Here is a 230,686-nt window from a genome sequence, read left to right as displayed (position 1 = left end):
ATCCGGCCGAAACCCTGATCGTCGTAACCGGTGACCATGAAACCGGGGGTATGAGCATCGGGTATACCGGAACAAAATACGAAACGGCGTTCGAAACGCTCGAAGCCCAGACCATCTCTTACGATCTGTTCAACCGCCAGATCATGGGCGACTACAAAAGCAGCCACACCTGGGTCGATGCCGAAACCAGCAACATCGACGCCGATATGATGGACATCATCTCCAACTGTTTCGGTCTCGTCTGGACGGATCTCTCGGAATATCAGCAGGAGCAGCTCGAAGCCGCCTACGACCGGGAACTCGGCGGCGTGAAAGCGGACAGCCGCGCCAGTGGATATGACCTCAATGGGTACACCGATGTGGACTACACCATTTACGGCGGCTATAAAGCCATTGCCGTCACCTGCACCCACATCCTGAATCAGGAATCCGGCCTGTATTGGGCCTCGACTTCACATACTGCAGTTCCGGTTCCGGTTCCGGTGATGGCCGTCGGCTTCGATGCCTACCGCTTCAACGGCTTCTACGACAACACCGACATTGCCAAATTCCTGGGCCAGGCCATGCGCACACCGGCCCTCCCGGTCCAGGATCCGGATTATACCGGCGGAGGCCTTGCCTACTAAACCGCCGTCCGTAATTCCGTCTCAATCAGGCAGGGTGCCGACGGCACCCTGCCCTTTTTACATTTCCAACCGCTGGAAAATTATGAAATTTAAAAATCCATCCACGCAGAAAGACCTGATCATTATCCTTTTTTTCACCCTCCTGTGCCTGATCCTCACCCAGATTAAAACCGGGTTTGAATACAATGGAAAAACAGAACGTGAAATCTACCGCCACCGGGGCGTCGTGCTTGCAACCGATAACGCAGACATCGAAGTGTTCGGCGTGGTTCATACCGGGTTCCAGCACCTGGAAGTCCGGCTGCTGGGCGGTCCGCACAATGGTCAGATCATCGAAGTCCAGAACCAGCTCTTCGGTGTGCTGGAACGGGATGAAGTCTACGCAGACGGCGACGAACTGCTCGTGCAGTATTTTCTGAACCCCGACCAAACCCCGGGCCTCGGCACCGCACGCGGCCACTATCGCATCCATCTGGAAATTACCCTGATTTCCCTCTTTGCTCTGGCATTAATTGCCGTGGCAGGCCTCACCGGATTCAAAGCCATTCTCTCTTTTGCTTTCGCCACACTCATGATCTGGAAAATCATGCTGCCGATGTTTCTTAAAGGTTTTGATCCCATCTGGGTTGCGCTCGGCGTGGTCGCCGGGCTGACCGCCTCCATCAGCTTTCTGGTCGGCGGACTCACCCGAAAAGGATTTGTCACCTTTGCCGGCGCCTTTCTCGGCCTGGCGCTCACCGCCGGTTTAGCCGTGGTGTTCGGCCGTCTTTTTCACATTCACGGCGCGGTGCGCCCCTATGCGGAAAACCTGCTGCACGGCGGATTCGCACACCTGCAGCTCACGCCTATTTTCATCGCCGGTATTTTCCTCGCCGCATCCGGAGCCGTCATGGACCTGGCCATGGATATCGCCGCATCGATGGAAGAGGTGAAACGGAAACATCCCGAAATTCACGTTATCGAACACATCCGTTCCGGCCTGCGGGTCGGCCGCTCCGTGATCGGCACCATGACCACCACACTTTTGCTGGCCTATTCGAGTTCCTACATATTCATGTTCATGCTTTTCATCAGCCAGGACATCCCGCCCATCCAGATTTTCAACCTCAACTATGTCGCAGCCGAAGTACTGAATACCATGGTCGGCAGCTTCGGCCTCGTCACTGTCGCTCCGTTCACCGCGCTTATCGGCGGATTGGTGATGCGCAGAAATTGACGTTCGGACAAACGATCTCCAAAATGCGGTTTCGAATGTTGGAGACCGGCTTACATGGGCAGAAAAGAGCAGCAGAAGAACAATAGCGATTTCGAACTTTCCATCACAAGAGAGCTCAAGCAGCGCGGAAATCCGTTCCTGCGGCCAATCTTTGCCGTCGCGGCTATCGGTGCACTTTTCATGATTCTCGCCTCGATCCTGAACATGGCGGCGGAGCCCGGAACGGACGCCGCCGAAACGCCGCCTGTTTTCCGGGCATTGGAAGAAAACCATCTGACCGCACACGGCGAATGCATCTGTATTAAATGCACGCTCGGACTCAGCGACCAGCATCACCGTGCGATCCGTTACCACAGCGACGGCAACGAGGAAAAGGTGATCCTGCTCCGGTACAATCCAAACCTGAACATGAACCTCGACTATTTCTGCAACGGCCCCACGCCCGTTTTAGTGGAAGGCACTGTTCTGATCACAAACGGCCTGCACTTCCTGTCCGCCCAGGCATTTAAAGCATTTCCCGAAGAACGGAAATAAATGCGATAAAAACTGTCACGTTTCCGATTCTGACGCCAATAATGGGCATATGAGAGACGATGACATGCTGAATTTTGATCATCTCGTCCGCGAGCACCATGCCGGGCTCCGGGCCTTTATCCGTGCACTGGGCGTAGATGAAGCCTGGGTGGATGATATGGCGCAGGAGGTGTTTATTGTGGCCTTCAGGAAACAGGCTGAATTCCGGAAGACAGAGGATTTCGGGAAATGGCTGCGCGGCATTGCCCGGCGGCAGGTGATGGGTGAGCGGACGAAAACCGCCCGGCGACACCGTATTATGCATGAGGGTATCACCGATGTGCTGCTGAGCCTCGGCATTGAAAAACATGAACCCGAACCGAATCGCGAACGCGTGGTTAACACCATGAAAAACTGTGTCGGGAAACTGGGCGAACCCCAACGTGAGTTGCTACGCTGCCGATACGAAGAGGGGCGGCAGTGCAAAGAACTGGCTGCTGAATTTTCCTCCTCGGCAGCGGCCATACGCAAACAGCTGCAACGCATCCGAACGGCCGTTCGAAAATGTATGAAACAAGCTGTCGGAGATCCCGCATGACAGCACGATACCAGGAACTGCTCTCCCTCTATCTGGATGGAGACCCCGCGGAAAACGAATTGCATGAACTCGCGGAACTGCTGAAATCGGACCGGGAACTGGCCGGGAAATTCCGACAGGAACTGCTGATCTGGGAAACCTGGTCGCAGGAACATGCGCCGGAACGCTCGGCAACAGCTTTTCTGGCCGGACTTCACACCCGCCTGCGGGCAGAGAACGATGCATCAGCATTTGAATCATCCGTGACCTCCCAGTTAAAAGAACATAAATCCCGAATCCGGTGGAAGCCGCTGCTCGCCATAGCCGCCGTTGCAGTGATCCTGCTTTCCCTGGGCTATTTTATCAGTCCGTCCGATATCGATACCGGACTGGTCTCCACCGCGGAAGCCGCACATGTGCATATTCAGGGAAAATGTGTCTGTATGCACTGTACACTCAAGCGCGAAGGCCGCTGCAGACAGGCGGTCCGCTTTAAGGATGACAACGGCGAGGAACAGATTATTCCGCTGCAACAAGATCCTCACCTGCGGAAATACAGCAAACATTTCTGCAAACTGGCTTCGCAGGTAGACATCGAAGGCAGCATCATACAGGAGAATGGTGAGCGCGTACTGGTGGCAACGGCCATCCGTATTGATGATGAAAAAATTATGTGAAAAAAGTAAGGTCGGATGTCACATTCCGAACATTGGAAACAATTAAAATCGGTAACTAACCCAAAGGAGTAAACCCATGAAAAAAGTAATGACCGTTGCAGTACTCACATTAATGATGGCCGGAAGTTCCGCATTTGCCTGTTCCGGCTGCGGCTGCTCAGCAAAAAAAGCCGAAAAAGCCAAAACGGAATGCAAAGCCTGCGATAAAGACAAAGCGTGCAAGGCCTGTGATGCCAAAGCCAAAAAGGCTGAAAAGAAAGCCGCCTGCGACAAGAAATAAGCCGGATTTAAGGCCAGGCCGGGCTCCCCTCTCCGAGGGGGGTCTTTTTTAGTGCCCGGCCCGATTCAAATGACCATTTGAAATAAATAAATGAATTGGTTGACAATAAATCCGCACCTCCATACGTTGCATTCCCTCAATTCAAATGGATATTTGAAAATGGAACATGTCAAAACAACCAAAGAGCGTCTGATCGAAGCGGCCGCGCCGATTTTTGCAGAAAAAGGCTATCGCGAAACCACCGTGGCCGAAATCTCTGACGCGGCGGAGGCGAACATTGCAGCCGTGAACTATCATTTCGGCGATAAGGCCCAGCTCTATTCCGAAGTCTGGAATTACCTGGTCAGCGTCGCCCGCTCCGAATTTCCGTACCCGGATGACCACACGGAAGTGGGAGCGGAACGCTGGCTGTGCCTGTTCCTCCGCTCGCGGCTTGAATGTATTTTTTCAAAAGGAACCGCCGGTTTATGCCCCATGCTGATCCACAGGGAAATGAATGAGTTCACCCCGAAACATGATGAATTGTTAGCAACCTATCTGAAGCCGAATCACGATCGGGTTCGGGCGGCCATTCGCGATTTTATCGAACACGAGATCGGCGAAATTCAGCTGGATCTGCTTACTCAGAACTTTATGGGGGTACATATCTCGATCAATGCCGGTTACCAGAAATACAGAAATGATCCCCACCGGCTGCACCGCTTTTCCCGCTTCCAGAACATCACTCCTTTAATTACACAAATCGAGGCCTTTGCCATCGGCGGCCTCAGAGAAGTTAAAAAGAGCCTGAATTCATGAAACAGATACTATCCGTAATAACCGCGTCCTCCGCACTGCTGCTCACCTCCTGTATTTCGCTGGAACCGCAGCGTGACGATACCCTGCTCGAAGAACAAACGCCTGCGCAGTTCAAAAACCCTTCCGGCCAGGCGGAATTACAGACCAAATGGTGGGAATCTTTCGGTTCCGAGCAGCTCAACCGGCTCATGAACGAAGCCTTTGCCGGAAACCTCAGTCTCGAACAGGCCTACGCCCGCCTCGAACAGGCGGCGGCAACCGCCGTGAAAAGCGGGGCGGCCGGAAAAATCCAGCTCAATGGCAGCGCATCGGCCTCCTCGGGTTATAACTCAAACTTCAACGACACCAATGCCAGCCGGACGACTCCTGATTATTCCATGGGGCTGTATGCCAGCTATGAGCTCGACCTCTGGGGACGGCTGAAGTCCACCGAACGCGCATCGCTTGCCGATTTCGAAGCCACAAAATTCGACCTGCAGTCTGCCGGCATGAGTCTTTCGGCCGAACTCGCCACCGCCTATTTCACCTGGCTGGCGCAACATGAAATTCTGGCGCTCTACGAAAGCCAGCTGAAATCCAACCGCAACAAACTCGAAGCCATTGAACGCCGTTACAAAACCGGTCAGTCCACACTGCTGGACGTCCTGCAGCAGCGGCAGCTGGTGGCTTCTTCCGAGGCCAAAATCCCGCCGGCCCGCGCCCTTATCCAGACCTCGGAAAATCAGATTGCCGTTCTCATCGGAAAAATTCCGGGAACCGACCTTCGACTGGAAGCCGAAGAGCTGCCGGCCCTCCCTCCCCAACCGGCAGCCGGGCTTCCAGTCAACCTTCTCGAAAACCGGCCCGACATTCAGACGGCACGGCTGCAGCTTGAATCTTCCGACTGGTCCATCGGCGCGGCCCGGGCGGCGCGCCTGCCCACCCTTTCGCTGACCGGTAACATCACCACGGGCGGGGAAGATGTAGAGGATCTGTTCGATGACTGGGCCTCTAACCTTGCCGCAAGTCTTCTGGCTCCGCTGTTGGATGGCGGCTCCCGGAAAGCAGAAGTGGAGCGGGTCGAAGCGGTATCCCGCGAACGCATTGCCGCCTATCGTCTTGCCGTTCTCGAAGCCGTTCAGGAAACCGAAAATGCACTCTCCGATGAACAGCATCAGGCCGCCTATGTGGAAGCTATTGCCAAACAGTATGCTGCCGCAAAAAAAAGCGAGACGGAATCAATCCGCCGCTATCAGCGCGGCGTCCTTCCGTTCCTCGACGCTCTTACCGCAATCGTTTCGCGCGAATCACTTGAGATCACCCACGTGCAGGCCCGGGCCGAACTGCTCGGCGACCGTATACAACTTTACCGCTCCCTCGGGGGCGACTGGACATTCATGCTGGAGGAAAACTAATGAACAATGCATCTCGCCGTACACTTTCAATCCTGATCGGTCTCGTCTTCATCATTGGCGGCCTGTTAATCGCCCGCTACTTTATGACGAATAAACCCGAGGCCCAACGCCGACGCGCCATGTCCTCCATGGTTCCGGTGGTCGAAACCGTCTCCATGAAAACCGCAGCGCACATTCACACCGTGGAATGCCTCGGCACCGTCACCGCCGAAAAATCTGCCGATCTCCGGCCTGAAGTCAGCGGCCGGATCATCGCCGTCAATCCCGGCCTGGTCGAAGGCGGTCTCGTGAAACAAGGCGATGTACTCGTCGAAATCGACGACGCTGACTATCGTCTTGCTCTCGCCGAGGCCGAGGCGGCCCTGCTCACGGCTCAGAGCAATTACCGCATCGAAGAAGGCCAACAGGATGTCGTCCGCCATGAAATGGAAATGATGGGGACCGACGAGTCCGATGCCTACAGTGACCTCATGTTGCGCGAGCCCCAGCTGAAATCCGCCGAAGCCGCCATCAAAACCGCAGAACTCGCCGTCGAATCCGCGAAACTCGACCTTGAACGAACTAAAATCCACGCGCCATTCGATGCCGTGGTGGTTTCAGAAACCGCCGATGTCGGCGACTATGCTCAATCATCGTCGACGCTGATCGAACTGGCCGCGATCGACCGATTTTTTGTCTACTCTTCGATTCCGTTCAGCTCGCTGACGCCCCTGCCGGAAATCGGGTCAAAGACATATCCCGCCGAACTCACCCTCTCCGACGGCACCACCCGGCTGGCCCAAACCTACAAACTGCTGCCGACCCTCACGGATACCGGCCGCATGGCCCGCATTCTCCTCACAGCGGACCAGCCCTATACCACCGGCGACCGTCCCATGCTTATCAACGAATATGTTCGAATCCGCATTAACGGAGACTCTATTCCCGATTCCATGATGATTCCCCGGAAATACCTCCGCGACGGCAATGTGGTCTGGACCATCGACAGCGAAAATAAACTGCGCATCCTCCAGGCGGAAGTGATCGACGGCTATGCTGATGAAATGCTGATCCGCATCGACGGCCCCGCCGAAATCGAAATCGTCACAACCGAGCTATCTGCCGCCGTTGAAGGCATGCAGTTGCGACGCGACGGCGAACCAATGCCCGAATCTCCGCAACGTACCGGCAAGCCGGAAGGCAAACCGGCCAAATAACCCCCTCCTCCCGTTACATTTTTAATTCTCTCAAATTGGTAATCCGCCATGACAAAACTTCTGGAAAAATTCAATGGACCCATTGCCTGGATGGTCAAAAATCCGGTCGCGTCCAACCTGCTGATGCTGCTGTGCCTCATCGGGGGCTTCGGCACGTTTATGACCCTCAAACAAGAGGTCTTCCCGAATCTGACCGCCGACGCCGTTACTATTTCGGTCACCTACCCCGGCGGTACCCCCGAGGAAATGGAGCAGAGTGTCTGCCTGGCCGCGGAAGAAGCCGTCCGCTCGCTCGAAGGCATCGAAGAGGTCACCTCTAAGGCCAGCGAAGGGTCAGCCAGCATTTATGCCGAACTGATTGAAGGCTCCGACCGCATCAAGGTCTACCAGGATATCAAAAGCGAAATCGACCGGATCACCACCTTCCCGGACGGCGCCGAGGAACCGGTCGTCTCCCTCTCCGAGCGCAAACGCGATGCCATGACGCTCGTCCTTTACGGCGACATCTCCGATATCACCCTGCGCCGTCTCGCCGAGCAGGTACGAAACCGCCTGCTGCAGACCGAATTTATTACTCAGGTGGACCTGACCGGAACCCGCGATCTGGAAATCAGCATTGAAGTTCCTCAGGACCAACTTCGCGAATACGGCATGACCCACCAGTCGCTCGCCTCCTCCATTAACACCCAGTCCCGCGAAATTTCCGGCGGCGGCATCAAAACCGACAGCGGCGAAACTCTGCTGCGCATGCAGGAACGCCGCAACTACGGCACCGACTTTGCCCAGGCCCCGATCCTCGCCTCCGAAGACGGAACCACCCTCAAACTCGGTGCCGTGGCCGAGGTCATCGACGGCCTCGAAGACTCCGACAGCTTTGCCTCCTATAACGGCAAGCCCGCCATTATGCTCGAGATCTATCGTGTCGGCGACCAGACCCCCACGCAGATCTCCCAGACCGTGGCCGAAATCCTTCCCCAGCTGAAAGAACAGATGCCGGAAGGAATCGGCATTGATATTCTCGACGACAAAACGGAAGTTTTTTCCCAGCGCGCCAGTCTGCTTTTACGTAACGGGGCACTCGGCCTGGTGCTGGTACTGCTCGTGCTCGGCATTTTCCTGGAAATGCGCCTCGCCCTCTGGGTGGCCATGGGCATTCCGATCTCCTTCCTCGGGGCGATGCTGCTGATGCCGCTTACCGGGTTGTCTATAAACATGATCACCATGTTCGCCTTCATCATTTCACTCGGTATCGTGGTCGATGATGCGATTGTGGTCGGTGAAAATGTGTACCACTATCAGCAGGACGGCCTGGAGCCCCATGAAGCCGCAGTACGCGGCGCACGCGAAGTCTGTTCACCGGTCGGCTTCAGTATTCTCACCAACATCGTCGCCTTCATTCCGCTCGCGCTCATGCCCGGGCAGATGGGCCGCGTAATCGGCATGCTGCCGATTGTGGTGATCGCCGTGTTCACTATCTCCTGGCTGGAAAGCCTCTACATTCTGCCGTCGCATCTCAGCCATGCCCGCAAAAAAGAACCCACCGGCCTCTTCGGCATCATCCACCGCTTTCAGCAGCGTTTCAGCCACGCCTTCCGCCACTGGGTGCGCACCAAATACGGTCCGTTCCTCGACTTCTGCCTCTCGCATCGCTACGTCGTCATTGCCATGGCCCTTTCCGTTCTCTTCATCGTCGGCGGTTTCTGGTTCAGCGGCCGCATGGGCTTCTCGATGTTCACCACCGTTGAATCCGACTTCGCCATTGCCTCCGCCACCCTGCCCTACGGGGTGCCGGTGGAAAAAACCGAAGTCGTGGCCGACCGCCTCGTCAAAGGCGCCCAGGAGGTGCTCGAAGAATCCGGCCGGCCGGAACTCGTCGAAGGTATCTTTGCCCGAATCGGCAGCAGCGGTTCACACACCTGCCAGGTGCGCGTCTATCTCGCCGACCCCGAAATCCGTAAAACCATTATGGGCACCGAAGAATTTGTGCAAAAGTGGCGCAGTAAAGTCGGCGACCTGCCGGGCGTCCGCTTCATCCGCTATGCCTCCGACCAAGGAGGCCCGGGCAGCGGCCCGGCCCTCGAAATCGAGTTGCGCCACGAAAAAATCGCCACGCTTGAAAGCGCCGCTCAAGCCCTGGCCGCAGAACTTGAAAACTACTCCCTCGTGCAGGACATCAACGACGGTGTGGAACAGGGAAAAACTCAGTTTGACTTCACGCTGAAACCCGAAGCCATCAGCCTCGGCCTCTCGGCCAGCAATATCGGCGGCCAGATCCGCGCCGCCTTCGAGGGAACTGAAGTGCTCCGCCAGCAGCGCGGCCGTAACGAAGTAAAAGTAAAAGTGCGCCTGCCCAAAGCGGAACGTACCCGCATGTATAACTTCGAAAACTTTATCCTCCAGACGCCCGACGGCGGGGAAGTCATGCTTGCCGATGTGGTCGACACCGAGATCGGCAAATCCTACACCACCATCAACCGCCGCAATGGCATGCGCACTATTACACTTACCGCAGATGTGCGGCCGAAATCCAAGGCTGGCGAAGTGACCGCCAAACTCGACAGCGACTTCTTCCCGACCCTGCAGCGCCAGTTCCCCGGACTGGACTACAGCTACGAAGGCCGTTCCGCCGACCAGCGCGACAGCTTCGGCAGTATGGCCGTCACGATCCCGATGGTGCTGCTGGCCATCTATGCCCTGCTCGCCATTCCCTTCAAGAGCTACTCCCAGCCGCTCATCGTCATGATCTCCATCCCGTTCGGCATCATCGGCGCCATCATCGGCCATCTGATCCTCGGCTATTCCATGACTATGCTCGGCGTAATCGGCATGCTCGCCCTTTCGGGCGTGGTGGTGAACGATGCGCTGGTGCTCATCAGCTTCGCCAACGAACGGCGTGAGCACCACGACTCCACACACGATGCCGTGGTTTCCGCCGGTATCCAGCGTTTCCGGCCGATCCTGCTCACCACCATGACCACGTTCGGCGGCCTGATGCCCATGATCCTCGAAACCTCCCGCCAGGCCAAGTTCCTGATCCCCATGGCGATCTCGCTCGGCTTCGGCATTCTCTTTGCCACGTTCATCGCTCTACTGCTCGTCCCCTGCCTCTATATGGTCATCGACGACTGCGGCGCGCTGAAACGCAAGCTGCTGATTACACATGAGTAAACTGCTCCAGGGTTCCGTTACCGGCCACATGACCCGGCTCGCCCTACCCGGCGTGGCCGGGGCGTTTGCCATGATGGTGTTCAACCTCACGGACACTTATTTCGTTTCGCGCCTCGGCACCGAAGAACTTGCCGCGATGGGTTTCACGTTTGCGGTAATCATGATCGTCGGCGCTTTGGCCATCGGTTTTTCGGCCGGCGCAGCCTCTATTATTTCGCGTGCACTCGGTGCAAAAAATGTTCCTCTCGCCCGGCGGACCGTGGCCGACGGACTGGTACTGACCATCCTTGGAACCCTGTTCGTCAGTGGATTGGGTTACTTCACCATCACCCCGCTTTTTTCCATGCTCGGTGCCGAAGACCACGTGCTCAAACTGGTGCGCAGTTATATGCAGATCTGGTATATCGGCGCGGTCTTCGCGATCCTTCCGCCCGTCTCCGACGGCTGCCTGCGCGCCGCCGGCGATATGGTGCGGCCGGTGATCGTCATGATATCCTGCGCCATACTCAATGTAATCCTCGACCCGATTCTGATCTTCGGCTGGGGCCCCGTTCCGGCCCTCGGCATGAAAGGGGCCGCTCTGGCTACGGTGATATCCCGCGGCCTCGGTGCATCCGCGTCCCTGCTCATTCTTCACTTTAAACACCAATTGATCGACTGGAGCCGCCCGCGGATCAAGCAGGCGCTGGATTCCTGGAAAAACATCATTCAACTCGGCATCCCCGCCGCACTCACCCAGGCCCTGACTCCGCTTGCCCAAGGCTACTACATCCGCCTGGCCGCCGGCGTCGGCGGGGTGAAAGCGGTGGCCGCCATGGCCACCGGCACTCGTATCGAAACCATTGTGTTCATCATTTCCATGGCGTATTCGATGGCGATCGTCCCGTTTGTCGGGCAGAACTTCGGGGCGAATGCACACGACCGCGTTCAGGCCGCCCGCCGGATCAGTACCCGGTTTGCTCTGCTGTATTCCTGCATAACATTCGCCCTGCTGGCCCTCGGCGCCCGCTGGATTGCCGGATGGTTCAGCAATGATCCGACCGTCCTGAAGTTGAGCATAACCTACCTGCTCATTGCCGCACTGGGCCACGCCGGCCTCCATACCACCACCTGGCTCAGCCAGATACTGAACGTGATCGGAAAACCCGGCCCCGTCATGTTCGTCAGCCTGACCCGCGTCTTCGTCTTCATCATGCCGCTATGCTTCCTCGGAAGTCACTTTTTCGGATTCACCGGCCTCGTGAGCGGACTGGCCCTCTCCAACCTGCTCTCCGGTGCACAGGCCTATTATGCCACTCGGAAACAGCTTCGGCAGGCCGTCTGACCGGGCGGCTGAATCAACCGCTCTTTAACAACAGCAAGAGAGCTTCCTATTTCCGGTAATCTCTGGAACTATCGGCCGGAATTATTTGCACGACGGGAAATTTCTATGGGTGAGCAGATCGAAAAGAAGGGCTATTCTTTCGGAACGTTTAAAGGGGTCTACACGCCGAGTGTGCTGACGATCTTCGGTGTCATCATGTATCTGCGCTTCGGCTGGGTACTCGGCAACGTTGGACTTTTCGGCACTTTGCTGATCGTCACCATGGCCACGTTGATCACTTTTCTGACCGGCCTCTCCATCTCCGCCATGGCCACCAATATGAAGGTGGGCGGCGGCGGAGCCTACTATATTATATCGCGCTCCCTCGGTTTGGAGGCCGGAGCCGCCATCGGCCTCCCGCTCTTTTTTGCCCGCGCCATCGGCGTGGCCTTTTACATTGCCGGCTGCACAGAGGCGGTAATGTCCTACACCGGAAATCCACTCAGCCACTGGGGCATTGATCCGGCAATGACGGCCAAAATACTGTCTGCCGGAACCCTGCTGGCCATTACGGCACTGGCCTACATTTCCGCTGATCTTGCCCTCAAAGTTCAGTTTATCATTTTTGCCGCCATTACGCTGTCACTGGTCTCATTCTTTATGGGAAATCCAGCGCCCGAAACCCTCACGCTGCCGGCCGGAACCGTTATTCCGGGAAAAGTCGGATTCTGGGTCGCCTTTGCCGTTTTCTTCCCCGCCGTAACAGGGATTGAGGCCGGACTGGGCCTCTCCGGCGACCTGAAAAATCCGGCAAAATCCCTTCCCCTCGGCACGTTGCTCGCCATCGGAACCGGCTACCTGGTCTATATGATCATGCCGATTTTCCTGAACGCAAAGGTTCACAACCCGGATCTGCTGCTGGTCGATTCCAACATTATGTCAACCGTTTCTGCCTGGTGGCCCGCCATCGCCGCCGGCGTCATCGCCGCATCCATCTCCAGTGCGCTCGGCTCTCTGCTCGGAGCCCCGCGCACCCTTCAGGCACTCGCAATCGACCGCATCATTCCGCATTTTATCGGCAGAGGTTTCGGAAAAGATAAAGCCGACCCCCGCATTGCAACCGCCCTTGCTTTCGCCGTTGCACTGGTTGCCGTACTGTTAGGCGACCTCAATGTGATCGCACCGATTCTCTCCATGTTTTTCCTGCTGTCTTACGGTCTGCTGAATCTTTCCGCCGGTTTGGAAGGATTGATTGAAAGCCCCTCATGGCGACCGAAGTTCAAGGTTCCGTGCAGCGTATCCCTGTTCGGCGCGGCCCTCTGTTTTGCGGCGATGCTGATGATTAACGCCGGTGCAACGATGATTGCCATCCTCCTGACCGCATTGGTTTTCTACCTTATTAAACGTCGCCACCTGAATGCCCACTGGGCCGATATGCGCTACGGCATTCTCACGCTGCTCGTCCGTTTTGCCATCCACCGGCTCAACAAACTAAAACCTGACGAACGGACCTGGCGGCCGCAAATTATGGCCTTAAGCGGTTCCCCGAAATCGCGCTGGCACCTCGTCGAAATGGCCCACGCTCTCACACGCCACAGCAGTGCACTCACCGTTGCCAGCATTCTTCCGGTCGAAGACTGGTCCGCCGAAAAAGTCCAATCCATGGAAGCCTCCATGAAAGACTACCTCCAGAAACGCGAGGTCGACGCCATGGTGAAAATCTTCCCCTCGCCCGATATGCTGTCCGGAGCACGGGCATTGGTTCGAGCTTATGGCTACGGCCCGCTGACCCCCAATACCATCCTGCTGGGAGATACTGAAAATCGTGAAAATTTCACTGAGTTTGCTGAACTCATCCACCTTGTCTACCGTACCGAACGCAATCTGGTCATGCTGCGCGACAGCCATATTGAAAGTGTGGAAGATGCCGAGGAAATCCATGTCTGGTGGGGTGGAAATAAAGATAATATCGGCCTTATGCTTACCCTCGCCTACCAGATTCAGAAAAGCCCGGTATGGAAAGAGTCGAAGCTCATCATCAAAACCATTGTCGAAAATGCCGATGAACAGAACACCGCACTGGAACGTCTGGAAAACTTCATCGAAGAACAGCGAATCCCTGCCGTTGCGGAAGTGCTGATCAAGGAACAGCCCGGCGTCTACGGCATGATCCGGCAATCATCTGCACAGGCCGGACTGGTCTTCATGGGGATGCGCCCGCCGCTCCTTGATGAATCGGATGAAGAATACGGCCGCTACTATGAAAGTCTGATGGCTTCAACCCGGGATATGCCGCCTACCGCTTTTGTCCTCGCTGCGGAAAAAATTGAATTCCGCGAAGTCATCGGTATTTCCGCCGGATAACCGACACTGATTAGAACAGCCCCATTCCGGTGAGTATGATCGATTTCAGATCGTCGTAGGCGGTTTCCAGATCATCATTGATGATCCGGTGTGTGTAGTTTTTGGCATAGGCCATTTCATCCTCAGCCGCTTCCAGCCGCTTCTGAATCACCTTTTCCTCATCGGTTCCCCGACCGCGCAGGCGCTTTTCCAGTTCTTCGAGCGATGGCGGCAGAACAAAAATATCGGTAAACCCTCGGCGGACGGGATGACGCGGATCCAGTTTCTGCAGCGACTTCCGAAGCTGGGCCGCCCCCTGCACATCGATATCCAGCAGGATGTGTCTTCCTTCTTCCATCGAATAAAGAACCGTGTCTTCCAGCGTTCCGTAATAATTTCCGTGCACTTTGGCCCACTCCAGAAATTCGCCGTGTTTGATCCGCTCCTTAAACTCCTTTTTGGAAAGGAAATAATATTCCACGCCATCCTGCTCTTCGCCTCGCGGCGCGCGGGTGGTGCACGAAACCGAATAAGCAATTTTCGGGAACTCCTCAACCAGCCGGTCGCACAGTGTACTTTTCCCGCAGCCGGAAGGCGCCGAAACCACAATCAGCAACGGTCGCGAAGTTCGGGCGACAGGAGGCTGTTCCTGAATCAATTTGTGTTTACCTTCTTCCACATCTTTCTCCTGCAACTACTCAATATTCTGCACCTGCTCGCGAATCCGTTCGAGCTCGGTTTTAAACGCCACCACCTGCCGGGTGATTTCCACTTCGTTGGCCTTCGACCCCGTGGTATTGATTTCGCGGAACAGTTCCTGACACAGAAAATCCAGCGTACGGCCGACCGGTTCTTTCGAGCGCAGCAGTTTGCGCGCCTGCGCCAGATGACTTTTCAAACGGGTCAGCTCCTCGCTGATATCACAGCGGTCGGCAAACAGGGCAATCTCTTTCACGATTCGTTCATCAGAAGCCAGATCGGTCAGACCGGCTTCTTCCAGTCTTTGGAAAAGCTTTTCGCGATAGGTGATGACCACCGTCGGCGCCAGTTTACGGATATTTTTTGTATACTCGTCGAGCAGGGCCAACCGCTCCCGCAGATCGGTCTCCAGCGCCTTTCCTTCAGCGGCCCGCATTTTTGCCAGCCCCTTCAGCGCTTTGCCCAGCGCCTGCGCCAGAACATCCGAAACCTGATCGGAATCCAGATCCTGCTGCTCAATACTTACGACGCCCGGCAGACGTGAAATCAGTTCTGCCCCGAGATCCTCGTTCAGGTTCAGCTTTGCCGCCGCCTTACGGATGCCGGCCACATATTCCGCCGCCAGCTTTTCATCCACCGTCACCGAACCGGCCGAGCCGTCGGCCGCTTCCACCCGAATGATCCCGGAAACCCGCCCGCGCGAAAACTGCTCACGGATCGTACGCTGCACCTGAGCATCAAGCGTAACCAGATTGCGCGGCAGGTTCACATTGATATCCAGTTGTTTTCGGTTCACCGAACTCAGCTCAACCGACACCCGGATCCCCGAAGCCGCCGCGGCCCCCTCACCAAAACCTGTCATACTTTTCAATGCCATATAATTGAACCTGATCCTTGAATTTGAAACTTGAAATGAAGCGCGAGAATCTCCGATTCTTCAGGTCATGTCACGCATATTGATCAAAGATGGCCCCGGAACACCGATCGTTGGTGCAGTGCTCATCACCGAATCCCTTCAGGACCGCAGGCGCAGTTTGCCGGGCCGCGCCAGCCTTGATCCGGAATACGGTATGCTGCTCAGACCCTGGCAGCTTGCTTTCGCTCCGCGAAAAACCGCCAGTGTGCTTGAAACCGGTACTTTGGTCCGTGTGCAACAGGAAAACACCTAGGTTTGGAATAAAAAATCCAGTCTTTGGAAACTTATTCGGACCCCGCACTTATATTCATCTCAATCAACCGGCAGGCTTCGCGGTTGCTTTCATCCTCCAGAATGATCGGCTGAACATCACGAATCGGTCACCGGCACACGCCCGCCAAATGACTAAAAAGCAAAAAGCAGTAATGCACACAAACCGGCCATCGCAACCACGCTCCAGTGTCACCGGCCTTATTCTCAGCTCTTGTCTTCCTTCATATAAACACACCTGTGTATATACGATTTTCAACGTTTGTTGCTGCATCCGATTCCACAAAAGCCGGAATCTAAATCACACCACATTAAGTTATCATGAATTCAACCCGAATTCCGGGTTGGAGTTCCGCACAATTTTCCAAAATCGACGTATAAAAAAAGGGCACCATCCGGCACCCTTTCCTGCAAACATCGATTTCGCGACGATCAGCTGTTCTTGGCTTTCCATTCAGCCAGCTGCATCACGTCTTTATCGCCGCGGCCTGAAACATTAATGATGATGAGTTCGCCCTTCTTGAACGCATCCGCATTCTTTATGGTCCAGCCGATGGCATGCGAGCTTTCCAGCGCCGGCAGAATGCCTTCCCACTGCGACAGTTTATCAAATCCGAGCACCGCCTCTTCGTCGGTGACATAAGAATATTCCGCGCGGCCCAGATCGCGCAGCAGGCTGTGCTCCGGACCGACGGCGGCATAGTCCAGCCCCGCACTGATCGAATGCGTCAGAGCAATCTGTCCCTCGCCATCCTGCAGCACATACGTTTTTGTACCCTGAAGAATCCCGATTTTATCCTCGGCAAACCGCGCTGCATGCATGCCCCCGTTAATCCCGAAGCCGCCGGCTTCCACACCGATCATGCGAACCCCTTCATCTTTAATAAACGGATGAAACAGCCCGATCGCGTTGGAACCGCCGCCGACGCACGCAATAATCGCATCCGGCAGCCGTCCCTCAGCCTTGAGAATCTGCTTGCGTGCTTCCGTTCCGATCACACTCTGAAAATCACGCACCATCATCGGATACGGGTGCGACCCCAGCGCCGAACCGAGAATATAGTGCGTAGAACGGATATTTGTTACCCAGTCGCGCATAGCCTCGTTAACCGCTTCTTTCAGTGTCTGCTGGCCGACCGTCACCGGAACCACCGTCGCCCCCAGACTCTCCATTCGGAACACATTCAGCGCCTGGCGTTCCATATCCACCTTGCCCATATAGACAATGCACTCCATATCAAACATCGCACAGACCGTCGCCGTCGCCACCCCATGTTGTCCCGCACCGGTTTCCGCAATAATGCGCTTTTTGCCCATGCGTTTCGCCAGCAACACCTGCCCCATCGAGTTGTTGATCTTGTGCGCTCCGGTGTGACACAGATCTTCGCGCTTCAGATATATCTTCGCCGTGCCCAGCTGCTCCGTCATACGCTCTGCATAATACAGTGGCGTCGGACGCCCCACATATTCACGCAGATAATACTGCAGCTCCTTCTTAAACTCCGGGTCCTTACGCACCTCTTTATATACGCGCGTCAGCTCATTCAGCGGCTCCATCAGCGTTTCCGGCACATACATGCCGCCATAATCACCAAAATGGCCGTGTCTGTCAGGTTGAGTCGGTTTCATATCAAAATTCCTCATTAATAAAACGGATTCGGATAATGTGCCCCCAACCTTACCAATTCAAGGCTGTTTTCCCAAGCCCGTCCTCCGCCCCGCCCGATTTTCCCTTGCCCCGCATAAGTATATCATCTAATACCCACGATCGGGGGAGTCAGATAATATACTTATGAAGTGGAAAAGTTTTCATCATCCGGACTGGTCACTGCCCGTTGTACGCCGGCGGGTGCAGGAGGAATGGATGGACCTCCTTCAGGATCTAGCCGAGTTGCTGCGTACCGCCGGACGATCTCACCTCTGGCAGCATACCTACCCCAACCTGCGTTCTTATCACAATTCGATGTCCCGCCTCCGAAAAGCCGGATTGATCGTAAAAAACACGGAAACGGCCCAACTGCCCCGACTGGAACTGACCGACCTGGGAAAAGAGTATTTGCCGGTCTACCACCAACCGGAAAAACTATGGAACACCTCTTGGAACGGCATTTGGTACATGCTTATTTTTGATGTTCCCGAAGCTGAGCGACACTACCGCGACAACCTCCGCGCATTTCTCAAACGGATGCGCATGGGCGGCCTGCAGAAGAGTGTATGGATTACACCGCGCGATATCCGACCGGAATACGATGACCTCAAACGCGCCGCCAATCTGGATGCGGTTTCTTATCTCCTCGAATCCCGTACCGTACTTCACCATGAGGCCCGGGAAATCGTCGATACATCCTGGAATTGGGAATGGATTAATAAACTGCAGAACCGGTACCTTTCGGTGTACCGCCACAACCTCAAACTGTTAGAACACATCGACCACGATGCCGACGCCCTTCTGATTCTCCTGAAAGAAGATTCCGAAGCCTATATCCAATGTATGCACCTTGATCCCCTGCTGCCCAATGAACTCCTCCCAACCAATTACCTCGGCATAGACGTCCACGCCCTCCACAAAACCCTGCGCAAAAAGGTCGCTCACCAACTGCAAAAGTATATCGTCTAACACCCACGATCGGGGGATCTAGATGATATACTCATGAATGGCCTGTTCGGCTGTGAAAGGTGTATCGGACGGAGACAGTCCGGACTGGTGTAGCGCCCGACCGATGACGGCTTCGGGCGAAAGGCCCGATTCGCGGAGCTGAGTGATGCTTTCCGACCGCTGGCGCTTGCTCAACTTTCGACCGGTCTCATCGCAAATGAGCGGATGGTGATAATACTGCGGCGGCGCAGCGTCCAGGGTCTCGAAAAGCTGGATCTGGCGGGCGGTACTGAAGAGGATGTCTTCGCCGCGAATAACGAGATCAACACCATGGCGGATGTCGTCGCAGACGCACGCAAACTGATACGTCCACTGCCCCTGCCGGTCGCGCAGCGAAAAATCACCGCACTGCAGCCAGGGAATCTGGCACTGTCTCCCCAGTTTGAGGTCTTCAAAACCAGTTTGCCGACCGGGAGTACGGAACCGCACGGTATTTCCCTCCAGCGGCAACCCTTTTTCGGCACAGGTTCCGGAATATAAGAGCTCCCCGGCTCCTTCCGGCTGGGTTTCGGCAATCTGTTTACGGGAGCATTGGCAGCCGTAAACCAATCCGCGGTTTTCCAGATGGTCCAGAACCGATTGATAATATTCCGAACCATCGCTTTGACGAAATTCGGACGGCTTTTCCGCAGCTGATGAAATTCCAAGGTCTGGAAAAAAACCGAGCCATTCCAGGGTCTGGAAAACAGCGGTTTCATATTCCGGCCGGGCGCGCGAACGGTCGTGATCCTCAATCCGAAAAAGAACTTTCGCGCCCCTTTTCCGGGCAATTCCCCAGACATAAAGCATATGGAGCACATGCCCCAAATGAAGATATCCGGTCAAACTGGGCGCAAACCGGGTGATCATCAGACACTACGCGCGGCCGCGATAAAGGCCTTGACCTTATCCATATCCTTTATACGCAATTCCTTTTCAACGCCGGAGCTGACATCCACCCCCCACGGCTTGACCTCCGTAATCGCCTCAGCCACATTGTCCGAGGTCAGCCCCCCGGCGAGCAGAATCGGTTTTTCAGTAACGCGAATCAGAGTTTTCGCCATATTCCAGTCGCAGGTTTTCCCGGTTCCGCCGACGGATTTTTCGTCGTAGGAATCAAGCAGGAAGCGGTCGAAGTCGAATCCCGATTCGGAGTGATAAAGTTCACCCGGCGTCGTCGCCCGCCAAACTTCCAGCTCCTGGAAAAAATTGCGGTCAAAGTTCCAGCTGTCATGCACCTTATGCACCTGAATCACATCAAACCGGCCATGCTGTGCAGCATGCGCCAGTTCAGCTTCGCCGGGGCAGACAAAAACGCCAACGCGTTTAATCCCTTCCGGCGTTTCCCACTGTCCGACTTCCTCGGCCGGGACATAGCGTTTCGATTCGGGCCATTGAATGAAGCCAACCGCATCGGGCTTTAAAACAGAAATCTGCTCGAGGTCGTGCCCCGAACAGATTCCGCAAATCTTGACAAATGTCGGCATGGGGTTACTCAGCGGAAACCTCTTCGTCCGCCGGAGTCAGATCAAGCTCCGCAATGTCTTCGGCTGCTTCAACGGCAGCCTCCAGCGCAAAAGCTTTGCTCTCTTCGCAGTTATCAAAAAAGAGCGGATTCTGGCCTTCCGCCCAGACGATTTCGAGCTCATCAATGCCGATGAATCCGAACGCGTGTCGAATCTGGCGCGACAGCGCATCACGTTCGTCGTCTTCCTTGTAGACTCCGCCCGAGGAAACCAGCAGCACAATGCTTTTAATTTTATGCAGTCCTTTAACACCGTCTTCTTTGCTGATATCGAACGTCAGGCCCGGGCAGAGAATCTGGTCGATCCAGGCTTTCATCGCTCCGGGAACACCGTAGTTCCACATCGGCATGGTCAGAACAAGCACATCCGCCGCATTAAACAGTTCGACCTGTTTCGAGGCATAGTTCGTGGCCATTTCCTCCACTTTAGAGCGCTCATAGTTTTCATCGAACACCGGATTCCAGACAGAGCGGTAAAGCTCGTAAGAGTAGAACGGCGGTTTTTCGTCGTAAAGATCGACATTCACCAGCTCAACATCTGACCGCAGTTCAATCAGTTTTCCAAAGAAGGCCGCAGCCAGCTGTTTTGAAACCGACTCTTCGGTCGGCTTCGGGTTCGCGCATACATGCAAAACATTCATTTTTAAGGGACTCCTTATCTTCTCCCTCTCCCAAGGGTATTTCCAAATCGAGAGGCGTTTATAGCCTAAAGCCCGAGGGCCGTACAACCCCTATCCCTGAATAAGAGGGCTCTACCTCCTACTAAGAGCAAATGCCCTCTGCAAGACCAAAGGGACTCCTTTTTTCCAAGAACTGGAGACAGGCTAGATCGAGGTGATTTCGTCATAGAACCCGACGTAATCATCCTTTCGGTCACTGTCCCGCAGCGCCATCGCCGCACGCGGATGTTCATTCTGATGGCCGGTAATCATGTACGGAATGCTGTATCCCCAGTCAATGTCCTGGCTGAGCGGATGCATGGTGTTCTGCACAAAATCGAGAATCGGGCGCAGATTAAACTTCGGATTTTTGAGAAAACCGACGAGCAGTTCCGTCGGACAGTTTCCGGCACCGCGGCCCATCCCCATCATAGTGGTATCGAGCATTTTAACGCCGTTGATCGCAGCATACATGGTGTTGGCGTAAGCCAGCTGCTGGTTATTGTGCGCATGAATGCCCAGCGTTTTACCGGTTTTTTTATAGCGCTCAATCAGGTCCCCGATCTGCTCGTAGTAGAGAGAGCCGAAGCTGTCGACCACATAAAGAAAATCAATTTCTTTGACGTCATGTAGCGTTTCAAGACCGTTATCAAGTTCATAGTCGGGCACCGTGGAAACCGCCATCAGATTCAGCGCCACTTCATAGCCCTTGTCCTTGGCATCCTTCACAATCTCCAGAGCCGCCGGAATCTGATGGATATAGGTGGCCACGCGAATCAGATCGAGCACGGACTCGTTTTTCGGCAGAATATCATTCAGGTCGGTTCGGCCGGTGTCAGCCATCGCACAGAGTTTCAGGCCGGTATCATTTTCACCCACTTCGCGGCGGATATCCTCTTCACTTGAAAATTTCCAGGGCCCGTTTTCATTACCCGGAAAAAGTTTTTTATCCGCCTTATAACCGACTTCCATATAGTCTATACCACCGGCCACGCAGGTATCGTAAACCCCTTTAAAAAAACCGTCTTCAAAATTGTGCGCATTGCACAGGCCGCCATCACGCACCGTGCAGTCCACAATTTTCAAGTCCGGATCAAACGTCACCCAGCCCGCGCTTTTGTCACTCTGCTCACTCATACTCTCTCCTGTGTTAAAAAATCCCAAAAGGAATCGAGGAATATACCACCGCTCAAAATATGAACGAAACTTTTCCCGATTTATTTAAAACCGTGATCAAGGCCTTTGTCCGGGGATTGGAAACCGAAAAGGCCGCCCGAAGACGGTCCTTCCCTGAAACGCATGCGGCGGATCAGTGCTGCTCAAGCTTGAAAAAACGCTGCTTCTCCGACACCTCCAGTCGGTTGTACAGAACAATAAACCCGGCGGAATCGGCAAAATTCGTCGCCGTCGGTTCCCACAACCCGGAGACCAGATTGGTCGCGGCCCAGAGCACATTCGTCGATCCCGGCTCAGCTCCGACCCCGAAAACCATTTCATCCATTTCGGTCACTTCAGCGGAGCAGAGCCGGATTCCGTCCTGCAGCCCGTTATGTTCCAGCCGGTAGGTTCCGTTGCCGCCGCCGTTATAGCTGCTCACCAGAATGGTATAGGTCCCGGCCGACGGCGCAGCCAGCATCGGAATATTGGCCTCTGATGATCCGGTATCCGCATCCAGCAGCACACCCTCGGGATCATAAAGATTCAACGAAATCGTCATGACACCCGGATCGCTCAATTCAATGCAATCCAGCTGGATGGGGTCCCCCGCACATGCGGCAAATTCAAACAGATCGAGGTCACCCAGTTCCACCACCCCTTCCGGAAAGGTATCAGCAGCCAGCGAACCACCGTCATCGCCGACCGGGACAACAAATGAATATCCGGCGTTGGCATACCGCAGATTGTACGTTCCTGCTCCTCCTGAAACATAGTTTTCAACCACCACCGAATAGACGCCGCCGGTCATGGCCGAATGCGTGATCTCCGCATCGGAGGAACTTGTACTGTGTTTAATGAAAGAACCGTCCGGCCCGTAAAGCCGCAGCCAGGGCGAAAAGGCGACCAGCTCCGTCGACACCTCGCCAGCGCGCAGGATAATCGAATCCCCCACATCCGCACTGAACGTCCACAAATCAACATCCGCAAGCTCGGTGATCCCCACATGATTCGCCCCGTTGGTCAGCGCTCCGCCCTCGTCTCCGGACGGGACAGCAAAGGATTTTCCGATATTCGCATAGCGCAGATTGTACGAACCTGCACCGCCCGAAATATAGTTTTCAACCACCACGGTATAAACGCCACCGGTAAGGGCCGAATGAACGATCTGCGCATCAGACGAATTCGCATCCTGTGCAATAACAGATCCGTCCGGTCCGTAGAGCAGAATCCAGGGTGAAAAAGAACCCAACTCGGTCGACACCTCACCGATCCGCAGAATAATGGAATCTCCCACGTCCGCACTGAAGGTCCACAGATCCAGATCCGCAAGCTCGGTGATCCCGATATGATTCGCCCCGTTGGTCAGCGCGCCGCCCTCGTCGCCCGCCGGAACGGTAAACGACTCCCCTGTATTGGCATACCGCAGCTTGTACGTGCCTGCGCCGGCCGAAGCATAGTTTTCAACCAGCACCGTATAAACGCCCCCAATGGTCGCCGCATGGACAACCTCCGCATCTGACGAATTTGTATCCTGTTCAATTAAAGATCCATCCGGCCCGTAAAGCTGGATCCAGGGCGAAAAAGCCCCGAGATCAGTCGAAACCTCGGCAATTCTCAATCGAACGGTATCCCCGGCATCCGCACGGAAGGTCCACATATCCAGATCCGCCAGACCGATCGCTCCGGAATGATTTTCTCCGTTGGTCAGCGCGCCGCCCTCATCGCCGGCCGGGACGGCAAACGACTGGCCGGCGTTGGCATACCGCAACTTGTACGTACCCGCGCCGCCCGGATCAAAATTCTCAACCACCACCGAATAGACGCCGCCGGTCGTTGCCGCATAACTGATCCGCGCATCGGTAGCCGCCGCGTTCCCTTCAATAAGGGCACCGCCCGGACCGTAGAGCCGGATCCACGGCGAAAACAGGCCATAGGACGTCGTAATCTCCCCGATCCGCAGAATAATGGCATCCCCCGCATCTGCGGAAAAGGTCCAGGTATCCGTGACATCGTTCGTCGTAATGGTTCCCGTATGATTTCCGCCGTTGGTGAGACCTGCGGCGTATGAGGCGAACGTGCTGGCGAAAACCAGTAGGATCGAAATCCCGGGAACGTGCATGCTGCGCAGTGCTTTCATGAAATTCTCCCGTTTGGCCCGGAATCATTTCCGGGCTGGGGAAAACCTGCCAGATCACCGCCGGATGAAAAGCCTGAATTTAAAATTCTTGACAAGTTTATATGATAAAAACATACCCCTATTCAGAGCACGGATTAATGCCGCACGCCGCTTCAGTCCGCCAGGATCTGCGCAACCTGCTGTGCGGCGGCACGGTCGCCCAGCCGCTTCCGAAGTTCGGAATACCCGGCCCTCATCGCCTCGATTTCCGGCGATGCCGTTAACAGCTTCTCGGTTTCCGCGGCCATCGCCTCCGGCGACGCGGCCTCCTGAATCAGCTCAGGACAGACCGTTTTTTCAGAAATAATATTCACCAGCCCGATATGGCGGATCTTCACCACCGAACGGGCGAACCAATAGGTAAAGGCGCTGGTTTTATACACCAGAATATGGGGCGTGCCAATCAGCGCCGTCTCCAGCGTCGCCGTCCCCGACGTCACCATCGCCGCATCGGCCTGACGCATCACCTCGCGCGCATTTCCGCAGACCACATTCAGCCGCGCCGGCTTTTCCAAGGATTGGAAAATATGTTCATTCACCCGCTTTTCGATCCGCTCATTCGGCGTGGCAATCATGAATGAAAGATCCGGAATTTTCTGCTCCAGCAATTTTGCCGCAGAAAGAATAGAGGGCAGAATCCGCTCGATCTCCTGCTTCCGGCTCCCCGGCAACAGGGCCACTCGCCGCTCTGACTGCCAGGGCAGATCCAACGGTTCCGTTTTCATAAAATCGTCGATCTGCTCCACCAGCGGATTACCGACAAAATCGACTTTCAGCCCCGTTCCCTTAAACAGCTCCACTTCGAACGGAAAAATAACCATCAGATGATCAATGCATTCCGCCATTTTCGGAATCCGCTTTTTATTCCAGGCCCAGACCTTCGGCGAAATATAATAACAGACCTTCACCCCGCGTTTTTTAAGCTCCGGAGCCAGACGCAAATTGAACCCCGGATAATCAACCAGCAGCGCTTTTTCCGGCTTACGCTTATCCACTTCCTCCAAAACCTGTTTCAGCACGCCCTTGAAAAAGGAATATTGCTTCAGCACCTCGACGATGCCCATGACCCCCATGCGGTCCGTATGCTGCAACAGCTCCACCCCTTCGGCCTTCAGATGATCGCCGCCGATCCCCCACCACACGATGTCGGGCGATTGATCCTTAAACCGCTGCACCACTTTCGAGGCATGCAAATCCCCCGAAATCTCGCCGGCTACCACTAGAAGGGATTGATTCATCTTAATCAACCACCCGCTTCGCCAGAGCATATTGAAACACACAGAGGCTCATGTTCTCTGTGTCTCCGCGTTCTCTGCAGTAGAAAAACGGGTATCCACTGCCACAAAGGCCATATCGAATTGATCGGCAAGCTGAATCAGTTTTTCCTGTTCAAGCAGGATCGTTTTTCCGGCCTCCACCGCCAGACAGGAAACCCTGGCGCGCTTCATGATTTTAAAGGTTTTGGTTCCAACCACCGGAATATCAAACCGCATATCGTGTCCAACCTTTGGAACTTTCACAACCACACAGCCGGCTTTACCAACCCGGCCCGCACGTTTGATGCATTGATTGGTCCCCTCGAACGCCTCAACCGCAACAATCATGCCCTCTTTAAGAGCCACAGTCTGGCCGATTTCGAAGTCGCTGGTGCCCTTAACCAGTTTAAGTCCCAGCTCAATATCGGCCTGCTCCCGCTCCGTCGGAGCCCGTTTACTGAGCAGTCCCTTTTTCGGTGTATAGCATTCCATGAACGTATTGCCCGGAAGAATTTCAATTCCGAGATTTTCAACAGCCTCCACCACCGCGCCAAAAATGGTGTGTGCATTTTTGAAATCCAGCTTGCGGTACATCTCAAGCGCAAGTTTATCCATCCGGACGGTAAAAAGATTTTTCGGTGCAATCTGCCCAACCATCATGCATTTCGGAATTCCAATGGAAGCAAGCGTATCCAGAAAGCGCTGCATACTGCCGAGATTCACCCAATGCATTTTATCCGCCATCGCTGCAATTTCGCGGCGCGTCTCCCCTTTAAAAGCAAGCACCTCAATGCGCTTCACCCCGGCGTCGCGTGCAGCACGCACCAGCATCAGCGGATAGGCATCACGCCCGGCAACAATGATCAGTGATTCAGGTACCTCGTTCATATCCGCGGCATAGTGCCCCAAAAAACAACCCTTGGAAAATCAATTTTCTTCGGGCAGATCTTCTTCAGAGTCAGGAACACCTTCAATCATTTCAACGAGTCCCTGCAGTTCTTTGACTTTGCACACATCGAGAGCGGTCAGTCCGTCGCTATCAGGAATATCCGCACGGGCTCCGGAACGCAGCAGGAAACGGGCAATGGCATATTCCCGGTTCTCGATTGCATGATGAAGTATGGTTTTTCTATCGCCAAGAATACGGTCCGTATCGGCTCCGGACTCCATGAGCAGGGTGGCGGTTTCATAGTGCCGGTTAGCCAGTGCGGTTTCAAGCGGGGTGCGATTTTCCTCATCAATCAAATCAATATTTTCAAGAGTATCGGCAAATAATTTCACCAGCTGATCCTGCCCTCCTTCAGCGGCAAGGTGCAGCGGGGTTTGGTGCAAAAAATTAAAACTATCCGCATCCGCGCCGTTCTCCAACAGCAGCTCAACAGCAGGAACACTGCGACGCCGAACTGCAATATGCAGAGCCGTGTCTCCGCGCTGATCGAATGTGTTCACATCTGCACCAGCCGCCAACAGGACACGGGCCTGTTGCAGCGCAGCATTCCCGACACACTGCATCAGTGCGGTGCGGTAAAGACCGTTGCGCTCATCGACTCCTGCGCCGGCCTTGATAAGCAGCTTGAGTGCGGCGGAATCGGATCGTTCCGCCGCACGATGCACAGCCGGAGTACCGTCAACATCGTTAATACTCGGGGTCAGCCCGGCATTAAGCAGCACTTCGAGCATCGGAAGGTTGCCCAACGAAGCCAGCACGGGACTTCCGCCGCGAGGATCAAGATCCACCGGCGGAGCGCCGAGATTGGCCAGCAGCCCGAAAGCCTCGGGATAATTTTCACGATAGGCCACCTGAATCATCGTCTGTCCGGCAGCATCTTTCCGGGTGAACAGCCGGGGATTGGCAGAAACCCGCTGTTCCAGCTCACTCCACTTTCCCGCCCTCAGCAGATCAAACTCGCTTTGTGCCGCACTCTGGTAGTGCGCCACAAAATATCCGGCCCCGCCGATCAGCACCAGCACCAACAGCATGCCCACAACCCACCATGGAAACGAATCGAGCCGGTCCGTCAGACTCCGCGACGGATTCATAAACCACTGAGCCGCCAGAAATGTGATAAACAACCCAACCGTTCCCAGCGCCAGTGCCCCCGTGAGAATCGCTGAAAAAAGAAACTTCCGGTCATCGAGTTCAAATTCGAGCTGCCCGTAAAAATGCCAGGTGGCCAAACCGGACAAGGCCGTCAGTACCAGCCCGAGCAGGGCCGAAAAACGTAACCGTCCCCGTACAATGAATAGATCCGCCATAAAAAAAATATCCCGTTCTGTTCGCCAGCAGGTTAGCATGCTGACGACCGGAAGCTCAACCTCGCTGAACCGCAAATGGAGCCGTATCAACTGACCGGATCGCGGCCGATTCTTCACTCCATGGGATCCGCGCCTGAAAACACCTTACCGATTGCAGGCAATTCCCGCTTGCGTTTTCGGCCTCGATTCCCATTATTTGCGCTTCATTTTTAAACACCTCAATCGAAAGGAATTAAACATGGCTGTTAAGAAAGTTGCTCTACTGACTGCCGGCGGACTCGCGCCCTGTCTCTCCACCGCAGTCGGTCGCCTGATCGAACGTTACACTGAAGTTTCACCGGAAACAGAAATCATCGCCTATGTCGGCGGCTATAAAGGCCTATTGCTCGGCGATTCCATCACGGTTACTGATGAAATCCGCCAGAATGCGTCCATCCTCTACAAACACGGAGGCTCCCCGATCGGAAACAGCCGCGTCAAACTCACCAACGTGAAAGACTGCGAAAAACGCGGCCTCGTCGAGCCCGGTCAGGATCCGCTGCAGGTCGCGGCCGACCAGCTGGTCAAAGACGGCGTCGATGTGATTCACACCATTGGCGGCGACGACACCAACACCACGGCGGCCGATCTTGCGGCCTATCTCGCCGAAAATGATTACAAGCTGATCGTGGTCGGCCTGCCCAAAACCATCGACAACGACGTCTTCCCGATCAAACAGTCCCTCGGCGCATGGACCGCAGCCGAAGAAGGCGCGCGCTACTTCGAAAATGTAGTGGCCGAACATAACGCCAACCCGCGCATGCTCATCATCCACGAAGTCATGGGACGCAACTGCGGATGGCTCACCGCCTACACTGCAAAAGTTTACCACGAACGTCTCGAAGAGCTCGACTTCCTGCCCAACATCGGTCTTTCCAAAGAACGCAAAGATGTCCACGCCGTCTTCGTTCCGGAAATGGATGTCGATATTGCCGCTGAAGCCGCCCGCCTGAAAAAGGTCATGGACGACGTCGATAACGTGAACATCTTCATTTCCGAAGGAGCCGGCGTTGATGCCATCATTAAGGAAAAAGAAGCCGCCGGCGAAGAAATTGTCCGCGATGCCTTCGGTCACGTGAAACTCGACACCATTAATCCCGGTGCCTGGTTCGGCAAACAGTTCGCCAAACTGCTCGGTGCTGAAAAAGTACTGATTCAGAAATCCGGTTACTATGCCCGTGCCGCAGCTTCCAACGAAGCCGACCTCAAACTCATCAAAGAATGCTGCGACGTTGCGGTCGATTCCGCCATCGCAGGCATCGGCGGTGTCGTCGGTCACGACGAAGATAAGAACGACGAACTCCGCGCCTGCGAATTCCCGCGCATCGCCGGCGGAAAACCGTTCAACATCGACGAACCGTGGTTCGGTGAACTGCTCGCCGACATCGGCCAGGCCAAAGGTGCCAAAGTCGAAGTCAGCCACTAAACGTGAAAAGAGACGATTAAGCCGTGAATATCTCACGGATTACCCGTCATAAATCACACCAGAAAAGCGTCCCGCCCGGGGCGCTTTTTCTGCTTTAGTACCGTTATGAACGCTGAACAGATCCTCCAGACCGAGCCGAAACTTCTGATGGAAGCCGCCATTGCCGAACGGGTGCGCCGTGCGCATCCCGAACACATTCATCCGCGGCTGGCCACCTCCCTGCTCATCCAATCATTGGAAGGGCGTGAAATCCTTCGCGGATTTGTTCGCGAATATATCGCCATTGCCCGAACCGCCGGACTGCCGATTGTTCTGGGCACACCGACCTGGCGGCTCGACCGGCTCCGCAGCGCCGAAAATAACATTTCAGAGGATCTGAATAACCGGGCCGTTGCATTTGAAATGGAATTCAAACAGGAATATGCCAACGTCCTCATCGCCGGACAGATCGGCTGTAAAAACGACTGCTACAAACCGGAAGAAGCGCTGAGCACCGGGGAAGCTTTCGATTTCCATGCCTGGCAGATCGAACGGCTGACTCAAGCCGATTTTCTCTATGCCGTCACCCTGCCGGATGTCGGCGAGGCGCTCGGCATCGCACAGGCCATGGCCGCAACGGGCCGCCCATATCTCATCAGTTTTGTGATCGGTAAAGACGGCCGTATCCTTGACGGCACCTCGCTCGAACAGGCCATTGAAACGATCGATTCAGCCACGCAGCGTTCCCCGACCGGCTACGGCGTCAACTGCTGCTATCCGGCCTTTCTCCAGGCCTCGGAACTTTCCGGAAATGCCGCCGGACGCATGATTTCCATCCAGGCCAACGCCTCATCGCTCAGCCACGCCGAACTCGATGCCTCTCCTTCCCTGAAATCCGACTCCGTCGAAGACTGGGCCGAACGCATGCTCGATCTCCACCGTAATCCCGGCATCCAGATGCTCGGCGGATGCTGCGGAACCACGGGCGAACACCTGAAAACACTCATATAAAAAATTCCAGCCATTGGAAATTTCCAATGGCTGGAACCGCTTGGTTGTTCAGGAGAGATTTTTTAAAACGCCGCACCAACCCAGGCCCCGAGCACAAGGGCGTTATCCACATCGCCGTTGGTCCCGCCGCCGGGATCCACGATATACTGCACGGACGGCTGAATATAGAAACTCGGGATAATCTGAATACGGTGGCCGAATTCATAGACCATTTCGGCATCCACATCGTCCAGCGTCACATACTCGCCATATTCATCGCTGATCTGGCCATAGGTCACAAAGCACATGGTGTGATCATTTTCACGGCCGGGAATCAGCCCCTTCCAGTTCGCCCCGCCGCTGAGCTGAAGCGGAACCTTGGCGGTTTCATCCTGCGTGGTGTAGGCGCCGAAGGCAAAGAGCCGAAGGTTTTCGACCACTTCAACCTCCGCGTGACCGTAAAAACGCAGCAGATTGGAGGTTTCGCCGCCGTCAAAATCATCATATTCATACACCGAATCGGCAATCCCGAGATAGAAGCGGGACGGGCGCTCAAAAACGGCGGGCGTCCAGTCATACTGCGCCATGAAAGTGACCCCGTCATCGCTGCGCCAGCTCCAGTCAGTTCCCGGCACATAATCATCCCAGATGGAAGCGTTAATCTGATACGCACCAAGCTGGAACTGATGATTTTCATTCAGTGTATATTTCAACCGACCGCCCCACAGCGCCAGCGGAAAAGAATAAATTTGAGGACTCTCCAGCATCATCGAACGGATCGGTCCGTTGATGGCCGTACTGAGAGCATATCGATTCAGCCCATTATCCGCAAAATCCTCATCCATCGACGTGCGTCCGAATTTCACCGCCAGGTTTTCACCGAACATTTTTTCGATCCAGACCTGATAGAGCCAGGTCACCTGCCCGTCGGGCCCGCCATTGATGCACATCGGGTCATAAATTCCGCCGACATCGTTGGCAATACCGTTCCCCGAACGATTAACCATGGAAATTTTCATGGTGGTGTTATCCCAGCCGATCAGCTTTTCCAGATCGAGATCGACACCGGCATAAGTCTGGGCCGTATAGTTATCAGCCGTATCAACACCGCCGTCGACATTCGCCGCATAAATCGAATCAAAGTATAGAAACGGCGAGATCCCCGAGGCTTCCATACTTTCATACCGATCAAACAGCCGGTCTTCCTGATACCAGGCTTTTTCCTGCGGACCCTGTTCAGCAACGGCACTCGCCGAAACTGCGGCACTCAATAGCAACACTGATTTTTTCATGGTTTCTCCTCCGGTTTTCAACTGCACCGGGATGCTGCCGCACCCCGGGTTTTGATAAGGTATATTTTCGTCAGACCGTCTGTTGCTCTTCGGCCAGAATCTGCGTCATCAGCCGGGCAATGTCAGGATCTTCGTAAAGCGCCTGCACCATGGCCGCATAGGTTTGGGTGAAGCGTTCGTTGTTGATCAGATCCCCGAAGATCGGTTCCAGTCTCAGGAACGAAAGTACATCATCTTCCGTTCCCATCGCCGCCAGATGCAGCTCGTCTTTCATTTCATCCACAATATCCAGCTCCACGCCGTGACGGCTGAGACCTTTGTCGCTGTAATAACACCAGGCGGCAATCACCAGCGTGGCATAATCAATACTGCCGCCGGCCGCGAGGTTTTCATTGATGGTTGCAATCAGAAACTTCGGCAGTTTGGCCGAGCTTTCCAGACAGATGCGCGCCAGGCTGTCTTTGATATTCGGATTGCCGAAACGTTCGATCAGGCTGTCCTTGTAGTCATCAAGATTAATGCCCTCGACTTCATCCAGCACCGGCGTGGCTTCCACATCCATAAATGCCCGAAGATATTTAGCGAACAGCGGATCCGTAACGGCACCGTCGATCGTTTCATGACCATGAATCGAACCGAGCAGACCGAGCACGGAGTGCCCGGCATTCAGCAGCCGAATCTTCATTTTTTCATACGGCGTGACGTCCGGAACAAACTGCGCACCGACTTTTTCCCAGGCCGGACGGCCGCTGGAAAAGTTATCCTCGATTACCCACTGACAAAACGGCTCGCAGGTAACCGGCCATGCTCCGCGCACCCCGAATTCAGTCCGGAGATATTCAATATCGGATGCCGTGGTAACCGGTGTGATGCGGTCCACCATGGCATTCGGAAAACAGACGTTGGCTTCGATCCATTCCGCCAGCTCAGGATCCAGCCGGCCGGCGAAAGCCAGCAGCATTTTTTTGGTCATATCGCCGTTGTGCTGCACATTATCGCACGACTGAACGGTAAACGGCGGACGCCCGGAATCACGCCGTTTTTTCAGTGCGGCAGTCAGATAGCCGAACACCAGCCGAGGGGCTTCCGGATGAGCCAGATCGTGCTGCACATCCGGATTATCGAACATAAATTCGCCGGTGGCGGGATGAAAATTATAACCGCCCTCCGTGATCGTCAGCGATACGATTTTGGTGTCCTCATGCGCCATGCGGTCGATCACCGCCATCGGGTCATCCACACTCAGCATAAAGTCGATGATCGAACCGATGACGCGGGCTTTGACAGTGCCGTCGGGATGCTTGAACATCAGGGTATACAGAAAATCCTGCTCCTTGAGAATATCCCGCATTTTCCGGTCCGATTCCCGCAGCCCGACGCCGCAGATGCCCCAGTCCAGTGCATCGGATTCATTCATAAGCGATCCGGTATAATACGCTTCGTGGGAGCGGTGGAATCCGCCGACACCGACGTGTACGATACCGGCTTTCATTTTACTGCGGTCGTAGGTCGGGATGATCATTTTATCCGCCAGCAGCGGAAGGTTTTCCTGGTTCAGTTTAATGGATTTATTCATGTCACTCTCCTCAGAGTTTCCGGAGGGACGTTGTCCCTCCATTTTTAATTCCTTATGAAACGACGGCCTCGGGATCCGCAGCAATGACCGGCTCCTCTACCGAGGCTTTCTTGCGGCGCATCGCCCAGTAGGCCAGCACGAAATATACGATGGTGCAGATGAAGCCGTAGCGGTAGAAGACCGCGCGATTCACATCATACGTTTCCATATCCGGACTGCCCCACATGGTGATGCAGGCCAGAACCATGGTAATGACGAGACTGATGATCGAGGCCCAGGTCAGAATCCGGGTCAGCGCGGAAGTATCCTTTACCGGCTGCGGCGTGCGGGCCGCCAGATAATCCTGATACGCGGCAACTTCAGCATCATAAACCTCATCGGCAGCCACCTCTTCAGGATAGGATTCCGCCGCGCCGTATTTTTTCGCCATCAGCGTGTAGAGCACAATCGTGAAGATCCAGGTCGGAATGAAGAGATAGTAGAATGACATTACATTCAGGGCATTCAGACCGAAACCGAAAACCAGACCGGCAATCCACGAGGCGATCGCAGGCGTACTATGGGTCAGCTTGCGGTATCGCGCCCAGTAGCGGGTGAATCCGATCTTCGGGAAAATCACATGCTCGGCAAACACAATGGCCCCCACCGGAACCACCAGCAGCCCGGCATAGGTCAGCAGCGGAAGCATTTTGGTGAATACAAACGGAAAACACGCCACAACCACCGTCACAACACCGACCGCCAGCGTGGTTTTTTTGCGGGAGTGTTTATAGAAAATCGCCTGTGCCGCGAGACCGGCCCGATAGAGATTGGCATTGGCCGTCGTCCAGCCGGCGATAATCACAATCACGAATCCGGAAAGACCGAGGGCATAGTAGGCCACGTCGCCGGGATCAAGCTCGGTGATCGTTGTTTTCAGCAGCACCGCAGTGCCGGCGCCCATGATGCCTGCGGAAATCCAGGCAATGAAATGACCGAACAGCATCCCCGAACTGGTGCAGAGGCCGTATACTTTTTTCTTTGCGTAGCGGAACAGCGCCATATCAATCAGGCCGAAATGCGTAATGGTATTTGCCGCCCAGGCAAAACCGATCACTTCCAGCAGGCCGATCCCCGGTTCACCGACGGCATTCACACCGGTCCAGATCGACTGATTGCCGATGGCCATGAAATCACCGAATCCGTCCAGCACCGTTTTGCCCAGTACAGCATTGGACAGCGCCGGCATCAGCACCAGCGATCCGCTGGTAAACATGACAAACAGCCAAGGCGCACAGATTCCCGAAAATTCAGAAACCGCATTGAAACCGTACATCGCCACGAAGACCACAATGATGCCCACGGCGAGCACCACCACAACAAACCACGGATTGGTGGGATACCACGCCAGCTGCGCCGGTATTTTGAACAGAAACCGCACCGCCGTCGATGACACCGTGATCATGGCGGCCGATATCACCGTGAAGATGATGACGTTCGCCCAGTTGTACAGCGCCGTCATTTTATCGCCCGCAATTTTATGCAGATAGTTGTAAAGGCTCATCCGTGTATCCACGGCAATCGGTGAGGTGATCATCGTCCAGCTGAGAATCGCCAGAATATTACCGATCAGCAGCCCGAGAATAATGTCCATGGTTTTTGCACCCAGCGCAACAAAGGTGGCCCCGATGACAAACTCGGTGGCGGCGACGTGCTCGCCGGCGTAGAGGCCGAGAAAATGTCCCCAGCCGTGCAGTTTATGCTTTGAGACCGGCAGCTGCTCTTCGCTCACGCTCTCCAGATGTTGGAATCGTGTATTCATGCTCTCTCCTCACTTTCAGTAACAGGCTCATAATTAACCAGGCGTTCCGGCAGCACCGGAGTAGCCCCTTTCTGCATGCAGACAAACGTGGAAACCTCGTTGGTATAAAGATTTACTTTGCTCAGCGGCCACCCCTGCAACACGCCCATGCAAAGCGCAGCCGTGGCCGAATCGCCGGCCCCCACGGAATCCACCGCCAACCCTTCACAGCCGGGACAGTCATCCGTCTCATGAGCACTCAGCAGCAGACTCCCGTCTTTCCCGCGGGTGAAAAAGATCAGCTTCAGGCTGAACATGCGGCGCAATGCCGTCAGCTGTTCTTCGGTATCACCCGTCAGATCAAAATAGCCCGCCAGCACCGGCAGCTCTTCATCACTGAGCTTCAGCACATTGGCCAGCTCCAGCGATTCCGAAACAATCTGTTTCGAAAAGAAGGCCTGCCGCAGATTCACATCATAAATTTTCAGCGCGTTATCCGGCACCTCCCGGATAAAAGAACGGATCGAGCCGCGCGATTCTCCGGCACGCTGCGAAAGCGATCCGAAGCAGACCGCATCCAGCGAGGCCGCAAAATCTTTCAGCGCATCCGGACACGGAATATGATCCCACGCCACATCTTCATGAATCTGATATGTCGGTTTACCCATTTCATTCAGCACCACCTCCACCGTGCCGGTCGGATACTCCGCACTTTCAAAAATAAACTCCGCCGACATGCCCAGCTCCTTCAGGCTTTCGCGAAGTTCTTTACCGAGCGGATCCGCTCCCACACAGCTTACCGGTTTGGCATTGGCACCCAATTGGCCGCAATGACAGGAAAAATTGGCCGGTGCGCCGCCCAGGCGCTTATGTTCCGGAAACACATCCCAGAGCAGTTCGCCGATTCCTGCTACATTAAATGTTCTATTCATGGCTCTCTCCTTCATCCCTCTCGGGTCTGTTGACTTTCCTGAGTTGATAGGCACAGACTCTCATGAAATGTCGGTTTGTACATTTATTTGTAAATTATATGATTGCTTATTATTATCATTTACATGACATTTTATTCATGAACCCCTCCAAACCAAAGTACTTACAGATATCAGAGAAAATTCGTATTTTAATCCGGAACCAGACGTATAAACCCGGCGATCTCCTTCCCGCGGAACAGGATCTGGCAAAAAAATACGGGGCCTCACGCCCCACCGTCGCCAAGGCGCTGAAGCTGCTGACCGACGAAAAACTGGTCCGGCGCCGCGCCGGATTCGGCACCCAGGTGCTGGCACCGGGCAAATCCGCCCTCACCGCCGCCTTCCTCATTCCGCGCATCCATGAAACCGAGATTTTTGAACCCATCTGCGCCGGCATCACTCAGACCGCCGCTGAAGCCGGAATGCAGATTATCCAGTCTTCGGAATTCAGCCGTGAACATGACCCGCGCGCTTTTGCCGAAACAATGACCGAGGAATTTATCGATGCCCGGGTAAACGGGGTTTTCTTCACCCCCATTGAACACATCCCCGGACAGCAGGAATTTAATCTGGAAATCATCAAACGGCTCGGGCGCGAAAGTATCCGCGTTGTACTGCTCGACCGCGACGTCTATCCCTGGCCGCGCCAGACCCCCTACGATCTTATCGGCATCGACAACATCGAAGCCGGCTACATTATGGCCAACCACCTGCTGGGCAACGGCTGTAAAAAACTCGCTTTCGTCTCCGGTACCTACCCCGCCGTGACCGTGCAGCTGCGCCGCATCGGCAGCCACGAAGCTCTCGTTCAGGCCGGCCACCGGGCCAACACCCTGCTTGATGTGGAACTCGATGCCGATCAGCCGGAACGTGCAGCCAAAGCCCTTCGCAAAGCAGGCGTTCAGGGCATTATCTGCGCCAACGATGCCACCGCAGCCCCTCTGCTCCGCGCACTGCTCGATCTCGGAATCGACCTTCCCCACGAAATGCAGGTCTGCGGTTTCGACGATGTAAAATACGCCTCGCTGCTCAGCGTCCCGCTCACCTCCTACCGGCAACCCACCAAAGACATCGGTCGCGTTGCCGCGCGCGTAATGATCAACCGCATCAAAACCCCCGACAGCCCGCCCGTCCGCGTCACCCTCAGAGGTCAGCTCGTCATCCGCGAATCCTCCTGCGGCCCCATCGACTGATTTTCAAGATTTGACCCATTTTCCCGGAACCGTACTCGGATCACAAACCGTTTGAACAATACACGCGAGCGTAGAAGAGCAAATTCACCCGCCCAAAAAACTTCAGCTTTCCAACCCGTGGAAAAACTTAACTGCCCCCCATTCCGATCTTCATGTGAAATTATTCGCCTGCTCTCAGTCATGTAAGTTTTCGTGCCGGTCTTCCCCATATCAAGCTCCCGCACCTATCAGCAAAGAGACTGTAAAACAGTTGTAACTGAATTATCGTGGCTGAAATCAAACCCGATAAAGAAACAGCTCTTTCAGAGCCCCCTCAAAAAAGAAGTTGAAAAGCTCTATTTTGTCTGCAAATGAAATAGAAGCGATCAAAGCTATGACAGAAACACGCTGCGTCATAATCAACGGATGAAAAATACAGATTATCCCATAGTGGACGTCCGGCCCTGCTTTAACGGTTATGACACCACGTTTCATCGATCGCATCTGTCGATTTAAAATGGAAGTGAGGACGACCTCACCGCTCCGTAATGCGTTGGGGACGGCCCCGGGAAAAGAAAGGACAAATTATGAATTGGGCAATCCTGATTCTCGCGGGACTGTTTGAAATGGGATGGGCGGTGGGCCTTAAATTCACAAAGGGTTTTACACGACCAGGTCCCACACTGTGGACCATCTCAACCATGCTGATCAGCCTGTGGCTGCTCAGTGTTTCCATGAAGACGCTGCCGGTCGGAACCGCCTATGGGGTTTGGGTCGGCGTTGGCGCAGTCGGCACCGTGATTCTCGGAATTATACTCTTTGGCGAACCGGCAAATGCAGGCCGGCTGATCAGTGTTGCATTCATTGTTGCCGGCATCATCGGCCTGAAATTGACAACGGTACATTAAGCCCTATGCCAAACTGCGCTTTCGCTTTTTTACGCTTCACCGGATCACGGAACAGGATCTGACCTCCCAGCCATCCTTCTTCTTGTGCATTCCAGCGGCCCGTCCTATACTGCTTTCCGCTCGGAAGGCATGGAAACAGGAGGCCATATGACACCTGAAAATACAGAACTGCTTCAGCAGCTGCTGGACAACATGACGGATAACATTTTCTTTAAGGACCGCGATTCCCGTTTTATTCTGATGAACCGCTCCTGCGCCCAGTGGAACGGATTTGAAAACCCGCAGGCTGCGATCGGAAAAGATGATTTTGACCTGCTGTCGGAAGAGTTTGCCCGAACCGCCCGAAATGATGAACTGCATATTTTTGAAACCGGCGAACCGCTTAAAGCCAAAGAGGAACATGTGGAGTGGGAAGACGGGCACATGAAATGGGTATCCACCACCAAAGTTCCCTTGCGCGACCGCGATGGACACATTACCGGATGCATCGGTATCGGCCGCGATATCACCGAACTGAAACAGAAAGAGGAAGAACTCGAAGCCGCATTGAACGAACTGCGACGGACCAATGCGCTGCTGCGGCAGGCCAACGAGCAGATTGCCAGCGACCTCCAGATGGCCGCACATCTGCAACAGACCTTCCTGCCTCACAACTATCCGGTTTTTCTTTCCGGCGATGGCAAACCGCTCCTCGATTTCCACTATTTCTATGAAGCCGACAATAAACTCGGCGGCGACTACTGTGCCGTGCATCGGCTCGACGACCACCGCGCCGGGCTGCTGATCTGCGATGTGATGGGCCACGGCGTACGCGCCGCATTAATTACCGGCCTGATCCGGTGCATTAGCGACCATTTGGCAACCCACCTGTCCTCCGCCGGCGAATTTCTGACCACGCTGAACCGGCAGCTTCATCCTATGCTACAAAGTGAAGATGCCTTTCTTTTTGCCACCGCCTGCTGCCTTGTTGTTGATGTACGCACCGGCGAACTGACCGGGGCGGTCGCGGGCCACCCGGCCCCCTATCTGATCCGTCCCGGAGAACACAGTGCCGAACCGCTTCCGATCGCCGAATCGGATACCGGCCCGGCCCTGGCCATCACTCCCGATTTTGAATACAGCACGTTCGCCCTTCAGCTTCAGCCCCGTGATGAAGTGCTGATGTATACCGACGGCATTGTTGAAGCTGAAAATGAAACCGGCGAGGAGTTTGGCGAACGACGGCTCCAGGAGCTTCTTATCCGTGAAAACGAGGTCACATTGAAAGCGCTGTTTCCCCGGATTCTTGAAGCTGCCCGGGCGCATGCCGGCAGCAGCAAACTGGGGGACGATGTCTGCCTGCTCGGATTTTCGCTGAATGCACTTCAATACTGAATACGCAGCACATCCAGCAGATTTTTTATGACGGCACAATATCACCGACGCCGTTGAGAATATAATCCGGACCATAGGCAAACTGTTTGACATTCTCGCGCGAACTGACTCCGCTCAGCACAAGGCAGGTGGCAATCTCCGCTTCAATACCCGCGATCATATCCGTATCCATACGGTCCCCGACAATCACCGTCTCTTCACGCTGACACCCCAGCTTTTTCAGCGCATTGCGCATCATCAGCGGATTGGGTTTCCCGACATAATAGGCCTTACTGCCGGTCGCCAGCTCAATCGGCGCCAGCAGCGCCCCGGTTGAAGGAATCAGCACGCCGCCCTCCACCGGGCCGGTGAGATCCGGATTGGTACCGATCAGCTTGGCTCCTTCGTTCACCAGCCGGGTGGCTTTGCAGATGCGGGCATAATCATAATTGTCGCCTTCGCTCACCACCACATAATCCGGATTGGTATCGTTGATGGAATACCCTTCATCATAAAGCGCATTGATGATCCCGGCATCACCGATCACATAAGCTGTTCCGTTCGGCTTCTGGCTGGCCAGAAAAGCCGCCGTTGCCCGGGCACTGGAATAAAAATGGGATTCATCGACATCCAGCCCCATGCGTCCCAGTTTTTCGCTCAGCTCACGCAAGGTCAGCGCGCTGTTATTCGTGAGAAACAGAAATTTTTTATGCTCCGTCTTCAGCCAGTTCACAAACTCCGCAACACCGGGCAGCAGATTTTTACCGTGATAAATCACCCCGTCCATATCGCAAATGAACGCCTTTTTATTCCGCAGAATTTCCATGATTGCTCCTGATTGAAAAGTCTGCACACGATACCCCCTTTTCCAGGCATTGGAAAAGCAATCATACACGTGAAATATTCCGGCCGCCGGGAAATCCAGCAGCCGGAAATGAGCGCCGTCAATACCAGTAAACAGAAAGCCTTCATGCTGGTGAAGTTCCCCATGAAGGGGACATAAACATAACACCGGTTTCATTAAGTTAATGATGAAGATGCACTAAAATCCGTAAAATCAGCGTTTATTGAAAAAGGACATCAATCATGAAAAAAGAAACCGCGATATTTTTTGCCCTTCTGACCGTGTCAGCGGGATTTGCCCAGCGCAGCGCACCAACATCGACAAATGATGACCGGCTGAAAAAGCTGCTGGAGCGGCGGCCGGAGCTCGATGCCGACAACGACGGGATTTTAACTCTGGCCGAACTGCGGGCCGCTCGCGGTCAGATAAAAAAACAGCCGCAGAATAATCAGCGGAAACGGCTGCAGAAACGCACCCCGACCTTTTCCGATGTTTCCTACGGAGCATATGATTCCATGACGTTCGATTTCTGGCAGGCGGAATCACAGACCCCCGCTCCGCTTTTCGTTTTCATTCACGGCGGCGGATTCCGAAGCGGCGATAAATCGACCCTCAACCCGATTCTGCTCGAAGGTTTTCTATCCAACGGCGTATCCGTGGCCTCGATCAACTATCGTCTTTCCGGGATCGCCCCTTTCCCGGCTCAGATGCACGACAGCGCCCGGGCCATCCAGTTCCTCCGATCCAAAGCCGGAGCATGGAATATTCATCCCGGAAAGGTCGCGGCCGGCGGCGGTTCGGCCGGATCCGGCATTGCCCAGTGGCTTGCATTTCATGACGACCTTAAAAATCCGGAAAGCCAGGACCCTGTTGAACAACAGTCCACCCGCCTCACCTGTGCCCTGGCCTTCAGTATGCAGTCCACCTACGATCCGCGTGTAATACAGAAAATCATTCCCGGCATCGCCTTCGATGATTCCGCGTTAAAACCGTTCTACGGACTTCCCGCCGACTGGAACTGGGAAACGGACCCGGTCGACAAAAAACTCGATGCGCTGATCAAAGAGGCCTCGCCCATCAATCATCTGACTGCGGATGACCCGCCGGTCTTCATCTACCACTCGGAAAAAACCCGCCAGCCCGGCAACATTCATCATCCCGACTTCGGCATCCATCTGGCTGAAGCCATGGATAAACTGAACATTGATTATGTCCGGACCACCAGTGCCGACTACGACTCCCGCTCCGCCCCCTTTGAAGCGATGGTTCAGTTTGTCCTTCGCTATCTTAAATAATGCAGCACTCCCCGATACCGTCCTGAAAAAAATCCGGCCATTGGAAATTTCAACGGCCGGAACGGTACCACCTGAGCACAGGAGCAGAATCAGACTGCAGGAACCGGATGTTTCACGGTTTCCATATTTCCGTTTTTATCCTGACGGATCTTAATCCAGCAGAGCCATTCATCGTCGTTGCGCTCCGGATAATCTTCACGGTAATGGCTTCCGCGACTTTCTGTTCGCATCAGCGATGCCCGCAGTTTCATCTCGGCATTGAGCACCATATTCGCGGTTTCATGACAGAGGCGCAGCTCATGCAGATCATCCGCTTTCAGCAGCGGAACCTGATGATCGCGGATATATTCAATATAGGTCAGCGCAGCCTGCAGCCGTTCTTTGCTTTTAACATAAAGAATAAAATTCGGAATCATCACACTCTGCATGGTCTGGGTCACCCAGCGCGGGGAAAAACCGCGTTCCCGCAGATAGGGGGCATACATATCGCTCCGGATCAGGTTCAGATCTTCATCGGTCACCCGGCTCGCCTGTACTGTCGCTGCATAACGCGCCGCAGTTTTTCCGGCCAGCGCTCCCTGCGCGGCGGAACCGGCGAGCGAAGAGCCGACCTGTGTATAAATTCCACCGTTCTGCATGGAGCAAAGCGAATCACCGGCAGCATAGAGTCCCGGAATATTGGAAGAACATTGATCATCCTGAGGAAACAGCCCTTCCGCCTTATGATTCGACATCCCCGCCGAAACCCCGCCGATCACGATGGGTCCCTTGCTTCCTTTTCCTCCGGGCGGCGGGCCGCCATGACCGCCGCCTCCGGGAGGACCTCCCGGACCACCGGCCATTTTATCCCCGTCCGGAGGCGGGCCGCGCCGATCCCCGGATTCGCCGCCGCCGGGCGGCGGGCCGCGGTGCGCGCCCTTTTCACCGCCGCCGCGAGGCGGTCCCATCATGCCGCCGACAGACGGGCCGTTTTTTTCGACCTCAATATTCTGCTCAACGCCGAGCATGCCGCGGATTTCCTCGGTATTCGAAGCGGTGATCATCGGCTTTCCTTCCAGACCGAAATTGGTTCCGCCATGTCCGTCTACCCACTCTTTTCCGCTGATCTCGGCCCCGATACGGTAGGCCATGGCATCCCCATCGGCCGTCTGGGCTCCGATCTGCCAGCCGGTTGGTTTAAATCCGCTGGCTCCGGTGCAGAGAATGACGCTCCTGGCATGAATGGCAATGGACTCGTTTTTATCGATGTAAAGTCCCATCGCTCCGGCCGCTTTTCCGCCTTTCTCCAGAAGATGAGTGAGCATGACGCGCTCAATGACCCGGATCTTTCGTTCTTTGAGCGGTTTGTTCATCGCCTTGGTATAGGTGGCCTCTTCAAAAAAGCCCCAGGATTCCAGTTCATCAACCACAGCGGCCGACTGATCGAGCAGCAGTTCCGTGTAAGCCGGGTTGTTCATATACTCTGCCGCTTCGGCGGTTTTCATTAAGTATTCCGCTTTGCTCATTCCGTCCTTTTCATCGAACCGGAAAATACCGCGGGCAAACGGGGTCTGGCCGGACCGGCCGACCGCGCCCTTGTCCACCAGCACCACCCGTGCCCCGCTGTCGTGCGCCTTCACCGCGGCAAACACCCCGGCCATACCGCCGCCGACCACCAGCACATCGGCAGTCACCTGCATCAGCTTTCCTGCGGTTGCATTTTTCTTTTTCACCGACGGGCCGACACCATGCGATATCGGCGGGCGGGCTTCGGTGCCGGCCGGCATTTCCCGGTTTGCGTAAGCGGCGGCACTGATCACCGCACAGCCGCCACCGACCGCACCGAGAAATCCGCGACGTTTAAATTTGGTATTAAGCGGGTTCATGCGTTTCTCCTTCGTAAATTTTTACAGGGGCTGCTTTATGCACCGGCAGATAGGCCAGCAGCAGGCTGATACATGCGGTCCCGGCCGCCAGGATCCAGAAAACCGACATCACCAGGTTGCTGTGCCGTCCGATCCGGATGACATGCCAGGTTGAAAAGACGGCAAACACCAATGAAAGGATTCCGTGAATGATGCGGAACGTCTGATAGTTTAAATATTTCCGAACAAAGGCCAGAGCAACAATCAGCAGCAGCAGGAACCAGGCAATGATCCCCGTGAGCATTAACGGCGATTTAACCATCAGAATAAGATTCTCCAGCGGATTCGACTCCTCCACCAGAAAGCGACGGCCGATCATCAACACCGGATGCACGAGCATGAACAGGCCGCCCACATAGCCGATATATTTATGCCAGCGCATCGTGCTGGAAAATTTCATGGGCGCGGCCTCGCGGGCATAGAGCCGGGAAAGCCAGAAAAGGCCCAGCAGCAGCCCGAAACCGGCCAGACTCAGAAAGAGCACCCACTGCTGATAGGTATGCCCGACCGGCACATCCTGCCCCAGAGCCAGCAGCACCGGAACACCGGCGAATAGAGCAAAATAGAGCGTTAGAAATATCATTTTTTTCATCGGTTTATCCCCATGCGGTTACGGAAGGAATGACCCGTCCATCGGTAATAGTGATCGCATCCACCGGACAGTATTGCTGGCACAGGTAGCACACCTGACATTCCTGCAGGTATTTAATCTCCGCCTTGCCGTTTTTTTCATTCAGCCTCAACACATCGGTGGGACATGCGGAAACACAGGTTCCGCATCCAATACATCCGTCTATTCGTTCGATTGCCATAAGCACGGCCTCCATGGGTTGGTTTCCAATTGTTGGAATCCAGATTAGCGGAAGAAACCTTAAGGAAAGGTTAAGCGACCGGCGCCGGAAAAAATCCGGCCATTGGAACACGTCCAATGACCGGATCGGTTGTTGGGAGGAAAGATAACGTCGACCGCCCGGGGGATCCCGGAAGGTGGAGGAGGCAGATGCCCCCGGACCGTCGAACAGATGATTACCGACGTCCGCCGCGCTGTCCCTGCGGAGGACCCGACGGCGCTTCGGAAGAGCTGATATATCCGTCGCCGTTCTGGTCGAGCTGCGTGAAGTGTTCGGACGGTCCGTCAAATTCAGAGCTCGAAACCTTGCCGTCGCCGTCTTTATCCAACCGCGTAACAAAGTCCGCTTCGGAACGGCTCCCGGAGACAGTCCCCTGCTGCGCCCCCGCCGGGTTCTGCATACCCTGCTGACCGGACCGGCCGGTGGACGGCGGACCGGACGGCAGTTCGTTGCTGCTCAGGTAACCGTCCCCGTTGGCATCAAACTGCGTAAAATGTTCAGACGGTCCGTCGAATTCCGTCTTCGATATTTTTCCGTCGTTATCCTTATCCAGCCGGGCAATCAGCTGCTCCGCGGTCGGAGGTTCACGGCGTTCCTGCCCGCCCTGCTGTTGTGCAAGAGCGGCTCCGGCGGCGAATACGGCTGCGATGATGAGTTGTGTTTTCATAGTATCTCCATTCTTGTTGGTGAAATGTTCTGTGCTGTTTTCGATCGTTGAATGTGAACATAGCACCCGCTGCCTTAAGAATACGTTAAGCGGAGAGCGGATTTGATTTATTCAGGATTTATCTACTTCAACGCCACCATCGTTCGTCTCCGCAGCCTTCCTTCCGGGTATGGTGCAACGCCTCACCCCGGACAGGAAAATCGACATATATACTGACGCATCATACGCATATATGAAACAATGCGTTGAATGTCGGAAAAGTCGGCTTCCTGCGGCCTGTGAATTCCGGCAGTACAGCATTGGGGAATAATATGAATGCGATTTCTTTTGGAATATCCGGAGGACCGGACGGACTGGTGGTGCTGCTCCTGATCCTGCCGACTGTTTTCTGGATTTGGACGATAGTCGATTGCTCAAAGCATGAATCGGCCGAAGGAAGTGACAGACTGGTCTGGCTGATCGTTATTATTCTGATCGGAATTATCGGTTCGCTGACCTACTGCTTTGTGCGAAGACCGGCTCGGATCCGGGAACACCGGCTGCAAACCGACGGTGAAGATGATTCGAAAAACGCCCTGTGCTAAATCCCGTATTTTATTCCGCAATATCCAACAGCGCCTCGGTTTCACCCAGAGCGGCCAGGCAATTCATAATACCGTAGAACGGCCACACATCGTCCGAAAGAACACCGGCCCGTTGATAGTAACGCCCCGTTTAATCGAAAAAAGTGACATCCTCATCTTAATCTGATCTTAAGGTTCGCCGCTCTATAAAGATCGCATTACAGTATGCATCAAGGAGACAGCTATGAAGTTGCTGATTGTGGAAGATGAAGCGGATCTCAGAGAAGCGCTGGCCATGGCCCTGAAAGATGAGGGCTATGCCGTCGACCAGGCCGAAGATGGCGAAGAGGGTTTTTATATGGCGGTGGAGTGGAACTATGACGCCATCATTCTCGACATCATGATGCCCCGCATGAACGGCTGGGAAGTGATGGAAAAACTGCGCAAAGTTAAAGATACACCGGTGCTGATTCTGACCGCACGCGGTGCTGTGGATGACCGGATACGCGGACTGGATCTGGGCTCCGATGATTTTATGGTCAAACCGTTCGATATGGATGAGCTCGCCGCACGCCTTCGGGCCCTGATCCGGCGCGCCGCAGGAAAATCAACCGCCACACTCTCCTTCCAGGAGCTGGAAATTGATACCGTCAAAAAAACCGTTTCCGTCGAAGGTTCTCCCGTCAAACTCACCGCGTTGGAATATGCGCTGGTGCACTATCTCATGATGCATCGCGATGCCGTCGTCAGCCGCACCGAACTGTATGAACATCTTTTCAACGAGGACGACGACTCCCTCTCAAATGTGCTGGATGTCCACGTCTGCAATGCACGTCGCAAGCTGGGCGGTGCATACATCAAAACCCGCCGCGGCCTCGGCTACACGATGGGCGCCTGAATGAAATCCCACCGTTCCATCCGCTGGATGCTGATCATGTGGAATATGCTGCTGCTCGCTGCAGTGCTGATCACGCTGTTGTTCCTGCACTATCATCTGCAGCGTACTTCGGCCATCAACCGGATCGATGCCACGTTGCAAAGTACCCTGATCGAAGTCCTCCCCACCGTCGCCCCGCCGGACGCCCGCCGCACCGGATTCCAGTCCCGGTTCGACCGGCCGCCGCCGGATCACGAACTGCCGAACCTCGGCCCCCAGAATGACGAAGTCTCCATGCTGGAGACCGAAACCCAGCAGTTTCTCGAGCAGCTGCCCGACGACAACCTTTATCTGATGGCCTGGGATCCGGAAGGCCGCCTCACCCACCACATCGGTCAGACCCCTGAAGTGCAATACACTGATTATGAACAACTGACTGAAGACCGAATGTACATCGTCCGGCAGGGTGCCCGGGAATTGGTCACCCGGCACCCAACCGGAGCCCTCGTTGTGATTGGAAAACCCCTGGATGAAGTCAGCCGGCAGCTCCGAAACCTGCGGGGATACCTTATCCTTATCGGCGGCGGAATTTTTCTGCTCGGCTTCGGCGGCGGACGCATCATGATCGGCCGGGCACTGAAACCCATCCGGGAAATCAGCCGGACGGCAGAAGAGATTTCGGCCGGAGCACACAGCCGCAGAATTGAACTCGCCGATGCTCCGAAAGAACTCGAAAGCCTGGCCGGCACACTGAACCGTTCCTTTGATCACCTCGACGCCGCCATCGAAAATCAGAAACGTTTTTCCGCCGATGCCTCGCACGAACTGCGCACCCCCATCGCCGTCGTGCTGGCCCAGACCCAGGCCGGACTGAAAAAAGTGCGTACTCCTGCCGAATATCAATTGATCCTGGAAGCCTGTCTGCGGGCCGGAACACGGATGAAATCCATGGCCGACAGCCTGCTCGATCTGACCCGTATCGATGGGAAAGAAGCTCCTCTGAACAAAACCGTACAATCCCTAAACAACATCGTTTTCCAAACCGTTGAAGACGCAGCTTTTCTCTCCGATCTGCATCCCGTCGATTTCCACTCTGTGGAAACTTCGCTCAATGCCGATGTGGATGAAACCCGTATTCAGCAAATACTGATGAATCTGATCCGCAATGCCATCCTGCACAATCCTGACGGTTGCCCGATTCATGTTGCTTTAACCCCAAGAAACGGTTTTGCAGAAATCACAATCTCCGATGAAGGCTCCGGAATTCCCGAAGATTCGCTGGCCCGGATTTTTGAACGCTTTTACCGCGCCGATCAATCGCGCTCCCGCGAACAGGGCGGTGCCGGACTCGGCCTCTCTATCGTGAAAAGCCTCGTCGAAGCTCACGGCGGAAAAATCGATGTCCACAACGACGGCGGTGCCGTCTTCACGATCCGGATTCCCCTCGCGTAATCCATGGCCAGCTGAAAGCGGGCGGTATGTTTTGCGTATCGCCGGCTTCCAGCGGCGTTACTTCCCATACTCCCGGCTCAAATCATCCACCAGTTCGCGCATCAGGTCTTTCCGAACGCTCGAACGGCGCCAGTAGAGACCGATGGTGCGCATCGCCCCGCCACCCTTGAGTTTCACATAATGAATCTGCGGATTGCGTTTCGCAACGCAGTCGGGAATCAGCGAAATGGCGCGCCCCATCGCCACCATCTGCAGCAGCGTCTCCATCGATGAAGCCCGAAAGTTTAATACCTCCCCCATGCCGGCCGTAGAACAATATTCCAGCGCCTGACCGCGCAGGCAGTGCCCCTCTTCAAGCAACAGCAGTTTTTCGGCAGAGAGCTGAGCCGGATCCACGGTCTTACGTTTTGAGAGCGCATGGTTCGGTGGAATACCCACATAAAACTCTTCCGAAAAAATCGTGCCGTGCTCCAGTGCGGCATCCTCGACCGGCTCCGCCAGAAAGGCCGCATCCAGCGTCCCCGCCTTCAGCCGCTCAATCAGCACATGCGTCTTTTCTTCGATCAGGTTGATACGCAGCTCCGGATAGCTGTCGATAAAATGATCCAGAATCTGCGGAAAATAATACGGTGCCAGCGTCGGAAACGCCCCGATGGAAAGCTCACCGGAATAGGGATCGTTCCAAAGCCTGGAAAGCTCCTCAATCTCCCCGACCCGCCGCATAATGCCCCGCGCGCGTTCCAGCACCTCGAGACCCGCCGGCGTAAAGATAAATTCCTTGTGTCCGCGCTCCAGCAGTGAGATGCCCAGCTCCTCTTCAAACTTTTTAATCTGGATGCTCAGGGCCGGCTGGCTCACGTGGCAGGCATCCGCCGCCTTATGAAACCCGCCATGTTCATCCAATGCCATCAGATATTTGAATGCCTGTAAATTCATGGCCGAACCATCCATAAATAAAAGTTATCATTCCAGTAAATTCTATATATTTTACAAAATATGAATTATGGATCAGGTTATTGCGCATCGAAGGGAAACAAACTTTGAACGGCAGGATCCCGAAACGGACTAAACGTTCAGTTCCTGCCAGGAATAAAAAATACAACGAACAACTAGGAGATAGAAAAATGGTAAAAATCGGACAACCCGTAGAAGAGTTCAACATGGCCGCCTTCCAGAACGACGAAATCAAGGATATCGCGCTGTCGGATTATAAAGGCAAATGGGTCGTTGTGGCCTTCTATCCGGCTGACTTCACTTTTGTCTGCCCGACCGAGCTCGAAGAGCTGGCGGAACTCTACCCGAAATTCCAGGAAAACGGTGCTGAAGTCATTTCCGTTTCCACCGACACAGCCTTCGTGCACAAAGCCTGGCACGATGAATCCAAAGCCATCGGCAAAGTCAACTACCCGATGGGCGCTGACCCGACAGGTGCCGTTTCCAAACAGTTCGGTGTTTACATCGAAGAAGAAGGTCTCGCCCTGCGCGGCACCTTCATCATTGATCCCGACGGCGTACTGAAAACCGCTGAAATCCACGATCTCGGTATCGGCCGTTCCGCTGCGGAAGCCTTGCGCAAACTCGAAGCCGCCAAGTTCGTTCACGAACACGGCGACCAGGTCTGCCCGGCCAACTGGAAACCCGGCTCTGATACCCTGACCCCCGGTCTGGACCTCGTCGGAAAAATCTAAACCGAAACCCCGGAGCGACAGCACCCTTGCTGTCTACGGTCGTCGGAGACGGCGACCCTCCTATCCCTTTCCCTAAAAAAACACCATCCCAAGTCCTCCCGCCCCGCCCCCCTTCGGGGCGGGAGGCATCCTTCAAAAAAAGGAGAGCGGGGTGCTCTCCTTGAATCTATTTCCATACCGCAGCACACCGCAATCCCCAGGGATTTTGCGCACCGCAGTGCACGACTGCTTAAAGCCAGGAGATAACCTATGTTAGAACAAGCCGTTAAAGAGCAACTTAAAGGCGTCTACGCCGAACTGAATTCCACCTATCGCCTGCTGGTTTCCGCCAAGGGACATCCGGCGGAAAAAGAACTGGTCGGAATGCTTAACGAAGTCGCCTCCACCTCCGATAAAATCTCCGTGGTCGAACAGGAGGCCGAAGGGCTGCAGTTCCAGATTGAACGCAACGGCGAAGTGCTCCCGATCATCATCCGCGGTATTCCCGGCGGCCACGAATTCACCACCCTGATTCTCGCCATCCTCAATGCCGACGGAAAAGGCAAGTGGCCGGATGACGGCATCAAAAACCGCATCGCCGCACTCAAAGGTCCCGTCAAGCTGGTGAGTTATGTCTCCACGTCGTGTGTCAACTGCCCGGACGTAGTGCAGGCACTCAACCAGATGGCGCTGATTCACGACAACTTCCATCATGAAATGGTCGAAGGAACCCACTTTCAGGAAGAAATTTCCGGACGTAAAATTCAGGGCGTTCCCGCTGTTTTTGCCGACGACACGCTGATCCACGCCGGAAAGGCGGAACTCTCCGAACTGCTTGATAAACTGGAAGAACACTACGGGGCCGGCGAAGTCCAGGCCGGCGAAGTGAAAGAATATGACGTTGCCATTATCGGCGGCGGTCCCGCCGGCGCATCAGCCGCCATCTACACCGCCCGTAAAGGACTCCGAACCGCCATCATTGCGGAAAAGATCGGCGGACAGGTGAACGAAACCAAAGGCATTGAAAATCTGATTTCCATTCCCTACACCGAAGGCCCGCACCTGGCCGAAAGCCTCTTCAAACACATCAGCGAATATCCGATCGACATTCTGGAGCACCGCCGCGTCGAAGGCATAGAGGACGGCACCCGAAAAACACTGCATATGAAAGGCGGCGAAACAGTCACCACCGGCGCACTGGTGCTGGCTACCGGAGCCAAATGGCGACAGCTCGGCATCCCGGGCGAAAAGGAAAATATCGGCCGCGGCGTCGCCTTCTGCCCGCACTGCGACGGCCCGTTCTATAAAGATAAACCGGTCATCGTGGTCGGCGGCGGAAACTCCGGCGTCGAAGCCGCCATCGACCTCGCCGGCATCTGCTCACAGGTAACGTTGCTTGAATTTGCGGATGAACTGAAAGCCGACGGCGTACTGATCGACAAAGCCCGTTCGCTGAACAACGTCACCATTCACACGAATGCGGCGGCCTCCAGGGTACTCGATAACGGCGACAAGGTTTCCGGGATCGAATTCACCGACCGCGTGTCGAACGAAACCCGGACGGTGCATGCCGACGGTATCTTTGTGCAGATCGGTCTGAGTCCGAACAGCGCGCCGTTCAAGGATCTCGTTGCAATGAACCAAATGGGTGAAATTGTCGTGGACGGTCATTGCCGCACCGACAAAACCGGCATCTATGCCGCCGGCGATCTGACCACCGTTCCCTACAAACAGATCATCATCGCGATGGGTGAAGGCGCCAAAGCCGGACTCTCCGCCTTTGAAGATTTTGCCCGCGGAAAGATTAGTCAGCTCGCATACACATAATTTTCGGCCACGGATCAACACGGAAAAACACGGATATCCGTTCGTGTTCATCTGTGGCTTCTTATTTGGAGAAAGCCATGTGGGACGAAAAATTTAAACCCTTGACTGCTTACCGTTGATCATGGTCACTTTTCACCATTGAGCGCAACGCAAGGAAATGATCCTCGCGATATTTGATACTCTCCTTTTTACCCAACAGCTCAAACTCCAGCCTCAAAGGAAACATCCCGCCTTCCTTCGATGTTTTCTGCGCCATAATCCACTCGGGAATCTCATAGCATTGCTGCTTCGATGCATGACGCCACTGCGCAAAATGTTTCGCACATAGACATATCGCATTGCCGGGCTCATCAATCCAACGTCCCTTTTTGTGTTCGATGAGATATGCCGCCACAAAATACGGTTTCCCATTCCGTTTTGGCCAAGTCTCGCCACAAATCTGACATTTACCTTTATACCACTGAAGTATCGTTTCCCTCGTTTGTGAATCTTTGCACTCAAGAGTTTCACTCACCCGCACCTGTTTTCTTACAGAAGACGGGGGTTCACTCCTTTTTCGTTCTTTGACCCCTGCATCCAGCTTTTTCTCCCTCTGCACGGGATTTTTTGAAGTTTCCGAAAAGGAATCATCCTCGGACTCATAATGTTCATTCAGTTCTGTTTTCCCTGGCTTGTTAAAACTGTCGCCCATACCTTCCTCCACATTGATTGTGGCAATCTCAACAGATTCATTTTCTGAACACTGTGAACGGAGCTTTTCATATTGCTTAGGATCCTTTTTCAACTGCTCAAGTACCAGCACGTCATCCTGTTCGATGCCTAAAACCCTTGCTGCCGCCTGCCGTTCCTCGCTTTGCCCAAAGCCAACAAGCTTTAACCAACCATTCGTTGCCTCTGAAATATCGAAAGTCGGTGTTGGATCATCATCCGTCACCCCCGTGTAAAGCGTCTCATTAGTCAAATCGCAAGGACGCTTCCAGCCACCATCCTTATGCAACAACCAAGGGAATTCCGCTAATTGCTGTATTAATTTCGAGGATTGAAACTGGGTATTACGGTTTCTGTTGGCCTGATACTGTGCGGTTAAATGAGGTTCACCTGCCTTGCACATCAGCTCCCATATTAGAACTGAGGCATTGAATTTCCGTTCGTATTCCAAACTATCCGGCGCAACGGCCTTCTTCAATAAATCCTCCAAATATTCCGGCAACTTATAATTCGAGTGACATAATGTTGATCTCTCCCTGTTAAACTCCCTCTTTATCCCTTCACTCTCCCACCCATTGCACTTAATTGGTTCTATCTTACCTTGAACGCCCAAACTTTCTGCGAAATCAATGAATTCCTGACCTAGACCAACGTAACAATGGGATAGTAGTGAACGGGTATTTTCGTCATTGCAACTCAACACATCCGACAAGAAGGTTGTTTTAATCGGTTGATCGATATAGCACTGGCTCCCTCGCAAGAAGAAATCGACCTGTTCAGTTTTCAGCAACACCCCGTCTTCGACACCGGGATACTCATCCACCAAAAAGATTGGAACCCCTGAAAACAAAGCATGTGCGTCATATCTATTATCCTCCCAATAAGCAACGAACGTACGCATATGATTCAAATGAGCTTGAACGGAAATCGTAACTTTTTTTTCAGAGCAATACACCGTATTCAGCAAAATCCAAATTTCGTCCCGGCTGTTAAATTGATGAACCCCAAGAAATTCAAGAAACTCCTTCACATCTTCCCATTTCTCGCCAGCCTCTTCTTTTAGCAGGAACAACAACATAGGTATATCGGTTGAAACAGTAGCCTTCTCATGGAACACGACATTCCCATTTTTTGCGCCAACCCATTCGCCGGACTGTAACGGAATGCAATGGACATTTTTACTAAGAACCTCTATTTTGTGGGATTTTTTCGCATTCGCAAATAGGAAGAATTGAATCAACCATGCCAGAGACGAATTCTCGAAGAGTGGGATAGCCAAAGTCCCCAATGTTCCCAGACGCCCCAGAACATCCGGAGGGGAAACCTCTTTTACCGCAAGCTCATGAATCAAGTAGTCCCGTAACGCGGGCGTCTTATCCGTCGTTATGCCACCATCGAGCCACATCCGTGGCTTTCCCCAAATATACTTGGATATATTTTCCGGGAACAATGCACGCAACTCTTCCCCGCGGGCAAGCAGTGCATTTCCTGCATTCGCGTGTTTTCCATCCTGATCTTTTGGCAAATACTCCCCATTAAGAAAACATTCCCTTACGCGCTGGTACAAGGGCATGAATGGCCACTGCCTTGGATAATCCGGTTGCCAGTCTGCCTTTCCCCAACTGCTAACATCAGTAACTTTTATAGGCAGACTTTGCACAAAAGAAACATCCAGTAAGCCCATGGTTTTAATTTGTCCCATACTCTCACCCAAGAGCTCTGCCAATTGCAGAATGAGATGCTTATTCAACGCATCTTCATAGCGAATGTTCTCGCGGCTGGGAGTTGTACGGAATGCGCCATTGACCAAAAAACCAAGATGCGTTTCCAATGCGGTTTCAAACAGAACAAACAGACTTCGATTCGGAGCTTCCACTATACGTCCATTTTCCATGAGAAATGCGATGGATATGGGATTTAGCTTCTCCTCCTCCCATTCGATAGATTTTTGGAACACAAGATACGTCTGCTCCGACTCTCCATCCGTGAGATAGACTTGCCCATTATCATAAATCTCCTTCAAATAGTGGCCAGTCGCACTGCCAAACGACCACCTGACTTCCTGCACATTTTTGGTAAACAAGAGCGTCGTCAGGCCAATGTCCTGTAGTTTTGCGCTTATCTCTTCATAAGCATCTTCGGCTTTTTTTTCCTGCTCGACAAAATCGGGGTTTTCTGTGGAGTGGTTAAAGGGGAGCACGATACGGGTTTTCTCGTTGGGGAAATCGTCAGGCTGATCTATTCCCCGCAATCGGTATAATCCGTATATCTCAAAACTTTCATCTCCTGAAATAATCTGCGGGGTTGCTGTAAAAGCGAAGACGGACTTGAAGCCCAGGCCAAACCGCCCGGTTTTAGTTTCATCATCCTTGCTTGTGCTATTTTCAAAATCGCTGATTGCCCGGACATTTTCTTCCTGAAAAGGTGTTCCGTTGTGCTCCAAAATTAATTCGTCTGGATTTAGCCGAAACTCGACTGTTGTCGCACCATAGTCGTCGGCATTCTGCAATAGCTCATAGATAAAGTGGGTAGGCTGTGAGTATAGATTAACCTGCGATTTTCTGGACGAAGTCCGTTCTCCCAAATCCTTAATGTTGCTTTTGGTTATCGATTCATAATCACTGGGCATTGTTATTTCTCCATTTCCTTCAAGAACCGATCGCGCATACCGCCAGGAGTTTTGTGGGGGATGTATAAATCATCAGCGTTTTGGATGACAAAACGATTACGGGCTTCGGCGGCGGCATTTTACTCCTCCACCACCAAGACTCCAAACACAACAGGCCGAGCATGAATGTCAGCGGTTAATTGTGCAGATTCAAGTTCTGCCCTCTTCCGCTCATAATCAACGCGGCATTTTTTAAGCTGACTCTCTCGCATTCTTTGGATATTCGCATTGGTTGCCTCGCTAAGCCGACCCTCCAACAGATTCACTCGCCCCCGGGTACTGGTTTCGAGACTTTCCTGCCGGAACCGAACCATCTCGGCGGTCTGGGCCTGATGCTCCGCCTTCTCCAATGACCATAACTCATGATGCACCTTATCGAGGGAGTCAACCTCCACCTCCTGCACCGGATGTTGCACGGGATCAACCGCGGCGCCCGATTCAAGGAAGTCGAAGAAGCCCAGCCTTATTTCTTCGTTGTCGCAAACGGGAACAAGCCGAAGTTCCGGACGAAGTCCTTTGATTTCCCATGCATAGACAGCGAAAGGATAACTGCCCGGAACCAGTCCATTGCCCCGCACGCGCAACGCCGTGTGGACGGGTTCGGCGACATCGAGATAGCTCGCGGCCTGCCGCACCAACGGGTGCAGGGGCATGATGAATAGCGACTCGCGATGATCCGCGGCACAGGCGGAGTCGAAGGTGATGGAGGCATGGAGTTCGGCCCCCTTGAGCCATTTTTCCCAATCCCGATTCATGGGAGTCTTAGAGACGGCCAACTTGCGATAGTCCTCCAACAGCTTTCCACGGGCCTCCTGCGACAGGCGCAGGGTTTTCAGCGGTTTTTCGCCCAAGATATATTCCGATTGACCGAGGCGCCGGTTCAGATATTGAAGCACAAAGCGCTGAAGAGATGCCGACGAAAGCCAATAGCTTTCGGATGCCCGTAGTTCGGCATCGGGGACATTGCGGGGAAGCCTCAGGCCAAAGAGTTCGTGCTCACGCTCTTCCAAACGCTGCTGTTCCTGAACCTTGCGGACTTCGTTGTCGGCCAGTTGCTCCAGCTTTGACTGACGCTCTTTTTTTGTGAGCTCGAGGTTATCGGCGATATTCCTGATCTCGCGGGTGATATCCCCCAAAATTTCTTCGCACTCCCCGATGCTGGCCTCGAAGACGCCGATACGCGATAGACAGCGGTTGTAAATGTCCGCGTCAACCGTGCCGGGCGTAACCATGTTGTAGATGCCGACCGCCTCACTCTTTTGCCCACGGCGATCGATGCGGCCGATGCGCTGCTCGATCCGCATGGGATTCCACGGCAGATCATAATTGACCATCATGTCGCAGAACTGATAGTCGAGGCCCTCGCACCCAACCTCGGAAAAGAGCAGCACGTCCAAAGCGGCGGAATCTTCCTTGGGAAGCTCGAAACGGTTGCGCAGCACAAGACGGTCTTCATCCTTAACGTTCCCGTGCACCATACCAACGCGAATACCGTCGGCGCGGAGTTTCCGCTCTAGGTAAGCCAACGTGTGCCGGAAGGTGCTGAAAACCATCAGCTTGTTATTCGGCAATTCAATCTTCCCGTTCACGATGCGCCGAAGTGCGTCATATTTGGGATCTTCCGGAGGCAATGCATTCGCCGCTGCGACAATATCCCGCGCCTCTTTTTCCAGCACCTTAACAAATTCAGGCGGTTCGCCGTTATCGTCCGCTGATTCCTGCCATTCGAGTTCAGAGATCCGTCGTTGAACAATATCGGAGATAAACGGCGCCAAACCAAAGATGCAGCTTGCCGCCTGACGACGGATCGTGCTCATCATGAACTGCACGTTTTGGCTACCGTGCACAATCGCCAACGCCTTGGCCTGAAAATTCAACAGATCGGTATGCAGTTGCTTTTGAGCTTCCGTGAAATCAACCGCCACGGTCTCCGGCTTGCGGGTACAAAAGGTTCCTATATCCCTGCGCCGCGTTCGATTAATCAGCCGCGAAAAACTGTGGAATCCCTCCATCTGACGCACAAGACCAACACGCTCTTCCCGCGATAACGGGCTTTTTTCGAGCGCGTTCACCAAAGTCTGGAATCCGGGACTGTTCTTTAGGATGGATTGTCCCCATGCGGTACCCGCGGCATTGTTCAGAGCTTCCACAGCACCTGCCTGCCAATCGTCATCTCCCGCACGCGTCAGATTAACGGCTTTGTTGATGAAGGGATTGGGTTCGGCCATGTGCCCGAAGGTTTCAGGATCGATCACCAGATCAGGGCGCAACAGATTCAGCAACGTAAACAGATCGTTGTTGCCCATTTGCACCGGGGTTGCCGTGAGCAAAACAACCGCCTCGGCATGCTCACAAAAATAGCTAACCGCTTTATAAGCGTGGGTAGAGGCATTCCTGACATGGTGCGCCTCATCCACGATAACCAGATCGAACCTAGGCGGAGGATCGAGATCGAGCAGACCCAGTTGCTTCTTCCGACCATTCGCATTGCCGTTCAACAAAGCCTCATCCTGAAGAAGTGAGTACGGAAGGATGGCCTTGGCATGCGAGTCCGGCCACTCCCCATCCAAATCAGTTTCATGAATGCAATGGCGCAGAGCTTTGCCGTCAAGCGGGACAAAGCGCTCATCGAAACGCTTCATTTCCAGCTCCCACTTGCGCTCGGCAACGAGCGGCTTGGGACAAACAATCAGCACGGACTCCACATTACTCCGCGCCTGCAGCTCACGCAGGATCAACCCCGCCTCGATGGTCTTGCCCACACCAACGCTATCGGCAATCAAAAGGCGCGGCTGATCGGATTGAATAATTTTCAGCGCCGGACGAAACTGATATGGAACGAAATCGATGCGGGCGGCATTCAGAGAATAGAGGGTCGAAAGAGAAGGATGCCTAATCTGCAATCCCGTCAAGAGACTATGCAGCTCGTTGAGTTCGACCACCTTTTTATCGGACACCTGATCCGCGAGCTGAAGTTGAGTGACATAAAACGGCTGAGGCCTCCCATCCAAAAAGACCGTGTACTTGGCGGAATCGCCCGAACCATCGGAACTCATCACCACGCCCGTTTTTTCAGGATTACTAATAAGCGCAACCAAACTGCCGACACTAAAAAAACCGGATGATTCCGGTTCATCCGGTTTCGGGGGTTCCTGCAGAATATCGGGTTGCTCCACGGATCCCGCCCCCGCGATTTCCGCATTCCGGACAAGATCTTTCACCTGTCCGACGGAATCGAGCAGGGTGTCAGGCGCATCCAAGGCGCGCAAGAAACGCTGAAGCGTATCAACATCGCGGTAAACGTCGTCAGGCTCAATCCCATGCGCATCCATATGCGCCCAACGGTTGCGCACGGTCTGCATCTCCTTGAGATAGTTACGATCCTGATTCGTCAGATTGAACCGCGTCGAGATCTCATACCAGTTGCGATCCAACACACGTAACAAAGCCGCTAGATCAAGCTGCGAAAGAGTTGTCACCCCGCTTTGCTCCACCCGCCGGCGCTGCTGATACGACAGATTGGAAAGAACCAACGAGTTCCACCAGTCCTGATCCAGCTTTGACAAAGAATCGCGCAGCCAATTGCACAGATGCCTCGTGGACATTTGCAATAACGCCGACAGTTTTCCCGCAATCGCCACATCAATCATGATCACACCCTTCCCCCACATCCTGTATTTTAAAGTTTCTAGGCACACGATAGAGAACAACGTAGATGGGGTATATTTGCAAGCGCATTAGCAAGGTTCACAACTCCAGCGAATCCTGTTATCGTGTCAAAAAAACAAGGTACAAAGAAATGTGGGACAAAACCTATTCAACCGATGAATTTGTCTACGGCACAGAACCCAATGCCTTCCTTAAAGCCAACACCGATAAATTGAAACCCGGCAGCGTCCTCTGTCTGGGGGACGGCGAAGGACGAAACGGCGTATATCTGGCAAAACTGGGGTTTGAGGTCACCTCGGTCGACCTCTCCGAAACCGGGCTGGCCAAAGCCCGCGAACTGGCCGAAGCAAACAACGTGGAAATAAACACGATCTGTGCGGACCTGAACGACTATGCGGAAGAGCCGAACTGCTGGGACAACATCGTCTCCATTTTCTGTCATCTCCCGCCCCCGCTCCGCAAAAAGGTTCATGCCGCTTCAGCCGAGGCGCTGACTGAAAACGGTATTTTTCTACTCGAGGCCTACACTCCCCGGCAATTGGAGATGCCCGGCACCGGCGGCCCCCCGGTTCCGGAGCTCCTGTACAGCGCCGGAATGCTGAAAGATGATTTCCAATCCCTGGAAGTTTTCCAGGCATTGGAAACCGAGCGCGAAGTCAACGAAGGCAGCAAACATTACGGCCCCGGTGCCGTTGTGCAGTTACTGGCCCGCAAGACATAGATCTATTTAGACAAAATACCTATTCTCCACCCCGGCTTTTTGCTCTGGCCTGCTTCCGTTATCTCCGATATAGGAATAGTTCTTATTTACGGGGATTGGGTCCATGACGTGGAAGTGCACAGTATGCGGATATATTCACGAAGGCGAAGAGGCTCCGGAAACCTGCCCCGTGTGCAGCGCACCCGCCTCGGTTTTTGAACGGGAAACTTCGGCCGCTTCACCGGCTTCCAGGCTTTGGAAATGCACCGTCTGCGGATACGAACACGAAGGCCCGGAGCCGCCGGAGACCTGCCCGGTCTGCGGTGTTCCTGCAGATCAATTTACTGAAGTGGTCGCTGAAACACCGGTACCCGGACAAAATCCGGCAGCACCGCGGACTGTTTCCGAAGTCATGACCGAAACCATGGTCAACTGGGGCGTTGATACCGTTTTCGGTATGGTCGGCCATTCCAATCTCGGACTGGCGGATGCGATCCGTAAGCAATGCGAAGCAGGCAAACTGAAGTATATCGGCATCCGGCACGAAGGCGCGGCGTCGTTTGCGGCCTCGGCCTACGGGAAACTCACCGGCAAACCCGCTGCATGTCTTTCTATTGCGGGCCCCGGTGCCACCAACCTGCTCACCGGACTCTGGGATGCCCGCATGGACCGCGTTCCGGTTCTGGCCCTTACCGGACAGATCGACACGCAGGTGCTCGGCCCCGGAGCGTTTCAGGAGGTGGATCTCGCGTCAGCCTTTTCCAGTGTCGCCTGCTGGAGCCAGACGGTGCTTGAAACGAGTCATCATGCGGAACTGATGAATCTTGCGCTGAAAAATGCCATTCTGCAACGCGATGTCGGCCACCTGATTTTCCCGAACGAAGTACAGACGCTGCCCGTGCCGAATCAACCCCCTGGCAATCCGGAAGGCCGGCTTCCGGATCTTGCAATTTCACCGTCAGCATCTTCTCTTTCCCAGGCACTGGAACGTTTAAACAAAGCCGAACGACCGGCCATCATCGTCGGCCACGGCGCACGGTTTGAAATGGACGCGGTTAAAAAGCTGGCCGAAAAACTCAATTGCCCGGTGATCACCACCTTTAAAGCTAAAGGGCTGATCCGCGACGACGATGAACTGGGCTGCGGTGTACTCGGCCGCAGCGGCACACCGGTTTCCGCCCACTTTATGAACTCCGCCGACCTCCTCCTCGTTTTCGGCGCTTCCTTTTCCGCCCATACCGGCATTACCCCGGATATTGCAACCGTTCAGGTGGACCGCGATCCGATCACCCTCGGAAAATTCCATGCGGTTGATGTTCCAATGGTGGGAGACATCGGAAAAACCGCCGGTCTGCTTTTACAGGGATTGGAAGATCCGGCGAGTAAAGACCGCCGTACTGAAATTGCGGAGAAAAAGGCCAAATGGAAAACCGAGAAACAAAATCGCGCGGCTAAAGATCAGGGTGATGGCCTGAATGCAGCGATCGTCTTTGAAACACTCAGCGAACTGATTCCGGAAAATGCCGTAATTGCCGTGGACGTGGGCAACAACACCTATTCGTTCGGGCGCTATTTTGAAAGCAAGGGTCAACCGGTTTTGATGTCGGGGTATCTCGGCTCGATCGGATTCGGCTATCCCGCCGCCATGGGGGCCTGGGCGGCAGCCCCGGACCGACCGATTATTGCCCTGACGGGCGACGGCGGGTTTGGGCAGTACATGGGCGAACTCTGCACGGCTGTGAAGTACGGCATGAACATCACCCATATCCTCATCAACAACCATGAGCTCGGAAAAATCAGTACTGAACAGCGCATGGCTGAAATGACGGTCTGGGAAACCGGCCTGCACAATCCGGACTTTTCCGCGTATGCCGAAATCTGCGGCGCCAAAGGGTTCCGGGTTACTAAAGCAGATGAAATTGCTGACGCCGTGAAAACCGCACTGGCGCATGAAGGACCCGCATTGGTGGAAATCATGTGCGATCCGGAACTGATTTAAACGGCGCACGATGCTGCTGACAAACGACTGTTTTTAAAAATGTAAATGGATTAGGCGAAAACAATGACAACATATATATGCACGGTTTGCGGTTATGAACACGAGGGCCCCGAAGCCCCCGAAGCCTGCCCGGTCTGCGGTGCCGGTGCAGAGCTGTTCGATAAAAAACCGGAAGCAGAACCGGTCGGCCATTCAACCAACCTGCTGCCGCACGAGGAAACCTCTCCCTATCTGAAAGAGTGGGAGCGGCCATCCGATGAAACCGAAAACGGGATGAAGGACATCCATGAAATGGCCAAAACCGGGCACTCTATTTATGAACCGATGCGGACGAAACTCCCGGTTGTTTCCTGGGATGATCTGCTGTTCCGGGGCGCCCAGCTCAATCCCATGCCGCTGGCGCACGATGCCGACGTTTCCTCCCAAACCGTCATCGGCAGAAACGCCGCCAAACCAATGGAGCTGAATATCCCGATTCTGGTTTCGCACATGTCCTACGGGGCGCTTTCGAAAGAAGCCAAAATTGCACTGGCCAAAGGCAGTGCGCTGGCCGGAGCCGGGATGTGTTCCGGCGAGGGCGGTATTCTTGAAGAGAGCATCAGCTCCGCGCATAAGTATATCTTTGAATATGTCCCGAACCGTTACAGCGTGACAGATGAAAATCTGCAGCGCGCAGATGCCATCGAAATTAAAATCGGCCAGTCAGCCAAACCCGGCATGGGCGGCCATCTGCCGGCCGATAAAGTGACCGATGAGATTGCCGCTGTACGCGGCCGTAAAGTCGGCGAAGAAATTATCAGTCCCTCGACCTTTCCCGACATTCAAACCGCCGATGACCTGAAAGCCAAGGTGGATGAACTGCGGAAAGCCTCCGGCGGCCGGCCGATCGGCATCAAAATGGCGGCGGGAAATATCGAAGATGACCTGGCGTTTGCTTTGACGGCCAATCCCGATTTTATCACGCTCGACGGCCGGGCCGGTGCCACGGGCTCCGCCCCGAAATACATCAAGGATTCCACCTCGATTCCAACCATCTATGCCCTGCACCGTGCGCGCAAATATCTCGATGCCGTAAACTCCGAAGTATCGTTGATCATCACCGGCGGATTCCGTGTTTCATCGGATATGGCTAAAGCGCTGGCGATGGGGGCTGATGCCGTGGCCGTGGCCAGCGCCGCGATGATGGCGATCGGCTGCCAGCAGTACCGTATGTGTAATTCAGGAAAATGTCCCGTGGGGATTGCCACCCAGGATCCCGAACTGCGGAAACGCTTCGACATCGACCAATCGGCACAGCGTCTGGCCAACTATCTGAACGTCTGCACGGAAGAGCTGAAAACCTTTTCCCGCATCACCGGCCACACGGAAGTGTCGGACCTGAATACCAGAAACCTGGTCACCACCAACGCGGAGATTTCGGCGCATACCGATATTGAACATGCATAAGATTGATCCAGCAGAAATAGAGCAGCGCCTCGGGCAGCTGACTGAAACGTGTCGCGCCAACGGCCTGCGTATGACGCATCAGCGGATGGAAATTTTCCGGGAGGTCGCCGCCTCCGGCGAACATCCGGATGCGGACACCATTTTCAAACGGGTGCGGAAACGCCTGCCGACCATCTCCCCCGATACGGTCTACCGTACGCTGGCCTCGCTGGAGGAGACCGGACTGATCAGCCGCGTGAATCCCGTTTGCGGGCGCGCGCGATTTGATGCCAATACCGACGAGCACCACCATTATATCTGCACTAAATGCGGAAAAATTACCGACATCTATTTGAGCACCCCTCCCGCCCTGCCGGAGGGTATTGAAAATCTAGGCGAGGTTGAGTCTCTGCATCTGCAGGTACACGGCGTCTGCCACAACTGTAAATCAAGTTAACTAACAACAAGGAGTACACATCATGAAAAGCCTGAAAGGTACAGAAACTGAAAAGAATCTGATGAAATCATTCGCCGGGGAATCCCAGGCGCGCATGCGCTACACCTACTTTGCCAGCGCGGCCAAAAAAGAAGGTCTCGTTCAGATTTCGGCGATGTTTGCCAAAACCGCGGATCAGGAAAAAGAACACGCCAAGCGCTTCTTTAAACAGCTGGAAGGCGGCATGTGCGAAATCACTGCGGAATTTCCGGCCGGGGTAATCGGAACCACTGCAGAAAACCTGAAAGCGGCAGCTGAAGGCGAACATGAAGAGTGGTCCGATCTCTATCCGGCCTTCGCAGCCAAAGCCCGGGAGGAAGGTTTTGAAGCCGCAGCGGTCATCTGGGAAAAAATTTCCATCGCCGAAAAACAGCACGAAAAACAATACCGCGATCTGCTCGCCAATCTGGAAGCCGGCAAGGTCTTCAAGAAAGACGGTGTGGTCATCTGGCAGTGCCGGAACTGCGGATACATTCACGAAGCCGAAGAAGCCCCGAAAATGTGCCCCGCGTGTGCACATCCGCAGGCACACTTCGAAGTGCTCGGCGAAAACTACTAAAAATCGGCCGATGTCGACTTAAATCAAAAAGCCGAAGGTCCGGGACCTTCGGCTTTTTTACCTTCAGTGCTCCGCCCCGGAAAGGCGCAGGCGGAACCTTTGCTACAACGCGGCAATGGCCTTTTCAATCAGCGCTTTGGTCAGCAGAATCCCTTCGGTGGTTCCCGGCGCAGCGCCTTCCCACTCAACACCGATGTATCCGGAATAGCCGGAATCGGCCACAATGTTCATAATCCGATAATAGTCTTTGGTCGTTTCATTGCCTTCGGCATCAAATGCATGACTTTTTGCACTGACCCCTTTAGCAAACGGCATCAGCTCTTCCATACCTTTGTAGCGGTCGTATTCCTCGCCGGTTTTACGGTTGATCATGAAATTTCCAAAGTCCGGAAGCGTTCCAACGGTCGGAAGATTCACCCGATTCATTACACCGGCAAGCCAGGCCCCGTTGCTGGATAGACCGCCGTGATTTTCAACAATCACGTTCAGTCCATAAGGCTTCGCAACTTCCGCCAGTCTGATCAGTCCGTCAGCGACCAGTTTCTGCTGTTCTTCAAAACTCCCTGAGCTCCCCGCATTCACACGGATGGAATGACAGCCGAGTTGCGCAGCGGCCTCCATCCAGGGCTTGTGTTTTTCAACGGTTGTTATACGCGCGGCTTCTTTCGGATCACCTACGCGCCCGCAGCGATCACACATGATCAGCAAACTCTTAACGCCCTGATCATCGGCCCGTTTTTTCAGTTCATTAAAATAGGCTTCATTCCCCTCTTTCCCGAAATAGAACGAGTTGACGTATTCGAGCGCACTGATACCGCAGGAGTTCTTTGCATAGACCGCAAAATCGAGCGGAGAAAGCTTTTCGGCCCCCGGCTCTTCACCGCGGTGCAGCTTACGGACGGACCACTGCGCCAACGAAATATTGAACTGCGGTTTCGGCTGACGCCCTCCGGCAAAAGTAACCGTTCCTGAAGCTGCAGCCATTGCTGCTATGAAATTTGTTCTGTTTATCATCACCATCTCCTGGGTTAATCAGATTGTTTTCCATTTCGTCTGTGCACGAAAGAGGTCTTCTCCGCCGGCCATAATCCCATGGTTAATAAGATGACCGTCCTGAAGCTGACAAATGGACACTTCCTGGCCATAGACCGCTTCAGAAAGATAGTTCACTTCCAGAGCCAGAATCCTGTGTGACTGATGAAATTCCAACGACAGGTTATTCATGATCCATTCCACATACCGAATATTGCTGACGTGGCCGTTTTGATCGAGATCCCCGTAATTCACCGACATAGATGATCCCGCAGTGCAACCACAGGTTTTCAGCCTCGACAGCTTTGAATCAAAGAGCTTTCTTCCGGCCGGAAAATCCGCACGGGTCCACCAGTCAGGACTGACCCGCACGCGCTTTTTGTAATCGATGACAAACCAGGCGGTGCTCGCAAGCAGAATGGTTTCGCCGGCGGCATCCGTAAATTCAAAATCACGATAATAAAAAAGACGATCGCGGCCCGACGGCCAGGTACGAAGCGTTACGCGTTCCCCCCATTTCGGCAAACGTTCAATTTCCAGCCGCATACGCGCGAGCACCCAGGCCATATTGGATGGAGCCAGGTGGGTGTGACCCAGCCCGAAATGTTCAGCATGCAGGTAGGCCGCCTCCTGCATAAATCTGCAAAACACTGCTAAACGGGCCGTACAATTCGTATCCACATCATACGAGCGAATCTCAAATTCGGTCTCCCATACATCTTTAATCATTTTTCACCCCCGCTTCGCTGGAGCACAATAACGCTGAGTCCGCCGTGACCTTGGAGTCCGCTGTGAGGAAAAATATCATTTCAAATCGTCTTTGCCTGCATCTCTGCCGGAAGAGCCAGCTGATGATGATGGCAGATGGCAATGGCCAGCGCATCTGCGGCATCTTCCTGAGGCTGCTCTTTAAGATTCAGTAGACGCATCACCATTTTTGCAACCTGCGTTTTATCGGCTGTCCCGGTGCCCACCACAGAGGACTTTACTTTGCGCGGCGTATGCTCGGAGATGCTCAACTGCTGCACCGCGCAAGCCGCAATCGCCGCGCCGCGCGCCTGCCCGAGCACCATCGCTGTTTTCGGGTTTTTTGCAAAAAAAGCTCCCTCGATTGCAGCATAGTCCGGTTGATGATCCTCAATCAGGTCGGAAATCGTTTTATAAATATTTTCCAGACACTGGGAATGCGGAAGCTTTGGTTTATTATGGATCCGGCCATAGGCCAACGCCCGCATATCCTGCCCCCGAACCTCAATCACCGCAACGCCTGTCGAACGCAGCGACGTATCAATCCCCAGAATTCTGACTGTCTCTTTCGCCATATCTACAGCATCCCTGAAAACAAAAAAGGACGCGAACAAATTCGCGCCCTTCAACCACACTGTGCACAGATGTGCTACTCAGCTTCGAGCTGCGCCGCAATTTCATCCGAAATGTCAAAGTTGGAATAGACATCCTGAACATCATCAAGCGCTTCCAGCGCTTCAATAAAGCCCATAATTTTTTTGGCCTGATCCACATCCGTCACTTCCGTCACGAGATCCGGAATCATCGTAATTTCTGATTCAGCCATTTCAATACCGGCTTTGGTAATGGCATCGGAAACATTATCAAAATCATTCGGCTCGGTAATCACTTCAAACTGATCGCCATCCGTCTTCAAATCTTCGGCGCCGGCTTCGAGCGCAACATCCATCAGCGTATCTTCATCGGTCTGATCTTTCTCAATAAAAATCTGTCCTTTGCGCTGGAACATACGGCTGACCGATCCGGGCGGGGCCAGCTCCGTTCCGGCTTTGGTGAAAGCATGGCGCACTTCGGATGCCGAGCGGTTTTTATTGTCGGTCAGCACTTTCACCACCACGGCAATTCCCCCGGCGGCATAGCATTCGTAGGAACCTTCTTCAAGAGTCCCCCCTTCAAGCTCGCCCGTCCCCTTCTTGATGGCACGTTCGATGTTGTCCTTCGGCATGGAAACGCCTTTGGCTTTCTGTACCAGAGCACGCAGCTGAATATTGTCATCCACATTGCCGCCGCCGGCCGCTGCCGCCACGATGATTTCCTTGGCGATTTTACTGAAAATTTTACCGCGCGCCGAATCGGCCGCCGCTTTTTTGTGCTTAATGTTAGCCCACTTACTATGACCTGCCATTGTATCTAACCTCCGTGTTGTCTGCGCGATGAGTGATGATTGAGGTGTGCCTGATGCTGATCACGCCTCAACGCTCACTCGTCACGAACCTATCCAATTTTGACCTGAGCAAAGCCACGCTTTCCGGAGCGGATAATCATGCCGTCTTCCGGCGTGATCTGAGCGCGTTCGTCCGTCACTTTTTCGTCGTTAATCCTTACCGCGCCCTGCTTGATCAGGCGTCGTGCTTCACCGTTGCTCTTACAGAGCCCGGCCTGCACCATCAGGCTGAGCAACCCGATTTCTCCAGCCGGCACGATGACTTCCGGAATATCGTCCGGAAGTTCCTTCTGCGCAAAGATACGCGTAAATTCTTCGGAAGCTGCTTTAGCTTCGGCTTCACCGATAAACCGGGAAACCACGCCCTGACCGAGCATATCCTTCACCGCACGCGGATGCAGTTCTCCGTGTTCCACCTTGGCTTTTGTTTCAGCCACTTTTTCGGCCGGCCAGCAGAGAATATATTCAAAATATTTCCACATCAGGTCATCCGGCACACTCATCAATTTACCGTACATATCGCGCGCTTCTTCGTTGACGCCCACATAGTTATTGAGCGACTTCGACATTTTCTGCACGCCGTCAAGCCCTTCGATCAGCGGTAGCGTCATCACACACTGCGGTTCCTGCCCCATCACTTTCTGCAGTTCACGGCCGAGCAGCAGATTGAAAAGCTGATCGGTTCCACCGAGCTCAATATCGGCCTCGATCATGACCGAGTCGTAGGCCTGCACCAGCGGATAAAGAAATTCCACCAGCGAGATCGGACGGTTTTCCGCATAGCGCTTGGAAAAATCATCGCGCGCCAGCATCTGTGCAACAGTGACGTGGGCCGTCAGACGAATCACGTCTTCAAATTTCATTTCGCCGAGCCATTCAGAATTGAAACGGACTTCGGTTCTTTCCGGATCGAGTATCTTGAAAACCTGCTCTTTATAGCTCTCGGCATTTTTTGCAACCTGCTCTTTCGACAGCGCAGGGCGCGTGGCTGATTTTCCGGATGGATCACCGATCATCCCGGTGAAGTCGCCGATAATAAAAACGACCGTATGGCCGGCATCCTGAAATTCGCGCAATTTATTGAGCCCGACCACATGGCCGAGATGGATATCCGGTGCGGATGGGTCGGCACCATATTTCACCCGCAGCCCGCGCCCTTCGGCCGCGCATTTTTCGAGTTTCTTTTTCAGCTCGTCCCGGCTCACAAAGTCCACCGACCGTGCTGTCAGGAAATCAACTTGCTCTTCAATATTCATGTGTTTGCTCAAACCGATTTATTCGTTACAGAAAATAAAGCGCGCATTTAGCCACAAACACGCACGAAAGTCACAAAAAAACCTGCCCGAATCCGGGCAGGTTTTCAACATTCAGCGCAAGAAGTCTATTTCTTGTCACCGGGGTGCCACTCTTCGAGGGCATCACCGAAGGCGTTATCGAAGGCGGAGCCGAGGTCGACCAGCTCTTCACCGGACTGCAGTCCTTCGAGCATGTCTTCCTGAACTTCGAATTCGTCATCTTTAACCTTGGCGGCTTTGACGCTCAGGCCGATGCGGTGTTCAACCGGATCCACTTTCACCACACGGGCTTCAATGGTATCACCGACATTCAGAACGTCTTTCACTTTTTCAACGTGATCATCGGAGATCTGGCTGATGTGAACCAGACCGTCGATACCTTCTTCGATTTCAACGAATGCGCCGAAGGACGAGATCTTGGTGACGATGCCGCTGACTTTCGCACCGATCGGGTAGCGGTCAACAATGCCGGCCCACGGATCATCCTGCGCCTGCTTGAGGCCGAGGCTGATACGCTGATTGGTGGAATCGATTTCGAGAACCACGGTCTGAACTTCTTCGCCCTTCTTGAGGACTTCAGACGGATGGTTGACCTTGCGGGTCCAGGACATATCCGACACGTGAATCATGCCATCAACACCTTCTTCGAGTTCAACGAACGCACCGTATGAGGTGAAGTTGCGGACTTTACCTTCAACCAGCGAACCGATCGGGTATTTACCGGCAACCACTTCCCACGGGTTTTCTTCGGTCTGGCGCATGCCGAGGGAGATCTTCTTGTCATCGGTACTGACATTCAGAACCACTGCATCCACTTCGTCGCCGACGCTCAGAACGTCTGCTGCGCGCTGGATCCGTTTAGTCCAGGACATTTCAGAAACGTGAACAAGACCTTCGACACCCTCTTCGAGCTCAACGAACGCACCATACGGAGCGAGGTTGACGACTTTACCGTGTACACGGCCGCCGATCGGGTAGCGGGCTTCGATTTCTTCCCACGGATTATCCATGGTCTGCTTGAGGCCGAGGCTGATGCGTTCTTTCTCGAGGTCGATATCGAGAATCATCACATTCAGTTCATCGCCGACCTTAAGCAGCTCGGACGGATGGTTGATGCGGCCCCAAGTCATATCGGTGACATGGAGCAGGCCGTCGATGCCGTCGAGATCAACGAATGCACCGAAGTCGGTGATGTTCTTGACCACACCCGGACGGACCTGGCCGACCTGGATTTCCGCAAGGATCTTACGGCGGGATTCGCGGCGGGACTCTTCAATGAGTTCGCGGCGGGATACAACGATGTTTTTACGCTCAAGGTTAATCTTGAGGATACGGAACTGATAGGTTTTACCCATGTGTTCGTCAGGATTACGAACCGGGGTAACATCGAGCTGGGAGCCCGGAAGGAACGCGTCAACACCGACATCAACAATGAAGCCGCCTTTAACGATGTTCTTGATGGTGCCTTCAACAATGCTGCCTTCTTCACATTCGTTAACGACGTAGTCCCATGCACGTTGCTGTTCAGCACGGCGTTTGGAAATGACGATCATTCCGTCTTTGTCTTCGAGCTGTTCGAGGAAAACTTCTGTTTCCTGGCCGACGGGATCTTCGTCGAGATCTTTGAATTCCTGTACAGGAACGATGCCTTCGGATTTGTATCCGATATCGATGAGCACATCGCCGTCAATTACGCTCAGGATTTTGCCGGGTACGATCGAACCTTCCGTGAAGTTTTTCAGGGTTTCGTCGTACATTGCTTCCATGGCTGCGTTGTCCGCACCCAGGTCTTTGTTAGTTGTTGATTCCATGTTTAAAGCGGGCACACGCGCACCCTGACCTTTTTGTTTAATTTTATTTACAACCATGTTCAAAGCGCCGGCCACTCAGCCGAAACACACTTCTCCCATGAACGAGCGCGCCATAATAGACGTATCCTGCTCTCATGCAAGCGGTAATTCCTCTTTTTCCAAAGGCTGGAAATCAGCATTCCCTGTCATCGAAAAAACGACATCAGTCCGAAATCACTGCATTCTCCAGCTCGCCGCCGTTTTCATAGGCTGTGATATTTTCGAGCGTGGTTTTTGAAATGGCAGTAACCGCCTCCTGCGTAAAGTAGGCCTGGTGACCGGTAATCACCACATTCGGGAAAGTCGTCAGACGAGCAAAAACATCGTCGGTTCGAATTTCAAACGTTTTATCTTCGAAAAAGAGTTCCTCCTCCTCTTCGTAAACATCGATGCCCAGATAGCCGATTTTTTCCGACTTCAGCCCCTCGATCGCCGCTTTGGCATCAATCAGCGCGCCGCGGCTGGTATTGATGATCATGACGCCTTTTTTCATTTTCGAAATCGTCTCACTGTTGATCAGATGCATGGTTTCTTTGAAAAGAGGACAATGCAGCGAAATGATATCCGAGGTGCAAAATAACTCATCCAGACTCACATATTCGACGTCGAACTGTTCCTTACAAACCGGATTTTCCACTTTGTCGTGCGCAATAATCCGGCAACCGAAGCCCGAAAGCACACTGGCCACACGCTCCCCGATTTTTCCGGTACCCACCAACCCGACCGTCCGAGTCCGCATATCAAAGCCCAACAGACCGTCCAGTGAAAAATTACCTTCTTTAACGCGCGAATTGGCCCAATAAATCTTACGATTCAGTGCCAGCATCAGCCCAACGGTGTGCTCCGCCACCGCATACGGTGAATACGCCGGAACACGCATCACAGTCACACCCAGCTCTTTCGCGCTCTTGATATCGACATTATTAAATCCGGCGCACCGCAGCGCCACCAGCCGGGTACCCTGCGCCGCCAGCGCAATCAGCGCAGAGGCATCCACGCGGTCATTCACAAAAACGCAGACACATTCAAAGCCCTCTGCAAGCTTAACCGTTTCCCGGACAAGACGCGTATCGAAGTAGGTAATCTCATGGCCGAAGCCCTCATTACACCGATCGAAAAACTTTCTATCATAAGGTTTGGTACTGAAAAATGCTATCTTCATAATGAGGTTTCATTTACCGCATCCCGGGCACCGGCTCGAACCCTTTTAACGTTAAAAAACAAAAATGGTACTTTCCAATCCAGGCGAGTCGGCTTATTCCCTACCCCAGACATTGGAAATTTTATGAACTACGCGCTCCAGATTTTATTTATTCTGATCCTGATGCTGATCGGCTTCATTGTCCGAAAACGCGGTATGATCAGCGCAGTAGGCACGTCCGAAATGGTTCGGGTGCTGATCGCAGTAATCTATCCCTGCCTCATTTTTTCCTCCGTCACCAAACTCGATGCCCGGGAACTTGCGGCCAACTGGATTATGCCCGTAATGGCGCTGGCTATTGCCGGAACCGGCCTGTTGCTCGGCCTCCTTGCACTCAAATTTCTGAAAGGCATCGACCGGCAGCGTGCCAGTGCCTTTCTCTTCCAGAACACCATTAACAACTATCTGTTCCTGCCTCTCCCTCTCGTCATGCTCGCCTGGGGCGAAAAAGGCGTTGCACTGCTCGTCTTTGCCTCTATGGGTTTCGAGCTTACCGTCTGGACCGTCGGCGTTTTTCTGTTCAACCGATCCAGTAAACTGAGCGAAGGCATACGCATGATGTTCGGCCCGCCGCTGATCGTTCTGATTTTTTCCATCTGCTGGGTCTGCGTTCGCGATCTGCTTCATCCGGAAATTCCAAATGTTGGAATCGCCTCCGATCTGGTTCTGCGCATACTGGAACTGGCAGACTTCGGGGCCGAAACCATCGGCCGCGCCGCTGTCGCTGTTTCAATGGTGGTATCCGGCAGCCGCATTGCCGCGCTCGATGTCAAAGCCGCGTTCGATGGACATGTCTGGCTGCTCTCCGCATTACGCCTGATCGCCACCCCGATCCTTTTCATCCTGGTTCTTAAAATGATTCCAATGGAGGAAACCGCATACGGTATTCTCTGCGTCATCGCTACGATGCCCGCCGCCGTCACCAGCCTGATTTTCAGTGAACGTTTCGGCGGCGATTCCGACTTTATTGCCTCCACCCTGCTCGTCACCCACATTGCCGGCGTCATCACCATTCCTCTCCTGCTCGCCTGGGCTATTTAATCAAAAAAAATTCAAACGCATCTGCAAAGGGACAACCCATGCATATATCCAACAGACTGATACGTCTTTTTATCCTGCTCATTATCTGCACAGGAAGTGCCTTCTCTCAACTTGTGCGCGAAGCCAATACCACACTGAACCTTCCGGCCGCAGCGCCCGAATACAACAGCTTTGCTTTTACCGATGCCTTTCCTACGCTCAGTCCGTTCGAAAAACCCGTTGCCATTGTTAGCCCGCCCGGCGAAAGCAATATGCTTTTTATTGTCGAGCAGCCAGGAAAAATCATGCGCATCACCGATCTGGATGGCACACCACAGAAATCGACATTTGCAGACTTTTCCAGCCGAATTGGCCTCTCTTATGACCAAGGTCTTCTCGGACTCGCTTTTCATCCGAACTTTCAAAGTAACCGCTATTTCTATGTTTTCTACACGACCTCTTTTCCTCGCCGGGACCGACTAAGCCGGTTTACCGCCCCCGTCGACTGGGATAGTTCCGGAACCGTTGACCTTTCAACCGAATACATTCTTATTGACCAACCGGATGACAGCCCCAACCATAACGGAGGTGACCTGCATTTCGGGCCAGAGGACGGCTACCTTTATATCCCCCTCGGTGACGAGGGCGAAATAGAAGACCGCTATGAAAACAGCCAGAATATTGAATTGAATTTTTTCTCGGGAATCATCCGGATTGATGTCGATAAAAAACCGGGGAGCCTGGAACCCAATCCACACGATGATCAGGGCACGGATGCCGTTATCCGAGATAACGGTATCGCCCGGTACGGCATCCCCCCCGACAATCCCTTTGTGGGCGCAACGCATTATAACGGAATCCCGCTGACGGGAAATATCCGGACCGAATTCTGGGCCACCGGCCTGCGCAGCCCCTGGAGAATGGGGTTTGATCCACTGACGGGCCGTCTTTTTGTCGGAGACGTCGGCGAAAACGCACGGGAGGAGATCCATCTGGTCAATAAAGGCGACAACTGCGGATGGGATTATCTGGAAGGTACCATCGAAAGGATCGGAGCACCGACACCCCCGCCCGGATTCAACCCGGCCGATCCCATCTTCGAATACCCTCATGAATCCGGTTCATACAGTGTTATCGGCGGACGCGTGTATCGCGGAGAAAGCCTGCCCCAACTGTTCGGAAAATATATCTTCTCTGAATCGTATGATGGCCGCGTATGGGCACTGACCGAAACAGAAGAAGGCTCCGGCGTTTTCACCGATGAGGTGATTGCAACAGAATCCTTTCTCGTGGCTTTCGGCGAACATCCCGCCACCAAAGAGATTCTGGCGGCCGATTATATCGACGGGAAAATCAAACAGCTTACTGCGAGCGGGCCGGCAACCGGCTCACTGCCCGCCACTCTGACCGATACCGGGGCTTTTTCCGATCTAGCCTCGCTGACCCCGAACAGCGGAATCGTTGCCTACGAAACCAATGCGGATCTCTGGTCCGATGACGCCGAAAAACAACGATGGTTCTCCATTCCCGACCCCAACGATCACGCTGGCTGGGCCCGGGACAAAAACTGGGAACTCCCAACCGGCGCGGTATGGATTAAACACTTTGATCTGCGCACCGATCTTGGAGAACCCGGGGTATGGAAGCGCCTGGAAACCCGGTTTATTGTAAAAACCGAAGATGGCATTTACGGCATCACTTATCAGTGGAATGATACCGATACGGAAGCCTATCTGGTCCCCGCTGAAGGAACCAATGTAACCTATACCGTCACACAGCCGGATAACAGCACCTACCAGCAGACCTGGGGCTATCCCAGCCGAAGCGAATGCATGCAGTGCCACACCAAAGCCGGTGGATACGCCCTCTCCTTCAATACCCGTCAGCTCAATCGTGATTATACGTTCGGAAATGTGATAACCAATCAGGTCTCACAGCTGGCACAGTCCGGTTTTTTCAGCAATACCGTCGATGACGTCACCTCTCTTCCCCGCATATTCCCGATTGACGATGAAAGCCAGAGTCTTCACGCCCGTGTACGCTCGTACTTTGATGTCAACTGTTCACATTGTCACCGCCCGGAAAGCGCAACACCTTCGGCCTGGAATGGACTAATGGCGGACCCCTTCGTGAATGCGGAAATCTACAACGGCGCAATCGGCTTCGATAACGGGAACAGTAATGCCTGTTTTGCCGTGGCCGGAGAACCCGAGAATTCGGTAATCCTCGACCGAATGGCCGGGACGTCACCGTTTCAACGCATGCCACCTATCGGATCCAACCGCCGCGATCTCATAGCAGAACAGGTCATCAGCGACTGGATTGAACAGGAACTCCATCTCTACCCGACCTATGAAGAGTGGCGGGCCCAGCAAACCACCGATCCCGGCGGTCCCGACGAGGACCCGGATGGCGACGGCGTCACCAACGATCGCGAACGGATTGCCCGCACCGATCCCTACAATGCACAGGATCGTCTCCAGTATGATTTCCAAATCGACGGCAATATGCTGAACTTTTCCTATAACCAACTGGCCGGACTCGATTTCAACATCGAAACCAGCACCAATCTGGTTGAGTGGACCGAGTTGAATCCCGCGCCCCCCTCATTCCCGGCCGCAAACTCACCGGCACAGGAACAAGGTCCGGTCGACGACAGTCCAGTTCGTTACTTCCGACTCAAGGTAGAAGAACCCTGATTCGTTTTATTCCGGAATAAACAGCTTTTGACCAACGCGGATCTGGTCGGATTTCAGGTTATTCGCCTGCTTAATGGCCTTGACCGTTGTGCCATAGGCCTGGGCAATAGCAGAAAGAGTGTGACCGGATTCGACAATATGTTCGCGACCGGAACCCCGGTGAACGGAGGAACTTCCGGAAGATGCGGGCCGGCTGGCAGCACCCTTACGCAGGAGAGCCTGCACCTCTTTAATAAGGTTGGCCATCTCCTTTTTCTGCCGGGCATCCAGTGCATTCATTTTACTGTTGAGCGAACTGATCTGACCATTCATCGCATTCACCTGGCTGCGCAGCGACTGAAGCTCCTGCATGAGCCGGGCATTTTCCATCTCCACCGTTTCCACCGCACCCTGCATACGATACGCACGTTCTTCGGCCTGACGGGCGGCCGCCTGCTCACGAGCCTGCACAGTCCGGCGCTGCTGCGGGGTCTGAAGGGTTTCACAGCCGGTTAAAACAGCCAGTGCGGGTATAACAAGTAAATACGATTTTTTCATTTCAACGTACTCCAATAAATCAGGGTTTCCAAAGATACATAAAACGGGGCGGATCAACCGCAAGATCCAGCGTCGGAACATGCGGAGTTTTCGAGGCAAACAAGCTGTCCAGGAAGCCCATTTCACGGCCATAGCGAACCAGATAAAGCTCATCCACATCCAGCAGTTCACACATTTTTTCAACGGCATCTTCCCAATAACCGACCCCATCGATCAGATTTTCCTCCAGCGCCTGACCGACGCTGAAAACACGGCCGTCGAGCAACGCATCATCTTCCAGCCCACGGGAATCCATCACAATCGCGGCAAAACGCTGCTGCATAGAATCGACCAGCGTCTGCAGCATATTCAGATGTGCCGGATTCACCTCTTCAAACGGGTTGAGCATGTCTTTGTTTTCGCCGGAGGCAATCGTAACCGAGCTGAGGCCGATCATATCACCCAGCCCTTTCATATTCATGGTCTGCATAATGACCCCGACGGAGCCGACGATGGCCGTCGGTTCCGCCATGATATAATCGCCCGCCATGGATGCATAATATCCGCCCGAAGCACACAGATCGCGGACAAAAACCAGAATAACACGATTCTCATCAACCCGTTTGAATTTTTCCAGTGCCGCATAAATTTCATCGCTGGGTGTCACCCCGCCGCCGGGCGAATCAACTTCCAGAATAATCCCCTCGACCTCTTCATCAATCGTGGCGGCCCGGATTTCCGCAAGGATCTGCTCCACCATATCGGGATCCGAGCCGAGGAGACGTTCCTGCCGTCCGCGCATAATCACGCCCTGCAGGCCGATGCGAACCACCTTTTTGTCCCCGTATCCATAGGACCAGATTTCAGTAAATTCAGGAATCTGATCCTGCGGCTGATCAAATCCCGCCACCGAACCGCCCCCTCCGGAAACCAGCGCTGCGGTCAACCCCACATTCGCCAGAAAACTGCCGAAAAGCATCAACGCCAGAATGGCAATGACAATCCATAATCCTACTTTTGCACCGTTACTCGACATCTATTCCACTCCGGTTTTCCAATGACCGGAAACCATAGCCCAGCGCCGCGGCGATTTGAATCAATAATTTTCAGTGGTTGAAAAACGACCGCCTCACGGAGCGGCAGGTAGCGACAGCAGCGGCTTGCAGGTACTGCAGGAGTTGAGGTAAAACTTCCAACCATTGGAAATATGGAGAGAGACGTTGGACTATTTGAAGCGCGCGAATGAAGTTTTTGATATTGAACTCGACGGAATGAAACGGGTGAAGGCGGATCTCGACGGCGGCTTCGTTCAAGCCATCGACGCCATTCTGCAAACCATTGAAAACGGCTATGGAAAAGTGGTCATCGCCGGTGTCGGTAAAAACTGGCACATCGGCAACAAAATGGCCGCCACCTTCACCAGCACCGGCACGCCGGCTGTGGCCATGCACCCGATTGAAGCGATGCACGGCGATTTCGGCATTCTGTCCGAACGCGATATCGTGGTGGCCATGAGTTATTCAGGCGCATCGGATGAACTGATTGCCGTACTCCAGCCCGTCAAACGCATGGGCGTTAAAATCATTGCACTTACCGGCGAACCCGAATCCCCGCTCGGCGAATATGCCGATATCATCGTTTCGGTAAAAGTGGACAAAGAAGCGTGCCCGTTTAATATGGCACCGACCGCCAGCACCACCGCCACCCTCGCCCTCGGCGATGCCATGGCCATGGTCCTCCTCGATGCGCGGGGATTCAAAATGGAGGATTATGCCCGCCGGCACCCCGGCGGCGCCATCGGCCGTACCCTCCTGCTTCGCGTTGAAGATGTTATGCGAACCGGAAAACGCAGTGCCACCGTCCCCGTCGGCAGCCCCGTCAAGGATGCCCTGATTTCCATGACAGGCGCAAAGGCCGGCTGCGTCGCCGTCGTCCATCCTGACAACACCCTCGCCGGCATTATGACCGACGGCGACCTTCGCCGCCACCTGATCGAAACCCCCAACCTGATCGAGCAGCCGGTTGACAGCATTATGACCGTTAACCCGAAAACCCTGAAAAAAGATCAGCTGGCCATCGATATTCTCAATATCTACGAACAATTCAACATCGACGACCTGATCGTCGTCGACGACACCAACCGCGTCATCGGCGCCGTTGATATCCAGGATATGCCGAAACTGAAAATTCTTTAACCTTCAGATTTATTATTCTCTGGCAATCACACATAAATGCGGGTTTAAACACATGACTTCCCCATTGACCCCGAAAATTGCAATCGGTAGGGTTCGCGGGTTATTTTTACATATTCTGGACAGGAGAGAGGTACACCCATGGCAATGATGATTTCTAAATTCAATAAACTGATCCATAACAAGACCGTATGGTTGATCTTCGCGATCTTCATCAGCGTGGCTTTTGTGATGGTATACACGGGCGGAAAGTCCAATGGCGGTGCCAAGGAGGCCCAAAAGGCGGCCAACGAAGTCGTCGGGCGTCTTTGGGGAAAAGATATCACAGCGGCGGAGTATAACAGCGCCTACCGAAACACCTACGTCATGTATTCCATGATGGTCGGCCGGCCGCTGAGCATGACCGATGAAATTGAAGAAGCGGTGCGCACACGGGCCTGGCAGCGCCTGGCAACCCTTAAAAAAGCCAAGGAAATGGGACTAACTGTTACCAATGAGCAGATAGTACAGATGATCAAATCACAGCCGATCTTCCAGAACCAGCAGACCGGACAGTATGATGCAAACATGTACACCATGTTTGTTCAGGGTTTTCTTCCGCAGGCCGGTATGACGGCTAAAGGATTTGAACAGATGATGGCCCAGAATGTTCTGATCGAAAAAGCCGCAGCTTCCGCTGCACAGGGCGCACTTGTGACGGACGACGAAATTAAAAAAGCATTCCATCTCTATAATGATCTCGTTACTGCTGACTATGTCACTCTTCCCCGCGATCTGATCGATACCGTTGAAGTGACGCAGGATGATGCCAGAGCCTATTATGAACAGAATCCCGATCAGTTCCGACTGCCGAAAAAACGTGTCGTCCACTATGTCGCCTACGATGTAAACGATTATACCAACAGTGTTTCGGTTTCCGACGAGCAGGTTGCTCAGGTATACGAGCAGAATCTGCAACGCTATATCAAACCGGAAACCGCAACCAACGAAGTTCCGGAATACATTCCGCTCGAAGAAGTCAAAGGCGAAATCGTCGATATCCTCATCCACGGATTGGCTCAACAGGCGGCGGCGCGGGCGGCCGACGAACTGGTTGCCGCGCTGGCCGATGAAAGCACCACTTTTGAAGCCGAAGCGGAAAAATCCGGAAAAACCATCGTGAAAAACACCCCGGCATTTGCACAGACCGATCGCCCGCGCGGTATTGACCCGACCGCCCCATTTGCTCAAGCCGCCTTCACACGGGAACTCACTCCTTCGCGATACTACAGCGATGTCATCGCCGGCCGCGACACCGTCTATGTTCTGGCTTTACAGAAAGAATTACCCGATTTTCTGCCGGCCTTCGAAGTGGTTGAAACCGACGCCACCGAATCGGCTCGTATAGAGGCCGCCGACAAAGCCTACATTGAAAAAACAGAGGAAATTCACAAAGAGCTGACCGAAGCCGTTAAAGCCGGAACCTCTTTCGCAGACGCAGCCTCGAAATACAATCTCGTTGTCGAAACCACGGAACCCTTCAGCATTTCCTCCCCGCTGGAAGGTCAGTTCAGCCGCGAAATTATGGGAGCCACCATTCAGCTGGATCAAGGTACGATCACCGACCTGATCAGCACTGCGGATGAATTCATGGTGGCCTATGTGGCCTCAAGAGAAGCCGCAAACGAAGAACAGACCCTTCCGGGAATGCGCGATCAACTCGCCGCCGGCATCCGACAGGAAAAAGCAGCCCGCCTTGCTCAGGCCTGGCAGGAATCGCTTCTCGACGAAGCCGGTTTTGAAGATCTGAATCAAAAAAACGAGACCGCCGACTCGGCGGAATCCTAACCGGTCCCCGCCATGCCGCTGCACTACCTGCTCGTTCTCTTTATAGGATTACCGATCCTGGAGTTCGCTCTGCTGATTAAAGTGCACGGCATGGTTGGTTTCATTCCGACCGTTCTGCTGGTCTTGCTTACCGGAATGGCAGGCGCCTGGCTGGTACGTCGCCAAGGCGTGAATATTCTCTTTAAAATCCGGCAGGAAATGGCACTGGGAAATCTGCCCGCGCCACAGATGATCGATGGTGTCATGATTCTGCTGGCCGGCGCATTTCTTGTGACGCCCGGCCTGATTACCGATGCCGCAGGATTTGCTCTCCTGATTCCTTTCATCCGCCGGAAGATTCGCTATGCATTGCGCAAAAAACTGGAAAACGGCATGCGCAACGGCTACATACAAGTCAATATCAAGCGCCCGGACAACTTCCAATGATTGAAAACGGGCATACGAGTTTCCAGAGTTTGGAAAAGAAATGAGCTCAGACCAAAGTATCCCGTTATGCGTCGATCTTGACGGAACCCTCGTCAAACTCGACACCCTGCATCAGGCTCTTTTTCTGCTGCTGCGCCGGGATCCCGCGTGTATTTTTAAATTTGCCGGCTGGCTGCTGAAGGGCAAGGCGCATTTTAAAGATCAGGTTATGCAGCGTGTGGAGCTCGATGCCGCGGTCCTGCCTTACAACGGGCCACTGCTGCAATGGCTCAGAAAAGAACGTAGTAAGGGACGTACACTGATCCTCGCCACGGCCTCGAATTACCGCACCGCCGAGGCGGTTGCCCGGCACCTCGGTATTTTCGATGAAGTCCTGGCCAGCAATGCAGACACCAACCTTCGGCACAGCAATAAACTCGAGGCCATCCGCGAAAAGTTTCCAGCCTTTGGCTATGCCGGAAACGATAAAGCCGATTTCCCGATCTGGGATGCCGCCGACGAGGTTATCCTGGCCAACCCCTGCCCGCTCTCCAGAAAAGGTTACGCCGTCAAAGCCGACCATATCTTCGTGGATCATCCCGGCTGTTTTTTCTGTATTGCCAAAGCCATGCGTCCCCAGCAATGGCTGAAAAACGTCCTTATTTTCACCCCGATGATTCTGGCACACCGTTTTTCCGATCCTGCCGTCATCCTCCAGACAGTGATCGCTTTTTTTGCTTTCAGCCTGGCCGCCTCGTCCATCTATCTGCTGAACGATCTGTTTGACCTCAGTGCCGACCAGCACCATCCACGCAAACGAAAACGACCGTTTGCATCCGGAGACCTTCCCATTTCAGCCGGCGCACTCATGACTCCCCTTCTAATCACTGCCAGTCTGCTGCTCTGCCTGCTTCTCCCGCTCAACTTTGTCTATGTGCTGATTGCCTATTACATCATTACCACAATCTATTCCTGGCGACTTAAGCAGATCGCCGTTGCGGATGTACTGACGCTTGCTCTGCTCTTTTCGTGCCGAATTTTTGCCGGTGCGGTGGCCACCGAAACGGCGGCATCGGGCTGGTTCATTGAATTTGCCATTTTCCTTTTTCTGAGTCTTGCCATCGTGAAACGGGTGTCCGAACTGCGGGAAATCAAAGAAACCGACGCGGAAGAACAGGCGAGGCGAGAACGCGGCTACCGCGTGGACGATCTTCCGCTGCTGCTCGGTTTCGGCACCGCCTCCGGCTACATCGCGGTGCTGGTGTTCACCATGTATCTGGGCAGCGACAAAGTGGCTGAGCTTTATACCTATCCCCGGCTGCTTTGGATATTCTGTCCACTGCTCCTCTACTGGATTACCCGCATCTGGCACCTCGCCTGGCGGGGAGAAATTAACGACGATCCGCTGGCGTTTGCCGCCCGTGACCTTCAGACCTATGTGCTGGGCGCGATCGGCATGACAGCCATGCTTTATGCCATTTAAAAGGAGAAAATTATGACCAAACCCGCTGTTGACCTCATCATTGTCGGCTCGATCGGAATCGACGACATCGAAACCCCTGCCGAAAAACGGGAAGGCCTTCTCGGCGGTTCCGTCAGTTATGCCTGCGCGGCCGCTTCCTTTTTTTCCCACACCGGCATGGTTGGCGTCGTAGGCACCGATTTCCCGCAGGAATTCCGCGACACCTGGAGCAGCATGAATATCGATCTCGAAGGGCTCCAGACCGTCGAAGGAAAAACCTTCAGCTGGGGCGGTAAATACCATGATAATATGGATAGCCGCGATACGCTCTTCACCGATCTCGGCGTTTTTGAAACCTTCTCCCCGGAACTTCCGGAAAACTACAAAGAAGCCCCCTACCTCTTCCTCGGCAACATCCACCCCGCCCTCCAGCTTCATGTGCTTGAGCAGGTCAGAGAACCCAAGTTCGTACTTATCGATACCATGGACCTGTGGATCAACATCGCAAAAGAGGATCTCGAAAAAGTTATCAGCAAATGCACGATGCTCACGCTCAATGAGTATGAAGCACAGCTCTTCACCGGCGAACACTCACTGACCAAAGCCGCCAAAAAACTGTTCGATCTCGGCACTGAATATGTGCTCATCAAAAAAGGCGGGAACGGCTCCATGCTGTTCACCAAAGAGGATACTTTCCTGCTGCACGCCTATCCGCTCGACCACTTCAAGGATCCTACCGGAGCAGGCGACACCTTTGCCGGCGGCCTGATGGGGGCGCTCTGCGCTTCCGGAAAAACAGACAAAGAGAGTATCCGTCAGGCCATGGTATACGGCAGCATTACCGCGTCCTTCGGGGTTGAAGAATTCAGCCTGGAACGACTCACGAAACTCGACCGCGATCAGATAGAAATCCGTGTTGCAGAATTCAAGGATATGTGCAAAATATAAAGACCGTGAAAGATGGTCAATTCAACCTGCATTTTGAAACGCGAAACAATTATCTTTTTGTCCGGTTGACCGGCGAGGACAGCTACGAAGCCAGCCGTTCATATTGGAGACAAATTGCCGACCGGGTCCGCAAACTTGAACTCAACCGGGTGCTGATCCATGAAGCCCTCGACGGCGGCATCACCGAAGGTGAACTGTTCGAGCTTATTATGGAATTCGTTCCCGCAAGCGCAGGTATCCGAGTGGCCTTATACGACGAAAATAAGGAAAATCACGAACTCAACCAGCTTGGTGAGTTGATCGCCAGAAACCGGGGCGCGGAAATACGCATTTTCCAATCCTTGGAAAATGCAGAAAAATGGATTTCTGAAAACTAAAGCAGCGACAGCGCATCCACATCGATACTCAGGGAAACCCCTTTCGGCAGGCGCATACGATTTTGCACATGCCGGATCGGCTTCGTCATCTTCACGGTGTGCTCGCAACGCAGCATAATCTGATACCGCCAGAAACCTTTTGCCCGGGCCAGCGGGGCCGGCATCGGCGGAACCGCATTCACCGACTCCGGAAGCACACTTTCCAACGATTGGAAAAATTTATCCGCCGTCGTCATCACATCCACTTCCGACTCTCCCTTAAACGTGAGCAGCACCAGATGCGAAAAAGGCGGATAGCCCAGCTCGCGCCGGAACTCCAGATCCTGAGAACAGAACCCTTCATAATCCAGGTTCCGCGCCGCCTGAATGGCCGGATGGTGCGGTGTGTAGGCCTGAACAATCACCTCACCCGCCTTCTCGCCCCGTCCCGCCCGACCAGCCACCTGCGTCAGCAACTGGAACGTCCGCTCACCCGCCCGGAAATCCGGAACCTGTAACGACATGTCGGCATAGAGCACCCCAACGAGTGTGACATTCGGAAAATCCAGCCCCTTTGCAATCATCTGCGTGCCCAGCAAAATATCCAGTTTTCCCGTTTTAAACTTATCTAACACCGTGCGGTACGAATCTTTTTTGCGCATCGTATCCGAATCCATGCGCGCCACCCGGGCCTTCGGGCACAGCTTTTCGAGAATTTCCTCAATTTTCTGCGTGCCCATTCCGGCATATTTAAAATTAAGGTCCCCGCAGCTCGGGCACTTATCCGGGACCTTCTCCTCGCGCCCGCAGATATGACACATCATTTTATTCGCCCGCTTGTGGTAGGTCATTGAAATGCTGCACTCCGTGCACTCCGCCACGTAACCGCACATTTCGCATTGAATCGAAGAGGAAAAACCACGTCGGTTCAGAAAAAGAATCACCTGCTCGCCGACATTAAGCCGGTCATAAATCCCCTGCACCAGCTCCGCCGAAAAGATTGTCGGACGCCCCTCCTTCTCCGCCTCGATCCGCATGTCCACCACCCGCATCAGCGGCATCGACCGATCATCCACGCGCTGCACCATTTCCGCCAACTCATACCGACCGCTCTTCACATTGGCAAAAGATTCCAGCGCCGGCGTCGCGGAACCCAGCACGACACAACAGGTTTCCAAGTGACCGCGCATCACCGCCACATCACGCGCATTATAGCGCGGAGATTCATCCTGTTTATAGGTCGGCTCATGTTCCTCATCCACCACAATCAGCCCGACATTTTCCACCGGGGCAAAAAGGGCCGACCGCGCGCCAATGGCAATCTGCGCTTTGCCGTCACGAATGCGATGCCACTCATCGTGCCGTTCTCCATCCGACAGATTGGAATGCAATACCGCCACGCAATCGCCGAAGCGCGATCGAAACCGGTCCACCGTCTGGGGCGTCAGCGATATCTCCGGCACCAGCACAATCGCACCCTGCCCTTTATCCAGCGCATGCTGCAGTGCCTGCAGGTAAACCTCCGTTTTACCGCTGCCCGTCACACCGTGCAGCAGCACCGTTTTCGGCTTTTTCAGGTCCATTGACGCACAGATTTTATCCAGCGCGACCTTCTGCTCCACCATCAGATCAAACGGTTGTGTCCGCAACAGCTCCATCCCCGCATGCGGGTCGCGCTGAACCGTCTCCTCCGAAATCGTAACCAGCCCCTTTTTCTCCAGCGTCTTGATCGGCGATTCCGTGCACCCCGCCCGTTCACATAATTCCGAAACCGACATGCTTCCGAGCTGCTCCAATGTACGGAAAACCGCGTCCTGAAGAGCGGTAATTTTCTCGGGCACCTTTCCCGTCAGAGCAACAAAACGCTGTTTTTTATGCCGGGCTCCGTGACGACGTACGGCGCTGGGCAGCACGGTGCGGACGGCCTGCTCGATGGGCGCACAATAGTAGTCGGCAATCCAGTAGGCGAGCTTCATAATCTCGTCGGGAATCAGCGGTTTTTCGCCGACAACACTGTCGATTTCTTTCAGCTTATCGGCATAAGCAGAAAAACTGGCCAGCCCCACCACAAAGCCGCGCAGGTTCCGTCCGTGGAACGGAACATTTACCTGCGACCCCACCTTAATGGTCGGCTGGAGATGCGCCGGAATGTTGTAATCAAATTCCCGGTCGAGCGAAATCTCCACCACTACTTTTGCAATACGTGCCATAAGCGGGACAATGTAGTTTCCAAACCTTGATAACGCACGAAAAAATCCCCTGTTGCTTGATTTGAAACATCCGGTCGGTAAAATCCGCCGAATGACTCTGATAGCGACAATTAATCGGGAGACCCCCGATTTCCAGACCTTGAAAACAGCACGCGATGTGCTGCATGCAGGTGGACTGGTGATTGTGCCGACGGAAACCGTCTACGGAATCGCCTGCGATCCAGCCGTGCCCGGTGCCCTGGAAAAACTGATTCGTGCCAAAGGACGGGACGGCGATAAACCGATTGCCCGTCTGGCCGCCGACGGCACACAGGTGAAAGCCGCTTCCAGACATTGGAACTCCGGTCTGGATGCTCTGGCCTCAAAATGGTGGCCGGGACCGCTGACCCTGATTGTGGAAACCGCAGACGGCTGGACCGGCTATCGTGTTCCCGACCACGCCGTTCCGGTAGAATTGGCCAAAATATGCGGCCGTACACTCGCGCTCACCAGCGCCAACCTCAGCGGCGAACCCGACACTAAAACTGCGCAGGAGGCCATTGCCTCTATCCCAGCCGACCTCGCGCTCGACTCCGGCCCCTCCGCGACCGAAGCCATTCCGAGCACGGTAATCAAAGCCGACGGAGACGATCTCACCTGTATTCGCGAAGGTCGCGTACCCTTTTCCCAAATTCAACAGGTCTTTTTCCAGGGATTGGAACAATGAGCATGGTTTTATTTATCTGTACCGGCAATACCTGCCGAAGCCCGATGGCCGAAGCACTATTCCTTCAACGGCAAGGTGATATGGGCTGGGAGGCCCGCAGCGCCGGCATTTTTGCCAACACCGGCGCGCCAGCGAGCCCTCATTCAATTACAGCCATGAAAGAAATCGGCATCGATATCACCGGGCACCGCAGCCAACCCCTTACTTCGGCCCTGACTGAAGAAGCCGATTTCATTTTGGCGATGTCTTCCAACCACGCCGCGAATATCTGCGAGCGCTTTCCGGAGGTTGGAAACAAAGTTTTCTTGATTAACGCCTTCGGAACATCGAAAGTTCCCGCCGATGTTTCCGATCCGTTCGGCGGAACGCTAAATACTTACAAACGAACGCGTGATGAGATTGATCGGGCCCTTTCGGACCTGATCCTTTTTATTCGCGAGGGTCAAAAGAATGCCTAGGCATTCCTTTGCAGTTATTAGTTAATTGTTATTCGTTGCCGGGAAATACATTTTACAGGCAGCCAATAACCAATAGCCATTAACCGGAAGGATGAAATCCTTCCTTAATAAGGACGCTTTTATATGAAAATTGCAATTGGTTCAGATCACGGCGGTTATACGCTTAAAACCAAAGTCTCCGAAATACTGCGAAACAAAGGGGTCACAGTGGAAGACCTCGGTTGCGACAGCACCGATGCTGTCGACTATTCCGACTACGCAGCAGCTGTGGCCAACAAAGTTTCCAATGCGACCGTTGACCAGGGCATCATCTGTTGCACGACGGGTGTGGGCGTGAGCATTACTGCAAACAAATTTCCCCGCGTCCGGGCAGCCCTCTGCCTGAATGCCGAAATGGCCACGATGACCCGTTCGCATAATGATGCCAATATACTGTGCCTTTCGGGAAAATATACCGAGGATGCCGATCTGGAAGACATTATAGATGCCTGGCTCAACACCGGTTTTGAAGGCGGACGTCATGAACGCCGCGTGAATAAAATCAAAGATTACGCCGCCGAGCACAGCGGAACCATCGCCGTTTATGACAGCGACCCCGAAATCTATGCCGTCATGAAGAAAGAGGATGTACGCCAACAGGAAAACCTGGAGCTGATTGCCTCGGAAAATATTGTTTCCAAAGCGGTACGCGAAGTCTCCGGATCGCGTTTGACCAACAAATATGCCGAAGGCTACCCGGCAAAACGCTGGTACAATGGGTGCGAATGGGTGGATGAAGCCGAACGTCTGGCGATTGACCGCGCCAAAGAGCTGTTCGGTGCCGAGCATGCCAATGTGCAGCCGCATCACGGTTCCGGAGCCAACATGGCCGTCTATTATGCAATGCTGAATCCGGGCGACACAATTCTCGCCATGAGTCTTGCCGAAGGCGGTCATCTGACCCACGGGCATCCGATGAACTTTTCCGGCCGTTTCTTTGAAATTGTGCCCTACGGCGTCGATAAAGAAACCGAGCAGATCGACTATGACAAGGTGCAGGCTCTGGCCGACGAACATAAACCGAAAATGATTGTAGCCGGAGCATCGGCCTATTCCCGCATCATCGACTTCAAACGTCTGCGTAAAATCGCCGACAGTTGCGGCGCCTATCTGATGGTGGATATGGCACACATTGCCGGCTTGGTGGCAGCAGGCTGCCATCCGAATCCTGTTCCCTACGCGGAATTTGTAACCACAACCACACATAAAACCCTGCGCGGCCCGCGCGGCGGCATGATTCTGTGCCGGGAAAAATTTGCGGCCGACATCGACAAGCAGGTTTTCCCGGGAATCCAGGGCGGACCGCTGATGCATACGATCGCGGCCAAAGCAGTCTGTTTCCACGAAGATCTGCAACCGTCGTTCAAAACCTATCAGCAGCAGGTGGTTAAAAATGCTCAGGCCCTGGCGGCGGCACTGGAAGACGACGATATCCGCTTGGTTTCCGGAGGAACGGACAACCATCTGATGCTCGTTGACCTGACTAAAACCGGTGTAACCGGCAAAGATGCGGCGATTGCGCTGGATAAGGCCGCCATCACCGTGAATAAAAATGCCATCCCGTTCGATACTAAAAGTCCGTTTGTAACTTCCGGCATCCGTATCGGAACCCCGGCGGTGACCACCCGCGGCATGAAGGAAGAGGAAATGGTCAAAATTGCAAACTTCATCAAGCGTGCCATTCGCAATGCGGACGACGACGCAGTATTGGCCCAGATCAAGGAAGAGGTCATTGCGCTGACTGCCGCATTCCCGATTCCCTGACTTTCCTGTCAAATTGGAAAACGAAAAAGCGCTCCCGCATCAGCGAGGGCGCTTTTTTGCATCTCCATCCCGGGGCCCCTTCGCTCTCGCAGGTATTAATCCCCCTTGTCTTCCTCAGCGAATGAGCTCGTAAAAATCCTTTCCCAAAAACCGCTCTTCGCCTCAATGCCATAGATATCGACAGAACGAAAACAGCGGGCTTGCGCTAATGAATGATGCTGATGTTGCAAGTACGGTCTTCATCTTACTTTCGTTTGCTTCTATACCGATCCCCGAAAGCATACCCGTTACAGGCTTTGTTAAAATATCTGCACAGACAAAGAGATCCTGCATTTTATAAAAAAAGCACTCTCTGCAATACGCAGAGAATGCTTTGGTGTCAGGAGGAGAAGATGGGTTATTCGTCAAGTTTGAATGCCGCGGGGACCACGGTCTGATCGCCCTGCGGATTGGAAAACAGCTGGTAGTTGCTCGGCAGGCTTGGATAGCGGTTGGAAACCACCGCGGAAGATTCGCCTGGATGATGATAGGTCGCCACAAGGTCGCTGGAAGTATAAATTCCCGTTTCCATTGCGTTCTGCCTCGTTGACATGCCCACATACTGCAGACCGAGAAAGGCCACAAACAATGCGGCAATCCCATATTTCGGCTCCGCGAAAAACCACGGGATATTGAGTTCGAGCAGATCCAGAAGCGGTTTACGTTTTCGGGACTGCACCTGACGGACTGAGCGCATGATATTCTGTTTGTTTCGCGTCATCCGCGAAGGATCGGGCCGTTCATACGATTTCAGGTGCAGCAGTTGCTGTAACACGAGGTCGGCCTGTTTATCAGCCGTCGGATCTGTAGACATCTTTTCGTCCATCATTTCATAAATTCCGCTAGTTCAGTTTGCATTTGTCTCCGGGCATAAAACAGACGCGACCTAACTGTTCCTACCGAAGCCCCCACCACTTTCGCGATTTCCTCGTGTGGAATGCCCTGCATATCATGCATCACCACAACGGTTCTGTGCTTTTCAGACAGGTTTTGCAGGGCCTCGTTCAATTTTTTCTGTAATTCCGACAAACTGATGTTCCGAAGCGGTGAACCCTTGGCCGTCATCTCGTGATATGCATCATCAAGCTTGATCTCCTGTTCGAACGAATCGAGGCTCAGGGCGCGCTTGCGGTTGCGCTTTTTCCGATAGTTTATGGTCTTATTCACCGCGATGCGGTAAACCCAGGTATAGAAAGAGGATTTCCCTTTGAACCGCGGCAGCGCCTCATAGGCCTTCACGAAAACTTCCTGAGTCAGATCCTCGGCATCCTCCCGGTTGGAGGTCATATTGTAGGTTAAGCCGTAGATTTTTGCATGATACCGCTCCACCAGCTGATCAAATGCATGCACATCCCCGTGCTGCGCTTTCAATACCAGCTCCACATCCGAAGGCCCCTCTTCAGCGGCCGGAATTTCTTCTGCAGAAATATCCTTCGCTTCAGCAAACGCCTCTTTATCATCCGGAATATTTTCCGGTTTCGGATTTACATCATCAACCATAAGTCGCGCTATGTTAATGCATAGCCTCCCCCTTGCGAGTAAAAATATTCAAGACATTCAAAGGATAAATTCCGTTCAATCGTTTCCAGAGAAACGTTTCCCGGACCGGATTTTGGATAACCTATTTACGCGGAGGCGGCTCTTTGCTCAACGCAGCGAGCACCAGCTTGAGGTCTGCCCAGGCATCCTTTTTCTTCGAAGGATCCCGCAGCAGGTACGACGGATGAAACGTCGGCATCAGCCGGATTCCGGCATATTCATGCCACACCCCGCGTATTCGCGTAATCCCCACCGGACGGCCCAGCAATCCCTCCATAGCCGTTCCGCCGAGGCCGACAATCACTTTCGGCTGAATTAATTTAATCTGCCTACGCAGATAAGGCAGGCACATCTCCATCTCTTCCGGAAGCGGTTTACGATTTTTCGGCGGGCGGCATTTTACCACATTTCCGATAAAAACCTGCTCCCTCGTATAACCCATCGCCTCGATCATTTTTTCCAGCAGCTGCCCGGCTTTCCCGACAAAAGGTCGACCCTGCGCATCTTCCTCCGCACCCGGCCCCTCACCGATAAACATAATATCCGGCGAATCTCCCCGGCCTTCGCCCGGCACCGTGGCATTCCGGGTTTCACAGAGCGTGCAATTGGTACAGGCCGAAATATGATCGCTGATCGCTTCCAACGTCTGGAAATCCTCTGGAATCGGCACCGTCTCGACTTTCAGCGGTTTTACCGTCTCCACCTCCGGCTCTTTCGCCAGCGCCAACAGCACCGCGCGATCGACCTCCAGGCGTTGAACCCCCTCATCACGCTGATATTCCAGATATTTCTCAATATCTTCCAGCAATCCGTAATATGTTGTTTCTTCAGCCATTCCGCAGTTTTTCCAGCAACGATTCCATATCTTCAAACAACGGCGCTTCGAAGGAAAGCCTTTTCCCGGATTCCGGATGACTAAAAGAAAGTTTCGCGGCATGCAGCATCTGCCGCTCCGGCTCAGCCGGCAGCCGCCCTCTGTGTGCCCGCCCATAAACCGTATCGCCGACAATCGGATGCTTCAGATGCGCCATATGCACCCGAATCTGGTGCGTGCGGCCCGTCTCAATTCCGATCTTCAGCCAGGCACACTCTGAAAACTGTTCCAAACATTGGAAATTCGTAATCGCTTCGCGTCCGTGGTCCTTCAGCACCGCCTGCTTTTTACGGTGCACCGGATGCCGGCCCAGCAGCGTTTCAACCCGTCCGCTCCCCGGCGGTTCGCCCCAAACCAGCGCCACATACTCTTTTTCCGTTTCCCGGGCCTTGAACTGCCGCTGCATCTCCTGCATGGCCTTATCCGACTTTGCCACCACCATCACTCCGCTCGTATCCTTATCCAGCCGATGCACAATGCCGGCGCGTTCCAGCGCCTGAAAAACCGGATCGTGAAAAAGCAAACCGTGCAACAGGGTGCCCGATGGATTGCCCACCGCCGGATGCACCACCATGCCCGGCGGCTTGTTCAACACCAGCACCGCATCGTCCTCAAACAGAATATGCAGCGGAATATCCTCCGGCACAGCCTCCAGCGGGGCCCGATCCGGAACCGACCACGTCACCCCATCCCCCGGCTTCAACCGGGTATTCGGTTTGCAAGGCTGCCCATTGACCAGCACCCGCTGCTGATCAATCAGCATTTTCCACTGCGAACGCGACAGCGCCGTCACATTGGCCGACAAAAAAGCATCCAGCCGCTTTTTTGCGTCTGTGCTTTCGACTGTTAAAGAGTGTTGATTCGTGTTTTCCATAGCTTCAAGATATCCATTCATTTTGCGGAGACCCTCATGCACATTCAAGCGGAACTTATATCGATCGGAAACGAACTGCTCAGTGGCCAGACCCTGAACACACATGGACGCGACCTGGGAACAGCACTTTCAACCATCGGGCTGCACCTTTCGCGCGATACCACCATCGGTGACGACATACCAACCATTGGAAGCGCAATAAAAGAGGCTCTCGCCCGGGTTGACCTGGTCTTTGTGAGCGGCGGTCTCGGCCCCACCATTGACGACATCACGCGCGATGCCCTTGCCGAGCTGCTCCAGCGTAAAATCATCCTCGACTCCGCCACCGTCAAAAAAATTGAAACCTCCTTCGAAACCAAAGGCCGTAAAATGTCCCTCGCCGCCACCCGCCAGGCGCAGGTGCTCGAAGGGGCCGATGTGCTTAATAATTCTGTTGGCCACGCTCCCGGCCAGCGTATTGAAACCGACGAAGAAAAAACCCTGTTTGTGCTGCCCGGTCCTCCGAACGAATTTAATGCGATTTTAAACGAGGAAATTCTCCCCGGGCTCAAATTGCGTTATTCCGACATTAAACCGCTCGTAATCCGTTTTATCCGTACGCAGGGAATCGGAGAATCCGATATCGTCACGATTCTTGAAAAAGCACATTTCCAGCCCCCGGAAGTCGATCTAGGGTTCTACCCCGGCAACGGCCGCGTAAAAATCCGCCTCTCCTCCACCGCCGATCACGAAGACCGTGTACTCGCCGCCGTCGCGGAACTGCGTACCCTTCTTGCTGATTTTATTTTTTCCGAATAAGCGCCGCAAAGGCGCCATCGGTTCCGGAGTCAGGCGGGAAGGCCTTGCCGGTTTTCACAAGACGGAAACCGGAATGGTTCGCGATCCAGCGGGTGACGAGCTCTTCATTCTCTTCGGGTTCAAGGCTGCAGGTGCTATAGACCAGCCGCCCTTTTTCGGCCAGCAGTTCAGAACAGGCCGTCAGAATTTCGTACTGCAGTTTCGTGATCGTTTCAATACGCTCTTCGGTCACACGCCAGCGCGCATCAGCCCGGCGTTTGAATACGCCGGTATTAAGACACGGCACGTCGAGCAGAATGGCATCGAATTTCCGGTCATTGGAAAATACAGCCTGCGGTTTCCGGGCATCCCCCTTCACCGTTGCAATCCAATCGAGCTTAAGCCGTTTTTTATTTTCTTCCAAAACGCGAATGCGGTCATCATGCAGATCCATTGCAACCAGTTCTCCGCGGCGGTCCATCCGCCCGGCGATCATCGCGGTTTTTCCACCCGGCGCAGCACAGGCATCGAGCACCGTTTCTCCGGGGCGCGGGGCAAGCAGATCCACAGAAACCGACGTGGCCGGATCCTGCACAGTAAACCAGCCCTCATCGTAACCGGGCACTTTTTTCACGGGAATACCGCGAGGCAGCACCAGAAAAATCTCTTTGTCGGAATAAGGGTGCAAGAGCGGTTCAATGTCCGCCTCACGCAATTTATCAATAAACTCGGCGGCATCGACCGCACTCTGCTCAATCCGCAGTATGGTGGAAGGCGGTTCATTGTTCCATTCGGCCAGCGCAACCGCATCGGCCTCGCCATAGGTCTTTTTCCAGCGCTCCATTAGAAATTCAGGATGTGAAAGGCGAATGTAGTCGGGCTGACTTTCCAGAGATTTGAAAAGGTCGTCTTTTTCACGCTGGGCCCGGCGGAGTATGGCATTGATCAGCTTCGCCGGACCAAGCCCGCCGGGGCGCTCTTTGGCGGCCTGTACGGTTTCGTTGATGGCGGCATAGTCTTCCACTTTCATAAAAAGAATTTGGTAGAGCCCAACCCATAGAATGGCTTTGAATATGAGTTTCGGTTCATTTTTAACCCACTTCGTTTCCAGCCATTGGAGCTTGAGACGGTTGCGTACGACCCCGTTGACCACTTCGAGAATAAAGGCATGATCCTGCTTCAGTTTTGCGAGACTGCGGTCTGGGAAATCCTGATGTTCCAACCATTGGAAGACGATTTCTGCGGCGATGAGACGGCTGTTTTTTTGTTTTTTCATAAATTTTTCCTGAAAAGCGTACGCACTCTACCGAATTTCCAATCGTTGGAAAGCCCCGCAATATGCGGATCAGACCTTTTCCGTGGCAACAGGCCCCCCCGTAAAGCCTATACTCTTTGAAATATAAACAAAGTTCTGACAATCAATGGCACATGAAATGCTTCAATTTGTTGCATTGCAATACCCAAAAACTCAAATAAAAACCGTAAAGGGAGCACTTGTTGACATGAAAACAAAGATGACACCATTGGTATCATGGAGCGTATGGGCCGTCGGCCTGTCGCTCGTGATGGGCACCGTGACCCGTAGCCACCTGCTGGCCGGATTCGCCGCGGATAAAACCGGAATGAGTTATGTGATTACCGCCCTGTTTCTTGCAGGCCTGGTTGTTTCGTTCCTTTCCGCAAAGAAACTGCATGACGAATGGGGCGTTCTGGCCCACATCTGCAAAACCAATACATTGCCGCAGTCAGCAGACCGGAACGATATCACATCGGTTTTCCAGCGCCTGGCTGACTACAAGGAAAAAAAGGAAACCGTTAACATTCACACGGTAATAGACACCTATCATTCCAAACACAATTCGCGCGTGCGCTCCGTATCCATTATGGCTGCGCTGGTCATTTCGATGGGGCTGCTCGGCACCGTGGTTGGTCTGATTATGTCGATCTCAGGTCTGGGTTCGATGGTCGAAAACATCGGCCTGTCCAAGAACGGCATGATGGATGCCATGCGCCTGACTTTTGCCGGTATGGGCACCGCGTTCTACACAACATTCTTCGGGGCGCTCGCCGGCCTGATTCTGCGGGCTGTAGCCGTTTCCCAACTGAATTCACTATCTGAACTCTGTTCCGAAGCCGCTGAATATGCCGATGCAAACCTCGTGGTTAAACTGGAAAGCAATGAAGAAGCCATGAATCAGCAGGTCACCAAGCTGATTGCCAGCTTCGAAAGCATGCAGTTCGAAATCAATGCCCTGACCGGCCGCATCTCAGAATCCATTCAAGACACCATGGCGGCCTTCCGCAGTTCTATTGTTGAAGTCGGAGATCACGCGATGACCGCCACCAGAGAAGCGGTCACCGGCATGACAGAACAAATGGGCACTTTCGGCACGACAATCGAAGAGTCACTCGCCGGATACAACACGATGATTTCCGAAGCCGGAAACGGTGTGCGCGAATCCATCGGAACCGTAAACGACGCCATTGTACGTTCCGGCGAAGCGCTGGAAGAATCCTTCGGTACCCTGAATACCACTCTGGCGGATTCCGGCGTTAACGTGGATACCTCTTTCAATGGGCTCAGTGCATCCGTTCAGCAGGCCGGCGATACCGTTTCCGGCTCTCTCGCAGACTTTAAACTTTCGGTAGACGGAACAGCACTGGAATTAAATGATGCGGTCGGCAAACTGCACGCCGCCGTTTGTGAGGTCACCGGAGAACTGGTGACGATGAATAAAGCCAAGCTGGATGCGGAAGCCACACAGATTGCCGGCCATCTTTCCATAGCGGCGGATTCCATCCAGCAGTTCCTGAGCACCAAAGTTTCAGCAGCCAACAACACCGCTGAAGACGAAAACCAGAAGGTGGCATAATGCGTGCGTCCGTCCGTCACGAAACGCCCTCCGACAGCGAGGGCATCTACGAGTCCTTCTCGGACATGGTGCTCTGCACGGTCATCGTGCTGATCACCCTCGTGGTAGTGCTTGCGCTCAACGTCGTGGAACAGCTCAATGTCTACATCGAGCCGAATCACTTCAGCGGCGGCGCAACCCGTCCATGGCTCTACCTTCAGGCAGAGCAGGCCGATTATTCCCAAACCGAATCGCCCCGCCTTTCCATGGAGCGTGCGCTGTATGGCAATAAGCCGTTCGTCATGGTGCACCTCTTCAGTCCTTCTTCCGCTCTCGCGACAACCGTCGTCAAAGACGGTCAGACCGTTTCCGCGAAGGAGGGGCAGTCATTCCTTGGACAGGCCGATCTAGGGGCCTATAACTTTCTTCAGCTGGCAGCCGGAATTGAGCCGGGTTCGTTTCTCGTGAACGGACAGCCCACCTCGCTGCTGCTGCCGAAGTTTTCCCACAAAGAGATCCTGATCGAGAGTGGTGCGGAAAACGACTATATTGCCGAACCGGACAACGATCTTGCGCTCCGAACGCTGGCGCTCGCGTGGCCGGTTTTCGGCAACCAGCTCTATCCGCGACGGGCAGCGAAAGATTATCTGGATGCCCGCACCAAAATCTTCATTGAAGTGCTTGAGTCCGACGATGACCGGCACCGCATTATGATTGGGCACAGTGTGTTCACGCTTCCACAGGATGTTGAAAACGGGAAGCTGGGCTGGATGGCCGGATTCTCCTCCGGGCTCACCGAGGTGATCTATCTCGGCAAAGCCTGGAGCGATCCTGCGGAACGGACAAATAAACGAATCTCGTTCTTTGAAGAAAACGGGTTCGGGCAGGCCGCGCAGGCGTATCGCCACTTCAGCTATCCGGCGGAACTGACCGCTCCCCAACAGGCCATGGTGCGGAAACTGGCCGGCATCCGTCCTGATCAAATGAGCATGAAGCAACTCGAAAAATATGTCCGCAATGCCGAGGCCCAGCAATGGATATCGGCGGCCATCACGGAGGGCACCAGTGCTCGCAGCGCACTGCCCCCGCTGCTCGCCCATCGGGACGCGTGGAATGCCTATACCGAATTCTGCATGAAAGCCGAACTCGGCAATACACCGCCGGAATGGCTGATGACCGAATTCCTGGAACCGCTGGGGTTTGATCAGGCCGTAGTACGCGGACTGCGCGAAGATTAGTTAAACAGTGAACCTGGAAACTTCTCGAGGGGCAGTTCAACATCGAACTGCCCTTCTTCATATTCCAGCGTAAAACGCACCGTATCCCCTACCGATTTGCTGAAAATGATCCGTTCAATATCCTCAACGCTTTCCACTTTCCGGCCATCCACCGCCAATACCGACGTTCCGGGCACCAGTTCTGCCCGTGAAGCCGGCGTATCATTCCAGACCTGATCAATATAGGCCCCGGTTCCGCCATACATTTCATCACGGTAAACCTGATCTTTATTTTTAAAGGTCACTCCGATCCACGGCCATTCATGTTTCCCGGTTTCAATAATCGATTTCGCCACCACCATTGCCAGATTCGAAGGAACCGCAAAAGCAATGCCAACGCCCTTTTGCTGATCGTCGGTTTTCTTCGCCGTATTGATGCCGATCATGCGGCCGTCCACATCCACCAGCGGACCGCCACTGTTCCCTTCATTAATCGCGGCATCCGTCTGAATAAAATCCTCATAAGGCAGAATATCCACTTTCCGGCCCTTGGAACTCACATAGCCGACCGTTGCCGTCCGTTGCAGGCTGAACGGCGAGCCGATGGCAATAGCCACTTCACCTACACGCACGCGATCCGAATCGCCGAATTCCACCGCCGGACAGTCGCTTCCGGCATCTTTGATTTTCAGCACCGCCAGATCAGTAGCCACATCATGTCCGACCACCACAGCACTCATGCGGGTTCCATCGTTCAGAACCACCTCACCGCCCACGGCATTTTCAATGACATGCCAGCTGGTCAGCACATGACCCACCTCGTCGATAATAACGCCCGAGCCCTCTCCTTTGTTGTGCTCTTCAATATTTCTATACCCCTGGTAAATTCCAAAAGGATCCAGAGCAACCCGCTCCCGTTTCAGGGTCAGATTCTGCGTACGAATCACCACCACCGAAGGCATCACCTTATCAATGGCATTAGCAATAGCGTCGCTGTACGCCCTCGCCGGATTATGCGCCGAAACCGGACGCTGACGAGGAGTAAAATGCGAAGTCGGAATATCCGTCCGGCGATGTGCCGGCTCCTCGGAAGCCCGCTGGCGATTCAGCGCCGAAATCAGGGCCCCTGTCACCATCAGGATACAAAAAACGATCAGAATAATTCGTCGACGATCCATCTACCCTTCCACCTCAAACGGCACCTCTTGCAGTTCGCCATCCTTTTTCACAAGTTTTTCAATCTTCTGTTCAACCTCATTCAGCTTTTGAGTACAGACCTCAACCAGCTTCGAGCCCTCTTCAAAATGTTTAATCATCGCCTCCAGACTCAGCTCGCCGCTTTCCATCTGGTCAACCAGTTCCTCCAGCCGCTCCAGCGATTGCTCAAAATCTACGCTTTTCTTTTCCGCCATAATTTATCTCCGAACGCGTTCCTTACTCTTTTTCCGTCACCTTGGAAACCACTTTTCCATCCGCCAGCGCCGTAATCAGGGCATCCCCTTTTTTCACATCTTCCGCCGAGCGCACCACCGACCCGTCCGGTCGGCGCGTCAAGCTGTATCCCCGCCCCAGCACCGCCATCGGATTCAGCATGCGCAACTGGCTTTCCAGCGATTGGAACCGCTGTCTGCTCCGCTCCGCCTTGCGCTCCATTTCATGCCGCATCAGCAGGCTCAGCTCGTCCACCCGCTGATGCGCCTGCAGCACGCCCGACTCCAGCAGATACTCCATACGCGTAGACGAACGTTCCAGCCGCTGGAAAATTGTTTGCGATTCCAGCTTCAGCAGATCCCCCATCCGCATTTCCAGCGATAAAATTTTCTGTCGATACTGCTTCACCAGCACCGCCGGCTCCCGGAACACATACGAATGCGCCGCCCGGTTCAGCCGCAGCTGGAAATCCCTCTGCATCCGCACCAGGCTCTCATTCAACCGACGCTGATAGAGTGAAACCTCATCCTCCAGATCCCCCTTTTCCCGCACGGCCAGCTCCGCCGCCGCCGAAGGGGTCGGCGCCCGCACATCCGCCGTAAAATCCGCAATCGTAAAATCAATCTCGTGCCCCACCGCCGAAATCACCGGAATTTCCGACTCCGCAATCGCCCGCGCCACCACTTCCTCGTTGAACGCCCAGAGATCCTCAATCGACCCGCCCCCGCGCCCGACAATCAGCACATCAATCGGCTGCTTTACATTCCGCTTATTCAAATAGTTGATCGCATTGGCAATGCTCTTCGCAGCCGCCGGCCCCTGAACCGTCACCGGAGCCAGCAATATTTCAATATTCGGAAACCGGCGCGTCAGCACATTGATGATGTCGCGGATCGCCGCCCCGGTGGGCGACGTAACGACGCCGATTTTTTTCGGCAGCAGCGGCAGCGGTTTTTTCCGATCTCTGGAAAACAGCCCCTCGGCATCGAGTTTGGCTTTCAGCTTTTCAAACTGCTCCTGAAGGTTGCCCTTTCCGGCCTCCTCCATTTCCGAAGCAATCAGCTGATACCGCCCGCTCGCTTCGTACAGACTCGGCCGCGCCAGCATCTGCACCTGCATGCCGTCTTTCGGACGGAATGCAACGCCCGCATTATCCCGCGCAAACATGGCGCACGAAACCGCCGCGCCCGCATCCTTCAGCGTAAAATACCAGTGCCCGCTGGAATGGATTGTCACGCGCGAAAGCTCGCCCTCGACCCACAGCTCGCCCATGGCCGACTCCAGCACCATCCGCGCTTTGCGGTTGATGTCGGACACGGAATAGATTTGGCGCTTTTCAGCCATCGTTAAATGGTAATGCGAATCCGTTCGATGCTCTTCGCTTTGCCGGTTTTCATATCAACATCGACGATTGCGCCTTCGAGCGTCGGGTCGCCTTTGGCCACATCGAATTTCTGCGGCACACCGGTAAGGAACTTTTTAATGACGGGTTCCACCTCGCGGCCGAGCACGGAATCCTGCGGACCGGTCATGCCGAGATCGGTCATATAGGCCGTACCGTTCGGAAAAATCCGGTTATCCGAGGTCTGGCAATGCGTGTGGGTTCCGGTAACGGACGAAACGCGCCCGTCCAGAAAACGGCCCATCGCCATACGCTCCGACGACGCCTCCCCGTGGAAATCGACAAAAATCACTTTATCCGAGCTGAGCGGACCGTTCAGCATACGGTCCGCCATCTGAAACGGGCAGTCGTAGCTCGGCTGCATGAAGACGCGGCAGACCAGCTGCATCACAACCAGCGGCCCTTCCGGGGTATCCACGCGGACCCATCCTTTGCCCGGCGCCCCTTTCGGGAAATTGGCGGGACGGATAATCCGCTCCTCCAAATCAATGCCCGCCACCATTTCCCGGCTGTCCCATGCATGGTCGCCCAGAATCATCACATCGGCCCCGGCGTTCAGAATCGCATGGGCAATCTCGGGGGTCGGCCCGCGGCCCGACGCGGCATTTTCACCGTTCGCGATAATAAAATCCACGCGGCCTTCGTTTCGGAGCTGCGCGGCGACCTGCGTAAAGGCATTCCGCCCGGGTTTCCCGACAATATCTCCAACCAGTAAAACGTTCATCTTTTCCTCATTTCCAGTAATTGGAACGCAGTCTACAGAAAACCCAAACCGGATCAAGCTGGAGGGACGATGTCCTCGTCGTCCAGGAAACCACGGAAACATGGTCCCGTTCCATACGCATTCGCCGTCAGTAGGTCCTGATTTCAATATCGGTAACCGGCTCGCAGCAGCACGGCAGGATCTCGCCTTCGCGGACATAGGCCAGCGGCGGGCCGGCCGGATATTTCACCACGCCGCGCAGCAGCTTCACGCGGCAGGTTCCGCAGATGCCCGCACGGCAGTGGCTGTGCATTTCGATCCCTTTTTTCTCCAGGCAGTCGAGCACATTCAACTCATCCGCCTCTTCATAGGGAAAAGGCTTCAGCTGCTCATCAACATGAATCCGGTGCGGCATGATTAGAGTTCAAAACCGTCGAAATCTGAACTGTCAACCGACGAATCAACCTGCCCGACCAGATAGGAGGAGATTTCCGCTTCCTGCGGCGCAACCTGCACATTATCACTGACCAGATAGGCATTCATCCACGGCAGTGGATTGGTTTTAATATCAAACGGGGCGTCATAGCCGATGGCCAGCATGCGCTGGTTGCTGATGTATTCGACATACTGTTTCAGGATATCGGCATTCATGCCGATCATCGACCCGTCTTTGAACAGATAATCCGCCCACGCTTTTTCCTGCTCCACCACATCAAGAAACAGTCCGCGCCCCTCGTCATGCAGCTCAGCGGCAATGTCCGCCATTTCCGGATCATCACGGCCGTCGGCCCAGAGATTCAGAATATGCTGTGTGCCGGTCAGGTGCAGCGCTTCATCGCGGGCAATCAGTTTGATGATTTTGGCGTTGCCTTCCAGCAGCTCGCGTTCGGAAAAAGCAAACGAGCAGGCAAAAGATACATAGAAGCGGATCGCCTCCAGCGAATTGATCGCGCAGATCGCCATGTAGAGGCGTTTCTTCAGCTCATGTTTGGTAACCTGTACCGTGTGTCCGTCAATCTCCACCGATCCCTCGCCCTGCGAATGATAGATGTGCGACATCAGAATGATGTCATCAAAATGGCGCGTAATATCTTTCGCGCGGTTCACAATATTTTCATTCACGACAATGTCATCAAACACCTCGCTCGGGTCGGAAAAAAGATTGCGCAGAATATGGGTGTAGGAACGCGAATGAATCGTCTCGGCAAACGCCCAGGTTTCCACCCACGTCTCGAGCTCCGGCAGCGAAACCAGCGGAAGCAGGCAGACATTGACCGAACGCGCCGCCACGGAATCGAGCAGCGTCTGGTATTTCAGGTTGGAGATAAAAATGTGCCGCTCCGAAGCGGTCAGCGACTGCCAATCGGCGCGGTCTTTGGAAATATCCACCTCTTCCGGGCGCCAGAAAAAGGAGAGCTGTTTTTCGATGATGCTTTCAAAGATGGGATGCCGCTGCTGGTCGAAGCGCGAAACATTCACGCTGTTGCCGAGAAACATCGGTTCTTCGAGTGCGTTATTCTGATCCTGTCTGAAGGTTGAAAAAGCCATCGTATTCTCCTCTTAAATTTTGCAGGCGCCGCCAACGCAGTCGTTATCCTGAATTTCACCCTGCCGGTCGGCCGCGCCGTCACGCGTGTTGTGGTAGTACAGGGTTTTGATCCCCAGCGAATAAGCCTTGAGCATATCTTTGAGAATCTGTTTCACCGGCACCTTTCCGTCCGGGTATCGGGACGGATCATAATTGGTGTTCGCCGAAATCGTCTGATCGACAAACTTCTGCATAATGGCCACCAGCTCCAGATAGCCGTTATTATCCGGGATATCCCACAGCAGTTCATACTGACCCTTCAGTTTTTCGAATTCCGGCACCACCTGCTTGAGCACTCCGTCTTTGCTGGACTTCACGCTGATCAATCCGCGCGGCGGCTCAATTCCGTTGGTTGCATTCGAAATCTGCGAAGAGGTTTCCGACGGCATCAGCGCCGTCAGGGTGGAGTTGCGCAGCCCGTGCTCCACCATATCCTTCCGCAGCGCCTCCCAATCCAAATGCAGCGGTTCATCGCAGATATCATCCAGATTTTTCTTATACGTATCCGTCGGAAGAATCCCTTTTGCATAGGTGGTTTCTCCAAACAGGGGACACGGCCCGAACTCTTTCGCCAGTCCGTTCGATGCCTTAAGCAGATAATACTGCAGTGCCTCAAACGTCCGGTGCGTCAGCCCCTTCGCCGAGCCGTCGGAATAACGCACCCCGTTTTTCGCGAGATAGTACGCATAGTTGATCACGCCGACACCCAGCGTGCGGCGGCCCAGGGAGGCCTTTTGAGCGGCCGGCAGCGGATAGCCCTGATAATCGAGCAGGTTGTCGAGCGCCCGCACCGCCAGATCCGAAAGCTCCTCCAGATCATCCAGCGATTCCAGCGCCCCGAGGTTGATGGCCGAAAGCGTGCAGAGCGCAATTTCGCCCTCTTCATCGTTCACATCGTTCAGCGGTTTGGTCGGCAGCGCAATTTCCAGACACAGGTTGCTCTGCCGCACCGGCGCCACGGCGGGATCGAACGGGCTGTGCGTATTGCAGTGGTCGACATTCTGCAGGTAGATGCGGCCGGTGCTCGCACGTTCCTGCGCAAAAACGGTGAATAATTCGAGCGCCCGTACCGTTTTCCTGCGAATGGATTCATCGGCTTCGTATTTGAGATAGAGCCGCTCAAACTCTTCCTGATCCTGGAAAAAGGCATCATAAAGACCGGGCGCATCCCCGGGACTGAACAGGGTGATGTGCTCATCCTTCAGCATGCGCTGATACATCAGCTTGTTGAACTGCACGCCGTAGTCGAGGTGACGCACCCGGTTTTCCTCCACCCCGCGATTATTTTTAAGCACCAGCAGATCTTCAACTTCCAGATGCCAGAGCGGATAATAGAGCGTCGCGGCCCCGCCGCGCACCCCGCCCTGCGAACAGCTTTTCACCGCCGTCTGGAAATGTTTGAAAAACGGAATACAGCCGGTATGAAACGCTTCGCCGTTCCGGATCGGGCTGCCCAGCGCACGGATACGACCGGCGTTGATCCCGATGCCCGCACGCTGGCTGACATATTTAATGATGGCGCTGGAGGTGGCATTCACCGAATCCAGGCTGTCGCCGCATTCAATCAGCACGCAGGACGAAAACTGGCGCGTCGGTGTGCGGATGCCCGCCATGATCGGGGTCGGCAGCGAAATCTTAAAGGTGGAAACGGCATCGTAAAAACGCTTGATGTAATCCAGACGCGTTTCTTTCGGATAATGCGCAAACAGGCAGGCGGCCACGAGCACATAAAGAAACTGCGCACTTTCATAAATCCGGCCGGTCACCCGGTCCTGCACGAGATATTTTCCTTCCAGCTGTTTTACAGCGGCATAGCTGAAGGTCAGATCGCGGTCATGGTCGATAAACTTATCCATGGCATCGAGCTCCTGCTTCGAATAATCCTTCAGCAGGTGCGGGTCGTACCGCCCGGCCTTCACCATTTTTGAAACATGCTCAAACAACGCCGGCGGGGTGAAACGGCCATACGCTTTTTTGCGCAGATGGAACACCGCCAGACGCGCCGCCAGATACTGATAATCCGGCGTCTCTTCCGAGATCAGATCCGCCGCCGCTTTAATGATCGTTTCGTGGATGTCCTCGGTTTTGATTCCATCAAACATGTGGATCTGCGATTTAAGCTCCACCTGCGAAACCGACACGTTGTCCAGCCCTTCCGCCGCCCACGTAATTACTTTGTGTATCTTCTCCAGATCAAGCGGCGCTTTTTCACCGCTCCGCTTAATAACCAACAAATCTCCGCTCATGCCGACCGCCTTTTAAAACTTCCTGATAATGACTGACTTATCCGGTTCAACTCCCGGAAAATGAACTTTTTAAAATCACAATTATGTATTTATAAATACCACATATGCCCAAAATCTACTTGAGTAACACAAGATATTGTACGCAAATGCGTCTATCAATACTTAATTAGGTTTTTGTATTTTCCGACCTTCCCGGTGTGAAAAACCTGGGCCACCGTCCAAATAATAACAGCATGTTCACGGTTGAAATTTACAGCCATTCATTATATCTGTTTATCCGGATATACGAATATTGGTAACGGAAGACGGTGAAAATCCGTCGCGGACGCGCCGCTGTAACCGGATCACCGACACACATCCACGGGCATCGCCCGGAAGGGAGTCGGAGAGAAGCCGGAAGCCAGAAGACGACCATTGTTCGACCAACCCGGACGGGAATGAACCCTTCCGGAACATCAACAGGAGAAAACATGAAAAGTCATATCCTCGGCTTTCCGCGAATTGGAAGCCAAAGAGAACTCAAATTCGCCCTCGAAGCCTACTGGCGGAAAACCTGCACAGAAACCGAACTGCAGCAGCAGGCCGCAGCCATCAGGCTCCGGAACTGGACCCTGCAGAAAAAGGCCGGTCTGGATTATGTCAGCGTCGGCGATTTTTCGCTTTATGACCACGTGCTGGACATGAGCGTCGTCCTCGGTGCCGTACCCGCTCGGTTTCGAAGCTCCGGAAAATTCACGCTGAACACCTATTTCGATATGGCCCGCGGCAATGCCGAAGCCGGCATTGCGGCCATGGAGATGACCAAATGGTTTGATACCAATTATCATTATATCGTCCCTGAAATTGAACCGGACATGACGTTTCATTATTCGTCTGACATCCTGCTGCAAGAAACAACGGACGCACTGCAGGCCGGTTTCAACCCCAAACCGACCATGGTTGGGCCACTGACCTATCTGGCGCTGGCTAAAGCGCAGAAGGGCGTCAACAAATGGGATGTTCTGGAGTCCATCGTTGAAGTTTACGGCGAGCTGCTGGAAGAACTCTCCGAGCACGCCGATTGTATTCAACTGGATGAACCGATTTTCTGCACCGATCTTCCGGACGAAATCCGGGACCGGGCGGAACAGGTTTATGCGCAACTGCGAGACCGGGCGAAACACAGCAGGCTGCTCCTCGGCACCTATTTCGGCGGATTGAAAGAAAACCTCGAACTAACCGCACGGCTGCCGGTGGATATCCTCCATATTGATCTGGTACGCGCACCGGAACAACTGGACGCAGTACTCGAAAAATGGCCGCGTCATAAAATGCTTTCTCTCGGCCTGATTGACGGCCGGAATATCTGGAAATCGGATTTTTCCACGCTGCTGAAAACCGTCGAAAAAGCCAAACAGAAAAGAGAAACAGACCAGCTCTGGATCGGCACTTCCTGCTCGTTGCTCCACGCCCCGGTATCGCTCGAAGCGGAAAACGCCCTGCCCCCGGAACTGAAAGACTGGATGGCGTTCGCCGTGGAAAAATGTACCGAAGTGAAAACCATTGCCCAAATCGCACAGGGCTTCCATGAGGAACAGCGGCTGGCTGAAAATGTCGCCTCCATTAAAAACCGGAGAACAAGTCTGCTGGCTGTGGACCCGGCCGTGCGGAACCGTACGGAACAGGCGGATGCCGGAATGTGCCGGCGAAACCGGCCCTTTGCCGAGCGCAAAAAATGCCAGCAACAGCAGCTGAACCTCCCGCCGCTTCCAACCACAACGATCGGTTCTTTCCCCCAGACCCGGGAAATCCGTAAAATCCGGAAAGCCTTCCGCGAGGGGCTGTGCGATGAAAAAACCTATACCCGCGCCATGCAGCAGGAAATTCATTCCGTTATACAGGAGCAGGAACAGGCTGGACTCGATGTGCTGGTTCATGGTGAACCGGAGCGGAACGACATGGTGGAATATTTCGGCCAGCAGCTCAACGGCTTCTGCTTTTCACAATACGGCTGGGTGCAAAGCTACGGCAGCCGTTGCGTTAAACCGCCCATCATCTACGGCGACATTTCGCGGTCCGGTCCCATGACCGTAGACTGGATCACCTATGCTCAGAGCCAGACCGACAAACCCATGAAAGGCATGCTCACCGGACCGGTGACCATTCTGTGCTGGAGCTTTGTCCGCGATGATCTGCCCCGAAAAACGGTCTGCCGTCAAATTGCGCTGGCCATCCGCGACGAAGTGCAGGACCTGGAAAAAGCCGGCATCGGCATCATTCAGATTGATGAAGCCGCCCTCCGCGAAGGACTTCCTATCCGGAAAGACGAACAGGCCGACTATCTGAACTGGGCCATTGAAAGTTTCCGTCTGGCCACCTCCGGCGTAAGCGACAAAACGCAGATTCACACCCACATGTGCTACAGCGAATTCAACGCCATCCTGCATGCGATTGCGGAAATGGACGCCGATGTCATCAGCATTGAAGCCAGTCGAAGCGATATGGAGCTGCTGCAGGCTTTTGAGCAGTTTGACTATCCGAACGACATCGGCCCCGGCGTCTGGGACATCCATTCCCCGCGGGTGCCGACCGTGGCAGAAATCTGCGGGCTGATCCAAAAGGCCCTGAAGGTTATTCCCAAAGAACAGCTTTGGATCAATCCCGACTGCGGACTGAAAACCCGGGGATGGACCGAAACCCGGCAGGCGCTGAAAAATATGGTGAATGCCGCACAGGCCATCCGAAACACCCTGTAATCCCAGCATCCGGCCGGGCTGCCGCCCGGCCGGAAATCTATTCAAGACTCAGCAGCATCCCGAATTCCGCAACAGTACAGACAGCATGGATACGCCGCTCGCCGGATTCATCGTTGCAAAGGTTTCAGAAAAGTTCCCGGAGAAATTGTCGGGAAGCCGGTTATCCATTAAAGTTCAACCATTCACACCGGTTGACGAAAGGGAGAAGAATGGGAACGGGAGAGTATATCAAACGGGTTACGGTTACGCTGTTGCTGGCGGTTCTGCTTTTTACACTGTGGTCCACCCGCAATATTCTCGTTCTGGCCTTCGCCTCCGTTGTCATTGCCATCGCCATGGCCCAGCCGATGCAGCTCCTGCAGAAAAAAGGGATAAAACGCGGCCTGGCGCTGACGCTTTCGGTCGCGTTCAGCTTCACCGCCATCACCCTGCTGTCGCTCTGGATTATTCCAACCCTTGGAAAAGGCGTCGCCGACATTGTGCAGGATCTTCCCGCCGCCGCCGAAAGTGCCAAAACAGCGTATGAAAATTTCTGGACCAACACCCCGGCCGTACAGACCTTCCTTCCGGAAATTCCCGCAGCCGATACCCATGCACCGATCGATGCCGACTCCATTCACGAAATGTTCAACTGGCTCGTAAAATCAGGCATGGCGATTGCGCCGGATCTGCTCGGCGGCATCGGGATCGTTGCCGGGATTCTCGTCAATCTCGGCCTTGTGCTGTTTATCGCCGTATTCTTTCTGCTCGAACCGCAGAGTTACATCAAAGCCCTGCTCTACCTCATTCCCGCCCGACAGCATCCCCGCGCCAAAGACATTATCCGCATTCTGGGCACCACCCTCACCAAATGGCTCAACGCCCAGCTCTTCTCCGTCACCGTGATCGTCTTACTGGTCTATATCATCCTCGGCCTGATCCTGCGCATGCCCAACGCCATGGTCGTTGCCCTCTTCGCCGGCTTCGCCACCTTTATCCCAAACATCGGCGCCGTACTGCCGATCCTTCCGATCACTATTTTCACCCTGGCCTATTCCGACCCCGCAAAACTGCTGCTCTACATTCCGGTCTATCTCGCCATCCAGTTTACCGAAAGCAACATCATCACGCCGCAGGTCGTCAAAGCGCAGCTCAATATTCCCGCCGGCTACCTCATGATCTTCCAGCTCCTCATCACCATGGCACTCGGCGCCCTCGGTCTCGTCCTCGCCGTACCCATCCTCGCCTGCCTCATCGTTTTTGTCCGCGAAATCTATGCCTACGATATTCTCAAACTCCGCAACGTGAACGTGCATCTCGATGACCGTTAAACAGTTTCAGCGTTCAATAAAGAAAGAGTTCCCCCCTGTCCCTTAAACCTTTCAACCCTTCCATCTCCAAAACCATGAACCCTCTCCGTACAACCTGTCTCGACCGCGCACGCAACGACACGCAGGACAGCCTCGTGATCGGCGGCGGCATCAACGGTGCCGTCTCCGCCGCTGCCCTCGCCGCGAAGGGCCTGAAAGTTACAGTCATCGACAAAGGCGACTTCGCCTCCTGCACCTCGCAGGAAAGTTCCAACCTCGCCTGGGGCGGTATCAAATATCTTGAAAATTATGAATTCAGCCTTGTTCAGAAACTCTGCTCCAGTCGCAACCACCTCATGGATTCCTATCCCGGCCAGGTCCGCGAAATCCGCTTTTTCACCAGCATGCAGAAAGGCTTCCGAAAACCGCGTTTTCTGATCTATTGCGGCACCCTGCTCTACTGGTTCATGGGCGGCTGCCGCACCAAAGCCCCACGCCTGCTCTCCGTCTCCGCCATTCGGAAAGAAGCCCCCATGGTCAACACCGAATCACTCGCCGGCGGCATTGAATACTCCGATGCCTATTTCGTGGAAAACGACGCCCGCTTCACCTTCAGTTTTATCCGCCGCGTGCTGCGGAAAGGCGGAAATGCCATCAACTATGCAGAGCTGATTTCCGGACAGTGGAAAAACGGCCTCTGGGAATGCAAAGTGCGCGACCGCGTTTCCGGCGACACGTTCCGCATTAAAAGCCGGACCCTGATCAATGCGGCCGGCCCCTACGTCGACCGCATCAATACAATGCTGAACATAATCAGCGATTTCCGCCACATCTTTTCAAAAGGCGTTCACATCATCGTTCCCCGCATCGCCCGGACCCGGCATGTCCTCACCTTCTTCGCCTCCGACGGCCGGCTCTTTTTCATGATTCCCATGGGCAACCGCACCTGCATCGGTACCACCGATACCCGAACCGATACCGAGAACGCTGATTCCACCGACGACGATGTTCAATTTCTGCTCGATAATGCCAACCGCCTGCTGCAGCTCAAACAGCCGCTCACTCAGGAAAACGTCATCGCCAGACGCTGCGGTGTCCGACCGCTTGTGGTGCATAAAGAGGATGCTGTAACCGAGGGCGAATGGACGTCTCTCTCCCGCAAACATGAAATTGATGTCCAGCCGGATAAAAATATGTTCAGCATCTACGGCGGAAAACTGACCGACTGCATCAACATCGGCAACGAAGCCGCCGAACTCATCACCTCCTTCGGACTCACCGGATTCCAATCCCTGGAAAAATGGTACGGCGAGCCCTCCGCCGAAAAACATCGTAAATTTGAAACCGACGGAAAAAAACTCGGGCTCACCGGCAATCAGCTCGACCGCATCTGGCGGCGCCATGGAAAAACCGGGTTCCAGGTATTGGAAAAAATTAAACGCGATCCGAAGATGCTCGAAAAACTGCTGGCCGGCATCACCCGGGCCGAACTGCATCTCATGGCCGAACAGGAAATGGTGGTTCACCTTGAAGACTTCCTGCGCCGCCGTACCCACCTTGCTCTTACCGAGCACCGCGCCGCACTCCGCTGCCACCCCGCCCTCGCCGAAACCGCAAACATCCTCTTCGGCGACCGGGCCGAGGAGGAAATCGAGCACTATTTCAGCTCAACCGCCGGGTGAGCTTTATTCCATATCGAACCCAAAGCTGCCGATCGAGGATGCGGTACTGGTTTGTATCGCAGGCCGCCGGCCTGCCCTGTAAAGAGGAAAACTTACACTTAACTTAGCGCCATTCAGAACTGACACCACTTGCTAAAACCTCCCGGTATATTTTTACCATCCGCTCCGCTGGAGGACTCGGAGAACACAGAATCCCTCCTCCGTGTTCCTCTGGGTCCCCCGCCGTGAAAAAGCCTTATCCACCGAGCGGCGGGTTCGGCGAACCCGCCCTACCCCATGAACCGCGTCTTTCCCTTCCGCGTATTTCGTGTATTCAGTGGTTCAAAAATTTCCCATCCGGATTTCGCCCTTTTTAGGCCCAACAAGACTCGCGTGCGAATTGAGTAGCCATGTGCGGCGCGCTTCAAATAGCTTGTGCGCGCTATGTATAAACTCAGACCATACCAACAGGAATCCGTTGATCGCACCCTCGCTTACTTCAGAAAGCGACGAAGCCCTGCGGTGATCGTTTTGCCCACGGGGGCCGGCAAAAGTCTGGTGATTGCGGAATTGGCTAAAATAGCCAAAGGCCGCGTCTTGGTGCTCGCGCATGTCAAAGAGCTGGTAGAGCAAAACCATTTAAAATATGAAAGCTATGGCCTGCAGGCCGGGATCTATTCGGCGGGATTGAATCAGAAGGATAGCACGCAGAAGGTTATCTTCGGCAGCATTCAGTCGGTCGCGAAGGCCGATGATGCCTTTTTCAGTAATTTCACGTTACTCGTGATCGACGAATGTCACCGCGTCGGCCTGGAACCGGACAGTCAATACGGAAAAGTCATCCAACAGCTCAAACGGAACAATAAGCACATTTGTATCCTGGGCCTGACGGCGACCCCGTATCGCTTAGGACTCGGCTGGATCTATAATTACGCGCTGCGCGGGGAGGTTAAGACGCAGCAGCGTCGCTTCTTTAAGCACTGCATCTTCGATCTGCCCCTGAAGTATATGATCCGGAATAAATACCTGACGCCCCCTGTAAAGGTCGATATTCCGGTCACATCGTACGACTTCTCCGAGCTGACCGAAAACGGCCAATCGTACACGATGGCTCAACTGGAGAACGTGCTGAACCGGCAACGGCGGCTCACGCCCCTGATCATCAAAAACATCATTGATATTACGGAGAGCGACCAGCGGCAGGGGGTGATGATTTTCAGCTCCACCGTAAAACATGCGAAGGAGATCATGGAACATCTTCCGGAGGGGCAGGCCCGGCTGGTCCTGGGCACCACCGAGCTGAGCGAGCGCGATCAGATCGTTCATGATTTTAAGCAGAAAGCGTTTACCTATTTAGTGAACGTATCCGTGTTAACGACCGGGTTCGACGCAGCGCATGTCGATGTGATCGCGATCCTGCGCCCAACGGATTCGATTAGCCTGTATCAGCAGATCATCGGCCGCGGTTTGCGTTTGGAACCCGATAAAAAGGATTGTCTGGTGTTGGATTACACCGGGATGGGACATAGCATTTTCAGCCCGGAGATTGGCGATAAAAAGCCGGCATCCGAATCGGTCCCGGTCAAAGTGCCCTGCCCCGAATGCGGCTTTGTGAATGACTTCTGGGGGATCGTCGACGATGACGGAACGCTGCTGGAACACTTCGGCCGGAAGTGCCGCGGGGGGAAGACCCATCCACAGACCTTCGAGTTTACGCCGTGCGGCTATCTTTTCCGTTTTAAGATCTGCCCCCAATGTTCCGCTCAAAATGACATCACCGCTCGTGATTGCTGCCGCTGCGGCAGTGTGCTGATCGATCCGGACGACAAACTCAAACAGGCCAAACTTTCGAAAGGCGCCCATGTGCTCGCTCCGGATTCATTTGAGATGCTTGAGCGCGTTGATAAAAACGGGAATCCTTACCTTCAGGTAAAGTATTACGATTACGACGCAAATGCCCTCACTGAAATGCACTACCTCAACAATCCAACGAGCCTTAAGAAATTTTCGATCAACTTTTTGAGATCGCACCTGAGAAGGCCAGAATTAAAGCTCAATATCAGCTCGGTGAGCGATGTCCTGCAAATCCAATCCCAACTCCGTATGCCTTCTTTTGTGATCGCTCGTAAGCAGGGAAAATTTTGGAAGATTACGGAGAAAATATTCAGCGAGGAACTGTGATCCGACTGACCCTCTTTCTAAGCGGATCACTTTGCCAACGGTAGGGATGGGGGCGCGGGGGAAGGGACTGCAGAACGATATTTCACCACCCGCTGCGCTGGAGAGCGCGGAGGAACAGGAGGTTTTTCCAATCCCTGGAAAACAAGACGACGGAAGTTCCAAACATCGGAAAAATTCAGACCTGAAAAATGCCGATTCTAATTTCTCAGGCATTTTTTTGATGGATTTTTATACCAGCGGACCGCCCCCTTTTTACTAGATTACGGGACTTACCCTTTCGACGGCACGTAGCAGGCGAGCCGCCTGCGATACAACTTGTGCCGCCGCCATTCCGGCGGCTTCGGAGCATCGTAAGATGCGGGCGATACAGCAGTCGTACCGCAGGCGGCTCGCCTGCTCCATGAATGGGTGGCAGTTATGCTTAAGGAAGTGCCATTCAGGACTGACACCTGCTCTCTCTTAGTGCCATTCAGGACCGACACCTTTACCTTTTCCACCGTCGCGCAAGCCATTCGACGCATAATCTCCTAATCAGTCATTCTTATATACAAAAGAAAAGATTGCATAGACGCGCGGGCCGACAGTGGGATATAAAGGGTAGAGATACGCACTAAAACTAACGAGTCGATATAATACACTGTTCGACTAATTAAATATGACTCTCAAATATAAAATATTAACAGCACTTCTTGTGGTATCGGTGGTAGCCAATATTTTTCAATGGTTGATTATGAAGGATGTCTTTGTTGTTAACTCCAAAATTGAGTTCAGTTATCCAATTCCACAATTCACTGAAGCACAAGAATCATTGATAAAACACGCTTCTCCCCAAATTGCTAAATATATCCCAACGAACTACTACATTTATGAAATTGAAGAAACAGATGAGCAGATCATTTTTCATTTCAGCACACTTTCCAGATTGCGAGATTATCACCTCTCAACAACTGGATATTCAGGTGGTCGATTCTCTCAAACCTTTGATGGCACATTCACAATGATTTTCGATAAAGAGATGTCGTTACAGAAATTGGAAGATTCATTTGGGAATGAAATACCCATAGAATAAAAAATGGTCGAACCAGCTCATGGATCCTACTTGGACAACGCCCGTTGATTCGATCAAAGTTTATGTGCACGGCAGGTCAACCTTAACGTTGGAATAGATAAAAAGATGAAACAGAAACTACACCAGATTTTTCTTATGCTGCCTCTTTGGGCATTTTCGTCAGACAATCTGTCAATAAATCAATCAGTAGAGCTTTCTTGGGGAGCCAACACTGGATATGTCTACCAAGTTCAGTATTGCACAAATTTAACAGAAGATCTTTGGTTTAATCTTGGAGATCCGATTATTTGCGACACAACAAATATCTCAGCGTTTAATAGCACAAAAAACTCATCCAAACGTTATTACCGAGTTACTGCCTTAGGAAGCAACAGTGATAATTCAAGTATGTTTGGGGTTTACGAATTTGGTGATTTTCCAAACCCAGGAACAGAAAGATGGTCATTTTTTTCTGACGGAAGATTTATCAATCAAATTGTTTCCGATGTGAATATCGTATCGTTTGGTGAGTTTGCATATTCGGATCATTCATTATTTTTACAAATAGACTTCTCAACCGACGATGAACAAACGGACACAATGAAACTCATCAGCCCAGTTTCAATATCGGATGGCAACTTGTCGTTCGGAGACAAAGAATTAAATTACAATTCTGCTGTAATGCAGGAAATGGCTTCATCTTCTTTTTGGAGTGACAATTTCGGTTTTGGAGATCAAGAAACAACACCTGAATAAAAGTTAATTTCAACCACAGGTGGAGCCTACGGTGAAAACGCCCGTTGAGTCAGGCAATCGCGGCTCACCCATAACGTTCGCTGAAAAAAATATGATCATGAAAACTCATCTCACAATTCTAATCTCATTAAACCTCGTTGCTATGACGCACGTTTGTAAATCAGAAATAAGCTTTACAGGATTGGGCGATCTAGATGGAGGCATATTTCAAAGCCGTGCTTATGGAGTCTCTGGTGATGGATCTACTGTAATTGGAACCAGCAGTTCAGCAGGGGGAAATGAGGCGTTTATTTGGACCCGCACTGGAGGAATGATTGGCCTCGGTGATTTGTCTGGCGGAAGCTTTAATAGCTCTGCCTACGGGATATCTTCAGATGGTACTGCTGTTGTTGGATATGGAGTAAATGATTTCGGTGCCGAAGCATTTCGTTGGAGTGAACCGACAGGCATGCAGGGTCTAGGCGATGTGACCGGGGGCGAATATGGAAGCACTGCCAAGGGAATTTCTGACAACCTTCAAACTGTTGCCGGACATGGCCGGTCTGGTAATGGAATAGAAGCATTCAGATGGACAGAAACTGAAGGAATGTTGACTCTTGGTGATTTAGATGGAGGAGGCTTCGAGAGCCATGCTGAAGGGGTATCCGGCGACGGTCTGACGCTGGTTGGCTATGGTACCGCAGAACATGGTCATGAGGCATTTAGATGGACGGAATCCGAGGGCATGGTAAGTCTGGGGAGTTTAGGGGGTAATGGAATTAGTCGTGCTTATGCAGTTTCTGATGATGGTTCAGTCATTGTGGGCATGAGTGCCTCAGACAGAGGATGGCAACCTTTTCGCTGGACTGAATCTGGCGGGATGGAGGCTTTAGGGTATGTGGCTGGCGGCTCTTTTATCTCTCATGCCTATGGAGTCTCTGGTGATGGGGCTACTGTGGTTGGACAATGCTTAACACCCGATGGTTATGTTCCTTTTGTGTGGAATGAAGAAAATGGTATGCAATCTCTTATTGCAATTCTCGAAGAGAACGAGATCGATATGAGTGGATGGACTGATTTGGGAGCCCACGGGGTCTCTGATGACGGAAAAACTATTATTGGTTATGGTACACATAATGGGAATGCAGAAGCTTTTGTGGCTGTGATTCCCGAACCATCCTCAACCGTCCTTATTATCCTAGGGGGCACAATGCTTTTGCGAAGCAAGAAATTATTAAGCTCCCGCAGGAATGGGAAATATAGAGGATACAAGCGAACCACCATTAAGCCCCTTTGAGTAAAGACAAAAAATCCCCCAATCCAATCTTTGCATTTTTCCAACTTTCGTTATAGATCGAACTAAACCAACCCAGTCTGAACGCAGGTCGTTTTATAATTCAGGCACGAGTGGAAAGGATTCCCTCAAACAACCGTGCGGGCTCAGGCGGCCAGGGCTCCCCGACGAACGGGGCGGCGGGTTCGGCGAACCAGCCCTACCCCATGAACGCCCGTCTTTCCCTTCCGTGTATTTCGTGTATTCCGTGGTTTACAAAGGAACAGATCTCAGTCCTGTTATTTCGTTATCAAACCCAAAGCTGACGATCGAGGATGCGGTATTGAATGGCTTCGGAAATGTGGTGCAACCGGATGATTTCGGCGGTGACGAGCCCAGGTATGACTGCAGAAACACTGAAATAATAGGACCGACACCTGCTGACTGACCCTCTTTCTAAGCGGATCACTTTGCCAACGGTAGGGATGGGGGCGCGGGGGAAGGGACTGCAGAACGATATTTCACCACCCGCTGCGCTGGAGAGCGCGGAGGAACAGGAGGCTTTTCCAATCCCTGGAAAACAAGACGACGGCAGTTCCAAGCATCGGAAAAATTCAGACCTGAAAAATGCTGATGCTAATTGCTCAGGCATTTTTTTGATGGATTATTATAATATCGGACCGCCCCCTTTTTACTAGATTACGGGACTTACCCTTTCGACGGCACGTAGCAGGCGAGCCGCCTGCGATACAACTTGTGCCGCCGCCATTCCGGCGGTTTCGGAGCTCGTAAGATGCGGGCGATACAGCAGTCGTACCGCAGGCGGCTCGCCTGCTCCATGAATGGGTGGCAGTTATGCTTAAGGAAGTGCCATTCAGGACTGACACCTGCTCTCCGAGTGTCACAAATTCCTGAATTCACGGACCATCCCTTTTGAAAGACTCGCTTCGCGTGCCGACCGCACACACGTTTTCCGCTTACCTTTCAGCGATACTTAAATCCGAGGACCGACCCTTTCGCGAGGACCAACCCTTTCGAGTGGCTCCGAGTCGGCACGCTTCCACTCGAAATCCGGATTTCAGAACCTTGAAGTACAAGGCGATTGCGGGGCCAAACCCGCACCCAAACAATTCCATTCGGATGAAAAAAGATAAATCCCAAAATTCAACACTCCGCTAACCGCGTCATCTCCTACCATCAGATCAATGGCCGCGCCCCTTACGGCGCTTCTTTTTCACAATCGGTTGACTCACATCGTCACCCAACTGCTTCATCTGTGCCAACAACTGCTCATGCATGCGCTTCACCAGCCCCGCATTTTCGGGATTATCAGCTAAATTCGTCAGCTCAAAAGGATCTGCCTGCACATCAAACAGCATAAATTCTTCATAGGTTAAACAGCGTTCCACCTGCGCCTTCGCCTGTTCATTTACCGCTGCCTGCGCTTCCCATTCGCGCCAGGCTTTTGCATACCATTTCTGATTATTCTTCGGCGTCACCACTGCGGAGGACGCATACGGAATTGACGGATCCATCGTCCAAATCAATTTGTACCGTTGATCAACCACCCCGCGCTGATAGTGCTGCGCTTTCCCATAGCTGAGATAGGCTTGTTTCCGATGCGTCTTCGTCTTTCCTTCCAACACCTTCAACAAACTTTTCCCATCCAAATGGTCCAGCGGCGCACCCCCGGCCACATCAATAAAGGTCGGTACAATATCGCAATATTGAGCAATGGCATCCGTACAAGACCCCGCTTCAATATGCCCCGGCCAACGCGCAATACACACCGCCCGATTACCCCAATCATGAATCGACCACTTTCCACGCGCCATCGCGTTTCCTTGTTCACTTAAAAACAGCATGAGCGTATCGCCTGCAAGCCCTTCTTCTTCCAACAGCGCCATCGTTGCGCCCACTTGCCGATCCAATTCCGTAATTTCCGCCATCTGCTTCGACAACATCGTCCGCGTGGCGGGCGTATCCACAAAATGAGGCGGCAACACAATCTCTTCCGGCGGATACCGCGAAGGATCCCCATCCACTAACACCGCATGCGGATGAATGGAGGCAATGACGAGGCAAAAGTTTTGCCCCTTGCGCTGCGCATCCTTCACAAAGGAGGTAACCCCCTCCATATTCCAATTTGGATCCGGCTTCACGCAATCAACCTCAAACCCCTCAATACGCTCAAAGTCATCAATACGGTCAAAATGATGTTTTCCCGTCAACCCCACTCGATAGCCCAGCGCCTTTAAATACTGAACCATGTGTTCCGTTCCTGGCTTTAACGGACAGCCATTGGCATAAACCCCACTATGAGGCGGCAAAAGCCCCGTATAGAGTTCCGTCCGCACCGGCGTACACGTAGCCACCGCACAGAAAAAGTTCGAAAACCGCATGCCCTGAGAAGCCAACGTATCAATATGCGGTGTATGCGCCGCATAAGGCGTCTCCGTGCATCCAAACGCCGTCCAACTGACATCATCCCCCATAACAATGACCATATTCGGGCGATCCGTTTTCGCTGGCACCCCCAACACACAGGTCCATCCCAGCACCACACACAACCAATACCCCGCCCAACGCATTTTCATCTAACATCCTCCAACACCTGTACACAAAACCTTCATCTAAAAGATGCCACCTAACCTAACGCATGAATAAAAATCTATAAAAGGGCTTCATGGCCCCACGCGCTTGTAGGTTTGGCCCCACAAAATTTGAGATTTTCCCCTTTCGAGAATTGAGGCCATTTCTCGTTGGAAAAAGGGGAAAGCAAAAAGCTCCTCAGTTGAATAAGCTGAGTGGCACCAGGGAACCGCCGAACCTGCCGCACGTGCACAGGAGATTAGCCACAAAAGGACGCAAAGTTATTTTTTAGACAGGATTACAGGATGAACGGGATATCAATTGGGTAGGGCTCGCTGTCCCAGCGCGCCGCACGGTGGATGGTTTTTTTTCACCACAGAGGACATGGAGTTCCAACCTTCCTGTCACGCCATAGCTTTGCGAAGGCGGATGGAAATTTCCAATCATTGGAAAAATGTAGGCCACGTCCCTGATGGGGCGGACGGTGGAACGGCCAAACCACCTAGGGAAAAAGAGGCACAAATGTTCCAACCCTTGGAATCATTTACAGGGCGCTCAAACCCAGAATATTATAATATCGGACCGACCCCTTCGACTCACGCTGGTACTCTGACCCCTGGAATTTCGAAGTCGAACAGCATAAAAAAACATGAAAGTCATCATTACGCTGTCTCAATCCGTCCCCGGTTCCTACGCGCGGATGGCACATCATTATTCCAATAGCTTCACCCCGGCCAAAAATCGATCTGAATCGATTTCAAACCCGGCGGCTTTATACCAAGGCGTCAAATCGATGTCGGTTAAAGCGCTATAAATGACACAACGCGCCAATTCCCCTTCGATACCCGCCTCCGCCAGCGTTTTGCCATACCGCTTCGTCCAGTGTGAATGCTTCAGAAAAGTTTCCGCTCCAAACATGTGATGGAGAAACACGCGAAGCCCACCCCCCTTCGCAGAAAGGTTTCCTGTCATAAATTCATATATGGAGGCCGTCTCACTGGCCTTTTTCACAACCGTATAATAAGCGCCATGATCAGCCGCCTCAAAATAGCGCCGCCGCTGCTCATTTTGCCCCAGACTCATATAATTGTGCCCATACCCATAGGTATGCAGGATTTCATGCACCACGGCCAAAGCCTCCGCAACGTTATGCTCATTCACCACTTTCAAAAAAGAACTCATCCAATAGGCCGTTCCGCCGTGATACGAACCATAGGCCAAAACCTCAAATGAAGGATGAATCCGTAGTTTACCGCGATTCTTTTTGCTAATTTCATCTCCGGTCAACCGAAAGGGTTCATAGAAGGGTTGCGTATAATTCGCATAATTCAACAGCGCTGCCGCTCGTTTGGGAAAACGATCCGGGGCCCAGAGATCAAACAAACCGGATTGATAGAGCACGTCGCCATACGGCTTAATCAAACCGCAATCCACCAATGGGACCGGGCTTTCCAAGCGATAACGCAGCCTTTCTGCCATGGCGGAATCAACCTTTGCTTCTTGGCGATACTTGCCAGCCTTCAACGCGGTCGCCGCTGCAAACGGCTGCTTGCCATCCAAAATCGTCATGCTAGAAATCAGCGCCTGTTTACGCCTACCGTTCACCAGATCCTGTAACAAAAAACCATTCCGATTCCGCAAAAAGGCCTGTGCTGTAAAAAAATATTTGTTGTAAGGGCGCTTTTTTTGATCCGCCCGCTGATACACCTCAGGCCTCAGCGCCGCCGTCGCCTCAATCGCCAACGCTTCTCCCGCCGGCATCGGCTCCGGATAAAAATGATAACGGCCGACGCCCTCCACATCGTAGGCCAAAGCAATGTCATAATACCCCGCAGTCGCATAGAGTTCATTGCCCTGCTCCATTGGTATCCGATGCTCGATCGCCGAACAGGTACGCCCACGAAAAGCAACCGTCGCTTGTTGGGTTCCGGCCGGTAGCCCGGCCATTGAAACGCGAACCTCTGGACGCATCACAACGCTGGAATGCTGATCAAAATCGGCCTGCGCAACAACGAAACGCCCCAACTCTTCTTCAAAATAGTCTACTTGCAAATCAACATTCTGACTTACATAAATCTTACCTGACCGACGCTGCCTGCTCACAGACCACCAATGATACGGACAGGTTCCATCCCGCATTGACAACTGAGCGCCCTTCCGCTGGACAAATCCCCCTTCCGGCAAAATCACCTTCCACGACAAAACTCGCGCACTCTTCAGAACAACCTTCAATCCGGCATCCTTCACAACAATACGTTTACTGAGCAACAAAGGCTCGCGCACGTCTCCCTTCGAACCCGCCTGAATCAGCCACTCTCCCCCATACAGCTTCAGAGCAACCTCACCGCGGGCATTGGTTCGCAATCGTTCATTTCCCCCCGCAAACAGCAGATCATGCGTCGAAAATGCGGAAACCATCACTCCGGCTACGGGGCGATTTTTATGCAACACCCTGACCGCCACCTCCACCGGTTTCAGCCGCTCCTCCAGACCAAATTCCGGCGCGTTCAATGCTCCTTGCACGCTTACACCAAACCACAGCCCCAATAGAACCCCTGCGCGCACTAACGCCCTCCAATTTGATCGATTCATTCGTCCCGCCCTTTCTTTCCGCAAAATAATGATTAGTTAACTTAATCCATCTTTTTTTCAACGGGAAACCGACGCAACCTCAAGCAATTTCATTACACCTTTACGAGCATCTTTGCAGGAAACGTAGACTGCCGATTCTTATTATTTAAGGGGTATTATGGAAGTTTTAATAAAAGAGGTCAGTCCCGTAATATATAGTCATATCCTCAGATATTATCCAAAAGATCAGAACGCATTTTTCTAATCATCCGCCCACTCAGTTGCACGCCCCATACGCACAGTAAAAATAGACATACAGTCTATATGGGTTTAGGTTTAAGTAAAGGAAAGGGGTTAGAGGAGTTTGGAGGTTTTGCGCATAGCGCTCTGGCTTGTCCCGCCCTACCCGTTCCAATCATTGGAAGGCGTAGTATCGTTTCACCTCGTGAAACGAGGAAAACGATCCCCCTGCCGCAGACCAACGCTTTCCCCGCTCCGCGGAGTGAAGCGTTCCTACACTTTAACCGCCCGCCACGTCGGGGACGTGGCCTGCATTTTTCCAATGATTGGAAATTTTGGGTTTGCCGCTTCGCTGCAATCGGTGAAACATTCGCTTCACTCATTATTTCCTCTGGAAATTATGCATCGCATTGCTCGCGCGCACCTGCCTCACTTCGTTTCTCTGCGCTCTCCGTGGTGGTCAAGTTTTGTAGGGAGGGAGCCGCGATCCCGCCGATCCGCACCGTCTTTTTCACCGCTCCGCGATCACGGATCGCAGCTACATAACGATCCCGTCCATCCTGTAAATCCTGTCTAAAAACCTCTGCGGTGAAAACTTATCCACCGTGCGGCGGGTTCGGCGAACCAGCCCTACCCCATGAACCGCCCGTCTTTCCCTTCCGTGTATTTCGTGGTTCACAAAGGAACAGATCTCAGTCCTGTTATTTCGTTATCAAACCCAAAGCTGGTGGTCGAGCGTGCGGTACTGGATGGCTTCGGGAATGTGGTGCAACCGGATGATTTCGGCGACGGCGAGGCCGGCTAATCCCAAACGCCGGAGGGGACGACCATGCCGGTCAGCTTCCAGCCGATCCCGCGGCGTTGAAGGATCAGTTTAAGCACATCTCCTTCGTCGCCGGGTAAAATGATCGCGAACGTATCCCAGGCCTGATACCTCAGCCGGGCATCGGCAAAAACCGTTTCGTGCTCAGCGTCCGGCGATCGTCCCGGAACCTGATACCCGGCATCCGCCTTCCAGCGCATCATTTCAGTCAGGGCGGAGGGCGTGACATACTCATCCACCATCGTATCGATCAGGATGTTGCCGAAACCGGCCCCCACCAAACCCCCGAGCGATCTGTTCTCTTGCGGAATGCCCATCTTTTTCTGCCAGGCGCCCTGCAGCTGCTCTTTGAAATTTTCCCGCAGTGCAGGAAAATCAATCTGCCTCATAAGCGCCTCGTCATTGTCCTCTTCGATGGCGGTTTTGATTTGATGAACCGTGACATAGGGCGATCCGATGAACCAGCCCAGAGCAACCACCACGACCGCATTGAATATTTTTTTCATAACGCCCTCTCCTGTGAGAGCATCTTACGGCAGAGCGTGTATATGTTCCAATCCAATCGCATCTTTCCGTTCGGGAACAGCCCGCGCATCGCCGTTGCGCCAAGTTTTCGGCGGCGTTATAGATCCAGATAAACCGGACTGCTCCGTACTTCACGCCCCATTTGCGCCTTGTCCTGCACAGTTCCCTCCTTAATATGGCGCCTGCTGAATCGCGACCGCAACATCACGCAACGTTTCATGAGGAGAGGAAGACATAATGACGGATCAACGTTTTCTCGATTCAATCGCAACGCCCGCAAAAACGATCGAAGGCGTCATTGATCAACTGACCTTCATCATCGACTGGTCCAAGGAACAAAACTTACGTATCGGCTACTTCGCCGCACTGTACCGTAAAGTTACCATTCATGTTAAACAGGGCATCATCGATGGATTTTTCGATGACGGCCCGCGCATGGAGCGGCTCGATATCATCTTCGCAAATCGATACATACAGGCCTGCCATGCTTCGCTAACCGGGCAAACGCCCACGCAATCGTGGGAACACGCATTTGCTTTATCCTCTCGGTGGCGGCCGATCGTATTGCAGCATCTGCTGATGGGCATGAATGCACACATCAATCTCGACCTCGGCATTGCCGCAGCAGAGACGGTTCCGCCCGAACAGCTGCCCAGCCTCAAATCGGATTTCGGCAGAATCAACGACGTACTGGCCCGCCTCGTCGACCAGGTGCAGAATGAGCTGGCCGAGATCTGGCCGCCTCTCGCCATACTGAGCCGCTTTCTCGGCAGTGTGGACAATGCCATCGTGAATTTCAGCATGGGAAAAGCACGCGATGCGGCCTGGGCCTTTGCCGAAGAGCTGGCTCCACTAACCGTGGAGGCCCGCAGCGAATCCATCGCACACAAGGACGCGAATGTTGCGGAATTTTCCGAGGTCATCCTGCATCCGGGTGTAAAACTATCGATGGTGCTCCTCATGATCCGGCTTGGCGAACGGGGAACAACGCGGGGGCATATCGGCATTCTGGAATGACATCCATTCGGACCGCGCCTGCATTTCAAACCCGCAACTGCCCATCGTGGGTGCGGTATTGAATGGCTTCAGAGATGTGGTGCGACCGGATGATTTCGGCGGTGACGAGCACTGGCATGACTACAGAAATACTGAAATAACAGGACTGACACCTGCCCCCACTATTGCTCCTCTCCAACTTCATACATGAATATTATGATAATAGTTTAACTTCTTTTCTTGTGGACGAAGGCCGATTTGCTAGCGTCTCCCGATCAATCAAGGAGTTGCGGATAATGAAGAAACAAAGAAATGCAATTTTAACGGGGCTGTTGGTTACCGTTTTAGCGGCCGGTCAGAGCATGGGCGGACTCTTGATCGATTATGACGCCTCGGACCTTCCCGACAGCAATACGTTAGCAAACCCGTTTTCCTCCATTGTTTTCGCCGGGACAGGATATTCACTGAATGGGGGCGAGTTGACATTGACGACCGCTCCTTCGGCCGGCATCTGGTTCGGCAATGGAAACTCAATCGGCCACCCGACAAACTGGTCTCTGGCGGACAGTGCCTCCGGCAATTACCTGAAAGTCAGAACAAAACTGGCACCGGGAGCCACCTCGTGGTCCGCCTATCTGGCAGACGGTTCATCGTATGCCGGTTTCACCTTTAATCACTCGACGGTTTCTTATGCCACCGACCTGGCCGGATCCTATAACGACGTTACCAACGCACTGGATATGACCAGCGACTTCCATACGTTTGAGTTTTTGCTGAAGGATGGAAACGTGACCTATCGGCTCGATGAAAGTATCGTACTCTATCACGGAGCGGCCTATGCCTCCTCCGAGGGATCCTTTATGGTAATTGGTGACGGCTCCGGCCCGACTCCCACCGGCACCGGCTCGATGATTATTGATCAGGTGACCTATGAGGCCGGACCGACATTTTCCATCCCGGAACCCTCTACACTTGGACTCGTCGGTTGCTTCGGCAGCGCAGTTTTCCTGATCCGCCGATTTTTCCTGATTTAAATCAAACCCAAAGTTGCCGATCGAGGGTGCGGTACTGAATGGCCTCCGAAATGTGGTTGGGCTGGATGGTTTCGGCGGCGGCGAGGTCGGCGATGGTGCGGGCAACTTTTAAAATCCGGTCATAGGCGCGGGCACTGAAGTTGAGATCGCTCATGGCGGTTTTGAGAATCTGCTCGGCGTCTTCCTCCATTCGACAGACCTGATGCAGGGTTTTGCTGCGCATGTTGGCGTTGCAGTGCGTGCCGGGCTGGTCCTTATATCGCTCCTGCTGAATTTCGCGGGCGGCCACGACGCGTTTCCGAACCTTGGAAGAGGGCTCGCCTTTTCCAAGCTTTGAAAGTTCGTCGTAGGAGATGGCCGGCACTTCAACGTGGATATCGATGCGGTCGAGCAGCGGCCCGGAGATTTTGGATCGGTAGCGCGCGATCTGGGTCGGCGAACAGCGGCACTCGCGTTTCGGATCGGTCTGATAACCGCACGGGCACGGGTTCATAGCGGCGACGAGCATGAAGCGGCAGGGATAGGTCACGCTCGCGGCGGCGCGCGCAATGGTGACTTCGCCGTCTTCGAGCGGCTGGCGCATCACCTCGAGGACACTGCGCTGAAATTCCGGCAGCTCATCGAGAAAGAGCACGCCGTTATGACCAAGGCTCACGGCCCCGGGCATGGGGTTGGTTCCGCCGCCGAGCAGGCCGGCATCGGAAATGGTATGGTGCGGCGAATGGAACGGGCGCGTCGCCACCAGCGCCTGGTGCGATTTCATCGTTCCGGAAATGGAATGAATCTTGGTGGTTTCCAGCGCCTCTTCCAGCGTCATGTTCGGCAGAATGGAGGGAATGCGTTTGGCGAGCATACTCTTTCCGGTGCCCGGCGGACCGATGAGCAGAATATTGTGCGAACCGGCCACGGCTACTTCGAGGGCGCGCTTGGCCGACTCCTGCCCTTTCACATCGGAGAAGTCGTCGTCGTAGCGGCTGTTGGATTCAAAGACGGAGTGAATATCCAGACGATAGGCGTCCAGCTTGATGTCCTGGTTCAGAAAGTCGGCGGCCTCGCGCAGGTTTTTGACCGGAAACACTTTGATGCCGTCGACGACGGCCGCTTCCTCCGCATTTTCCGCCGGAACCATAATGGCTTTGAGCCCGGCTTTTTTAGCCATCAGAGTAAGCGGAAGCACGCCGCGCACTTTCCGCACCGCGCCGCTGAGCGCCAGCTCGCCGACGATTCCAACCCTTGGAAGCAGATCGAGGGACAGATCGTCGAGGGCGGCAATAATGCCCAGCGCAATCGGAAGGTCAAAACTCGGGCCTTCCTTTTTCATATCGGCCGGGGCCAGGTTGATGGTGGTGCGGCCCATCGGCGGGCGGAACCCGGAGTTGATCAATGCCGTCCAGACGCGGTCCGAACTCTCCTTCACGGCGGCGTCGGGAAGCCCGACAATGACCACTTTCGGTTCGCCGTGCCCGGCATTCACCTCGATCTCAACCGGAAAAGCCTCGATTCCCACCACTGCACCTGAATTGATCTGTGAAAGCATTCCAACCTCTTCTTTTATATCTCAACAAAGAGTAAAGCGTTTCAACACTGCCGATCCCAGAAAAAACGAAAGCCCCGCGATTAACACGTATATAATAATCATATTTTTCATATTTCTTGACTTCACAAATTCTCTGGCAGAAGTATCCCTGCAGTAACCGCAGCAATTCAAAAGGGAGAAAAAATTATGACTGCGTACGTCCACCGCAATCCATTCCGGCTGTTCTGCAGCCTCCGCCAAACGGCGGCCTATCTCATTGCCATGTTCTCAGTCGGCAGCGCTTTTGCTGAAATCAGCATGACGTTCAACCTCGACCGCACGGGAGGGTCGCTTTATCCATACATCAATTTTTACGCGGACGGCGGTGAAGAACCGCTGACGTATCACCGGGTCGAATCCCCGAACGGTCTGTTCTATCGCAACACCGGAAGCCTGAATGACTACAGCTACGGCAGCCAAACCTATTCGGATGTGATTGATGAATCTACCGACGGACCATGGACCCTCACCACCAACGTCGGTGATCCCTCCGAGGAAGAATATACGTTCACCGTCAGTATTTCCGGATTGAGTGAAGGAATGTTCGGCGAAACCTCCGTCACCAACCCGGCCGATTATACCTCGGTGTCCACCAATCAGCCGCTCATTGAATGGACCGGCACGTCGCTGTTTCCCGAAATCCACATTCAGGTGCATAACGGGGTACAACCGCCGGAACCCGGAAACTATTACACCGCTCCGGCCCCCTTCAACAGCTGGACCCCGCCGTCTCCGGTGCTGCCCGGCACAAACTATATTTATCTCGCCTACCAGACCAACAGCTTTGCAGGCATCACCTTCACCACGCCGATGACCGGCGGCGGATCTCCACTCACCGGCTGGACTGCATCGGCGGATGTCAGCAGTTATGACTCTACAGCGTTTGTAGCCCCCGGTAGCAACACCTGCTCCGATCCATTTAACCTCGCCGTTGAATGCCCCGGCTTCACTTGGTATACCGACGAATATGAACCCTGGGCCGTTTCCTCTGCGGACTATACTGCGGGCTCCTCTTCGTTGCAGAGCTCGGCCGGTGAATGGGGATATTCTTATCTGGAAGCCATCGTCCAGGGTCCCGCAGTTATCACCTTCGATTGGGCCCTGTTCGGGAGCGATGGCGATTCCTTCGAATTTTACTCGTACGACGACGGAACCTCTTATGATGAGGATTTCTTCTATTACGAGGGCTATGACACCTACGGCTGGGATACCCACACCGTCACCCTCTCCTCCAATGACATCTATTATCTCACCTGGTCCTTCTCCAACGATGATACCAACGCCTTCTATCCGGATTCCGCGTTTCTCGACAACATCCGCTATACGTATACCGGAGACAACAGCAACAGTGTCAGCCACGAAGCGGAATTCGAGATTGAAATTCAGCGGGTCACTTCCGGCACCAACACGCACTACCTGATTTTACCGCGTCTGGACAACGTTAATCCCGCATCCAGCCTCGACGAAGTGGTATCGCCCAACAACCGCTGCTCCGGCACGGAAAACTCATCGTCTTCCATTAATTTTTCCACGCTGCAGGCGGTGATCGACGAATTGCAAGCCGGGCCCTGGACCATCTACTTCGACCGCAACGGGGCCACCTACGAATATGAATTCACCATCACGGTCGATTCACTCACCACCAACGACCTCGCCCCGGTGCTGATTACACAACCGCTGGATGGGTCAACCGGAATTACCGCCTCAACCGCCATGGAATGGACCGGGCCAGCGGGATGGGACTCCACCTTTGCCTACATCCGCAATGTTGAAACCGGGTCAACGGTAACCAGCAGTTCCTTGTCCCCGGCCACCACAAACTGGGTGCCTCCCGCAGTTCTTCCCGAAGCCACAAACAGCGTAGTGATCAGCTATTATAAAAACAGCTTTTCCGGGCTGTCATTCAGCCATCCCTCCAGCGGCTCTCAGACCCTCACAAGCTGGCTCGCCTCCTCCCGCCTCGGCTCACGCGGCCTCTCCGGGTTTGTCGTCGGCGGAGGGATCATCCCCGATCCGGTCACCATCCTCTCCCCGGTCCTCTCCAACGGAAACTTCGGGCTGTCGTTTGTATCGCAGTCCGGCGCAACCCACATCGTGGAATGGACCCCCAGCCTGACCAATACCACGTGGCATTTCGCCACCAATTTCCCCGGCGACGGCATGACCAATCTCGTGAACCTTCCAACCACCAACGCTGCCGCCTTCTTCCGCGTCAACACACAATAAACAAAGCCCCGAATTCAAAGCGCCCCGGCTTCCGCCGGGGCGCACCCCGCAGCTCCCCGACCCGTCGAACTCCTGCCGCATCCCGCTTCTGCGCAAAGAAATAGATGAGTTTCATATACTTATTTTAAGGTGTTTTATTGAGATAAGATCTATACAAGCCCGCGCCCCGCTCCTAAAATTCCGTTAGTTGAAAACAAGGAGCGTACCGATGAAAGCATTTTCATGCCACCCGGTCATCGTCTGCATGACCGCTGCAATTCTCCTGCCGCTGAGCTCCCTCGCCGCCACCAACACGGTGACCACCCTGACCGATGAAGACAACGGCAACCTCAATCCGGCCAACGGGTCGGGCACTTCGCTCCGCGAAGCCATCAACCATTCCGCCTCCGGCGACACCATCGTCTTTGACATCGGCGGAACCAACGACACGATCCAGCTCACCAACACGCTGACCATCGGCAAAAGCCTGACCATTGACGGCACGCTGCCCACCCATGCTCCGGCCGTCGCGGATGCTATGACGACCGGGTATGGAGACGGGTATGCGTACGATGACGAACCCCGCCGCATTCTGCTGGATGCCGGGCATCAGTTCCGGCTCCTCAATATCGATGCCCCCAGCGCGCTCACCGTGCAACTGCGCAACATGATCCTCAGCAAAGGCTATGACCCCGGCCACGGAGCCGCGTTGAATGTCACCTACCTCTCCAGCGTCGTGCTGGACAAAGTCTGGCTCATTTACAACCTGACCGACGGCTACGGCAGCGCGCATGTCGACGGGACGCTGGAACTCAATGGCTGCCGGCTGAAGTATAACGAAGCCTACGGAGGCGGCGGACTGGCCGTCAACTCGAGCGGCAGCGTACGGGTCCGGGATACCCGGTTCAGCAGCAACACCGCGGTTTATGGGGGTGCCGTCATAAATTACGGTCAAACGGAGTTCAGCGGGAGCCGGTTTTCCAGGAACACCGCCTCATTCGGCGGTGGACTGTATTCCGGCTATGGAATCCTCAGCATCAACCGGAGCGCCTTCAGACGGAATGCCGCCCTCTCCAGCGGCGCCCTTCTGGCCGAGTCCACCACCAGCACCATCTCGAACACCACCTTTTCGAGCAATGTGGCGACCAACAGCATCGGTGCGGTCGGATTCTACAATGGAGACAGCCGGATATGCAACAGCACCTTCTCCGGAAACCTCGCTGACCAGAAAATTATCCGCGCTGAATCGGGCGACTTCCATATGAACCACGTCACCGTGGCGAGCAACACCGTTTCATCGGGGCCGGAAATCGAGCACCTGACGGGCACCGCCTCGATCAGCAACAGCGTGATCGACAAGATCGGCGTCCTCGCCGGCACCTTTTCCCTGGGGAACAACCACATCGGCACGGACCATGGGCTCTCCCTGCTGATCCGCTATAACCCCGACCACCGCGTTCACGTTCCCCTGCCCGGCTCCCCGCTGATCGGCAGCGCCGGGTCCTCTTCGCTAACGACGGATCAGCTCGGCACCCAGCGCGCCATGCCTGCCACCATCGGCGCCGTGGATTACGGCACCAACCTGCTCGCCGGCATCTGGTCCAAAGACGTCGACGGCAGCGGCAAACCCTTCGGCCAGGTCTGGTCCACCAGCCCCGATTACCCCGCTGACACCGGCAACTTCCGGCTGGCCGTTTCCACCAACACGATTGTCCGGCTTACCCTCAATCCCGATGCCATCAGCAACGTCAGCTATCGGGTGAACCGCGCGGATAACCTGTCGTCCGAAACATGGAGCGAAGTCGCATCCTACGACGCCTCGATGGGCCTGATGTCCAACCTCATGGTGTATGCCGTCAGCAATCACTTCGAAATCGAATATATCGACGACGTTAACGACGAGGAATATTACAACCTCTCCTTCAAACTGAACCTCGGCCTCTGACACCCCCTGGATTTTGCTGCGGAAGCAAACCTCTGCCTGCGGCGCGGCATACCGCCGCGTCCGCTTCCGGGCCCCGATCCCATGCAGAGCAGCGCCGGATTTTGACCGCCTTTTTTCCAGACATTGGGAGACAGGTGGTTTAGGGTTCCAACCCTTGTTAATATTGAAAGAAGAACCCTTTTATGAGTGCACAGGAAGATCACAACGAAGTTGAAATTGAAATTATACCGGATGCCGAGGTCCCCGACCTCCTGCCGGTGATGCCCCTGAAAAATTTCGTCCTTTTTCCGCAGATGGTCGCCCCGCTGGTGATCACAACGGAAGAGTCAAAAAAACTGGTCACGGAACTCTCCACAAAAACGCCGCATTTTATCACCGCGCTGCAGCGAAAAGATGAGATCGACGAAGCCAACCTGACACAGGACGACATTTATAAAGTCGGTTGTGTGGCGCGCCTGATAAAAACCCTCAAATTTCCGGACGGTTCCACCCACGTGCTGGTAGAAGGTCTGTCACGCTGCGAGATGACGGATTTGCTGACCGAAGAGGAATACCCGACCGCGCACTACACCATGCTCCACGATCAGCTGGAAGATACGCTCGAGGCCCAGGCCCTCGCCCGCAGCGCGTCTGAACAGTTCCAGCAGATCGTCGCCATGTCGCCCAACCTGCCGGATGAACTGAGCGTGGCCATTTTCAATATGGAATCGCCCTCCCAGCTTTCCGATCTGATTGCCACCAATCTGCCGATCCCGCTCAGCGTGCGCCAAAACCTCCTGGCCGAAGCCAGTCCGAACAGACGGCTGAAAAAGCTGATGGAATTTCTGAATCGCGAATTTCAGATCCTGAAGCTCGGCAATAAAATTGAAAACAAGGTCCACGAAACCTTTACCAAAACACAGCGCGAAATCTTTCTGCGCGAACAACTGAAAACCATTCAGAATGAGCTCGGCGAGGATGACCCGCACGCCAGCGAAATCTTCGAACTGGAAAAAAAACTCGACGAAGCCAAACTGCCGCACGATGCCCGCGAAGCCGCCGAGAAAGAGCTGCAGCGTTTGAAAGCGGTACCCCCCGCATCGCCGGAACACGGCGTCATCCGCACCTATCTCGACGTCATGGCCGAACTGCCCTGGAGCAAATCCACAGAAGATCATCTCGACATTCTGGAAGCGCAGAAAATTCTGGATAAAGACCACTACGGACTCGCAAAGGTGAAAGACCGCATTCTGGAATATCTCTCGGTCCTCAAACTCAAAAGCGATATGAAGGGCCCGATCCTCTGCCTCGCCGGGCCCCCGGGCGTTGGAAAAACCTCACTCGGAAAATCCGTTGCCCGTGCACTCGGCCGTGAATTTGTCCGCATGTCGCTCGGCGGCATGCACGACGAAGCCGAAATCCGCGGACACCGCCGCACCTACATCGGCGCCATGCCCGGCCGCATTATTGAAAGCCTGCGCCGTTGCGGCACCAACAATCCGGTTATCATGCTCGACGAAATCGATAAAGTCGGCAGCGATTTCCGCGGCGATCCCGCCTCGGCCCTGCTCGAAGTGCTGGATCCGGAACAGAACTCGACCTTTCAGGATCACTATCTCGATGTACAGTTCGACCTTTCGAAGGTGCTGTTCATCACCACCGCAAATATGCTCGAAACCATTCCCGGTCCCTTGCGCGACCGCATGGAAGTCATTCGCATTTCCGGCTATACCCTGCAGGAAAAAACCGCGATTGCCCGGCGCTACCTCGTGCCCAAGGCGATCAAAGAACACGGCCTCAAACGCGGACAGGTTAAATTTAAACCTGAAGCCCTCGAAACCATTATCAGCGGCTATACCGCCGAGGCCGGGGTGCGGAATCTGGAGCGCCAGATCGCCAACGTCTGCCGTAAAGTGGCGCGCGGTTTTGCCGAAGGGAAAACCCGCCCGGTTGAAGTCACGCCCCGCAAGCTCAAAGGCTTTCTCGGCCCGATTAAAATTGAAAAGGACGTGGCGGAAAACGCCGCCATGCCCGGCGTGGTAACCGGCCTGGCCTGGACCCCGTACGGCGGCGACATTCTTTTCATCGAAGCCACGCAGATGCCCGGCAAAGGCGGCCTGATTCTCACCGGCTCGCTCGGTGATGTGATGAAAGAATCGGCACGCGCTTCGCTGAGTTATCTCAAGGCCAACGCCCGGACCTTTAAAATTGATCCGGCTGTTTTTGCCAAGTCCGACCTGCATATCCATGTACCGGCCGGAGCAACACCGAAAGACGGTCCCTCGGCCGGCGTCGCCATCTCGCTGGCGATTCTGTCCATTCTGACCGACTGCCCGATCCGCCCGGATCTGGCGATGACCGGCGAGATTTCGCTGCGCGGACGTGTCCTTCCGATCGGCGGACTGAAGGAAAAGGTGCTCGCCGCATCGCGCGCCGGAATTAAACACATTATGCTGCCGGAAAAGAATAAGATCGACCTCGCCGAAATTCCGGACGATGTAAAAAAGAAGCTGACATTCAAAACGGTCAAGAATATCGACCAGGCCCTGCGCTATGCGCTGAAGATTTCCGCAACAGAATAAATTAACCACGGAGAACACTGAGATTGCAGAGACTTTCCTCCGTGTACTCCGTGCCCTCTAACGAAGTGGGTGGTACATGAAAAACATACTATTAGCAGGCACATTGCTCGTCTCGACCTTTAGTTTTGCTGCGGAGCAGCCGTCGGCCGATCACATTCTGAGCATGGTGCAGAAAAAGCTGCCGTCGCGGCCGTTGAAACTGACGGGAAAACTGAAGGCCAAAGCCAAAAACGGCTTCACCAAATCCTATCCTGTAACGATGGAACTCGATTGGCATGCAGCCCCCGCAACGGCGCACTATAAAATCGATAAGGAAGAGCTGACCATCACCTGGCAGAACGACCGCCCGAACTACACCTTTTCCGAAGCCGGGCAGCAGCCGACCTCCGAAATCATGGGCACCGGTTTCACCTGGGCCGACCTCAGCTTTTCCGTTCTCTGGTGGCCGAATTCCAGACTCATCGGCGAAGACAAAAAGCTCAACCGCGACACCTACATTATCGATGTTCCAATCCCTGGAAGCGAAAACATCATGCGGCTCTGGGTGGATCAGTACATGGGCATGGTGATGGAAGCGCAGACCCTGGATAAAGCAGAGAAACAGCTGACCCGCCTGAAGATCAAAAGCATCAAGAAGATGGACGGCATGTGGATTGCGAAAGATCTTGAACTTTCGGACAAACAGTCCGGCAGAAAAACAACCCTCCAGATTTCCGACCTCAAATGGATGGATGAAGAATGAATACGATCGCAAAACTCTTTCTCTCTCTCGGTGCCCTCAGCGGCGCAATCAGTGTCATCCTCGGAGCCTTCGGCGCGCACGGTCTGCAGGATAGACTTTCCGAAAAAATGATGAAGGTCTGGCAGACGGGGGTGGAGTATCAGTTTTACCACACCTTTGCCCTGCTCATCGTCGGCCTGCTGGCGCTTAAATTTCAGTCCGGGCTGCTCAGTTCCAGTGGCTGGAGTTTTTTGGTCGGAATGCTTATTTTTTCCGGCAGCCTCTACGCGCTCTCGCTGAGCGGCATCACAAAACTCGGCGCCATCACCCCCATCGGCGGACTCTTCTTTATTGCCGGCTGGGTACTGCTGACCGCTGCTGTACTGAAGGCCGACGGATGAAACCCGCAATCCCGGTTTTCGCTCTCCTGACGCTCACCGGATGCTGCAGTTCTTTCTACACAGAAACCGGATAAAGCGCAGCCATCGCGGCGGCTTATAAGCAATCCGATGAAAAACAACGCGGTATGACGCAGCGGGATTACGAACATTCAGTACGGAAAAATCTACGCAAATCACTGCAGACTAATCCATAATATATTCACCGGCTCGTTCTCCCGGGTTGCGCCTTATCCTAAACATTCAAACTGTATGAATGTTTATATTGACGACCTCTGCATTTTAAATATTCTACACGTATGAATCTTTAAATACAGGAGACGATTCGTGAGTACGAAGAAACATTGGATTGCACTGACCTTATGCCTGACCGTAGCCTTTTCGATACTGGGCTATTTCGGAATTGATATTTACAAAGAGGCCCCGCCGCTGCCGCAGCGGATTGTGAGTGCGTCGGGCGAAGAGCTGTTTACGCTCGACGACCTTCAGCAGGGCCAGCTGGTCTGGCAGTCCACCGGCGGCCAGCAGATGGGCTCGGTCTGGGGTCACGGCGCCTATCAGGCACCGGACTGGTCAGCCGACTGGCTGCATCGGGAAAGTATCGCGCTGCTCAACATCTGGAGTCAGCGTGAATTCGGCGTGGATTTCGAACAGGCGGGAGTCGGCGAACAGGCCGGCCTGCAGGCACGTCTGGAACAGGAGATGCGGCATAACGGATACAATGCGGAAACGGGCTTGCTCACGATTTCCGACGACCGGACCGCCGCCATGCGTGTGGTGGCCGCCCATTATGAATCGCTTTTCAGCGGCGAACCGGAACTGCGGGATCTCCGGGAAGCCTATGCCATGCATGAGCATGCGGTGAAGGAGAAGATTCACCGCAAACAGCTCGCCGGATTTTTCTTCTGGACCAGCTGGGCCTGCGCTGCGGAACGGCCGGGACTCCCGATCAGCTATACCAACAACTGGCCCCATGAACCGCTGGTCGGCAATACCCCCACCGGCGCAAATTTTATGTGGTCCATGATCAGCATTATTTCCCTGCTGGCGGCGGTCGGCGGCCTGGTCTGGTATGAAGCATTCCGCCGCAATGCGGAATACGACGAACTTCCGGCCGTCCCCGCCATCGACCCGTTGAAAAAACTGGTCATCACGCCTTCCATGAAAGCGCTGTGGAAATATGCGCTGGTGATCTTTGTCCTGTTCGGCGTGCAGGTGATGCTCGGTGCGCTGACTGCACACTACACCGTCGAGGGTCAGGAATTTTTCGGGTTTCCGATTGCTGAATTTCTCCCCTATGCCGTATCCCGCACCTGGCACATTCAGACTGCGATGTTCTGGATTGCCACGGCTTTTCTGACGGCCGGCCTTTTTCTCGCCCCGATCATCGGCGGCCGTGAACCGAAATTCCAGCGTCTGGGCGTGAATGTGCTGTTCTTTGCATTGCTGCTGGTGGTGGCGGGATCGCTGGCCGGCGAATGGCTGGGCGTGATGCAGACCATGGAGCTGAAATATAATTTCTGGTTCGGCCACCAGGGCTATGAATATGTAGACCTCGGCCGTTTCTGGCAGATTCTGCTGTTTTCCGGTCTTCTGCTCTGGCTGATTCTGGTGCTGCGCGGGCTGTGGCCGGCGCTGAAGAAAAAGGATGACAACCGTCATATGGTCGCCATCTTTATTTTCGCCGCCACAGCCATCGGCCTCTTCTATGCCTCCGGTTTTTTCTACGGCGCCAAAACCCATATCTCCGTCATGGAATACTGGCGCTGGTGGGTGGTTCATCTGTGGGTGGAAGGCTTCTTCGAAGTCTTCGCCACGATTGCCATTGCCACCATCTTCTGCAAACTCGGGCTGGTGAAAGCCGGCAGCGCCAGCCGTGCGGTCCTCTATTCCAGCTGCATCTTTCTGATCGGCGGAATTCCGGGCACGTTCCACCATCTCTATTTTTCCGGCACGCCCTTCTCCGTAGTGGCCATCGGCGCCATGTTCTCGGCGCTGGAGGTGGTTCCGCTGCTGTTGATCGGCCTGGAAGCGCGGGAAACCAGCAAACATATTGAAAGTGCCGAATGGATGCAGCGTTACAAATGGCCGCTGACCTTCTTCATGGGCGTCGCCTTCTGGAACTTTGTGGGGGCCGGCGTATTCGGATTCCTCATCAATCCCCCGATTGCGCTCTATTACATGCAGGGGCTCAACACCACGCCGGTTCATGCGCACGCCGCCCTGTTCGGGGTCTACGGCCTGCTGAGTCTCGGGCTGGTCCTGCTCGTCATCCGCTGCATTCAGCCCGACCGGGTCTGGAATGACCGCGTGCTGAAACTGGCCTACTGGGGCATGAACGGCGGACTTGCACTGATGATTGCGCTGAGCCTGCTGCCTATCGGCATTGCTCAGACCGTCGCCAGCGTCGATGTCGGCCTCTGGTATGCGCGCAGTGCCGACTTTCTCCAGCAGGGCTGGGTGCAGAACCTGCGCTGGCTGCGGATGATCGGCGATGTGGTCTTCCTCGGCGGCGTCGGCTTCCTGCTGTTCTTCGGAGCCGGGCTGCTGCGAAAGCCCCAAACCGCCGGGGAAAAGAATTAATCTGCCGAAGGCCGGCTGATATATTCACCGGGCGGCGGGCATTCCCGCCGCCAACGGAGAATGAACGATGCAACTGAAACAGAATACCGATTATGCTTTGAGAATCCTGATGTATGTCGCGCGCAGCAAAGAACCGCAGGTTTCCTCGCGGGAGATCAGCGAAGCCTATGACATATCCTACAGCCATACGGTCAAGATTGTGAATAAGCTGGGCAAACTGGGATACCTCACGCTCAGGCGCGGCCGGTACGGCGGCGGCATCTCGATGGGGGCCGAACCGGCTTCCATTAATCTTGCCACAGTGGTCCGGCAGTTCGAAACCAACTTCGACATGGTTGAATGTTTCAACGCGGATACCAACACCTGCGTACTCGATGGCCGCTGTAAACTGAAGAAAGCCCTGCAGGTAGCCACCGAGGCCTTTCTGGATTCACTGAAAGAAACCACGCTGGCCGATCTGATCGGGCGGAAATAATCAGAATACCGTTAACCCGGAGAATAATGATGAACCGAATATCCGTTGAACCGAACCTCACCGTGGGCGACCTGGTCGTCCAATACCCGCAGCTTCGCCAGACTCTGGAACAACTGGGGCTGGACTATTGCTGCGGCGGAAAGAAAACGCTGCTCGAAGCCGCGGAATCCGCCGGGCGTTCCTGGGCAGACGTGGAAAAAACACTGCATGAAACGCTGCTGCAGCAGCCGACAACAGACAGTACCGACTGGAACAACGTGGCGCTCTCCCGGCTGATCGATCACATCGTCGATACCCATCACGCCTTCACAAAAGAACAGCTGCCCCGCCTCGATGGACTGCTGGAAAAAGTACAGATTGCCCACGGAGAACACCATGGTGAAATGCTCGGAAAACTCAGCCGGGCCTTTACCGCCGTCCGCGCCGAGCTCGAGGCCCACCTGATGAAAGAGGAACAGATTCTGTTTCCACTGATTAAAGCCACCGAAGCCTTTATCAACGGCAATGCCGCACAACCCATGTCCCATTGCGGCAGTGTGGCCAACCCCATCCGCCAGATGGAAATCGAGCACGACGATGCAGGGAATGAACTGGCAGTCATGCGGAAACTGACCGGAGACTACACCCTCCCGGATGGAGCCTGCCCGACCTTTGCGGCATTGTACGACGGGCTCGCCGCGCTGGAGGATGATCTCCATCAGCACATTCACCTGGAAAACAATATCCTTTTTCCAAAGGCGGTAAAACAGGAGGCCCAGGCCAACGCATGAACTCCCGGCCCGAACGGATTCTGATTAAGCGGATCTATGACCCGCCCGCCGCGTCAGACGGATGGCGGGTGCTGGTGGACCGGCTCTGGCCGCGGGGAGTCGCAAAAGAAAATGCCGAAATCGATGAATGGGCCAAAGAGCTCTCCCCCAGTCCGGAACTGCGAAAATGGTATAGCCATGACCCGGAAAAATGGCCGGTATTCAGCCGGCTTTATCGAAATGAACTGAAAACAAAAAGCGAACAGCTGACGCACCTGATTGAACGCTGCCCGAAACGAACACTCACCCTGCTGTACGCGGCAAAAGATACCGCACACGGTCATGCCCAGGTGTTGCAGAACGAGCTGAAGAACATCTGTCACACCTAACCCTGAACGGAAAAGGAGACCTCATGAAACGGATCGGCTTAATCGGCGGACTGAGCCCGGAATCAACGGTTCACTATTATCAGATTCTCTGCCGGGAATATAACCGCCGGACCGGCGGACTGAACTTTCCGGAAATCACCCTCGAAAGTCTGAACCTGCAGGAACTCGTTACCCGGTTTGAAAAAAATGACTGGGACGGCGTGGCAACCATTCTGCTCACCGCCCTCCAACGGCTGGAAAAAGCCGGTGCCGGATTTGCCTCCATTCTGGCCAATACCCCGCATAATGCCTATGACCGGATTCGCGACAAATCCCCGCTGCCCATTCTGACCATTATGGATGCAACGGCCGCCGCACTGAAAAAGGATCAACGCACCAAAGTGGCCCTGCTCGGGACCAAACCCACGATGGAATTCGGCTTCTTTCAGAAAACGTTCGCTGAAGCCGGCATTGAAACGCTGATTCCCGAAAACAGCCAACGCACCGAGCTCGACCGCATCGTCTGGGAAGAGCTGTCGCACGGGATCACTGAAGAAACTTCCCGAAAAGCCATGAAAACCATGATTACCGATTTACAGAAACAGGGCGTCGAAGCGGTTATTCTCGGCTGCACCGAACTGAGCCTGCTGATCGGAGAATCCGACTCCCCGCTGCCGCTCTATGACACCACCCGGATTCATGCCGAAGCCATCCTGAAGTTTGCGCTGCAGGAAAATGAAACGCGCAACGAATCCTTCAGTCCGGTGTGCTACATGGAAGAATTTTCTAACGAATAAAACAGCCGGACAGAACAACATGAAGCTCGAAGCCGCCAACACCATTCTCTACTGCAAACACTGGCCCGAAACCGTTGCGTTCTATCGCCATCAAATCGGCCTGCAAGAAAAGGGTTCCACCGACTGGATGGTGGAATTTTTCCTGACACCGACCGCCTGTCTAAGCGTGGCCGACGCAAGCCGAACCAGCATTCTTCCAAACCTTGGAAAAGGAATCACCCTCACTTTCAAGGTTTTCGACCTGCATGCGGTTTGGCAACAACTCAAAGACCGGAATATTGCCGTTGATCCGATCCGCAACTGCACCATGGGCGGGGAAGCCTTTTTTCTGCGAGACCCCGAAGGCAACCGCCTGGAATTCTGGGCTGATTCACCCTGGAGTGATCCGGAGATGGTGGCCCGGCTTTCTTCCACACCGCCGAATTCCGTATTGATGCGCTTTGCCGAAAAGGAACTTCAATGCAAAACCGGAAACCGGCTCCTCGACATCGGCTGCGGCGCGGGCTGCAACGCCGTTCCTCTGGCGAAGGCGGGCTGGACCGTGCTCGGGCTCGACTTTTCAGAATCCATGCTCGCAGCGGCGCGGCGGCGGGCCGACGACGGCGGCCTGACGGAACAGCTGCAGCTTGAACCCGCCCCGATGGACCGGTTGCCGGTCGAAGATGAAGGCTTCGATTTTATCGTCGCGCACGGCGTCTGGAACCTGGCCCGATCAGCAGCAGAATTCCGCACGGCCGTCCGCGAAGCCGCCCGTTCCGCCAAATCCGGCGCGCCCCTTTTTATCTACACCTTTTCACGAAGTACGCTTCCGCCGGAAGCCGAACCGATCAAAGGCGAACCGTTTATCTTCACCGGACTCTCCGGAAAACCGGCCTGCTTCCTGACGGAAGAACAACTGATCAGGGAACTGGCTGAGGCCGGCTTTGTTCAGGAAACGCCCGTCACCGAATACGGCGCAACCCCCGGCGGAAAACCCGCCATTCTTGAGGGCATTTTCCGGCGTCAGTAAAAGCCGGTAAAAAGAACCGTCATCCGAAGGCATCAGTCGAGCGTGCATTCCATGACGAAATCGTCCATCAGGAATCCGGAGCCGATATCTTTCTTTACCTCATCGGTAACCTCAAAACCCTTCCGCCGGTACCACTCAACGGCCGGGGTGTTGTTTCGGTTGACCGTCAAACAGATTGCATCTGCACCGGATTCCTTCGCACGAGCTTTACTGTATTCGAGAAAGATTCCGCCAAGACCCGATCCGCGGCATGGACCTTTAACGTATATCTTGCTGATCATCAGTTTTCCATCGACATAGTTCGGGATCAGACTCAGATATCCCACCGGATCATCACCGTGCAGAGCCAGATAGTATTCATAGCCGGAGTCTATCTGGGACTCGAGCGCCTCAATACTTTGAAACTGCTCCAGCATGTAATCCACCTGTTCCTGACCGATTATTTCCGGAAAATGCTCATTCCAGATTTCCGCAGCCAACGAGGCCAGCACATCAACCTGCTGACGGTTTGTGACCCGTTCAATCCTGATGTCCATGAGACATTCTCCGGATACCGCCTTAAGCATCTCCTCTGCGGCGGATGCCCCGTCATCACCGGCATGCTGATCCGGGAGCTCTTCCTTTTCAACTGAAGCTTCCTCCGCAACCGCATCCAGCAGAACCGAGCGTATCGCCTCCTCTTCGCTGGCATGGGCCAGTACGGTCACCTGATCTCCACCGTGCAGATGAGTCGATCCCTTGGGAGCGATCAGCAGTTTTCCCCGCGTAATCAAAGTGATCACCGCTCCGGCGGGAAGCTGAAGTTCGGCAATGGTTTTACCGATCACATCCTGCGGATCGGGAAGATCCACGACAATCAAATCGAAATCGCTTTTGCTCATGGTGACGAGTTCCAGATTGAACAAAGGCTTGGGCCGCATCGGACAGGTCAGCTTCAACCATTTTGCCAGCACCCCCAGTGTGCTTCCCTGCACCGCAATAGACAGGAGGACCGCAAAGAAAACCATGTTGAAAATATCCTGACCGACGGCGAGCCCCGCAGCGGCGGGATAGGTGGCGAGCACGATCGGAACCGATCCGCGCAGCCCGGCCCAGGCGATAAACGTCTTATCCTTCCATCCCAGGCGCATGCCGATTGTTCCGATCAAAACCGCCAGCGGACGGGAGATAAACGTCAGCACCGCAAAAACAATAATGCCCTGCATCCAGATGTTCGCCCATTGGTGCGGAAACACCTGCAGCCCCAGCATAACGAACATGGCGATGTTGGCCACAGTGGAGAGCGCCGCTGAAAAATTGGTCACCCCCTGTTTATGAACAAAGGGCCGGTTCCCCATCACATAGCCGGCAACAAAAACCGCGAGCATGCCGCTCGCCTGCAGCGCATCCGCAATCCCGTAGGTCAGCAGGATCATACCCAGCGAAAGGACATAATAATGCCCGCGGTCCTGAGGGCTCAGACGATTAAACAGCCACAGACCTGCGCGCCCGATCGCCCACCCCACCAGCGGTGCCGCCGAAAATTTCCAGATGAATTGAACCACGGTCATCGGCAGAGCCGTGTCGGACGAAGTCAGCATGCCCAAAACGGCGGCCGTGAGCAGCACGGCCATCGGGTCGTTGGCCCCGCTTTCAATTTCCGTGATTGAAGAGAGCTTTTTCGGAAGTGATTGCCGGCGGAGAATCGAAAAAATAGCCGCCGCATCGGTGGAGGAGATAATGACGGAAAGCAGAATCGACTGCTCAAACGGCCATTCGAGCAGGTAGCGTAAGACGCCGAAGGTGGTGGCCGCCGTCAGAATAACGCCCCATGTAGCCAGCCCTCCCGCCGGAAGTGCCACCGCCTGGAAGTCCGATTTACGGGTCGAAAAGCCGCCATGAAAGAGGATGAATACCAACGCCAGGTTTGCAATCTGCTTCGTCAGGCTGATGTCGTCGAAGTACCAGAGATTGAGCACATCGCTGCCGCAGAGAATTCCGGCGCAAAGCGCAATCAGGATGACCGGAACACTCCAGCGGTCCAGCCACACGGCGGCCAGAACCACTCCGATCAGAATCAACGATCCTATTAAATACACCGAATCCATGGTTTCCTTTTCATTTCCTGATATTTTTATTGGACGATGCCCCTCGGACAGCGCCAACGGCGTGTAAGCGTTGTATGAATTCCCGAAAAGGGAATCTATCTTATTCTGTTTGTTTTACGCTGAAAACCGGATTCTCCCTGTAATGGATCTGCAACATCGGCATGATTCCTCACATAGCACGCCTCGTTGCAGTCCGGTGCCGGGAAGTGATACGCTCAGACTGCTTTGGAAGTTGAAAAAACATAAGGAGTATAGCGATGCATAATTTTGTTAACATTCTGGCCCAATATGCGGCGTACTTTCTGGAAATCGTTTCCATCGTTATTATTCTGATCGGCAGCCTGCGGGCGCTCGTGCCCTATATCGGCCGTTGCCTTTTTTCCAAAGAGTGTCTCCGGGAATTTTCGGCGACACGGCTTCGACTCGGCCATTCGCTGTCGCTGGGATTGGAATTTCTGATCGGCGCCGATATCCTCAAAAGCGCAGTCTCGCCGTCGTGGCAGAACCTCGGCCTGCTAGCGGCCATCGTCACCATCCGCTCCGTCATTAACTTTCTGCTGATCTGGGAATTGAAAAAGGTGGATGGCGACAAAACGGAACTGTAACCTCCATCAGGGTTGATTGAAATAGGAGTGAGCATGGTTTGTTGCGGACCGGATACCGGATTGCTTTATTCGCGCGGATTTCCGTTCAGCGCATTCTGTCGGACAAAGTCGATGACGTGTTGTCCTTCAGCGGATTTTCTTCTGTTTCCGTTTTGAAAATGAGGACGCGCCGTGCGTATGGGATTTCGATACCTTGGCCGTCGAAGGCTTCTTTGATCAGTTTGCGTAAATCACGGGCGACCTGCTGATGGCAACCCGGTTTGACGCGAGTGATCGTCCGCAGCAGCAGCTCCGATTCCCCGAAGTTTTGCAGGCCAAGCACTTTCATATCCTCGAGCACATCCTGATTCACTTCACGGATCTTCCGCCCGACTTCCGCGAGCACCGTGTAGGCGAGGTCGAGATCGGTATCGTAGGCCACGCCCACCTCCACCTCGGCAAAGGTGTAGCGTTTGGAGAAGTTGATGATGTCGCCGATCTGTCCGTTGCGCAGGATATGCTGCTGCCCCCCGGGATCGCGCAGCCGGGTGGTGCGGATATCGATCGATTCAACCACCCCGCGGCCCTGCCCAGTCTCGATATAGTCACCGACCAGATAGAGGCTTTCGAAAAGGATGAAGAGGCCCGAAACTAAATCGTTGATCAGCGGCTGGGCGCCCAGTCCAATAACGATACCGATGATTCCGGCCCCGGCCAGCAGCGGGGCTGGATTGAAGTTCATCGCATTAAGGGCCAGCAGGATGGCGGTAAAATAAACCACATACTTCATGGCGCTCTTCATCAGCGGGATGAGAGTCAGGCGTTGCTTTCGCTCTTTCTCGGTCAGGTTTTTCTGCTCCTGCTGGAAACGATCGATCAAAATGTTTCCGATCTCGATGATGACCCGGCTGATGAAGAAAATGCCAATGACTTTCGTCAGCCGTGGACCTATGACGGCGAAGCGCTCGATGAAACTCAGCTGGAGGATAACCAGCGTTGCTACCGTGACGTAGATGACATATTCAAGGCAGCGCCGGAAGAGAGGAATCAGGATACTGAGCTTTTCGTAGTGGCGCAGCCAATTGTCGGGGCTGGAGTATTTCTTGCTCAACGCATCGAGGCTGTCGACAATGGCCGCGACGGCCTTGACAACCAGCAGGCCGATGGTGAAAAAAAGATAGATATACAGCGCGGCGAGCAAATAGGCCGCCACTGGTCCCGGTAACGAAAGCAGTGCAGCCGCGGCGATGACCACGAGAAATTTTATGCAGTTCGAAAGGATGGCGGTCAGCGATGAGAAGAACACTTCGATGCTTTCATCGTTGGCGCGGATTCCCTCAAAGGCCTTTGCTTTGCCCATAAGGCTGTTTAACAGGCGTACCAGCATATTGATCACCATCCGACCCGCAATCACGAGTCCGATGACTTTGGCCAGACTCAAGGCCAGCTTCAGCCAAAAGTCGGGGGGGATCGCGTTAATCCACTCCGTGGTCTGAACGTAGGGATCGGTTCGCTGGAAGACCAGATACCCGTTCAGTCCCAGCGCACCCAGGCAGAGTCCCAGACAGGCGGAAATCAACACGTACCGGATCCGCCGACGGAGGCCTGCAAGGCGTTCCGGATGATCTCGCATGGCCGGAATCAAACCGATGCGGCCCAGGATCAGGCGTGTCATTAAACCCAGCAGCAGCCCCCCAACGATGATACCGACAAGCTCGCCGCTCACTAAAACAAACATCCGCGTCAGACTCTCTACGCCCTCAAATTGGACCATGACCCCTCCTCGTCCCGCTGTTGAACCGCGGATACAATACCGCGCTAAAAGGTTGATGGGAAGGGGCATCCCTCTTTTTTACGATTATCAGTCTTGCGCTCGACGTGATGTTGCGCGGAACGCGCTTCGCGAATGAGGAGAGTTTCCCCCGCATGGCGCTCCCCTCGGCGATGGTCCGCAACCGCCTACTGGAAGGTCTGTAAGGCCGCCAGCTTTCCGAGGACACGATCGGCATGCCCCTGCGGCATGACTTCCGGCATGTAGTGGCGAATGACGCCCGCCGGGTCGATGATCATCGTGGTACGGATGATCCGGCCGTAGCTCAAGCTTCCGAATGAACTGACCACCCACGCGCCGTACTGTTCCATCACTGTGTGGTCCGGATCGCTCAACAGCAACAGTTTGAGTTCGTGCTGGGCGATAAAGTCGCAATGCGACTGAGATGAATCCTCGCTGACTCCCAGCACCTCAGCATTCATTTCATGAAAGCGGGGCAGCAGGGCCGTAAAATCCTTGGCTTCCAGGGTACACCCAGTAGTTCCGTCCTTCGGGTAGAAATAGAGCACCACCCATTTTCCCCGAAACTGGCGGAGAGTCACTGGACGCTGGTTTTGGTCCGGCAGCGTGAAGTCGGGGGCTGTTTTTCCGATCACTGGCGAGATTTCCGCCGCCGCGTCCTCGATCTCCTGCTGTTCGAGTTTGACGTTGATATCCAGCGTCATGTGAACGGGCTCCACCTTGATCGGCTGCATCTTCATGTTGAAACAGCCCGTGAGTGACAATAGAGCGACGGTCAGAACGATAAACAATCCAAATTTCATGACGCACCTCATTTCATTCCCAAGCTAGCACCGCCTCGCTGACGATTCAATCGCGATATAACGAATTACCGCACTCGATATCATCCTCGTGTATCAGGGTTCGGCCGATGCTCCCACCTGACGGATGCCCTGACCCAATGCGGTCTTGATGAGCATGGTTTTGCGTAGGTTGTCATCGAGCCCGGGAAAGTCTAAAACGATCTCTTCGAACTCGACCGGAATCTTTTGATTCCGACTGTGCCCCCGCGTGGTGACCCGGCCGAGCAGTCCATCGCTTCGCCGCACGAAATCAATTTTGAACATGCTGTATTCGAAATTTCGGAAGCCTTTGAAAATCCGATCCCGAACATCCACTTCGACCGTCTGCTGAAGCAGGCTTCCCAGCTGCTGTTCAAGGGCTTTCTGGATCAGATTGGCGTGGTCTCCCTCCGCCAGCGTCCAAGTGCCAGTTCCGGTGGTCGAATGAAGAAATCCCTCCCCGATAGAGAAATCGGTCGGATTGGACCGGGAAAGGCTGACGGGAATCATGCCGTAGAGCGCACCACTGCCCGAGCCGCCCTCGCCAAAGGCCAAGTTGAAGAGTTCTCTCATTTCCACCCCGTTTGCAAAAAACCGGGCGTCGATCCGGGGATGGTCGGGATCGATTCGCATGGCCCGGCTATATATGCGACCGCCCATACAGCCCCATTCCGCACGCTCCACAAGAATCGCCCTCGGGTCGCGTTCAAGGCGCACCGCCAGCAAACCGTCACGCAGCGGCAGATTTCCCAGCGTCAACCGCCGGATACGGAACTGCTGATTGCCCGGGGTGGACATCGGACCGAACCCCGTAAAGGTCATAGCACCATCGATGCCTTCCGCGATGGCCCGATAGCGCGCGCTCGCAAGCATTGCATCGGTGGCGGCCAAGGTGATCCACGGGACAATGCGGCCTTCCCGCAGGCGCACATTCCCCGCCACGGAAAAGCCGCCCTTCACGACCAGTCCGGTGGCATCGGTCAGCTGTCGGATCGCGGTCTGTTCCTCATCCACCAGAAACCCGTCGCACGAAACCGAAAGAAAACCGTTCGGCCGTTTTTCCCGGAAATTGATCTGTCCATTGGCGTACAGTATCGCGTCCGGTTGCAGAGGCCATTCCAATCGGATCCGGCCCTCGTGCCGAGCGGGATTATAGAGGGCGGATACGGGTTTCAGCATGTCCCCCGCCAGCACGAAAAGTTCTTTCGACTCATCCAGCAACAGCGCGACGTGATTCAAGGCCAGCGTCGAATCAATCAGGCCGCCCGTACTCCGATCCATCTTCCATACCGCGTCTTTCAGCGCCCACATTAGCCGGGATGACCCCAAATGACACGTCACCCCACCAGCGGATATCATACCGCTCGCAACCGGGTTCACACCCGACCTCGCTTCAAGTGAAATCCGGGCGTTTTTCAACGCAGCCGAAAGGCGGGCCTTTTCCGAAACAACAGTCATGTCCTCGCTCGTGGCCGCCAGATGCAGCCGGACCGGAGCCCCGCCTTCATCAATCTGGCATTCGAATACGCACGGGTCATCGGCCATCGGGTCCAGGACACTTTTTTCGATGGTAACCGCTCCGAAGTCGGCAGCATCAAATTCCATCCGGCTGTCCGGCAACGCGGAAAGGCGGATCAGCCCATTCTCACAACGCCCGCGCAGCCTCACGTCACCAGAGAGCCCGCGCAGCGAGACGTTTGGCTTCCGGATCGCCAACCGCCCAGGCTCCACCACCACCTGCAGATCTGGAATTTCAAAATCAGGCAGTCGACGGCCGGACGGCTTCGCCGGCACCGTCCGAAGTTGCCCGCTGATCCGCGTTGCGCCGAGTTTCGAGAGATCATAGCCGCGGTCCGCCAGCTGTTTTAACAGCCAATCCGGGGCGTGACCTTCCAGCTCCCACTCCACCATGGTCGTGGGAGCGTCCGCCGATTCGGTCGAATAGCAGCCGGCAAACCGATTCAGCTTCCAACGCGGTCCCTTCGCACGTCCCTCGAAGATATATCCTTCGGCCGTTCCTGCGATGTCGCACTGAAAATCATGCGCGGCCGGCGCGCCACTCCGATCAGCAGTCTGCCCGGAAACGGCACAGGAGAAAGCCTCCCCGGCCCCCCTCTTCGTCAGCTCCACCCGCAACGGAACCCCCTGAAGAGCCAGGTCAAGGTGTCCCCTCAACCGGTCGCGGCCAGTGCGGATCGAACCGCTGAAAGGAATGCCGATGCGCTGGTCCTTCCATTCCATCACCGCCATGCAGGAAGTCCATTCGATGCAATCGAAGGGGGCAGCCTTCCCGCCACCGCCTCCGGGGTTCGGTTTCGGCAGATTCACCGGTTCAAGACGGCCGTTCCGCGCACGCATCAAGATCTGGCCGCCGATAATCTGCACTCGCTTCAGACGCCTTTGCATCAGCGAACGCGGCGAATATTCAACAGCCACAGCACCGATAAAATTACAGCGTTCTCCATCAAGACACACATTCATGAGATCGGCGCCACGCCAGGAGCAACTTCGCACCTCCAGCGTCGCTTCCGGCAACCCGGCATCGCTCAGTCCAGACTCTATTAAACGATGTAGCAGTTCGGGCAGCGCCACCACCTGCAGAAACAGTATGATTCCCGCCAAGACCGCCACCACCAGCACGCCCCGCAGTATTTTCATCCGTCGTTTCATCGCCAAGCGAACAATCCTTTCTCATCAACTTGCCACTTCCTGCATTGTACCTCGACTGCGGCGGATGGCGAGCAGATCCTCGCGCTTCGGAGAAATCTCCGAGACATGTGAGCAGACGGAGAGCTTCTCCGGGGGGTGCGCTTCCAACCAATGGAACGCATCTCCCCCGTTTAGAGGCCCGATCAGGCCATGCGGAGGCAGAAGGGTACACCACTGCAGGCACAGCCCAGCGCGCAAGGGATATAAAACCTCCGCTTTGACATCGATGGAATGGGGATATTATTTCACACTGAGGTTCACGGCTTCGATGACGTCGTCCAAACATAGCTGCCCGCCGTGAATTGCTGTTGCAGGGGCAGACTGTCACTGTCCAGGCGGCAATGACGGCCTCCAAATCCGAGCCTTCTATGGCGTACAACACATCTTGAAGATACATACATTTTCGTCACGGTTCGTTTGCTCAGCAAGATTTTTAGCGGGATGCTTCCGACGCGGTAAGTTTCGTTTTTAAGGGACGAAGCCGGCTATTCGAGGCGGGTAAAATTTCCCCGCCGTGGAAATTGTTCCCGCATCTCACCGCATCCAGTCGCTTCCACGGCGCGGAGACTTACCCACTTTTTTGAGCGGCCGGATTCATTACCGGCCTGTTCATCGGGCTTTGCGGCATGCATACGTTCACACGGATATCCTCTCTGTTGCGACCCGCATCCACCGGCACACTTGTTGCATTAGGGGCGGTCATCATTTGGATAGCATCAATAACACGAAAGGAGATGACTATGTCCAAAAAGAAGCAGGGGCGTAAAACGCCGAAGCTGACGCTCAAGGAAAAGAAACGGCTCGAACGGGAGAAAAACGGAATTGTCGCCGGGAAGGCGGTCGCCCGTTAACGGGCGCGATGTCCCTCCTTCCGCAACCATGCGGAGGGAGGGACAGAGCCGTTTCAAGCTAAGACAGCACATCACGTGCTGAACGGGCTCTAAAGGCGGGGATCTTCCCCGCCGTTGAAATCTCAGAGTAACCCTTAGAAAAGGAGTTGATGTCATGCACACAATCAAGCCAGTCCAGTCCACCGCTTCTTACTTCAATCATCCGTCCTGTACAGGTATTCCCGTGACGGTTCGGTTCCGGCATATGCACGGATCACAACACATGCTCACTGTCGTGGACCAATTGATGGAAAAACTTGATAAATACGCCCTGTCGAATGCGCACGTCACCGTGGTGGTCACCAAAACCCGTCACCATGAAGGCAAGGGTGCCTTCGAAGTGAAAATCCGGTTATCGGTTCCGGGCGAGCCGCTCTATGTGGCGCGAAGCCGGGAAACACTGGGGGCGCACGACGGGGTCTATCATGCGCTGGCCGATTGTTTCGAGCGAATCGAACGTCAGCTCGTCAAACGCCATGGGCACCGTCTCGCCCGGCGCACGGCCCAGGCCCGATAAATCGAAACCTGAAACACGCGGAATTAAAACTTCATCAGGCAAAGCATGAAGTTTCTCCGGCAAACGTTCCTCCCCGTCCCGACGGGGAGGAAACTTAACGTTGAAGCATGAATCAAAAGGATCCATTTTTTATGGATAAATCAAATGGATGCTTTTAAGGAAGCATGGTGGCTGCTGCCTCTTTTTATTTTTACAGCACGAACGGTGGACGTGGGACTGGGCACGCTGCGGGTCATCTTCATTTCGCGCGGACACCAATGGCTGGGACCGTTAACCGGCTTTTTCGAAATTCTGGTCTGGCTGCTGGCGGTATCACAGATTATGTCGAACCTCGATAACTGGATCTGTTTTATGGCCTATCCTTCCGGCTATGCGGCCGGGGCCTATTTCGGCATGTTCATCGAACGCCGCCTTGCACTGGGCTATGTAGTGGTGCGCATTATTCCCAACGGCGAGCCGGCTCAACTGGCTAAACAGCTGCGCGCTGATGGCTTCGGAATTACAACCGTCGATGCAGAGGGCGCGAATGGCCGGGTGTCCATCCTGTTCTCCGTCGTGCGGCGCAAAAAACTGGCCGCCGTGCTGCGGGTGATAAAAAATTATCACCGCAAGGTTTTCTACACCATTGAAGACGTTCGCCAAACCAGTGAAGGTATTCACCCTGTTCCGGCCGTGCGCCGGCAAGGGCCGGTGCGGCCAGGCAAATAGAGAACACAACGTTCAATGGACAAACGATTCGGGTGTGTTAATTTTCGCTGACCACAGGGTGGATGAATGAACATGGAACATAAGGACATTGAAAGAAGGTTAGAGGAACGGGTGAAAGAACTCGGCTGCCTCTATGCCATTGCGCAGCTTTCCGGTAATCCCGCAACCGGACTGGAGGAAATCCTTCAGGGCGTTGCCGAAACCTTGCCCGACGCCTGGCAGTATCCCGGCCGTGCCGCCGCACGTATCATTCTGGATGGCTGTGAATTCAGCACCGGCAGGCAATCGGAATACCGGCACGTCTTATCGGTCCCGCTCGTTGTCCGCGGCAAAATCCGCGGTTCGATTGAGATCGGCTACCCCTCCTCCGACATCCCCTTCCTTAAAGAGGAAAAAACACTGCTGGACGAAGTGGTGCGGCAGGTGGGGCTGATCATCGACCGCCGTGAGACGGCGGCGGAACAGGAGCGCCTCCACACAAAACTGCGCCATGCCGACCGACTCGCAACGATTGGCCGGCTGGCTGCAGGTGTCGCCCACGAACTCAACGAACCGCTGGGCGGCATTCTCGGCTTTTCGCAGCTGCTGGCCAAAACCCCCGGTCTGCCGAAGCAGGCGCAAAGCGATATTGCAAAGATCGAAGCCGCCACGCTGCACGCACGCGGAATCATCCGCAATCTGATGACATTCGCCCGCCAAACCCCTCCGCGCGATGTTGAAATCAATCTGAACCGGCTGATCAAAGAAAGCGAATCCATTTGGAAACCGCGCTGCGCGGCTTCGAACATTCAACACGAATATGTCTTTGATGAAACCATCCCGGAAATCGTGGCCGACGCCGGACAGCTCCGTCAGGTCGTGACCAATCTAATCGTTAACGCCATTCAGGCGATGCCCGACGGCGGCACCCTGCGCATCAGCACCTCGCGTGATGGCCGACACTGGCTTCGGCTTACCGTGGCCGACACCGGTGACGGTATCGAGCCCGAACTCCTTCCACGTATCTTTGATCCATTCTTCACCACGAAGGACGTAGATGAAGGCACCGGGCTCGGCCTCTCGGTGGTGCATGGAATCATAACAGGCCACAATGGAACAATTGCGCTGGAAAGTACGCCCGGCCGCGGTACGCAGGCCGTCGTCCGGCTGCCGCTGCGCCGCCCGCCCCCCCCCGGAGAACCCCATGGCCAAAACTAACAAATCCGAACACATTCTGGTCGTCGACGATTCACCCGACACGCTCGAAGTCATACATCGCAACCTTTCCGCCGCGGGCTATAACGTCCAAACCGTGCCCGGTGTTGCCGAGGCAGTACGGGCGCTGAATGCCGTACCCGCAGATCTGGTAATCACCGACCTGCGTATGCCCAAAGCCAGCGGACTCGACCTGATCCGGCACGTGCGCGAAAACTATGCTGATGCCGAAGTCGTCATGGTCACCGGCTATGCTTCCGTGCCCGGCGCGGTCGAAGCGATGCAGACCGGTGCCCACAGCTATCTGGCCAAGCCCTTCACCGATGCCGAATTGCTGGAGTCCGTTGAACAGGCCATCGCGCGTCTGCGCCTGCGCCGGACCGTTGAAAGCGAAACCGCCCCCTCCCCCGCCCAATGGGGAATTCTGGGTGAATCAAAAAAAATGAAAGCAGTCTACCGCTCCATCGAAAAAGCGGCCGACAGCTCCGCCACCGTACTCATCCTCGGCGAAAGCGGCACCGGCAAAGAACTGGTGGCCCGCGCCATGCACTACGGCAGTAACCGCGCAGCCGCCCCCTTCATTCCCGTCAACTGCGGCGGCATCCCCGACGGACTGCTTGAAAGTGAACTCTTCGGCGCACGGAAAGGGGCCTACACCGGCTCTGTCGAATCGCGCACCGGTTTTTTTCAGGCCGCCGAAGGCGGCAGTATTTTCCTCGACGAAATCGCCGAGCTGACGATGCCCATGCAGGCAGCACTGCTGCGCGTGCTGCAGGATAAGGTCGTCTATCGGGTCGGAGACCGCGAACCGCGCAAAGTGGATGTGCGGGTGATTGCGGCCACCAACAAGACGCTGGAAACCCTGGTTGAACAAGGCGATTTCCGCGAAGACCTTTTTTACCGCATCAACGTCATCCCGGTTGAAATCCCGCCTCTGCGGGAACGCGGCGGCGACATTCCGCTGTTGATCCGCCATTTTGCCGCACGCTTTGCCAAAGAGCAGAACAGGCCTGTTCCGAAGTTCGACGACCGGGTGCTCGACCAGTTCGAGGCCTATGCCTGGCCGGGAAACGTCCGCGAACTTGAAAATGTGGTACAGCGCCTGGTGCTGATGGCCGAGGGCGATACCATCACCGCGCCGCAGCTGCCGGAACTGATGCGGTTCAGCGCATCACAGGGCGGTGCGCCGCGTTCACTGGCGGAGGTCGAAGCCGAACATATCCAGGCGGTACTGGCGAGCACCGGCGGCAACAAAACCCGCGCCGCGGCCATTCTGGGCATCGACCGAAAAACACTCCAGAACAAGCTCAAGGCGTAGACGGAATTTTCAAACGACTGCACGACGGATCAGACCGGCAGTCCGTTTTTTTTGCAGCTGCCGTATTGCAGATACGTCGCCGGCTCCCGCATCTTTTTTCGGTGGGTAATTTTTACCCATCCGGGATAATTATTCCCACTCGCCGCCGAGGAGTCGAACGGCCCTCCTGCCCTGCTCACAACCCACTCCGTCAAAGACACAACTCCCGCAAAGGTCTGCCAACAGGGAAGATACCCAACTCATTTTCAGCACTCACCCCCTTCTCCCTTCTCCGATGATCAGCCGGTTTCCTGCGCTGGCACACCTGGTGCAATAAGGACTCAATCCACACCAGAACAAGGAGCTTCTAAACATGACGGTTTATTCTATATCGGCGCTGGCGCGCCGGCCCCGTGCACGGCATTGGCTGCTTGCCGAACCACGCCTCTTCAGTAAATCCACGTCTATTCCCCGACTCTTTCCAACCTTGCTGCATCTGATACAGGCACGCCGGCAGGCCGCCCTTCGCAGTGAGGGAATAAAAAAAACAAATCACAGGTAAAAAAATAGAAAGGAACATTTAATGAAAGAACAACCCATCATCATGACCTGGCCCGACCACGCGCGACTCACCAAGTTGCTGGAAGAGCATCGTGTTCTGAATCCAAGATCAGACCGAAAGGCATTTGAAAAACTCGAAAAAGAGCTCGCACGTGCTCAGCTGATTGCCGCACAGGACATCCCTGCGGATATCATCACTATGGATTCCAAAGTACAGGTGTTCGATCTGGACCTCGGCGACGAGTACAGCATCACCCTTTCCTGGCCGCACGAAGCCAATGTATCCGAAAATCGAATCAATGTGCTTGCCCCGCTGGGCATGGCGCTGCTCGGCAGCCGCGTCGGACAGAAAATCGAGTGGCCGCTTCCTGAAAGTATATGCCGGTTGAAAGTCATCGAAATACTCTTTCAACCCGAAAACAGCAAAGCATGCGAGGCATGCTAAAGGAGATGTGAAACATGAAACTCCCGCCGATCCAAATGGCCGTACTGGCTTCCTGCGGATCCGAAGAGGACATATTCGCGTATGCGAACTCCCTCACCATCCGCAGTGAGGCACAGTGCCACTCAATATTTGTTCCGAGCTTTGCCGTTCCGGGCGATGAAACCCGAGCCGTTACTGAAACCCGGCAGCTCGCCAAATCCACGAAGCTCGATCTGATCATTTCCGAATGGCTGGACGACACCCGGGCCATGCAGGATCTGATCCACCTTGCTCAGGAACGCGGCCTTCCGGCGGTTTTTCTGCGCGTAGTGGATGCATCGAAGATCGGCAGAATTGTCGTGGCAACAGGGCGAGGCCCGAACCTCTACGAACAAATGTGGCTCGCGCGGGAGACCGCTGCCGGACTCGGCGTTCCCGTTAATATCCTGCACTGGACCGCAACGCGGGATTGCGATCCGTGCAACGATCCGGAAGACGACGATCCGCTCGAAAAAATGTGCGTGCGTATGCTCGGCATGCAGGTAAAAACCATTCAATGCAACGGACCCGATTTTGCAGCATCCATAGCCGGAAGCCTGCGCCCGGACGACCTGCTGGTGATCGGAGCACCTAGCCCGTTGCGGCTGGTGGCCGACTTTGCCGACTCTCTGCCCGACCAACTGGCCAAGGCAGTCCCGAACCCGATGCTCCTGCTGTCGAGTCCACCGCTGGCCCACACCAGCCTGCGCCGCCTTCTGTGGGGCCGACTGATCAAGCCCCGGCTCCATTCCCGCGCCAAGACCGTGGCACTGAAATGTCTTGTGGACAACCTGATCCGCCATAACCAGCTGCCGTCGGACAGCAAAGTGGATATGCTGGGACGCGCCCTGAAACGCGAACAGATTTCCTCCACAGCCATGGATTGCGAAACGGCAATCCCGCATGTTGAACTGCCCGGATTTTCCGGTGTGGCGGCTACCTTGGGCATTTTCCCCGACGGCATCGATTTCGGCAGCGAAGACGGTACCCCAACGCGCTTTGTTTTCCTGCTCGTGACCCCCGAAGGATTCAGTAATGAATATCTTTCCGTCCTCTCGAAGATATCCAAACGAATGCTTAATCCTGCCGTTCGAAAAGCGCTGCTGGCCTGCAAAACCGCCGCCGAAGCCATCGAAATCCTCGAGCCGCGCAAAGACCTCCCGCCGAAACAAAGCTGGCCCAAAGCGTATTTCACCCCCAAGCCGAAACCCGCAGCGGTATGACATAGAAAAATAGACGTTCACGAAAGGCCGGCCGGCGGCCTTTTATTCAGGGGGCAAGGCGTTCAATACTCCAGCCATCGTCGGAACGCGTATATTCAAAGCGGTCGTGGAGGCGATGTGCCCCACCCTGCCAGAATTCAATCACCGTTGGAACCACCCGGTAGCCGCCCCAGAAATCCGGCAACGGAATTTTTCCCTGCTTAAATTTATCCTTCATGGCATTAAACTGCTTCATCAGCAGCTGCCGCGAGGAAATCGGCCGGCTCTGGGCCGACGCCCATGCCGCCAGCTGACTCTCGGCCGGACGGCTTGAAAAATATTTCAGGGATTCCGTCAGACTGACCCGTTCCGCCACACCGCAGATTTTCACCTGACGCTCCAGCATATGCCAGGGGAAGTGCAGACTGACTTTGGCATTGTCCGCCATATCCTGCGCCTTACGACTTTCATAGTTCGTATAAAAAACAAAGCCCCGCTCATCCAGATGCTTCAGCAGCACGATGCGCTGACTCGGCTGCCCCTCCGCATCCACCGTCGCCACCGTCATCGCCGTGGGATCCGTAATCTCCGCCTTCACCGCCTGGTCGAGCCAGCGTTCGAACTGCGCAATCGGATCCTCAAACAAATCCTTCCGGTGCAAACCGTCCTTCAGGTATTCCCGGCGCATCATTTCCAGGTCAATCATCTTCATTCCTTTCCAATCAGTGAACGCCGTTTCCCCGATCATGGTTGAGGCGCTCAAGCAGGGGAATATACTGACGGTATCGTTCCAATGGAATCCCGTTCTGCCAGAATCCGCCCAGACGGGCGATCCATACGCTGCCGAAAAAAAGAATGATCAGCAGCAGGGCATACAGCCAGGGCCGAATCACCAGACGACGCCTCCGGACACTCAATTGCAGGGTCTCCTTCACCGGACAGGCCGCAACGCACTGCAGACAGGCGTGGCATTCATCCGACTGCACAGTTTTCACCCGATGCACCTCGATATGTGCCGGACACACCTGCGTACATTTCCGGCAGTCAATACAGCTCCCGGCATCGCGGCGGATTTTCCAGGGGCTCAGCCAACTGCTCATCCCGAGCAGAGCACCATACGGACAGAGATAGCGGCACCACGCATTGCGGATCAGCAGCGACAGCACGGTGAGAATGGAAAGCGTCACCATGGTTGTGGTTGAAGGATCGAGAAAAAAGACCAGCATCTTCAGATCAGCGATCTGATTATACGGACTGTAGATAAAGGCTTTCAGCGCTGAACCCGGCATCTTCAGCAGAATGATCCAGCAGAAAAAACCGAGCAGCAGATATTTGATACTGCGCAGCAGATAATCGAACCACCACCGTACGATCAGCGGCTGGCGGAACAGCAGCTTCTGCAATCCGTTCATCATTTCAGTAATCAGTCCGACCGGACAGACCCAGCTGCAGAAGCCCCGTTTCAGCAGCAGAGCGGTCAGCAGAATCACAAGAAACAGAACCAGTCCCGCCGGATGAATCCGGTTGAAATCACCGGAAACGATCCAGAGTTTCAGACTCATCAGCGAACTGATCGGCAGAAACGCCTCCACCCCCGGCGGCCGTTCAATCACCTGTTCCGCCCCGGCGGCCAATTGCTGATAAAACAGATAAAACCGGAAACCGATCCAGATTGTGGATACCGCAAAGATCCCCTGCACCAGCCTCCGTAAGAGATTTGCATTATTCAGCTTTTTAAACAGCCCGGCCTTTTTCACATCATTCCCTTTCATCCCCCGGAAAAGCCGCAAAGGATGGCCGAACGCGGTATAGTCTGCCTTGATCCGAATCAAGAAACCGAATTTCAGGTACAAGGGATGGGCGGTTTAGTCCCCGTATAGATCGCGATGGGATAGGTGTAGTATATCGAATCGTCCTTCCTTCGGGCATTCACTCCCATTCGGTTTTTCCCCATATCCGATCGAAATAATTCCCGGATTATTTCTGCATCTCCAGCCTTTGGAAACGAAGCCTGCAATTGTGCTTCCAACTCCATATCCACGGTATAGCGACTGTGCTGCAGATCGCTCAACCCCGAATCGCCCAGCAGTTCGGCCCAGGCCGAATCCGACAAGGCGGCGGTATGCGAGGGATCGCGCAGCCGTTCCATCTGATTAAATGCCTCCACCTGATCCTCCGGCATGGACACATCGGCCACCAGCACCGTGCCGCCCGGCCGGCAAACCCGGACCATTTCCGCCAACACCGCCCTTGGGTTTAAAAAGTGATGAAAGCTGTAGCGCGTGATGACGATGGAAAATGCGTCGTCTGCATACGGCAGAGCATCCACGCTTCCCGTTTTCCACGCAATATTTCCCAACCCTTCCTGCACCTGACGCAACCGGGCCTGCTCAATCATCTGTTCAACCAGATCAATGCCTTCGACCCGGTCGGCCAGCTTTGCAAATTCGCAGGCCACCATACCCGGGCCGCAGGCCACATCCAACACACCGTCCGTTTTCGAAACACCGCTCAGTTCAACCAGTTGCTGCATGGCATCCAAATGCCCCGGCACCTGCGTGAAGGGAATCGCCTGCTTCGAAAACTGATCGATAATTTCCTGCTCATGCTTGTTCATACATCTCACCTTTTCTTTTCTGTCGTTCCGTGATGGGTTTACTGACTGATTCACCCGTTCTATCACGACGCCGAAAAGTGCGATTGTATGAGACTGATCTTATTCCCGATGCTGGGCCCGATACGCTTCCGGCGTCAGCTGAAACACGCCCTTGAAAATTCGGGTCATATGACTTTGGTCATAAAACCCCGCCTCCAGCGCCACCTCACTCAGCGGCCGATCCGATTGTAGCAAAACCCGCGCCCGCTCGGCCTTTTGTGCCAGCTGGTAGGATTGAATGGTCGTTCCATACGCCGCCTTGAACAATCGGTTACAATGCGTTTTTGTATGCGGCAAGGTGTTTTCAATAAACGACGAGGCATCCATGGCTTCCCGATCCGAATCCAGGAAATCCTTAATGCACACAGCCGTCCAATGCCTGGAAGAGGCTCCCTCCTGGATGGCCGGCATGGAACCATAGAGAGAAACCTCCGATAGAAAATCCTCCACAGAACGCGCCGTATCCAGCCGAATAAATTCAGCACAAACCGCCTCATCCCGAATCAGAATTTCCCGGCGCGGCAGGCGCTGCATCATCGATTTCAAACCATCCGGAAGCTTCAAAACGGACAGCGTATGCACCCCGCAGAATGAGGCCGAAAAAGAAACCACATGATGCAGGGTATCCGGAGGAATCAGGCAGAGGATGCCCGGAATCAGCGAAACCGACACGCCTCTCACATTCAGCTCAACCTGCCCTCCGATCACCGTGGAAAGCACGGCATAGTCATGCCGATGCGGCCGCTCGCAGCCCGTATCTTTATTCGAAAACCGCTGTTCATAGTCTACGTTCATCTTTTTTCCAATCCCTGGAAGAGGCCCTCTATATACAAAAAAACGGGCCAAAAGCCCGTTTTAAGTTCTGCCGGATAGGTACCGGTTTCAGAAGGACAACTGCAGCCCGCCGATGACCATCCATTGGGTTTCCAGCTGCGGACCGTCCAGTTCTTCGTAAACCGGCGCACCGCCTTCGAGGGCCAGACGAACCGTGTTCCACCGGTAATCAATGCCCGCCAGCAGATCCAGCCGGGTCCCGGCACGCAGATTCGGATCCATTAATGGATTATTGGCAATCATCATCGGGGTAAATTCCGGATCCGCTCCATCAATATTTTCAATACGCGAACCTTTCAGACGCAGCGAGACGGCAGACGATTTACACAGATCGCGGGCCCCCCAGATATTCACTCCATAGCGGTCACCCAGCGTATAGTCGTTGTCATTTTCATTCAGATAAAAGGTCCCGTTCAGCTGCCCGCCCCAGCCCCAGCCGTTGGCCAGACCGGTATAGGTGATGCCCGGGATCAGCCCGTACGAACCGGACCCGAGCTGCATCGAATACGGCAGACGGCTTCCACCGCTTTCTTCATCAATGGACCCCGTCGGAAAACTGACCGCAAGATTCACCAGCAGCTGCTGCACGGAGGAAGACCACAGGCGGTAGATACCCGACAGCTTCAGGTCCCCGAATCCTTCCGAGTTCATTTCCATGGGCATGCTCATGGCGCCCATTTCCATATCCATGTCATTGATGAGATACGGCAGCATCAGCCCGATCGTCAGATCATTCATCGGCGTGTACATAGCCCCTAACATATGCATCTGCATATCCATGCTCAGCGGGCGCATCATGTAGCCCGACACATCGCTGTCCGTTCTGTCCATATTCATGAACATATAACGGTACGACGTCATCCAGGCCCCTTTGTGATGCACATGATCGCCCATCACGCCAATCGGTGCACGCGGCTCATGATTACACGCACAGACCGCTTCGCACCCGCAGTCATCCCCGCACGCCGCACACTCCGCCGCCGAAACTTCCGATACCGTGGAAAACAACAGAATAAACAAACCGACAATCCAATAACGCATTCTTCTTCTCTCCTGCTAAATTAAAAGGCCACTTGATACGAAAATCAGGCGGCCCTGTCGAATTTGAATAAGTCCTATTAACCCACCGGATCCGGAGTCGCGGCCTCCGTCAGCAATTGAAGGTTATCCACACCGGAAAGCTCCGCGCCGACCCACGGCGAAATCACCGTCTGCTTTGCCGACAGGCCGCCGGCGATTTCCGCAATGTATTCGGTTTCGTGCAGGCCCTTGGCGCAGAGCACCGGATCGGAGGTTCCTGAAACCGCAAAGCTGCGGTTAATGATCCAGCCGAACGGCTCAATGCCCGCGCGCCGCAGATCGCGCTGCAGATCCGCCGCCTCGTGCGTCGGCGTCGCTTCGGGCAGGGCCACAATCAGGATCTTGGTGAATTCCGGATCGCGGATGTGCGGCAGCAGCTCCTTCACCTCGGCCGGAATATCATCGGCCGATTTCGCGACTTCGCGGTGATACGCCTCGGTTGAATCGAGCAGCAACAGGGTGTGACCGGTCGGCGCGGTATCGAGCACGATAAACTGATCCGTCCCCTTCGCCACGGTCTGGGCAAACGCCTGGAACACGGCAATCTCTTCAATGCACGGCGACCGCAGTTCCTCTTCGAGCAACGCCAGATCATCTTCCGAAAGCTTGCCGCGGTTCTTTTCCAGAATGCCTTCACAATAGGCTTCCGTTTCGGCTTTTGGATCGATCCGGCTCACCTGCAGGTTTCCCGAATCCGCCCCGATCGTTTCGGCCACATGCGCCGCCGGATCAGTCGTGGACAGCAGGACCGAATGACCGCGCCGCGCCAGTTCGGCTGCAATGGTGGAGGCCATCACGGTTTTACCCACGCCGCCCTTGCCCATCGTCATCACCACGCCGCAGCCCTGTTTTTCCAGGGATTGAAAAAGGGCCTCCCACTCGCTGACATTTTCCAGCGCGGTCGGCAGTTTTTCGAGCAGGGTATCCGGGGCATCGAGCCAGGCGGGATCGGCTTCACCGGCAGCGACCGCTTTGAGCGCATCGACGCCCATCACACCATGCGGACGGAACGGGACTTCCGTTTGTTCCAGGGATTGGAAAATTTCCGGCATTGCAGAAAGTGCCTTCGCTGATTTCGCCGCAAAATCCCGGCCCATTTTATCGGACGTTTCGTTCGAAAAGACCCCGTTTAAAATCAGATGTTGATTGGTCAGCCCCAGCTCCGCCAATTCGATACTGGCGCGGGCGGCTTCAGCCAGACTCATCGGCTCGGCGCGGGCCACCAAAACGAGCAGGGTCTGTTCCGGATTTTTGAGGGCATTCACCACCTGTTCATAGAGTGCTTTCTGATCGGCCAGGCCGGCGACCGGCCCCAGGCAGGAAGAGCCGGTTTCGTTCCCGGCGATAAATTCGTTCCACGCCGACGGCAGATTCAGCAGACGCAGCGTGTGACCGGTCGGCGCCGTATCGAGCACCACATGGTCATAGCCGCCGATCAGCGTTTCGTCGCCGATCATTTTGGAGAATTCATTAAAGCCCGCAATCTCAACGGTACAGGCACCGGACAGCTGTTCCTCCATCTGCTGGACCGCGTCATCCGGCAGAACGCCGCGGTAAGGACCGACCATGCGTTCCCGATATTCTTCGGCGGCGACCATTGGATTAATATTCATGGCGTCGAGACCGGGCACCCCGTTAACCGGCACCGGCTGTGAACCAAGATCGGTTTCCAGCACTTCGTGCAGGTTCGACGCCGGATCGGTGCTGATTAACAACACCTTTTTTCCGGCTTGCGCCAGCCCCACCGCCACGGCACAGGACATCGAGGTTTTACCCACCCCGCCCTTGCCGGTGAAAAACAGAAACCGCGTTGCTTTATTCAGAAGTACGTTCATTGAATCTCCTCACAGAGGAAGCGAATTTTTATTTCAGTCACACCCGCAGCAGCCGGAGCAGTCGGGCATTTCCATTGAGATTTCGGAGGTGCCGAGCAGGCCCGATAATTTTCCAAGGTCCGGATATTCACCAGTGCTGATCACTTCGTCATCGATCAGGACAAGCGGCAGGGCATCAGTACCTTTCTCTTTGAGCGTTTCGGCAACGACGCCGGCGGTATACGCCGCCGGTTCCTGAGAAAGGTTATAGCGCTCCACTTTTACGGAACAGGCATCGAGATTTTTCAGGAAGTTGGCCAGCTGCACCAGCTCGGTATCGACATCCGGACCGCATACTCCGGTTGAACAGCACATCGCGGGATCATATATTTTCAGTGTTTTCATATTTTATTCTCCAATTAGGACAACCACGGAATACACAGAATACACGGAAGAGAAGTCCTTCAAATTTTACGTGTATTCCGTGGTTCATTTTTTATTGTTCCAGCGACCCCGGAAGGGTTTCTACGAAGGCTTTGATTTCGTCACGTACACGCCTGAAGCCGTCGAGTTTCACTTCTTCGGAAGCATCCGCCGGCGAAAGCTTGGGCGGATCATCAAAGCCGACGTGCAATACCTTGGCATCGCCCGGAAAAAACGGACAGGTTTCGTGGGCGTGGGCACAGACCGTAATTACATAATCAATTTTCGTGTCTTTGAATTCATCAATATGCTGCGACTTTTGATTCGAGATATCGACGCCCGCTTCGGCCATCACGTTCACCGCATTCGGGTTCAGCCCATGGGTTTCAATGCCGGCCGAATAGACTTCAATCTGATCGCCCTTCAGCGCCCGCGTCCAGCCCTCCGCCATCTGGCTGCGGCAGGAATTACCGGTGCAGAGATACAGCAGACTCATTTTTTTGCTCATAGCAGTTCCTTTTTTAGGTATTTAATCCTTAAACCAGTTCTTTGTGCGGTTGGCGAAGCCGACGAGGGCCAGCATCACCGGCACTTCCACCAGCACCCCGACGATCGTGGCGAGCGCCACCGGCGAGCTGGTACCGAACAGCGCAATCGCCACCGCCACCGCCAGCTCGAAAAAGTTCGACGCCCCGATCATGCCGGCCGGAGCCGCCACGCAGTGCGGCAGTTTCATGGCCTTCGCTCCAAAGTAAGCCACAAAGAAAATCAGCACCGTCTGCAGAATCAGCGGCACCGCAATCAGACCGATGTGCACCGGGTTTGCAATGATCACATCGCCCTGGAACGAGAAGATAATCACGAGCGTCAGCAGCAGCCCGATAATCGTTGTGTTTCCAAACTTTGGAAGGAACGTTTTTTCGAAATACGCCTGCCCTTTGGTTTTCAGCATATGGCCGCGCGTAAGCGCCCCGGCGGTCAGCGGCACCACCACAAACAATACGACGGAAAGAAAAAGCGTATCCCACGGCACATGCACATCGCTGACGCCGAGCAGAAATTTAACGATCGGCACAAATGCCACGAGAATGATCAGATCGTTCGTCGCCACCTGCACCACCGTGTAAGCCGGATTGCCCTTCGTCAGATGACTCCAGACAAACACCATCGCCGTGCACGGCGCCGCACCGAGCAGCACCGCGCCGGCCAGATAATCCTTTGCCAGCTCCGGCGGGATCAGGTCCTTGAAAATCACGTAGAAAAAGAGCCAGGCAATGCCGAACATGGTGAACGGTTTAATCAGCCAGTTCGTGATCCACGTCAGATACAGCCCCTGCGGATTTTCGCCGACGTGTTTCACGCTCTTAAAGTCGACCTTCATCATCATCGGATAGATCATGATCCAGATCAGCACCGCCACCGGAATCGAAACATTCGCGTATTCCAGTTTACCCAGAAACTCCGGGATCGCCGGCAGAAACCGTCCGATCAGAATCCCGGCCACCATGCACAGCGCCACCCACAGCGTTAAGTACTTTTCAAAAAAACCGATGCCTGTATTTTTGTCTTCGCTCATTTTTTCCTCTGTTGCTTTGGCAGGCAGGACGCCTGCGGTACGGGAGAATGTATCGCAGGCGTCCCGCCTGCCACACCTTCAGGGACAGCAGTCCTCGCCGCGCTGCATCCGGCACAAATCCTCGCGCGTCAGCGCCACAATCTTTTCCAAGGTCCGGAAGTCCGCCTCCACCTGTTCGCCGGCGAGCGATTGTTCCAACCATTGGAACAGCGGCTCCGAACCGGCCGGCTTCGTCAGAAAAAAATAGACCCAGCGGCCGTCTTTGCGGCTGCCGACCAGACCGGCCTTCTGCAGAATCGCCATATGACGCGAAACCGTCGCCCCTTTCACCTGCAGCAGCTCCGTCACCTGGCAGGCGCAGAGCTCGTCAAACCGCCCCAGCGCCGCCACCACCCGCATCCGGTTTTTATCCGAAAGCGCCTTTAAAATATCCAGTGTGTGTTCCATGCCCGCGTTTATATTTAGTCAGTTAGCTAATTGTCAAATTAGAATTGGGTTAATGTAGGCCGCTGCGTCCGCAGCATTGACGGGAAGGCCGTATTCCAGCACGCTGTTTCCGTGATAACGGAGGCGGAACAATGAAAATGAGCATACACGGTATTACCGGTCTCACCTGCCTGCTGGGTGCGCTCGCCTCGGTTGCGGAAACAGCGTACTACAGCCTCGATCAGGTGCGTCTCGATGACGGTACCACCATCGATGGATTTGTGATGTGGACCTACTCGCCCGGCGATTTCGAGAACGGCGTCAACCGGTTTGTTTATCTGGATATCCCGCATTCAGAACACAATCAGGACGATCTTATTGCGGCCATTGAGCCCGCGCAGATTGAAATCACGTTTGACGGCAACCTGCATGATGACGGGGTGGATATTAAAATCGTTCTGCTCGAACCGCTCACGCCCCTGACCTCGTCCCTGATCGATACGAATATGACCGCGAGCAAGTATTCGATCGGCGGCAATGGATTTAACGACGGCTTCTTCCTCGGCGGCCGTGTGGTGCCGACCAACCTGACGGTGAATATTACGACGAATCTACCCGGCCTCGTGTCCATCGACTGGACGCCGGAGCTGCCGGACATCGCCGTCCTGCAGGAAACCCCGAACCTCTTCTCCAACTGGACAGACGCCGCCGAAAGCATCACGCCCGTCACGGTTCCGGCTGCCGAAAATACGATGTTCTATCGAGTGGTTGTGCCTTAGCGCCTCGGTTAATGCCGATAAAACGCCGCCAGTCTTGCCGGCGGAATACGGAGGTGATACCCGAGAATCATCAGCTTATTGACCCACGTCACCTTCCACACGCCGTGATGCAGCCAACGGCGGCCGGAGGTGACGGCCGCCTCCGGCCGTGTGACGACCCGCCCCAGCTTTCGCGCAGCGCAGACGAAGGCATAGTCCTCCATGATCGGCTGCGCGGGAAAACCGCCAAGGCGCTCAAAAACTGAGCGGCGCATGAAAAGGCCCTGATCGCCATAGGGCAGTTTCCAAACCCTGGAACGCCAGTTGGCAGTTTCCTCAATACATTTACGGCCCGGAAAATTCTCGCGAACCTGAAAGCTGAATGCCCCCAGCGCGACCGAATCATCGGCCAGCGTTTCGCGGATCTGTCCATCCCAGCCATCGGGCAGTTCCGTATCGGCATGAAGAAAAAGAAGCAGCTCCCCGTTTGTTTTTTCCGCGCCCAGATTCTGTTGGCATGCACGCCCCTCCCGGCAAACCGGCGCATCGGGAAAAAGCTGTTTTGTGCCGTCCGAACTTCCGCCGTCCACCACAACGGCTTCAACGTGGAAACCTTGCCGGACCGACTTGAGGGTTCGGGGGAGATGCGCCTCTTCGTTCAGCGCCGGAATGACCACCGAAATCTTCGCCGGCAGATCTTCCGGAAGATCCACATCATGCAGCGTGTCGAGTAAAACCGTTTGCTTCGGAGCCAGCGAAAGTGTCTGTTCCAGTACCCGCGCTGACCCCCAATCCACCCGATGAAAGAGGCGCGGCATCGGACGGGAAAGACCGATCAGATAATAGCCGCCGTCGTGCGCCGGGCCGATGACGCAGTCCGACGCTTTCAGGTGCACAAAACTGTTCCTGATATTTTTCCAGTGGTTGGAAGGACAATCGCAACCGATAACGACAACCCGCTCTGCCCCGGAGTCGAAATGGTCCTGAAATGCGCGGGCCATCCGCTCGCCGAGATCGCCGGCGCCCTGCTCCGCGTACTGCAGGCCGACGCCGAGCCACGCCTGCATCTCCTCTTCGGTTCCGCCGGTGTATCGGATTTCAACTTGTGCCCCGGACTGCTGCGCCTGCAGAACGGTATGCTCCGTCATTCGACGCTGAAATGCTGCGGCGCCCTCCTCGCCCAGCGCGGGAATGAGACGGGTCTTGCTTTTTCCAGCCACAGGAAAACGCGTAAATAAAATCAGTCGTTCCGGATTCATAGGTTCAGCGCCGCTGCCAGGTCAGCCATTTTTTCATAAGTTTGGCAATGGTCGGTGTCAGGCGGGTCTGGTTATAGAGACCGGCAACGCGCTTGATTGCCTCGGACTGCGTTGGATACGGATGAATGACGCCGCCGATTTTTCCGAGCCCCATTCCGGCCGCCATGGCGACGGAAATTTCGCTGATCATTTCCCCGGCGTGCGCGGCAACGATGGTGGCCCCCAGGATTTTATCGGTTCCCTTTTTCACAACAACCTTCACAAAGCCTTCGGCATCGCCCTCCGCCTGTGCGCGGTCATTTTCGGCCATCTCGAATTTGTAGGCATCGGTTTCGATCCCTTGGTCTGCGGCATCATGTTCGTACATGCCTACGTGTGCGATCTCGGGGGCGGTATAGGTGCACCACGGCATGTTGGCGGCGGAGAGTTTTTTCCGGCCGCCGAACAACGCATTCTGGATCACGATCTGCGCAGCCGCATCGGCGGCATGGGTAAACTTATACGGCATACAGCAGTCGCCGGCGGCGAAGATGTTCGGATTACTCGTGCGCAGGTTATCGTCGACCACGATGCCCTTGCGGGGATCGGCTTTGACCCCCGCGGCTTCCAGTCCGAGATGATCCACATTCGGTGCGCGGCCGATCCCTACCATAATCCGGTCGCCGTCGACGGTGAGCGCATTCCCGTTCCGCACGATATGCACCGTCTTGGTACCGCCATCCGATGAAACCTTTTCCACGGCGGATTCAAGCAGCACTTCAATACCATCGCGTTTAAACGAGTCGGCCAGAATGGCCGATGCTTCCGGATCTTCGCGCGGCAGGAACCGGTCGCGCTCAATGATCGTGACCTTCGAGCCCAGCCGCCGGAATGCCTGTGCCAGCTCGCACCCGATCGGTCCGCCGCCGATCACGATGAGATGTTCAGGCCGTTCCGTCAGGTTGAAAACGGTCTCATTCGTCAGGTATCCCGCCTCGGCGAGTCCGGGAATATCCGGATCCACGGCGCGGGCCCCCGTGGTGATCACCGCCTTTTTAAATCTGATCGTCTGCCCATCCACTTCAATGGTGCTGCGTCCGGTGAATTTTCCTTCCCCGATAAAGACATCCACCCCTTTTTCCGTGTAGCGTTTTGCGGAATCATTTTCGCTGATCCCGGCGCGGATCCTCCGCAGCCGCTCCATCACCTTCGGGAAATCAGAGGCCGGCACTTCGGAAGGCGTCAGGCCGAACTCCGCGGCATGCCGCATGCGGGCCGCCAGATGTGATGAAGCAATCAGGGCTTTCGAAGGAACACAGCCGACGTTCAAACAGTCGCCGCCCATCAGGTGCCGTTCAATCAGCGCCACCTTTCCGCCGAGCCCGGCCGTGCCGATGGCGGAAATCAGTCCGGCTGTGCCGGCTCCGATCGCCACGAGGTTATACGTACCGTCAGGCGTCGGATTCCGCCAGTCAGCCGGGTGTACGTTATCAACCAGCTTCCGGTTGTGTTCATCCATCGGGGCGGGCTGTACATTCCATTCTTCAGTCATATAGTTCTCCATGGTACAACGTAGTCGACCAGACGATGAAAGCCTTACACAAAAGACGCCGGAACTCTATCGCTTCCCTCATACTTCGGGTAAGCGATCTCTACACCTAAAACGTCCGAGTCAATCTCTGCTTAGCCAACAACAATAACCCATCGGGTGTAGAGAACGTTTACCTGAGGTACGCAGGAAACGTTGCCGAGCGTAAAATCCTATTGCGTCTCAGTAACCACTCGTGTCGCCAAAGCTTTCCTGGCAATCTTCGTGACGTATACCGTCACGAGAACCGTGGCGACAAACGTCAGTATATTAATCGCCCACTGCGCCGCAGACGGGGCCTCGGCGGTCTCCGATCCGAGCGCGGCCAAATCACCCGCCAACGAACCGAGGTAGACATACATCACCGTACCGGGCAGCATCCCGAGCCACGAAGCCAGTACATATTCCTTCAGCGAAATGCGGGTGAGGCCATAGGCATAATTCAGCAGGTTGAACGAAAAGATCGGCGACAGGCGCGTCAGCCCGACGATCCGCCAGCCCTCTTTGGCAACGGCATCATCAATGGCGCTGAAACGCGCATGGCCTTCGATTTTTTTTGCGATCCTGTTGCGGGCCACATAGCGCCCAGCCAGAAAGGCCGCGGTCGCACCGAGGGTTGAGGACACCGAAACCAGAATCGATCCCGTCACCACGCCATAGATGCTGCCCGCCCCCAGCGTCAGCAGCGAGCCGGGGATAAAGAAGACGCAGGCCAGAATATACAGCCCCGCAAATACCCCCATGCCCAGCGGGCCCAGACCCTTGATCCAGTCCAGGGCCTCGACAATCCTTTGCTGCAAATTCAGATAGTGCCCGCCCAGCACCAGCACAGCCGCAACAGCCGCAGTAATGAGCAGGGGTTTTATCCAGCGTTTCATTTTATCCATTACAAACCTCCGCACGGTAGTCGGTCTGCAGCAGGATTCCTTACGCCGCCGCCGGAAAAAACCGGCCGTTACGCCTTTTCGTCCGCCCTCGGTTTCCGGCGAAGCGGGGGGCAGTGAGCCGGCCGCACGGCCTTACAGGAAGCCGTATCTTATCCCAAAGCGACGTCGAGAATCATCATAACCGCAAAACCGACCATGGTCGCCATGGTGACGATATCGATATTTTTTTCGTTGCGCTGAGATTCCGGAATCAGCTCTTCGACGACCACAAAGATCATCGCGCCGGCCGCAAAACAAAGCGCATAGGGCAGGATATTCTGCATCTTCAGCACAAACGCGGCCCCGATCACCCCGGCCACCGGCTCAACCAATCCGGAGGACTGGCCATACATGAAGCTCTTCCATTTGCCCATACCTTCGCGGCGCAGCGGCATGGAGACCGCAGTGCCTTCGGGAAAGTTCTGGATGCCGATGCCGATGGCCAGCGCCAGCGCGCCGCCGAGGGTGGCGGAAGGCAGTCCGGCCGCAACCGCACCAAAGGCCACCCCCACGGCGAGCCCTTCCGGAATGTTATGCAGCGTGATCGCCAGCACCAGCAGGGTGCTGCGCTGCCAGGAGGTCTTCACCCCTTCGCTGTGCTCCATGGCCAGACCGGGATGCAGATGCGGCAGAAATTTGTCGATCAGCCGCATGAATATCCCGCCGCCCAGAAAGCCGACCACCGCCGTCAGCCAGGGCGTATGCCCGAGGCCTTCAGCCATTTCGATTCCCGGGGCCAGCAGCGACCAGAAACTCGCGGCAATCATGACCCCGGCGGCAAACCCCAGCATGCAATCCATGAATTTCGGTTTGACCAGGCCCGGCATGAAAACCAGCGCCGCACCCGCCGCCGTTACCCCCCAGGTGAACAGCGTCGCGATCAACGCCTGAACCACCGGATGAAACTGCATAAAAAAATCGGTCATCGCCGGAATCCTTTCGCCCTGAACGGGCCTTTTAGTTGGAAAGGATGACACGGAATGAATCCAGCCCAAAGGCATTTCGTTCCCTTTAAATCCCGGTGCCCGCTTCTGGATAGAAGACCTGCCACGCGTACCCGCAGCCCATCGCGATCAAATGCGCTTCGCCGGTGGCCCGGTTCGCAGCTTATTCCCTCTTTTCGTTCAGCGACCAGTCATAATCAAGATACCTGATTTTCAATCCCTGAATCGTCTGCCCGCTGTAGGTTTCGACAAAAGCCGGGACCGAAGCAAAGTCGTCGCTGTACCATTTGAAAATCGACGAGATTGATGAGGTGCCCTTTTCACGGTCGACCACCAATCCGGCCGGCGTGGCAAGATAGGCGCGCGACTGATCATCGAGCTGCTCATCCAGCCGCTCGGCGGTGTACGCCTCCGCGCGGAGAACCGGGCAGCCTTTGGCGGCGCAGACCAGCGCCATGTGGATGCGCGGGTCGGGATATTGCGGACGAATAATTTCATGCTCCAGTTGATTGAGCGTAAGGATTTTTCCAAACCTTGGAACCACCGGCTGATCCCACGGCCCCTTGAACCAGTTACCGATGTCCTTGATGGACTTCACCGGATAATGATCGACGATCAGTTGAAGGGTTGCGGCGTTGTAGAGATTGATCAGAAAGGCCAGCTGCCGCTTTTCGCCCCACGACCTGAATTCCGATTCCGATACCGCCCCGGCGGACTCAAGATACCTCTTCAATGGAGCCGGATCGGCCTTCAGCGCGGCATAGTCGATCCGCCCGTTGACCACATGCCTTCTCAGTACTGCATTGAGTTCCTGTGCCGGCAAGGCGCCGACCCAGACTGCGAGCAGAATAAAGATGAATCCTCGTTTCATAAGACCTTCTTTCCCGGATTTATCGTCCGACACCAGGTAGTCGGACGGACAGGAAAGTCCTTACAGCGCAAAGACTGCAGATCGCTTAGCGGGATTCGTCGGAGAGACGCTGCCGGATGCGCTGCCGGACTTCTTCAGGAAGCGGCTCCGGAGGGGGCTCGGCTTTCGCGGCCCCTTGAAGGATCGAACGAAGCTGCCCGATCTGGCGGCTGTAGGTTCGGCAGAGAGAGCACATCATCAGATGCACCCGCATCGCCATGCGTTCGCGAAGCGAGAGCTCCCGATCCAGCGATTCCGACACCAGCGTTGAAATTTCCTTACACGTCCGCATTTTATGTTCCTGCTCCGAACCAGTTTTCCGTCAGGCAGCCGCGCAGGCGCATGCGCGCGCGGTGCAGCATCACCCACAGATTGGTCGGGGTGATGCCCAGTTCCTTACAGACCAAAGCCGAATCCTGCTCTTCCAGCTCTCGCAGCACAAACAGGCGGTGCAGACGGTCGGGCAGATGTTCCAGGCATTGGAAAAGCACCCCCATGAATTCCTTCTGTTCGAGAACCCGGTCAGGATGCACCTTCCACTCAACCGGCTTGATGCGCCACCGCCCCTTGCGATCGAAAAACTCCTCTTCCGGAGTTTCGAACGTTTCAATCTCATCGATCGGCTGCTCACGCCCCTCCTTGCGGATCAGGTCGACAATCTTATGTTTAAGAATGCCGATGAGCCAGGTGCGGACGGAGGAACTGCCGGAAAAACGATCCTGCGAACGAAGGGCGGCCAGAAGGGTTTCCTGAACCGCATCTTCGGCGGAGCTTCGGTTTTTCAGGCGGCTCAGCGCATAGCTGAACAGGGCATCGCCGTGTTCCTCCAGCCATTGCTGCGGTTCGTTTTCTGAATACATAGCGGCAAACTATAGGCTACGGACTCTTACTTCCAGCACGAAGATCAGCATCCGCAGTCCGTTCCTGCAGCGCGATCGGCTTCGTGGACCGGCGCGCAATCAATCATGCGACCGAAATGGACAGACGCATCGCCGAAATAATCGAAATGTCCGGCGAAGCGGCTTCGGCAAAGCATGTTGAAGGTGTTGCCGCACACGGGATATGCGCGGCCCTTCTCGAAGCGGTGCCCGGCATCGAGTTCAAAGACATCCGGCGAGTGGCGCAGCGTACCTTTATAACGTACGGCCTGGCCGAAGTCCTCGCAGGCGTCTTCCAGTTCAGGAAGCTTGAAGAGGCGGTAGGTGATGGAGTCAAATTTGATGCTGCCCACCAGAGTCTGCACATGGCGGTTCTCGATCGTGATCGGATCGCGCGTCACTTCGCGCGGATCGTTGAATCCCTGCCGGCGGGCGAGACGGATAAAGTCGCCTTCGTAAAGCGCACCGCTGAGACATTCTCCATACAACACGGGATCATCCTGCAGGTTCACAGGAATGCGCCGGTCGGAATAGACATCGGAAAAATAGAATTCGCCGCCGGGCTTGAGTACACGATGAATCTCGCGCAGCGCGGCCTCTTTGTCGGGGCAGAGGTTAATGACGCAGTTGGATATGACGATGTCAAACGAGTTATCTTCCAGGCCGGCGGCATCAAGTTTTTCAATCAGGCCTTTTCTGAATTCCACATTGGGCCGGCCATGACCGAACTTTTCCATATGGTAACCAACATATCGGTTGGCGACGTCGAGCTGCTCATCCGTCATATCAATCCCCACCACATGGCCGTCGGGACCGGCAAGAAAGGCCGCGATATAGCAATCGCGTCCCGAGCCGGAACCCAGATCGAGAATACGCCTCCCCTGCAGTTCCTGCGGAAGCGTCAGGCCGCATCCGTAATATTTGCCCGTCACTTCTTCATGGATCATGCCAAGCGGAGTCTGAATATAGTCGGGATAAGCTCCTACGGTACAGCAGGCATTGGTTTTCAGGTCGTCTGACTTTTCGAGCGTCTGGCCATAGTATTCGCTGACGGCGTTATGTTTGTCGGTTTTGCTGAGTACTTCCATGCGGATCTCCTTAAAGTTCACTGCAGCTCGCGCCGGCCGCAAAACAGGTGTAACAGCGGTGATGCTGAAGCATGACGCGGACCTCCATCGCTTCGTGCAGGCTTCCGCCCAGATCGTAGTCTTCGTCGTCATCCACCAGCGTGCAGGCATAGACGCGCATTCTTCCGCCCTTTTTCACCACCATCTTGCTGAAACTGCACATAAAGCGGTCGCGCTCTTCCGCTGATTTATAGGTCGTCATGCAGTGCTCCGTGATATGCGGCACGTCGGGATGGGATCCGGGCTCGTGGAATTCGGGAAACACCACGATCGGCGTCTCCGCCGGAAGGCCGGCCTCTTCAAAGAAGGGTTGATAGGCGCGATTAACGGCATCGACATCCTCGTTGGGGGCGCTCTGCCGGGCAATCGAAACCGTGAAACCGAGCCGGTGAATCTGCCGCATGGTTTTCAGCGCAAGGTTGAAATTACCGCGCCCGCGGCCGGCGTCGTGCTTTTCCGGATTCGGGTAATCAAGACTGACGCGAAACTGCAGCGCAAACGGTTTTTCAATCAGCGCGGCCAGTCGGCCGAGATGGCCGGCCAGCGGCTCCGTGGCATTGGTCAATACCAGACAGGGATTCCGGTCGAGTGCATAATCCAGCACCTCGATCACCTCGGAATTACTGAAGGGCTCCCCTCCGGTGAAGGAAAACTGCTGAACCCCGAGCGCCAGCGATTCCTCGATGAACGGCTTCAGATCGGCGAGCGAGGGCTGCTGCAGCCGGTCATCGCCCGGCCGGGAGCCTTCCAGACAGAACGGACAGCACAGGTTGCAAACCGTCCCGGTGTGAAACCACAGCTCTTTCAGGGCATGCGGCTGAATGTATCCGGGCCGGCTTCCCGCATCAGCACACCCCTCCCCGGACTCCTTCACGACTTGCGAATTCTGCATAAAAAATTCCTCCATAAATGTGACGCACTCAGGACCTTCATATCCGCCGGATATCGGCAGCATCCTACCAGCGTTCACGGATCAGTCGAATCAAACGGGCACACCTTACACAGCATCCGGAATTTTTTCTGCAGGGTAAATGCGGACATCAAAGAGGATCGCATTCAAACCGATCCCCAGCAATTCAGGGCGCGGTATAAATCAGGTAAAGCCCGCCGAGCAGGACGAGAAGACCGCAGACTTTTTTAAGTTTGAATGCACCGCGGGATTCCTGATTCCAGGCCTTATATTTCTGGACCCAGCCGGAAGACATCCCTGCCAGCGCAATCACACCGCAGTGCCCGATGCCATACATCAGCAGCAGGCTTCCGGCATAGACCGGCTGCGCGGCCCCCAGTTTAAAGGTGATTCCGAGCAACGGCGCCATATAGGCAAAAGAGCACGGTCCGAGCGCAATACCGAAAATGAGCCCCAGCATAAAAGCGGCCAGCAAGCCTTTGCGTTTTTTGCCGACCTGCTCCGGCCGATTCCAGCTCAGCGGAACCACGCCCAGCAAACCGAGTCCGACATAAAAAAAGATCAGCGCAACAACATAGTTCGCATACGCTCCGAGGTCGCCCATCATTCGTCCTGCCGCCGCCGTGATCGCCCCGATGGCCGCGATGGTAACCAGAATGCCTACGGAAAACAGCGTCGAAATTCCCAGCGCCCGAGCCGTTGAGGTTTTGCCCTGGTCATCAATAAACCCGATAATCAACGGAATACTCGCCAGATGACACGGACTCAGCAATATACTGAGCATCCCCCAAATCATCGCCGCAATCATCGCAATCGCCGGTGTCCCCTCCACCGCATTCGTTAAAACTGAAAATAACTCACCCATCATCCACCCTCCTTACACCACGAAATAAAAGTTACGTTTTCCTTTCGTGTGTTTAGTGTATTTCGTGGTTTTCCTTAACTGCAAATTCGTATCCGAGTTCCTGCCACTTCGCGAGCATGTCCTCCCGGGCATAAAAGCCTTCGTGGCGGAACAGCTCATTCCCCTCGGCATCAAAGAAAATCTGCGTCGGGATCATTCGGATACCGTATTTCTCCCCCGCCCCTTCATTTTCCCAGACATCGATAAATTCAACATCAAGCTGCCCGGAAAAAGTCTCCTTCATTTCATCCAGAATCGGAGCCATCGCTTTGCACGGAATACACTTTCCCGCACCGAGATCCAGCAGCTTCGGCAGCGGCGTTTCCACCGCCGTTTCCGCCACAGCCCCTTCCGGCATCATCTTTTCCGCCGGGAACGGCAAGGTGCAGATACCGCCTTCGCAGCCGGCTGTTTCCGGATCCGCATGCTTTCTGTTCTTGAGGCCCACCACCGCCACGACGGCGATAACCAGCAATACAATCGGTATAATTTTTTTCATCAATCCAGTTTCCTGTTCTCGAAACGATGCACCTCACCGTTTTCTGTTTTTATTTCATGACCCATTGAGCCGCCATTCGTATCGCAATAATCCAAACCGCCACTCCAAACCATTTTTTCAAGCGGGCCTTGTTCATGGAAAGCGATATCCGGCTGCCCACCCGTCCGCCGATCAACCTGCCCCTGTACGGCATGCCCTGCACTACCCGGCAACACCGCGAGCGAGGTTGCTGCAATCAGAATCAGGCTGATTGACGGCGCTGACGAAATATCAAATCCGGCCAATAGCAAAATCGGGACATACAAAATGCCTCCGCCCATCCCGAGCATCGAAATGAGCATCGAGATCACCAGAAAAACCAGCGCCGGAATGAGCATGTGATCCATGGTTGCCCTTCTTGTTAATGACCGAGCTGGTGCTGAACGCTCCCGGAATGATCATTCATCACCCGATTCTCCGACGTTAAAACACCCAGTTAAACATCCAGCCCACCAGCAGAATTCCGGTCGCGGCAGTGCCCACGAAAATAGCAATCAGCCGCGGCTTCATCACCTTACGCAACAACACCATTTCCGGAACCGAAAGCGCCGTCACCGCCATCATGAAAGCCAATGCCGTTCCGAGCCCCACGCCTTTCCCGATCAGCGCTTCCGCAATCGGAATCGTGCCGATGGCATTGGCATAAAGCGGAACCCCGGCAGCCACCGCAATCACCACACTCAACGGATTATCGCTGCCGGCATATTTCGCCAGAATATTCTCCGGTGCCCAACCGTGAATGGCCGCACCGATGCCGATACCGATCAATAGATACAGCCAGATTTTTTTGAGAATATCCCAGACGTGTTCGCCCGCAAAAGCCAGCCGCTCCTTCTGCGTCATATCCGGCCTGGTTTTATTAAACCCCTCGCCCGTGAAAACTTCCGGCTCCAAATGGTTCTCCGGTTTAAAGCGCCCGATAATCATGCCGCTCACCACCCCGATCAAAACACCCATCACGGCATACGCGACCGCCACCTTCCAGCCGAATGCCGCCCACAGCACCGCAAAGGCGGCTTCGTTCACAATCGGCGAAGTAACCAGAAACGAAAAGGTGATCCCCAGCGGAATACCCGCTTCAATGAAACCGATAAAAATCGGCACCGACGAACAGGAACAAAACGGCGTAATAATGCCGAGCAGCGAAGCCGCCACATGCGCCTTCGGCCCGTTAATTTTTTCCAGCATCACCTTCGTTTTCTGCGGCTGAAAAAAGGTGCGCAGATACGAAATTCCGAAAATCATCAGCGACAGCAGGATCAGAATTTTGACCGTGTCGTAAAAAAAGAAATGAACACTGCCGCCCAGCTGCGAATCCATTGCCAGCCCGAACCAGCCCTCCACCATTTTGGTGACTAAATTATCCAACCATTGGAACATCTTCTCACTCCTTCGGAGTTTATTTTAGAATGCCGATTTTTGATTTCCGATTTTCGGGTCTGCGACGCCTGTCTTTAAATTGAGGCCAACGCCGACTGAGTCCTATAAATCGACATTCAAAAATCTAAATTAAGAGCAACGCTCGTATATTTTCCCATTTAACCATATAAAAACTAAAAAATAATGGTGTCGCAGACCTGCATTCTTAACTAACCAGCTCCGCCTGCTCTTTGGCGTTGTTCTCCAGAACAGCTTCCACGCAGCTCATAAAATTCAGCACACACGGAACCTTGAGGGTATAATAAACCTGCTTGCCGCGCTTCTCATCCTGCACAATGCCCGCCTGCTTCAGCACCGACAGATGCTTCGAGATCGTCGAAAAGTCCGCCTCGATCTGATCCACAAATTCGCACACGCACATCTCCCCGGCCGACAGCTGCTCCGCCATCCACAGCCGCGTCGGATGCGCCAGCGCCTTCAGCACCTTCGCCTTCGCCTCATACAGATTTTTCTCTTTTGCCTTCATATTTTTCCTTGAATGTATATTTGGCAAAATAGCCAAATGATGAAACTTGTCAACACACCGATTTAAAAAAGAACCGTTTTGGAGTGCGGGGGCAAGCAAAGCGCGACACCGCTTTTGTGCACGCTGCCGGTTCTGCTCGTCGCACGCTTTGCGGTTCCAAGGATTGGATATGAGCCCGAAGTCATCGCACGGATACGATTACCCCTAAAACAAAAAGTAAGACATATTGGATATGTAAGACATTTTTCATTTGACGGAACAGATGATATTAGTAGGTTATCCATGGATTAAGGAGAGTTTATGATTACAGCAGTTGTGACAGCTAAAGGGCAGGTCGTCATTCCCGCAAAAATCCGAAGAGAGCTGGGAATCAAGCCGGGGACACGATTGGTTTTTGATCAAAAAAAAGGTTCGTTTGAGGTGCGCCCGATCACCGATGCCTATATCGATTCCATTCAGGGCATGCTGCAGCGCAAAGCCGGAGAAAAGCCGGTGACCCAGGAACTGATAGAAGAACATGCGGCAGAAATCGACCGCGAGGAGGCTGAAATTGAAAAACGCGGTATTTGACAGCTTTGCACTGCTCTCTTTCATTTTCAACGAATCCGATGCGGATCGGGTGGCGGAGTATTTCAAAAAGGCCCTGGTGGATAAAAAACGAATTTTTATCACCACGGTTAACTGGTCAGAGGTCATGTATCGGGTGATCCGTGCACAGGGCCGCAACGCATGGAAAACCGTTCAGACCCATCTTCACGATCTGCCCATTGAAATCATTGATGCGGATCTCGCACTTAGTGAAGCGGCGGCAGAATTTAAGGCCGAGTACAAAATGTCGTTGGCCGATGCTTATGCCGCGGCACTGACCAAAATCAAAAAGGCCGAACTGGTCACCGGTGATCCGGAGTTCCAGCCCTTGGAAGAAAAGCTGAAGGCGATTGTTTGGCTGAAGCAGTAAGCCACGAAAGCAGAACAAGCTGTGCTCTGCCAACCGCCCTCCGACTTCCGTCCACCGCCTTGCTCTAGTAAAAAATACTAAGCCCGCGCTATTCTTTTATTTCTTTGAATGACGGACTTGTTGTTATGGGGTATTCCGGAGTATATCTGGAGTGAATTTTTTAAAGGGGGGAGTAAGGATGAACTGGGGTGAAACTAAACCACACAAATCTTAAGCTGAAACATCGGGAATCGCGCTGGCGATTGCCCGAACCCACGAATCTGCGGATACATCGGGGGCTCAGCTGGCTGCAGGCCGCCGAAGCAACCGATGATATCGACACGCGTTTTATACTGCTCTGGGTCTCCTTCAATTCCATCTATGCCCGCGACTTTGATGTCCACGAAACCTTCGGCGAAAAGGGCCGGTTAAACCGCTATCTCGGGCAGCTGGTCAAGCTCGACCAAAGCGACCTGCTGTTTCACGTGGTCTGGAAAAACTATTCCGACAAATTTTGCCGGTTTAGCATGCGAGTATATGGATATATTATGAGTTTTTATTGATAGTTATACGCATTTATAATCTATATATAAGCATATATATAAAATATGTATGTTAAAAAAATGCACGTATTGAATAGATGTATATTTCAGCAGGAGGAATATATGGAAAATAAAAGTAAGCGTATGGAGAAGTTTGAGGAGCTCGCAGAAAAGCGGGTTAATGAGGTGATAAAGAGGATTCAACTCATTGGTAACCTCTCCAGCACATCTAATTATGAATATACAGATGCGCATGTTAAGCAGATCCTCGGTGCAATAAAGCGGGAGGTTCGCGATCTAGAATCCCGCTTCAACAGTCGCGGAAAGGCCGATCAGGCAGGGTTTAAATTTAAAGTATAGGTGAGCTGATGTGGAAGTTCAGGAGAATGATCAAAGGGGAAGACAGTGTCGACCCCATACAGGGCGAATTCTTTGCGTCTGAAGAAATCGGGGATCTTTCTGAGATACTTGTCAGAGAGGCCATTCAGAATTCCCTTGATGCTAGGCTGGATAAAGACGGCACTGCAGAAGTCGTTATCAGTTATAAAACATCGAATGTGAAATACTCAGATCTGATTGCTGAAGGGATGCCTCTGCACGGATTGAATCCCCACCTTAAAGCGGAGAACAGTGGGCTACGGAGGGAAAAACTTCCGAAGGGGACGGAAGTGCTCGATTATATTGTGGCAGAGGATTTCGGAACCAAGGGGCTGAACGGTGACCCAGAGTATGATGACGATGAAACCCCCATTCCGGCCGATAGCAAAGAATTTTACGATTTCTTTTATTTTTGGCGTAATATCGGTCGCTCCGGAAAAAAAGATGGACTCGGAAGCTGGGGGCTAGGAAAGCACGTTTTTCCGGCAGCGTCTAGAATCAACACATACTTCGGTCTGACAAACCGATCGGAGGACGGAAGGAAACTGCTGATGGGGAAATCGATTTTGAAAATCCACCATCATAACAGGCAGAAATACGCCCCCTACGGTTATTTTGGAGAAATCAAGGGAGATGGATTTTTCGCCGTTCCGTTTGAAGCTTCAGAACAGCTTGATCAATTTGAAAATATTTTTGATATAACCCGGGCCGAACAGTCCGGTCTATCCGTAGTAATACCCTTTCCTAAGCCTGAGCTTATGGCCCCGGGGCCCTTGGTTGAATCCGTACTGAAGGATTACTTTTATCCAGTAATCCGCGGTCGGCTGAAAGTATACCTTCGCTACGACGGATGTGATGAAATCATTATTACAAATAACACTATTAAAGAAGTCGCGCAGCAATATTTGTCAGGGGACGAAATGTTGCTCAAAACCATCGATCTTGCAATTTGGAGTTCAGAAGTGCCCGAAGAGGATATTTTTGTCTTAGAGGATCCTGATTTATATAAGATTCCGTCTTTGAGCGGTATAAACCTTACCGATGACATGCTGAGCGACATCCGTGGATCTCTCGAGCTTAATGGCAAGGTTTTAATCCGTGTTCCTGTGCGAGTAAAAACCAAGGAAGGATCACCTGCGCGGGGCGAATTTGACGTCTGCTTTACTCAGACTGATGTAGCTAACCGTATTCCAGCCAAATATATCCGGCAAGGTATTGATGTTAAGAATGCGAATAAGAACAGTAAGCTGGATGCTGGCTGTATCGCACTTGTCGAAATACATGACAAATTGCTGGGGAAACTGTTACGAGTCTCCGAGCCGCCCGCCCATGACCGATGGGAGCAGCGCAATAATGAAGATCTGCTCGAACTCTATGACCGCGGTGAGAAGAGTATCGGATTCGTCAAGAAGGCCCCTCACGACATCTGGAGAAAGATTTCAAAAAAGAATATAGAGCAGAACCGTGATCTGCTGAGAGATATTTTCCATCTTGATCTCAGTGCACTTCCAGCCGGAAGCAAGAAAAAGCCGGGACCGAAGAAAAAACCTGAGATTAATCCTCCCCCCGCAGACCCACCGGAACCGAAAACGAGAATGATTCGGACGTATAAATCCGAAAACGGATTTACGGTAACCCGAGATAGAAGTGCTACCCATACGCCAAAGACCATAACGATTAATGTAGCATACCGGGTGCCATCGGGAAATCATCTTAGAAAATACAGCCCGCTTGATTTTCGTCTAAACAAAAATCCCATTGATATCGAACACTCTGGTATCGAGCTGGTTAAATGTTTGGACAATATACTGCTAGTCAATGTTACGGATCCTGAGTTTGAAATAAAGGTGACTGGTTTCGATATCAATCGGGACCTTGTCGTCCAGGTTGTTCCCGCTAAGGAGGATGAAGATGATCAGGAAATTTAATTATACCGACCGAATTAAAATCAAGCGTACTGATCTCCGGGTGAGCGTGACGTACATCGGCGGTATTCCCCATCTTGACGCGGATATCACGATTGACACATACAAGGATGATCTTCCGCATGACGCCGCCATATACGTTGAGGCGTATCATCGCACCAAATATAACCGGTTTTCGTATGGAACCGTTTCTAATATATTGCCCCCTGACAACCGGGCACTTGATGCCTTTACACCTGCCGATCTTCAGGATATTCGGTTCCGGGTCAAAATTGTTGATGAGAGTGCGATGCATGGGAAAATCCTCGCACTTGCTGAAGGTGTTAGCGCTATAAGTGAAGAGGAGCGCACCGCCAATAGGATGAGTCTTATTGGTGTTAATGAAGAGGATCTGGGAAACCGAATTTGGGAACTGGACCTGGAGGCTTCGGATATGCCTTGGTTGAAAGTGAACTCTAAGATTCCTAATGTTCAGACATTGTTAAGGTCAGACGACATGTTTTTTTGCGCTGTTTATCCGGAGATCGTAAGACAGATCCTCTCGTATATTCTTATTTATTGCGAAGAGGACTACACGCTGCAGGACCCCGATCCGAATGATGAGACTCCTGACTGGCAGTACAGGTGGCTTCTTTATGGAAAGACTTTATGCAACGAGAAGTGGCCTCGTAAGGACCTGAACGAGGAATTGAGCATAGAATGGATAGAAAAGAGTGTTGATGGCTTCTGTCGAAACCAAAGAATAATGCAGAGAATATCAGGGTTGCTGGAGTTAGATTAATGAAAAAGATCGTCAAAGCCCTCAACGATAAAGGAATACAGCTTTTCAGGGATTATCTTTATGATTTGAAATCCGATCCTGGAAAGGATATTCCCATCAGTTTGTTAGATGACACTGCGCTCACCATATCTGTAGATGGATATGCCACAGTCGAGGATACTGTTGCTTTCAGTACCAGGTTGGATGCCGGGAAGTATCTTTTCGAAGCTCTGGGCTTAGTCAGTGATAGTGAACTGGAAAATACCGGAATGTGGGCCTGGTTGAGCCTTTTCTTTTTTGATCAGGTATGTCCGGCCAATGGGAAGGGCCTGCGCAGTCCAGGTCAGGATTACAGATACATTCCGTCCGGCGGATTCGGGAAAGGCGCCCATAGGCATCTGCTTAAAATCCCGTTTATGATTTATAAAACCCACAGAATGACAGGGCGGGTTCTGTTGGTCAGTGATCTGACTAAACCCGGAAATATCAACGAAGAAGTGGTTTCAAGGCAAAAACTGATCAGCAATCCATCGATTGTCGAGGTTCTTGACTTACTGTACTACGACAAAAACCTGGACCGGGTAAAAAAAGGCATCGATGATAAAAAGAAGGTGCTGACCAAAAAAGGATCCCTTCGCCGGTTTGTTCAAGTCATCAATCAATTTGAGCTTACCTATGACCTGTATTCTATGAATTCCGAGTCAATCGTGAGCCTACTTCCCGAGGACTTCGACAGCTGGCTCTATGACGAGTCATAGCGAATTGCTTGATACTCTGAAATATCTCAACCTTTGGGCTGCAAACCCCATGCTGGCCATGCTATTAAAATAGGTATGAAATATAAACTAGCTGAATTATTCTGCGGCCCTGGGGGTTTAGGCTCCGCCGCTAAAAAATCTATTGTAAAAACGAAATCGGGCAATGTGTTTTCTATTGATCCGATCTGGGCCAACGATATTGACCGGGATACTTGCGATACCTACCTGAAAAATATCCACGGTATTGATCCCGATGAACCTCTGAAAAAGAAAGACGAGCAGGTAATATGCGGTGATGTCCGGAAGGTTGATTTTGAGCAGGATGTGCCGGACTTTGATGCGCTGGCTTTCGGCTTTCCCTGTAACGACTTCAGCATTGTTGGAGAGCAGAAAGGTGTTGATGGTTCATATGGACCGCTGTACACCAACGGAGTTAAGGCTATAAATGCCAAAAACCCCGATTGGTTTTTAGCCGAAAATGTCGGAGGCTTGCGGAACGCGAACGACGGTCAGGCTTTTATAAAAATTCTCTGTGATTTGATTGAAGCCGGCAAGGGTTACAATTTAAGCGCGCACCTGTACAAATTTGAAAAATATGGGGTTCCGCAAACCCGGCACAGGGTAATCATCATTGGAATTCGAAAGGATTTGGAAAAAAAATTCATAGTTCCGGCAATCACAACCGAATCTCCTGTTAGTGCCAAGGAAGCATTAGAATCCCCTCCGATCCCTGAGGATGCCCCAAACCAGGAGCTGACCAGACAATCCACCGCTGTTGTGGAACGATTGAAAATGCTGCCTCCAGACAAAAATGCATGGTTTATTGATGAACTGCGTACTTTGGATGATGATTCATCCGGAAAAGAAGCGTTGGTATCTTTTTATAAAAATCATCCGGAAATTATAGCAAAGGTTCCGGATGTGGATTTCAGTGATAATCAGTCCATACGGGAAAAACTTGACGCGGTAAGATTGAATGTAAAGTCGGCGCGAATGAGTCAGATATACCGGCGTTTGGATCCCTCCCGCCCTGCATACACGATTACCGGAAGTGGCGGCGGTGGAACACATGGTTATCATTGGGCCAAAGACAGAGCTCTTACCAACCGTGAAAGAGCCCGTATTCAAACATTTGATGATGATCATTTCTTCTGTGGTTCAAAGGAGAGCATAAGAAAGCAAATCGGAATGGCCGTGCCGCCTAAAGGGGCGAAGGTTATTTTCGAGGCGGTTCTGAAAACAATGGCCGGCGAGTCATATAGTGAAGTCAAAGGCGGTAGCAATATTGGCGATTTTGAGACAGTGGATGAAGTCCTTGAAAAAATGGGATCTTCGACGATTGAGTCAGTTGCGCGTGATATAACGTGAATAAAGCTATTCAGGGGGTGGAGTCGTGAAAATCTATATTATTAAAATAACGGATCAGCATGTCGTTGATCAGGTTGTTGCAGGAAATGAATTTGTTCACGATGGTATCTACAACTTTGAAGGCCAGCTTCGGGTTGGTGATCCTATCATAATATATTTTGGAGGGGACAAGGCGCAGATTTCGTGGGATCAGGGTGTCCGTGGCGTTGGCAAGGTCACCACAGCACCGTTCGACAAAGGTTACGATCCAGCGAAGCCCAAAAATTTTAAGATCAAAGTTCAGCCGCTTAATGTTTTGGATTCCTCCATTCCTCCTAAAGCGGCGAGGACACATAGCCGTTTCGCTCCTGATATTTATGAAATCCCCTATATTGGAGCAAACCACTTTCCGACGCAGGCGATATCGAGCTATGAAAAACCTGCGGGGATAAAAGCTCTTGCTGCACTTTATAATGAGTACGGAAATTTTGACTTCGGTGAATTGAGTGACGATGACGCTCTTTTTACATCGGCACTTCGTCACAAGAAGTTGTCGGATTTTTCAGGGGTGGCCTCCGCACTGCAGGCCAAACCATTTCTAATTCTAACCGGACTGTCCGGATCAGGAAAAACACTTCAGGCGCTTTCATTTGCAAAGTGGATTTGTCCGAATAAAGCGGACTTGTTCTATGAAAAGCTGAAGCGGGCATTAGTCTCAGAAATAATCGTTGAAAACTACGATGTACACAGTTGTTCCCCCCAGACGGTTGAGTTGGTGAATAAGCGGGGGAATTCGGGGAAAATAATACCGTTGCCGGTCGGCGCGATAGAGGAGTGGTATCTGGCGTTGAAGAACGGTGTTATTGATGCGGATAAAGATCCAAAGAACACGCGGCATACCGTTGGCGAAAGTTCTTCCTACCAGAAATATATCCACGGTTTTTACACTGAGCTGAAGAAGCTGGGAGATGCTGTTCTGGAGCTTCCTGACTCAGGAGAGCGAAAGACCGGCCCTTTGCAATACGAAATTATCTCGGTCGGCGCGGATTGGACGAGCAATGAAAACCTGCTCGGATATCCGGATGCGCTGAAGCCGAAGAGTTACCGCAAGCCGGACAATGGAGCGCTGGACCTGATTCTGCGGGCGCAGGCTGATCCGGAAAATCCCTATTTTCTGATTCTGGATGAAATGAACCTTTCCCATGTGGAGCGCTATTTTGCGGACTTTCTTTCGGCGATGGAGTCGGGCGAGGCGATCAGCCTGCACGATGATACAGGAGCAGATTGGAACGGCGTGCCGGCTAAACTGACGATTCCAAAAAACCTTTTTGTAATCGGCACGGTCAACGTGGACGAAACCACCTACATGTTCAGTCCGAAGGTATTGGACCGCGCCAACGTAATTGAATTCCGTGTTTCGGAAGACGAGATGGAATCATTCCTCGCCAATCCGGCGAAACCGGATCTGGATGCGATTGCCGGGCAGGGAGCGGCATACGGCAAAGCGTTTGTGGCGGCGGCGAAACAGAAGGATGTTTCTTTAGACGATACCACCCGTGCAGCAGTATCGAAGGTGTTGATGGCATTTTTCCCGCCGCTGAAAGCGGCTGGCGCAGAATTCGGTTACCGCACCGCCCACGAAATCTGCCGCTTTGTTTATTTTCACAAGGAGCTCACTTCCAAGGATTGGAAATTAGAGACGGCAATGGATACCGCGATCATGCAGAAGCTGTTGCCAAAGCTGCACGGGTCGAAGAAAAAGCTGGGCCCGGTGCTGACGGTTTTAATCTGGCATTGCCTTAAAGAAGAGGCCCGGCCTGAAAAAATGGACACCCCGGTAAAAGATGAGGATCTGATCGCCGCAAATGCGCTCTATCCCGGATCACTTGAAAAACTGGCTCGCATGCGCAAACGTCTGGCCGAGCATGGATTCGCCAGCTTTGCGGAGGCGTAGGATTCTATGCGGAATGTCGGAGGAACATCGGAATACATCGCTTTTCTCGATGAGTGCGGTGATCATACACTGGAGCTGATCGACCGCGACTTCCCGCTTTTTCTTTTGGCAACGATCGTGATCAAGCGAACGGATTATGCGGAACGTGTGGTTCCGGAAATTACCCGGTTGAAGTTGAAATACTGGATCCATGAAGGCGTGAATCTGCACAGTCGCGATATTCGAAAATCGAAGGGCCCCTTCGGATTTCTTCGAGTGGCAGGGAAACGTCAGGCGTTCATGACCGAACTGTCAGAACTCATGAAGGATCTCCCTTATACGGTGTTTATATCCGCAGTGCGCAAGGATCATCACAGAAGCAGATATGGCGCCAATGCGGTCAACCCATATGATTTGGCCCTGAAGTTTACGCTGGAGCGCCTTATTCATTTTATTGAAGACAAGAGGATTCAGGAGTTGCCTTTTGTGGCGGAGGCCAGAGGAAAAAACGAAGATCAGGCGCTGGAACGAAGTTTCTACCGGATGATGGTGAACGGAACCGATTTCATTCGAGGGGAGCGCTTCAAGGTGCTGGACTGTCCGCTGGTCTTTCGCAGGAAGTTTGACAATATTGCGGGGGTTCAGCTTGCGGATCTCTGCGCGCATCCCTGTGCCCGGCACATTCTGCAACCCGCACAGGAGAACCGGGCATATGATATTGTGACCCGGAAGGTATATCGAAACGGAGGGATTTCCGGATGGAAGGTGTTCCCCTGAAAAGCAAACAGACATTTCCGTTTCCAGAAATGCCTGCCGACCGAGTATTCCCAGTCCGCAGGCAATGTTGCACAGGTTGCGGGGGCAGTCAATGCCTCAGTTTTTATAGTTTATTCGGCTTATGAGCAGTGAACTGTCAATTAATTTTAAATCAGGAAGCCGTGAGCCTCTGGCGCGGATGACTGTGTTCGGCGAGGCTGGAATAACATCGCTGACCGAAAACGGACGGTATGAATATGAACTGGACTCACCCCGCTTTTCGTTGAAGGAGGTCCCGCGCGTGATTACTCACAGCCGGATTCATCACGACAACGAACGGGGCCGGATTGAGCCGGGCAATTATGTCGGACTGCTGAAGCTGGAGCTTCTTGACAAGGAGACCGGGGTAACGGTTTCGACGACGCATATCGATATCCGTTCAACAAAACTGGGTTATGAAGATGAATACCGCTCGATGCTGGAGAATATCGCGGATCGCTGTGCCGATTTCCTGCTGCAGCTGGAATCTCCTGTTGAACAGCCGCTCATTCCTGATGGACTGACGGAAGCCACGCTGGCGCAGCGGCTCTATTTTCTGAAGAGCCTGCTGGGTGGTGAAGATTTTCAGCAGGCGATTCAGCGGATTGTCACTATGCCGAATACGCAGTGGCGTGAAGAATTCCGAACCATCGATGTGCACCGAAGCCGTCGGCTCGGACGGTATGAAGTCCGCCAGCTTGCTTCGGCCGGACGGCGCATGGAAGTGCCGGCCGGGCATCCGTTGCGCGATACGATGGAAACGATTCCCAAGCGAATTGAAATCCGTGATAAGCGGGATACGGTGGATACGCCGGAAAACCGCTTTGTGAAACATACGTTGATTCTGTTTTTCCAGACCTTGGAAGATCTGATCGCAAGACTTACGGCTCAGGGCGATGAGATGTATCCGGGACTCCGTTCTGAAATCACCATGCTGTTGGAGGATCTGGAGGAAACTCTTTCGCACGATATGTTCAAACAGGTATCACAACCCGAACTGCTGCCGCTTAACAGTCCGGTGCTTCAGCGCAAGGAAGGGTACCGTCAGGTGCTGCGGGCCTGGATGTTGTTTGAACTGGCAGCCAGACTAAGCTGGGACGGCGGCGATGATGTGTATGAAGGCGGCAAGCGTGATGTGGCGGCCCTTTACGAATACTGGGTCTTTTTCAAACTGCTGGATCTGGTGTCCGGTTTGTTTGAACTGAAAAAAACGCCGGTCGAGAATTTGATTAACGACAAGGATCTGGTGCTGAAGCTGAAGGCCGGAAAACAACTGCCCATTGAAGGGATCTACCGAGGCGCAGGCCGCCCCCTTTCAGTCGAGTTCAGCTATAACCGGACCTTTGGCGGTAAAAAAGATTATCCAGCCGGGGGCTCGTGGAGCCGTCAGATGCGCCCGGACTATACGCTCTCGCTCTGGCCGGATGGCTTTACGCAGGATGAAGCCGAAGAACAGGAACTGATTACACATGTTCACTTTGACGCAAAATACAAGGTGGACAGTCTCACGAAATTGTTCGGTGGAGAGAACGAGAATTTAGATGAGGAAAAAGCGGCCCAAAGAGCAGGAAATTACAAGCGCGGCGACCTATTGAAAATGCATGCCTACCGCGATGCTATTCGACGTTCGGCGGGAGCCTATGTGCTTTACCCCGGAAACGAAAAGGAACAAATGCCTTTTCGTGGCTTCCATGAACTGTTGCCCGGCTTGGGCGCATTTCCACTGCGCCCCAATAATCCAGACGATGGCTCCGTTGCTCTTGAGCGCTTTCTGAAAGAGGTGGTGGCTCATGTGTGCAACCGGGCAACCCAGCGCGAACAACAGACCTATCATACCTACCGGATTCACAAGGACGATCCGCCGGACGCTGTACGTGAAGCTGTTCCGGAAAGAGATGAATCCGGACGGATGGCTCCTGCAAAAGAGATTTTTGTAATTCACGGATGGCATAATGGTGACGAGAATCTAGCTTGGGTGCTGAAATCCGGACTTTATAATTTCAGAACCGGAGAACGGCGCGGATCGTTGCGTCTGCACCATTCCGTTTCCGGGGCTTCTTATCTACTGTTGCATGGGGCCGGTGAATTCCGGAGCGGTGGAACGTTGTTCAAGATTACGGGCGAGGGACCGCGTATATTTTCAAAAGAAGATCTCATTAAGAATGATTATCCCGGGAATCCTTCACAATACTGTTACCTTATGTTTGATGTAGAACCATTGGATAGGTGCGACCCTCTTGCGGCGTATGACTGGGATCTGAAAAAAATTGAAGGTATTGATGACCGGCGCGGGTCTCCTGTTCCGAAAAAAGGCATTCCCCTCAACACGTTTATGAAGGGGGCGGTTCCCAAAAAAGAGCGCTGAGGCATCGGGTCAACTTCCGGATCACCTTTTGAGGATTCCTTAATTCACATTCCCAGACCACCACAACGTTCCAGCCCATTTCTTTGAGCCTTTTCTGATTTTTCCGATCATTGGAAACATTGCGGTCAAATTTAGCCTGCCACCATTCAGTTCGGGTTTTGGGCGTGGTGCTTCCTTTGCAGCCTGGATGGCGGTGCCAGAAGCAGCCGTGCACGAAAATGACGGCTTTATATTTCGGCAGCACAATATCGGGCTTACCCGGCAGTTTCCTGTTCTTCGGGCCGTTGACCGTAAACCGATAACCGGCCTGGTGAAGCAGTGACCGGACGAACAATTCGGGTTTGGTATGTTTCCCCTTGATGCGGCGCATGTTTTCGCTGCGCTGTTCTGGTGTCAGGTGGTCCATAGAACAATTAAACCATGAACACACCGGATACACGAAAGTGAATAAACATCGGGATGCTCTTTTTGTATATTCCGTGGTGAAAAAATCTATGCATCGGCGACGGAACGGGACCCTGCGCCCTACCTGAAAAAAACGGTGCGGTCTCTTCCCCCTCGCGGAGAAAAATCATTCTGTTGAAAGACCTTTCCATGCGGTCCGCGGTCACGGCCCGCGGCTACAGGCGGCTTGTGCCTGGGTTCGCACGGGCGGGCTGAAGTCGACCCGCTATCATCTCAACCTTTAATCCCACTTGCTAAAACATACGGGTATATTTTTGCCACCCGCTCCGCTGGAGGACTCGGAGAACACAGAATCCTTCCTCCGTGGTGAACCTTCGGAGATTCTGGACGACGAGTGCTTATACCGAGAAGGTATCAATCAGAGTATAAGTGCCGGCAAAACGGTCACCCCGGCGCGCTGGAGGAAGCCCCCTACCCAAGGACATAGTTGCGGATTCCGGCGAGGTCGTCGAAAACGGGAACGCCGGCGGTTTCGAGTCGCGGACGGCTGTTGTGGCCGCACGCGAGCAGAAGGCAGTTAACGCCCATGGCTTCGGCTACTTCAAAATCGTGCAGGGTGTCGCCGATGAAAAGCACGTCGACCGGATCGGTTTCCAGACGCCGGATGTATTGTTTCCCGTTTTCCACTTTGCCGGCGGCATAGATATCATTCAGACCGATGACATCATCAAAAAATTCCAGGAGCTGGAAATGGCCCAGCGCTTCCAGCAGCGTATCGTGCTGATAGGCCGAGAGCACAGCCTGCGAAATTTCCAGGGATTGGAATGTGGCAATCAGTTCACGCGCCCCCGTATGCAGCGGACATTCAAAACGCCGCGCGGTATATTCGGCAATAAATTCTTCGGCCAGTTTGTGGTAGGGATCTTTGGCATAGTCGAAGCCGAGTTTGCAGTAATATTGATCGACCGGAAAAACGAGCTCGTCGCGGTACACCCCGACATCAATCAGCGGCAGATTCCGCCGTTCGAGCATGTGATTGTTAATCTCAGCGCACAGCTGCGTGTCGTCCCACAGCGTGCCGTTCCAGTCCCAGATAATGTGCTTGAATTTCATAATAGATCCACAGATTACACAGATTGCCCCGATTTAAAATCTTTCTGATTCGAGAATGCGGCGCGCCCCGTTACCGATGTGCTACCAGAATGCTGATGGCCAGGCCGGTGAAAACCACCCCGGCGATTTTATGGAGAACAGCCTGCGCGCGCGGCGAACGGCTCAGCCATTGCCCCAGTGTTCCCGCAAGCATTGAAATGGCAAAAAACACGACCGAGCCCGAAAGGATAAACAGACCGCCGAGCTGCAGAAACTGCAGCAGCATCGACCCGCGTTCCGGATCGACAAACTGCGGCAGGAACGCCAGAAAGAAAATCAGCACCTTCGGGTTGGTGACATTCATGATGATGCCGCGGACATAGAGCCGGCGCAGTTGAATCCGCCCGTCGCCGTCGCCCGGAATCGCCTGCCCTTCCGCGCGGAAGGCCTGCCAGGCGAGATAGAGCAGATAGGCCGCGCCGATACCTTTCAGGATGGCAAAGGCGGTTTCCGAGGCCTGGAAAACCGCCGCGATCCCCAGCGCCACAGCACACGTATGCACCAGCACGCCGGTCAGCAGCCCCAGCGTTGTGACGATGCCGGCACTCTTTCCGTGCACCGCCGACTGCGTCAGCACAAAAATATTGTCCGGCCCCGGCGCGATCGCCAGCAGCAGCGACGCCGCTGAAAAGGCCAGTCCGGTCTGCAGCTCAATCATGGTGAATCCCCGTTCATAAAATTCATTACATCCGCACGCGCCCTAAAGTCCCGAAGAATCCAGTTCTCCCGGTGCCCGGCGGACGGCATCGGCAAACGCCTGCATACAGGCGGTACGGTATTTGCCCGTTCGAACCAGCTGCAGCAGATCCCGCCGAAGATCCACCATCGGCAGCGGCAGTTCAACCAGGCTGCCGCGGTTGAGCTCATCCTGAATCGCCAGCCGCGAAAGACAGCCGATGCCCATCCCGGCACGCACCGCCTGTTTCACCGCCTCCGTGTGCCCGAATTCATGCCGGACCGCCAGCGTTTCACCGTGGCGCAGCAGTGCACGCTCAAAAACCTCGCGGGTGCCGGAGCCCCTCTCCCGCAGCACCCAGCGCTCGGCAAGCAGTTCGTTCCGTCGCAGTTTCCGCCGCGCGGCCAGCGGATAATCCGGTGCACAGAAAATAACCAGCCGATCCTCGCGCCACACCGAAGATTCAATCTGCGACTTTCCGCAGGACCCTTCCACATAGCCCAGATCAATTTCGCTGTTCAGCAGCCGGCCGATGATCTGTTCCGTATTCCCGATCGACAGCCGGATCCGCACCTCCGGAAAACGGTCCGAAAACGCGCCGACCAGAGCCGGCATCAGATAATTGCCGATGGTTGAACTCGCACCGATCCGCAGCAGACCGGAAGGTGCCTGCGTTCCCGAAGCAAACAGCAGCTCGATTTCCGCCGCCCGTTCCAGCAGCTCTTCCACTTCGGTCAACAGCCGCGCCCCGTTATCGTTCAGTACAATCCGCCGCCCCGGGCGGTCAAACAGACTGACCCCCAGCTGCCGTTCCAGCTCCGAAAGCGCCATACTCGCCGCCGACTGCGTCAGGCCGATTTCCTGTGCCGCACGGCCCATATTTCCGCCGCGCGCAATGGCCCGGAAAACTTCCAGCTGACGAAGGGTTAAATTCATGCCGGCACCCTAAATCAGTTTTACTGATGATTTCAATAATTTATATCGATTGGACTGATTTTAAATCCGCCCCTACCTTTGCGTCATGAAAACACTGCTTCCCGGATTAATTCCCGCCATTCTGCTCGCCGCCGCAGCGGCGGCGGCCGCCCGCTGCTGCAGCTCCCTCAATGCGGTCTGCACCGCCATTTTTCTGGGGCTCCTGCTGAGCCGCCTGTTCCGGAAATTTCCCGCCACGGTCGCCGGACTCGATTTTGCCGAAAAACGGATGCTGCCCTGCGCCATTGCCTTCATGGGGCTGGAGCTCGATCTGCAGAGTCTGAAAGAGATCGGCACTGCGGCACCATTGGTCACCCTCCCGGCCATGGCCCTCTCCATCAGCGTCACCGCCTGGGTCGGGACCCGGATGCGGATTCCACTGAAAACGGCGTTGCTCACCGGCATCGGCAATTCGGTCTGCGGCTCCTCTGCCGTACTGGCCGCCGCCCCCGCGCTGCAGTCCGGCAAAGAGGAACGCGGCCTGGCCGTCACCTCGGTCAATCTGGCGGGAACCGTCGGTATTTTCCTCCTGCCGCTCATCGCCCACGCCATCGGCATGAGCGCGCAGAAAACCGCCTATCTGCTGGGCGGCAGCCTTCAGGCGGTCGGACAGGTTGCCGCGGCAGCCATCAGCGTTTCCGAACAGGTCACCCACCAGGCACTGGTCATAAAAATGCTGCGCGTGCTCATGATCGGGCCGATCGTGATTCTGCTGACCCGCCTGAACCACAGCGAAGGCGCCGCACAGAAGGCGTGGTGGAAACATGTCCCCGGCTATATGTTCGGTTTCGCGGCCTGCTCGATACTGAGCAGCCTGTTCCACAGCAGCACCGCCCTGCTGAACGGATTCACCGCAACCGGCCGCTTTATGCTCACCGTCGCCATGGTCGCCATCGGCAGCAGTATGGAAATCCGGACGCTGTGCCGCCAGGGCGGCGGCATTCTCGGACTGACCCTGCTGTCGAGCCTGATCCTCACCGGCACGGTACTGCTCCTCAGCGCCCTGTTCCTCTGAAACGCGGGCCGCCGGTTTTCCGCGGCGGCCGCCTATTCGCTTTCCGCTTCAAGGCGGATAAAGTTCATCTGCTGCGAACGGTCAATGTTCGGCGGCGGAACGGTACCCTTGCCGGCTTCGATCGACTTCATCAGCCACGCCATATTTTCGGCGAGGTTATCCATCGTCTGCAGGCCTTCCACATCGTGTTCCGCCTCGCCCGAGGCGGCGCCGTAGCCGATGTTCCAATAGCTGGACGTCGCAATCGGCATCTGGAGAATGGAAAACAGATGATTCATCGTATTGAGCGTATGCTGTGCACCGGCACGGCGCGCAACCGTGACCGCGGCCCCGACCTTGTTCGCCAGCGCCTGGTCATTGGCAATCGCCACATAGCCCAGCCGATCGATCAACGCCTTCATCTCCATGGTGACATCCGAAAAATAGGTCGGCGAACCCAACAGGATGCCGTCGGCCTCGAACATTTTTTCCATCCATTCGTTCATCGGATCGTTATAGATGATGCACCGTTTGTTTTTGGTTTTAAAACACGCGCCGCACGCCGTACAGCCCGACAGCAGCTCGCCGCCGATTTTAATGATCTCGGTTTCAATCCCGTGCGTATTCAGCCGCTCACAGACCCGCTTCAACAGTGCTTCTGTATTGCCGCCCTTCCGCGGACTTCCGTTAATTGCCACTACTTTCATTGTCTATCCCCATAGTTAAAACACCGGAGAAACCATAAAGCCCAACCAACGAATGTCAACCGGAACGATTTCCTGCACAACCCTCATTCCGGACGGATACAGTCCCGACGTTGAAAGCGCGTCCCAACCGACCAACAGGAGACCTTGTCCTGTCCTGCCTCCGTACGTTCCCGCACATCAGCATCACCGTCGTTGGCATCATGTGCAACATGTTTACGGCAATCTGATCGAGATCTCTTCCCACAGTTATGAACGGACCAGCTCCGCCGGCGCCTACCCGGAATAACCGGCCGCCCAGGCTGCGGCGATACGTACCGCAGGCGGCCCGCCTGCCCCGACGCAATCAAATTAATCACACCGTTCACCGGTCCGCTGACAGGCTTCCATGCCGCCGGACGGCTGCAGCATCCCCGGCATCACTTTCTGCCGAATCGCTTGCCGAGCAAGCCCCGTACCTTGATCCGGCCACAAAAAAACCCGGCGCTCCGGCCGGGTTTCCACGAAAAAAAATGAGTCCGATCAGTTAGCCGTCGGAATCCATTTTTCAACTGTACTTTCGTTCTCGAGCATCCATTGACGAGCCGCGGTGAGCGTATCATCGTCAGAATCCTTGATTTTCACCATCAGGTCAGAGATCTGTGCATCCGTCACGAAGAAGTTTTTCAGGAACTGCGCCAGCTCCGGCTTATCTGCTTCCAGATCCGCGCGACCGACAATTTCAAGATTACCGCTTTCCCAAATGGGCTTATCAGCATCCTGTTTCAGGAATTTGAGATCCCAGCGGCCGAACATCCAGTGCGGTCTCCAGGCCGTGACCACAATCCATTCTTCATTTTTGACGGCATCCGCCAGCGCCGCCGTCATGGCGGGTCCGCTGGAAGCCAGCAGTTTGATATCGGTGAGTCCATAGGCCGGAAACAATTCATTTTCGATTGTCTTCATCATCCCGGCACCGGCATCAACCCCCGTGATTTTTCCATCGAATTTCGCCGCATTGGCCTGCAGTTCAGCGATGGTGTCGATGGTGACATAGGCCGGAACGGCCAGGCCGACTTCTGTGCCTTCGTACACATTCCCGAGGCTTTTCAGATCGTCGCTGTACCGGTCCAGATAATCTTTGTGCAGGGCCGGCCAGCATTCCATGAACGCATCCTGACTTCCCTGAGCAACCGCGGTATATCCCGGTGCAACGTCAGCCGCGGTAATTTCAACCTCATAGCCCATTTTATCTTCCAGAACCACTTTGGCCAAATGGGTGTACGCGACACCTTCGGCCCAGTTCGGATAGACCAGATTGGCTTCTTTGGCAGGGTCTGTTGCGTCCGGATTGCATCCGGTCAAGACCGCCGCCGCGGCGGCGGTCATCATTCCTGCAACTGCATGTTTCAATTTCATAATCATACTCCTTCGTTAATTAAACTATTTCTGTCCGAGGTGCTGCGTCACGCGGTCGAGGTAAATCGCCAGAATGACAATGGATATGCCGGCCTCGAACCCCAGATCGATCTTCAGCTGGGTAATCCCTTTGAGCACTTCATTTCCGAGTCCACCGGCTCCGATCATGCCGGAAATAACCACCATCGAGAGGGCCAGCATAATCGTCTGATTGACCCCGGCCATAATGGACGGCAGCGCCACGGGCAGTTCCGCCTTAAACAGCAGCTGCCGCGGATTTGAACCGAACGATATGGCGGCTTCGTGAATCTCCTCCGGTACCTGCCGGATACCGAGGTTAGTCAGACGCACCACCGGCGGCAGAGAAAAGATCATCGTGGCAATCACACCGGGCACCGGACCGAGCTTAAAGAACAGCACAGCGGGAATCAGATAGACAAACGCCGGCAGCGTCTGCATCACATCCAGCACCGGACGGATTATCCGTTCGGCCAGATCTTTTTTTGCCGCCCAGATGCCGAGCGGAATGCCGAGCGCGAGCGAGATCAGAACGGCGGCTAGAACCAGCGAAAGGGTTTCCATGGTTTCCGTCCAGTAGCCCATGTTGTAAATCAGATACAGGCCCAGCACACTGAACAGGGCGATGTTGCGCGAGGCCAGCCACCAGGCCAGCGCACTCATGAACACGATCATCAGCAGCGGATGCGGCAGCAGAAGCACAAACTCAAGACCGGAAAGCATCGCGGTAACGGTTCCGGAAACTGCATCAAAAAACAGTTCGGCATGATCGGTCAGCCAGTTGATGAGATGCTCAAAAAGCTGGCCGACCGGGATTTTCGGGATATTCATACTTCAATCTCCTTTTCGGCATCCTCATGCTCTTCGAGAATTTCATCCAGCGGCGTGGTGGCGTCCTCTTCGCCATCATACATTTCCGCGAGAATGGTTGCCCGGTCCAGCAGGCCGAGAAATCGTCCGCTGTCCTCTTCCTGTATGGCGATCGGATATTTTGCCGTCATGGCGGTCCCCAGCAGATCGGCAATGGGCGTATCCGGTCCGGCCACATAAAGGTCTGTGGTCAGCGCCGGCGACAGATCTTTCTGCTTGCTGCGTTCCAGCTTAACGGCATCATCGATCGTCACCCTGCCGGCGAGCCGGCGCTCACTGTCCACCACAAAAACAGAGGAGAGCCCTTTCTTTTCCATCAGGCGCACGGCGACATGCGGGCCGTCCTTGGGGATGGTGACCACATCGGTTTTGCGCATCAGGGCCGAAGCGGTAATCACTTTGCTGCGGTCCACATTTTCCACAAACCGCCGCACATAATCATCGGCCGGATGGGTGAGAATTTCTTCCGGCGTTCCGATTTGGGCCACAACACCGTCTTTCATGATGGCAATGCGGTCCCCCAGTTTGAGCGCCTCATCGAGATCATGTGTAATAAACACAATGGTCTTGTGCATACGCGCCTGCAGTTCCAGCAGTTCATCCTGCATCTGAGTGCGAATCAGCGGGTCAAGCGCACTGAAGGCCTCATCCATCAGCAGCACCTCCGGATTACTGGCCAGGGCACGGGCCAGACCGACCCGCTGCTGCATCCCGCCGCTGAGTTCATTCGGCAGGCTGTCTTCGTACCCCTTCAATCCAACCAGCTCCAACGATTCCTGCGCCTTTTTCCGGCGCTCGCCCGCCGGGACACCGGCCACTTCCAACCCGTATTCCACATTCCTGATAATGCTCCGATGCGGCAGCAGCCCGAAATGCTGAAACACCATCGAGAGTGTGCTGCGGCGAACCTGCAGCAGCTCCTCTTTATTCATTTTCATGATGTCCCGGCCATCAATCAGGATTTCGCCGCGCGTCGGGCTGATCAACCGGTTCAGGCAGCGGATGACCGTAGACTTCCCGCTTCCGGAAAGTCCCATTAACACAAAAACCTCCCCTTTTCTGACATTGAAAGAGGCGTTGTTAATTCCGACAGTACACCCGGTTTTTTTCAGGATCTGATTTTTTGAGAGCCCTTTTTCAATTAAAGGAAAAACCCTTTTTGGATCATGCCCGAATACTTTAAACAGGTCGTTAACTTCAATAATGCTCATCGTTTTCTCCGTTGAGCGGCAGACCGCGGAATCCTCCGCCATCTGCCGGTTTAAGCCTGCTTAGAAATAGTAGCCGAGATTGATATTGAAACGCCCCTCCCATTTATCGGAGGTATTCGCCCCGAAGTCGCCATCCGGACCGATGAAATAGTTGCCGTTGGCATGTGCATACTCAATGTAGGTATACCAGCCGCCGGTCGCAATCACCGCGCCGATGGAATTCATATAACTGTCATTCAGGCCGTCGCCGGCGTCGTCCTCACCCTTTTTCAGAATCGCACTGGCCTCCCCGAACAAGGTGATCGAATCGATCCAGTCATAACGCCCGACCGTCCAGGTATAGCCCAGCGTTGCGGACGGAATGGTGCCGGATGATGCAACCGGTGCTGCATAATCGTATGCCCCCATGGTGATCAGGTCGTCCGATGCAGACGGATCATTGAAATCCGCGCCATAGTCATAGTGCGTAAGCTGCATCATCAGCTTCCAGGCGCCATAGGTTGTCGAGCTGTGAACCGCAGCCGCATAGGCCCAGGTATCCTCGGCCGCCGAAGCATTATTGGCCGCCAGCTGCCCGACCTGCAGCGAAACACCAACCTCCGTCGGGATGGAATTGGACAGGATGGAATACATAACACGGCCGTTGAACTGGTTGCGTTCTTTATATGTTCCGTGCGCGGCCGTTGGATTGCCCGGGGCGTCCGAATCCACGGTATCGAGAATATCATATGAATAGCGCGCACTATCGTCTGTTGCGCCGTTTCCGTTCGGCTCGGGCATCAGGTAATAGGCCAGATCAAACCGGAGATCGCCCAGCGTGCGGCTGTACTTTATTCCGAGATCCATATCATCGGAAAGCCCCGCATAATAATTCATATCGAAAAACCAGCTTTGAGATGCGCCATAGGGGCCGACCCCGAAAGGAGCCCGGTTGATGCCGACCTGGAGCTGGGCGGCCTCACCCAGATTATACCCCAGCCACCCGGTGTGGATCATGTTGTATCCGTTATACCAGCGGTACTCTAATTTCCCGAGCCAGTCGTCCTTCTGCCAGTCGACATTAATCCGGAAAACGTCCAGTTCCATGTCGCCGCCGTGATCACCACGGGACGGGCCGGCGGAATCGCCATAGGAACTTCCGTAAACATAGTTTGCGCGAATTGCGCCGCCGACGGAGAGCGTACCGATATCGACACCGGTAACATCGTCAACCACTTCGCCGACCGGAATTCCGGCCGATGCGCTGAATGCGCCCATAAAAATAAATGCAGTAATACTCTTTGTGTAGCCTGTCGCGCTAAATCGCAAAACGGGTCTCCTATTCTGTTCGGGTTATACAGCTGAAATAAAAAACAACATCAGGACATATCCCCTGATATTCATCGGAAAGAACGGGCTTTGCGTAAAACGCTTGGCCCGGCCACGCCCATAAACCGGGCGCTCCGGCCCGCCGAAAATGCTTCTCGGAACAGCTGTTTTTATGGCGTTAAGTCATCCTTTTTTTTCTTAACTCGGCATAAGTAGAGCGGATGAGCACATACCCCTCAAGGGATCATTCGATCTTTTTGCCTATGAATTGTAGGTATTTTTATTTTTGTTTGCCCGAAACGCCCTCCTGTGGTCTGGTTTCAATCTATGAATTTAAATGAACTCATCGATATCGACCGACAGCACATCTGGCACCCGTATACCTCCACGCATAATCCGTTGCCCGTCTACCCCGTTGAGCGGGCCGAAGGATGCCGCATTTTTCTGAAAGACGGACGGGAACTCATCGACGGCATGTCCTCCTGGTGGGCGGCCGTTCACGGTTATAACCATCCTGCACTGAATGCCGCGGCAGAAGCCCAGCTCAGCAGAATGTCGCACGTTATGTTCGGCGGCCTGACCCATGAACCCGCCGTGAAGCTGGCACAGAAACTGGTCGAAATAACGCCGGAGAACCTGCAGAAAGTCTTTTTCTGCGATTCCGGCTCCGTTGCCGTGGAAGTGGCCATGAAAATGGCGATGCAGTTCTGGTCCTCGGGCAGAAAGACAAAAACCAAATTTGCCACCATCCGCTCCGGCTATCATGGCGACACCTGGAACGCCATGTCGGTCTGCGATCCCGAAACCGGCATGCACCATATTTTCAAAGGCTCCCTCCCGATCCACTATTTTGCCGACCGGCCGGAAACCCCGTTCGGTGCTCCATGGAACCCCGCCGACATTGAACCGCTCGCCGCCATCATCCGGCAGCATCACGATGAGCTCGCCGCCGTCATTCTTGAGCCCATCGTCCAGGGCGCCGGCGGCATGTGGTTTTATTCACCGGAATACCTGAAAACCCTCCGGTCACTCTGCGATGAATATGATGTCCTCCTGATTGCCGACGAAATCGCCACCGGATTCGGCCGAACCGGAAAACTCTTCGCCTGCGAATATGCCGGAATCACTCCGGATATTATGTGCCTCGGAAAAGCCATTACCGGCGGCTATATGAGCTTTGCCGCCACGCTGGCCACCGACCGCGTGGCCGACGGAATCAGCTCCGGCGAACCCGGCGTTTTTATGCACGGCCCCACCTTTATGGGTAATCCCCTCGCCTGCGCCGTCGCCAATGCCAGCATCGATCTGCTGCTCAACTCCAACTGGAAAACCACCGTGGCCTCGATAGAACAGCAGCTGACCGACGGCCTGCAGCCCTGCCGAAAGCTGCCGGGCGTCAAAGCCGTACGCTGCCTCGGAGCCATCGGCGTAATCGAACTGAACGAACCCGTAAATATGGCCGAAATTCAGAAACAGTTTGTAGAACGCGGCGTATGGGTCCGGCCCTTCGGCCGGCTCATCTACCTCATGCCGCCCTTCATTATTTCCAAAACCGAACTGACCCGCCTCTGCAACGCCGTCTGCGAAGTCGTTGCCGCACCCTGACCAAACAAAGCTAAACCTCAATCCCCCGTCTCTCCCATACGGATGCCCTACGGCAGAACCGGCTGAAAGTTCTGCCGGGTTAGGTTTTCTTTCTCTGGATGCAACGCACCTCTTCCTCTCCCTGGGCGAGTGGATCCGCGGGGCAACAGCAGAGGCCAACCGAATCGATCCCTTCATCGAATAACACCATTTATATACCCGATCAGGAACATTAACCCCAATTTGTCCCTTCCTATACCCGAACGGGATTAGCATAAGCCATTCGAATTATTTTATACCCGAAGGGGGATATTATGACCGATCCACTGATTAAATTTATTACCGGTTCTCCTACACGGCGGATTATCTCGCACAGAATGATGCCGCCCCCATCAGGCTGTCACTTCCGCTCCAGAAAGAGCCCTTTGAAGATAAACGCCTGTTCCCGTTCTTTGACGGACTGATCCCGGAAGGATGGTTGCTGAACATTGCCGAAAATACCTGGAAGCTGAATCCGCGGGATCGCATGGGACTGCTGTTGAGCTGCTGCCGTGATTGTATCGGCGCGGTTTCTATTGTTCCGATGGAGGTAGAGCATGACTAAACCAACCTGCCACATCTGTCTCCAACCATTGGAAAACGGTGAAGACCTCTTTCACGCTACCTGCTGCAAAAAGCTGTTTGGATTCACCAGGCCGCCGATCTTCCCCGATCCCCATCCTACGACCTGTTACCCACCCGGTTGCTGCTTCCGGAAGCCCCGAAGAATCCGCTCTCACCATCAACGGCCGCAAACGACGCCTGGACCGAGCTGACTTCCTGCGCCTGAATGACAAACAGGTTGCCAACGTGTTCTCACGTTTCAGTCACCATCTTGACGCAGCATTCCAGACATTGGAATCCGGACCCTGCTCGCAAGCGATGAAAGAACTATACACCGCCCTTATTCAGGATAGGGCTGAGCGTCTAAACCTAAGATAAACAACGTCCTTCTAATGTTTAGGTTCATGCGGAAAGTATCCTTGGTTTTCAGGAGTTAATTTCAAATCACTGAGGATGCAGGAGAGGCTGTAGATGGCCAGTTCGGCATCGCGGTCGGTTGGTGGGCGGCTTTCAAAATGGACCTGGTTGTTCGGCTTGATGCGGGAATGGAACTTCGCAATGAGGTGTCCGCAGTGGGCGACGATATGTAAGCCCTCGTCTCCAGCCCGTTTTGCCAATGGACCGAGGTCCGTGCCGGCAAGGTTCTTTATATCCTCATGAAAATGGGCAAAGAGCGCGGCGCTGGCAGCGTGGCGGCAGAGTTCGATGATGGAGTCGGCATTGGCAAACGTCATCGCATCAACGACTTTATTGACCGTCTCTTCCACTTTTGTTTTCCAGGGGTCGGAAACTTCACGAAGATCCAAATCAGGAAGAGCGCCCATGGAATGGAGCGGTCGCAGAGTCAGCAATTCATCGTTCAGATACATCCGGTCATTGGAAACGATGCGCCAGAGGGAGTATGCTGATTGGGTGCCAATGATGGCATATTTCTGATCCGGACCGTTGAGGCTCAGCGCGTAGGGCTGATAGGTATGCAGCCTCTTTTTAATTACTGCCGATGCGTATTGATGCGCGATGAGACCATCATATGCATCAATCGCTGCAACACGACACTCATTCGGTTGCTCTGGATAGGGTTGATAAATCCGTCCGCGCCGGACCATGGAAACCGGATCAAAACTGTCCTCCCGAAAAAGAAACTTCTTGAATTCATTTTTCTCCGCTTCGATCAAATTTTTCAGTGCATCGGCGGGTGTCTCACCAATCTGCATATCGAAAAGGTGCGGAGGAGGCAGCACCGCCCGCATCCCCTGGGACATATCACCACCCTCGTAAAACAATCCCTTATCTTTTTCGATTCCCAGAAACATATTACTTACTGGATGCTCGGCATTTTTGTTTAGGATGAGTTTTCAACGGATATTTTGATTCCAACTGACCGCCAGACCGTAGTTCCTCAATATATTGCCGGACCGTCTGCTCCTTACGGTGCAGTAACCCGGCGATCTCTAAAGCAGAGAGCTCATTGTCTGTAAAACCGGAGGAGATACCATCTCCTGATCCTGACAGGAGATCCTCTGATATAGGATGGCATCCGGGCAGAAAATAGCATTTACCGCGCCAGCGTAACACTTACTACTCAGCACCATTTGCCTTCACAGCCTTTGGCTGCGCTTCATCAATAAAGGTTACCGTCGGCAAATCGAATCTGGGATACGGCCCGCGCGAGGTTATATTCGCCACCATCTCGCGTATAGCACCGAACAGGATGGCCGGAGCGTTTGCCTTGACCATAGATATTTTCTTTTCCTCAGGAAATTCATCTGCCACATGGAAAAAACCGACCACTTCAATATCGATCGTATAGGGAGGGCATTCCTCGCCATCCGCCTGCACAAAAGCAAGGCCAACCGTCACCATCCAACGGGAAGCGTCTTCATTATGCTGCTGGCAGTGGGTATTGGACTCAAACTGCCCGGTTCCTTCGATGTCCTGACACGCCGGATTATCGCACGCATCCACATGGACACGGGTGAACATGTAGGATTCAAGCTGTAAGGGCGAAGGTTTCATTTTCGTCTCCAGTTGCTACGGCACTAACGTCCTGGCCATACTCCTGCTTTTTCAAGTTGAGCGGAATTGGGGATTCCTCCGGTTTCGGCGGAGAGTAATCCATCCATTGGGTTTTCCATCCCTTGGGGCGCAAATGAGGCACAAATTCCGTGTCCAGCGCACGGGCAATCTTTACCGCAGTTTCAAAGGTAAAGTTGTTATTTCCGCGCAATAACTTTGTGACAAAAGCAGGCTTTTTACCCAGACGACGGGCCAGCTCCGAACGATTGAGTCCAGCATCCTCCATTCGGGCAACCATCTCTTCCGTGCACTCAATAATTGCCTTTTCAACCCAATAGGTATCCGTTTCTCGAGCTTGTTCCTGAATCGCGTTAAACCGATCACTTGCATTCATACCTAATTCTCCTGCTGAAGCGTTCCCTTAGACTTGGCTTCAAAATAATCCGCCTTCATAGAAAGGGCGCGCTCGATTTGGCCACGAGGGGTCTTTCGGGTTGATTTGCTAAATCCATGCGTGCAGACCACCATTTTTCCCTCATCCCAAAACCACACGATGCGCAACCCGCCCGGGGTCTTAAACTCATAGAGCTTATTGCCCAAAGTACGACATTTTTGCCTGTCTTTCGGAATGCCATGCTCCACCACACGGTCCAACAAGGCTGCCATTTTACTCACTTCCTTCGGTCTTTTCTGTTGCATTTCCTCAAGAAAATCAAGAACCCGTACCTGCTGCCCATCACCAATCGCGCAGATTGTGAGTTGCTTAGTTTCTTTCAGAATGTGAAGAGACAACGTCATAGTTTAACTTAAAGGTTAAATGGTCAAGACTAACCCGCCGGGAACTTTCCGAGCTGAGCCTCCACCTTTTCCGGCCCAAACTCACCTCTTATTTTATAACTCAAGGACTTCTCCTTTTTCGAGGCTTCTTTTTAGGGGTGAGTTTTTCGCGTTCGGTTTTGATGCGCTGCAATAAGGCGGCGGCGGAGTTTTCGCCGGTTATTAGGTCGGGGTTTTCGCGCCTCCATTGCTCGGTGAGTTCGCCGCGGAAGGCTTTGGCGAGGATGGATTGGGTGAGGTGGTTGACGTGCGCCTGCGCTTCTTTCACCCGCTGCTCCACCTGATCCGCAAAGGCAAATAGCTCCTCCACTCGTCGGACGATTTCGGTTTGTTCTTCTACAGACGGGAGAGGAATTAACAATTCTCGAACACCGCCGACACTCACCTGCTTGAGCGCCACCCCCTTAGTCTTCTCAACAACCTGCCCAGCAACGAGCGGCCCCCGAAGGACATAGTTGAGATATTTGTTCGAAATAACGGCATCACAATTAATCACGCATAAGGAATCCAGCAATGCAAATGGGATGTCTAGTTCTAGTATTCTTGTATGGCCAATCGTTCCTTTACGAGAGAACGCGATACTTCTCTTATCAAAACGGCACCGAGCACCTTGTTCGTCGATTGTTTCTTTAGCCACAAACCGGCACTTACTTAAATCAAATCCATCAGTTCCATCAAACTGCGCGGTCGATATGAAGTGGAATCCTTTATCGAAATATCTTGGATTCCTATGCTTGGGATTTGGGTCTATTACATCTGCGATGAAATCAAGACGCTCCACTTCCCACACATCAGGAATGCCTTGCAACCCTTCATCCACTCGGACCGGTTTGTACCTCGCAAGCCATTTGTCGTCAGCTGGTGTCTTTCCTTTCCGTTCAAATTCGACCAGCCGCATTTTCTTCCAATGCTCAAAGCGGCTAGCTTCTAAATCCTTAATGTATTCCCTAAGACTATCATTACCGCTGTTCTCCTCCCTCCACTCCTCGGTGAGTTTGCCGGAGGTGGCGGCGGCGAGGGTGGATTGGCGGAAGCGTTTCAGGATGGCGGGGAGCCCGTCGAGGCGGGTTTTGATCGAGTCCACCTGCGCCAGTAAATCATCCAGCCGCAACGCAATCTCTTTCTGCTCCGCCAGCGGGGGGAGGGGATATTCGAAAGCTTCCAACTTTTTTCGAGTTATTCTTTTTCGAGTAGTACCAGAAGCGTTGGCTTCAATTAGATTTCTTATGTCAGGTGTATTGATCCAGTATTTAAGAAAGTCATTTGAAAAAGCTGAGTTTTCACCAGTCCGAATAAGACAAACATCAACAACGGTAACAGCCTTCTGTCCAACGCCTGGAAATAGACATGCACGTCCCAATGGATCTGGCATACGTGCAATCAACACATCCCCCTTTTCAAGGTATGTACAATTTAGACGATCTGCGCTTTCAGGTGTCATAAATCGCTTAGACTTGTTTCTAAAATCGCCATCACCAATATCAGCCAATTGAATCAGACGAACATCACCATTCGGATCCTGATCTTTTGATTCAACCCAATCTCCATCAGAAATGACGCCGTCCACTGCAATGGCATCGGATAGTTTTGATATAGCCCATCCTTCGGGCATAGACACATCACTCATTCGCCACCTCAACATTCGGCCGAGCGTGGATAAACGGGCGGGACGCCCGTTCTACTTTTTTACAAGCCATCATGCTTCTGCGCCTCCGAGGCCGAGGACTTCGGCGAGCAGGGCTTTCTGGGCATCGGCTTCATCGGCGCATCCGAGGGCGGACATGAGACCATCGAGTTCGCGCAGGGCCTCGGTGAGCTCTCCCATGGCTTCGGCGGCGAGTTCGTTGGGTTCGGGCAGGTTGGCGGCGTCGACGCTGTCGCTGTCTTTGATCCAGGAAATATCGAGCGAGTCGCCTTTGGTGTCGCGGATCCAATCCCTGGAAAAACAGCGCCAGCGGGAATTCTCCTCGGTCTGCTCCACATCGTCCGGGAGAAAGCTCCATTCCCCTTCTTTCCGAACACTGGAACCATCAGCCTTTTTGCCATAGACCTTTTCGAAGGGGGCAAGATGGGCATCGCCGAACGGGGTGCGTTTACCAAAGCTGGGCATGTTGGAACGCAGGTCGTAGACCCACACCCTCTTTGTATTGTTCTTTTCGGTTTTTCCGCGCGTGAAAAACAGCACATTGGTTTTCACGCCCTGCGCATAGAAAATTCCGGTCGGCAGCCGCAGGATGGTATGCAGGTTGCACTTGTCCATCAGGTCGCGGCGAATGCTTGTGCCCGCTCCGGCCTCGAACAACACGTTGTCCGGCACAATAACGGCTGCCCGCGATTTTCCATTCTTCCTGAGTGACCGGTAAATCACCTGCAGAAAGTTGAGCTGTTTGTTGGACGTGGGATAGGTCAGATCCGTGCGCGAAGGCTGCTCCCCGCCTTTTTTGTTGCCAAAGGGAGGGTTGGTCAGGATGACATCATAGTCTTTCAGCTTTTCCCCTCTGCTGGAGAGCGAATCACCCAGCAGCAGTTCGCCTTCAATATCGTGGAGCATGGCATTCATGAGCGCCAGACGATGCGCATCCTGCACCAGCTCGACGCCGGAGAAGGCTTTCTTCCGCTGAAAGTCCCGCTGGGCCGCCGACCACTCAAACTTGTTTGATTTCGACTCCACATACTGATTGGCGGCAATCATGAACCCAAAGGTTCCGGCCGCCGGGTCAAAGCAGCGTTCGCCCAATTCGGGCTGAATCAACCTTACCGTGGAATCAATCAGGGGGCGTGGTGTGAAATATTGTCCGGCTCCCGACTTTTTCTCTTCCGAGTTTTTCTGGAGCAGCCCTTCATACAAGTCGCCGAGACCCTCTTTCTTCGCTTCATACCAATCGAGTTTGTTCAGCTCGGAAATCAGCTTGGCGAGGTTGGCCGGATGCTGAATGTCACTTCGGGCATTGGCATAGATTTCCTTGATGCGTCCTTTGGACTTTTCTCCCCCAAGGTGGCGCAGCAGCTCTTCATAAAATTTCTTCAGATCAGTTCCCTGCAGCTTGGTCAGATCGTCCCAGCGATACCCTTCGGGAATATTTTTTTCCTGACCGGTTTCCTTGGCCATTTTCAGAAACAGCAGATAGGTCAGCTCGGTGACATACTGGTGATAGGTAATCCCGTCATCCCGCAGCACATCGCATAGATTCCATAGTTTCTGAACAATTTCTACCGTACTCATCCATACATCCTTTGCTCTGGGTATAGAGCCTCGTTAAGTTGGTCAATGACCTCTGTCAACCGGCCCTGAAATATTTTGTTGATGCGGTTGAACCCGCCTTCTTCCTGAAAGACCCCTTCGTTGAGGTCGTCTTTTTGAATAATGTTTTCTTTCATCAGCTGCATTTCGAACCGGTCCAGCCAGTTTTTCTGGATCGCGGTCCAATCGCTCATGGCGCGGATTTTCTGCACCGCATTTTTGATGCGCTCTTCATGACTCAGCAGCGGATCCCCCAGCGCCTGCCGCCGGATGAACGAAATAACATCGGCGGCAATATCCTCGTTGGTCCATTCGTGCCAGGCAACGCGCAGGGTCTTTTCGGAAAAACCATGCAGATCCAATTCAAGCTTGAGCTCTTTCAGCGATTGCCGGGTGAGTTCCCGCGGCCGTTGGCAGACTATGCTCAGCGCGGGAATCTTATTCATGTTGTCGAGAATGAAGGCTTTGAATTCGTTCAGATAGTCTTCCGGCTTTTCGGCTTTCCCATACCCGCGCGTATGCGACTCCAGCTCATCTTCATGATTCGAGATCAGTACCCGTCTGGGCTGGCGGTTGTTTTCATCGAGGAACTCAAAATACCTGCGACTGTTCTGCACGATGGTGTGCACCTGTTGCGGCTCGGCTTCACGGAGGTCCTTGATAAACTCGGTAATCGTCACCCCGCCGGTCAGCGTTTCGAATTTTTCGGCCGCTTCGCCTTTGAGGCCGCGTGCTTTGCGCTGCAGCTTGGCAACCAGTTGATCGATGTGGAGTTTCTGTTTATCCGGGTCGTCCATATCGAGCAGCTCTTCAACCAGAGTCACCAGTGTTGTTTTGGGGTTCGGCGCGACCGGCTTCATATTCGTCACCTTTTCAAGGGCTTCATACATGCGGACGGCATCGTAGATATTAAAGTGGTCCTTCTTGATTTCCGGGCAGAGACGCGTTGCCCTTCCCAGCATCTGTTCATACAGGATGCGCGAGCGGACGCGCCGGATGAAGACCAGATTGCAAATCGCGGGCACATCGATCCCGGTCGTCAGCAGATCGACCGTGACGGCGATATTGGGAAACTTTTCATTTTTAAAATGACGGATCGCCTGGGAGGGCCTGTCGATTGATCCGGTAATCTTTTGGATGGCATCGTCATCAACCGGGCATCCCATTGCATCAAACTCTTCCTTGAGAATACGGACTACGGTGTCGGCATGGTCATCCGTGGCGGCATAGATCAGCGTTTTTTCGTCCCCGTTGGGATCGAGGTCCTTGATCAGCTCTTTAACCACGGTGCGGTTAAACTTTGTGGTTAGAACCTTCTGATTAAACCCGTCCACCTCAATGTTCAGTTCATCCGGAATCTCTTCAAGATTCGTCACCTCGCCGGTTTTTGTGTCCAGTACCGGCACCGTTTCACCTTTCTTCCATTTGATGCCGCTTTTGGACAGCTTTGTTGTGATCTGGTGCGGCGGTTCGTGATCGATCAACCATCCATCAATTACGGCTTCCCGATAGCTGTAGGTATAGACCGGCTTCCCGAAAATCTCTGCGGTATGCGGTGCGGGCGTGGCCGTCATCCCGATCTTTACGGCATCGAAGTATTCAATGACCTTGCGGTATTTGCTGATGTAGTCGTTCTGGTCGCGGTATTCAAGTTCGGTATCGCTCATCTCCCGGTCGAGGGTATAGCCACGATGAGCTTCGTCCACGACAATACAATCGTATTGGTCGACCGTGGGGATATTGGCATCATTGGAGTTGAACATGATACGCCGCATCATGCTTTGGACCGTGGAAACATCGACCCGCGTATCCGACTCCACGTCGGCTTTCGTGATGTCCTTTACCCCGAACGTTTCGGCAAAACTGAGAAAGTCCTCGATTTGAACATCATGAAAACTGTTGCTGGCCTGTTCGCCCAAGGCATTGCGGTCCACCAGAAACAGAACGCGCTTAAAACGGTCGGATTTAATCATTCGGTAAATCAATCCGAGTGCAGTACGGGTTTTTCCGGTACCGGTTGCCATAGCCAGAAGTATGCTCTTCTGATTATTTTGAAGTGCTTCTTCCACCTTGCGGATAGCGGTTTCCTGATACCTTCTGAGTCCAAGATAATCAAAGGGTTCCTGTCCCAGCTTCTTACAGGCTTCCGGAATGTTGTGTTTGAGCAGATCTTTAAGACCTTCCGGAGAATACCACGCGTGCAGGGGTTTGGGGTGGTTGGTCGGTTCGCGGCCATCCAGGAACCAGATACCGGACTTATCTTTCAGCTGCTGCAGATACGGACGGCCATTGGTGGCGAACATAAACGGGGCTTTATATTGGTTCCAGGGCCCGGCGATGAAGGATTCTTCTCCTTTGATTTCCACATCCCGGGAATAGCGCTTAGCCTGACCCACATCGGACACCACCTGCCTGTCCCATTTCTTGGCTTCAACAAAACCGATGAGATCCATGCCGACAAACAGGGCATAGTCAGCAGGGCCGGAAGCGGTGGGCCACTCTGCAATTGCCTTATTCCTGCCCTTTTCGGGCCGGGTCCCTTTGGCATAGCGCAGGTTCACGGTATCGGCGATCCAGCCCGCCGCATTTAATTGATCATCAATGAGCTGCCGGGTTTCGGCTTCCGACAGTTTTATTTTCTTTGAAACCCGTGCAGAAGACTTCCGACGCTCGGAACGCTGCTCTTTGGTGACCTCCTGCCCTTTTACCGTTTCCAGCTTTTTCAGCAGTTTGGAATTTTCCTGCTCCAGCTGTTCATTGGCCCGAATGAGTTCGGATGCAAGAAACTCGAGCTCTTCCTGGCTCTCGGCAGGCTCCGGCATGGAGAAGGGCTGAACCGTGACGTGGCCGGTGCTGTAGGTCTTCGCAAACCATTCCGCCAAACGATACGCCACCTTGAGCTGGGTCTGGGCCGCCTCCACACTCCCAAAACCTTCGTGCGTCGCTCGATTTCCAGCCTTGCGAATAGAATGGAAAAGCGGGCCGAGCGTATCCGGAATGATGCCTTTGCTTTGCAAGAGATTGAGTCGTTTGATCTGGGTCCCGTCAAACGGTTCATTCAGATTTTCGTAGGCAATCAGATACCTGGTCTGCGTTTCGGCAAGCAAACGAAGTTTGATGAGCGCCGCATTGGGGTCCTGGTAAAGGTGCTTTTCAGCCAAAACCCCCATTTCAGCCACTTCAGGCCATTGCTCCATTAAAAAATCAAAGTTGCTCACACCAGCCTCCCGGTCTTCAGGCTGAGCGTTTGCTTCGGCGTCGTAATCAAATGATCAATCAGGCGAATATCCAGTTCACCGGCAAGCGACTCCAACTTACTCGTCATGCCGTGGTCCGCTTCAGAAGGAATGGCTTCTCCGCTTGGATGATTATGAACAATGATCACCCCGGTCGCATTGTGCAGAATGGCGGGCTTCAAGATGTCACGTGGATAAAACGGGGTTCTGCGAATCGAACCTTCATTGACGATTTCATGATGAAGCAGCTTGTTGGCATCATTCAGACAAATGAGCATCACGCATTCCCGATCATTGGAACCGATATGAATGCGCACAAAGCTGGCAATGTCTTCCGGCTTCGAGATGGTCGGTCTGTTTTCAACCTGTTCTTCCAGATATTTGTGCATCGCTGAACGGACAAGACGAATCAATGATGCCGACCGAGAGCCCAAACCATCGATTGATGTCAATTTTTCCTGGGATTGGTCAAGTACGGCCGAGAATGAGCCAAACTCCTTCATCAGCTCCTTAGCCAGGGGTTTGGTATCTTTTCGGGGAATGGAATAGGTCAGCAATAGCTCTAAAAACTCGTAGTCGGCCAAAGCACGATGCCCCGATGTCTGAAAACGTTCGCGCAGGCGCTGCCGATGACCGCTTCCCTGCGAATCATCTATGCCTTTACGATATGCATCCTTCTCAACCATTCCAGCCCCTGAAAACTCAATAACATAAGTTGAATCAGGGTATTGATGAAGCGCCTAACGAGCAAGCAGAACCACTTGAAAAGATCTAATCTGCAGAGATAGTATTTTTTACTAATTCAATCAAAAATATCCGCAAATGCCCTTGTCAGGAAAAAGCAGGAAATCTGCCATGAAACCATGTACAACCGAAGCCATTCGTATGTTACTGAACGCTGACGAAACCGTCAGCCCAGAGGAATACGAAAATGTCATGTGACGCTTTGAAGGGAAATTGAACCTGCGATCGTCAAAACCACCCAAGCACTGGGAAATCAATCGTAAGACGCAGAGAGTCCTGAAAGCCGGCGCAGCCGCTAAATATGGGCATCTCACGCAGGCACTTATCCGACCTTTCCTCAAACGGGATCATCCCATATATCAGAATAGGAACCCGGAGCTACCTGTACGACATCTGCGACCTCGACCATTTTCTTGATATCCGGAAGATCGGGGCGAACTAGCGAACGGATAGGTCGTTTCCGACACCCTCACGCTCACGGGAAGCTCCTGGAATCGTCGATTACCCCTCAGACTCATTACCTGCAGGAATACGGAACGGGCTGAAAAACGGCCATATGACTGACGAATGTAATTTGCACCACTTCAAGAGTATCGGTCGCCACAATCTTGGCTCCCTACGCTGAATAAGTTTACGCCGGAAACATTCCTTAGACATAAAGCAGTGGCTCACGGAAAGACTACCTTGTCTTACCTTGTCTTAACTCGCCCTTAACTGATGTAAATTGTGCAAAATGTTGCGTGGAGTTAAATGCGGGGGATAATTGCCCTAAAACAAATAAAAACCCCGCATTTACTAGGAAATACGGGGTTTTAAAATGGAGCCGGCGGTCAGAGTCGAACTGACGACCAACGGATTACAAATCCGTTGCTCTGCCACTGAGCTACGCCGGCAGGGGTTTTCCCGTGGTTGGAAAAACGAAGCGCGAATTATGCGAATATTCGGGAGTGAGTCAATCCCGATCGGAAGAATTATTCGGGATCAGATAAATGGTCAATAGCCGTGAATCATTCACCGTTTTTTATTTAGGTTACGGGCTTTAAAATGATACTGATTTCGTCTTACTTCGGGTATGAAAGGATGAATGATGGAGAAGAATTCGGAAAAAACGTGGCGTTGTTCAATTTGCGGCTATCTGCATTATGGCGATGAGGCACCGGAAATATGCCCGATCTGCGATGCAAAACCCGAAGATTTCAAGGAAATTGAAACGACGGTTCGACCGGAGCGGAGAAATCCGGGTCACGAGCGGGTGGTGATTATCGGAGCCGGCATTGCCGGGGTTTCAGCGGCGGAGACGATTCGTGAACACGCCCCGGATGCGGAAATTATTCTTTTATCAAAAGAAGAGGGCCTGCCTTACTGGCGGCTGAATCTGACGCGCATGCTGGCGGGGGATTTTCAGGAAAAGAATCTGCCGCTGCATGCGGAAACGTGGTATGCGGAGCGGAATATTGATCTGCGTGACGGGATCACGGTGACCCGCATCCTGCTCACGGAGAAGGCGGTTGAACTTGAAGGCGGCGATACGATCCAATTTGACAAGTTGATTGTGGCCACGGGGTCGCACCCGTTTATTCCGCCGATTCCGGGGGCGGATCTGGAAAATGTTTTTGCGGTGCGGACGGCTGATGATGTGCGGGGCATTCTGAACGTAATTGATGAAAACACCAATGTGGTGTGTATCGGCGGCGGAATTCTGGGCCTGGAAACGGCGGCTGCACTGGCGAAACAGAAAACCCGCGTTACGGTGCTGGAATCGTTCGACTACATTATGCCGCTGCAGCTGAATCCGGAGGGCAGCGAAGTGATGAAGCAGCACCTCGGAAAATTGAATGTGGAGGTGGTTGCAAAAGCCCAGGCGGATTGCATTATCGGCGACGGTCACGTGACTGGCGTACACCTCAAGCGCGGTCAGCTGATCCCGGCAGATGTGGTGGTGATCACTGCGGGCGACCGGGCCAACGCAGAGCTGCTGGAAGAAGCCGGGCTTATGGTGAAAAAGGGCGTGCTGGTGGATAATTTCCTGCGTACATCCAATCCGGATATTTATGCTGTCGGTGATGTGGCGGAACACGACGGGGTGCGCTACGGGGCCTGGGCGCCGGCGATGTATATGGGTAAAATTGCGGGCATGAACGCAGCCGGCGTTCCAACGGAATTCGGCGGAATTCCACGCTCGCATATGATTAAAGTGGTTGGGAAGCCGATGCTCAGTATCGGTGTGATTACTCCGGTCGACGGCAGTTATCGGATGATTGAGGATTATGCGGATGGCGGTTATCGCATGTTTATGCTGCGCGACGGTCGCTTTACCGGCTGTCTGCTGCTGGGCAAAATGAAACTGCTCAAACCGGTTCGCAAAGCGATACAGGCCCGCCTGGACCTGAAAGCCATGCTCGCGCCTGACACGACAGCCCAGGATATTGCGGACTTTCTTTCCGCCTCCTGACCCTACCGTCAGCCCTTGCTTTTTTCACACATTGCAATGTGTGAAAAAACAGGGGGCTTTATTTTTATAGCTTTTCTATAATTTCATACATTGCAATGTATGAAATTCACAAGGATTGTTTCAGCACCTCGGTCAACCGCACCTTAGCGTCTTCCAATCGCTGGAGCAGCATGTCGTGCACGGCGGTACTGACCTCTTCGAATTCGGCCCGGCTTTCGATCAGCCGGTCGAGTTCCGCCTGCATATGTTCGAAGTCGCATTCATCCACACTTCCGGCGGAAACGTGGTCGAACATGGTGAGGAAATTATCCACTTTACTGCCGCGGCTGATTCCAATGATTGGAATATGCAGTACCGATGCCAGAATCAACAGGTGCAGACGGCTGCTGATCACCAGATCCAACTTTCCGGCAATAGCCAGAATTTCACCGGGGGTGCGTTTCCCGCCGATGACTACGGAGTGCATTTTGTTTTGCATCCGGTCGCGCATGGACTCCATCAGCGGTGCATCGGTTGCGTGGTTCATGGGCAGAAAAACAATGCGGTAATCGCGGTCGGCCAGCTGATCCAGAAATTCAATCAATTCCTTTTCATGCACGAGCTGCCGTTGTGCGGAAATACACAGGCCGATCTTCCGCGCAGGGGATGTGAGTATCGCCCGGGCCTCCTGGGTCAGACAAACCCGGTCCCATGGTGACGGCTGGAGCAGTTCGGCGGAATCGGCACCGACCATTACATCCGGAACATCTCCGCAGTGATGCACTGCATTGAGCGTCTCCGGATCGCGCAGCACCACCAGATCGCAGCGGTTGAGTTCTTCTACAATCTTATTGCGGGCTCTCGCCTCGCGCCGTTCTTCCAGACGTTGAATGAAATTGATGCGATTGAGTGTGAGCACGGTGAGCAGCCTCAACAGCAGCCTTTTTTTCCCGGGCAGCACTTTATAGAGATACGGATTGAGCTCATCGTTCATGCCGACCCCCCAAAGTACCGTTTTTGTTTGCCGGTGATGGGCAATTTCGAGCATGGAAAGCGGAATTTCCGGATAGTCGGAAAGACCGGTTGCACCGGCCCAGATGAAGACATCCGCCCGGGCAATTTCCTCTTCCATCTGACGGGGACTGTAGGCCGGCTGAAAACCGAACAGCGGTACCGTTCGTACGTTCAGTCGGTTTTCGGTCTCCTGCTGGCTGTCGGTGCTGACGGTGATGGAACAGCCGGGCGCAAGCTCTTTCAGCAATCCAACTACACATTCAAGGATTGCTTCATCACCCACATTATTTCGGCCGAACGGAACTCCACCCAGCAGGATTTTAACGTTTTGCATGCGTTTCTTGTGCCATGCAGATCGGGCTTTTAAAAGCCCGCTCTGCAACATATTCTCCGTATATGCAAAATTATCCAAACCTTGGAAAACTGATTCTCGGCAGCGCTTCGCCGCGCCGGCGCGAACTGCTGGCGGCTCTCGGCGTGGAATTTGAGGTTCGTATTCCCGATATTGACGAAACCCCCGGAGCTGATGAGCCGCCCCGTGCGTTTGCAGAACGACTTGCCGCTGAAAAAGCAGCCGCTGTTCCCGCCACCCCCGGCGAAACTGTTATTGCGGCTGACACCATTGTGGTTCTGAACGGGCAGATTCTCGGAAAACCCCGCGACAGCGGCCATGCGTTTGAAATGCTTTCCGCTCTTTCGGGCTGTACGCACGAAGTGATCACCGGGGTCTGTATCCGCACAAAGGAAAAGAGCAACGTTTTCTCCGTGACCACGCAGGTGGTTTTCCGAATACTGGAAAAACAGGAGATCGTCGACTACATTGCTTCGGGCTGCCCGATGGATAAGGCGGGAGCGTATGCAATTCAGGGCGGAGCACTTCACATGGTGAAAGCAATATCCGGATCATACACCAATGTCGTCGGGTTGCCCCTCTGCGAAATCCATGAAGTATTGATTTCTCTTTAACAGTGGCATCTTTCTAGCTATTAAACAGTAGAGAAATGTGAATCCGAAAAAATGGCGACGGCTAACAGAATGAACAGATTGAGATGGATTTTTGCAGCAGCTGGGATTCCGGGAACCGTAATGTGTGCCCATGCTACGGAACCGGAACAAGCAGGATTGCTGCAGGCCGGCATCGTGGGTCCCGTTCTGTTTTCCGCAGCCGTTCTTGCAATCATCGCCCTTCTCCTCTGGATCAGACAGCTGCGCACCGTCCTTTCCGAGAAATCCCAGGCACTGGAAAAAAGTATTCATCATATTGAACTGATGGAGGATCATCTTCCGAATGTGGCCATCTTTCAGCTGACACAATCAGAAAACGGAACATTTTCATTCCGTTACCTGAGCCAGGGAGTTGAGCAGATTCTCGGGGTGGACCATGACCGGATTCTTGCGGATGCCCGTCTGGTTTATGATCATATCTATGAAGATGACCTTCCCCGCCTGAATGCGGCACTCGAAACGTCCAGAACCGGCTCCCCCATTCAGCTCGAACTGCGCCTGCTGGATCAAGAGGGAAATCTCAAATGGCTGTATATCAGCGCCATTGCGAATCCCGAAGAGGGCCAGCTGATCTGGAATGGATTGATTCAGGATATTTCGCTGAATAAACGTGTCGAAGATGCCCTCATAGAAGAAAACCGGAATTTCCAGAACCTGTTTGAAACCATCGATGACCTGTTGCTGGTCTGCGATCTCGATGGACGTCTGATGCACGCCAACCCTTCCGTTGAAAAACGGCTCGGCTATTCGCATGATGAGCTCCGTGAAATGAGCCTCTTCGAGCTCTATCCTCAGGAAGCCCGCGACGAAGTCTACCGCCTCATGGCCTACATGCAGACCGAACGCTCAACCACGGCCAACATGCCGCTGCAGATTAAAAACGGCGGCTCCATCCCCGTAGAGATGAGTATCTTCCAGGGATTCTGGAAAAACCGGAAAGCCGTTTTCGGAGTAGCCCGCGATATTGCCGGCCGGCAGCAGACCGAAAACGCCCGGAGGGAATCACAGCGCATGCTGCAACTGATCATGGACTCCATTCCCATGTCGGTTTTCTGGAAAGATAAAGATTCCATCTATCTCGGCTGCAACAAAACCTATATCCGGGAATGCGGGCTTGAATCACTTGATTCCGTTGTGGGCCAGACGCCGTACGACCTGTTTGACCCCAAACAGGCCCTTGCTGTTGTTGAGCGCGATCAGGATATTATTCAGAATAATCATCCTCTTTATAATTTCACACAATCCTATGCCCGACCGGATGGAAGCATCGCATGGAGGGAGATCAGCAAGATTCCATTGCGGGACGAAAAAGGCCGCGCCGTAGGAGTCCTCGATGTCTGGCACGATGTCACAGAACAGAACCGGGCCGAAGAACGCCTCAAGCGAACGCTCGAGGATATGGAACGGTTCAATCAGCTCATGCGTGGCCGCGAACGCAGAACGCTGGAGCTCAAAGCCGAGGTTAACGAGCTGCTTCAGCAGCTTGGCCAGTTTAAAAAATATCGAACCACAACGGATGATCTCTAATGATTGACCGGCCTACCCATCGATATGGCACATTTATTCTGGCTGCCGCAGTTTACGTGGCCGGCGTCATTCTATTTTCGTTGTGGTCCTTCAATGCCCACAGCCGTGCACTCCACAACTATGTCGACAAAGCACTGGTCGATGCGGCATTTGCACTGGAGGAACTGCTGAACTGTAATGCGCTGACAGAACTTGAACAGAATGCGAGCGCGGAAAATACTGAATTTGTGGTCGCCAGCAAGCAGCTTGAACGCGTTGCCCTGCACGGCAACTTCAGCGCGGTGCTCGCCGGAACCGTGCGACAGAATCAAATCAACATTATCATTTCGGGCTCAACAGAGAGCCGTTCAGAGCAGCGCAGTCTTGCACACGAGCTGCTGCTGACGGAAAAACTGAAAAACCGGATCCTTCAAATGGCCGCCGAAGGCCGGCATGCCACCGAAATGTTTACAACCATTCACCCGGCCTTCGGGAAAATCCGCTATGCATTGATCTACAAACCCGATACTCCGGAACAGGGCCATCTTTATGCCACGGCGCAGGAAAGCCGGCATATTGAACAACAGCTTGGCAACCAGCTGCTGCGTATGGGCATCGCCGCCATCGGCATGCTGCTGCTGGCCATTCCGCTGATCACGCTCTTCAACCGGACACAGCGTCTGGCAGCACGGCATTTGACCGAACTGAATAACCGGCTGCAGAACGATGTTGATTCCCAGCGAGCCCGTGAAGAAGAACTCAAGGATGCCATCAAAGACCTCGAACGCTTTAACGCCGTTTCTGCCGGCCGTGAATCACGCATCATTGAACTCAAGGCCGAAGTCAATGACCTGCTGAAGGAACTGAAGCGCGACAAACGTTACACGATCGATAAAATAGACTGACCATGGACGAACCGACACTAAAACTCCCCGAAATAAAAGGACGGCTGGGCCGCATATTTGCAGTCATTTTTTCGCTGATTGCCATGGTATTCGCTGTGGCTGTTTACTTCATCATGCGCTCCGGCAGTTCATATACCTCCTGGCTGATCACGCTGGCAGTTATCATGGTTATCGCCCTCGGTTATATCCTCGGTCGTCTGATCGGCGGCGGTCTTGAACGCGACGAATATGAACGCAATTCCGAAATTCATGACAACCTCAAAGTGGTTCATGAGTTGATCAAAGCCAATGAATATCTTGAAACCGAGACCCTCGATCTCAAGAAACACCGCAAAGCCCTGCTCAGCATTATGGAGGATGCGGAACGCTACAATGAAGAGCTCAAACATGAGATTATTGAGCGTAAACGCCTCGAAGCTGAAGCCGCCCGCGCACGCGACAACATGGACCTGATCCTCCATGGCGGCGATCTCGGCTACTGGGACTGGAACCTGAAAAAAAACAACTGTACGTTTAATGACCGGCTGGCCGTCATACTGGGCTACCGCCTCGAAGACCTGCCAAACGATATGGACTGGCGCAGACAGCTCACCGAACCGGAGGACTATAAAGCCATCCAGAACAGCATGAATTTGCATTTAGATGGCAAGGCCGACACTTACAACTGCGAGTACCGCATTCATCGGGGTTCCAATGACTGGATCTGGGTGCTCGACCGCGGACGCATCATCGAACGTGATGAACAGCAGCAGCCTCTGCGGATGGTCGGCACCCTGCTGGATATTACCGACCGCAAAGAATATGAACTGGAAATGAAGGAGGCCAACCGCCTTCTCGACAAACGCAGCCGCGAACTGGAGGAAAACCAGCACATCATTATGGGGATGATGGAAGATGCCAACGAGGCGCGTGAAAGCCTCGAAAGCGCAAACCGCCAGCTGCTTATTGCCCGCGAACGAGCCGAAAAAGCCACGCAGGCCAAATCGGACTTCCTCGCTTCCATGTCCCACGAAATACGCACACCGATGAACGGCATTATCGGCACAGCCAGTCTGCTGTACGACACCGTGCTCAATCCCGAACAACGGGAATACCTCCGTATCATCCAGACGTCTGGCGATGCCCTGCTCACCCTGCTCAATGACATTCTCGATTTCTCTAAAATCGAGGCCGGCAAACTGGATCTTGAACCCCAGCCGTTCGATCTTCGGGAAACCTGCGAACATATCACCGAACTGCTTACTCCGACCGCCCTGGAAAAAGGAATTGACCTGATTCTGCGCTTTTCACCCAACACGCCGTCCTTTGTGGTCGGCGACGCCGGCCGCATCCGCCAGGTACTCATGAACCTCGCCGGTAATGCACTTAAATTCACCCGCAAGGGATATGTTTATCTCAATGTGGAAATGGTGGCCGGAACCGAAAAAGAAACCACCATCAATTTTACCGTATCCGATACCGGAATCGGAGTCTCCCGCGAAGAACTTCCTCAGCTGTTCCAGAAATTTTCACAGGGCGATTCATCCACCACGCGTGAATTCGGCGGAACAGGCCTTGGCCTGGCGATCTGCAAACAGCTCGTCAACCTCATGGGCGGAAAAATCGGAATGGAAAGTGAGCGCGGCAAAGGGTCGACATTCTGGTTCCGCCTCAATCTCCCCGTTGCCAACCGCTCTCGGCAGTCCGAAATTGATAAACCCATATTCAACGGTGAGCCGATCATGATTATCGATGAAAAGAAAATCATGGGGCAGTCTATTTCCGAGTGGATGACCCGGTGGGGTTTGAACCCCGAAGTTGCTGGTACCGTTGATGAAGCCGCCGAACGTATCAGCGAAGGCAACCACCGTATTGTCCTGATTGAAGAACATCTGGCCTACGACACCGAAAACCCGCTTTTCACACAACCTGAATTTGATGCGCTGGGCAAACTCATCGTCTGCTCGATTACCAATCGTGACATGCGCACACTCGATGGAGCCGGTCTGGCCGACAATTTGGTCAAACCGCTACGACTCGGTAACCTGTTATGGAAAATTGCCGAAATTCTAGGCTATCAACTGAGTAGCCTTTCGATGCATCCGCCCAAAACAGTCCATGCCCAGCCGACGGTCGAACTGTCCACCATCAAAAACGCCGGCACACGCCGCATTCTTGTGACCGAGGACAATATCGTGAACCAAACCGTCGCCAAACGCATGCTCGCTAAAGGTGGTTATGAAGTCGATGTTGCTGAAAACGGAGAGATTGCACTGAACAAGGTAAAAGACGGCGCGACGTATGACCTCATCTTTATGGACTGTCAAATGCCCAGAATGGATGGGTATGAGGCTTCACGCCAAATCCGAAAACTCGAAGAAGATACCCCGGCCGGTTCACATGTGCCCATTATCGCCCTCACTGCCAATGCCATGCAGGGCGATCGGGAAAAATGCATCAGTGCCGGAATGGATGACTACATACCGAAGCCCGTCAAAAAAGAAGCCCTTTTTGATATGATCAACCGCTATGTCGGCTGAGGGAGCCGGGAGAGCTCTACTGCTTCAGTTTGCACTGCGCACACTGGGCACGTTCGTGACCATGGGCTTTGCAGAAATACCCCTCGGCATTTTCCAGCCAGCTGGCATCAAACCGGGCGCAGTGCTTCGTGTATTCGGCAAACTGCACAAAACGCTGCAGAATATGATCCGGAATCGTGTGCTCCATAGAACACGCAAACTCTTCAGCCTCTTCCGCTTCAATACCCAGCACCTGCTTAAAGAAATCAAGCAGCGCCTCGTGTTTGACCGCGATTTTTGAAGCCACTTCACGCCCATGTTCCGTAAGTGTGGCCGAGGCATAGGGAGCATAATTGACCAGCCCCTTTTCGGAAAGCGATCTCAGCGCACCGGTCACTGAAGCCGCACGCACATTCATTTTTTCGGCAATATCCTTCGGCCGTGCTCTCCCATCCTCGCGGGAAAGAAAAAAAATGGTTTCCAGATAATCTTCCAGACTGGCACTCAGTTCAGGCGTTTGCATGAGTTGTTCATACCAAACCCTAGACTTTAAGCTCAACTAACTTTTTGCTTTTCTGCCTCTTTCCCAATCATTGGAACCGCGTTAGATTTATGGCCAACGTTTAACGATTGATGATTTTACCACTGCTCCCGAATCATGGACATTGCGTATCAACCCTTCAGGAGATCTCCATGAAACGATGTACGGCCATCCGCAATGCGCTCCCGCTCCTTGGAATGCTGCTGCTATCCGCCTGTCAGACGCAACCTCCGAAACAGGCCGATGTAGATGGTATTTCCGGCGCAACCGTTTCTCATGACCGCATTGTTCTGCCTCCAGCCAATGAAAATTATCAGGTGCTGGGCCATCTGGAGGGACTGAATAACTATGTGGTACAATATGATGAAAGCCTTTACCGCGGCGGCCAGGCCTATGAACCGGACCTTGCCCTCCAATCGCTCGAAGCCCTCGGTATTAAAACCATCATCAGCATTACCCCTACGGAAGAAGAGCGCGCCTTTTGCGAAATCGCGGGGATTGAGCTCATCGAGGTTCCCTTCACCAGCGACAGCGGGCCGACCGAAAACAATTTTGAGCTCTATTTTCAGGTGCTGGAAAACAGCAAGGCACCGGTGTATCTCCACTGCAAAGGCGGTTCTCACCGCGCAGGTATTCTGGGAGCCGCATACCGGATGAAATTCCAGGACTGGTCCTATGAACAGGCCATAATCGAATACGGCCGTCTAGGCGGCGACCTGAAAACCGATTATCCCATGCTTTCCTCGCTGAAAACCTTTGGAAAAAGAGATGATTTAACCAAGTCGAAACTGACTGCCAACACGGACTCACGGACCACTTACAAATCCGCAACCAATTAGACACCCATTGCGGACGCGATTTTAGTCCATCACTAACACCCGCGCCCCATCCTTCATTCCACGTTTCCGGGAGGATGCGTTCTGCCCGGTGGCGGAACGTCAGCATACCTCCCTTTATTACGGGAGTATTGTGGAATGAAAATACCTGATTATACAACAACGGGCGCACTGCTGCTCGCACTGGGCCTGGCCGGGCCGGGGCTGGTGAACGCCGCAACCGAACGGTACCGACTGGTCTGGACCGACGACCCGGCAACAACAGCAACCATCGGCTGGGAACAGTCCAGCGGACCCCCCGTCGGCGTGCGCTACAGCACCGACGCAGGCCTGGCCGGTGCCGCAACCAACACCTCGGTGGTCAGTCATTATTATGACAACACTCTGACGACGGAAGGCTCGCCCTTCACCAGTCACTTCATCGATCTGACCGGCCTCTCGGCCGACACGGCCTACTACTTCGAAATCCTCGATTCCGAAGGCGCCAGCACCCTCATGTGGTTTAAAACCGCGCCGGACACGCCGTCGGATTTCACCTTTGTGGCTGGCGGCGACTCGCGGACCAACGACGATCCGCGCCGCTGGGGCATGAATCTCATCTCGCGCATCCGCCCGCTCTTCATTGTCTACGGCGGCGACTACATGAACAACGGCACGAACGACGAATGGCGCCAGTGGCTCGACGAGTGGCAGGCCACCATCAGTTCCGACGGCCGCATCTATCCCATCATTCCGCAGCATGGAAACCACGAGAACGACATGCTCGACATGATGCAGCGCATCTTCAACATCCGGAACCCGAATGCCTACGGCCACTTCCCGATCGGCGGAAACCAGATGCGCGTCTGGGCCCTGAACTCCGAACTGGAGCCGGGCGTGGGATACGGTGCGTTTCAGAATCAGGATTCCTCGGCCTGGGGTGCCCAGACCGCATGGCTTTCCAATGAGCTTGCCAAAGTGTCCAACTATGCTACCTGGCAGGTGGCCAGTTATCACCGCCCGATGCGCCCGCATACCAGCGGCAAGGCGGAAGGCACCGGCCGCATCGCGGCCTGGGCCGACGCCTTCTACAACTACGGCATGGACCTGGCGGTTGAATCCGACACCCACATGACCAAATACACCTACCCGCTCGAACCCAGCACCGCGCCGGGCAGCTTCCAGGACTTTACCCGCAACCTGATCGACGGCACGATGTTCATCGGTGAGGGCAGCTGGGGAGCTCCGACCCGTCCGATGGACGACGACAAAACCTGGACCCTCGCGTCCGACTCCTTCTGGCAGTTTAAACTGATTCACGTGCACACCGCGCCGGAACCAAGAATGGATATCCGCACCGTCCGCTTCGGCAGCATCGATGAATTCAATGCCGGAAACCTCTACGATCCGGAAACCGTGACCCCACTCACCCAGGCGGAACAGGATCTCGATCCCTACGCCATGTCGGCCGGCCTCGACCTCTGGAAGCCGCTCTCCGGCGAAGTGCTCACCATTTATCCGAACGATTCCGTCGGCGGAATTTTCCGCGGGGCGGACGTGGAACAGAATGAATACGTGGCCACCGGTGCCGAGTGGAAATATCTCGACGACGGCTCCGATCAGGGCACCAGCTGGACCAGCCCGGCCTTCGACGACAGCACCTGGATGGCCGGCGATGCCCAGCTCGGATATGGCGACGGCGACGAAGTAACCGTCATCAGCTATGGCCCGAATGCATCCGACAAGCACATCACCGCTTACTTTCGCAAGGAATTCAGTGTTGCCGATCCGGCGGATGTCATCAAACTCAACGCCCAGCTGCTGCGCGATGACGGCGCCGTAGTTTACATCAACGGCACCGAAGCCGCACGTTCCAGCATGCCGGACGGAGACATCAGCTACACCACCACCGCCAACGATGCGGGCGATGAAAATGAATATTACGAGCTCACGCTTGATCCGTCGCTCCTCGTAGCCGGAACCAACGTGGTCGCCGTGGAAGTGCACCAGAGCAGCGGCGGCAGCTCCGACACCAGTTTCGACCTCTCCCTGATCGGCACCGAATCCCGCGTGATCGGACCGGCACCGGAAACTCCGACCAACCTGGTCGGCACCGCCCTCTCCGTAGCCGACATTGAACTTACCTGGGCTGACGTGGCCACCAACGAAGTGGGCTATGAACTGTGGCGTAAAGTGGGCGACAGCAACTGGGAAATCTACGCGCCGCGCCTCGTACCGGACACCGACGGCTATGCCGACAGCCTGCTGAATGAAAACACGGTGTACACCTACAAGGTGCGCGCCTACAGCCCCTTCGGTCTTTCCGATTTCTCGGATACCGTGGCCGTGACCACCCTGGTCGCCAATGTGCCGGTGGTCTGGAGCGAAGATTTCGATACCGGAAGTTTCGGCCCGCTGCTGACGCACAGCGATACCAGCAACACCGATTGGCACACCTATGAATATCCATCCGGCAGCGGCCTCTGGTTCGCGCGCATCAACGGATACGGTGCCGATACCGCCAGCCGCGACTGGCTCATCACCCCGGCGTTCAACCTGAGCGTTTATATGGAAGAAACCATTGCGGCCGACCTGGCCTACAACTACGACGGTCCGCTCCTTGAAGTGCTGGCTTCCGGCAACTATGATCCGGAAACCATGAGCAGCCCGTCCGAGGCCGACTGGTGGACCCTTCCGTCCATGATGCCTTCGACCGGCGGCTATGCATTCGAAACCACCGGTGAGCTCGACTTCTCACTTACGCCGCTCGAAGACTTTGAAGACGGCATCGGTTCCTTCACGCAGTACAGCCGTTCCAGCAATGCCGACTGGGTGCACGAACAGCGTGCCGGCCAGTGGGGCATGGTGGCCAACGGATTCGGTGCGGATGACCTCAGCGATGACTGGCTGATCTCCCCGGCCTTTGCGCTGCCGGAAGGTGCGGCGGGTGCCCTGAAATTCCAGATGTACCACAAATACGGCAGACCCGACCTCGAAGTCATGGTCTCCACCAACTACACCGGAACCGGCGATCCGCTGGCTAACGGCACCTGGGATTCTTTCACCGTTCCGCCGGACAGTGATCTGTTCTGGGATACCTGGGAGGACATTTCCGTGGACCTGTCGGCCTATGCCGGAACCAGCGTGAATGTAGCCTTCCGCTACACCACCACCGGCACCGGAAGCGGTGGCGGTGCACGTATCGGCGTAGACAACGTGAAGGTGGAGTCGGAAAGCGAAAACGTTCGTGTGGCCTTCCTCTATACCAGCACCGGAACCGGCGGCGGCCAGAGCCGGGTATGGGAAGTAGACAATATCGTCCTCCGCGCCAATGCCCACACCTACATGAGCGAAGACTTCGACGATGCCGACACGCTCGGCGACTCCAGTTTCACCGCCAACAGCCTGCTGAGTAATGCCGACTGGGGCCTCGATACCGAAGCCGAGCAGAAAGGCGCCTTCGCCAACGGATATGGTGCAGACACCAACAGCATCGACTGGCTGGTCGGCCCGACCGTGAAACTCGAAGCCGGAGCTAATGCCGAGCTGCAATTTGATGTCTTCAGCAAATACGGCGGCCCATCCCTCGAAGTGATGGTGACCACCGACTATCCGGTGGATGTCACCAACGGCACCTGGCAGGCCACGGAAATCGATACAGGCGATCTGTACGACGCCTGGACCTCAGCTTCCGTCGATCTGTCCTCCTACCTCGGCCCAGTGACCGTGGCCTTCCGCTACACCACCACCGGCACAGGCCCCGGCGACGGGCGTCTGCTGGGTGTGGACAACATCCGCATTGTGCGGACCGGCGGCATGGGCCTGAGCGTGAATTTCACGATCGACCAGTCGGACTACACCACCATCGAACCGGTAACGTTTGTTCCGTTTGTAACCAGCGGCACGGAGCCCTATTCCTACCTCTGGAACTTCGGCGACGGCGAAACCTCCACCGAGGCCAGCCCGATCCACCTGTATGAAAATGCCGGCCTCTACACCGTTTCGCTGACGGTGACGGATGCGGAAACCAATCAGATGGTACAGACCCAGGCGGATCTCGTGCAGGTCTATCAGGTGACTTACGGCTCGGTACTGCCGGGCAAACAGGGCAACCTTCGGATCGCCACATACAATGCCTACCTGAACCGCAGTGCGGAAGGCGACATCACCGCCGAGCTCGCGTCGCGCGACAGCGAGCAGGTTCAGAAAGTGGCGGAGATCATCCAGCGCACCAATCCGGACATTATCCTGCTCAACGAGTTCGACTACGACGCCACGACGCAGGCTGTGGAACGGCTGAAGTCCAACTATCTGGAAATCAGCCAGAACGGTGCGCCGCCAATCGTATTCCCCTATATGTTCCTTGCGGAATCCAACACGGGTATCGATTCCGGCTACGACCTGAACAACGACGGCAGTTTCGGCACGGCCGATGATTGCTTCGGCTTCGGGGAATTCCCGGGGCAGTACGGTATGGTGGTCCTCTCCAAATACCCGATCGACACCGAAAACGTCCGCACCTTCCAGAAATTCCTCTGGAAAGATATGCCGGGCGCCCTGTTGCCGAACGACGGCACAACGGATTACTATTCCGCCGCTGAACTGGACGTTGTCCGACTCTCCTCGAAGAGTCATTGGGATGTGCCGGTGAATGTGGACGGCGAGATGGTTCACGTGCTGGCTTCGCACCCGACTCCGCCGGTATTCGATGACGGCGACGCCGACATTGACGCCAATGTGTTTGACTGGAACGGAAAACGCAACCACGACGAAATCCGCTTCTGGGCGGACTACGTTACGCCGGGTGCGGGTTCCTACATCTACGACGACAACGGGGTCACCAACCAGCTGGCTGCCGGATCACGCTTCGTGATTATGGGCGACCAGAATGCGGATGCGGACGAAGGCGATAGCTATAACGCCGCCATCAACCAGCTGCTGACCAACGTCAACATCAACGCCGCCTTTGTTCCGGAAAGCGAAGGCAGCCTGGAAAGCACCGGCGACACAGATGATACCGCCAGCTGGGGCCTGCGCGCAGACTATGTGCTGCCGGGCATCAGCTACGGCATCAAGCTGTTCAGCGGCGGGGTCTACTGGCCGTCCCGTACCGACATCCACTACTACCTCACGAAGGCCGACGGAAGCTCCGACCATCGCCTGGTCTGGCTTGACCTTGAGATCTTCCCGGATGCCGACAACGACGGGCTCGACGATGCATTCGAACAGCAGATCGTGGATGCCGACGGCGGTGACGCCATCAATGACATCTACGATGTGCTCGGCAGCGATGATTTCGACGGCGACGGAATTTCCAATGCCGACGAGTTCTATGCCGGCACCTCGCCGATCGACGGTTCCTCCTGGCTGGTGATCACCGGGTTCAACGATGGTGTGCTGGAATGGGTGACCTCATCCGGCAAAACCTACACGGTTGAATTCGCCACCAACCTCACCGCCGGCGCATTCGAACCGGTGGCGTCCAATATTGTGGACGGGGTTTACACCGACACGGTTCATGAAGCCTATAACCAGATGTTCTACCGTATAAAAGCGGAATAACACCTCCTGGCTGCACTCAGGGGTCGTCCCGCTCCGGCGGGGCGGCCTTTTTTAGTGTTAAGACATAATCTAAATTGCTCGCATTCTATTTTCCGATGCATAGGATATCGGCCATGGATTTATCAGGACAGATCGGCAAACTCTTCAAACCCAAAGAACGCCCCCATTCCCCCACCGCTGAACTTTCAGTGAAGACGGGAAAAGGCTGCGCCAAAAAAGATTTCCAATGGCTGCAAACCAATATTCCCTGCCAGGCCGCCTGCCCGGCGGGAACCGATATTCCCGGTTATCTCTCGGCGATTGCCGAAGGCGAATATGAAAAGGCCTATCGCATCAATCTGGTCGACAATGTATTCCCCGCCGTGCTCGGCCGCGTCTGCGCCCGCCCGTGCGAATCCGCCTGCCGCCACGGCTACGACGGCCTCGGCGACCCCGTCGCCATCTGTTTTTCGAAACGCTCCGCCGACGATTTTAAGAATTCCGAGCCGGTAATGCTCAACCCGTGGTTTCCGGACTCCGGGAAAAAAGCGGCCGTCATCGGCGCCGGAGTCGCCGGTCTCACCATCGCCCGCCAGCTCAAACTTATGGGCCACGCCGTTACGGTCTATGAAAAACATGAAAAGCCCGGCGGCATGCTGAATCAGGGTATTCCCGAATTCCGCCTGCCCCGCGAAATCATCGACCGCGAAATTGCTCAGATTACCGGCCTCGGGATTGAAATCCAATGCGGCATTTCAATTGGGGACGACATAACACTGACCCAGCTTGTTGCCGAAAATGACGCCGTCATCATGGCCGCCGGAACGCTGAAACCCAACCTCCTGAACCTGCCGAACCACGACCTCCCCGGCATTATGCACGGCCTTGATTTCCTGCTGCAGGTCAATGAAGGCCACGTTCCGGACATTGGAAAAAATGTCCTCGTCATCGGCGGCGGTTTTACGGCGATGGACTGCGCGCGCACCACCCGCCGGCTTGGTGCGGAAACCGCTCAGTGGGATTTGAAGGTTTTGTATCGCCGCTCGAAAGAGGTGATGCGCGTGACGCCCGGCGAGCTTGAAGAACTCGACACCGAAGGTATTCCGCTCGAATGCCACGCCACGCCGATTGCCTATCTCGAAAATAACGGTCGGCTTTCCGGCATGAAATTTCACCGGACCGGAACCCACGAGGAATTTGAGATCCCGGCCGATACCGTCCTGCTGGCCACCGGCCAGTTTCCGGACCACAGCTGGGAATGCGAACCTGAAGCATTCCAGACTCTGGAACATTTCCAGAAGGTTTTCGCCGTGGGCGATTATGCCTCGGGAGCTTCGTCGCTGATTGATGCCATCGGCCACGCAAAAGAGGTGGCTGAAAAGGTGGATGAATTTCTGATGGGCGAAAAACGGATGGAAAAATCGGTGTTGGTGGAACCCGCGAAAACCACCGGACGGCCGATTGAAATGAACCGTATTCCGCGCAACCGCATGCCGATGCTGCCCGTCGCCGAGCGCAGCCTGCACGGCGAGGTGGAAACGGGTTACCGCGAAAAAGACGCTGTTTCCGAAGCCAACCGCTGCTACCGCTGCCACTATAAATTTGAGATTGATCAGGATAAGTGCATCAAGTGCGACTGGTGCCTGAAAGCCAAACCGCGGCCGGAATGTATTCTGATGCTCAAATCGATCGAACATGACGGCGAAGGCCGCGCGGTTTCCTGGGAATCGACCGACTATGTTCGCGAAATGAACCTGATCTGGATCAATCAGGATGAATGCATCCGTTGCGGAGCCTGCCAGAAAGCCTGCCCGGTCGACGCCATCAGCCTCCAGAAAGTTTCGCTTTGCACCGACACAAATATCAACAACACTGGGGAAAATACGGAGAACAGTTAATGAGTAAAAAGCCCCCTGTCGTTTTCATTGCCGGCGAACGCCAGCACGCCGGAAAAACCGTCACGAGCCTGGGTGTCATTTCGGCTCTCAGCAAACACTTTGCCCCTGAAGATATCGGTTATTTCAAACCGGTGGGTCAGGAAATGACCACGCTGCCGAACGGACAGAAAATTGATAAGGACGTCCGCATCGTCAAGGAATTCACCGGACTGGATATGCCGGACATGGGCATTCTTTCCCCGGTGCGTGTGGTCTCCGGCGTTACCCGTGATTATATTTCCGGCACCAACCAGGCGGAGATCACGGCAAAGTTTGAGAAAAATATTCGTGATACCATGGAATCGCTGGCGGATAAAAAAATCATCATTGCCGAAGGAACCGGTCATCCCGGTGTCGGTTCGGTGGTCGGCCTGTCCAACGCACGCGTTGCAAATATGATCGATGCAAAAATCCTTTATCTGGTTGGTGGAGGCATCGGCCGAACCATAGATGAACTGGAAGTGGATTTTTCCTATTTCTCTCATCACAAAAGCAAAGTGGCCGGTGTGCTGTTCAATAAGGTCCTGCCGAAAAAGCTGGACCAGATGAAAGAGGTCATCACGGAAAAAGCGCTGAACCGCATCTTTCCGGAATGGAGCCCGAAATTGAGTGTATTCGGTCATATGCCGATTGTGAAATATCTGAACAATCCATCGATGCAGCTGATCAGCAAAAGCTTCAAAAACCACCGGGCAATCAAAGGTGGCAAATGCGCCGGAGCCTGGCACCGGGCCTGCCGGAAAGTGAAGATTATCTCATTGGATTTTGAAAACTTCAGTCCCGTCCACGCTCTGCGTCCGCGCGACATCGCCGTACTCGGCGCGGCATCCCACCGCCGCCTTAAAAAGGTAATCGACTGGAATAATGCGCAACCCGCCGAAAAAAAACTGGGAGGCCTCATCCTCACCTGCTCCAGCGATAAACGGCCCGATGCAGCTGCCGAAGCTTTGGTGGCCGAAAGCTGCCTGCCGACGATTGCCGTCATGCAGGATACCGCCGAAACCGATGCCATGCTCTATAAATGCTTCAACGACACCAAAATTCAGCTGTACGACAAAATGAAACACCAGAAGATTGTGAACCTCTTCGAAGAGCATTTTGACACCGAAAAATTCCTGCGCGCATTCGGCATTTAATCAATGAAAAAACGGGCCTGTCCGGCCAGTTCGTGACGGCTCACCGGAATATCATAAACCGCACTGAGATGGTCCGATGTCAGAACAGCATCGGCATCACCGTGTTTCACAATCTCACCGTCTTTCATGAGAATGATACGGTCGGCATATGACGCGGCCAGATTGATGTCGTGCAGAATACACAGCACGGTCATGCCGAACTGTTCCACCTGCCGCCGGACATAACCGAGGATCTGGCTCTGGTGCCGGAGATCCAGTGCGGACGTTGGCTCGTCCAGCATCAGGAGTGCACCTTTACGCTCCCAGACCTGAGCCAGTACCCGCGCCAGCTGCACCCGCTGTTTTTCGCCGCCGGAAAGGGTCGAAAATTCACGATCGCTCAAATCGGATGCATCCACATGCCGCAGCGCCTCTTCGACAATCTGATGATCCGCTTCGGTTTCTCCCCGTACACTATGCGGATTCCGGCCCATCATCACCACTTCGTGCACTTTAAACGGAAAGGCAATTTCGGTGGATTGCGACAGCACAGCGCGGCGCAGCGCCAACGCTTTCCGGGAATACGCCTGCAGCGTTTTTCCATCGATGGAAACCGTTCCGCCGCTCAACCGGTTGGCCCCGCTCAGACATTTCAGCAGGGTCGACTTTCCGGCACCGTTCGGCCCGAGCACCACGGTTATACCCGCCCCGGAAAGTTCAACATTGACCGGCTTAAGAATCTGTTTTGAGCCCACAGAAAAATGAATCTGTTCCGCTTTGATCATGACGCCCTCCCTGCATACTGCCGGATCAGCAGCCAAAGAAAAAACGGCCCGCCGATCAGGCTCGTAATAATTCCCACCGGAATTTCAGCCGGAGCCACAACCGTGCGCGAAACCGTGTCGGCCGCCAGCAGCATGGCGGCCCCCAGCAAAGCAGAGGCCGGAAGCAGAATGCGATGATCCGGCCCGATAAACAGGCGGATCAGATGCGGCACAACCAGTCCGACAAATCCGATAAAACCACTGACAGCCACCCCCGCTCCGACCGCCAGTGCAATCATGATGACCAGCCGGTTTTTCAGTTTATCGCAGTCGACGCCGAGATAGCCGGCATCTTCTTCGCCCAGCATCAGCATATTCAGGCTGCGCGCATTTCTGATGATCAGAATCGTTGCCGGCACTACGCAGGTTGCGGAAACAATCACGGTAGGCCACAGCGCATTGGCCAGACTGCCCATGGTCCAGAACGTGAGTGTGCGCAGCTGCTGATCATCACTGATATAGGTCAGAAATCCGGTTGCGGAACCGGCAATGGCATTGACGGCAATACCGGCCAGCAGCATGTAAAGCACCGATACCGATTGCGAAGCCCGCGCAAAACGCATGATCACAAAACAGGTAAAAATGGCTCCGGAAAAAGCGGCCATGCTGAGCCCATAGATACCCGGAAAACCGGCGGTCGGACCGATCAGCACAATCATGACGGCCACTGCGAGCGAAGCCCCGCTGGTGATCCCGATCAACCCGGGATCCGCCAGCGGGTTCCGGAACAGCCCCTGCATCGCACCGCCGGATACAGCCAAAGCGGATCCGACGATGACGCCGAGAAGCATCCGTGGAATCCGTATGGAAAACAAAACCGCATGCTGCAGATCATCCAGTTGCCCACTCAGCAAGGCGGATACCGGAATGGAAACCGCACCCACGGACACCGCCACCAAAACGGCGATGACCAGCAGCACAGCCAGTATGCAAAGCCAGCGGATCTGCTTTCCGTTTTTATTCATAGGAACGATGCAGTTCCGTCGCCGCTTCAATCACCCGCGGCCCGAAACCGAGAAGCAACAGCGAATCCATTTCAATGAATTTTTTATTCTTCCCCGCCGGCGTCAACGCTACCCCGGGAATGGCCAGCACATTCTTCAGCTGTCCCGGAGCCTGAATACCGGTAGACGAAGTCAGAATATAATCCGGCTTCAGCTCAACCAGCTCTTCAGGGGAAAGCGGTTTATAACCTTGAAATTCAACGGCCACATTTTCGGCACCGGACAAGGTGATCATTTCATCCGCCGTCGTCCCTTTACCTCCCGCCTGCGGTGCTCCGCCATGCGTCAGGAGAAAAAGTACACGGGGTTTGTTTTCCACTTCCGCCCGTTCAGCATCGAGAGCAGCTTTTTCCGTTTTCAGTTTTTCAATCAGCGCAGCCGCTTCATCGGCTTTTCCCAGTTTGGCTCCTATATCCCGGATATTCTCCAGTACACCGTCAAAGGTTTCCGCCGCATCGAGTTTAAGGATTTCCACGCCCGTGCTTTCCAACTGCCGAATCACCGGCGGCGGCCCCGCCTTATCCGTCAGAATCACCAGATCCGGATTAAGGGAAATAATCCCCTCTGCCGGAAGCATCCGTTGGTATCCAACCTTTGGAAGTCGGTTAGCCTCCGGCGGGTAATAACTCGACACGCAGTTTCCAACGAGCAGATCATCGGCGCCCAGCGCATAGACGATTTCATTCACGGCTCCGCCGACCACCACCAGCCGCTCCGGTGCCGCGCGGCCGATGGATGCAACGGCGAGCAGCATCAGAATAATAAACGGCCTCATGCGGTCACCTCTTCGCGCGGTAATTCCGCAACAATTTCGCGCCACAGTTCGAGCTCCGGAATTCCGGGTTTGCGCTTCCCGAAAAAGGTAACAATCAGTTCACCCTCGGCATCAAACACTTCAACCGCCGTAACGTGACCGGCCTCGGTCGGCTTTCGCGTAACCCAGGTGTTGGCAATCGACGTGGTTTTCAGATGCAGGTTGAAGTCCGGATCAAGCACATTGTACCACCCATCCCTTTCGACCAGTTTCTGAACCGGGCCGGTATGAATGCCGATGCAGCCGCGATTGCCGACAAACACCATGATCTCACAGTTTTTATCCCGAGCTGCTTCGAGCAGCCGTTTCGATGCATCGTTGCTGACCGGATAGGCGATGTCATCGCCCACATTCCGGAAGGCCTGCTGGCGGTCCACCTTATATTTGCGCAGCAGCGGGAAAAAATCGTGGGTGTCGCGCATGGCCTCCCAGGCCGCACGGAATTTTTGCCAGTCGACTTCGCCGTCTTCCGGCGGAGCGGCCGGCGGATCATAGGCTTCAACCTCAATCCAGCACGGCTGTTCGTCGGAGGTAAACCGTTCAACCAGTTTTTCATATTCATCCAGGTTCGACTCATCGGTCATATAGATTTTATGTACAGCCGTGCCGGACTTATCAAAAAACTGCAGACTGCGCATCGTACGGTCCTGCACCTGATCCGT

Annotated in this window: 197 protein-coding genes, 1 tRNA gene and 1 riboswitch (2 of these 199 running past the window's edge); of the genes, 96 read left to right on the top strand and 102 right to left on the bottom strand. The window is 54.1% G+C overall.

Translation table 11 applies throughout. The annotated features are described in order from the left end of the window. The 12 genes from P9H32_RS06910 to P9H32_RS06855 form a co-directional block, all read left to right on the top strand. A protein-coding gene (locus tag P9H32_RS06910) for an alkaline phosphatase (protein WP_322608157.1) crosses the window boundary here: on the top strand, positions 1 to 626 show its end. 934 nt of this gene lie to the left of the window's left edge; the window shows 626 of its 1,560 coding nt (coding positions 935-1,560); its start codon lies beyond the left edge, outside the window; it ends in the stop codon at positions 624 to 626. An 82-nt stretch (positions 627 to 708) separates the two neighbouring features. Beyond that, entirely contained in the window at positions 709 to 1,842 is a 1,134-nt protein-coding gene (locus P9H32_RS06905; protein ID WP_322608156.1) for a YibE/F family protein, read from the top strand. A 54-nt stretch (positions 1,843 to 1,896) separates the two neighbouring features. Then, positions 1,897 to 2,376 (top strand): hypothetical protein, encoded by a 480-nt coding sequence (locus P9H32_RS06900; protein ID WP_322608155.1) that lies wholly within the window; start codon positions 1,897 to 1,899, stop codon positions 2,374 to 2,376. Positions 2,377 to 2,440: 64 nt separating this feature from the next. Then, positions 2,441 to 2,953 carry a sigma-70 family RNA polymerase sigma factor gene (locus tag P9H32_RS06895; RefSeq protein ID WP_322608154.1) on the top strand — a complete coding sequence of 171 codons (513 nt, stop codon included), beginning with the start codon at positions 2,441 to 2,443 and terminating at the stop codon, positions 2,951 to 2,953. Beyond that, positions 2,950 to 3,609: a hypothetical protein gene (locus P9H32_RS06890; RefSeq protein ID WP_322608153.1), complete on the top strand. Its 660-nt coding sequence runs from the start codon at positions 2,950 to 2,952 to the stop codon at positions 3,607 to 3,609. Before P9H32_RS06895 ends, P9H32_RS06890 begins: the two co-directional genes overlap by 4 nt. A gap of 76 nt (positions 3,610 to 3,685) precedes the next feature. Next, entirely contained in the window at positions 3,686 to 3,889 is a 204-nt protein-coding gene (locus P9H32_RS06885) for a hypothetical protein (RefSeq protein WP_322608152.1), read from the top strand. 159 nt (positions 3,890 to 4,048) lie between these two features. Beyond that, the gene (locus P9H32_RS06880; RefSeq protein WP_322608151.1) at positions 4,049 to 4,687 is read left to right on the top strand and encodes a TetR/AcrR family transcriptional regulator; all 639 of its coding nucleotides are present in this window, start codon (positions 4,049 to 4,051) and stop codon (positions 4,685 to 4,687) included. Further along, positions 4,684 to 6,081, top strand: a complete 1,398-nt coding sequence (locus P9H32_RS06875; protein ID WP_322608150.1) for an efflux transporter outer membrane subunit — start codon at positions 4,684 to 4,686, stop codon at positions 6,079 to 6,081. The genes P9H32_RS06880 and P9H32_RS06875 overlap by 4 nt, the downstream gene beginning before the upstream one ends. After that, positions 6,081 to 7,277 carry an efflux RND transporter periplasmic adaptor subunit gene (locus P9H32_RS06870; RefSeq protein ID WP_322608149.1) on the top strand — a complete coding sequence of 399 codons (1,197 nt, stop codon included), beginning with the start codon at positions 6,081 to 6,083 and terminating at the stop codon, positions 7,275 to 7,277. Before P9H32_RS06875 ends, P9H32_RS06870 begins: the two co-directional genes overlap by 1 nt. Before the next feature lie 48 nt (positions 7,278 to 7,325). Further along, on the top strand, positions 7,326 to 10,445 hold the full coding sequence (locus P9H32_RS06865; RefSeq protein ID WP_322608148.1) for an efflux RND transporter permease subunit: 3,120 nt from the start codon (positions 7,326 to 7,328) through the stop codon (positions 10,443 to 10,445). Further along, entirely contained in the window at positions 10,438 to 11,769 is a 1,332-nt protein-coding gene (locus P9H32_RS06860) for an MATE family efflux transporter (protein WP_322608147.1), read from the top strand. The genes P9H32_RS06865 and P9H32_RS06860 overlap by 8 nt, the downstream gene beginning before the upstream one ends. Positions 11,770 to 11,874: 105 nt before the next feature. Beyond that, on the top strand, positions 11,875 to 14,112 hold the full coding sequence (locus tag P9H32_RS06855; RefSeq protein WP_322608146.1) for an APC family permease: 2,238 nt from the start codon (positions 11,875 to 11,877) through the stop codon (positions 14,110 to 14,112). A gap of 10 nt (positions 14,113 to 14,122) precedes the next feature. Here P9H32_RS06855 and gmk read toward each other — a convergent pair whose 3' ends face one another. Together gmk and P9H32_RS06845 are read right to left on the bottom strand one after the other, a co-directional pair. After that, positions 14,123 to 14,770, bottom strand: a complete 648-nt coding sequence (gmk, locus tag P9H32_RS06850) for a guanylate kinase (RefSeq protein ID WP_322608145.1) — start codon at positions 14,768 to 14,770, stop codon at positions 14,123 to 14,125. Between the two features lie 15 nt (positions 14,771 to 14,785). Continuing rightward, positions 14,786 to 15,667, bottom strand: a complete 882-nt coding sequence (locus P9H32_RS06845; protein WP_322608144.1) for a YicC/YloC family endoribonuclease — start codon at positions 15,665 to 15,667, stop codon at positions 14,786 to 14,788. Positions 15,668 to 15,734: 67 nt separating this feature from the next. Between P9H32_RS06845 and P9H32_RS06840 the strand changes: the two genes are divergently transcribed. Then, positions 15,735 to 15,959 carry a hypothetical protein gene (locus P9H32_RS06840; RefSeq protein ID WP_322608143.1) on the top strand — a complete coding sequence of 75 codons (225 nt, stop codon included), beginning with the start codon at positions 15,735 to 15,737 and terminating at the stop codon, positions 15,957 to 15,959. Between the two features lie 449 nt (positions 15,960 to 16,408). On the opposite strand, the gene trpB is transcribed toward P9H32_RS06840, so the two are convergent. Continuing rightward, the gene (gene trpB, locus P9H32_RS06835; RefSeq protein WP_322608142.1) at positions 16,409 to 17,605 is read right to left on the bottom strand and encodes a tryptophan synthase subunit beta; all 1,197 of its coding nucleotides are present in this window, start codon (positions 17,603 to 17,605) and stop codon (positions 16,409 to 16,411) included. Positions 17,606 to 17,768: 163 nt separating this feature from the next. Here trpB and P9H32_RS06830 point away from each other — a divergent pair, with 163 nt between their 5' ends. Further along, on the top strand, positions 17,769 to 18,593 hold the full coding sequence (locus P9H32_RS06830; protein ID WP_322608141.1) for a PaaX family transcriptional regulator C-terminal domain-containing protein: 825 nt from the start codon (positions 17,769 to 17,771) through the stop codon (positions 18,591 to 18,593). A gap of 18 nt (positions 18,594 to 18,611) precedes the next feature. Here the strand turns inward: P9H32_RS06830 and P9H32_RS06825 are convergent, their stop codons facing one another. The 8 genes from P9H32_RS06825 to P9H32_RS06790 all read right to left on the bottom strand — a co-directional run bounded on the left by P9H32_RS06825 (position 18,612) and on the right by P9H32_RS06790 (position 27,641). Then, a complete protein-coding gene (locus P9H32_RS06825; protein WP_322608140.1) occupies positions 18,612 to 19,481 on the bottom strand; it encodes a glutamate--tRNA ligase family protein in 870 nt (289 codons plus the stop codon). Beyond that, positions 19,481 to 20,098: a phosphoribosylanthranilate isomerase gene (locus P9H32_RS06820; RefSeq protein ID WP_322608139.1), complete on the bottom strand. Its 618-nt coding sequence runs from the start codon at positions 20,096 to 20,098 to the stop codon at positions 19,481 to 19,483. Before P9H32_RS06820 ends, P9H32_RS06825 begins: the two co-directional genes overlap by 1 nt. 4 nt (positions 20,099 to 20,102) lie before the next feature. Further along, complete coding sequence (locus P9H32_RS06815; RefSeq protein WP_322608138.1) at positions 20,103 to 20,777, bottom strand: FMN-dependent NADH-azoreductase; 675 nt, start codon at positions 20,775 to 20,777, stop codon at positions 20,103 to 20,105. Between the two features lie 183 nt (positions 20,778 to 20,960). After that, complete coding sequence (locus tag P9H32_RS06810) at positions 20,961 to 21,932, bottom strand: aldolase catalytic domain-containing protein (RefSeq protein ID WP_322608137.1); 972 nt, start codon at positions 21,930 to 21,932, stop codon at positions 20,961 to 20,963. A gap of 172 nt (positions 21,933 to 22,104) precedes the next feature. After that, a complete protein-coding gene (locus P9H32_RS06805; RefSeq protein WP_322608136.1) occupies positions 22,105 to 24,090 on the bottom strand; it encodes a hypothetical protein in 1,986 nt (661 codons plus the stop codon). 152 nt (positions 24,091 to 24,242) lie between these two features. Further along, positions 24,243 to 25,367, bottom strand: coding sequence for a lipid-A-disaccharide synthase (gene lpxB, locus P9H32_RS06800; RefSeq protein WP_322608135.1), 1,125 nt, complete (start codon positions 25,365 to 25,367; stop codon positions 24,243 to 24,245). A gap of 48 nt (positions 25,368 to 25,415) precedes the next feature. Next, a complete protein-coding gene (locus P9H32_RS06795) occupies positions 25,416 to 26,273 on the bottom strand; it encodes an LpxI family protein (RefSeq protein WP_322608134.1) in 858 nt (285 codons plus the stop codon). Positions 26,274 to 26,312: 39 nt separating this feature from the next. Next, the gene (locus P9H32_RS06790; RefSeq protein ID WP_322608133.1) at positions 26,313 to 27,641 is read right to left on the bottom strand and encodes an ankyrin repeat domain-containing protein; all 1,329 of its coding nucleotides are present in this window, start codon (positions 27,639 to 27,641) and stop codon (positions 26,313 to 26,315) included. Between the two features lie 238 nt (positions 27,642 to 27,879). Here P9H32_RS06790 and P9H32_RS06785 point away from each other — a divergent pair, with 238 nt between their 5' ends. Beyond that, positions 27,880 to 29,106: a pyrophosphate--fructose-6-phosphate 1-phosphotransferase gene (locus P9H32_RS06785; RefSeq protein ID WP_322608132.1), complete on the top strand. Its 1,227-nt coding sequence runs from the start codon at positions 27,880 to 27,882 to the stop codon at positions 29,104 to 29,106. Positions 29,107 to 29,211: 105 nt separating this feature from the next. After that, a complete protein-coding gene (locus P9H32_RS06780) occupies positions 29,212 to 30,096 on the top strand; it encodes a homocysteine S-methyltransferase family protein (RefSeq protein WP_322608131.1) in 885 nt (294 codons plus the stop codon). A gap of 62 nt (positions 30,097 to 30,158) precedes the next feature. Here P9H32_RS06780 and P9H32_RS06775 read toward each other — a convergent pair whose 3' ends face one another. From P9H32_RS06775 to P9H32_RS06760, 4 genes are all read right to left on the bottom strand, one after another. After that, entirely contained in the window at positions 30,159 to 31,367 is a 1,209-nt protein-coding gene (locus P9H32_RS06775; protein WP_322608130.1) for a carbohydrate porin, read from the bottom strand. Between the two features lie 70 nt (positions 31,368 to 31,437). Next, entirely contained in the window at positions 31,438 to 32,943 is a 1,506-nt protein-coding gene (locus P9H32_RS06770; protein WP_322608129.1) for a mannitol dehydrogenase family protein, read from the bottom strand. Positions 32,944 to 32,995: 52 nt separating this feature from the next. Continuing rightward, positions 32,996 to 34,744 (bottom strand): purine-cytosine permease family protein, encoded by a 1,749-nt coding sequence (locus P9H32_RS06765; protein ID WP_322608128.1) that lies wholly within the window; start codon positions 34,742 to 34,744, stop codon positions 32,996 to 32,998. Further along, complete coding sequence (locus P9H32_RS06760) at positions 34,741 to 35,655, bottom strand: carbohydrate kinase family protein (RefSeq protein ID WP_322608127.1); 915 nt, start codon at positions 35,653 to 35,655, stop codon at positions 34,741 to 34,743. The genes P9H32_RS06765 and P9H32_RS06760 overlap by 4 nt, the downstream gene beginning before the upstream one ends. 137 nt (positions 35,656 to 35,792) lie before the next feature. On the opposite strand from P9H32_RS06760, the gene P9H32_RS06755 reads away from it, so the two are divergent. The 3 genes from P9H32_RS06755 to P9H32_RS06745 all read left to right on the top strand — a co-directional run bounded on the left by P9H32_RS06755 (position 35,793) and on the right by P9H32_RS06745 (position 39,148). Next, positions 35,793 to 36,887: a GntR family transcriptional regulator gene (locus tag P9H32_RS06755; protein ID WP_322608126.1), complete on the top strand. Its 1,095-nt coding sequence runs from the start codon at positions 35,793 to 35,795 to the stop codon at positions 36,885 to 36,887. 566 nt (positions 36,888 to 37,453) lie between these two features. Then, positions 37,454 to 37,774: a quaternary ammonium compound efflux SMR transporter SugE gene (gene sugE, locus P9H32_RS06750; protein ID WP_322608125.1), complete on the top strand. Its 321-nt coding sequence runs from the start codon at positions 37,454 to 37,456 to the stop codon at positions 37,772 to 37,774. A gap of 147 nt (positions 37,775 to 37,921) precedes the next feature. After that, positions 37,922 to 39,148 carry a SpoIIE family protein phosphatase gene (locus tag P9H32_RS06745; RefSeq protein WP_322608124.1) on the top strand — a complete coding sequence of 409 codons (1,227 nt, stop codon included), beginning with the start codon at positions 37,922 to 37,924 and terminating at the stop codon, positions 39,146 to 39,148. Between the two features lie 25 nt (positions 39,149 to 39,173). Here the strand turns inward: P9H32_RS06745 and P9H32_RS06740 are convergent, their stop codons facing one another. After that, positions 39,174 to 39,953, bottom strand: coding sequence for an HAD-IIA family hydrolase (locus P9H32_RS06740; RefSeq protein ID WP_322608123.1), 780 nt, complete (start codon positions 39,951 to 39,953; stop codon positions 39,174 to 39,176). Between the two features lie 260 nt (positions 39,954 to 40,213). On the opposite strand from P9H32_RS06740, the gene P9H32_RS06735 reads away from it, so the two are divergent. Then, positions 40,214 to 41,266 carry an alpha/beta hydrolase gene (locus P9H32_RS06735; RefSeq protein ID WP_322608122.1) on the top strand — a complete coding sequence of 351 codons (1,053 nt, stop codon included), beginning with the start codon at positions 40,214 to 40,216 and terminating at the stop codon, positions 41,264 to 41,266. An 89-nt stretch (positions 41,267 to 41,355) separates the two neighbouring features. On the opposite strand, the gene P9H32_RS06730 is transcribed toward P9H32_RS06735, so the two are convergent. The 4 genes from P9H32_RS06730 to P9H32_RS06715 form a co-directional block, all read right to left on the bottom strand. Then, positions 41,356 to 43,131 carry an FAD-binding protein gene (locus P9H32_RS06730; protein WP_322608121.1) on the bottom strand — a complete coding sequence of 592 codons (1,776 nt, stop codon included), beginning with the start codon at positions 43,129 to 43,131 and terminating at the stop codon, positions 41,356 to 41,358. Continuing rightward, on the bottom strand, positions 43,118 to 43,762 hold the full coding sequence (locus P9H32_RS06725; protein WP_322608120.1) for a ferric reductase-like transmembrane domain-containing protein: 645 nt from the start codon (positions 43,760 to 43,762) through the stop codon (positions 43,118 to 43,120). Before P9H32_RS06725 ends, P9H32_RS06730 begins: the two co-directional genes overlap by 14 nt. Before the next feature lie 4 nt (positions 43,763 to 43,766). Continuing rightward, complete coding sequence (locus tag P9H32_RS06720) at positions 43,767 to 43,982, bottom strand: 4Fe-4S dicluster domain-containing protein (RefSeq protein WP_322608119.1); 216 nt, start codon at positions 43,980 to 43,982, stop codon at positions 43,767 to 43,769. Positions 43,983 to 44,196: 214 nt separating this feature from the next. Continuing rightward, positions 44,197 to 44,688, bottom strand: a complete 492-nt coding sequence (locus P9H32_RS06715; protein WP_322608118.1) for an EF-hand domain-containing protein — start codon at positions 44,686 to 44,688, stop codon at positions 44,197 to 44,199. A gap of 311 nt (positions 44,689 to 44,999) precedes the next feature. On the opposite strand from P9H32_RS06715, the gene P9H32_RS06710 reads away from it, so the two are divergent. The 3 genes from P9H32_RS06710 (at position 45,000) to P9H32_RS06700 (ending at position 47,580) form a co-directional block, all read left to right on the top strand. Beyond that, positions 45,000 to 45,272, top strand: coding sequence for a PLDc N-terminal domain-containing protein (locus tag P9H32_RS06710; RefSeq protein WP_322608117.1), 273 nt, complete (start codon positions 45,000 to 45,002; stop codon positions 45,270 to 45,272). Between the two features lie 223 nt (positions 45,273 to 45,495). Then, positions 45,496 to 46,149 (top strand): response regulator transcription factor, encoded by a 654-nt coding sequence (locus P9H32_RS06705; RefSeq protein ID WP_322608116.1) that lies wholly within the window; start codon positions 45,496 to 45,498, stop codon positions 46,147 to 46,149. Then, entirely contained in the window at positions 46,150 to 47,580 is a 1,431-nt protein-coding gene (locus P9H32_RS06700) for a sensor histidine kinase (RefSeq protein WP_322608115.1), read from the top strand. It begins immediately after the preceding gene. A 57-nt stretch (positions 47,581 to 47,637) separates the two neighbouring features. On the opposite strand, the gene P9H32_RS06695 is transcribed toward P9H32_RS06700, so the two are convergent. Beyond that, positions 47,638 to 48,516: a LysR substrate-binding domain-containing protein gene (locus tag P9H32_RS06695; RefSeq protein ID WP_322608114.1), complete on the bottom strand. Its 879-nt coding sequence runs from the start codon at positions 48,514 to 48,516 to the stop codon at positions 47,638 to 47,640. Positions 48,517 to 48,704: 188 nt separating this feature from the next. On the opposite strand from P9H32_RS06695, the gene P9H32_RS06690 reads away from it, so the two are divergent. Both P9H32_RS06690 and ahpF read left to right on the top strand, forming a co-directional pair. Continuing rightward, on the top strand, positions 48,705 to 49,268 hold the full coding sequence (locus P9H32_RS06690) for a peroxiredoxin (protein ID WP_322608113.1): 564 nt from the start codon (positions 48,705 to 48,707) through the stop codon (positions 49,266 to 49,268). A 249-nt stretch (positions 49,269 to 49,517) separates the two neighbouring features. Continuing rightward, on the top strand, positions 49,518 to 51,074 hold the full coding sequence (ahpF, locus tag P9H32_RS06685) for an alkyl hydroperoxide reductase subunit F (protein ID WP_322608112.1): 1,557 nt from the start codon (positions 49,518 to 49,520) through the stop codon (positions 51,072 to 51,074). A gap of 109 nt (positions 51,075 to 51,183) precedes the next feature. Here the strand turns inward: ahpF and P9H32_RS06680 are convergent, their stop codons facing one another. Further along, complete coding sequence (locus P9H32_RS06680) at positions 51,184 to 54,411, bottom strand: sacsin N-terminal ATP-binding-like domain-containing protein (RefSeq protein ID WP_322608111.1); 3,228 nt, start codon at positions 54,409 to 54,411, stop codon at positions 51,184 to 51,186. A 119-nt stretch (positions 54,412 to 54,530) separates the two neighbouring features. Next, on the bottom strand, positions 54,531 to 58,100 hold the full coding sequence (locus tag P9H32_RS06675) for a DEAD/DEAH box helicase (protein WP_322608190.1): 3,570 nt from the start codon (positions 58,098 to 58,100) through the stop codon (positions 54,531 to 54,533). 149 nt (positions 58,101 to 58,249) lie between these two features. On the opposite strand from P9H32_RS06675, the gene P9H32_RS06670 reads away from it, so the two are divergent. The 5 genes from P9H32_RS06670 to rbr all read left to right on the top strand — a co-directional run bounded on the left by P9H32_RS06670 (position 58,250) and on the right by rbr (position 63,298). Further along, a complete protein-coding gene (locus P9H32_RS06670) occupies positions 58,250 to 58,840 on the top strand; it encodes an SAM-dependent methyltransferase (RefSeq protein ID WP_322608110.1) in 591 nt (196 codons plus the stop codon). A gap of 103 nt (positions 58,841 to 58,943) precedes the next feature. Continuing rightward, positions 58,944 to 60,818 carry a thiamine pyrophosphate-dependent enzyme gene (locus P9H32_RS06665; protein WP_322608109.1) on the top strand — a complete coding sequence of 625 codons (1,875 nt, stop codon included), beginning with the start codon at positions 58,944 to 58,946 and terminating at the stop codon, positions 60,816 to 60,818. Positions 60,819 to 60,881: 63 nt separating this feature from the next. Beyond that, the gene (locus tag P9H32_RS06660) at positions 60,882 to 62,264 is read left to right on the top strand and encodes a glutamate synthase-related protein (RefSeq protein ID WP_322608108.1); all 1,383 of its coding nucleotides are present in this window, start codon (positions 60,882 to 60,884) and stop codon (positions 62,262 to 62,264) included. After that, entirely contained in the window at positions 62,257 to 62,700 is a 444-nt protein-coding gene (locus P9H32_RS06655) for a Fur family transcriptional regulator (RefSeq protein ID WP_322608107.1), read from the top strand. Before P9H32_RS06660 ends, P9H32_RS06655 begins: the two co-directional genes overlap by 8 nt. A gap of 22 nt (positions 62,701 to 62,722) precedes the next feature. Further along, on the top strand, positions 62,723 to 63,298 hold the full coding sequence (rbr, locus tag P9H32_RS06650) for a rubrerythrin (RefSeq protein ID WP_322608106.1): 576 nt from the start codon (positions 62,723 to 62,725) through the stop codon (positions 63,296 to 63,298). A gap of 102 nt (positions 63,299 to 63,400) precedes the next feature. On the opposite strand, the gene P9H32_RS06645 is transcribed toward rbr, so the two are convergent. The 7 genes from P9H32_RS06645 to P9H32_RS06615 form a co-directional block, all read right to left on the bottom strand. Next, the gene (locus P9H32_RS06645) at positions 63,401 to 64,312 is read right to left on the bottom strand and encodes a sugar phosphate isomerase/epimerase family protein (protein WP_322608105.1); all 912 of its coding nucleotides are present in this window, start codon (positions 64,310 to 64,312) and stop codon (positions 63,401 to 63,403) included. An 18-nt stretch (positions 64,313 to 64,330) separates the two neighbouring features. Next, positions 64,331 to 65,059 (bottom strand): acyl-[acyl-carrier-protein] thioesterase, encoded by a 729-nt coding sequence (locus P9H32_RS06640; protein ID WP_322608104.1) that lies wholly within the window; start codon positions 65,057 to 65,059, stop codon positions 64,331 to 64,333. A gap of 80 nt (positions 65,060 to 65,139) precedes the next feature. Continuing rightward, positions 65,140 to 65,652, bottom strand: a complete 513-nt coding sequence (ruvC, locus tag P9H32_RS06635) for a crossover junction endodeoxyribonuclease RuvC (RefSeq protein WP_322608103.1) — start codon at positions 65,650 to 65,652, stop codon at positions 65,140 to 65,142. Positions 65,653 to 65,726: 74 nt separating this feature from the next. Then, positions 65,727 to 66,482: a YebC/PmpR family DNA-binding transcriptional regulator gene (locus P9H32_RS06630; protein WP_322608102.1), complete on the bottom strand. Its 756-nt coding sequence runs from the start codon at positions 66,480 to 66,482 to the stop codon at positions 65,727 to 65,729. Between the two features lie 89 nt (positions 66,483 to 66,571). Then, positions 66,572 to 67,777, bottom strand: a complete 1,206-nt coding sequence (gene tyrS, locus P9H32_RS06625; RefSeq protein ID WP_322608101.1) for a tyrosine--tRNA ligase — start codon at positions 67,775 to 67,777, stop codon at positions 66,572 to 66,574. 125 nt (positions 67,778 to 67,902) lie between these two features. Next, entirely contained in the window at positions 67,903 to 69,627 is a 1,725-nt protein-coding gene (rpsA, locus tag P9H32_RS06620) for a 30S ribosomal protein S1 (protein WP_322608100.1), read from the bottom strand. A 202-nt stretch (positions 69,628 to 69,829) separates the two neighbouring features. Then, a complete protein-coding gene (locus tag P9H32_RS06615; protein WP_322608099.1) occupies positions 69,830 to 70,828 on the bottom strand; it encodes a 2-hydroxyacid dehydrogenase in 999 nt (332 codons plus the stop codon). A 123-nt stretch (positions 70,829 to 70,951) separates the two neighbouring features. On the opposite strand from P9H32_RS06615, the gene P9H32_RS06610 reads away from it, so the two are divergent. Together P9H32_RS06610 and P9H32_RS06605 are read left to right on the top strand one after the other, a co-directional pair. Continuing rightward, entirely contained in the window at positions 70,952 to 71,908 is a 957-nt protein-coding gene (locus tag P9H32_RS06610; RefSeq protein WP_322608098.1) for an AEC family transporter, read from the top strand. Between the two features lie 38 nt (positions 71,909 to 71,946). Then, on the top strand, positions 71,947 to 74,586 hold the full coding sequence (locus P9H32_RS06605; protein ID WP_322608097.1) for a PQQ-dependent sugar dehydrogenase: 2,640 nt from the start codon (positions 71,947 to 71,949) through the stop codon (positions 74,584 to 74,586). 6 nt (positions 74,587 to 74,592) lie between these two features. Here the strand turns inward: P9H32_RS06605 and P9H32_RS06600 are convergent, their stop codons facing one another. Together P9H32_RS06600 and sppA are read right to left on the bottom strand one after the other, a co-directional pair. Then, a complete protein-coding gene (locus P9H32_RS06600; protein ID WP_322608096.1) occupies positions 74,593 to 75,123 on the bottom strand; it encodes a LysM peptidoglycan-binding domain-containing protein in 531 nt (176 codons plus the stop codon). A gap of 19 nt (positions 75,124 to 75,142) precedes the next feature. Further along, positions 75,143 to 76,138, bottom strand: a complete 996-nt coding sequence (gene sppA, locus P9H32_RS06595) for a signal peptide peptidase SppA (protein ID WP_322608095.1) — start codon at positions 76,136 to 76,138, stop codon at positions 75,143 to 75,145. Between the two features lie 184 nt (positions 76,139 to 76,322). Between sppA and P9H32_RS06590 the strand changes: the two genes are divergently transcribed. The 6 genes from P9H32_RS06590 (at position 76,323) to P9H32_RS06565 (ending at position 82,313) form a co-directional block, all read left to right on the top strand. Continuing rightward, complete coding sequence (locus tag P9H32_RS06590; RefSeq protein WP_322608094.1) at positions 76,323 to 77,297, top strand: KpsF/GutQ family sugar-phosphate isomerase; 975 nt, start codon at positions 76,323 to 76,325, stop codon at positions 77,295 to 77,297. A gap of 138 nt (positions 77,298 to 77,435) precedes the next feature. After that, complete coding sequence (locus P9H32_RS06585) at positions 77,436 to 79,121, top strand: SurA N-terminal domain-containing protein (protein WP_322608093.1); 1,686 nt, start codon at positions 77,436 to 77,438, stop codon at positions 79,119 to 79,121. 12 nt (positions 79,122 to 79,133) lie between these two features. Next, positions 79,134 to 79,547: an FxsA family protein gene (locus tag P9H32_RS06580; RefSeq protein WP_322608092.1), complete on the top strand. Its 414-nt coding sequence runs from the start codon at positions 79,134 to 79,136 to the stop codon at positions 79,545 to 79,547. Positions 79,548 to 79,587: 40 nt separating this feature from the next. Beyond that, positions 79,588 to 81,009, top strand: coding sequence for a UbiA family prenyltransferase (locus tag P9H32_RS06575; RefSeq protein ID WP_322608091.1), 1,422 nt, complete (start codon positions 79,588 to 79,590; stop codon positions 81,007 to 81,009). A 12-nt stretch (positions 81,010 to 81,021) separates the two neighbouring features. Beyond that, complete coding sequence (locus P9H32_RS06570) at positions 81,022 to 81,936, top strand: PfkB family carbohydrate kinase (protein ID WP_322608090.1); 915 nt, start codon at positions 81,022 to 81,024, stop codon at positions 81,934 to 81,936. Next, positions 81,924 to 82,313: a hypothetical protein gene (locus tag P9H32_RS06565; protein WP_322608089.1), complete on the top strand. Its 390-nt coding sequence runs from the start codon at positions 81,924 to 81,926 to the stop codon at positions 82,311 to 82,313. The genes P9H32_RS06570 and P9H32_RS06565 overlap by 13 nt, the downstream gene beginning before the upstream one ends. Here P9H32_RS06565 and priA read toward each other — a convergent pair. After that, the gene (gene priA / locus P9H32_RS06560; protein WP_322608088.1) at positions 82,310 to 84,502 is read right to left on the bottom strand and encodes a primosomal protein N'; all 2,193 of its coding nucleotides are present in this window, start codon (positions 84,500 to 84,502) and stop codon (positions 82,310 to 82,312) included. The two genes, P9H32_RS06565 and priA, sit on opposite strands and share 4 nt — an antisense overlap. Positions 84,503 to 84,593: 91 nt before the next feature. Here priA and P9H32_RS06555 point away from each other — a divergent pair, with 91 nt between their 5' ends. From P9H32_RS06555 to rpiB, 3 genes are all read left to right on the top strand, one after another. After that, complete coding sequence (locus P9H32_RS06555) at positions 84,594 to 85,208, top strand: L-threonylcarbamoyladenylate synthase (protein ID WP_322608087.1); 615 nt, start codon at positions 84,594 to 84,596, stop codon at positions 85,206 to 85,208. Continuing rightward, positions 85,205 to 85,666: a low molecular weight protein arginine phosphatase gene (locus P9H32_RS06550; protein ID WP_322608086.1), complete on the top strand. Its 462-nt coding sequence runs from the start codon at positions 85,205 to 85,207 to the stop codon at positions 85,664 to 85,666. Before P9H32_RS06555 ends, P9H32_RS06550 begins: the two co-directional genes overlap by 4 nt. Positions 85,667 to 85,789: 123 nt before the next feature. Continuing rightward, positions 85,790 to 87,469 (top strand): ribose 5-phosphate isomerase B, encoded by a 1,680-nt coding sequence (gene rpiB / locus P9H32_RS06545; protein ID WP_322608085.1) that lies wholly within the window; start codon positions 85,790 to 85,792, stop codon positions 87,467 to 87,469. 397 nt (positions 87,470 to 87,866) lie between these two features. On the opposite strand, the gene P9H32_RS06540 is transcribed toward rpiB, so the two are convergent. The 4 genes from P9H32_RS06540 to P9H32_RS06525 all read right to left on the bottom strand — a co-directional run bounded on the left by P9H32_RS06540 (position 87,867) and on the right by P9H32_RS06525 (position 90,816). Beyond that, entirely contained in the window at positions 87,867 to 88,337 is a 471-nt protein-coding gene (locus P9H32_RS06540) for a hypothetical protein (RefSeq protein WP_322608084.1), read from the bottom strand. Next, on the bottom strand, positions 88,334 to 89,008 hold the full coding sequence (locus tag P9H32_RS06535; protein WP_322608083.1) for an RNA polymerase sigma factor: 675 nt from the start codon (positions 89,006 to 89,008) through the stop codon (positions 88,334 to 88,336). The genes P9H32_RS06540 and P9H32_RS06535 overlap by 4 nt, the downstream gene beginning before the upstream one ends. A 121-nt stretch (positions 89,009 to 89,129) precedes the next feature. Beyond that, complete coding sequence (locus tag P9H32_RS06530) at positions 89,130 to 89,882, bottom strand: uracil-DNA glycosylase (protein ID WP_322608082.1); 753 nt, start codon at positions 89,880 to 89,882, stop codon at positions 89,130 to 89,132. Continuing rightward, positions 89,875 to 90,816 carry an RluA family pseudouridine synthase gene (locus P9H32_RS06525; protein WP_322608081.1) on the bottom strand — a complete coding sequence of 314 codons (942 nt, stop codon included), beginning with the start codon at positions 90,814 to 90,816 and terminating at the stop codon, positions 89,875 to 89,877. Before P9H32_RS06525 ends, P9H32_RS06530 begins: the two co-directional genes overlap by 8 nt. A 15-nt stretch (positions 90,817 to 90,831) precedes the next feature. Between P9H32_RS06525 and P9H32_RS06520 the strand changes: the two genes are divergently transcribed. Then, on the top strand, positions 90,832 to 91,593 hold the full coding sequence (locus P9H32_RS06520) for a competence/damage-inducible protein A (RefSeq protein WP_322608080.1): 762 nt from the start codon (positions 90,832 to 90,834) through the stop codon (positions 91,591 to 91,593). On the opposite strand, the gene rsmB is transcribed toward P9H32_RS06520, so the two are convergent. Then, positions 91,577 to 92,848: a 16S rRNA (cytosine(967)-C(5))-methyltransferase RsmB gene (gene rsmB / locus P9H32_RS06515; RefSeq protein ID WP_322608079.1), complete on the bottom strand. Its 1,272-nt coding sequence runs from the start codon at positions 92,846 to 92,848 to the stop codon at positions 91,577 to 91,579. The genes P9H32_RS06520 and rsmB overlap by 17 nt on opposite strands. 226 nt (positions 92,849 to 93,074) lie before the next feature. Here rsmB and P9H32_RS06510 point away from each other — a divergent pair, with 226 nt between their 5' ends. Continuing rightward, positions 93,075 to 94,445 (top strand): MotA/TolQ/ExbB proton channel family protein, encoded by a 1,371-nt coding sequence (locus P9H32_RS06510; protein ID WP_322608078.1) that lies wholly within the window; start codon positions 93,075 to 93,077, stop codon positions 94,443 to 94,445. After that, the gene (locus P9H32_RS06505; protein ID WP_322608077.1) at positions 94,445 to 95,662 is read left to right on the top strand and encodes a hypothetical protein; all 1,218 of its coding nucleotides are present in this window, start codon (positions 94,445 to 94,447) and stop codon (positions 95,660 to 95,662) included. Before P9H32_RS06510 ends, P9H32_RS06505 begins: the two co-directional genes overlap by 1 nt. Here P9H32_RS06505 and P9H32_RS06500 read toward each other — a convergent pair. The 7 genes from P9H32_RS06500 to nrdA all read right to left on the bottom strand — a co-directional run bounded on the left by P9H32_RS06500 (position 95,659) and on the right by nrdA (position 103,011). Next, entirely contained in the window at positions 95,659 to 96,819 is a 1,161-nt protein-coding gene (locus P9H32_RS06500; protein ID WP_322608076.1) for a S1C family serine protease, read from the bottom strand. The two genes, P9H32_RS06505 and P9H32_RS06500, sit on opposite strands and share 4 nt — an antisense overlap. Then, on the bottom strand, positions 96,820 to 97,053 hold the full coding sequence (locus P9H32_RS06495; RefSeq protein WP_322608075.1) for an exodeoxyribonuclease VII small subunit: 234 nt from the start codon (positions 97,051 to 97,053) through the stop codon (positions 96,820 to 96,822). 22 nt (positions 97,054 to 97,075) lie between these two features. Then, entirely contained in the window at positions 97,076 to 98,416 is a 1,341-nt protein-coding gene (gene xseA, locus P9H32_RS06490) for an exodeoxyribonuclease VII large subunit (RefSeq protein ID WP_322608074.1), read from the bottom strand. 2 nt (positions 98,417 to 98,418) lie between these two features. Beyond that, positions 98,419 to 99,198 (bottom strand): TIGR00282 family metallophosphoesterase, encoded by a 780-nt coding sequence (locus P9H32_RS06485; RefSeq protein ID WP_322608073.1) that lies wholly within the window; start codon positions 99,196 to 99,198, stop codon positions 98,419 to 98,421. A 127-nt stretch (positions 99,199 to 99,325) separates the two neighbouring features. Continuing rightward, positions 99,326 to 99,592, bottom strand: a complete 267-nt coding sequence (gene yfaE / locus P9H32_RS06480; protein ID WP_322608072.1) for a class I ribonucleotide reductase maintenance protein YfaE — start codon at positions 99,590 to 99,592, stop codon at positions 99,326 to 99,328. Positions 99,593 to 99,594: 2 nt separating this feature from the next. Continuing rightward, complete coding sequence (nrdB, locus tag P9H32_RS06475; RefSeq protein ID WP_322608071.1) at positions 99,595 to 100,725, bottom strand: class Ia ribonucleoside-diphosphate reductase subunit beta; 1,131 nt, start codon at positions 100,723 to 100,725, stop codon at positions 99,595 to 99,597. A gap of 12 nt (positions 100,726 to 100,737) precedes the next feature. Beyond that, entirely contained in the window at positions 100,738 to 103,011 is a 2,274-nt protein-coding gene (gene nrdA / locus P9H32_RS06470; protein ID WP_322608070.1) for a class 1a ribonucleoside-diphosphate reductase subunit alpha, read from the bottom strand. Positions 103,012 to 103,287: 276 nt separating this feature from the next. Further along, positions 103,288 to 103,441: riboswitch (cobalamin riboswitch) on the top strand. A 40-nt stretch (positions 103,442 to 103,481) separates the two neighbouring features. Here nrdA and metE point away from each other — a divergent pair. From metE to P9H32_RS06435, 7 genes are all read left to right on the top strand, one after another. Beyond that, entirely contained in the window at positions 103,482 to 105,746 is a 2,265-nt protein-coding gene (gene metE / locus P9H32_RS06465) for a 5-methyltetrahydropteroyltriglutamate--homocysteine S-methyltransferase (RefSeq protein ID WP_322608069.1), read from the top strand. 209 nt (positions 105,747 to 105,955) lie between these two features. Further along, positions 105,956 to 107,056 carry an AI-2E family transporter gene (locus P9H32_RS06460; protein WP_322608068.1) on the top strand — a complete coding sequence of 367 codons (1,101 nt, stop codon included), beginning with the start codon at positions 105,956 to 105,958 and terminating at the stop codon, positions 107,054 to 107,056. Positions 107,057 to 107,130: 74 nt separating this feature from the next. Continuing rightward, complete coding sequence (locus P9H32_RS06455) at positions 107,131 to 108,717, top strand: glycerol-3-phosphate dehydrogenase/oxidase (protein WP_322608067.1); 1,587 nt, start codon at positions 107,131 to 107,133, stop codon at positions 108,715 to 108,717. Between the two features lie 423 nt (positions 108,718 to 109,140). After that, positions 109,141 to 110,877, top strand: coding sequence for a DNA repair helicase RadD (gene radD / locus P9H32_RS06450; RefSeq protein WP_322608066.1), 1,737 nt, complete (start codon positions 109,141 to 109,143; stop codon positions 110,875 to 110,877). 655 nt (positions 110,878 to 111,532) lie between these two features. Further along, positions 111,533 to 111,946: a hypothetical protein gene (locus P9H32_RS06445; protein WP_322608065.1), complete on the top strand. Its 414-nt coding sequence runs from the start codon at positions 111,533 to 111,535 to the stop codon at positions 111,944 to 111,946. 105 nt (positions 111,947 to 112,051) lie between these two features. Beyond that, complete coding sequence (locus tag P9H32_RS06440) at positions 112,052 to 112,681, top strand: hypothetical protein (protein ID WP_322608064.1); 630 nt, start codon at positions 112,052 to 112,054, stop codon at positions 112,679 to 112,681. Between the two features lie 91 nt (positions 112,682 to 112,772). Further along, a complete protein-coding gene (locus P9H32_RS06435; RefSeq protein ID WP_322608063.1) occupies positions 112,773 to 113,957 on the top strand; it encodes a PEP-CTERM sorting domain-containing protein in 1,185 nt (394 codons plus the stop codon). Between the two features lie 1,178 nt (positions 113,958 to 115,135). Here P9H32_RS06435 and P9H32_RS06430 read toward each other — a convergent pair. Further along, positions 115,136 to 116,530 (bottom strand): sulfatase family protein, encoded by a 1,395-nt coding sequence (locus tag P9H32_RS06430; protein WP_322608062.1) that lies wholly within the window; start codon positions 116,528 to 116,530, stop codon positions 115,136 to 115,138. Between the two features lie 706 nt (positions 116,531 to 117,236). Beyond that, positions 117,237 to 118,757, bottom strand: a complete 1,521-nt coding sequence (locus tag P9H32_RS06425) for a hypothetical protein (protein WP_322608061.1) — start codon at positions 118,755 to 118,757, stop codon at positions 117,237 to 117,239. A 1,216-nt stretch (positions 118,758 to 119,973) separates the two neighbouring features. On the opposite strand from P9H32_RS06425, the gene P9H32_RS06420 reads away from it, so the two are divergent. Further along, on the top strand, positions 119,974 to 120,141 hold the full coding sequence (locus P9H32_RS06420) for a hypothetical protein (protein ID WP_322608060.1): 168 nt from the start codon (positions 119,974 to 119,976) through the stop codon (positions 120,139 to 120,141). On the opposite strand, the gene P9H32_RS06415 is transcribed toward P9H32_RS06420, so the two are convergent. Then, positions 120,138 to 120,665 (bottom strand): DUF2939 domain-containing protein, encoded by a 528-nt coding sequence (locus P9H32_RS06415; protein WP_322608059.1) that lies wholly within the window; start codon positions 120,663 to 120,665, stop codon positions 120,138 to 120,140. The two genes, P9H32_RS06420 and P9H32_RS06415, sit on opposite strands and share 4 nt — an antisense overlap. 256 nt (positions 120,666 to 120,921) lie before the next feature. Here P9H32_RS06415 and P9H32_RS06410 point away from each other — a divergent pair, with 256 nt between their 5' ends. Together P9H32_RS06410 and P9H32_RS06405 are read left to right on the top strand one after the other, a co-directional pair. Continuing rightward, positions 120,922 to 121,701 carry a DUF5995 family protein gene (locus tag P9H32_RS06410; RefSeq protein ID WP_322608058.1) on the top strand — a complete coding sequence of 260 codons (780 nt, stop codon included), beginning with the start codon at positions 120,922 to 120,924 and terminating at the stop codon, positions 121,699 to 121,701. 275 nt (positions 121,702 to 121,976) lie between these two features. Beyond that, positions 121,977 to 122,714: a hypothetical protein gene (locus tag P9H32_RS06405; protein WP_322608057.1), complete on the top strand. Its 738-nt coding sequence runs from the start codon at positions 121,977 to 121,979 to the stop codon at positions 122,712 to 122,714. A 1-nt stretch (position 122,715) separates the two neighbouring features. Here P9H32_RS06405 and P9H32_RS06400 read toward each other — a convergent pair whose 3' ends face one another. After that, positions 122,716 to 124,251 carry a YifB family Mg chelatase-like AAA ATPase gene (locus P9H32_RS06400; protein WP_322608056.1) on the bottom strand — a complete coding sequence of 512 codons (1,536 nt, stop codon included), beginning with the start codon at positions 124,249 to 124,251 and terminating at the stop codon, positions 122,716 to 122,718. 186 nt (positions 124,252 to 124,437) lie between these two features. On the opposite strand from P9H32_RS06400, the gene P9H32_RS06395 reads away from it, so the two are divergent. From P9H32_RS06395 to P9H32_RS06345, 11 genes are all read left to right on the top strand, one after another. Then, entirely contained in the window at positions 124,438 to 126,516 is a 2,079-nt protein-coding gene (locus P9H32_RS06395; RefSeq protein WP_322608055.1) for a hypothetical protein, read from the top strand. A 208-nt stretch (positions 126,517 to 126,724) separates the two neighbouring features. After that, complete coding sequence (locus P9H32_RS06390; RefSeq protein ID WP_322608054.1) at positions 126,725 to 128,440, top strand: hypothetical protein; 1,716 nt, start codon at positions 126,725 to 126,727, stop codon at positions 128,438 to 128,440. Between the two features lie 182 nt (positions 128,441 to 128,622). Further along, positions 128,623 to 131,001, top strand: a complete 2,379-nt coding sequence (gene lon / locus P9H32_RS06385; RefSeq protein WP_322608053.1) for an endopeptidase La — start codon at positions 128,623 to 128,625, stop codon at positions 130,999 to 131,001. 76 nt (positions 131,002 to 131,077) lie between these two features. Beyond that, a complete protein-coding gene (locus P9H32_RS06380) occupies positions 131,078 to 131,743 on the top strand; it encodes an outer membrane lipoprotein-sorting protein (RefSeq protein WP_322608052.1) in 666 nt (221 codons plus the stop codon). Next, positions 131,740 to 132,123, top strand: coding sequence for a DUF423 domain-containing protein (locus tag P9H32_RS06375; protein ID WP_322608051.1), 384 nt, complete (start codon positions 131,740 to 131,742; stop codon positions 132,121 to 132,123). Before P9H32_RS06380 ends, P9H32_RS06375 begins: the two co-directional genes overlap by 4 nt. 324 nt (positions 132,124 to 132,447) lie before the next feature. Further along, positions 132,448 to 134,703, top strand: coding sequence for a nitric-oxide reductase large subunit (locus P9H32_RS06370; RefSeq protein WP_322608050.1), 2,256 nt, complete (start codon positions 132,448 to 132,450; stop codon positions 134,701 to 134,703). A gap of 67 nt (positions 134,704 to 134,770) precedes the next feature. Next, a complete protein-coding gene (locus P9H32_RS06365) occupies positions 134,771 to 135,178 on the top strand; it encodes an RrF2 family transcriptional regulator (protein WP_322608049.1) in 408 nt (135 codons plus the stop codon). Between the two features lie 26 nt (positions 135,179 to 135,204). Beyond that, positions 135,205 to 135,948 carry an iron-sulfur cluster repair di-iron protein gene (gene ric / locus P9H32_RS06360; RefSeq protein WP_322608048.1) on the top strand — a complete coding sequence of 248 codons (744 nt, stop codon included), beginning with the start codon at positions 135,205 to 135,207 and terminating at the stop codon, positions 135,946 to 135,948. After that, positions 135,945 to 136,316, top strand: coding sequence for a DUF488 domain-containing protein (locus P9H32_RS06355; protein WP_322608047.1), 372 nt, complete (start codon positions 135,945 to 135,947; stop codon positions 136,314 to 136,316). Before ric ends, P9H32_RS06355 begins: the two co-directional genes overlap by 4 nt. A gap of 23 nt (positions 136,317 to 136,339) precedes the next feature. Then, positions 136,340 to 137,092, top strand: coding sequence for an aspartate/glutamate racemase family protein (locus tag P9H32_RS06350; protein ID WP_322608046.1), 753 nt, complete (start codon positions 136,340 to 136,342; stop codon positions 137,090 to 137,092). A 19-nt stretch (positions 137,093 to 137,111) separates the two neighbouring features. Beyond that, positions 137,112 to 138,101, top strand: a complete 990-nt coding sequence (locus tag P9H32_RS06345) for a methyltransferase domain-containing protein (RefSeq protein ID WP_322608045.1) — start codon at positions 137,112 to 137,114, stop codon at positions 138,099 to 138,101. Between the two features lie 32 nt (positions 138,102 to 138,133). Here the strand turns inward: P9H32_RS06345 and P9H32_RS06340 are convergent, their stop codons facing one another. Then, the gene (locus P9H32_RS06340; protein WP_322608044.1) at positions 138,134 to 140,188 is read right to left on the bottom strand and encodes a potassium/proton antiporter; all 2,055 of its coding nucleotides are present in this window, start codon (positions 140,186 to 140,188) and stop codon (positions 138,134 to 138,136) included. Between the two features lie 257 nt (positions 140,189 to 140,445). On the opposite strand from P9H32_RS06340, the gene P9H32_RS06335 reads away from it, so the two are divergent. Then, positions 140,446 to 140,793: a DUF1622 domain-containing protein gene (locus P9H32_RS06335; RefSeq protein ID WP_322608043.1), complete on the top strand. Its 348-nt coding sequence runs from the start codon at positions 140,446 to 140,448 to the stop codon at positions 140,791 to 140,793. Positions 140,794 to 140,878: 85 nt separating this feature from the next. Here the strand turns inward: P9H32_RS06335 and P9H32_RS06330 are convergent, their stop codons facing one another. The 3 genes from P9H32_RS06330 to P9H32_RS06320 form a co-directional block, all read right to left on the bottom strand. Further along, complete coding sequence (locus tag P9H32_RS06330) at positions 140,879 to 142,546, bottom strand: mechanosensitive ion channel family protein (RefSeq protein WP_322608042.1); 1,668 nt, start codon at positions 142,544 to 142,546, stop codon at positions 140,879 to 140,881. 185 nt (positions 142,547 to 142,731) lie between these two features. Then, positions 142,732 to 143,367: a peroxiredoxin gene (locus P9H32_RS06325; protein WP_322608041.1), complete on the bottom strand. Its 636-nt coding sequence runs from the start codon at positions 143,365 to 143,367 to the stop codon at positions 142,732 to 142,734. Between the two features lie 93 nt (positions 143,368 to 143,460). Next, complete coding sequence (locus P9H32_RS06320) at positions 143,461 to 146,043, bottom strand: intermembrane phospholipid transport protein YdbH family protein (protein ID WP_322608040.1); 2,583 nt, start codon at positions 146,041 to 146,043, stop codon at positions 143,461 to 143,463. A 1,056-nt stretch (positions 146,044 to 147,099) separates the two neighbouring features. Here P9H32_RS06320 and P9H32_RS06315 point away from each other — a divergent pair. The 4 genes from P9H32_RS06315 to P9H32_RS06300 all read left to right on the top strand — a co-directional run bounded on the left by P9H32_RS06315 (position 147,100) and on the right by P9H32_RS06300 (position 150,721). Beyond that, positions 147,100 to 147,501 (top strand): HPF/RaiA family ribosome-associated protein, encoded by a 402-nt coding sequence (locus tag P9H32_RS06315; RefSeq protein ID WP_322608039.1) that lies wholly within the window; start codon positions 147,100 to 147,102, stop codon positions 147,499 to 147,501. Between the two features lie 144 nt (positions 147,502 to 147,645). Beyond that, the gene (locus P9H32_RS06310) at positions 147,646 to 148,209 is read left to right on the top strand and encodes a DUF2179 domain-containing protein (protein ID WP_322608038.1); all 564 of its coding nucleotides are present in this window, start codon (positions 147,646 to 147,648) and stop codon (positions 148,207 to 148,209) included. 66 nt (positions 148,210 to 148,275) lie between these two features. Continuing rightward, the gene (locus P9H32_RS06305; RefSeq protein WP_322608037.1) at positions 148,276 to 149,406 is read left to right on the top strand and encodes a sensor histidine kinase; all 1,131 of its coding nucleotides are present in this window, start codon (positions 148,276 to 148,278) and stop codon (positions 149,404 to 149,406) included. Next, positions 149,393 to 150,721, top strand: coding sequence for a sigma-54-dependent transcriptional regulator (locus P9H32_RS06300; RefSeq protein WP_322608036.1), 1,329 nt, complete (start codon positions 149,393 to 149,395; stop codon positions 150,719 to 150,721). The genes P9H32_RS06305 and P9H32_RS06300 overlap by 14 nt, the downstream gene beginning before the upstream one ends. Positions 150,722 to 150,750: 29 nt before the next feature. Here the strand turns inward: P9H32_RS06300 and P9H32_RS06295 are convergent, their stop codons facing one another. Next, positions 150,751 to 150,900: a hypothetical protein gene (locus tag P9H32_RS06295; protein ID WP_322608035.1), complete on the bottom strand. Its 150-nt coding sequence runs from the start codon at positions 150,898 to 150,900 to the stop codon at positions 150,751 to 150,753. Between the two features lie 383 nt (positions 150,901 to 151,283). Between P9H32_RS06295 and rnk the strand changes: the two genes are divergently transcribed. Together rnk and P9H32_RS06285 are read left to right on the top strand one after the other, a co-directional pair. Next, positions 151,284 to 151,706, top strand: coding sequence for a nucleoside diphosphate kinase regulator (gene rnk, locus P9H32_RS06290; RefSeq protein WP_322608034.1), 423 nt, complete (start codon positions 151,284 to 151,286; stop codon positions 151,704 to 151,706). 14 nt (positions 151,707 to 151,720) lie between these two features. Next, positions 151,721 to 152,947 (top strand): PTS sugar transporter subunit IIA, encoded by a 1,227-nt coding sequence (locus P9H32_RS06285; protein ID WP_322608033.1) that lies wholly within the window; start codon positions 151,721 to 151,723, stop codon positions 152,945 to 152,947. Positions 152,948 to 152,993: 46 nt separating this feature from the next. On the opposite strand, the gene pdxH is transcribed toward P9H32_RS06285, so the two are convergent. The 10 genes from pdxH to P9H32_RS06235 all read right to left on the bottom strand — a co-directional run bounded on the left by pdxH (position 152,994) and on the right by P9H32_RS06235 (position 161,756). Continuing rightward, positions 152,994 to 153,629: a pyridoxamine 5'-phosphate oxidase gene (gene pdxH, locus P9H32_RS06280; protein WP_348534465.1), complete on the bottom strand. Its 636-nt coding sequence runs from the start codon at positions 153,627 to 153,629 to the stop codon at positions 152,994 to 152,996. 19 nt (positions 153,630 to 153,648) lie between these two features. After that, entirely contained in the window at positions 153,649 to 154,698 is a 1,050-nt protein-coding gene (locus P9H32_RS06275) for a 4Fe-4S binding protein (protein WP_322608031.1), read from the bottom strand. 71 nt (positions 154,699 to 154,769) lie between these two features. Further along, a complete protein-coding gene (locus tag P9H32_RS06270) occupies positions 154,770 to 155,543 on the bottom strand; it encodes a class I SAM-dependent methyltransferase (RefSeq protein WP_322608030.1) in 774 nt (257 codons plus the stop codon). A 99-nt stretch (positions 155,544 to 155,642) separates the two neighbouring features. Beyond that, positions 155,643 to 156,377, bottom strand: coding sequence for a helix-turn-helix transcriptional regulator (locus P9H32_RS06265; protein ID WP_322608029.1), 735 nt, complete (start codon positions 156,375 to 156,377; stop codon positions 155,643 to 155,645). Positions 156,378 to 156,464: 87 nt separating this feature from the next. Continuing rightward, complete coding sequence (locus P9H32_RS06260) at positions 156,465 to 157,457, bottom strand: transporter (protein ID WP_322608028.1); 993 nt, start codon at positions 157,455 to 157,457, stop codon at positions 156,465 to 156,467. 77 nt (positions 157,458 to 157,534) lie between these two features. After that, positions 157,535 to 159,331, bottom strand: a complete 1,797-nt coding sequence (arsA, locus tag P9H32_RS06255; protein WP_322608027.1) for an arsenical pump-driving ATPase — start codon at positions 159,329 to 159,331, stop codon at positions 157,535 to 157,537. Positions 159,332 to 159,364: 33 nt separating this feature from the next. Next, complete coding sequence (gene arsD, locus P9H32_RS06250; protein WP_322608026.1) at positions 159,365 to 159,715, bottom strand: arsenite efflux transporter metallochaperone ArsD; 351 nt, start codon at positions 159,713 to 159,715, stop codon at positions 159,365 to 159,367. A gap of 91 nt (positions 159,716 to 159,806) precedes the next feature. Then, entirely contained in the window at positions 159,807 to 160,241 is a 435-nt protein-coding gene (locus P9H32_RS06245) for an arsenate reductase ArsC (RefSeq protein ID WP_322608025.1), read from the bottom strand. Positions 160,242 to 160,262: 21 nt separating this feature from the next. Next, entirely contained in the window at positions 160,263 to 161,309 is a 1,047-nt protein-coding gene (arsB, locus tag P9H32_RS06240) for an ACR3 family arsenite efflux transporter (RefSeq protein WP_322608024.1), read from the bottom strand. Positions 161,310 to 161,387: 78 nt separating this feature from the next. Next, positions 161,388 to 161,756, bottom strand: coding sequence for an ArsR/SmtB family transcription factor (locus P9H32_RS06235; RefSeq protein ID WP_322608023.1), 369 nt, complete (start codon positions 161,754 to 161,756; stop codon positions 161,388 to 161,390). A gap of 131 nt (positions 161,757 to 161,887) precedes the next feature. Between P9H32_RS06235 and P9H32_RS06230 the strand changes: the two genes are divergently transcribed. After that, entirely contained in the window at positions 161,888 to 162,514 is a 627-nt protein-coding gene (locus P9H32_RS06230) for a hypothetical protein (protein WP_322608022.1), read from the top strand. A gap of 8 nt (positions 162,515 to 162,522) precedes the next feature. On the opposite strand, the gene P9H32_RS06225 is transcribed toward P9H32_RS06230, so the two are convergent. The 14 genes from P9H32_RS06225 to P9H32_RS06160 all read right to left on the bottom strand — a co-directional run bounded on the left by P9H32_RS06225 (position 162,523) and on the right by P9H32_RS06160 (position 174,362). Further along, positions 162,523 to 163,752: a TIGR04283 family arsenosugar biosynthesis glycosyltransferase gene (locus P9H32_RS06225; RefSeq protein WP_322608021.1), complete on the bottom strand. Its 1,230-nt coding sequence runs from the start codon at positions 163,750 to 163,752 to the stop codon at positions 162,523 to 162,525. A 4-nt stretch (positions 163,753 to 163,756) separates the two neighbouring features. Continuing rightward, a complete protein-coding gene (locus P9H32_RS06220) occupies positions 163,757 to 165,283 on the bottom strand; it encodes a mercuric reductase (protein ID WP_322608020.1) in 1,527 nt (508 codons plus the stop codon). A gap of 209 nt (positions 165,284 to 165,492) precedes the next feature. Next, complete coding sequence (locus tag P9H32_RS06215; protein ID WP_322608019.1) at positions 165,493 to 166,206, bottom strand: TVP38/TMEM64 family protein; 714 nt, start codon at positions 166,204 to 166,206, stop codon at positions 165,493 to 165,495. 149 nt (positions 166,207 to 166,355) lie between these two features. Continuing rightward, positions 166,356 to 167,171, bottom strand: a complete 816-nt coding sequence (locus P9H32_RS06210; RefSeq protein ID WP_322608018.1) for a ZIP family metal transporter — start codon at positions 167,169 to 167,171, stop codon at positions 166,356 to 166,358. Positions 167,172 to 167,352: 181 nt separating this feature from the next. Beyond that, positions 167,353 to 168,060 (bottom strand): DUF547 domain-containing protein, encoded by a 708-nt coding sequence (locus P9H32_RS06205; RefSeq protein WP_322608017.1) that lies wholly within the window; start codon positions 168,058 to 168,060, stop codon positions 167,353 to 167,355. Between the two features lie 85 nt (positions 168,061 to 168,145). Beyond that, positions 168,146 to 168,391 (bottom strand): zf-HC2 domain-containing protein, encoded by a 246-nt coding sequence (locus P9H32_RS06200; RefSeq protein ID WP_322608016.1) that lies wholly within the window; start codon positions 168,389 to 168,391, stop codon positions 168,146 to 168,148. A 1-nt stretch (position 168,392) separates the two neighbouring features. Then, on the bottom strand, positions 168,393 to 168,959 hold the full coding sequence (locus P9H32_RS06195; protein WP_322608015.1) for a sigma-70 family RNA polymerase sigma factor: 567 nt from the start codon (positions 168,957 to 168,959) through the stop codon (positions 168,393 to 168,395). Positions 168,960 to 169,003: 44 nt separating this feature from the next. Further along, the gene (locus tag P9H32_RS06190) at positions 169,004 to 170,065 is read right to left on the bottom strand and encodes a methyltransferase domain-containing protein (protein ID WP_322608014.1); all 1,062 of its coding nucleotides are present in this window, start codon (positions 170,063 to 170,065) and stop codon (positions 169,004 to 169,006) included. 10 nt (positions 170,066 to 170,075) lie between these two features. Further along, positions 170,076 to 170,996, bottom strand: a complete 921-nt coding sequence (locus P9H32_RS06185; protein WP_322608013.1) for a radical SAM protein — start codon at positions 170,994 to 170,996, stop codon at positions 170,076 to 170,078. Between the two features lie 184 nt (positions 170,997 to 171,180). After that, the gene (locus tag P9H32_RS06180; protein ID WP_322608012.1) at positions 171,181 to 171,882 is read right to left on the bottom strand and encodes a cytochrome c biogenesis CcdA family protein; all 702 of its coding nucleotides are present in this window, start codon (positions 171,880 to 171,882) and stop codon (positions 171,181 to 171,183) included. A 49-nt stretch (positions 171,883 to 171,931) separates the two neighbouring features. Next, positions 171,932 to 172,417 (bottom strand): thioredoxin family protein, encoded by a 486-nt coding sequence (locus P9H32_RS06175; protein ID WP_322608011.1) that lies wholly within the window; start codon positions 172,415 to 172,417, stop codon positions 171,932 to 171,934. Next, positions 172,417 to 172,803: a sulfite exporter TauE/SafE family protein gene (locus P9H32_RS06170; protein ID WP_322608010.1), complete on the bottom strand. Its 387-nt coding sequence runs from the start codon at positions 172,801 to 172,803 to the stop codon at positions 172,417 to 172,419. Before P9H32_RS06170 ends, P9H32_RS06175 begins: the two co-directional genes overlap by 1 nt. Positions 172,804 to 172,879: 76 nt before the next feature. Then, positions 172,880 to 173,836, bottom strand: a complete 957-nt coding sequence (locus tag P9H32_RS06165; protein ID WP_322608009.1) for a permease — start codon at positions 173,834 to 173,836, stop codon at positions 172,880 to 172,882. A gap of 205 nt (positions 173,837 to 174,041) precedes the next feature. Then, complete coding sequence (locus P9H32_RS06160; protein WP_322608008.1) at positions 174,042 to 174,362, bottom strand: ArsR/SmtB family transcription factor; 321 nt, start codon at positions 174,360 to 174,362, stop codon at positions 174,042 to 174,044. 300 nt (positions 174,363 to 174,662) lie between these two features. Here P9H32_RS06160 and P9H32_RS06155 point away from each other — a divergent pair, with 300 nt between their 5' ends. The 11 genes from P9H32_RS06155 to P9H32_RS06105 all read left to right on the top strand — a co-directional run bounded on the left by P9H32_RS06155 (position 174,663) and on the right by P9H32_RS06105 (position 186,102). Continuing rightward, positions 174,663 to 174,932 (top strand): AbrB/MazE/SpoVT family DNA-binding domain-containing protein, encoded by a 270-nt coding sequence (locus tag P9H32_RS06155; RefSeq protein ID WP_322608007.1) that lies wholly within the window; start codon positions 174,663 to 174,665, stop codon positions 174,930 to 174,932. Next, entirely contained in the window at positions 174,913 to 175,320 is a 408-nt protein-coding gene (locus P9H32_RS06150) for a type II toxin-antitoxin system VapC family toxin (RefSeq protein WP_322608006.1), read from the top strand. The genes P9H32_RS06155 and P9H32_RS06150 overlap by 20 nt, the downstream gene beginning before the upstream one ends. 188 nt (positions 175,321 to 175,508) lie before the next feature. Next, positions 175,509 to 175,862: a HEPN domain-containing protein gene (locus P9H32_RS06145; RefSeq protein ID WP_322608005.1), complete on the top strand. Its 354-nt coding sequence runs from the start codon at positions 175,509 to 175,511 to the stop codon at positions 175,860 to 175,862. Positions 175,863 to 175,964: 102 nt separating this feature from the next. Further along, positions 175,965 to 176,201, top strand: a complete 237-nt coding sequence (locus P9H32_RS06140; RefSeq protein WP_322608004.1) for a hypothetical protein — start codon at positions 175,965 to 175,967, stop codon at positions 176,199 to 176,201. A gap of 26 nt (positions 176,202 to 176,227) precedes the next feature. Then, on the top strand, positions 176,228 to 178,147 hold the full coding sequence (locus tag P9H32_RS06135) for a hypothetical protein (RefSeq protein WP_322608003.1): 1,920 nt from the start codon (positions 176,228 to 176,230) through the stop codon (positions 178,145 to 178,147). Beyond that, entirely contained in the window at positions 178,131 to 178,925 is a 795-nt protein-coding gene (locus P9H32_RS06130) for a hypothetical protein (RefSeq protein WP_322608002.1), read from the top strand. The genes P9H32_RS06135 and P9H32_RS06130 overlap by 17 nt, the downstream gene beginning before the upstream one ends. Further along, positions 178,925 to 179,662: a hypothetical protein gene (locus P9H32_RS06125; RefSeq protein WP_322608001.1), complete on the top strand. Its 738-nt coding sequence runs from the start codon at positions 178,925 to 178,927 to the stop codon at positions 179,660 to 179,662. The genes P9H32_RS06130 and P9H32_RS06125 overlap by 1 nt, the downstream gene beginning before the upstream one ends. A gap of 75 nt (positions 179,663 to 179,737) precedes the next feature. Then, positions 179,738 to 181,030 carry a DNA cytosine methyltransferase gene (locus tag P9H32_RS06120; RefSeq protein WP_322608000.1) on the top strand — a complete coding sequence of 431 codons (1,293 nt, stop codon included), beginning with the start codon at positions 179,738 to 179,740 and terminating at the stop codon, positions 181,028 to 181,030. Between the two features lie 25 nt (positions 181,031 to 181,055). Then, the gene (locus P9H32_RS06115; protein ID WP_322607999.1) at positions 181,056 to 182,963 is read left to right on the top strand and encodes a DUF8727 domain-containing protein; all 1,908 of its coding nucleotides are present in this window, start codon (positions 181,056 to 181,058) and stop codon (positions 182,961 to 182,963) included. 6 nt (positions 182,964 to 182,969) lie between these two features. Beyond that, a complete protein-coding gene (locus tag P9H32_RS06110) occupies positions 182,970 to 183,719 on the top strand; it encodes a DUF3800 domain-containing protein (RefSeq protein ID WP_322607998.1) in 750 nt (249 codons plus the stop codon). 121 nt (positions 183,720 to 183,840) lie between these two features. Then, positions 183,841 to 186,102, top strand: coding sequence for a DUF2357 domain-containing protein (locus tag P9H32_RS06105; protein ID WP_322607997.1), 2,262 nt, complete (start codon positions 183,841 to 183,843; stop codon positions 186,100 to 186,102). Here P9H32_RS06105 and P9H32_RS06100 read toward each other — a convergent pair. From P9H32_RS06100 to P9H32_RS06085, 4 genes are all read right to left on the bottom strand, one after another. Next, positions 186,068 to 186,508 carry a very short patch repair endonuclease gene (locus P9H32_RS06100; RefSeq protein ID WP_322607996.1) on the bottom strand — a complete coding sequence of 147 codons (441 nt, stop codon included), beginning with the start codon at positions 186,506 to 186,508 and terminating at the stop codon, positions 186,068 to 186,070. The genes P9H32_RS06105 and P9H32_RS06100 overlap by 35 nt on opposite strands. Positions 186,509 to 186,978: 470 nt before the next feature. Further along, on the bottom strand, positions 186,979 to 187,620 hold the full coding sequence (locus P9H32_RS06095; RefSeq protein ID WP_322607995.1) for an HAD family hydrolase: 642 nt from the start codon (positions 187,618 to 187,620) through the stop codon (positions 186,979 to 186,981). Between the two features lie 70 nt (positions 187,621 to 187,690). Next, positions 187,691 to 188,317 (bottom strand): LysE family translocator, encoded by a 627-nt coding sequence (locus P9H32_RS06090; protein ID WP_322607994.1) that lies wholly within the window; start codon positions 188,315 to 188,317, stop codon positions 187,691 to 187,693. A gap of 42 nt (positions 188,318 to 188,359) precedes the next feature. Beyond that, the gene (locus tag P9H32_RS06085) at positions 188,360 to 189,271 is read right to left on the bottom strand and encodes a LysR family transcriptional regulator (RefSeq protein ID WP_322607993.1); all 912 of its coding nucleotides are present in this window, start codon (positions 189,269 to 189,271) and stop codon (positions 188,360 to 188,362) included. 85 nt (positions 189,272 to 189,356) lie between these two features. Between P9H32_RS06085 and P9H32_RS06080 the strand changes: the two genes are divergently transcribed. Beyond that, complete coding sequence (locus tag P9H32_RS06080; protein ID WP_322607992.1) at positions 189,357 to 190,325, top strand: YeiH family protein; 969 nt, start codon at positions 189,357 to 189,359, stop codon at positions 190,323 to 190,325. A 32-nt stretch (positions 190,326 to 190,357) separates the two neighbouring features. Here P9H32_RS06080 and P9H32_RS06075 read toward each other — a convergent pair whose 3' ends face one another. From P9H32_RS06075 to P9H32_RS06055, 5 genes are all read right to left on the bottom strand, one after another. Next, positions 190,358 to 191,011: a flavodoxin family protein gene (locus P9H32_RS06075; protein WP_322607991.1), complete on the bottom strand. Its 654-nt coding sequence runs from the start codon at positions 191,009 to 191,011 to the stop codon at positions 190,358 to 190,360. 519 nt (positions 191,012 to 191,530) lie between these two features. Next, a complete protein-coding gene (locus P9H32_RS06070; protein WP_322607990.1) occupies positions 191,531 to 192,406 on the bottom strand; it encodes a glycine betaine ABC transporter substrate-binding protein in 876 nt (291 codons plus the stop codon). A gap of 24 nt (positions 192,407 to 192,430) precedes the next feature. Beyond that, positions 192,431 to 193,255 carry an ABC transporter permease gene (locus P9H32_RS06065; RefSeq protein WP_322607989.1) on the bottom strand — a complete coding sequence of 275 codons (825 nt, stop codon included), beginning with the start codon at positions 193,253 to 193,255 and terminating at the stop codon, positions 192,431 to 192,433. Beyond that, on the bottom strand, positions 193,252 to 194,505 hold the full coding sequence (locus P9H32_RS06060; RefSeq protein WP_322607988.1) for a quaternary amine ABC transporter ATP-binding protein: 1,254 nt from the start codon (positions 194,503 to 194,505) through the stop codon (positions 193,252 to 193,254). Before P9H32_RS06060 ends, P9H32_RS06065 begins: the two co-directional genes overlap by 4 nt. Positions 194,506 to 194,565: 60 nt before the next feature. Next, the gene (locus tag P9H32_RS06055) at positions 194,566 to 195,813 is read right to left on the bottom strand and encodes a hypothetical protein (RefSeq protein WP_322607987.1); all 1,248 of its coding nucleotides are present in this window, start codon (positions 195,811 to 195,813) and stop codon (positions 194,566 to 194,568) included. Between the two features lie 327 nt (positions 195,814 to 196,140). On the opposite strand from P9H32_RS06055, the gene bioA reads away from it, so the two are divergent. Continuing rightward, positions 196,141 to 197,418, top strand: coding sequence for an adenosylmethionine--8-amino-7-oxononanoate transaminase (gene bioA / locus P9H32_RS06050; RefSeq protein ID WP_322607986.1), 1,278 nt, complete (start codon positions 196,141 to 196,143; stop codon positions 197,416 to 197,418). 313 nt (positions 197,419 to 197,731) lie between these two features. Beyond that, positions 197,732 to 198,001 carry a HipA N-terminal domain-containing protein gene (locus P9H32_RS06045; RefSeq protein ID WP_322608189.1) on the top strand — a complete coding sequence of 90 codons (270 nt, stop codon included), beginning with the start codon at positions 197,732 to 197,734 and terminating at the stop codon, positions 197,999 to 198,001. A 388-nt stretch (positions 198,002 to 198,389) separates the two neighbouring features. On the opposite strand, the gene P9H32_RS06040 is transcribed toward P9H32_RS06045, so the two are convergent. From P9H32_RS06040 to P9H32_RS06000, 9 genes are all read right to left on the bottom strand, one after another. After that, positions 198,390 to 199,175: a hypothetical protein gene (locus P9H32_RS06040; RefSeq protein ID WP_322607985.1), complete on the bottom strand. Its 786-nt coding sequence runs from the start codon at positions 199,173 to 199,175 to the stop codon at positions 198,390 to 198,392. 403 nt (positions 199,176 to 199,578) lie between these two features. Beyond that, a complete protein-coding gene (locus P9H32_RS06035) occupies positions 199,579 to 200,016 on the bottom strand; it encodes a protein-export chaperone SecB (RefSeq protein ID WP_322607984.1) in 438 nt (145 codons plus the stop codon). Further along, positions 199,991 to 200,410, bottom strand: coding sequence for a helix-turn-helix transcriptional regulator (locus tag P9H32_RS06030; RefSeq protein WP_322607983.1), 420 nt, complete (start codon positions 200,408 to 200,410; stop codon positions 199,991 to 199,993). Before P9H32_RS06030 ends, P9H32_RS06035 begins: the two co-directional genes overlap by 26 nt. 2 nt (positions 200,411 to 200,412) lie before the next feature. After that, entirely contained in the window at positions 200,413 to 200,814 is a 402-nt protein-coding gene (locus P9H32_RS06025) for a type II toxin-antitoxin system RelE/ParE family toxin (protein ID WP_322607982.1), read from the bottom strand. Positions 200,815 to 200,914: 100 nt separating this feature from the next. Continuing rightward, positions 200,915 to 202,480 carry a restriction endonuclease subunit S gene (locus tag P9H32_RS06020; RefSeq protein ID WP_322607981.1) on the bottom strand — a complete coding sequence of 522 codons (1,566 nt, stop codon included), beginning with the start codon at positions 202,478 to 202,480 and terminating at the stop codon, positions 200,915 to 200,917. Positions 202,481 to 202,549: 69 nt separating this feature from the next. Beyond that, positions 202,550 to 204,076, bottom strand: coding sequence for a class I SAM-dependent DNA methyltransferase (locus P9H32_RS06015; protein ID WP_322607980.1), 1,527 nt, complete (start codon positions 204,074 to 204,076; stop codon positions 202,550 to 202,552). Continuing rightward, positions 204,073 to 207,312: a type I restriction-modification system endonuclease gene (gene hsdR / locus P9H32_RS06010; protein WP_322607979.1), complete on the bottom strand. Its 3,240-nt coding sequence runs from the start codon at positions 207,310 to 207,312 to the stop codon at positions 204,073 to 204,075. Before hsdR ends, P9H32_RS06015 begins: the two co-directional genes overlap by 4 nt. Further along, entirely contained in the window at positions 207,309 to 208,016 is a 708-nt protein-coding gene (radC, locus tag P9H32_RS06005) for a RadC family protein (protein WP_322607978.1), read from the bottom strand. The genes hsdR and radC overlap by 4 nt, the downstream gene beginning before the upstream one ends. Positions 208,017 to 208,892: 876 nt before the next feature. Then, positions 208,893 to 208,967 (bottom strand) — tRNA-Thr (locus tag P9H32_RS06000). Positions 208,968 to 209,158: 191 nt separating this feature from the next. Between P9H32_RS06000 and P9H32_RS05995 the strand changes: the two genes are divergently transcribed. Then, positions 209,159 to 210,526 carry an FAD-dependent oxidoreductase gene (locus P9H32_RS05995; protein WP_322607977.1) on the top strand — a complete coding sequence of 456 codons (1,368 nt, stop codon included), beginning with the start codon at positions 209,159 to 209,161 and terminating at the stop codon, positions 210,524 to 210,526. 106 nt (positions 210,527 to 210,632) lie between these two features. On the opposite strand, the gene P9H32_RS05990 is transcribed toward P9H32_RS05995, so the two are convergent. Continuing rightward, positions 210,633 to 211,853 carry a polysaccharide pyruvyl transferase family protein gene (locus P9H32_RS05990; RefSeq protein WP_322607976.1) on the bottom strand — a complete coding sequence of 407 codons (1,221 nt, stop codon included), beginning with the start codon at positions 211,851 to 211,853 and terminating at the stop codon, positions 210,633 to 210,635. Between the two features lie 62 nt (positions 211,854 to 211,915). On the opposite strand from P9H32_RS05990, the gene P9H32_RS05985 reads away from it, so the two are divergent. From P9H32_RS05985 to P9H32_RS05970, 4 genes are all read left to right on the top strand, one after another. Further along, positions 211,916 to 212,485 (top strand): Maf family protein, encoded by a 570-nt coding sequence (locus tag P9H32_RS05985; protein WP_322607975.1) that lies wholly within the window; start codon positions 211,916 to 211,918, stop codon positions 212,483 to 212,485. Between the two features lie 69 nt (positions 212,486 to 212,554). Next, entirely contained in the window at positions 212,555 to 214,051 is a 1,497-nt protein-coding gene (locus tag P9H32_RS05980) for a PAS domain S-box protein (protein WP_322607974.1), read from the top strand. After that, on the top strand, positions 214,051 to 214,935 hold the full coding sequence (locus P9H32_RS05975) for a hypothetical protein (RefSeq protein ID WP_322607973.1): 885 nt from the start codon (positions 214,051 to 214,053) through the stop codon (positions 214,933 to 214,935). The genes P9H32_RS05980 and P9H32_RS05975 overlap by 1 nt, the downstream gene beginning before the upstream one ends. Positions 214,936 to 214,937: 2 nt before the next feature. Beyond that, entirely contained in the window at positions 214,938 to 217,454 is a 2,517-nt protein-coding gene (locus P9H32_RS05970; protein ID WP_322607972.1) for a hybrid sensor histidine kinase/response regulator, read from the top strand. 16 nt (positions 217,455 to 217,470) lie between these two features. Here the strand turns inward: P9H32_RS05970 and P9H32_RS05965 are convergent, their stop codons facing one another. Then, positions 217,471 to 217,956 (bottom strand): metal-dependent transcriptional regulator, encoded by a 486-nt coding sequence (locus tag P9H32_RS05965; RefSeq protein ID WP_322607971.1) that lies wholly within the window; start codon positions 217,954 to 217,956, stop codon positions 217,471 to 217,473. A gap of 170 nt (positions 217,957 to 218,126) precedes the next feature. Between P9H32_RS05965 and P9H32_RS05960 the strand changes: the two genes are divergently transcribed. The 4 genes from P9H32_RS05960 (at position 218,127) to P9H32_RS05945 (ending at position 227,403) form a co-directional block, all read left to right on the top strand. After that, the gene (locus P9H32_RS05960; protein ID WP_322607970.1) at positions 218,127 to 218,813 is read left to right on the top strand and encodes a fused DSP-PTPase phosphatase/NAD kinase-like protein; all 687 of its coding nucleotides are present in this window, start codon (positions 218,127 to 218,129) and stop codon (positions 218,811 to 218,813) included. Positions 218,814 to 218,948: 135 nt separating this feature from the next. Next, positions 218,949 to 224,351 (top strand): choice-of-anchor J domain-containing protein, encoded by a 5,403-nt coding sequence (locus tag P9H32_RS05955; RefSeq protein ID WP_322607969.1) that lies wholly within the window; start codon positions 218,949 to 218,951, stop codon positions 224,349 to 224,351. A gap of 113 nt (positions 224,352 to 224,464) precedes the next feature. Further along, positions 224,465 to 226,228 (top strand): FAD-dependent oxidoreductase, encoded by a 1,764-nt coding sequence (locus tag P9H32_RS05950; RefSeq protein WP_322607968.1) that lies wholly within the window; start codon positions 224,465 to 224,467, stop codon positions 226,226 to 226,228. Then, positions 226,228 to 227,403 carry an AAA family ATPase gene (locus P9H32_RS05945; protein WP_322607967.1) on the top strand — a complete coding sequence of 392 codons (1,176 nt, stop codon included), beginning with the start codon at positions 226,228 to 226,230 and terminating at the stop codon, positions 227,401 to 227,403. Before P9H32_RS05950 ends, P9H32_RS05945 begins: the two co-directional genes overlap by 1 nt. On the opposite strand, the gene P9H32_RS05940 is transcribed toward P9H32_RS05945, so the two are convergent. The 4 genes in view from P9H32_RS05940 to P9H32_RS05925 are tightly spaced (each overlapping or abutting the next) and all read right to left on the bottom strand, a layout consistent with a single transcriptional unit that may run on beyond the window. Continuing rightward, positions 227,400 to 228,167, bottom strand: a complete 768-nt coding sequence (locus P9H32_RS05940) for a heme ABC transporter ATP-binding protein (RefSeq protein ID WP_322607966.1) — start codon at positions 228,165 to 228,167, stop codon at positions 227,400 to 227,402. The two genes, P9H32_RS05945 and P9H32_RS05940, sit on opposite strands and share 4 nt — an antisense overlap. Beyond that, entirely contained in the window at positions 228,164 to 229,171 is a 1,008-nt protein-coding gene (locus P9H32_RS05935; protein WP_322607965.1) for a FecCD family ABC transporter permease, read from the bottom strand. The genes P9H32_RS05940 and P9H32_RS05935 overlap by 4 nt, the downstream gene beginning before the upstream one ends. Then, positions 229,164 to 229,985 carry a heme/hemin ABC transporter substrate-binding protein gene (locus tag P9H32_RS05930; RefSeq protein ID WP_322607964.1) on the bottom strand — a complete coding sequence of 274 codons (822 nt, stop codon included), beginning with the start codon at positions 229,983 to 229,985 and terminating at the stop codon, positions 229,164 to 229,166. Before P9H32_RS05930 ends, P9H32_RS05935 begins: the two co-directional genes overlap by 8 nt. Then, positions 229,982 to 230,686, bottom strand: the 3' portion of a protein-coding gene (locus P9H32_RS05925; protein WP_322607963.1) for a hemin-degrading factor. The gene runs 372 nt beyond the window's last position; 705 of the gene's 1,077 nt are visible here — the last part of the coding sequence; its start codon lies off the right edge, out of view; the stop codon is at positions 229,982 to 229,984. Before P9H32_RS05925 ends, P9H32_RS05930 begins: the two co-directional genes overlap by 4 nt.

This window comes from Pontiella agarivorans (genome assembly GCF_034531395.1).
In the GTDB taxonomy this organism is placed as follows: Bacteria; Verrucomicrobiota; Kiritimatiellia; order Kiritimatiellales; family Pontiellaceae; genus Pontiella; species Pontiella agarivorans.
This window is presented reverse-complemented; position numbering and strand designations above follow the sequence as displayed.

Excerpts from the sequence above, each read along its gene's own strand:
- P9H32_RS06585 (WP_322608093.1), top strand. The coding sequence starts at position 77,436 with ATGGCAATGATGATTTCTAAATTCAATAAACTGATCCATAACAAGACC.
- P9H32_RS06315 (WP_322608039.1), top strand. The coding sequence starts at position 147,100 with ATGCACACAATCAAGCCAGTCCAGTCCACCGCTTCTTACTTCAATCAT.
- P9H32_RS06755 (WP_322608126.1), top strand. The coding sequence starts at position 35,793 with ATGAACCCCTCCAAACCAAAGTACTTACAGATATCAGAGAAAATTCGT.
- P9H32_RS06630 (WP_322608102.1), bottom strand. The coding sequence starts at position 66,482 with ATGGCAGGTCATAGTAAGTGGGCTAACATTAAGCACAAAAAAGCGGCG.
- P9H32_RS06400 (WP_322608056.1), bottom strand. The coding sequence starts at position 124,251 with ATGCTTTCACAGATCAATTCAGGTGCAGTGGTGGGAATCGAGGCTTTT.
- P9H32_RS06270 (WP_322608030.1), bottom strand. The coding sequence starts at position 155,543 with ATGAACAAGCATGAGCAGGAAATTATCGATCAGTTTTCGAAGCAGGCG.
- P9H32_RS06445 (WP_322608065.1), top strand. The coding sequence starts at position 111,533 with ATGACTCTCAAATATAAAATATTAACAGCACTTCTTGTGGTATCGGTG.
- P9H32_RS06435 (WP_322608063.1), top strand. The coding sequence starts at position 112,773 with ATGATCATGAAAACTCATCTCACAATTCTAATCTCATTAAACCTCGTT.
- P9H32_RS05955 (WP_322607969.1), top strand. The coding sequence starts at position 218,949 with ATGAAAATACCTGATTATACAACAACGGGCGCACTGCTGCTCGCACTG.
- P9H32_RS06895 (WP_322608154.1), top strand. The coding sequence starts at position 2,441 with ATGCTGAATTTTGATCATCTCGTCCGCGAGCACCATGCCGGGCTCCGG.
- P9H32_RS06615 (WP_322608099.1), bottom strand. The coding sequence starts at position 70,828 with ATGAAGATAGCATTTTTCAGTACCAAACCTTATGATAGAAAGTTTTTC.
- P9H32_RS06555 (WP_322608087.1), top strand. The coding sequence starts at position 84,594 with ATGACTCTGATAGCGACAATTAATCGGGAGACCCCCGATTTCCAGACC.
- P9H32_RS05965 (WP_322607971.1), bottom strand. The coding sequence starts at position 217,956 with ATGCAAACGCCTGAACTGAGTGCCAGTCTGGAAGATTATCTGGAAACC.
- P9H32_RS06670 (WP_322608110.1), top strand. The coding sequence starts at position 58,250 with ATGTGGGACAAAACCTATTCAACCGATGAATTTGTCTACGGCACAGAA.
- P9H32_RS06770 (WP_322608129.1), bottom strand. The coding sequence starts at position 32,943 with ATGAATAAATCCATTAAACTGAACCAGGAAAACCTTCCGCTGCTGGCG.
- trpB (WP_322608142.1), bottom strand. The coding sequence starts at position 17,605 with ATGAAACCGACTCAACCTGACAGACACGGCCATTTTGGTGATTATGGC.
- P9H32_RS06735 (WP_322608122.1), top strand. The coding sequence starts at position 40,214 with ATGAAAAAAGAAACCGCGATATTTTTTGCCCTTCTGACCGTGTCAGCG.
- P9H32_RS06035 (WP_322607984.1), bottom strand. The coding sequence starts at position 200,016 with ATGAAACCTTCGCCCTTACAGCTTGAATCCTACATGTTCACCCGTGTC.
- P9H32_RS06070 (WP_322607990.1), bottom strand. The coding sequence starts at position 192,406 with ATGAAATTGAAACATGCAGTTGCAGGAATGATGACCGCCGCCGCGGCG.
- P9H32_RS06880 (WP_322608151.1), top strand. The coding sequence starts at position 4,049 with ATGGAACATGTCAAAACAACCAAAGAGCGTCTGATCGAAGCGGCCGCG.
- P9H32_RS06325 (WP_322608041.1), bottom strand. The coding sequence starts at position 143,367 with ATGAAATTTGGATTGTTTATCGTTCTGACCGTCGCTCTATTGTCACTC.
- rnk (WP_322608034.1), top strand. The coding sequence starts at position 151,284 with ATGAAAGAACAACCCATCATCATGACCTGGCCCGACCACGCGCGACTC.
- P9H32_RS06495 (WP_322608075.1), bottom strand. The coding sequence starts at position 97,053 with ATGGCGGAAAAGAAAAGCGTAGATTTTGAGCAATCGCTGGAGCGGCTG.
- P9H32_RS06390 (WP_322608054.1), top strand. The coding sequence starts at position 126,725 with ATGAAAGCATTTTCATGCCACCCGGTCATCGTCTGCATGACCGCTGCA.
- P9H32_RS06375 (WP_322608051.1), top strand. The coding sequence starts at position 131,740 with ATGAATACGATCGCAAAACTCTTTCTCTCTCTCGGTGCCCTCAGCGGC.
- P9H32_RS06455 (WP_322608067.1), top strand. The coding sequence starts at position 107,131 with ATGAACCCTCTCCGTACAACCTGTCTCGACCGCGCACGCAACGACACG.
- P9H32_RS06430 (WP_322608062.1), bottom strand. The coding sequence starts at position 116,530 with ATGAAAATGCGTTGGGCGGGGTATTGGTTGTGTGTGGTGCTGGGATGG.
- lpxB (WP_322608135.1), bottom strand. The coding sequence starts at position 25,367 with ATGAATCAATCCCTTCTAGTGGTAGCCGGCGAGATTTCGGGGGATTTG.
- P9H32_RS05975 (WP_322607973.1), top strand. The coding sequence starts at position 214,051 with ATGATTGACCGGCCTACCCATCGATATGGCACATTTATTCTGGCTGCC.
- P9H32_RS06225 (WP_322608021.1), bottom strand. The coding sequence starts at position 163,752 with ATGAATCCGGAACGACTGATTTTATTTACGCGTTTTCCTGTGGCTGGA.
- nrdB (WP_322608071.1), bottom strand. The coding sequence starts at position 100,725 with ATGGCTTTTTCAACCTTCAGACAGGATCAGAATAACGCACTCGAAGAA.
- P9H32_RS06785 (WP_322608132.1), top strand. The coding sequence starts at position 27,880 with ATGGCTGTTAAGAAAGTTGCTCTACTGACTGCCGGCGGACTCGCGCCC.
- P9H32_RS06645 (WP_322608105.1), bottom strand. The coding sequence starts at position 64,312 with ATGATAAACAGAACAAATTTCATAGCAGCAATGGCTGCAGCTTCAGGA.
- P9H32_RS06095 (WP_322607995.1), bottom strand. The coding sequence starts at position 187,620 with ATGAAATTCAAGCACATTATCTGGGACTGGAACGGCACGCTGTGGGAC.
- P9H32_RS06210 (WP_322608018.1), bottom strand. The coding sequence starts at position 167,171 with ATGACCGATTTTTTTATGCAGTTTCATCCGGTGGTTCAGGCGTTGATC.
- ric (WP_322608048.1), top strand. The coding sequence starts at position 135,205 with ATGATGAACCGAATATCCGTTGAACCGAACCTCACCGTGGGCGACCTG.
- P9H32_RS06875 (WP_322608150.1), top strand. The coding sequence starts at position 4,684 with ATGAAACAGATACTATCCGTAATAACCGCGTCCTCCGCACTGCTGCTC.
- P9H32_RS06415 (WP_322608059.1), bottom strand. The coding sequence starts at position 120,665 with ATGAAAAAAATATTCAATGCGGTCGTGGTGGTTGCTCTGGGCTGGTTC.
- P9H32_RS06130 (WP_322608002.1), top strand. The coding sequence starts at position 178,131 with ATGATCAGGAAATTTAATTATACCGACCGAATTAAAATCAAGCGTACT.
- P9H32_RS06730 (WP_322608121.1), bottom strand. The coding sequence starts at position 43,131 with ATGAACCCGCTTAATACCAAATTTAAACGTCGCGGATTTCTCGGTGCG.
- P9H32_RS06715 (WP_322608118.1), bottom strand. The coding sequence starts at position 44,688 with ATGAAAACACAACTCATCATCGCAGCCGTATTCGCCGCCGGAGCCGCT.
- P9H32_RS06720 (WP_322608119.1), bottom strand. The coding sequence starts at position 43,982 with ATGGCAATCGAACGAATAGACGGATGTATTGGATGCGGAACCTGTGTT.
- P9H32_RS06065 (WP_322607989.1), bottom strand. The coding sequence starts at position 193,255 with ATGAATATCCCGAAAATCCCGGTCGGCCAGCTTTTTGAGCATCTCATC.
- P9H32_RS06775 (WP_322608130.1), bottom strand. The coding sequence starts at position 31,367 with ATGAAAAAATCAGTGTTGCTATTGAGTGCCGCAGTTTCGGCGAGTGCC.
- P9H32_RS06380 (WP_322608052.1), top strand. The coding sequence starts at position 131,078 with ATGAAAAACATACTATTAGCAGGCACATTGCTCGTCTCGACCTTTAGT.
- P9H32_RS06570 (WP_322608090.1), top strand. The coding sequence starts at position 81,022 with ATGACCAAACCCGCTGTTGACCTCATCATTGTCGGCTCGATCGGAATC.
- P9H32_RS06120 (WP_322608000.1), top strand. The coding sequence starts at position 179,738 with ATGAAATATAAACTAGCTGAATTATTCTGCGGCCCTGGGGGTTTAGGC.
- P9H32_RS06100 (WP_322607996.1), bottom strand. The coding sequence starts at position 186,508 with ATGGACCACCTGACACCAGAACAGCGCAGCGAAAACATGCGCCGCATC.
- P9H32_RS06675 (WP_322608190.1), bottom strand. The coding sequence starts at position 58,100 with ATGATTGATGTGGCGATTGCGGGAAAACTGTCGGCGTTATTGCAAATG.
- P9H32_RS06550 (WP_322608086.1), top strand. The coding sequence starts at position 85,205 with ATGAGCATGGTTTTATTTATCTGTACCGGCAATACCTGCCGAAGCCCG.
- P9H32_RS05960 (WP_322607970.1), top strand. The coding sequence starts at position 218,127 with ATGAAACGATGTACGGCCATCCGCAATGCGCTCCCGCTCCTTGGAATG.
- P9H32_RS06740 (WP_322608123.1), bottom strand. The coding sequence starts at position 39,953 with ATGGAAATTCTGCGGAATAAAAAGGCGTTCATTTGCGATATGGACGGG.
- P9H32_RS06655 (WP_322608107.1), top strand. The coding sequence starts at position 62,257 with ATGCATAAGATTGATCCAGCAGAAATAGAGCAGCGCCTCGGGCAGCTG.
- ahpF (WP_322608112.1), top strand. The coding sequence starts at position 49,518 with ATGTTAGAACAAGCCGTTAAAGAGCAACTTAAAGGCGTCTACGCCGAA.
- ruvC (WP_322608103.1), bottom strand. The coding sequence starts at position 65,652 with ATGGCGAAAGAGACAGTCAGAATTCTGGGGATTGATACGTCGCTGCGT.
- P9H32_RS06190 (WP_322608014.1), bottom strand. The coding sequence starts at position 170,065 with ATGGAAGTACTCAGCAAAACCGACAAACATAACGCCGTCAGCGAATAC.
- P9H32_RS06395 (WP_322608055.1), top strand. The coding sequence starts at position 124,438 with ATGACTGCGTACGTCCACCGCAATCCATTCCGGCTGTTCTGCAGCCTC.
- P9H32_RS06530 (WP_322608082.1), bottom strand. The coding sequence starts at position 89,882 with ATGGCTGAAGAAACAACATATTACGGATTGCTGGAAGATATTGAGAAA.
- P9H32_RS06710 (WP_322608117.1), top strand. The coding sequence starts at position 45,000 with ATGAATGCGATTTCTTTTGGAATATCCGGAGGACCGGACGGACTGGTG.
- rsmB (WP_322608079.1), bottom strand. The coding sequence starts at position 92,848 with ATGAAAAAACAAAAAAACAGCCGTCTCATCGCCGCAGAAATCGTCTTC.
- P9H32_RS06905 (WP_322608156.1), top strand. The coding sequence starts at position 709 with ATGAAATTTAAAAATCCATCCACGCAGAAAGACCTGATCATTATCCTT.
- P9H32_RS06870 (WP_322608149.1), top strand. The coding sequence starts at position 6,081 with ATGAACAATGCATCTCGCCGTACACTTTCAATCCTGATCGGTCTCGTC.
- P9H32_RS06175 (WP_322608011.1), bottom strand. The coding sequence starts at position 172,417 with ATGAAAAAAATTATACCGATTGTATTGCTGGTTATCGCCGTCGTGGCG.
- arsD (WP_322608026.1), bottom strand. The coding sequence starts at position 159,715 with ATGAAAACACTGAAAATATATGATCCCGCGATGTGCTGTTCAACCGGA.
- P9H32_RS06600 (WP_322608096.1), bottom strand. The coding sequence starts at position 75,123 with ATGAAAAAATCGTATTTACTTGTTATACCCGCACTGGCTGTTTTAACC.
- P9H32_RS06090 (WP_322607994.1), bottom strand. The coding sequence starts at position 188,317 with ATGATTGAGCTGCAGACCGGACTGGCCTTTTCAGCGGCGTCGCTGCTG.
- P9H32_RS06505 (WP_322608077.1), top strand. The coding sequence starts at position 94,445 with ATGCGTGCGTCCGTCCGTCACGAAACGCCCTCCGACAGCGAGGGCATC.
- P9H32_RS06235 (WP_322608023.1), bottom strand. The coding sequence starts at position 161,756 with ATGGAACACACACTGGATATTTTAAAGGCGCTTTCGGATAAAAACCGG.
- P9H32_RS06165 (WP_322608009.1), bottom strand. The coding sequence starts at position 173,836 with ATGTTCCAATGGTTGGATAATTTAGTCACCAAAATGGTGGAGGGCTGG.
- P9H32_RS06725 (WP_322608120.1), bottom strand. The coding sequence starts at position 43,762 with ATGAAAAAAATGATATTTCTAACGCTCTATTTTGCTCTATTCGCCGGT.
- P9H32_RS06355 (WP_322608047.1), top strand. The coding sequence starts at position 135,945 with ATGAACTCCCGGCCCGAACGGATTCTGATTAAGCGGATCTATGACCCG.
- P9H32_RS05995 (WP_322607977.1), top strand. The coding sequence starts at position 209,159 with ATGATGGAGAAGAATTCGGAAAAAACGTGGCGTTGTTCAATTTGCGGC.
- nrdA (WP_322608070.1), bottom strand. The coding sequence starts at position 103,011 with ATGAGCGGAGATTTGTTGGTTATTAAGCGGAGCGGTGAAAAAGCGCCG.
- P9H32_RS06660 (WP_322608108.1), top strand. The coding sequence starts at position 60,882 with ATGACAACATATATATGCACGGTTTGCGGTTATGAACACGAGGGCCCC.
- P9H32_RS06460 (WP_322608068.1), top strand. The coding sequence starts at position 105,956 with ATGGGAACGGGAGAGTATATCAAACGGGTTACGGTTACGCTGTTGCTG.
- P9H32_RS06640 (WP_322608104.1), bottom strand. The coding sequence starts at position 65,059 with ATGATTAAAGATGTATGGGAGACCGAATTTGAGATTCGCTCGTATGAT.
- P9H32_RS06335 (WP_322608043.1), top strand. The coding sequence starts at position 140,446 with ATGCATAATTTTGTTAACATTCTGGCCCAATATGCGGCGTACTTTCTG.
- P9H32_RS06020 (WP_322607981.1), bottom strand. The coding sequence starts at position 202,480 with ATGAGTGATGTGTCTATGCCCGAAGGATGGGCTATATCAAAACTATCC.
- P9H32_RS06105 (WP_322607997.1), top strand. The coding sequence starts at position 183,841 with ATGAGCAGTGAACTGTCAATTAATTTTAAATCAGGAAGCCGTGAGCCT.
- tyrS (WP_322608101.1), bottom strand. The coding sequence starts at position 67,777 with ATGAATATTGAAGAGCAAGTTGATTTCCTGACAGCACGGTCGGTGGAC.
- P9H32_RS06230 (WP_322608022.1), top strand. The coding sequence starts at position 161,888 with ATGAAAATGAGCATACACGGTATTACCGGTCTCACCTGCCTGCTGGGT.
- P9H32_RS06365 (WP_322608049.1), top strand. The coding sequence starts at position 134,771 with ATGCAACTGAAACAGAATACCGATTATGCTTTGAGAATCCTGATGTAT.
- P9H32_RS05970 (WP_322607972.1), top strand. The coding sequence starts at position 214,938 with ATGGACGAACCGACACTAAAACTCCCCGAAATAAAAGGACGGCTGGGC.
- P9H32_RS06110 (WP_322607998.1), top strand. The coding sequence starts at position 182,970 with ATGCGGAATGTCGGAGGAACATCGGAATACATCGCTTTTCTCGATGAG.
- radD (WP_322608066.1), top strand. The coding sequence starts at position 109,141 with ATGTATAAACTCAGACCATACCAACAGGAATCCGTTGATCGCACCCTC.
- P9H32_RS06830 (WP_322608141.1), top strand. The coding sequence starts at position 17,769 with ATGAAGTGGAAAAGTTTTCATCATCCGGACTGGTCACTGCCCGTTGTA.
- arsA (WP_322608027.1), bottom strand. The coding sequence starts at position 159,331 with ATGAACGTACTTCTGAATAAAGCAACGCGGTTTCTGTTTTTCACCGGC.
- P9H32_RS06300 (WP_322608036.1), top strand. The coding sequence starts at position 149,393 with ATGGCCAAAACTAACAAATCCGAACACATTCTGGTCGTCGACGATTCA.
- P9H32_RS06275 (WP_322608031.1), bottom strand. The coding sequence starts at position 154,698 with ATGAAAGGGAATGATGTGAAAAAGGCCGGGCTGTTTAAAAAGCTGAAT.
- P9H32_RS06305 (WP_322608037.1), top strand. The coding sequence starts at position 148,276 with ATGAACATGGAACATAAGGACATTGAAAGAAGGTTAGAGGAACGGGTG.
- P9H32_RS06605 (WP_322608097.1), top strand. The coding sequence starts at position 71,947 with ATGCATATATCCAACAGACTGATACGTCTTTTTATCCTGCTCATTATC.
- P9H32_RS06485 (WP_322608073.1), bottom strand. The coding sequence starts at position 99,198 with ATGAACGTTTTACTGGTTGGAGATATTGTCGGGAAACCCGGGCGGAAT.
- bioA (WP_322607986.1), top strand. The coding sequence starts at position 196,141 with ATGAATTTAAATGAACTCATCGATATCGACCGACAGCACATCTGGCAC.
- P9H32_RS06890 (WP_322608153.1), top strand. The coding sequence starts at position 2,950 with ATGACAGCACGATACCAGGAACTGCTCTCCCTCTATCTGGATGGAGAC.
- P9H32_RS06260 (WP_322608028.1), bottom strand. The coding sequence starts at position 157,457 with ATGCGTTATTGGATTGTCGGTTTGTTTATTCTGTTGTTTTCCACGGTA.
- rpsA (WP_322608100.1), bottom strand. The coding sequence starts at position 69,627 with ATGGAATCAACAACTAACAAAGACCTGGGTGCGGACAACGCAGCCATG.
- P9H32_RS06825 (WP_322608140.1), bottom strand. The coding sequence starts at position 19,481 with ATGATCACCCGGTTTGCGCCCAGTTTGACCGGATATCTTCATTTGGGG.
- P9H32_RS06075 (WP_322607991.1), bottom strand. The coding sequence starts at position 191,011 with ATGAAAGTAGTGGCAATTAACGGAAGTCCGCGGAAGGGCGGCAATACA.
- P9H32_RS06780 (WP_322608131.1), top strand. The coding sequence starts at position 29,212 with ATGAACGCTGAACAGATCCTCCAGACCGAGCCGAAACTTCTGATGGAA.
- P9H32_RS06790 (WP_322608133.1), bottom strand. The coding sequence starts at position 27,641 with ATGGCGGATCTATTCATTGTACGGGGACGGTTACGTTTTTCGGCCCTG.
- P9H32_RS06820 (WP_322608139.1), bottom strand. The coding sequence starts at position 20,098 with ATGCCGACATTTGTCAAGATTTGCGGAATCTGTTCGGGGCACGACCTC.
- P9H32_RS05985 (WP_322607975.1), top strand. The coding sequence starts at position 211,916 with ATGCAAAATTATCCAAACCTTGGAAAACTGATTCTCGGCAGCGCTTCG.
- sppA (WP_322608095.1), bottom strand. The coding sequence starts at position 76,138 with ATGTCGAGTAACGGTGCAAAAGTAGGATTATGGATTGTCATTGCCATT.
- P9H32_RS05930 (WP_322607964.1), bottom strand. The coding sequence starts at position 229,985 with ATGAGGCCGTTTATTATTCTGATGCTGCTCGCCGTTGCATCCATCGGC.
- P9H32_RS06320 (WP_322608040.1), bottom strand. The coding sequence starts at position 146,043 with ATGAAAATACTGCGGGGCGTGCTGGTGGTGGCGGTCTTGGCGGGAATC.
- P9H32_RS06745 (WP_322608124.1), top strand. The coding sequence starts at position 37,922 with ATGACACCTGAAAATACAGAACTGCTTCAGCAGCTGCTGGACAACATG.
- P9H32_RS06440 (WP_322608064.1), top strand. The coding sequence starts at position 112,052 with ATGAAACAGAAACTACACCAGATTTTTCTTATGCTGCCTCTTTGGGCA.
- P9H32_RS06220 (WP_322608020.1), bottom strand. The coding sequence starts at position 165,283 with ATGACTGAAGAATGGAATGTACAGCCCGCCCCGATGGATGAACACAAC.
- P9H32_RS06025 (WP_322607982.1), bottom strand. The coding sequence starts at position 200,814 with ATGACGTTGTCTCTTCACATTCTGAAAGAAACTAAGCAACTCACAATC.
- metE (WP_322608069.1), top strand. The coding sequence starts at position 103,482 with ATGAAAAGTCATATCCTCGGCTTTCCGCGAATTGGAAGCCAAAGAGAA.
- P9H32_RS06860 (WP_322608147.1), top strand. The coding sequence starts at position 10,438 with ATGAGTAAACTGCTCCAGGGTTCCGTTACCGGCCACATGACCCGGCTC.
- P9H32_RS06840 (WP_322608143.1), top strand. The coding sequence starts at position 15,735 with ATGTCACGCATATTGATCAAAGATGGCCCCGGAACACCGATCGTTGGT.
- P9H32_RS06180 (WP_322608012.1), bottom strand. The coding sequence starts at position 171,882 with ATGATGGGTGAGTTATTTTCAGTTTTAACGAATGCGGTGGAGGGGACA.
- P9H32_RS06575 (WP_322608091.1), top strand. The coding sequence starts at position 79,588 with ATGAGCTCAGACCAAAGTATCCCGTTATGCGTCGATCTTGACGGAACC.
- P9H32_RS06865 (WP_322608148.1), top strand. The coding sequence starts at position 7,326 with ATGACAAAACTTCTGGAAAAATTCAATGGACCCATTGCCTGGATGGTC.
- P9H32_RS06140 (WP_322608004.1), top strand. The coding sequence starts at position 175,965 with ATGGAAAATAAAAGTAAGCGTATGGAGAAGTTTGAGGAGCTCGCAGAA.
- P9H32_RS06085 (WP_322607993.1), bottom strand. The coding sequence starts at position 189,271 with ATGAATTTAACCCTTCGTCAGCTGGAAGTTTTCCGGGCCATTGCGCGC.
- P9H32_RS06845 (WP_322608144.1), bottom strand. The coding sequence starts at position 15,667 with ATGGCATTGAAAAGTATGACAGGTTTTGGTGAGGGGGCCGCGGCGGCT.
- P9H32_RS06885 (WP_322608152.1), top strand. The coding sequence starts at position 3,686 with ATGAAAAAAGTAATGACCGTTGCAGTACTCACATTAATGATGGCCGGA.
- P9H32_RS06015 (WP_322607980.1), bottom strand. The coding sequence starts at position 204,076 with ATGAGTACGGTAGAAATTGTTCAGAAACTATGGAATCTATGCGATGTG.
- P9H32_RS06265 (WP_322608029.1), bottom strand. The coding sequence starts at position 156,377 with ATGAACGTAGACTATGAACAGCGGTTTTCGAATAAAGATACGGGCTGC.
- P9H32_RS06170 (WP_322608010.1), bottom strand. The coding sequence starts at position 172,803 with ATGGATCACATGCTCATTCCGGCGCTGGTTTTTCTGGTGATCTCGATG.
- P9H32_RS06030 (WP_322607983.1), bottom strand. The coding sequence starts at position 200,410 with ATGAATGCAAGTGATCGGTTTAACGCGATTCAGGAACAAGCTCGAGAA.
- P9H32_RS06815 (WP_322608138.1), bottom strand. The coding sequence starts at position 20,777 with ATGAATGTTTTGCATGTATGCGCGAACCCGAAGCCGACCGAAGAGTCG.
- P9H32_RS06805 (WP_322608136.1), bottom strand. The coding sequence starts at position 24,090 with ATGAAAGCACTGCGCAGCATGCACGTTCCCGGGATTTCGATCCTACTG.
- P9H32_RS06420 (WP_322608060.1), top strand. The coding sequence starts at position 119,974 with ATGAACCGCCCGTCTTTCCCTTCCGTGTATTTCGTGGTTCACAAAGGA.
- P9H32_RS06900 (WP_322608155.1), top strand. The coding sequence starts at position 1,897 with ATGGGCAGAAAAGAGCAGCAGAAGAACAATAGCGATTTCGAACTTTCC.
- P9H32_RS05940 (WP_322607966.1), bottom strand. The coding sequence starts at position 228,167 with ATGATCAAAGCGGAACAGATTCATTTTTCTGTGGGCTCAAAACAGATT.
- P9H32_RS06500 (WP_322608076.1), bottom strand. The coding sequence starts at position 96,819 with ATGGATCGTCGACGAATTATTCTGATCGTTTTTTGTATCCTGATGGTG.
- P9H32_RS06580 (WP_322608092.1), top strand. The coding sequence starts at position 79,134 with ATGCCGCTGCACTACCTGCTCGTTCTCTTTATAGGATTACCGATCCTG.
- P9H32_RS05950 (WP_322607968.1), top strand. The coding sequence starts at position 224,465 with ATGGATTTATCAGGACAGATCGGCAAACTCTTCAAACCCAAAGAACGC.
- sugE (WP_322608125.1), top strand. The coding sequence starts at position 37,454 with ATGAATTGGGCAATCCTGATTCTCGCGGGACTGTTTGAAATGGGATGG.
- P9H32_RS06285 (WP_322608033.1), top strand. The coding sequence starts at position 151,721 with ATGAAACTCCCGCCGATCCAAATGGCCGTACTGGCTTCCTGCGGATCC.
- P9H32_RS06510 (WP_322608078.1), top strand. The coding sequence starts at position 93,075 with ATGAAAACAAAGATGACACCATTGGTATCATGGAGCGTATGGGCCGTC.
- P9H32_RS06160 (WP_322608008.1), bottom strand. The coding sequence starts at position 174,362 with ATGAAGGCAAAAGAGAAAAATCTGTATGAGGCGAAGGCGAAGGTGCTG.
- P9H32_RS06765 (WP_322608128.1), bottom strand. The coding sequence starts at position 34,744 with ATGAATACACGATTCCAACATCTGGAGAGCGTGAGCGAAGAGCAGCTG.
- P9H32_RS06540 (WP_322608084.1), bottom strand. The coding sequence starts at position 88,337 with ATGATGGACGAAAAGATGTCTACAGATCCGACGGCTGATAAACAGGCC.
- P9H32_RS06185 (WP_322608013.1), bottom strand. The coding sequence starts at position 170,996 with ATGCAGAATTCGCAAGTCGTGAAGGAGTCCGGGGAGGGGTGTGCTGAT.
- P9H32_RS06700 (WP_322608115.1), top strand. The coding sequence starts at position 46,150 with ATGAAATCCCACCGTTCCATCCGCTGGATGCTGATCATGTGGAATATG.
- P9H32_RS06410 (WP_322608058.1), top strand. The coding sequence starts at position 120,922 with ATGACGGATCAACGTTTTCTCGATTCAATCGCAACGCCCGCAAAAACG.
- P9H32_RS06680 (WP_322608111.1), bottom strand. The coding sequence starts at position 54,411 with ATGCCCAGTGATTATGAATCGATAACCAAAAGCAACATTAAGGATTTG.
- xseA (WP_322608074.1), bottom strand. The coding sequence starts at position 98,416 with ATGGCTGAAAAGCGCCAAATCTATTCCGTGTCCGACATCAACCGCAAA.
- P9H32_RS06155 (WP_322608007.1), top strand. The coding sequence starts at position 174,663 with ATGATTACAGCAGTTGTGACAGCTAAAGGGCAGGTCGTCATTCCCGCA.
- P9H32_RS06665 (WP_322608109.1), top strand. The coding sequence starts at position 58,944 with ATGACGTGGAAGTGCACAGTATGCGGATATATTCACGAAGGCGAAGAG.
- P9H32_RS05980 (WP_322607974.1), top strand. The coding sequence starts at position 212,555 with ATGAACAGATTGAGATGGATTTTTGCAGCAGCTGGGATTCCGGGAACC.
- lon (WP_322608053.1), top strand. The coding sequence starts at position 128,623 with ATGAGTGCACAGGAAGATCACAACGAAGTTGAAATTGAAATTATACCG.
- P9H32_RS06215 (WP_322608019.1), bottom strand. The coding sequence starts at position 166,206 with ATGGATAAAATGAAACGCTGGATAAAACCCCTGCTCATTACTGCGGCT.
- P9H32_RS06340 (WP_322608044.1), bottom strand. The coding sequence starts at position 140,188 with ATGGATTCGGTGTATTTAATAGGATCGTTGATTCTGATCGGAGTGGTT.
- arsB (WP_322608024.1), bottom strand. The coding sequence starts at position 161,309 with ATGAGCGAAGACAAAAATACAGGCATCGGTTTTTTTGAAAAGTACTTA.
- P9H32_RS05935 (WP_322607965.1), bottom strand. The coding sequence starts at position 229,171 with ATGAATAAAAACGGAAAGCAGATCCGCTGGCTTTGCATACTGGCTGTG.
- radC (WP_322607978.1), bottom strand. The coding sequence starts at position 208,016 with ATGGTTGAGAAGGATGCATATCGTAAAGGCATAGATGATTCGCAGGGA.
- P9H32_RS06080 (WP_322607992.1), top strand. The coding sequence starts at position 189,357 with ATGAAAACACTGCTTCCCGGATTAATTCCCGCCATTCTGCTCGCCGCC.
- P9H32_RS06760 (WP_322608127.1), bottom strand. The coding sequence starts at position 35,655 with ATGAATAGAACATTTAATGTAGCAGGAATCGGCGAACTGCTCTGGGAT.
- P9H32_RS06060 (WP_322607988.1), bottom strand. The coding sequence starts at position 194,505 with ATGAGCATTATTGAAGTTAACGACCTGTTTAAAGTATTCGGGCATGAT.
- P9H32_RS06405 (WP_322608057.1), top strand. The coding sequence starts at position 121,977 with ATGAAGAAACAAAGAAATGCAATTTTAACGGGGCTGTTGGTTACCGTT.
- P9H32_RS06345 (WP_322608045.1), top strand. The coding sequence starts at position 137,112 with ATGAAGCTCGAAGCCGCCAACACCATTCTCTACTGCAAACACTGGCCC.
- P9H32_RS06810 (WP_322608137.1), bottom strand. The coding sequence starts at position 21,932 with ATGAGTGAGCAGAGTGACAAAAGCGCGGGCTGGGTGACGTTTGATCCG.
- P9H32_RS06695 (WP_322608114.1), bottom strand. The coding sequence starts at position 48,516 with ATGAATTTACAGGCATTCAAATATCTGATGGCATTGGATGAACATGGC.
- P9H32_RS06310 (WP_322608038.1), top strand. The coding sequence starts at position 147,646 with ATGGATGCTTTTAAGGAAGCATGGTGGCTGCTGCCTCTTTTTATTTTT.
- P9H32_RS06520 (WP_322608080.1), top strand. The coding sequence starts at position 90,832 with ATGCACATTCAAGCGGAACTTATATCGATCGGAAACGAACTGCTCAGT.
- P9H32_RS06690 (WP_322608113.1), top strand. The coding sequence starts at position 48,705 with ATGGTAAAAATCGGACAACCCGTAGAAGAGTTCAACATGGCCGCCTTC.
- P9H32_RS06795 (WP_322608134.1), bottom strand. The coding sequence starts at position 26,273 with ATGAACGAGGTACCTGAATCACTGATCATTGTTGCCGGGCGTGATGCC.
- P9H32_RS06535 (WP_322608083.1), bottom strand. The coding sequence starts at position 89,008 with ATGGTTGATGATGTAAATCCGAAACCGGAAAATATTCCGGATGATAAA.
- P9H32_RS06610 (WP_322608098.1), top strand. The coding sequence starts at position 70,952 with ATGAACTACGCGCTCCAGATTTTATTTATTCTGATCCTGATGCTGATC.
- P9H32_RS06245 (WP_322608025.1), bottom strand. The coding sequence starts at position 160,241 with ATGAGCAAAAAAATGAGTCTGCTGTATCTCTGCACCGGTAATTCCTGC.
- P9H32_RS06855 (WP_322608146.1), top strand. The coding sequence starts at position 11,875 with ATGGGTGAGCAGATCGAAAAGAAGGGCTATTCTTTCGGAACGTTTAAA.
- rpiB (WP_322608085.1), top strand. The coding sequence starts at position 85,790 with ATGAAAATTGCAATTGGTTCAGATCACGGCGGTTATACGCTTAAAACC.
- P9H32_RS06705 (WP_322608116.1), top strand. The coding sequence starts at position 45,496 with ATGAAGTTGCTGATTGTGGAAGATGAAGCGGATCTCAGAGAAGCGCTG.
- P9H32_RS06200 (WP_322608016.1), bottom strand. The coding sequence starts at position 168,391 with ATGCGGACGTGTAAGGAAATTTCAACGCTGGTGTCGGAATCGCTGGAT.
- priA (WP_322608088.1), bottom strand. The coding sequence starts at position 84,502 with ATGGCACGTATTGCAAAAGTAGTGGTGGAGATTTCGCTCGACCGGGAA.
- yfaE (WP_322608072.1), bottom strand. The coding sequence starts at position 99,592 with ATGCCGCACCGGATTCATGTTGATGAGCAGCTGAAGCCTTTTCCCTAT.
- P9H32_RS06525 (WP_322608081.1), bottom strand. The coding sequence starts at position 90,816 with ATGAATGGATATCTTGAAGCTATGGAAAACACGAATCAACACTCTTTA.
- P9H32_RS05990 (WP_322607976.1), bottom strand. The coding sequence starts at position 211,853 with ATGCAAAACGTTAAAATCCTGCTGGGTGGAGTTCCGTTCGGCCGAAAT.
- P9H32_RS06135 (WP_322608003.1), top strand. The coding sequence starts at position 176,228 with ATGATCAAAGGGGAAGACAGTGTCGACCCCATACAGGGCGAATTCTTT.
- P9H32_RS06350 (WP_322608046.1), top strand. The coding sequence starts at position 136,340 with ATGAAACGGATCGGCTTAATCGGCGGACTGAGCCCGGAATCAACGGTT.
- P9H32_RS05945 (WP_322607967.1), top strand. The coding sequence starts at position 226,228 with ATGAGTAAAAAGCCCCCTGTCGTTTTCATTGCCGGCGAACGCCAGCAC.
- P9H32_RS06195 (WP_322608015.1), bottom strand. The coding sequence starts at position 168,959 with ATGTATTCAGAAAACGAACCGCAGCAATGGCTGGAGGAACACGGCGAT.
- P9H32_RS06330 (WP_322608042.1), bottom strand. The coding sequence starts at position 142,546 with ATGGTCCAATTTGAGGGCGTAGAGAGTCTGACGCGGATGTTTGTTTTA.
- P9H32_RS06205 (WP_322608017.1), bottom strand. The coding sequence starts at position 168,060 with ATGAAACGAGGATTCATCTTTATTCTGCTCGCAGTCTGGGTCGGCGCC.
- rbr (WP_322608106.1), top strand. The coding sequence starts at position 62,723 with ATGAAAAGCCTGAAAGGTACAGAAACTGAAAAGAATCTGATGAAATCA.
- P9H32_RS06125 (WP_322608001.1), top strand. The coding sequence starts at position 178,925 with ATGAAAAAGATCGTCAAAGCCCTCAACGATAAAGGAATACAGCTTTTC.